This is a genomic window from Streptomyces galbus, from assembly GCF_005280195.1.
Classification (GTDB): Bacteria; Actinomycetota; Actinomycetes; order Streptomycetales; family Streptomycetaceae; genus Streptomyces; species Streptomyces galbus.
On record NZ_SZPR01000011.1, the window covers coordinates 1 to 225922 of the forward strand.

Sequence of the window (225922 nt, forward strand, 5' to 3'; positions counted from 1 at the left end):
TGGCGCCAGGCGCAACCGCTGAACGGCGCCGGCGACGACACAGACAAGATCCACAAGCGCACCGCCGACGGCGCCGCCACCGCCTACACCTACGACACCCGCGGCCGCCTCACCAAGGCCGTGGAGAGCAAGGACGGCTCCACCACGGCCGGTTGGGCGTACTGCTACGACAAGGCACGCAACCGAACGGGGAGCTCCACCGGCACCTCCCTGCCCGCCTGCACCAGCGCCCAGCACACCTACACCTACAACGACGCCGGGGAACTCACCGGCTACGACTCCGCCACGGGCTTCACCTACGACGGCGCGGGCAACGAAACCGCCGCGGCGAGCCCCACCGGCACCCGCACGGCCGAGTCCTGGACGCCGTTCACCCAGCTCGCCGCCTCCACTCAGTCCGGCGCGACCACCAGTCACACCTACGCCGGCGTCGACAACACCCAGCGCCTGACCCGCGACGCGACCACGTTCACCAACGCCGCCGTCGGCCTCACGGGCCAGAGCGCGTCCGGGGCGGCGACCGGTTTCGTCCGCGAACCCTCGGGCACGCTGGTGGCCATGAGGACCGGCGGGAGCAGCCAGTATTACCTGACCGACGCCCAGAACTCCGTCCTCGGCCTGGTCGACACCCCGCTACACGAGCACCTATCTGGACCCGACGGGGCTGTACAAGATGGGCGCCCGCTACTACGACCCGCGCCTCGGCCGCTTCACCCAGCCCGACCCCAGTGGCAAGGAGAACAACGCGTATCTCTACGCCACTGGTGATCCCGTCAACAAAATTGACCCGGCTGGAACACTGAGCTTTGTCGGTGCTCTCGAATTCACTGACAACGTCCTCACCGTGGGTGATGCCATAAAGGCCGGACTCAATGGCGACACGGACGCTTTGTGGTGGCGGTAGGCAGCGCAGCAGCGAGCCTGGCCACAGAAATGGTCTGCCAGTTCGCCCTCGGCTTCTTTGCCGTGCCCACAGCAGGAGCATCAGAAGTCCTGGGCCAGGCGGTCTGCGCAGCGGCCGCCTACGACGTCGGCCAAGCAACCAGCTGACGAACACCATGTGATGCCGGACAATCAGAGGAAAGCAGAATGAGCAGATACGGTAGGACTGCCTACGGTTCCCAGGGCGCCATGCGTAGGAACGCCATCCTGACTTATGTCCTTTCCGCAGTCACGCTGCTCGCGGGAATCATGATGGTCCTGAGTGGCATCACAAAGGGCTGGATCTGCATCGCTCTGGCCGTGATCTGCACCGCCTTTGTGGTGATTGCAACCCGAGTCAGGGCGAGCCGACAGCGGCGTTGATCCTCTTGTCTGATCGACAGTCGTGGGCGGGGAGTCGCTGCGATGGCTCCCCGCCCATGTCTAGGTCGCCGGGCTGCGCCCGGTTCAGCCGGGAGTGTGGTCACCGCCAACCGGGGTAGCAGCATCGATGAATGAAGCCCCGACCGTCGTGAAGAGGTGTGCATTGTCCGCATCTTTGTTGGAAACTGTCGACATCAACGCCCCAGTTTCCATTGCGTGGGCGCTCTGGAGTGACGTAACCAAGTGGCCGGATTTCCTGAGTCACGTTCGCAGTGTGGAGCAAGTGGACGATCGGCGCTTCACCTGGCAACTGAGGCTTATGGGTGCAGACAAGAACTTCGTCGCAGAGCTGACCGAAGTCATACCGGAAGACCGTATCGCATGGCGTACAGTCGACGGAGTGAGCCACGCCGGAGTGGTCACCTTCCACCGCCTGAGTGATATGACGAGTCGAGTCACACTGCAGATCGAGTACGATCCGAAGGGGTTCATCGAGCACCTCGGCGCCCTCACCAACCTCGATTCCGTACTAGCCAATTATGACCTCGGAGAATTCCAGAAGCTGGCCGAAACGACTGCGGCGGCTTGATCATGCAGCCACGGGTGAGGGACATGCGGGTGTAAGGCGTGCCCATCCCACCCGCACTTCGCTTCCCACATCTCTCATTCCAGCCTCGATGCCGCGTAACGGTCCACCGAACGGAGTCGGTGGACCGTTATGCATTCTGCGGCGTAGTCCCGCAGGAGCGGGGCGACGAACGCTGTGCAGCTGACCGGCACCGACGATGACGCCTTGCGAAGCTCAGTGCCTGCTTACCTGCCCCGGCCTCTCAGTCGCCGGCCGCGCTGCTACCGCACCGGGTCAAGCGCTGCTGGTGTCCTCCCACATGAGCCGACCGTGTTCCCGCACCACTTGACGGGGCGGGGTTCCGCTCACGCGGGTGGCCGTGCTGGGTGAGCATCGCGGGCACCCGGTCCAAGGGTCCCGGGCCTGGCTCGAGCGGACCGGAGTTCTTGTAACCGTCGTACTGCGCGAAATCTGTCATCAGAATGTCCCTGCAGGTTGCCATGGCCGGCGGGGGAGGCGCAGCCCTTCGAGGGGGGCGGTGGTTCTCCCGTTCGGAGGACCTGTCCAGAGGGCCCAGTCGAGCACGAAGTCCCTACCGCTGCACGAGCACCTATCTGTACCCGACGGGCAACGCCTACCTGTACGCGGCAGGGGACCCGGTCAACAGCAGTGCCCCACCGGACTGTTCAGCTGGCCCGGTGTCGGTAGTGCTGTCGGAGGCGCGGTAACCGGCCTTGCCGCTGCCGCTGCAATCGAAGCCGCCTGTGCGGGCACGGCGGGCTTCGGCTGCGTCGCGGCAGGAGCCGTGACAGGAGCCCTGTGGGGTGGCGCGGGCGCTGGCCTGGGCGCCGTCATCGCCGGCGGCGACGCCGAAGACGCTGAGAATGCCATCCTTGGATCTGCCAGCGGCGGCCTGATCGGCGGAACCAAGGTCGGGCCCCGCTCCCGGGATCGGACGGTCCGTGAGCGGGGCCCTCGCCGTCGGAGTGCTAAGGCGTCAGGGCCGACTCGTACACCTCTCCCAGGCTGCCGTCCTGGCGGGCCTGTTCCAGGCTCAGGTGGGCCGAACGGCCTCGCAGGGTCAGTGTCATGAGCTGGTTGCCGAACCAGGGGCCGCCCGTCCTGCGCCACGTCACCGGCGGCTGCTCGCAGCGGCCGTGCCGCCTCAGCAGCCGCCCGAACGCCCGGGCCGGCGCGCTCCAGCCGAGGCGGAAGCCCCATCTGATCGACGCCGGGACGGAGTTGTGGACCGGTGAGCAGGTGAGCTGGAGCACCCGGGCGTCCGGCTCCCCGTCCGGCCAGTGCGGCTCGGCCACGTACGCGTGGTGCACGTCCCCGGAGAGCACCAGGATCGTGGCCGGGGCCCCGTCGCCCGTGCCGGTCTCGGCCAGCAGCGCCGCCAGGTCGGCGAAGGACCGCGGGAACGCCGCCCAGTGCTCCAGGTCGGCGCCCCGCCGCAGCCACTCCCCGAACCGCGCCCACCGCCCGTCGCGCCCGCCGCGCTCACCCCGGCTCAGCGCGGCGTCCCACGCCTCGGCGTCGTGCACCAGGTGCGGCAGCAGCCACGGCAGCGAGGTGCCGACCAGCAGGTGGTCGCAGGACTCGCGGTCGGTCAGCGCCTCGTTGCGCAGCCACTCCTCCTCGCCGGGGTCGAGCATCGCGCGCTCGTCCTCCGCCAGCACCCGCGCGGCCCGGCTGTCGACCATGAGCAGCCGCACCCGGCCGAAGTCGCGCCGGTAGCTCCAGCGCACCGACTCCGGCTCGGCGTCGGCGCGTTCGGCGAACTCCCGCAGCAGCTCGGTGGCGTCGTCGGCCGCGCGGACCGCCGCGTAGAGCGGGTCGGTGGCGAGGTCGGCGGGGGAGAGGTTGCCGAGGTGCTGGTGCACCCAGTACGAGGTGAGGCCGCCCAGCAGCCGCTCGCGCCACCAGGGCGTGGCCCGCATGTCGGCGAGCCAGGATGCGGAGGTGTTCCAGTCGTCGATCAGGTCGTGGTCGTCGAAGATCATGCAGCTCGGCACGGTCGACAGCAGCCAGCGCACCTCGGGGTCGAGCCAGGACTCGTAGTAGAGGTGGGTGTACTCCTCGTAGTCGGCGACCTGGCTGCCGGGCGGCTCGCTCAGGTCGCGGCGCGTGGCCAGCCAGCGCCCGGTGTCGTCGGAGGTCTCGTCGGCGTAGACCTGGTCGCCCACCAGGAGCAGTACGTCGGGCCGCTCGCCGTCCGGATCGGCCGCGAGCCGGGTCGCGAGGGCGTCCAGGGCGTCCGGGCCCACCGGGTCCTTCTCGCCGGCCGCCGGGGCGGCCCAGCGGCACGAGCCGAAGGTGACGCGGACCTCGTCGCCCTCGGCCGGGGTGTGGATCACCGAGGGCGGGAACCGCGATTCCGGCTCCGGCCACACGCGCGTGTCGTCGAGGTACACCTCGTACGCCGTGGTGGTGCCGGGGGCCAGGCCGGTCACCTGCACCAGCGCGTAGTGGTGCCCCGACACGTGGAAGGTGCGGGCCGTGCCCACGACGCCGTCCGCGCACCGCACCTCGACCCCGCAGGGACGGCTCGCCTCGACCCACACGGTCGCGCTCGTGCCGTCCACGTACCTCAGCAGGGGACCCAGCTTCAGTTCACCCACACACGCCTCCTCCGTCGCCCCGTACGGTACGCAGCGACGGAGGGCCGCGGCGAGGGACGGGGTCAGCAGTTGTTCAGGTACCCGGTCAGCGCGCTTTTCTCGGCCGAGTCGACGGACAGGCCGTAGTAGTACTTCACCTGCACCCAGGCGCGGACGTAGGTGCAGCGGTAGGAGCTGACCGACGGCATCCAGGTGGCCGGGTCCTGGTCGCCCTTGGCCTGGTTGACGTTGTCGGTGACGGCGATGAGCTGCGGGCGGGTCAGGTCGTTGGCGAAGGACTGGCGCCGGGCGGTGGTCCAGGCGCTCGCGCCGGAGTCCCAGGCCTCGGCGAGCGGGACGAGGTGGTCGATGTCCAGGTCGGAGGCGGCGGTCCAGGTGGCGCCGTCGTACGGGGAGTACCAGCTCCCGCTGGTCGCGGCGCACGAGGAGTCGGTGACGACGTTCGAGCCGTCGCGCTTGAGGACGGTCTCGCGGGTGTTGCAGGTGCCGGAGACGGTGATCCAGTGCGGGAACAGGTCCCGGCTGTAGCCGGTGCGGTCCTCGGCGGCGACGGTGAGGCTCGCCAGGTAGGTGCGGGCGGTGGCGGCGCTGACCGGGGTGGGGAGGGCCGCGGACGCGGTCGGCGGGTCGAACAGCGTCACGGAGGCTATGAGGCCGGTGAACGCCGCGAGTATGCTCAGCCGTCGACGCGCGTAGAGCTTCGGCATGCGAACTCCCTTGGGGTGGTGGGGTGGTGGAGCGCGAGCGGAGGGAATGCTCGTCGTCCTGCGTTGCCGGGGGATGTGTGCTCGGTGAGAAGTTAGTGACGTGTGCATGACACGACAAGGTCGTCGGCGGAACGATCTCGTACACTGGGGGAGCGCAGAAGGGGAGTAGCTCTTCGCCGGACCGTCGACATACTGCTCAGCGAGCCTGAGCCGGCGCCCGGAGGCGGATCCAGCGGATCGGCCAGCGAGACCTTCGGCAAGCAGTGCACGCCCGTGCCGCACGGCACGGGTCAGATGTGTGCTGCCGTGCCGAGGTGTCCGTTCGTGGAGACTGCAGACTCTCGGTGGGGCGGCACCCGACCGATTGAGGAACCTTGATCAGCCTGACCGTCACGGCGCTCGTCTTCGGCGTCGTCTTCCTCGCCGAACTCCCGGACAAGACCGCCCTCGCCGGCCTCGTCCTCGGCACCCGCTACCGTGCCTCGTACGTCTTCGCCGGGGTCGCCGCCGCGTTCGCCCTGCACGTCGCGCTCGCCGTCGCCGCCGGGAGCGTGCTGACGCTGCTGCCGCAGCAGATCGTGCACGCGCTGACCGGTGTGCTGTTCCTCGGCGGGGCCGCGGTGCTGCTGATGAAGAAGGACGAGGACGACGAGGAGATCCGCAGCCCCGAGAACCAGTCCTTCTGGAAGGTGGCCGGCGCGGGCTTCATGCTCATCCTGGTCGCCGAGTTCGGTGACCTCACCCAGATCATGACGGCCAACCTCGCGGCCCGCTACGACGACCCGCTGTCCGTCGGCCTCGGCGCGGTGCTCGCGCTGTGGGCGGTGGCCGGACTCGGCATCGTCGGCGGGAAGGCGCTGATGAAGCGGGTGCCGCTGAAGCTGATCACGCAGATCGCGGCCGTGCTGATGCTGGCCCTGGGCGTGTGGAGCCTGTGGGAGGCCGTGACCGGCTGAGCCGGACGCGGCTGAACGTCCGGTGAACGGTTCCGCGGCGCGGTGGCGCGGGACGGGGGTTGTTTTGTACCGTGGAGAAACAAAGTGGCTCCCGCCCGTTTTCCCTGACCGGCGGGCGGGGCCGCTCTGTCCCCCGCGGACCGTCCCCGTGGACCGTCCCCACGTCCCCACCAGGAGCTGCCGATGACGGCGACCACCGTGCTCACCGCCCGTGCCCTGCTGCTCGACATGGACGGCACCCTGGTGAACTCCGACGCCGTCGTGGAGCGGGTCTGGCGGCGCTGGGCCGACCACCACGGGCTGGACGGCGACGAGGTGATGAAGGTCGTCCACGGGCGCCAGGGGTACGCCTCGATGGCGGTGCTGCTGCCCGGGCGGCCGATGGAGCGCAACCACGCGGACAACGCCCGGATGCTGGCCGAGGAGACGGCCGACCTGGACGGCGTCGTGCCCGTGCCCGGGGCGGCGGAGTTCCTCGCCGCGCTCGTCCGGCTCGGCGTGCCGCACGCGCTGGTGACGTCGGCGGACGTGCCGTTGTCCACGGCGCGGATGGGCGCGGCGGGCCTCGGCCTGCCCGCGGTGCGGGTCACGGCGGAGTCGGTCGGCGCGAGCAAGCCGGACCCCGAGGGCTTCCTCAAGGGTGCGGCGGAACTCGGCGTGGACCCGGCGGACTGCGTGGTCTTCGAGGACTCGGGTGCCGGCATCGCGGCGGGGCGCGCCGCGGGGATGCGGGTGGTCGGGGTCGGGCCGCGGGCGGCCGTGCACGGGCCGGACGCGGTGGTGCGGGACCTGACGCGGCTACGGGTGGAACCGGCGGCGGACGGGTTCGCGCTGCACATCGGGTGAGCGCTGCACACCCGCTGAGCCTGCACGTCGGGTGAGCGGTGCACACCCGCTGAGCCCACGTCGGCTGAGCGCTGCACGTCGGCTGAGCCTGCACGTCGGGTGAGCGCTGGGCCTCGGCTGGGCGTGCCCGGGGTGGGCGGCCCGGCCGCGGGGGCCGGTGAACCCGCCCCCGCCCTCCGGACCGCCCGCCACCGGCGGCAAGGCACGGCCTAGCAGGTCCCGAGGTCCTCCCAGACGCCCCACTGGCCCGTGGTGCCGGGCTTGTCGCCGGTCACCCACCACTTGGCGCGCCAGGTGTGGCCGCCGTACGTGACGGTGTCACCGCCGTTGTAGACCCGGGCCGGGTCCCAGGCCGCCGCGGTGCAGGTGCTGCCGCCCCCGCCGCCGTTGCCGCCGCCCGTGCCGCCGCCACCGCCCCCGCCGCCCGTGCCGCCGATGTTGACGTCGACGCAGGAGTAGAACGCGTTCGCGGTGTCGGCGATGTTCCAGACGGCGAGCACCTTCTGACGGCCCGTGAAGCTGCCGAAGTTGACCTGCTGGCTGACGTCCGCGGCCGGCTGCTGGTTGCGCCCGTCGAACTCGGCGATCTTCTGGCCGCCGATGAAGTACTGCCAGTTCGCGGTCGAGTGCCGGGCCGTGTTGTGCCAGGTGAACGTCGCCGTCGTGCCGACCGGGGTGACCTTCCAGGGCTTGCTGTCATTGTCCAGCTCGGCGTACTCGGCGTGTCCGCCGCTGCAGCTCTGCAGCCCCTTGGGGCCCTCGACGCTCTGCGGCTCGTACTTGATCTGGCCGCAGTCGACCAGGCCCTGGGCGCACTGCTCCTGCCGGCTCGTGGGCAGGGTCACCCAGCCGTGGGCGACGGCCGAGCTCGCCGGAAGGCTGACGGCGAGCACGGGTGCGGCGAGCGCGCCGATCACGAAAGCCGTTCGCCTTTTCATGTCCATGACATATCTCCCTCGGGATCTGACGCCGACTAGGTCTAGACCATAGCCCGGCCCGTGGCGGCCCGGTCAAGGGTGACTGTGCGGTAATCGGCGCGAGGTGAACGCTCTCCGGACGCGGTCCAGTCGGCCGGTACGTGCCCTGTACAGGGACGGTCTGCCCGGGGACTCCCCGAGGGCCCCCGATTGGTCTAGTCCCTTCTTGGTCCAGACCATTGACCCACCCCGGGGCGGGCGCTATTCCAGTAGGCGGCAAGTCCCCGTCCCAGCACGGGACATCGGCCCTTCCCCACACACACCTGGACTGACATGAGACGAGTGCGTCCCTTCCGCGCGGCCCTCGCCGCAGCCGCCACCGCGGCCGCCGCTGTGGGCCTCGCCCTCACGGGAACCGGCACCGCCCAGGCCGCGACACCCCTGCCGAACCACGTGTTCGCGCCCTACTTCGAGGCGTGGACCGGCGAGAGCCCGGCCGCCCTGGCCGCCCAGTCGGGCGCCAAGCACCTGACCATGGCGTTCCTGCAGACCGCCACCAAGGGCTCCTGCACGCCGTACTGGAACGGCGACACGGGCATGCCGATCGCCGCCTCGACCTTCGGCTCGGACATCAAGACGATCCAGGCGAACGGCGGCGACGTCATCCCCTCGTTCGGGGGGTACACGGCCGACACCACCGGCACCGAGATCGCCGACAGCTGCACCGACGTGCAGCAGATCGCCGCCGCGTACGAGAAGGTCATCACCACCTACGACATCTCGCGGCTCGACATGGACATCGAGGTGGACTCGCTCGACAACACCGCGGCCATCGACCGCCGCAACAAGGCCATCAAGCTGGTCCAGGACTGGGCCGCGGCCAACGGGCGCAAGGTGGAGATCTCCTACACCCTGCCGACCACCACGCACGGGCTCGGGGACACCGGCGAGGCCCTCCTGCGCAACGCCGTCGCCAACGGCACCCGCGTCGACGTCGTGAACCTCATGACGTTCGACTACTACGACAACCAGCCCCACGACATGGCGCAGGACACCCAGACCGCCGCGCAGGGCCTGCACGACCTGCTCGCCCAGCTCTACCCGGGCAAGACGTCGGCCCAGCTCTGGAACATGGTCGGCGTCACCGAGATGCCGGGCGTCGACGACTTCGGCAAGGCGGAGACGTTCACCCTGGCCAACGCCCGGACCGTGTACGACTGGGCCGTCGCCAAGGGCATCAACACCCTGTCCTTCTGGGCGCTCCAGCGGGACAACGGCGGGTGCCCGGGCGGGGCGGCCGCGGACAACTGCTCGGGCATCGCGCAGAACACGTGGGACTTCACGCACGTCTTCGCGCCGTTCACCGGCGGCACCAGCACCCCGTCCAACGACTTCTCGGTGGCGCTCACCCCGGCCTCCGGGACGGTGACCGCCGGCCAGTCCGCCACGGCCACCGTGAAGACGGCCGTCACGGCGGGGAGCGCCCAGAGCGTGAAGCTCAGCGTCAGCGGGGCCCCGGCGGGCGTCACCGCCTCGCTCAGCCCCACGTCGGTCACCGCGGGCGGGACCTCCACGCTCACCCTGGCCACGACCTCGGCGGCGGCCTCCGGCACCTACACGGTCACCGTGACCGGCGCGGGCACCTCCGGCAGCCACTCGGCCACCTACGCCCTGACCGTCACCGGCGGCACCGGCAGCCAGTGCACCGCCGCCCCGTGGGCCAAGGACAAGGTGTACACGGGCGGCCAGCAGGTCTCGTACAAGGGCCACACCTGGAAGGCCAAGTGGTGGACGACGGGCGAGGAGCCCGGCACCACGGGCGAGTGGGGGGTCTGGCAGGACCTCGGCACCTGCTGACCCGTTGAGGTCACCGTGCCGGCCGTGGCCCGTACCGAGGGGGGCCGCGGCCGGCACGGCCCGTGAGACGCCGTCCGTGAGGGTGGTTCAAGCCGCGTCGTCGATCACGCTCGTCAGGAACTGGTCGAAGACGTCACCCTGGTAGAGGATCGCGCTCTGCTCGGCGGGAATCCGGTGCCCGTTCACCTCCGCGGTCGGCGTCCCGGGGCCTTCGTGACCGCCGTAGTGGCCGGCGGCGGCGAACGACGCCTCGGACGCGTCCACGAAGTGCCGGTACTTCATGGTCCTGACGGCCGCGTCGAAGGACGGCGTGCGCAGCCCGTCCACCTCGCTCGCCAGCTCCAGCAGCCGCGCGTCCGTGAACCCGTCCACCTCCTCGGCAGGCTGGTCGAGGTAGAGGACGGTGTGGTACTCGGCGAACTTCCCCGCGTCGAGCGCCGCTCGCAGCGCGTTGACGGCCCTCTTCGACCCGCCTCCCCCCAGCCGGCCGTCCAGGAAGGACGCCAGGGTGTACTCGACCTTCACCTCGTGCGTCAGCACCCGCTTCGCCAGGACCGGGCCGCCGCCGCTGGTCTCGAACTGCCGGCAGTAGGGGCAGCGCGGGTCTTCGAACAGGTGCACGGTCACCCGCGCCCGGGGATCGCCCACCAGGACGGTGACGCCGTCCGGCTCCACCCGCTCGGGCACGTCCGCCGTCCGCGCGTAGGCGGGTTCGTCCCCCGGGTACCCCGCCCCGTCGTCCACCGCTCGGGCCTTGCACCCCGACACCGCCGCCACGAGCCCGACCATCAGCACGGCCGTGACCAGCCGCCCACCCCGGAACCTCACACGCCTCAACCCCCGTACACGTCTGGAAAACGGGAGAGTACGGCATCCAAGAAGCCGACGGCCCCGTGCCCCACCCCAGGGGCGCGGGGAACTGCGCGACCGGCCGCGACGGCGCCGCACCCGCACGACGGCCGAAGCGCCGGCCGGGACGAACGGCGCCTGATCATCGACGGCGCCGCCCCCACCCCCCAGGGGCGCGGGGAACTGCGCGACCGGCCGCGACGGCGCCGCGCGCAAGCCCCCCCGCAGCCACCGGAGGTCACTGCACCTGCGTCTCCGCCTCCAGCCGCGCCCGCGTCGCCGCGCCGTACACCCCCGGCTCGTCCTGCTGGATGCCGCGCCACCACTGGAACGTGCGGACGCCGTTCTCGACCTGTTCGTCGTAGCTGCCGTTGATGTCGCCGCCGTACAGGCCCACCTGCCGCAGCCGGGTCTGGAGTTCCGCCACCTCCGGGCCCTTGTCGCCGCGGCGCAGCGCCGTCGCCCGCCCGTTGTCCTGGCCGGAGGCCGACGGAGTGGGGGCCGTGGCCGTCGCCGTCGGGGACGCCGGTCCGGACGGGGACCCGGACGCCGACGGGGACGCGCTGGACGCCGACGGGCTCGGTGACGCGCTGTCGCTCGCCGACGGTGACGGGGACGCGGAGGCCGAGGGGGAGGAGGAGGCCGTCGCGGTGGCGGACGCCGCCGTCGCCGACGGATCGTCCGACGGGCCGGGGACGGCCGGCCGGACGTCCCGCGGGGCCGCCGTGTCCCGCGTCGGCGTCTCGTAGGAGAACAGCCCGGTCGCGAATCCCGCCGCGGCCGCCACCGCCACCACCGCCCCCGCCGTCACCAGCAGCAGCGTCCGCCGGCGCCGCCCGCGCGGCTCGGGCGCCGGGGCGTCCGCAGGGGCGCTCTCCTCGAACAGCTCCAGATCCCCCGCGTCGGCCCCCGCCGCCCCCACCGGCGCGGGCGGCACCGGCTGCAACGGCATCGTCCGCTCGGCGGCGCCGGCCCCGGGCCCGTCCGGCTCACCCGGTTCGCCCAAACCGTCCGACGCACTCGTCGCACTCGCCGCACTCGTCGCACCCGAAGGACCCGAAGCACCCGGTGCACCCAGTGCACCCAGTTCTACGTAAGGCCGCACCCGCAGCGGGTCGAAGTCCTCGGCCGCCGCCACCTCCGCCGTGCGGGTGTCGCGCACGGCGTCGGAGGTGCGGCGGGCGCAGGCGCAGGACGGCGTGTGGTCGGCCGCGCGCGGCGCACCGCACTGCGGACACGGGTGCCCCAGCGGTCCGTGCGGGCCCTTCGGCTCGTTCACGTGTTCGTCCCTCCCCAGGCGAGCTCCAGAGATTATGCAGATCTTCCCCACGAAACCCCGCCCACGGCCCCCGGAATTCTCACTTCCGGCAGGACTCAACGGGCCATTACGGGACACACCCACCACGATGGAACTGTCACGACGGTCACGACGGTCAGCACGGCCCGGGAGGTCTCGATGGCCTTGGATGCGCACGCCCGCACCGAGGATCCGCGGCGGGAGCAGGTCGCCGGCAACGTCCTCGTCTCGATCGGCGCCCTCCTGCTCGGCATGCTGCTCGCCGCGCTGGACCAGACGATCGTGTCGACCGCGCTGCCCACGATCGTCAGCGACCTCGGCGGCCTGGAGCACCTGTCCTGGGTGGTGACCGCGTACCTGCTGGCCTCGACCGCCGCGACCCCGCTGTGGGGCAAGCTCGGCGACCAGTACGGGCGCAAGAAGCTCTTCCAGGCGGCCATCCTGATCTTCCTCGTGGGGTCCGCGCTGTGCGGGATGGCGCAGGACATGCCGCAGCTCATCGCGTTCCGCGCCGTGCAGGGCCTGGGCGGCGGCGGGCTGATGGTGCTGTCGATGGCGATCGTCGGCGACATCGTGCCGCCCCGCGAACGCGGCCGCTACCAGGGCCTGTTCGGCGCGGTGTTCGGCGCGACCAGTGTCCTCGGCCCGCTGCTCGGCGGACTGTTCACCGAACACCTGAGCTGGCGCTGGGTGTTTTACATCAACCTGCCCGTCGGTGTCGTCGCGCTCGCCGTCATCGCGACCGTGCTGCACATCCCGCGCAAGGGCACCCGGCACGTCATCGACTACCTGGGCACCTTCCTCATCGCCGCCCTCGCCACCTGCCTCGTCCTGGTCGCCTCCCTGGGCGGCACGACCTGGGCGTGGGGCTCGGCGCAGATCGCCGGCCTGATCGCGCTGGCCGTCGTCCTGGCCGTGGCGTTCGTGGCCGTCGAGCGCCGGGCGGCGGAGCCGGTGCTGCCGCTGAAGCTGTTCCGGGTGCGCACCTTCACCCTGTCGGCGGTGATCAGCTTCATCATCGGGTTCGCGATGTTCGGCGCGATGACCTACCTGCCGACGTTCCTCCAGGTCGTGCGGGGCGTCTCGCCGACCATGTCGGGCGTGCACATGCTGCCGATGGTGTTCGGCATGCTGCTGTCCTCCACCGTGTCCGGGCAGATCGTCAGCCGCACCGGCCGCTGGAAGGTGTTCCCGCTGACCGGCACCGCGGTGACCACCGTCGGCCTGCTCCTGCTGCACCAGCTCGACGAGCGCAGCTCCACCGCCGAGATGAGCGCCTGCTTCTTCGTCTTCGGCCTCGGCCTCGGCCTGGTCATGCAGGTCCTGGTGCTCATCGTGCAGAACGCCGTCTCCTACGAGGACCTGGGCGTCGCCACCTCCGGCGCGACCTTCTTCCGCTCCATCGGCGCCTCCTTCGGCGTGGCGATCTTCGGCACGGTCTTCGCGAGCCGCCTCGCCGACAAGCTCACCGACGCGTTCCGGGGCGTGCGGCTGCCCGCCGGGGCCTCCGCCGACGCGCTCCAGGCCGACCCGCGCGGCATCTCCGCCCTGCCGCCGGCGCTGCGCCCGGCCGCGCTGCACGCGTACGCGTCCGCCATCACCGACGTCTTCCTGTACGCGGCACCCGTCGCCGCCCTCGGCTTCCTGCTGGCCTGGTTCCTCAAGGAGGACAAGCTGCGCGGCTCGGTCACCGCGCCCGACGTCACCGAGACGCTGGCCAGCAACCCGGTCCAGCGGTCGTCCTACGACGAGGTGTGCCGCGCCCTGTCCACGCTCGGCACCCGCGAGGGCCGCCGCGAGATCTACCGCACGATCACCGAGCGCGCCGGGTACGACTTCCAGCCCGCCGCGAGCTGGCTGCTGCTGCGGATGAAGAAGTACGGCACGGTCGAGCCGTCCCTGCTCGCCGAGCGCACCCCCGTCCCGCTGCCCGTCGTCCTGGAGGCCGCCCGCCAGGTCGAGGAGCGCCGCCTCGCCGTGCGCGAGGGCATCGGCCTGGTGCTGAGCCCGCAGGGGGCCCTGGTCGCCGAGGACCTGGCCAAGGCGCGCGAGGCGTCCCTGGCCGAACTCCTCGGCGACTGGTGGGGGCCCGACCGCCCCACCGACCTGGTCCGCCTCGTCCAGGAGCTCAACGCCGAGCTGTGCGGCTCCGACCGCGAGCAGCCGCACGCCCCCGGCCGCGCGTCCCGCCTCAGCTGAGCGCCTTGGCGAACCAGTGCTCGGCGTACGGGTCGGCGTTGTGCGGCCCGGTCTCGGTGTAGCCGAGGCGTGCGTACAGCGCCCGCGCCTCGACCAGGTCGCCGCGGGTGTCCAGGACGACCCGGGCGGCGCCCAGCTCCCGCGCCGCCCGCTCGGCCGCGCCCACCAGCAGCGCCGCCCCGCCCGTCCCGCGCGCCCCGGGCAGCACGAACACCCGCGTCAGCTCGGCCGTGGCCGCGTCCAGCAGCCGTACGCCCGCGCTGCCGGCCGGCGTCCCGCCGTACCGTCCGACGAGCAACTGCCCGGTGGGCGGGGCGAGTTCGGCGCCGGTGCGGGCGGCGACCTCGCGCTCCAGCTCGTCGGGGTCGGTGCGGCGCCCCTCGTGCAGGAGGTACCAGCGGTCGCTGACCTCCGTGTAGTAGGCGCGCCACAGGCCGGCGGCGACGGCGGAGTCGTACGGCTCCGGGGCGATCGTCCAGGTCATGCCCGCATTCTCGGCCCCGCCGGCGCACCGGCCGCAAGCGAATAAGGGTCCCGGCGCGCGGTCCGGGGCGGGGTGGGGGACAATGCGCGCTTGTTTGAGGGGTGTGGTGCGGGCAACACGACCGGAAACCGGCCGACAGGGCCGACTCACCGGAAGGCAACCATGTCCACAGGCGTGATCATCGCTTTGATCGTGGTGGCGGTCGTCGTCGCCGCGGTCCTCGTGGCCATGTGGGTCCGCGGCCCGCGTGGCGCACACAGCCTGAAGCAGCGCTTCGGGCCCGAGTACGACCGGGCGGTCGCCCGGCACGGCGGCGACACCAAGGCGGCCGAGCAGGAGCTCACCGCCCTCGTCGAACGCCACGGCAACCTGCAGCGGCGGCCGCTGGAGCCCGCCGAGCGGGAGCGGTACGAGGCCCGCTGGACGGCGGTGCAGGAGCGCTTCGTCGACTCGCCCCGCGAGGCGGTCGTGGAGGCGGACCGGCTGGTCGCCGAGCTGGCCGGTGCCCGCGGCTACCCGGACGGCGCCCAGTACGAGGAGCAGCTCGCCGCGCTGTCCGTGCACCACGCCCACCACGTGAACGGCTACCGGACCGTGCACGGCGTGGCCCACAGCCGTACGGCGGGCACCGCGACCGGTGACGGCAGCGGTCCGGGCACCGAGGACATGCGGACCGCGCTGATCGAGGCGCGCGCCCTGTTCGAGGACCTGCTCGGCTCCGGCCGGGACCGGGCCCCGGCGGTCCGCGACACGTCCCGTGGCACGGACCGTTCCGGCCGACAGCCGTTCGCCGTCCGCCGACACCAGGCCCACTGACCGGGAGGAGTGAGCACGATGACCGACCTGACACCGGGCGGCCCGGACGAGCGCCGCGGGACCGCGGCGGCCGAGGGCACCCAGCAGACCGACGGCGTGACCGAGGCAGAGCGCGTGCGGGAGGCCAAGCGGGCGCACGACGCGTACCAGGACGACCGGGCGGCGGCCGAGGCCGCCCGGCAGGACCCCACGGGCCACGGGGCCTCGGGCTTCGACACCGGCACCGGCACGCTGGACGCCGGCACGGCGCACACCACCGGCGCGGCCGGTGCGACGGCCACGACGGGCACCACCGCCGCCGCCGGTAGAACGAGCACGACCGGTACGACGGGCACCACGGGCACTGCGGGTGCCACCGGCACCACCGGGACCTACGCGACCGTCGTACCCGACACGACGACGGGCACCACCGGCACGACCGGAACCCACGACACCACCGGCACGACCGGCACGTTCGCCAAGCCGGCCACCACCGGCACCAGCACCACCTCGAACGAATCCGTCTCCCCGGCCGCCGAGGCGGCCGGTACCGACGCCCCGTCCCTGCTGCCGCGGGACGCGTCCGACGAGCTCGCCGGGCGGCTGCGGCAGACCGTCGTCGAGTTCGTCGACCGGCCCCAGGAGGCCGTCGAGGAGGCCGACCGGCTGCTGGAGGAGCTGGCGAACCGCTTCACCGAGGCGGTGGCCGAGCGGCGCCGTACGCTGCGCGGTGCGTGGCACACGGACGACACCGGCAAGCGGGGCGCCGGTTCGACCACGGACACCGAGCAACTGCGGCTGGCGTTGCGGGACTACCGCGAGCTGGCGGAGCGGCTGCTACACGTCTGACGGGTCCGGCGACCCCCCGGGAGTGGCGCGGCGCTCGCGCCACTCCCGCACGACCGCCTCCACGTCGTACGGCTTCTTGCCGAGCGGCGGGCCGGGCGGCGGCTTGAACATCATGTCGCGGATCTTGACGTTCACCTCGGTGATGATCCGCCGCACCACCCGCTCCGACGGCGCGGCCCAGGCCGCCTCGAGCGCGTCCTCGGCCTCCTTGCGCAGCGCCAGCGCGGGAGGCAGCACGGACAGCCCCTCACGGGCCATCTTCCGCTTGATCCACCACAGTTCGTCGTACGAGCTCTCCAGCCCCGGCGGCAACGGCTCGCCCGCGCCCGGCAGTCGCTCGAACTCCCCGCGCCGCTGTGCGTCACGGATCTGCTTGTCGACCCAGGACTCGAACGGCACACCCGGTGGCTTTCGCTCGGTCATGCGTCCATTGTGCCGGACGCGGCAGGGCCGGGCGATTTATCATGCGGCGGCTGTAGTTCACGAGGACTCTTCAGAAGGAGCGCACGTGCTCGAACTCACCATGGCGTCCGTCTCGGGGGCGGAAGAGGGCGCCACGGCCGGCATGCTCATGGCCGACGCGCCCAGTGAACCGGGCGCCGTGCTGCGGGTGGGCCGGGACAGGTCCGTGTGCCGCCTGGCCACGCCCGACGACTGGCTGTTCGTGTCCCGGGTGCACCTGGAGTTCCTCTGTGGCCCCGAGGGCACCTGGCAGGTGTCCTGGCTGCGCGGCTCGCAGCCCGACCCGTCCTCCGAGGTGCGGCTGGTGGTGGGGCAGTACGCCCAGACCATCGCCTACGGCGGGACCGTGCCGCTGCCGCGCGGCGGCTCCGGCGAGATCGTCGTCCAGGACCGCACCGGGCCGCGCAGCGTCAACGTCGGCTTCTACCACGAGGGGTAGGGCAGGGGGCCGTCACCCGGAGGTGACGGCCCGACCGGTCAGAAGGTGTACGACGCGCGGGCCGAGCAGCCGAAACTGCTGAACTTCGCGCCGGCCGACCCGGAGAACTTCCGGCTCTTCAGGTCGAAGCTGCCGGTGAGCGGCCCCCAGGAACAGGAGACCGGGACGGCCAGACCCTTGCCCGCGTTGCTGCTGTTCACCTTCACCCCGGCGCTGAAGCTGGGGCTGCCCAAGCCGGTGGAGAGCCCGAGGTGGAAGGTGCCGTCGCTGTTGAAGTTGAAGCTGGCCCCGAGGCAGACGACGTAGCAGCCCTCGAATTGCGGGCTCACGGAGAACAGCCCGCTCGGGTCGATCCGGTTGACCGGGTCGCCCTCGGCGTAGAGGTACGGGTTCTTCTCCTGGCCCGAGGGGTCGGGCTGGGTGAAGCGGGTCAGTTCCGGGTCGTAGTAGCGGCTGCCGAAGTGGTACAGCCCGGTGGGGTCGAGCTGGCCGCCCGCGAAGCGGAACGGCTGCGGCACCGTCTCGGCGGTGCCCGCGCGGGGCAGGCCGGACGGCGTGTACGCGTAGGTGTCGACCTGCTTGCCCGACTCGTCGACCAGGGCGGTGACCGAGCCGAGGGCGTCGGTCAGGTAGTAGTAGCTGGCGCCGCCGGTGGAGACGGAGTTGAGGGTGCCGCCGGGTTCCCGGATGTACTCGCTGTCCTGGCCGGCCGTGGTCTCGCCGGACAGTCCGAGCGGGCCGTTGTGGAAGACGGTGTCGCCCAGGCGGGTGCGCTCGCTGCTGTCGGTGCTGGCGTACTGGGCGGAGTACGACGTGCCGCCGGTGGTGAGGGACTTGAGCTGGCCGTACCCGGTGTACTGCTCGGCGGTGCGGGCGGCCTGCGGGGTCGGGGCGCCGGCGGTCTCGTTGCCCGCCTTGTCGTAGGCCCACCCGGTGGTGACGCCGTTGCGCGCGATCAGCTCGGAGGCGTCGTCGTAGGTGTAGAGGGTGGACGCCGGGCAGCCGGGCGCCTGGCCGCGTGAGGTGAGGTTGCCCGCCGGGTCGAAGCACTGCTGCCAGGAGGTCTCCACGCCCCTGGCGTCGGTCTCCTTGGCCAGCGAGAGCCGGCCGGTCCCGTCGTAGGTGTAGTCGGTGCGTGCCTTGGTCAGGGCGTCGGTGCGGGAGTGGATCCGCGCCCCGTCCACGGTGACGCCGCCGACGGTGTAGCCGTAGCCGTAGGACAGGTGGCTGAGGATGACGCCCGAGGGGGCGACGACCCGGATGTCCTGGGGGCGGCCCGAGGCGTCGAGGGCCTGCTTCTGCGCGGTGCCGCCCGGATAGGTGGTCTTCGTGCGCCGGTCCTCGTTGTCGTACTCGTACGTCGTCGCCTTGCCCTGCGGCCCGGTCAGCCGGGTCAGGCGGTGCGCCGCGTCCCACGCGTAGGTCGTGGTGCCGCCGGGGTCGCGGTAGTGGTCGACGTTGCCGTCGGCGGTGTAGGCGAGCACGGTCTGCGACCCGTCCTGCAGGGTGCGGACGGTCTCCCGGCTGAGGGCGTCGAACTGGTAGCGCTGGGTGCCGGTGGCGTCGGTGCGGGTGACGAGGTTGCCGTCACCGTCGTAGGCGTAGGTGACGTCGGCGGAGCCGGTCGCGGTCACCCCGACGACGCGGTCGCGCCGGTCGTAGGTGTAGACGGTCTTCACCCCGCGGCCGTCGGTCGTGCTCGCCGTGCGGCCGAGGGCGTCGTAGGTGTACGTGGTGCGTCCCAGCGGTGCGGGCGGGGTGACGCTGTCCAGGTTGCCGACGGCGTCGTAGTGGAACTCCGTCTTCTTGCCGTTGGCGTCGGTGGCGGTGCACGTCTGCCCTTGGAAGCCGCCGCACTTGGGGGTCGCCTCGTTGTAGGAGAAGGAGACGGTGCCGCCGCCGGTGCCGCTGGTGGCGACGGACGCGGTGTTGCCCGCCGCGTCGTAGGAGTAGCTGGTCTTCTCGCCGTCGGCGCCCGTGGTGGTGTTCGGGCGTTCGGCGCCGGCGACCGTCTGCCACTTGCCGGAGGCGTTCGCCCCGGTCGGCAGCTTCATCGAGGTGGGGTTGTTGCGGGCGTCCCAGCCGTAGGTGGTCACGTTGCCGCCGGAGCCGCCGCTGCCGGTGCCCATCGCGTCGGTGGCGGTCTGCAGCAGGTGGTTCTGGTACGTCGAGGACCGGGCGTGCCCGAGGGCGTCGGTCACCTTCACCATCTCGCCGTCGGCGTTGTGCTCGTACGTCGACTTGTGCCCGAGGGGGTCGGTCACCGTGGTCGTGCCCTGCTCCCCGGGGGTGGCGGCGCTGTAGGCGTAGGTGAACGTGGGGCCACTGCCGCCCTCGCCGCTCTCGGCGTAGCGGCGCATGGAGGTCACCCGGTCCGCGGCGTCGTAGGTGAACGCGGTCGACCGGCCCTCGGAGCTGGTCACCTTCACCACGCGGCCGTCGGCGTCGTAGCCGAAGGAGGTGGCGTGGCCGGTGCTGTCGGTGGTCCGCACGAGGTTCCCGTGGTCGGCGTCCAGGGTGTAGGCGACCGTGCGGCCGGTGTTGTCCTCGGCGGTCCAGCGGGTGGTGCCGGACCGGGTGAGGTCGATCCAGCGGCCCGAGCGGGTCTCGGTCAGCTTGAAGCCCGCCGAGGCGCCCGACGCGTCGAGGTGCGCGGTGACGGTCAGGACGCCGCCGTTGCGGTCACCGACCTTGGTGAGGCGGCCGTTCGCGTCGTAGGTGTCGGCGGCGCCGGACCCCCGGTCGGTGAGGGTGTAGGTGCCGTCGCCGTTCTTGCGCAGGTCCCTGGAGTAACCGGACGGGGTGGTGAAGGTGCCGTCGGAGGCCCGGGTGAACTCGACGGTGGCGCCGGTCTGGTCGTAGGCGATCACCGAGTTCGCCCCGGAGACGTCCAGGTCGCGTTCCCAGTTGACCCACCAGGGGCGGCTGACCTGGCCCTCCGGCGCGGTGAACGCGTTGTAGGTGCGGGTCAGTTGCAGTTTCTGCCCGACTCCGGCGATGTCGAAGTCGGTGGCGGCGAGCATCAGGTTGCCGGTGGAGTAGTCGATCCGCCCGGTCAGGGCGTCGGTCATGCGGAACCCGAAGATGCTGTGCCAGGGCACGTCGCCCTGGCCGCGCGGCACGAAGGCCGCGGCGGCGGTGGCGGAGCGGGGCGCCGCCGGACGCCGTCCGCCGTGCCGCAGCCGGTCCGACTCGCGCTCGCGCCAGACCTGTTCGGCGGCGGTGGGGGCGGCGGACCGGACGGTGCGGGGCGGCCGGGTCGACCCGGCGCGCACCGGCGGCATCGCGGCGCGCCCGTGGTCCCCCCAGTGCGACCGGTCGCCGGCGGACGGCCCGGCCCCCGGGGCGGCGACGGCCGGGACGGCGGCCGCGCCGAGGGCGACGGCCGTGAGGACGGCGGCCAGGGTGCGGGCGGCGCGCAGCCGTCCGGAGCGTAAGTGTCTTGCGCGGGCACGTGGTGTCGACACCGTTTCCCCCCGTTGGGACGTCGAGGCGGCCACGGCAGCCACCTCAGTCCCCTCAAAGTGACACGCGCCCGACGGGTGACCGCGGCCGTTCCCCCGATCGGAAGATGTATGCAGTCTCGAACAAGCCCGAACGTGACCAGGCACGTTGTCACTGGTTTGGGGCACATTCCGTACCGACGTGCGAAAAGGGGGGATTGGTCCACCCCGCAGGATGACCTGTTCCCGCGCGCGGAACGCGTTCGTCCGACGGGGCGGACCGGTACAAAGGTCAGGAACCGGGCGATGTCCCGATGCCCAGAAACGGAGCCTGCCGTGCCCACACGCCTGTCCCTGGCCCTGTCCCTGCTCGCCGCCACCGCCCTGACGGGGCTGGTCCTCGCGCCCAGCGCGTCCGCCGAGGCCGACCCGCCCGGCTGCCCGAAGGAGTACTTCTGCATCTACGCGGGGGAGGGCCAGACCGGCCAGCTCCTGGTGAAGTCCCAGCACAGTTGGTCCGGCAGCGTCAGCGGCCGGTCCGTGTTCAACAACGGCATCCCGTACCCGAACGCCGACCACATACAGCTCGTCTGGACGTACCGGGGCAGCACCTTCGAGCAGTGCGTGCACTACAACCCCGGCCCCGGCGACTACAAGCTCGACTTCGACGAGGGAGTGACGTTCACCAAGGCGACCTGGCGGGGCGAGTGCTGACCGCGCCGCCCCCCGTACGCCGCCCCTGACCGCGGCCCGGGGCTACGACGGCTGCGCGAGCACGCGGGCCAGGGCGAAGCCGTCGTAGCCCTTGCCGCCCACCGTCTGGATCGCCGTCCCGTCCAGCCTGGGGTGGGAGCCGATGAGTTCGACGGCCGCCCGGGTGCCGCGCACGTCGTCGGCGGTGCTGTCGGCGTCGACGACGCGCCCGCCCCGCACGACGTTGTCCAGGACGATCAGGCTGCCGGCCCGGGTCAGCCTGAGCGCCCACTCGACGTAGTGCGGGTTGTTGCCCTTGTCGGCGTCGATGAAGACCAGGTCGAACGGCGGGGGGTTCTCGTCGGCGAGCCGGGGCAGCGACTCCAGCGCCGGGCCGACCCGCACCTCGACCTGGCCGTCCAGGCCGGCCCGCGCGATGTTGCGCCGGGCGACCTCGGCGTGCCGGGGGCTGTACTCCAGGGAGATCAGCCGGCCCTCGGGCGGCAGGGCACGGGCCAGCCAGATCGTGCTGTAGCCGCCCAGGGTGCCGATCTCCAGCACGGTGCGGGCGCCCTGCACCCGGGCGAGGAGCTGGAGCAGCTTGCCCTGGTTCGCGGTGACGCTGATGGGCGGCAGCCCGGCCGCCTCGCTGTCGCGCAGCGCGGCCGCGGTCACCTCGTCGTCGGGGGAGAGGTGCTCGGTGAAGTAGGCGTCGACGGCATCCCAGACCTGCGACTCGCTCATGCGCTCTGCCCCGTCCTCGCTGTGCGACCACTGACGTCAGAAACTTAGCGGCGCTAACTGTAGCTCCGCCCACCGCCCCGCGGCGGGAAACCGACCCGGCGGGACGGCCGGTCCGCCGGAGCACTATCGTCTTCCGGACAAAAGGAGAGCGGACGTCAGGTGAAACCGGGGTGGCCTGCGTCTCTGTCCGGGGAGGTGCGAGCCTCATAGGGTTTGCACGGCAGACCCCGGCGCACAGGACGCGCGGGGCGAACGGGGCGGGAGGCCGACGCGGCGTGGCGAATGCGGAGCACAGCGGGCGACCGGCGGGCGCCTTCGGGGCGACAGCCGTCGGCGCGACCAGGGCGCGGCTGCACGCGGCCCGCCTCGGACTGTGGGCGGTCGCGGCGGTCCTCGCCGTACGGCAGGTGGCCGTCGTCCTCAGCACCCCGCGCGGCGAGCGCCTGACGGACCTGGAGACCTGGGTCGGCCAGAACGGCGTCCTGCACGTCAAGGGCTCGCTCTACGACTCCACCCGGTTCACCGGCACGCCGTTCGGCGGACTCGTCCTCAAGCCCCTCACCCGGGCCGCCGAGCAGGCCCTCGGCTGGGGCTGGACGTTCGGCTCGCTGCTGCTGGTCGTGGCCCTCGGCCTGGTGGCCGCCCGCGCGCTGCCCGAGCCGGTCACCCGGCGGGCGTCGCTGCTGGCCGCGCCGGTCGCGGTCAGCCTGCTGATGCTGTCGCTGCCGGTGCGCAACGCGCTCTGGCTCGGGCAGACGAGCATCCTGCCGGTGCTGCTGGTGCTGTGCGGCTGCTTCGTGGCCCGGGGCGAGCGCACCAGCGGCGTCCTGATCGGCGTGGCGGCGGCGCTCCAGCCGACGGTCCTGCTGTTCGCGCCGCTGCTGTGGTTCACCGGCCGGCGCCGGGCGGCGCTGTCCACCGGCGCGACCTTCCTGGCCTGCACCCTGCTCGCGTGGGCCGCGATGCCGCACGACTCGTACACCTACTGGGTGCACCACATGGCGGGCACGGGCCTCGGCGGCAAGGCCGACGACCTCGCCAACCAGTCGCTGCACGGCGCCCTGCTCCGCCTCGGCCTGTCCGGGCCGCTGGAGATCGGCCTCTTCCTCGCGCTCGGCGCGGCGGTGGCGGTGCTCGGCGTGCGCCGCGCGGTGCGCTACGCGCGCGACGGGCAGCTCCTGCTCGCGGTCGCGATCACCGGCTGCGCGGCGATCGCCGTGTCCCCGACGACCTGGCAGCACCAGCTCCTGTGGGTGCTGCTCGCAATCGTCGGCCGGGTCGGCCGGCGGGCCTCGGACCGGCTGGTGTGGCCGGTGGCGGTCGTCCTGGTGATGACCCTGCCGGCCCGGATGATGCTGCCGAACATGGCGGCGCTGTACCCGCTGCGGGACAACGTCGTGCTGCTCGCCGCGCTGGCCGCCGCCACGGTGGTGCCGTTCCTGTCGCGCACCTCGCCGTACTTCTACCGCCCGGTCCCCACGGAGTACGCCGAGCAGCCCCCGGCGCGCTGGAGCCGCGTCCCGCTGGTGCCCGTCCTGCGCCGGGTGCTGACCCGCCCCAACCTGCTGCTGGAGCTGCTGCTGATCCGCGTGACGTACGCGGCCTACCAGCAGGTGCGGCTCGCGGCGACCGGCGGCACCAACTCGGGCGGCCGGGCCCGCGCGGAGGCCCACGGGCACCAGGTCCTCGACATCGAACGGTTCCTGCACATCGACGTCGAGCACTGGGCGAACCACGCGGTCGTCAAGGTCGACTGGCTGCGGAACTTCTTCGACTTCTACTACGAGTCGTTCCACTTCGTGGTGCCGCTGTCGGTCCTCGCGCTGCTGTACTGGCGCCGCCCGGTCGACTACCGCTGGGCCCGCTCGGCGCTCGGCTTCGCCACGCTGCTCGCCCTGGTCGGCTTCTGGCTCTACCCGCTGGCCCCGCCGCGCCTGATGCCCGACCTCGGCATCATCGACACGGTCCACGGCGTCCAGGACTTCTCCCAGCCCGACTACGGCACGCTGACCGCCCTCACCAACCAGTACGCCGCGATGCCGTCCCTGCACTTCGGCTGGTCCCTGTGGTGCGGCCTGGTCATCGCGATCGTGGCGCCCAAGTGGTGGATGAAGGCCCTCGGCCTGCTGCACCCGCTGTTCACGGTCTCGGCGATCGTGGCGACCGGCAACCACTGGGTGCTGGACGCGGTGGGCGGCGCGGTCGTGGTCGTGGCGGGCTTCGCCCTCACCTACGCGCTCCAGGGCCCCCGGGGCCGCATGACGAGCACCACGGCGGTACGGCAGGAAGAAGAAGCCGCCCGCCCGCCGGCACCGGAGCGGGAACGCGCCGCCGGGGCGTGAACCCGGTCCGGCACGGGGGGACACTGGGGGCATGGACTACGTCGGACGGGTGCCCGCGCCGCCGCTCGACCGGTTCGTCGACGACGTCTACTGCCTGACCGGCGTGCCGCGGCACCGGCTGATGAACGTCCCGCCGATGCCGTCGGCGCACCTGTTCCTGCACCTGGACGGTCCCGTGCGGCTGTGGGACCCCGACCGGCCGACGGAGCCCGCGGTGTTCGCCGACGGGTGGTTCATGGGGGTGTGGACCAGGCGCTTCCTCTTCGAGTACCCGGCGCGCGTGCGGCTGGTCGGGGTGCACTTCAAGCCCTGGGGGATGGCGCCGTTCGTCGGTCTGCCGGCCACCGACCTGCGCGACCGGTGGGCGCCGGCCGACGCCGTCTGGCAGCGCTCCCTGGACCGGATGCGCGACCGCGCCGGCGAGGCCACGTCGGCCGCCGAGGTCCTGGACGTGCTGGAGGAGGAGCTGACCGCACGCCTCGCCGGGACCCCGGCGCGCGGCCTGGACCTGGTCCGGCACACGGGCCGGCGGCTGGAGGCCGCGCACGGCACGGTCCCGGTCGGCGCGCTCGCCGACGCCGCCGGGGTGAGCGGCAACCACCTGGCGCACCTGTTCAAGGAACACGTCGGGGTCACCCCCAAGCGGATGGCGCGCATCTACCGCTTCGCGCGGCTGATCCTGTCCGTGGACGCCGGGCACCCGGTCGACTGGGCGGACCTGGCGCAGTCCGCGGGCTACTTCGACCACGCCCACTTCAGCCGGGAGTTCAAGGACTTCACCGGTCACACGCCCACCCAGTACCTGGCCCTGTGGCGCCGCTTCCCCGGTGAGCGCGGCGGCCCGCACGACTTCGGGCCGATGCCCGCCGATTGATTTCTTACATGCCCCGGCCCTCCGCGCCGCGCCACGATGGCGGTGAACCCGACGACGACGGACGAGGACGAGGAGGACCCCGTGGGCGTGGTGATCTTGCACAGCGTGGTGTCGGTGGACGGCTTCATCGCCGACGACGAGGGCGACGTCGGGCCCCTGCACGAGTGGTACTTCAGCGGGGACGTCCCGATCCTCCCCGGCCCGGGCGCCGGCGGCGCTGAGGGCGACGAGCCGTTCGACCACTCCGGGAGCGGGGGCGGCATCCGGGTCTCGCGGGCGTCGGCCGACTACGTCCGGTCGACGTGGGAGTCGATCGGCGCGATCGTCATGGGCCGGAACCTGTTCGACCAGGTGAACGGCTGGGAGGGCAAGCCGCCCGCGGGCGAGCACGTGGTCGTGGTGTCCCACCGGCCCAAGCCGGACGGCTGGCACCCCGAGGCGTCCTACCACTTCGTCGACGACGTCACGGCCGCGATCGACACGGCCCGCACGCTCGCCGGGGACGGGACCGTCGCCGTCAACGCCGGCGACGTGGGCGGCCAGATCCTCGCGGCCGGCCTCGTGGACGAGGTGGCCATGGACGTCGTCCCGGTGGTGTTCGGCTCCGGCCGGCGCTACTTCGGCGGCATCGACGGGCAGCACCTGCTGGAGGACCCGCACGTGGTGATCCAGGGCGAGCGGGTCCTGCACCTGCGGTTCAGGGTGCGCCGCTGACCGCCGCCGGCCCGGACGGCCCGGTGCCTCGCGCAGGGGAGGCGGCGGCGTACCGGGCGGCCAGGGCGGCGAACGCCTCGGCGAGTTCCGGGGGGTCGATCACCTCCATGGCCGCTTCGAAGCGGCCGAACGACGCTGCGAGCGCTCCCCACGACCATGAGCCGGCGGTGAGGGTGCACGTGTGGTCGTCGACGGCCTCGGCGGTGCCGTCCCCGACGAACGGGAGGACCTCCCGCACCGGCAGGTGGAGGAGCACCGTTCCCCGGCAGGGCCAGGCGTCGGTGTCCGAGCCCTTGAACCGGGCGGAGACGAACCCGGCGACGTCGCCCCCGGGGACCGGGCGGGGGGTGAACCGGGGGCCGTTGGGGATGCGCGGACGGATGCGTCGCGCACTGAAGAGCCGCCAGTCGTCGCCGTCGAGGTCCCACCCGACGAGGTACCACCTGCCGTACGAGGTGACGAGGTGGTGCGGCTCCACGCGGCGGGCCGGCCCGGCGGGGGCGGCGGCTCCTGCGTCCCGTGGCACGTAGTCGAAGCGGAGGACCTCCCTGTCCCGGATCGCGTCGGCGAGGGTGACCAGCACGTCCGGGGACACGTCCACGGGAACGGTGTCCCCGGCGCGTCCGACGGCCGTGACCTCGAGGGCGTCGAGGCGGTGGCGCAGTCGCGCGGGCACCACCTGGCGGATGGTGGCGAGGGCGCGGACGGCGGCTTCCGCGATGTCGGCGCCGATGGCCGGTGCCGCCCGCAGCGCGAGGGCCACGGCGACGGTCTGGTCGTCGTCGAACAGGAGGGGAGGCAGCTCGCTGCCGGCCTCGAGCCGGTACCCGCCGTCGGGACCCATCGTGGCCCGGATGCGGTACCCCATCTCCCGCAACCGCTCGATGTCCCGGCGCACGGTGCGGTCGCTGACGTCCAGCCGGGAGGCCAGCGCCGATCCCGGCCACTCCTGCCGCATCTGCAACAGCGAGAGCAGGTTCAGCAGCCGGGCGGTCGTCGTCATCTTTTCACGCTAGCCAAGGTCGAGGACAGAAAGTGACCTACACAGGCGGGAGGGTGGAGGCACCGGCCAGCCGGGCCGCCTGCCTCCGAGGAGTGACCATGACCATCCAGACCACCCCGCACCTGAACTTCCGCGGTGACGCCCGCCAGGCGCTGGAGTTCTACCGGTCGGTGTTCGGCGGACACCTCGTGATCAACACCTATGCCGACTTCGGCATGCCCGCCGACGTTCCCGGTGCGGACAAGGTCGTCTTCGGACTCGTCGCCTCGGACGGCGGCTTCCGTGTCATGGGGTACGACATCCCCGGACAGACCGGCGGAGGCATCGCCGGCGGCGGTTCGACCCGCCGCGAGAACAACACCACCCTCACCGACCAGGCGCTGTTCGTGTCGGTCGGGTCGGACAGCCCGGAGGAGCTCCGGGGCCACTGGGAGGCGCTGTCGCCCGGCGCGACCGTGGTCGAGCCGCTGGCCGCCTCGGCGTGGAGCGCGGGCTTCGGGATGCTCACCGACCGCTTCGGCGTCACCTGGAGCTTCAGCGTCACCCCGTGAGACCGGCGGGGCGGGGGTCAGTTCGGGTGGACGCACTCGAACCACACCGTCTTGCCGCCGCCCGGCTCCGGCGCCACCCCCCACTTGTCCACCAGCGCCTCCAGCAGGAGCAGCCCCCGCCCCGACTCCGCCTGCGGGTCCGCGGTCAGGACCACCGGCGGCAGCGGGGGCGCGTCGTCCGTCGCCTCCACGCGCAGCCCCGTCGGCTGCCGCTGTAACAGCACTGTGCAGCGGCGGCCCGGCACGTGGCGGTGCACGTTCGTCACCACCTCCGTCAGCGCCAGCTCGACCGCGTCGGTCAGGTGCGCCAACTCCCATTCCGCCAGCAGGGACCGCGCGATCCTGCGCAGGTGCCGCGGCGAGTGGTCGCCGACCGTCAGGACCAGGCGGTAGTGCGGCAGGCGCGGCGCCGCCGGCGTGGGGGGAATGTATCCGTTCACGGTACGAGAGTGCCCCGGGTTGACTACGCTCGGCCACCACTTGAATACAACGCGTTTCTCCGTGGTCGGAAGGGGCCCCGCGTGACCCACGTCAACGTCCTCGATCCCGGCGCCTCCCCGCTCGACTATTACGGGTTCGAGCTGCGGCGTCTGCGCGAGGCCGCCGGGCTGACGCAACGTCAGCTCGGCGACATCCTCAACTACACCGGGTCGCTGGTCGGCCAGATCGAGACGGCCCGCAAGGTGCCCACCCCGGAATTCAGCGAACGGCTGGACGCGGCGCTGGGGACCGGGGGGTTGTTCTCACGGCTGGTCGACCTGGTGCTGCGCAGCCAACTCCCGGCCTGGTTCCGGCAGACCGCCGAACTGGAGGCGCGAGCCACGGAGATCTGCACCTTCCAGACGCACATGGTGCACGGGCTGCTCCAGACCCGGGCCTACGTGCGCGCCGTGCTCAGCGTTCTCGACCACACCGACCTGGACGACCGCACCGCCGTCCGGCTGGGCCGACAGCGGATCTTCGAGAAGGAGCAACCGCCCGTCTTCTGGACGGTGATCAGTGAGGCCGCCCTCCACCAGGAGATCGGCGGACCGGACGTCATGCGCGGCCAACTCGCCCACCTGTTGGCCTTCCAGCACAACCCGCGCATCAACATCCAGGTGTTGCCGTACGCGGCTGGAGCGCACGCCGGATCACAAGGCTCATTCACCGTCTTCCGGTTCACGAGCGATCCCACCATCGTCTACACCGAGGGATACGGCAGTGGGCACCCGACCGCCAATCCGGACACGGTCGGGGACTGTTCGCTCCGTTACGATCATCTCCGGGCCGCCGCTCTTTCCCTCAAGGGCTCGGCGGAGTTGATCCGGCGTGTGATGGAGGAACGCTATGGAGAGCAACGCGTTGACGACGGTGATCCAGTGGCGTAAGTCCAGCTACAGCGGAGACCAGGGCGGCGAATGCCTCGAGGTCGCCCTCACCCCCAGCCCCGCCATCGCCGTCCGGGACTCCAAGAACCCCGCAGGGCCCGTGCTGTCCTTCCGGCCCGGTGCCTTCCAGGAGTTCGTCGCCTGGAGCGGGGACACGGCCGCCGGCTGAGTCACTCCCTGCCGGACGACGTCAGGGCCAGGACCGCCGTCAAGAGCGCGGCGATCAACAGGGGCACGCCCAGGTCGTGGTGGACCACCAGCCAGGCGCCGATCAGCGCCCCCGCGAACATGGCGACCACGGACGCCGTGCGGCGCGGGGAGCGGTGACCGGAGCCGCACCATCACCAGGGGCAGTCCGCGCGCTTCGGGGTCACGGGAGACGGTGTCGGGGCCGGGGGTGTCAGGGGTGTCGCCGCTCACCCTCCCAGTGGACCACGCGCGGGGGCGGGGAACGCCGAAGGCGGCGACCCCGGGTGGGATCACCGCCGTTCGGCTGTGAGGTGAGGGAGGTGCGGCTCAGTACCAGCCGTTGGCCTGCCAGAAGTTCCAGGCGCCGACGGGGCTGCCGTAGCGGGAGTTCATGTAGTCGAGGCCCCACTTGATCTGGGTGGCGGCGTTGGTCTTCCAGTCGGAGCCGGCGGACGCCATCTTGGAGCCGGGGAGCGCCTGGACGAGGCCGTAGGCGCCGGAGGAGGCGTTGGTGGCGTCGACGTCCCAGCCGCTCTCGTGCTGGACGATGTGCGAGAAGGCGTTGAACTGCGCGGCGTCCGGGATCATCTTGTGCGCGATCGCCTGGGCCTGCGTGGCGGAGGCCACGGAGGTCGTCGCCGCGTGGGCGGGGGCCGCGGTCAGGGCCATGCCGACGGTGGCGGCGGCGACGGCGGCGGTGCCGAGGACCTTCTTGGGGGACGACACGACGCGGCGGATGACGGAGACGGACACGGAGAACCTGTTCTTTCGGGGACGGGGAGGCCGCCGGACCCGCTGCGGGGCCCGTGGCGACGTCGTCCAGAGAAACAGGCCCGAATTGCCCTGGCAAGAACCCCTTGTACTAGTTGTGGCCGCATCCCGGGTCGGCGCGACGCCTGTGAGCTGGATCTCAACGCGCAGGTCAGGGGCCCTTTTGGTGTGCTCATGGCGTCCCATTTGTCCCACTACCGTGCTTAGGGGGTGAGCTGCGTCATGTGGGATGGTTCACCGCTCGACGGGTCGGCGGCGGGTCGTCGACGGCCTCGAACGTGACCGGCGTCTCGAACGCGGCCCGCCGCGTGGCCCGGCGCAGCGCCTTGAGCACCGCCGGGCCGAGGGTGAGCGTCAGGACCACCGTGACGACCGCCCGCCCCAGGTCCCAGCCGAGCGAGGTGGCCACGCAGTAGGCGACGAAGCGGGCCAGGTTCGCGGGCACCGGCGCCTGCGGGTCGAAGGCGATGCCCGAGGCCAGCGCGCCCATGAAGGGCCAGCCGGCCAGGTTCATGATCGTGCCGTAGGCGAAGGCCGCCAGGAAGCCGTACCCGGCCAGCAGCGCCAGCTCGGCCCGGCCGCGCAGCCGGTCCGGGCCCGGCAGCAGGCCCGCGCCCATCGTGAACCAGCCCATCGCCAGCATCTGGAACGGCATCCACGGGCCCACCCCGCCCGTGAGCAGCGCCGACGCGAACATCGTCACCGAGCCCAGCACGAACCCGAAGCCCGGCCCCAGACAGCGGCCGCTCAGCACCATCAGGAAGAACATCGGCTCGATGCCCGCCGTGCCCGCCCCGATCGGCCGCAGCGCCGCGCCCGTCGCCGCCAGCACACCGAGCATGGCCACCGCCTTCGGCCCGAGCCCCGACTCCGAGATCGTCGCCGCGACCACCGCGACCAGCAGCACCAGCAGACCCGCGAACAGCCACGGCGCGTCCTGGGCGTGCGCGGCCACGGCGGAGGCGGGCGGCGCGACGAACGGCCAGCCGAACGCGGCCACCCCGACCCCGCTGACCAGGGCCAGCGCCGCCACGGAGCGCGGCCCGAGACGGACGGCCCGGGTCATCGCAGGGCCTCGCGCACCTGCGCGACGGTCAGCCAGGGCTGCGGCGCCAGTATCTTCGTCACCTGCGGGGCGTACGACGGGGACGACACCACCACCTCCGGCGTCGGGCCGTCCGCGATCACCTCGCCCTCCGCGAGCAGCACCACCCGGTGGGCCAGCTCGGCGGCCAGCTCCACGTCGTGGGTGGCCAGCACGATCGCGTGCCCCGCCGACGCCAGCTCCCGCAGCACGACGACCAGGCGGGCCTTCGCCGCGTAGTCCAGGCCCCGGGTCGGCTCGTCCAGGAGCAGCAGCGGCGGACGCGCGGTCAGCACCACCGCGAGCGCCAGCGTCAGCCGCTGGCCCTCCGACAGGTCGCGCGGGTGGACGTCGTCCGCGATGCCGGGCAGCAACTCGGACACCAGGGCCCGGCAGGTGCCCGGCTCCGCGTCCGCGTCCCGGTCGGCGGCGGCGCACTCGGCGGCCACCGTGTCGGCGTACAGCAGGTCCCGGGGCTCCTGCGGGACCAGGCCGACCCGGCGGACCAGCTCCCGGGGCGCGGTGCGGTGCGGGACCGCCCCGCCGACCCGGACCGTCCCGGCGGACGGCTCGACCAGCCCGACGAGCGTGCCGAGCAGCGTCGACTTCCCGGCGCCGTTGCGTCCCATCAGCGCGACCGTCTCGCCGGGCGCGACGGTGAGGCCGACGCGCCGCAGCGCCTGCACGCGGCCGCGCCGTACGGCGAGCGACCGGACCTCGGCGACGGCGGCGGGGGCGGCGGCCGCCGGGTCGGCCCTGCGGCGGCGCCACCGGTGGACGGCAGGCGGACGCGGCAGCGGGGCCGGCACCTCGGGGGCCTCCCGCCCGGCGGGCGGCGTGCGGTCCCGCAGGCGCTCCCGCAGGGCGCCCGCCCGGCGGCGGGCGTCGCGGACCGTCAGCGGCAGCGGGGACCAGCCGGCCAGCCGGCCCAGGTCGACCACCGGCGGGTACACCGGCGACACGGCCATCAGGTCGGCCGGGTCGCCGAGCACCGGGGCCGCGCCCGGCGCGGGCAGCAGCGCGACCTGGTCGGCGTACTGCAGGACGCGCTCCAGGCGGTGCTCGGCCAGCAGGACGGTGGTGCCGAGGTCGTGGACCAGGCGCAGCAGGACGGCCAGGACCTCCTCGGCGGCGGCCGGGTCCAGGGCGGACGTCGGCTCGTCGAGGACGAGGACCCGCGGGTGCGGGGTGAGCACCGAGCCGATCGCGACGCGCTGCTGCTGCCCGCCGGACAGCGTGGCGATCGGCCGGTCGCGCAGGTCGGCGAGGCCGAGCAGGTCCAGCGTCTCCTCCACCCGGCGCCGCATCACCGCCGGGGCCAGGCCCAGCGACTCCATGCCGTAGGCCAGTTCCTCCTCGACCGTGTCGGTCACGAAGTGCGACAGCGGGTCCTGGCCCACCGTGCCGACCACGTCGGCCAGTTCACGCGGCTTGTGGGTGCGGGTGTCGCGGCCGTCGACCGTGACCCGGCCGCGCAGGGTGCCGCCGGTGAAGTGCGGGACGAGCCCGCTGACCGTGCCGAGCAGGGTGGACTTGCCGGCCCCGGACGGCCCGGCGAGCAGGACGAGTTCGCCCTCGGGGATCGTGAGGTCGACTCCGCGGACGGTGGGATCGGCGGCGCCGTCGTACGTCACCGAGACGTTCTCGAAGCGGATCACGACGGCTGCTCCTTGTGACGTGGGGGCTTCGCGGGGGCCAGGAAGGCCGGCAGGAGGCCCAGCAGGACGGCCGCGGCCGGCCCCAGCGGCAGGACGGGCGCGACCAGCGGGACCACGCCCGGGTGCAGCGCCGCCGGGTCGGAGGCCGCGGCGGCGGTCAGCAGCGCGGCGACGGCCGTGCCCGAGGCGGCGACCAGGCAGGACCGCGCGTTCCAGGTGTCGGGCCGGTAGCGGGTGCGCGGGGACCGGCGGCCGCCCAGCCACAGGCCCGCGAGGGCCGCCGCGACCCCGGCGAGCAGCACCGGCACGCCGTACGTGCCGCCCTCGGCGGTGAGCAGCCCGTACGTCCCCGCGCACACCCCGAGCAGACCGCCGAGGGTGAGCGCGGTCGTCGTACGGCGCAGGGCGGCGGGCAGGTCGGCGGTGCGGCCGTAGCCGCGCGCGTCCATGGCCGCCGCGAGGGCGACCGAGCGCTCCAGCGCGCCCTCCAGCACTGGCAGGCCCACCTGGAGCAGCCCGCGCAGGCCCCGGTCCGGGCGGCCCCGCAGCCGGCGCGCGGCGCGCAGGCGGTGGACGTCGGCGATCAGGTGCGGGGCGAAGGTCAGCGCGACGACCACGGCCACGCCCGTCTCGTACAGGGCGCCGGGGAGGGTCTTCAGCAGGCGGGTGGGGCTCGCGAGGGCGTTCGCGGCACCCACGCAGACGAGCAGCGTGGCGAGCTTCAGACCGTCGTACAGGGCGAAGAGCAGGGCCTCCGCGGTGAGGTCGCCGCCGATGCGGATGCCCTGCGCCCAGCGGGGGAGCGGGACCTCGGGCAGGGTGACCAGGGTGTGCGTGCCGGGGATCGGGGAGCCGAGCGCGACGGCGAACACGAGCCGGACGAGGAGCACGGTGACGGCGAGCTTGACGAACGCGGAGTAGGAGCGGGACCAGGGGGTGTGCGGGCGGGACGCCTGCACCACGTAGGCGGACGTGGCGACGAGGAGGGCGAGCAGGAGCGGGTTGGTGGTGCGGGTGGCCGCGGTCCCGAGGGACAGCGACCACAGCCACCAGGCCGCGGGGTGCACGGGCCGGGCGTCGTGCGAGGTGCGGGGGTGCCGGGCCGGCAGGTGGTCGGACCTGTCGGCGGCTGACGGGTGGTCAGTCATGGCGGTTTCTGCGGGACTGCCACACCGCTGCCGCCGCCAGGGCGGCCACCGCGGCCGCGCCCGCGTACCAGGCCAGCCGGGGCCCGTCGCCCCCGTCGCCCCCGTCGCCCCCGGCGCCCTCGGCGCCCTTGTCGTCCTTCGGGGCCGCCGCAGGTGTCCGCTCGGCGGTGCCGGCGACCTGCTCGCCGCACCCGCGCTTCGGGTAGCCGGCGATCGCGCACAGCAGCGCGTTGGTGTCGTAGCGCAGCGGCTTGGCGACCGCGGCCAGGGCCTCGGCGGTGCTGGCGTCCTCATCGACCCGCGCACAGGCCGTCCGGGCGGCGGGCGGCATCTCGCCCCCCGGGGCGTCGGCGGCGGTGCCGAAGTCGATGACCAGCGCGACGCGCTTGCTGCCCGCCCGGGCCGGCGTCCCGGCGCACACCTCAGCGAAGGAGGCCGTGCCGCGCGGCCGGCTCGCGTCGGCCGAGTCCTGGCTCACCGCGAAGCGGAAGCCCTGCACCGAGCCGTCGGCGGGGCGGGACGTGGCCGGTCCCTGGGTGGCGTAGGCCCAGCCGCCGCCGGTGCGCTCCCAGAACGACCAGTAGCGGTAGCCGGCGGCCCCGGCCGGCGCGGCCGCGAGGGCGCAGAGCAGGGCGGTGAGGACCCCGGTGAGCAGGAGCGTCGTCGCGCGCCGGGTCACGGCTGCTGCCTCCGGCGGGCGCGGGCCAGGAAGAGGGCCGCTGCGACGAGCACCACGAGGACGACCGCGCCGACGGTGACCCACAGAGTGGTGGAGCTGCCGTCGTCGGAGGTGCCGGACGCCTCCGGCTTCCTCGTCGCCGTCTGCTTCGGCGCCGGGCCGGTCGCGTCGAGCAGCCGGACCAGGTCGGTGGAGCCGAAGGCGCGCGGGTCGGTGCCCGTGGCGTGGGCGGCGAGGACGAGCTGGGCGTAGGCCGCGGGTCCGCTCCGCGCGGCCCACTGCGGCGCGTTGGCCTCCAGCCAGCGCAGGGCGGCCGTGGCCTCGTCGGCGTGGCCGGCCGCGGCGAGGGCGACGACCGCGTCGGCGGTGTTGCCGTAGTCGGGCTGGTTCTCCGCGCCGGGGAGGGCGGAGACGAGGTGGTGGTCCTTGGCGAGGGCGGTGGAGAGGTACCGGGCGCCGTTGCGCGCGGCCTGCTCCGGGGTGGCGGGCGCGGCACAGCCGGAGGCGGACGCGGCCGCCTTCGCGGCGGAGGCGTTCAGCGGCTGCCCCAGCGCGCCGAGGACGGCCGCGGCCGTGGCGTCGGCGTTGGCCGTCAGCTCGCCCTGCTTGTCGGGCTGGTAGGCGAAGGCGCCCGCGCCGTCGCCGGTGCAGGGGAGGGCGAACGTCAGCAGGGCGTCGTACGGGGACTTGCCGCCCTTGACGACCCGCTCGGGGCGCTCGCCCGCCGCGACGAGGGCGCCGGTCACGACGGCGGTGGAGTTGGCGTCGCTGGCCCCGCCGGGGTTGTAGCCCCAGCCGCCGTCCGCGTTCTGCACGGACTTCAGCCAGGTGACGGCCTTGCCCGTCTCGGCGGCGTGGCCGCCCAGCGCGGTGAGGGCCTGGACCGCGGCGGCCGTGCTGTTGGTGTCCGCCATCAGCTTGGCGTCGCAGGGCTTCGCGGGATCGGCGCGGAAGGCCGCGAAGGCGCCGTTCGCGCACTGCTGGCCGGTCAGCCAGGCGACCGCCCGGTCGGCCGGGATGACCCCGGCCGTGTCCTGGGCGAGCAGGGCGAGCGACTGGCGCCACACCCCGTCGTACGTCGGGTCGGCCGTGCCGGACAGGCCGTCGGGTATCGCCACCGACGGCGTGGGCGAGGGGGACGCGGCCAGGGCGGGCGCGGCGGCGCCGATCACGGCGGCGGCGGCCAGGGCCGCGGCGCTGCGGCGGACGTTCATGATCGGCGGGTGCCTCTCCCTCGGGGGGCCGGGCAGCACGGGACACCCCGGCGGCTCGGCTCCGTAGACCTCGACGGTGCGTGGCGTGCCCCGGCGGGGCCGACGCGCGTGAGCCGGTCACGTCCCGGACGAGGCAGTCCGGCTCACCGCCCGGCGGACGGCTCACGGTTGCGGGTCAGCGCCGGTTTTGCACCGGCTTCCCCTCGTACGGGTGTGATGACGACCCGGTCACTGTACCGGCCCGTAACCGGGGCGCCGAGAGCGGGCCGCGGGGGACGGGAGCGCCGGTATGTTCTGCGCATGACGACGGAGGGGGAGGCCGGGACGCCGGGACCGCTGCTCGGCTCCGGGCGCACGGCCGACGTGTACGCCCTCGACGACGGCTGGGTGCTGCGCCGGGACCGGCGGGGGTACGGCGACGCGGCGGCCGAGGGCGCGGTGATGGCGCACCTGCGGCGGTACGGCTACCCGGTGCCGGCCGTGCGGCCGTCCGCCTCGCGCACCGACCTGGTGATGGAGCGGCTGGACGGGCCGACCATGCTGCACGCGTGCGCGGCCGGGACCCTGGGCCCCGAGGAGGCCGGGCACACGCTGGCCGGCCTGCTGCGCGCCCTGCACGCCGTACCCGGCCGGGAAGACCCCGGCACCCGCGTCCTCCACCTCGACCTGCACCCCGACAACGTCGTCCTCACCGCCGACGGCCCCCGGGTCATCGACTGGACCAACGCCGAGGAGGGCGACCCGGCCCTGGACTGGTCCACGTCCGCGGTGATCCTCGCCCAGGTCGCCGTCTCGGCCCACCCGCTGGCGGCGCCGGCCCGCCCGATGCTCGACGCGCTCCTGGCCGACCCGTCGCCGCTGACGGAGACGGCCCTGGCGCAGGCACTCCGGCGCAGGGCGGCCGACCCGACGATGAGCGCGGAGGAGGTGGAACTGCTGGGGGCGGCGGAGGAGTTGGTCCTCGGCTACCTGCCGCCGGGCCGGCCGCGCGGCGGCGCCTGACCGCACGGCCTCAGTCGGCCACGAACCACAGGTAGCTGCCGGGAGTGGCCGCGCACGCCCGGAGCAGCGCCGCGAGGTCGTCCAGCGCGTCCCGCCGACGGTCGCTGCCGCACGCCTCCTTCAAGCCCTCGATCTCCCGCAGGGCGGCCTCGGCCTCCTGCTCGTTCATCAGGGTGTCCCGGTACGGATCGAGAGCGGTGAGCCGCCCCCGCACACCGCTCTCGTGCAGCGCGGTGAGCGCCTCGGCCAGCACCTCGCCGTACTCGTAGGACCGCCGCAGCAGGGTCGCGCGGGACCGGCGCCAGTCCTTGCGGACGGGCCGCGCCGAGTGCAGCTCCAGGTCGATGCCCATGCCTCATGATGCACCGCCGGGCCCGGGGTCCGTGTGGTCGATCAGGCGGCAGGCCGTCTCTATGTCGGTGCGGACCTGGGCGATCGAGGCGCGGCCGGAGAGCCAGGTGATGAGCGCCGAGTGCCAGGTGTGCTCGATGACGCGGACCGCGGCGAGCTGGCCGGGGGTCGGGTCGGGGGTGCCCATGGCGTCCAGGATGATCGCCGTGGTCTGCCGGGAGACCTGGTCCACCTCGGGGCTGACGCTGCGGTCCGCGAAGGTCAGGGCGCGCACCATGGCGTCGGCCAGGTGCGGTTCGCGCTGCAGGGCGCGGAAGGCCCGCATCAGGGTCTCGGCGACGCGGGCGGACGCGGTGTCGCCCGCCGGGGGCCTGCGGCGCAGCGTGGCGTGCAGGTGCTCCAACTGGTCCTGCATCGTCGCCACCAGCAGGTGGACCTTGGAGGGGAAGTACCGGTAGAGCGTGCCCAGGGCGACCTGGGAGCACTCCGCCACCTCCCGCATCTGCACGGCGTCGAACCCGCCCCGGCCGGCCAGCCGCGCGCTCGCCTGCAGGATGCGTCGGCGGCGGGCCTCCTGGCGCTCGGTGAGGGCGGAGGAGGCGGGGCGCGCGGCGCCGGGGTCGGCTGTGGTGTCCACGGGCATGGGTCCCGTCCGTGACAGTCGGTGAGGAGGGGCGATCACACAGCATGGCAGGGCCCGCGGCGCTCCGCGGCCGTGGCGTGAATCACCTGATCCACTGCTCACAACGCCCTTACCGGCCGGTAGATTCAGAGCCTCCCGAACGATCAAGTCTGAAACTTGTTCTAGATTAACGTCCCGTCGTAGTCTCGCGGGACAGTGCAGGCAGAAGGGGGCCCAGAGTGACCGCTGAGGCCAGTCGGGCCCGGTCCCGGCGGGACCTTGTCGTGAACGGCGAACTGCCGCTCACCATCGCGCTCCTCACCTACAAAGGGAACCCGTTCTGCGGGGGACAGGGCGTCTACGTACGGCACCTCTCCCGCGAACTGGCCCGCCTCGGCCACCGCGTCGAGGTCATCGGCTCCCAGCCGTACCCGGTCCTGGACGAGGGCTACGAGCACCTGTCCCTGACCGAGCTGCCCAGCCTCGACCTGTACCGCCAGCCGGACCCCTTCCGCACCCCCGGCCGCGGCGAGTACCGCGACTGGATCGACGCGCTGGAAGTCGCCACCATGTGGACCGGCGGCTTCCCCGAGCCGCTCACCTTCTCCCTGCGCGCCCGGCGCCACCTGCGCGCCCGCCGCGGCGAGTTCGACGTCGTGCACGACAACCAGACGCTCGGCTACGGCCTGCTCGGCGACGTCGGCGCCCCGCTCGTCACCACGATCCACCACCCCATCACCGTCGACCGGCAGCTCGAACTGGACGCCGCCGAGGGCTGGAAGCGCCGGTACTCGGTGCGCCGCTGGTACGCCTTCACCCGCATGCAGAAGCGGGTCGCGCGCCGCCTGCCGTCCGTGCTCACCGTCTCCGGGACCTCCCGCCAGGAGATCGTCGACCACCTCGGCGTCCGGCGCGACCGCGTCCACGTCGTCCACATCGGCGCCGACACCGAGCTGTTCTCGCCCGACCCGTCGGTGCCCGTGGTGCCGGGGCGCATCGTGACCACGTCCAGCGCCGACGTGCCGCTCAAGGGCCTGGTGTACCTCGTCGAGGCGCTGGCCAAGGTCCGCACCGAACACCCCGGCGCCCACCTCGTGGTCGTCGGCAAGCGGCCCACCGGGGGCCCGGTCGCGCAGGCCGTCGAGCGCTACGGCGTCGAGGACGCCGTCGAGTTCGTCAAGGGCATCTCGGACGCCGAACTGGTCGACCTGGTCCGCTCGGCCGAGGTCGCCTGCGTGCCCTCGCTCTACGAGGGGTTCTCGCTGCCGGCCGCGGAGGCCATGGCCACCGGGACCCCGCTGGTCGCCACGACCGGCGGCGCGATCCCCGAGGTGGCCGGACCCGACGGGGAGACCTGCCTCGCGGTGCCCCCCGGCGACGCGGGCGCGCTGGCCGCCGGACTGAGCCGGCTGCTCGGCGACCCGGAGCTGCGCCGGCGGCTCGGCGCGGCCGGGCGGGAGCGGGTCCTGAAGCACTTCACCTGGGCCCGCGCGGCCGAGGGCACGGTCGCCCACTACCGCGAGGCGATGGCCGGCCCGTCGCCGGACCCCGCCGCCCGGACCGCCACCGAAGCTGTTGCCGTACCCGATCCCGAAAGCAGGGCCACGTGCTGACCGTCGACTTCTCCCGGTTCCCGCTCGCCCCGGGCGACCGCGTCCTGGACCTCGGCTGCGGTGCCGGCCGGCACGCGTTCGAGTGCTACCGGCGCGGGGCGCGGGTCGTGGCGCTGGACCGCAACGGCGAGGAGATCCGCGAGGTCGCCAAGTGGTTCGCGGCGATGAAGGAGGCCGGCGAGGCACCCGAGGGGGCCACCGCCACCGCCATGGAGGGCGACGCGCTCGCGCTGCCGTTCCCCGACGAGTCGTTCGACGTCGTCATCATCTCCGAGGTGATGGAGCACATCCCCGACGACAAGGGCGTCCTCGCCGAGATGGTCCGGGTGCTCAAGCCCGGCGGCCGCATCGCCGTCACCGTCCCGCGCTACGGCCCCGAGAAGGTCTGCTGGGCGCTGTCCGACGCCTACCACGAGGTCGAGGGCGGCCACATCCGCATCTACCGGGCCGAGGAGCTGCTCGCCAAGATGCGCGGCGCCGGCCTGAGGCCGTACGGCACGCACCACGCCCACGCGCTGCACTCGCCGTACTGGTGGCTGAAGTGCGCGTTCGGCGTCGACAACGACAAGGCGCTGCCGGTGCGCGCGTACCACAAGCTGCTGGTCTGGGACATCATGAAGAAGCCCCTGGCCACCCGGGTCGCCGAGCAGGCCCTCAACCCGCTGATCGGCAAGAGCTTCGTGGCCTACGCGACCAAGCCGCACCTGCCGCGCCTCGACGCGGCGGACGCCGGCGCGACCTCCGAGGCGGCCGCGCGGTGACCACTCCCCGGACGGAACACCTGGTCCTGCCCGGGGTCCTCACCGCGGAGCAGGCCGCCGCGACCGTGCGCGGCATCCTCGCCGTGCAGCGCGAGGACGGCGCGATCCCCTGGTTCCGCGGCCACCACCTCGACCCGTGGGACCACACCGAGGCCGCGATGGCGCTGGACGCGGCGGGCGAACACGCCGCCGCAGAGCGGGCGTACGACTGGCTGGCCCGCCACCAGAACGAGGACGGCTCCTGGTACGCGGCCTACGCGGACGGCGCGCACGACGACGTCACCGACCGCGGCCGGGAGACCAACTTCGTCGCCTACCCGGCGGTCGGCGTGTGGCACCACTACCTGTCCACCGGCGACGACACGTTCCTCGACCGGATGTGGCCGACCGTGTACGCGGCGACCGAGTTCGTGCTGCGGCTCCAGCAGCCGGGCGGGCAGATCGGCTGGCGCCGCGACGACGACGGCACGCCCACCGCGGACGCGCTGCTGACCGGCAGCTCGTCCGTGCACCAGGCCCTGCGGTGCGCGCTCGCCGTCGCCGAGCAGCGCGAGGAGCCCCAACCGGACTGGGAGTTGGCCGCGGGGGCCTTGCGCCACGCGATCCGCAGGCACCCGGAGCGGTTCCTGGACAAGGACCGCTACTCGATGGACTGGTACTACCCGGTCCTCGGCGGCGCGCTGACCGGCGCGGAGGCCAAGTCCCGTGTGGAGGAGGGCTGGGACCGCTTCGTGGTGCCCGGCCTCGGTGTGCGCTGCGTGGTGCCCAACCCGTGGGTGACCGGCGGCGAGTCGGCCGAACTCGCCCTCACCCTGTGGGCGATGGGCGAGTCCGACCGCGCGCTGGAGATCCTCCAGTCGATCCAGCACCTGCGCGACCCGGAGTCGGGCCTGTACTGGACCGGGTACGTCTTCGAGGACGGGGCCGTCTGGCCGCGCGAGCTGACCACCTGGACGGCCGGCTCGCTGCTCCTCGCCGTCGCCGCGCTCGGCGGCCACGAGGCGACCTGCGCGGTGTTCGGCGGGGAGCAGCTCCCGAGGGGCCTGGACCCGGACTGCTGCGGCTGACGGGTCGGCGGCGCCCGACGGGTCAGTGGCGGCTGACGCGGCCGGCGATCGCGTGGCCCACGAACAGGTAGACCACCGCCGCCAGTCCGTAGCCCGCCACCACGCGGGCCCACGCCTCGTCGAAGGTGAACAGGTCGTACGACCAGCCCGCCAGCCAGCGGGCCGCGTCGTGGATGAACTGCACGAAGTCGTTCGCGCGGTTCGCGTCCAGCAGGTACATCAGGATCCACAGCCCGATGATCAGGGCCATGATGTCGGCGACGACCGCGATGACCCTGCCGGCCTGGTTACCGTTGCGGTATCTAGGGGACATGCCCATCGGATTGCCCTCCGGGGGGAGTTGAAACGCGGGCGGCGGGCGGCACCGGCGTCGGCAGCGGCCCCTCGCTCTTCGCCCCGCGTTCGCATGGAGTTCGGCATTCCTGGGGACGACGTTCGAGGGGGTCGCCGATGATCCTGCCCCCCTGAGTGGCAGGAGGGCCGTTGTCCCGCACCGGAACGCCCGCGACCGAGGAACCGAGACTGACCACCCGCAGGGTCAGGCGCCGCCGCACCCCACGGCACGTGGTGCTCGCGGTGCCGGTCGCCCTGGCGGGGCTGATCTCCCTGCTGGTCAGCGGCAACACCCTGCGGCCGTTCGACCGGATCACCACGCTGGAGGCCCGCATGGCCTCCAAGTCGGACTACTTCCGGGACCCCGAGGTGCGGCGGCTGCTGCTCGCCCACGGGCTGCGCGTCGACATCCACCGGCTCGGCTCGCGGGGCATCGCCACCCAGTCCCTCACGGACACGGACGTGGTCTTCCCGTCCGGGCAGCCCGCGGCCAAGCTGATCCTGGACCGGCAGGACCGCTCGGTGCGCTCGGTGCGCCCCTTCGTCACCCCGCTGGTCCTCGGCACCTTCCGCGACTACGCCGAGACCCTGGTCAGGGCCGGGGTCGCCACCCGCCAGCCGGCCCCGGACGGCGCCCCCACGCTCTACTACGACCTGGACATGCCCGCGTTCATGGGCCTGCTCGACGGCACCGACCACGGCCGCGCCACCGCCGACCAGGACCACGACGGCCGCACCGAGGGCGCCGACACCTGGAACGGCATCGGCTACGACACCACCGGCGGGCACAGCAACAGCGGCCGGGTCCTGGTGCGCACCTCCAGCGTCTGCGAGTCCAACGCGGCCGGCACCTACCTGAGCCTGCTCGCCTTCGTCGCCAACGGCAACAGCACCCCCGGCACCCGGGACAGCGGCGACCCGGGGACCGCCCGCGAGGAGGTGCGCGCGCTCGCCGCCCGGATCAGGCCGCTGATCAGCCTCCAGGGCATGTGGGCCGACGACCAGGCCGACAGCTACCTGTCCGACCTCGGCGAGAGCATCGCCCCCCTCTCCCTGCTCTACGAACACCAGTACCTGGCGCACCAGATCGCCTACCAGAAGCAGCACGGCCGGGAGGACACCGCCCGCGTCCTGCTCTACCCGACGCCCTACGCCCTGACCGAGCCGCAGCTCATCTCCCTCACCGACGACGGCGACCGGCTCGTCCGCGTCCTGGAGAAGGACGAGAGACTGCGCGAGCGCGCCATAGAACTCGGCTTCCGCGTCCGCTTCTCCGGCGAGGACGGCACCAGCGCCCGCCTCAACGCCTACCTGCGCGCCCACGCCGTCCAGGTGCCCGTGCCGAACGCCGACCGCACCAAGTCCTACGAACCCGACCTGGACGTCCTGGAACAGCTCATCACCTCCATCGGCACCTGCCCGCCGCCCGACAGGGACGCCCCGTGAGCCGCCCACACCCGGGACATCCGCGCGGCGCGGTGCCGTTCGCCCTGTGCCTGGCGCTCCTCACCGCACTGCTCGCCGCCTGCACGAACGAACCCGACCACGTCACCCTGCGCGTCCTCGCCAGCCCCGAACTCGCCGATGTCGAACCCCTGCTGGGCAAGCTGGAGGAGGACACCGGGGTCGAGCTCGCGATGGAGTACGAGGCGAGCGCCGACCTCGCCGGACGGTACCCGGCCACCGGACGCCCCGCCCCCGACCTGGCCTGGCTCGCCTCCGACCGCTCCTTCCAGCTACGGGTGCAGGACTCCGGCGGCCGGATCACCCGCCCCGAGTCCACCGCCGTCATGCGCTCGCCCGTCGTCGTCGGCCTCACCCCCGCGGCGGCCGACGCCCTGCGGGCCGGGACGCCCGGCGGCCGGATCTCCTGGGCCGACGTCGCCGACGCCGCCGCCGGGGGCCGCCTGCGCTTCGGCATGGCCGACCCGCGGCGCAGCGACACCGGCCGGGCCGCGCTCGTCGGCGTCGCCACGGCCGCCGCCGGCACCGGCGGTGCCCTGCGCGACCAGGACGTCTCCTGCGACCGGCTGCGCGGCTTCCGCTCCGGGCAGAGCCTCACCGCCGACAGCTCCCGCGCCCTGCTGGCCGCGTACACCGCACACCCGGAACGCGCCGACGCGCTGATCGCCCACGAGTCGGAGCTGCTGTCGCTGAACGCCGGGGGCCGGCTGCGCGAGCCGCTGGAGATCGTCCACCCGGACGACGGCATGGTCCTGTCCGACTTCCCGCTGCTGCTGCTCGACCCGCGCGAGCGCGGCCCCTACCGCGAGGTCGTCGACTGGCTGCTGCGCGCCGACGTGCAGCGCGAGCTGATGCGCCGCACCCACCGGCGGCCCGTCGACCCGGACGTCCGGCCGACCGGGCCGCTGGCGGAGCCCGTCGGCAACGCGCTGTCGTTCCCCGACCGGCTGTCCGTCGTGCAGCGCCTCGTGGACGACTACGGCGACCCCGCACACGGCACCGCCGACCAGGTCGTGTTCCTGCTGGACTTCTCGACGTCCATGCGCGGCGGGCGGATCGCCGCGCTGCGGGCCGCGTTCGCCGGGCTCAGCGGCGCCGACCGCACCGCCACCGGCAAATTCGCCCGCTTCTACCGGGGGGAGCGGCTGACCGTCGTACGGTTCGGCGGACGGGTGCTCCAGGAGCGGACCGTGACCGTGCGCGGCGACGCCGACCTGCGCACGCTGGACCGGATCGTCACGGACGGCGGCTTCGACGACGCCACCGCCGTGTGGTCGGCCCTCGACCGCGGCTACGCGATCGCCGCCGGGGCGGTGCGCGCGGCCCCGCGACGGCCCGTCGCGATCGTGCTGATGACCGACGGCGAGAACAACGCGGGCCTCGGTTATGCGGAGTTCCTGCGCCGCCACCGTGCCCTGGGCGCCGCGGCGGCCGCCGTGCCCACCTTCCCCGTCCCCTTCGGAGAGGCCGACCCGAGCGCGCTGGAGCGGGCCGCCCGGGCGACCGGCGGCCGTGTGGTCGACGCGCGCCTCTCCTCCCTCGCCGACGCGTTCAAGGAGATCCGTGGGTGTCATTGACCGGCAGTGGTGGGGCCTGTGGTGGCCGTGGGTGGCCGTCTGGGCGGTGACGGCCTGCGCCCTGGCCGTCCTCGCGCGGTACGCGCTGGCGCGCCTCGGGCCGCGGCGGCGCCGCCGGGGCGGCGGGCGCACCGTGCACGGCATGTGCTTCTTCCTGCACGAGCAGCGGGTGATGGACCTCTACCAGCAGGGCGGGTTCAGCGCGGCCCTGGAGCAGGAGGTCGCCGACCGGATCAACGTCACCAGCGGCCTGAACCTGCTGGCCAGGCTCGGCTTCACCGCCGGGGCCCGCCGGGACGTCACCAAGGAGCGCGTCACCGCCTACATCCGGCAGTCCACCCCGATCACCGTGATCCGGCTGCTGATGGACACCATGCGCAAGGAGGACGTGGTCGTCCACGCCGACCTCACCACCGGCGAGGTGACACCCAACCGGGCGCTCGCCGAACGGCTGCGGGAGGGGCGCGGCGACGGCCGGGTCCCGCTGTCCTCCCTCGGCGTGGTCTCCGCGTTCGTCTCGGTCACCGGCACCTTCACCGCCCGGCGTTCGCAGAGCGGCGACATCGTGCTGCGCGCCCCGTACGGGCCGGGGCGCCAGGACGCCCAGGTGCGGATCACCTGCGAGGCGGCCGGGGTGCGCGAGGGCTTCGCCCACGAGGAGTACTTCACCGGGGAGTTCCAGGCCCGCTGCCTCGGCAAGGTGCAGACGTGGAACGGCGAGAAGGGCGAACTGCGGGTGAACCCGGTCGCCATCTTCCTGTGACCCGGCGCCCGTTCCGGCCGCACACGTCGACGGCCCCCCGCCCGGGAAGGGCGGGGGGGCCGTCGACGAAGACCGGCGGGTGATCAGCCGCGCTGGATGCCCGAGGTGTCCCGCAGGACGCCGCGGCGCCCGTCCTGGGTCTGGGCGACCAGGCCCTGGCCGCCCTGCTCGACCGCCAGGTACCAGGTGCCCGGCGCCAGTTCCGCGATCGGCGTGGGCGAGCCGTCCTCCGCGTACAGCGGACGCGGCACCGGCACGGCGAACCAGAACGGCGAGAAGTCCGCCGCCGGCTGCGGCGCCGGGGCGCCCTGCGGAGCGGCCTGCGGACCGCCGAACGGCTGGCCCTGCTGCGGGGGCTGCGCGCCGTACGGCTGCTGCTGGGCGCCCGGGTAGCCGTAACCACCGGGCAGCTGCGCGCCGTAGGGCTGCGGGGCGGCCGGGCGCGGAGCCGGGACCAGGGCGGCCTGGAGGGCCGGCACGAGCGGCGTCGCGACGGCGCCCGCGGCCAGCACCAGCGCCGCGATCAGGCCGAGGATCAGACCCGCGCCCGTGTCGATGTTCGCGCTGCCGAAGGAGTCGCTGAACGCGCCCAGCGGGTCGACGATCGTCCAGAAGGCCGTCCACAGCGCGAACACGGTGAGCGCGACACCCAGCTGACCGAGGTCCAGACCGAGGACCTTGCGCGGCTGCGGCAGCGCGCGGGCGACGACGATCAGGACCGCGCCGATGATGCCGCCGACGTACATGCTCATCACCAGGCCGAGGTTGTCCCAGGCGTTGGGGACGTCACCGGGGCCGTCGAACGTGTCGAGGAACGACGCGATGAACAGCAACACCGCTGCTCCGATCACCACGCCGTCGCCCCGAGTGAGGGAGCGGATATTCACTTCAGGTCCTTCGTCAGTCGTCTCGTCGTCGGTAGAGGCGTCGCTGTCACCATGTCGCCGTCAGGCCCCGGTGTGAAGCGCGGGGGTGACCCCTCGTACGGACGACACTATCGCCCGCACGATCGACATGTCCGCCGGGATGGACCCGCCGGACCTCACCCGCGCAGGAAACTCACGATTCCCTCAGACATCCCCAGCGCCGCCTTCTGCCGCCACGCACCACTGGTCAGCAGTGCCGCGTCCTTGCTATCGCGCATGTTGCCGCACTCGATGAACACCTTGGGAACCGTTGACAGATTGAGACCGCCGAGATCGGTGCGCGTGACGAGACCGGTGCCACCGCCCAGGTAGTTGGAGCGCGCGCTGCCCGTCACGCGGGCGAAGTCGTCGGCGAGGGCCGTGCCGAGGGCCCTGGAGGGCGCGACGATCGGCCGGGTGTCTGCGCCGCCCGCGTGCACCGCGCCGGGCAGGATCACGTGGAAGCCGCGGTTGCCGGCGGCCGAGCCGTCCGCGTGGATCGACACCACGGCGTCCGCGTGCGCGGCGTTGCCGATCCGGGCGCGCTCGTCGACGCACGGGCCGTACGGCCGGTCGCCGTCCTGGGTCAGCTTCACCGTGGCGCCCTGCGCCTGGAGCAGCGCGCGCAGCCGGTGGGCCACGTCCAGCGTGAACGCGGCCTCCGCGTAACCGGAGTTGGTCGACGTACCCGTGGTGTCGCACTCCTTGCGGTGGGTGCCGATGTCCACGGGGCGGTTGATCTCCGCCGTGTGCCGGACGTTGGCCGGGTTGTGGCCGGGGTCGATGACGACGACCCGGCCCTCGAGGGGGGCGGCCCCCTTGTCGTCGGCGCCCGCGGTGGCGGGGGAGTGCGCGGAGGGCGTGCTCGACACGGGGGCCTTCGCCCGGTCCCCGCCGTCGCCGCCGGAGCCGCCGCCCACCGCCCCGTACGCCAGCCACCCCGCCAGTGCCCCGGGCACCAGCGCGGCCATCGCCACGACGAGGGGACGGCGCAGCACCGAACGGCGCGGCACCCGCGGGGGCTCGAACTCCGGACCTTCGTACGACACGCCAGCCACCCTAACGGCCACGCCCGGGCGGGACCGCCGGACACCGCCCGGACGGCTGACGCGGGCGGGACGGCCGGCCGGTCAGCCCGCCGGGGTCCCGGTGCGTCCGGGGCGCGGCCTGCCCGGCAGCCACACCAGCATCAGGAGGGCGCCCGCCGCCAGCAGCCAGGCTCCCGTGCGGAAGGCGAGGGCGTAGCCCTCCGTGAGGGCCTCGGGGGTGCCGCGGTCGCCCGTACGGGCCGCCGCCAGGGTGGACATGACCGCGAGGCCCAGCGAACCGCCCATCGTCCGCGAGGTGTTGACCAGCCCCGAGACCAGGCCCGCCTCGCCGGGCGCCGCCCCCGAGGTCGCCAGCGAGGCGAGCGGCGTCGCCGACAGGCCCGCGCCCAGCATCATCAGCACCCCGGGCAGCATGATCCCGGTGACGTACGTGCCGTCCGCGCCCATCGTCGACTGCCAGGCGAACCCGCCCGCCGCCACCGCCGTACCGAGCGCGGCCGCGCTGCGCGCTCCCACCGCCCGCATCACGCGCGGCGCCAGCTTGGAGCTCAGCACGATCGCCAGCGAGCTGGGCATCAGCGCCAGGCCCGCCTGGAGCGGGGTGTAGCCGAGCACGTTCTGCGCGTACAGCGTCATGAAGAACCACATGCAGAACATCGCCGAGCCGCACAGGAACATCGCCGCGTTCGCCGAGGACACCGCCCGCAGCCGGAACAGCCCGAGCGGCATCAGCGGCGACGCCGTCCGGGCCTCCACGGCGAGGAAGAGGCCGATCAGCGCCAGGCCGGCGGCCAGCGGCACCAGCGTGGCCGGCGCCGTCCAGCCCCGCGCCTCCGTCTGCGAGATGCCGTACGCCAGCGTCGCCAGGCCCGCCGTCACCAGGACCGCCCCGGGCAGGTCCAGGCGCCGCCCGTCCCCGGCGCGGCTCTCCGGCAGCAGGCGCGCGGCGCCCGCGAGGACCACCGCGCCGACCGGCACGTTGATCAGCAGCACCCAGCGCCACGACAGCGTGTCCACCAGCACCCCGCCGACCAGCCCGCCCGCGGCGCCGCCGCCCGCGCCGACGGCCGTCCAGGTCGCGATGGCCCGCGCCCGGGCGGCGCCCTCGGGGACCGCGGCCGTGACGATCGTCAGCGTCGACGGCGCGAGGACCGCCGCGCCGAGCCCCTGCACGGCCCGCGCGAGCAGGAGCTGCCAGTCCTGCCCGGCCAGCCCGCCGCCGAGGGACGCCAGGGTGAACAGGGCGAGCCCGACGAGGAACATCCGCTTGCGGCCGTAGAGGTCGCCGGCCCGCCCGCCGAGCAGCATGAACCCGGCGAACGCGATGGCGTAGGCGTTGACCACCCACTGCAGCCCGGACGGGCTCAGGCCCAGGTCGGCGCGCATGGAGGGCAGGGCGACGTTCACCACGGACACGTCGAGCACGACCAGGAACTGCCCGGCGCAGGCGAGCGCGACCAGCAGCCAGGCGGGGACCGCGGTGCGGCGGACCGGACGGAGGACTTCGGGGGCTTGGAGCATGAGTGTCATGGTCTCAGCCGCCGGACGGTCCTGACGATCGGGATTTCGACGCAGCCGCGGCTGGTCCGGAGGCCCTACTCCGCTTCGTCAAGAGACGGTCAAGAAATCATTAGTACGCCGAAGCATCGGAATAGTTGCCCGTGCATACGTCGTTCGTCCTGCATGTATCGCCGAACGGATCCGTGATCCGGTCGGCCGCCCCAGACGTACCGAGACTCTCCCGGCCCGGAGGCCCCCACCCATGACGCAGACGACGACCGACCGGCCGACCCGCGCGGCACACGGCGCCGTGGTCCCGGTGCTCGCCTTCGCGGGCATCGTGGTCGCGGTGATGCAGACCCTGCTGGTCCCCGTCATCAAGGACCTGCCGCAGCTCCTGCACAGCGCGCCCAGCGACGCCACCTGGGTCCTGACCTCCACGCTGCTGTCGGGCGCCGTCGCCACGCCGATCATGGGACGCCTCGGCGACCTGTACGGCAAGCGGCGCATGCTCATCGCCAGCCTCGCGGTGATGGTGGCCGGCGCCCTGGTCAGCGCCCTCACCAGCGATCTGCTCACCATGATCGTCGGCCGCACCCTGCAGGGCTTCGCCATGGGCGCCATCCCGCTCGGCATCGGCCTGATGCGCGACATGCTGCCGCGCGAGCGGCTCGGCTCCGCGATGGCCCTGATGAGCTCCTCCATCGGCGTCGGCGGCGGCCTCGCCCTGCCGCTCGCCGCGCTCGTCGCCCAGCACGCCGACTGGCACGCCCTCTTCTACGGCGCCGCCGGACTCGGCGCGGTCGCCATCGCGCTGACCCTGTTCGTCGTCCCCGAGTCCACCACCCGCGCCCCCGGCTCCTTCGACCTGCCGGGCGCGCTCGGCCTGTCCGCCGGACTGGTGCTGTTCCTGCTGCCGATCACCAAGGGCAGCGACTGGGGCTGGACCTCCGCCACCACGCTCGGCCTGTTCGGCGCCGCGGCCCTCGTCCTGCTGCTGTGGGGCGTGATGGAGCTGAAGGTGAAGGCGCCGCTGGTCGACCTGCGCACCACCGCCCGCCCGGCCGTCCTGTTCACCAACCTCGCCTCGATCATGGTCGGCGTCTCCTTCTACGTCGTCTCCCTGGTCCTGCCGCAGCTCCTCCAGCTCCCCGAGGCCACCGGGTACGGCCTCGGGCAGTCGATGGTCGTCGCCGGCCTGCTCGTCGCCCCGCTCGGCCTGACGATGATGCTCACCGCGCCCGTCTACGCCCGCCTGTCGGCCCGCTACGGCCCCAAGGTCACCCTCATCATCGGCCTCATGGTCATCGCCGTCGGCTACGGCGCCGGCCTCGGCCTGATGAGCGCCGCCTGGCAGAGCCTCGTCATCTCCGTCATCCTCGGCGCGGGCATCGGCCTGGCGTACTCCTCGCTGCCCGCCCTGATCGTCGGCGCCGTCCCGGCCTCCGAGACCGGCGCGGCCAACGGCCTCAACACGCTGATGCGGTCCATCGGCACCTCGGTGTCCAGCGCCGTCGTCGGCATGGTGCTCGCCAACACCGCCCACACCGTCGGGGGCGTGGCGATACCGACCATGCACGGCTTCCGGGTGTCCTTCCTCATCGCCACGGCCGCGGTCGCCGTCGGCCTGGTCCTCGCCCTGTTCCTGCCCAAGCCCGACCGGGCGCCGCGGCTGCGGGCGAGCAGCGAGGAGGAGGCGAACCTCGCGAACGCCGCCCGCGCCGCCGAGGCCGAGGAGGCCCTGCGCGGCTTCCGCGGCCGGGTGCTCGCCGCCGACGGCAGCCCCGTCGCCCGCGCCAAGGTCACCCTGATCGACCGGCGGGGCCGCCAGGCCGGCGCGACCCTCTCCGGCGACGACGGCTCGTACGCGCTCGCCGTGCCCGCCGAGGGCGCCTACGTCCTCGCCGCGAAGGCCCTCGGCCACGGACCGCTGGCCTCCTCCGTGACCCACCCCGGGCAGGAGCGCGCGGTCGACCTGGACCTGTCCCTGCCGCTGTCCCGCCCGGGGGAGACGGTCGGCGCGTAACCCAGGCCCCCCTCCCCGCACCCCCGGTCGAGCCCTCGGCCGGGGGTGCGGCAGCATGGGGACGGCCGCGCCGCACGACCGAAAGGCCCCCTCATGACCGCCGCACCCGTGCCCTCCCTCTCCCCCACCCCGGAGGTCCTCACCGCGTTCGAGGCGGCCAAGGGGTTCATGCCCGTGGACGAGGGACTGGCGCTGTACGCGGCCGCCGTGGAGGCGGGCGGGCTCGGGCTGCCGCTCCTGGAGGTGGGCACCTACTGCGGGCGCTCCACGGTGCTGCTCGCCGACGCCGCCCGGCGGACCGGCGTGAGCGCGCTCACCGTCGACCACCACCGCGGCAGCGAGGAGCAGCAGCCCGGCTGGGACTACCACGACCCGGACACCGTCGACCCGGAACTCGGCGTGATGGACACCCTCCCGCTGTTCCGGCGCACCCTGCACCGGGCGGGCCTGGAGGACCACGTGGTGGCCCTGGTCGGCCGCTCCCCGCAGATCGCCGCGCTCTGGAACACCCCCCTCGCCCTGGTCTTCGTCGACGGCGGCCACACCGACGAACACGCCACCGCCGACTACGAGGGCTGGGCCCCGCACGTCACCGAGGGCGGCCTCCTCGTCATCCACGACGTCTTCCCCGACCCGCAGGACGAGTTCACCGGCCAGGCCCCGTACCGCGTCTACCTCCGCGCCCTGGCCTCGGGCGCGTTCACGGAGATCTCGTGCACGGGGTCGCTGCGGGTCCTGCGCCGCACCGGCACGGGCGTGTGACGCGGGCATCCGCAGGACGACGGGGCTCTGAAGGGGGACCGGTGGACCGGCACATGCGGACCGTGGACGACGTACTGCGGCTGCTCGACGGCCTGTTCGCGCCCGCCGCCGACCGCTGGAGCGGCCGGGGCGGCGGCTGGTGGGACGACTTCTACGCCGACCGCTCCCGCCCGGTGCCGTTCTTCGCCGACAAGCCCGACGAGAACCTGGTCTCCGCGCTGGACCGCGGACTGGTCCCCGCCCGCGGCCGCGCCCTCGACCTCGGCTGCGGACCGGGCCGCAACGCCCGGTACCTCGCCTCGCGGGGGTTCGCCGTGGACGCCGTCGACCTCTCCGCCGCAGCGGTGTCCTGGGCCCGGGAACGCGCCGCCGGGACGGGGGCCGACATCCGCTTCCTCTGCGGCGACGCCTTCGCCCCGGAGACCGGACTCGCGGGCCCCTACGACCTGATCTACGACTCCGGCTGCTTCCACCACCTCCCGCCGCACCGCAGGATCAGCTACCTCGCCCTGCTGGAGCGGGCCCTGGCACCCGGCGGCCGCTTCGCCCTCGCCTGCTTCGCCGCCGGGGACGGCGGCACGGGCTCCGAGGCGCCCGACGCCGACTTCTACGGCCGGTCCACGCTGGACGGCGGCCTCGCCTACAGCCCCGAGTCCCTGCGCGCGATCTTCTCCGGCCTCACGGAGGTCGAGCTGCGCCGCATGCGCGAAGAGCCCGAGGACGCACCGGTGTTCGGCAAGGGCTTCCTGTGGACGGCGGTGTTCCGCAGGGAGCGGTGAGCAGGCACCGGCCTCGGCGCCGAGCGGGCGCGGCTCTACAGCCAGCCCTGGTGGCGGGCCTCGCGGAGGGCTTCCATGCGGTTGCGGGTGCCGGTCTTGCCGATCGCCGCGGACAGGTGGTTGCGGACCGTGGACTCCGACAGGTGCAGCCGGGCCGCGACGTCCGCGACCGTCGCCCCGTCCGCGGCCGCCTCCAGCACGTCCCGCTCGCGCGCGGTGAGCGGGTTGGGGCCGGCGCTCAGCGCCGCCGCCGCGAGCGCCGGGTCGACCACCGTCTCCCCGGTCAGCACCCGGCGGATCGCCCCGGCCAGCTCCTCCACCGGGCCGTCCTTCACCAGGAAACCGGCGGCCCCCGCGTCCATGGCCCGCCGCAGGTAGCCGGGCCGGCCGAACGTGGTCAGGATCAACACCCGGCAGTCCGGCGCCTGGTCACGCAGGTCGGCCGCCGCGTCCAGCCCGCTGCGGCCGGGCAGCTCGATGTCCAGCAGCGCGACGTCCGGGCGGTGCACGAGCGCCGCGTCCACGATCGCGTCCCCGGCGCCCACCTGCGCCACCACCTCGATGTCCGGCTCCATCCCCAGCAGCAGGGCCAGCGCCCCGCGCATCATCCCCTGGTCCTCGGCCAGCAGCACCCGGATGGACTTGGCGGGACGGTGGTCCCGGGGCATGTCGGTCACGGGGAGAGCGTAGGCCCGGACGGACCGCCGGGAGCCGCCCCGGCGGGGAGCCCGCCGGAGCCCGTGCGGGGAGGGGTGTCGGAGCCCGTGCGGGACGGGGCGCCGGGGGCCGTGCGGGAGGAGACGTGGGGGAGCGTGCGGGAGGAGGCGTGGCTGGCCGTGCGGGACGGGTCGTCGACGACCGCGCCCGGTCCGTCCGCCGGGAGTTCGGCCGCCACCGTGAACCCGCCGTGCGCGCCCGGCCCCGCCGTCAGGGAACCCCCGGCCGCCGCGAGCCGCTCCCGCAGCCCCGTCAGCCCGGTCCCGCACGGCGCGCCGCCGGCGGCGCGCACCCCGCCGCCCCGGCCGTCGTCCGTCACCGTCAGCCGGACCCGGTCCCCGTCGCCCGCCACCGCGATCTCGCAGCGGCGGGCCCCGCTGTGCCGGACGACGTTGGTGACCGCCTCGCGCACCACCCACCCCAGCAGGGCCGCCGTCTGCGGGGCGAGCGGCGGACCGGACTGCGTGAGCACCGGCTCCACGTCCGCCGCCCGCAGCGCCGAGCGGGCCCGGTCCAGCTCGGCCGGCAGGCTGCCCTCGCGGTAGCCGGTGACCGCCTCGCGGATCTCGGTCAGCGCCTGGCGGCCGACCGCCTCGATGTCGGTGACCTGCGCCAGCGCCGCGTCGAGGTCCGCCGGCGCCAGCCGCCGTGCCGCCTCCGCCTTCACGACCACCACGGACAGCGTGTGGCCCAGCAGGTCGTGCAGGTCACGGGAGAAGCGCAGCCGCTCCTTCTCCACCGCGCGGCGGGCCAGTTCCTCACGGGCGGCGCGCAACTCCCGTACCGCCTGGGACAGGGACAGGATCGCCGCCGTCACCAGCGTCGACAGCAGCGTGCCGTAGGCGACGCTGACCGCGTCCTTCCAGTCCTCCCTGACCACCGCGGCGGCGCCGCCCAGCACGGCCAGCGCGACGCCGGCCCGGCCCAGCCACCGCCCGCGCGCCACGGTGCCGACGGCGAGGCCCAGCAGCGGGAAGAAGTTCAGCCAGTTGCCGCCGTAGCCGAGCGCCAGGCCGCAGGTCACCGCGCCCATCAGCACCAGAGCCGCCCGGGTGGAGGCCGCCCTGCGCGCCCGGGGGTCGAACGCCCGGAACACCACGTAGATGTAGAGCGAGTTGAAGGTCAGCAGCCCCAGGCCCCCGACCCACGGGTTGGGCGTCTCCCCCTGGAAGAGGTTGGAGAAGGACCCCATCCCCATCAGCAGCCACGGCAGCAGGGTGAAACCGGACGGCGCCGGCCCGAGGTCGTCCGGCTCCTCGCCCGCCCGCCGCGCCGCGCGCACCCGCTTCCGGTACCGGGCCCGCTCGCCCCGCCCCTCGTACCAGCACCGCACCCTGCCCGTCACGGACATCCGCCGCCTCCCCCGTCGTACGGTCGCTCCCGACGGTCACGACGCTACGCACCCGGCGCCCCGCCCGGCAGAGGCGTCCGTACGGACCTCGGCAGGACGAATGTCCCGGGTGGCCGCGGCCGGTCCGCCCCCTCTGGCATAGCGTCGGGGAACGTCCCGCGACCGCCAGGAGGCCGGCCCATGCCCATCGACGCCGCCGAGGCACTCGCCGCGGAGCCCCGGACGGAGCGCATCTCCTGGACGCGTCAGGACGTCCTGCTGTACCACCTCGGCATCGGCGCGGGCGTCCCCGCGACCGACCCCGCCGAGCTGCGCTACACCCTGGAGTCCCGGCTGCGCGTCCTGCCCGCCTTCGCCACCGTCGCGGGCGGCGGGAAGCCCGCGGTGACCGCCGCCCTGTCCCGGCCCGGCGTCGACGTCGACCTCGCGCGCGTCCTGCACGGCGGCCAGACCCTCACCCTGCACCGCCCCCTCCCGGCCGAGGGCACCGCCACCGTCACCGGCCGCATCGTCGCCGTGTACGACAAGGGCACCGCGGCCGTCCTCGTCATGCGCACCGACGCCGCCGACGCGGAGGGACCCCTGTGGACCGGCGACGCCCACGTGTTCGTCCGCGGCGAGGGCGGCTGGGGCGGCGAGCGCGGGCCGTCCACCCGGCCGGAGCCGCCCGCCGGGGAGCCCGACCTGGTCGTCGAACGGCACCTGCGGGAGGACCAGGCACTGCTCTACCGCCTGTCCGGCGACCTCAACCCTCTGCACGCCGACCCGGAGTTCGCCCGGCGCGCCGGGTTCGCCCGGCCCGTCCTGCACGGCCTGTGCACCTACGGCGTCACCCTCAAGGCCGTCGTCGACACCCTGCTCGGCGGGGACGTGCGCCGGGTGCGGTCGTACGACACGCGGTTCGCCGGAGTCGTGTACCCGGGGGAGACCCTGCGCATCCGGATGTGGCGGCGGGACACCGGCGGCGTCCGGGTGGCGGTGACCGCCGCGGACCGCGACGACGCGGCGGTCCTGGACGGCGGGGTCGTCGAGGGCTGACGCGCCGGAGGGGGTGACCGTCGGCCGACGGTCACCCCCTCCCTCTCACCTGCGGGTCAGACAGCGGCCTCGGCCCTCTGCTGGACCGCCTGGGCCTGCTGGCTCTGCTGGCTCTGCTGGCCCTGCTGGGCCGGCTTGCGGTGCCGGCCGCGCGGCGCCGTGTCGCCGTCGTGGCTGGACACCGGACCCCGGTGCCTGCCGTGCCCCGTGACCTCCTGGGCCCCGGCGGACAGCGCCTGCGTGGTGCTTGCGTCGCTCATCGGATGAGTTCACCCCGTCAACATGATCTTCTTTACAGCCGGGCGAGTGTATCCGGCCGACCACGGGCCGGATCCAGGCGGCCACGCCGACCGGGACTAGTTCGTTACAAGCCGTGCCAGGGGCGCCTGTTGGAGGGGGACCGGGCGGGGCGCGGACGGCTCGGCGGGGGTGCCGGACGCCGCCCGGGTGCGGTGGGCGGACCCGCTGTCGGGTGACCCGGGGGAGGCGGGCCCCGGGCCGGACCCCGCGCCCGGCCCCGGCTCCGGCCCTCGCTCCGGCGCGGGCACGCGCGCGACACCGCACGGCGCGGGCCCTTGCTCGGGTGCGGGCACGCGCGCGACACCGCACGGCGCGGCCGGGGTGGCGTACGGCAGGCGCAGCTCGCCGTCCGCCGTCAACAGCCCCGAGCCGGTCAGCCAGCCCTCCGGCGCCGTGCACTGCCGCAGCCGCCGGTCCGCCGGGCGCCACGTCCCGACCCAGGTGCCGAGCGGGCCGTCGACGCGCAGCGCCACCGCGCAGCTCTCCGGCAGCAGCACCTGGCCCGGCTGGACGGCGAACGGGGTGAGCGTGCAGCCCGGCAGCCGCAGCGACTCGGGGAAGCGGACCGGCAGCGTGCTCCCGAGGACCCCCCAGCCGAGGCGCGGCTCGCCCGGCGAGGGCGCGTCCGAGCCGATCAGGAGCAGGCCGCTGTAGGGGTCGGCGAGCAGCAGCCGGTCGTCGCTGCCGTCGGCGATCTGCAGCAGCGGAGAGACCTCGCCGCCGCGCCCCAGGTCCACCACGACCGCCTTGGTCCGGCCGCCGGTCTCCCGGTCCAGGGCCAGCATCCGCCCCGCCCGGTCCAGCCAGACCCCGCCGGAGCAGCGGCCGGGAACCTCCGCGACGCGCTCCGGCCCGGACGCGCCGCCCGCCACCCGCCACAGCGCGGAGGAGCGCCGGCCGACGAGGAGGGCGTACGCGCGCGTGCCGCACGGGGCCGGGGGCAGCAGCCGCAGCTCGGCGTCGCCGCCCGCGTCGGCCCCGGCGCCCGTCCCCGCGGTCCGGTGGTCGATCGCGCCCAGCGGGTGCTCGCCGGTGCCCGGGCCGGTCGGGTACAGCAGGGTGAAGGTGTGCCGCCCGGCCGCCCTGCGGTGGATGAGCACCTGCCCGTCGGCCATCGGCTGCACCTGGGTGCCGGGCTCCTCGGGCTGGTTGCCGGGCAGCGGCACGGCGTACGGCTCGGGGCCGTCCAGCGTCCAGCGCTCCGGGAACCAGCAGTCGCCCCTGAGGGCGAGCCGGGCCGCGTAGGCGCCGTTCGCCGTGATCACCAGGGGCGCGGGGGCCGTACGGTCACCGTCCTCGCCGGTGCCGCGCCCGCCCTCCTCCGGGTCCCGCTCGCCGTCCTCCGCCGTCGGTTCGATCGCACAGGCCGTCATCGTTCGGTCACCTCCGGCGACGAAGCTAGTTTTCGCACGCGCGCCCGTGGGACCGGCGGACGGCCGCTTCGCCCGTACGAGTGGTGCAGAAGCGATTCCGCTGAGGTGAGGGGCATGGGTGTGCTGCCGTGGGCGGGTGGCGCGCGCCGGGCGGCCGCCCCGCCCACGGCCGTGCACCGGCCCAGAACGGGCAGGTAGCCTTGCCCCCGTGCCCCGTCTGTCTGAAGTCATCGCCGCGCTGGAGAACCTGTGGCCCGCCGAGCGGGCCGAGTCCTGGGACGCGGTCGGCACCGTCGTGGGCGATCCCGAGCAGCAGGTCACACGGGTGCTGTTCGCCGTGGACCCCGTCCAGGCGATCGTCGACGAGGCCGTGGAGCTGGGCGCGGACCTCCTGGTCACCCACCACCCGCTCTACCTGCGCGGCACCACGACCGTCGCCGCGTCCACCTTCAAGGGCCGCGTCGTGCACACCCTGATCAAGAACGACATCGCCCTGCACGTCGCCCACACCAACGCCGACACCGCCGACCCGGGAGTCTCCGACGCCCTCGCCGGCGCCCTGGACCTGCGCGTCGTACGGCCCCTCGTGCCCGACCCCACCGACCCCGGCGGCCGGCGCGGCCTCGGCCGCGTCTGCGAGCTCGACCACCCGCTGCCGCTGCGGGAGTTCGCCGCGCGCGCCGCCGAGCGGCTGCCCGCCACCTCGCAGGGCATCCGCGTCTCCGGCGACCCGGACGCCGTCGTGCGCACCGTCGCCGTCAGCGGCGGCTCCGGCGACAGCCTGTTCGAGCAGGTGCGCGCCGCCGGCGTCGACGCCTTCCTCACCGCCGACCTCCGCCACCACCCGGCGTCCGAGGCCGTGCACCACAGCCCCCTCGCGCTGCTCGACGCGGCGCACTGGGCCACCGAGTGGCCCTGGTGCGAGCTGGCCGCAGCCCAGCTCGACGAGATCTCCGACCGGGCGGGCTGGGACCTGCGGGTCCACGTCTCCGCCACGGTCACCGACCCCTGGACCGCCCACGCGGCGTCCAGCCCGACCGCTAGCCCCATGGGAGCCCCCAACTGAACGCCGCGCCCGCCGACCAGATCCGTCTCCTCGACGTCCAGGACCTCGACGTCCGCCTCCAGCAGCTCGCGCACCGTCGGAGGTCCCTGCCCGAGCACGCCGAGATCGAGTCGCTGACCCGGGACCTCACCCAGCTCCGCGACCTGCTCGTGGCCGCGCAGACCGAGGAGAGCGACTGCGCCCGCGAGCAGACCAAGGCCGAGCAGGACGTGGACCAGGTGCGCCAGCGCGCCGTCCGCGACCAGCAGCGCCTGGACTCCGGCGCCGTCACCTCCCCCAAGGACCTGGAGAACCTCCAGCGCGAGATCGTCTCCCTCGCCAAGCGGCAGGGCGACCTCGAGGACGTCGTCCTGGAGGTCATGGAGCGCCGCGAGGCCGCGCAGGAGCGCGTCGCGGAACTGACCGAGCGGGTCGGCTCCGTGCAGGGGCGGATCGACGACGCGACCGCGCGCCGCGACGCCGCGTTCGAGGAGATCGACGGCGAGGTCGCCACGGTGTCCAAGGAGCGCGAGGTCATCGCCGGCTCGGTCCCGGCGGACCTGCTCAAGCTGTACGACAAGCTGCGCGAGCAGCAGGGCGGCGTCGGCGCGGCCAAGCTGTACGCGCGCACCTGCCAGGGCTGCCGGCAGGAGCTGGCCATCACCGAGCTGAACGAGATCCGCTCGGCGGCGCCGGACACGGTCGTGCGGTGCGAGAACTGCCGCCGCATCCTGGTCCGTACGGCCGAGTCCGGCCTCTAGGAGCCCGTGCGGTGAGGGAGTTCATCGTCGAGGCGGACGGCGGGTCGCGGGGCAACCCGGGGCCCGCGGGCTTCGGTTCCGTGGTGATCGACGCGGCGACGGGGGAGACGCTCGTGGAGCGCGCCGAGTACCTCGGCGTCGTGACGAACAACGTCGCCGAGTACCGGGGCCTGCTCGCCGGCCTGCGCGCGGCGCACGAGCTGGACCCGACCGCCACGGTGCACGTCCGGATGGACTCCAAGCTCGTCGTCGAGCAGATGTCGGGCCGCTGGAAGATCAAGCACCCCGACATGAAGCCCCTCGCGGCGGAGGCGGCCCGGGTGTTCCCGCCCGGTCGCGTCACGTACGAGTGGATCCCGCGCGAACGGAACAAGGCGGCGGACCGGTTGGCCAACGAGGCGATGGACGCGGGGGTGTCGGGGGAGACGGGGTATGCGGTGCGGCGGGAGCCGGGCGAAGCGGCTGCTGATCCGGCCGTCGTCAGAGCTTCCGGGGCCGGAGAGGCCCGGGCCGAAGTCACGGACGGAACGGCCGCGGCCGACGTGGAGGCCGCGCGGAGCGTGGCCGCTCCCGCCGCCGGCTGGGGTGCGCCCGACCTCGGGGCTCCGGCCACCTTCGTCCTGCTGCGGCACGGGGAGACGCCGCTGACCCCGCAGAAGCGGTTCTCGGGCAGCGGCGGCACCGACCCCTCCCTCTCCGCCGCAGGCCGCGAACAGGCCGAGCGGGCCGGGGCGGCCCTGGCCCGGCGCGGGACGATCCAGCACATCGTGTCCTCGCCCCTCGCCCGCACCCGCGAGACCGCCGCCATCGTCGCCGCCCGCCTCGGCCTGGACGTCACGGTCGAGGACGGCCTGCGCGAGACCGACTTCGGCGCCTGGGAGGGGCTGACCTTCGCCGAGGTGCGCGAGCGTCACCCCGACGACCTGAACGCCTGGCTCGCCGACACCGGGGCCCGGCCCACCGGCGGGGGCGAGAGCTTCGCCGAGACCGCCGTACGCGTCGCCGCCGTACGCGACAAGCTGACGGCCGCCCACGCCGGGCGCACGGTGCTGCTCGTCACCCACGTCACGCCGATCAAGACGTTCGTGCGGCTCGCCCTCGGCGCCCCGCCCGAGTCCCTGTTCCGCATGGAACTCTCGGCGGCGTCCGTCTCGGCGATCGCGTACTACGCCGACGGCAACGCGAGCGTCCGCCTGCTCAACGACACGTCCCACCTGAGGGCGTGACACCGGGGTCGACGGTGGGGACGGCGCGGGACGTGGCACCGGATGTGACGGAGCCCCCGAGCGCCGCCGCCTCCCGCGCCAGCCGCTCGACCCGCGCCCAGTCCCGCGTCGCCACCGCGTCCCCGGGCACCATCCAACTGCCGCCCACGCAGCCCACGTTGGGCAACGCCAGGTACTCCGGCGCGTTCGCCGGCCCGATCCCCCCGGTCGGGCAGAACCGGACCTGCGGCAACGGGCCGTACAGCGACCGCAGATAGGCCGTACCGCCCGCCGCCTGCGCGGGGAAGAACTTCATCTCCCGCACCCCGCGCTCCAGCAGCGCCACCACCTCCGACGCGGTGGACACCCCGGGCAGGCACGGCAGTCCGGAGGCCCGCATCGCCGACAGCAGAGCGTCCGTCCAGCCGGGGCTCACCAGGAACCGGGCGCCCGCGTCCACGGCGACGTCCACGTGCTCCGGCCCGAGCACCGTCCCGGCGCCCACCACCGCCTGCGGCACGGCCTCGCCGATCGCCCGGACCGCGCCCGGCGCGGCCGCCGTCCGCAACGTCACCTCGATCGCCGGCAACCCCCCGGCCACCAGCGCCCGCGCCAGCGGTACGGCGTCGTCGGCGTCGTCGACCACGACGACGGGCAGCACGGGCGCGAGGTCCAGCACGGACACGGCACCGCCGGACGGCTGGGCAGGGGAGTGCGCCGGGCGGGGGGAGGGCAGGGAGGAGTCGGCCATGGGCTCATCCTGCCCACCGCGTGCACTCTGCGCAAAGCCCATTGCGTATGCTGCAATGAGCGGTGTGGCCCGGCCTGATCGACGAGACACCCCCTAGTGGACCTCGTCCACCAGCACGTCCAGGGACCAGGCCGCGCCCGCCTTGCCGGGCGCCTGCGCCTCCACCACGTACCCGAGGTCCCGCAGCGCCTCGACCAGCTCGGCGGGGTGCGCCGGCGCGGCCCCGGCGGTCAGCAGGCTCCGTACGATCCGCCCCTTGGTCGCCTTGTTGAAGTGGCTGACCACCTTCCGCGTCGGCGCGTGCAGCACCCGCACGGCCGCCGTGCGCGCGGCCACCTCGCCCTTCGGCTTCCACGCGGCGGCGTAGGCCGCCGAGCGCAGGTCCAGCACCAGCCCGTCACCGGCCGCCTCGGGCAGCACGGCCGCCATCGGCGCCCGCCAGTGCGTGCCCAGCGCCCCGAGCCCCGGCAGCCGTACGCCCATCGAGCAGCGGTACGACGGGATGCGGTCCGTCACCCGGACCGCGCCCCACAGCCCCGAGAACACCAGCAGCCAGGACGCGGCCCGGCGCTTTGCGGCGGCGTCCAGCGAGGCGAGGCCGAGGGCGTCGTAGAGCACGCCGGTGTAGATCTGCCCGGCCGGCCGCGCGCCCGCCGTGCGCAGCCCGGCGTTCTTGGCCACCTCGCCGCGCAGCCCCTCGCTGAGCCCCAGCACCTCGCGTGCCTTCTCCTCGTCGGCGGAGCACAGCTCGACCAGCTCCTCCAGCACGGCCAGCCGCGCCCCGGTCAGCCCCGGCAGCGACAGCGACTCCGGCTTCAGCGGGGCGCCACGACCGGAGGCGGCCTTGCCTTCGGAGGGCGGGAGCAGGACGAGCACGGGGGTATCTCCTTGCGTCTGGAGCTTCTGTCGGTGTCCGACGGCCGGGAACATCAGCGTACGGCGTGCCCCGTGCCCGCCCCCGCCCTACGCTCGGCACCATGCCCCGCCGCCCCCTCCGCGTGACCGGCGCCCCCGAGGCGCCCCTCAGGACCGCCCTCGCCGCGCTGCGCGCCAAGCTCTCCGTCCCCGAGGCCTTCCCGCCGGAGGTCCTGGCGGAGGCGGACCGCGCGGCCCGCGCGCCCGCCCTCCGGCACGCCGACGCGACCGGCATCCCCTTCGTCACGGTCGACCCGCCCACGTCCACCGACCTCGACCAGGCCCTGCACCTGTCCCGCCGCGGCACCGGCTACCGCGTCCACTACGCCATCGCCGACGTGGCCGCCTTCGTCGCCCCGGGGTCGGCGCTGGACGCCGAGGCCCACCGCAGGGTCACCACCCTGTACTTCCCCGACGGCAAGGTCCCGCTGCACCCGCCCGTGCTCGGCGAGGGCGCCGCGAGCCTGCTGCCGGACCAGGTCCGCCCGGCCGTGCTGTGGACGCTGGACCTGGACGCGGAGGGCCGCACGGTCGCCGCCGACGTCCGCCGGGCCCTGATCCGCAGCCGGGCCAAGCTGGACTACGAGGGCGTGCAGAAGGCGATCGACACGGGCACGGCCGAGGAGCCGCTGGCGCTGCTGCGCACGATCGGGAGGCTGCGCGAGGACCTCGAGGCGGAACGTGGCGGCATCTCCCTGAACGTCCCCGAACAGGAGATCGTCCCGCACGACCACACCTACGAGCTGACCTACCGCGCCCCGCTCCCCGCCGAGGGCTGGAACGGTCAGCTCTCCCTGCTCACCGGCATGGCCGCCGCCGAGCTGATGCTGGCCCACGGCACGGGCGTCCTGCGCACGCTGCCCACGGCACCCGACGGCGCGGTGTCGCGCCTGCGGCGCGTGGCGCGGGCGCTGGCGATCGACTGGCCGCACCACGTGTCGTACGCGGACCTGATCCGCACCCTGGACCCGGACACCCCGCGCCACGCGGCGTTCCTCCAGGAGTGCACGACCCTGCTGCGCGGCGCCGGCTACACGGTGTTCCGCGACGGCGACCTGCCCGCCCTGACGACCCACGCGGCGGTGGCGGCCCCGTACGCGCACTGCACGGCACCCCTGCGCCGCCTGGCCGACCGCTACACCACGGAACTCTGCCTGGCGGCGACGGCGGCCGAGCCCGCACCGCAGTGGGTCCTGTCGGCCCTGGACCGCCTCCCCCCGGAGATGACGGAGGGCACCCGCAGGTCGAACACGCTGGAACGCGCCTGCCTGGACCTCCTGGAGGCGACGGTCCTGCAGCCGCACGTCGGCGAGACGTTCCCGGCCACGGTGACCGACGTCTCCGACGACCGCCCCACGACGGGCACGGTCCAGCTGGCCGCCCCGGCGGTCATAGGCAGGGTGGACTCCCCGGCCCCGCTTTCCCTGGGCACGTCCTTGACGGTCCGCCTGACGGAGGCGGACCCGACGGGGCCGACGATCCGCTTCGTGCCGGCGTGATTCTTCGCCGCTGACGACGGCGCCGGCGGAACGCCTGTGCCACGATCGAAGGAAAGGTCCTCGATCTCACGGACAGGTGATCAGTCGATGTCCCAGTCTGGCGGGCGACAGAAGGAGGGGCGTGACATGACTGCCGTGGCCCACGAGCCGCTCACGCAGGAAGACGTCCTGCTGGACGGCTTCCTCGCCCTGGAGACCCCGGACGGTTTCCGGGCGGAGCTGATCGAGGGGGAGATCGTAGTGACACCGCCGCCGGACGGGGATCACGAGGACTGCATCGAGGTGATCGTCAGCCAGGTGTACCGACTGTCGCGCACCGACATGCAGTTCTCCGGGAACAAGGGGCTGAAGCTGGCGAGCGGGGGCGGCTGCCCCAAGAACCACGTGATCCCGGACGGCACGTTCGCACCCCGGCACCTGCGGCTCTACCGGGGCGCCGACCCCTGGATGCCCTGTGAGGGCGTCGCGATGGTCCTGGAGGTGACCTCCACCAAGCCGCAGGCCGACCGCGAGGCCAAACGCCGCTGTTACGCCCGCGGCGGCATCCCGCTGTACCTGCTGGTCGACCGAGAGGCGTCCTCGATCACGCTCTTCAGCGACCCGGGGAAGGACGACTACAGGGAACACTGCACCCGCCCGCTGGGCAAACAGCTCTCCCTGCCGCAGCCCTTCGCCTTCGACCTGGACACCTCCGACCTCCTCTGAGGCCGAAGGCGGGTCCGCGGCCCGGTAGCATGGTCGGCACGGCAGACGAGCCGGGCGGACGGCCGCGTGGAGTTCCCGCAAGGGGCTTCCCGAGGAACGTCCGGGCTCCACAGGGCAGGGTGGTGGCTAACGGCCACCCGGGGTGACCCGCGGGACAGTGCCACAGAAAGCAGACCGCCGGGGACCTCGGTCCTCGGTAAGGGTGAAACGGTGGTGTAAGAGACCACCAGTGCCCAGGGTGACCTGGGCAGCTAGGTAAACCCCACCCGGAGCAAGGTCAAGAGGGAGCGCCCCGGCGCTCCTGCGGGGACGTTCGAGGGCTGCCCGCCCGAGTCCCCGGGTAGACCGCACGAGGCCGGCGGCAACGCCGGTCCTAGATGGATGGCCGTCGCCGGCGGGCCCGCGAGGACCCGCCGGAACAGAACCCGGCGTACAGCCCGACTCGTCTGCCTCGCCTTCGTCGGCTCCCGGGCTCCGCGAGGGACGCGTTCCGCCTATTTTCCGGGTGCCGCTCCGCCGAGCGACCGCGCCGCCACCCGCTCCACATGCCCCTCGAACACCGCCCGCGGCTCCGGCGTCAGCGTCCGCAGTGCGACCAGTGCCGAGAGCACCACGTCGCACAACTCCGCCTGTACGTCGTCCCACGTGTGGCTCAGGCCCTTGCGCGGGTTCTGGCCCGTCGCTCCGATCACCGCCTCCGCGACCTCGCCGACCTCCTCCGACAGCTTCAGCATGCGCAGCAGCAGGCCCTCGCGGCCGCCCACCGGCTGGTCCTTCTCCAGCCACGCCCACAGGGCGTCCACGGTCGTCCACAAGTCGGCGGGGGCAGCGGGTAGTTGATCCGTCATGCGGGCAGCCTCCCACGCGCCCGCGCCTCATCCGGCACCCACCCCCTCACTCGCCGAACAGCACCTCCTGCTCCCCCTCCCGCTCCCTCCGCACCCGCCGTCCCCGCAGCCCCACCACCGCCGTCGTCACCGCCGCCGTCACGCCCAGGGCCGCCGGGACCATCCAGCCGCGGTCGGCCACGTGGTGCAGGGCGTGGTCCAAGGAGAGGCGGCCCGGGCCCGTCACCGCGAGGCCCGCCGCCGCCAGGCCCAGGCTCGCCGCGTACTCGTAGCCGCCCTCCTGCGCGAAGAAGCCGTTGGGCAGGTGCACCGCCGCCGCCCCCGCCATCGCCCCGGCCGCCGCCGCGCCCGCCGCCGGGGTCGCCAGGCCGAGCGCCAGCAGCGCGCCGCCGCCCGTCTCCGCCAGACCCGCCGCCGTCGCGCTCGCCCGGCCCGGGCGGTAGCCCACCGACTCCATGAACTGGCCCGTGCCCTCCAGGCCGTGCCCCCCGAACCAGCCGAACAGCTTCTGCGCCCCGTGTGCCACCAGCACCCCGCCCGTGCCCACCCGGAGCAGCAGCAGGCCCAGATCCCGTCGGTCGTACAAGGTCATGGTGACTCCCTCAGCGTGCGCCCGCGTCGGCCCCCGGTCCCTCCACCGTCGCACTCCGGGCATCCCCGCGCCGTGCCCGCACCGCCGTTCGGGTGACGTGCGGTCCTTGCCCTCGTGCGCACTCCGGCCCCTGGCGTCCCGCCCTGGAAAGCGTCAACAGCGCACGTCCGCCGGGCCGTCACGGCGTCATCGACAGTGCCCTCGCCGCAGCCCGCAGCGGGCCCTCGGCCCACGTTGTGGCAGCCGCCCCGTGGCCGGTGCTTCCCCCGCGACGCTCCGCGAGGTCCACCCCCACCCGGCCCGGGGCGGCTGCCTCCCCCCTCGATATGGCATACGGAACCCTGTGGCCTGCGGAACCTTCGTGTCCCAACTGTGAAGGTCCCGTGCAGGAGAGTTGAGCATAAGGCGGTCATCGGCCGCAATGGGCCGGACGGAGAAATTCCACTTGTGCAGGTTGAGGAGTTGACGAACCGTGGGGCGGCGCACGTACGCCGGGTTGTCCCCGCCGCGCCCGTCAACCGCGGCCCACGTACGGCATCGTCGTCGCCAGCACCGTCGCGAACTGCACGTTCGCCTCCAGCGGCAGCTCGGCCATGTGCCGTACGGTGCGCGCCACGTCGGCCACGTCCATCACCGGCTCCGCCGCCACCTCGCCGTTGGCCTGGAGCACACCGGCGCTCATGCGGGCGGTCATGTCGGTGGCCGCGTTGCCGATGTCGATCTGCCCGACCGCGATGCGGTACGGCCGTCCGTCCAGCGAGAGGGACTTGGTCAGGCCGGTCAGCGCGTGCTTGGTCGCCGTGTAGGCCGCCGAGTGGGGGCGCGGGGCGTGCGCGGAGACCGAGCCGTTGTTGATGATCCGCCCGCCCTGCGGCCGTTGCTCCTTCATCTGCCGGTACGCCGCCTGCGCGCACAGGAACGCCCCGTTGAGGTTGGTGTCCACCACGTGCCGCCACGCGTCGTACGCCAGCTCCTCCACCGGCACCCCGCCGGGCCCGAACGTGCCCGCGTTGTTGAACAGCAGGTCCAGCCGCCCCCACCGCTCCCGCACGGCCGCGAACAGCGCGGCCACCTCCTGCGGGCGCGAGACGTCGGTCGGTACGACGAGCCGGTCCGCGTCCGGCACCAGCGCGGCCGTCTCCTCCAGGGGCTCGGCGCGGCGGCCGGCCAGCGCCACCGACCAGCCCGCCCGCAGCAGCTCCGCGGCCACCGCGCGGCCGATGCCCGAACCCGCGCCGGTGACCACCGCGATCGTGCTCTTGTCCTCAGTACCCGTGGCGTCCATGGGGCCGCAGCGTAGGCGAGGTCCGCCATTCGGGACAGATCCGTCCGCCATCCGGGTTGCCGCGGCGGGGACGGCGCGTGTCGTCCCCGGCCGTCGCCGGGGCTCCTCCCTCAACTGTCCGGGGAGGAAAGAATGACAATCGCAGCAATGCCGCCGCGGCGCGAGTCCGCCCGGCACCCGGCCACGTTCCGTGCCGCGGCCCGCCGGATCGGCCGGCGCCGCTTCCTGACCACCGGCGCCGCCGCCATGGCCCTCGCCTTCGCCGTGGACCTGCCCCGCACCGGTGTGGCCGCCGCCGCGGAGATGAACGCGGCGCGCATCGACTCCGACCCCTTCACCCTCGGCGTCGCCTCCGGCGACCCCCAGCCCGGCTCGGTCGTGCTGTGGACCCGGCTCGCCCCGGCGCCGTACCAGCCCGACGGGGGGCTGCCCGCCGAGCGGATCGACGTCGACTGGGAGGTGGCCCGCGACCCGGCGTTCGCCACCGTCGTCAGCCGGGGCACCGCCACCGCGCACCCCGAGTTCCACCACAGCGTGCACGTCGAGGTCGCCGGCCTGGACCCCGACCGCGTGCACTACTACCGCTTCCGCGCCGGCACCTGGCTCAGCGAGACCGGCCGCACCCGCACCGCACCCGAGCAGGGCGCCGTCGTCCCCTCGGTGCGCTTCGCCCTCACCGCCTGCCAGGCGTACCAGGACGGCTACTTCACCGCCTACCGGCACCTCGCCGAGGACGACGTCGCCTTCGTGTTCCACCTCGGCGACTACATCTACGAGTACGCGGTCGACGCCGTCGGCGGCGCCCGCAACTACACCCACCGCACCGTGCCCTCCGTGTACGACCGCGAGGCCGCCTCGCTGGAGGACTACCGGCTGCGCTACGCCCTGTACAAGTCCGACCCCGACCTGCGCGCCGCGCACGCGGCGCACCCCTTCGTCGTGGCCTTCGACGACCACGAGACCGAGAACAACTACGCCGGGTCGATCCCCGAGAACGCCGTGCCGCCGGAGGAGTTCCTGCTGCGCCGCGCCGCCGCCTACCGGGCCTACTGGGAGAACCAGCCGCTGCGCACCGCCCAGCAGTCCGTCGGCCCCGACCTCCAGCTCTACCGCAGGCTGCACTGGGGGCAGCTCGCCCAGTTCGACGTCCTCGACACCCGGCAGTACCGCTCGGACCAGGCGTACGGCGACGTGGCCCACACGCCCGGGCCCGAGTCCACCGACCCGTCCCGCACCATGACCGGCGCCACCCAGGAGCGCTGGCTGCTGGACGGCTGGCGCTCCTCACGCGCCGTGTGGAACGTCGTCCCGCAGCAGGTCACCTTCGCCCAGCGCAAGCTCGACCTGAACCCCGTCGCCAAGGTCTCCATGGACGCCTGGGACGGCTACCCGGCCTCCCGCCGCCGCATCCTCGACGGCGCCAAGGCGGCCGGCCTGCAGAACCTGATGGTGCTCAGCGGCGACGTGCACGTCGGCTACGCCTTCGACCTCAAGGACGACTTCGACGACCCGTCCTCGCGCACCCTCGGCACCGAGATCGTCGCCACCTCGATCACCAGCGGCAAGGACGGCTCCCAGCGGCCGGGGAACTGGAACACCTACATGAGCGCCAACCCGCACCTGAAGTTCTACGACGGCCGCCGCGGCTACGCGACCGTCCAGCTCGGCCTGTCACGGGCCCGCGCCGACTTCAGGACCGTGCCGTACGTGACCCGGCCGGGCGCGGCGATCAGCACGGCCGCGTCGTTCGTCACCGAGGTCGGCCGGCAGGGGCTCACCCCGGCGTGAGGTACGCCGCGCCACCGGGGCCGGCACGCGGTCCGGCACCCGGTCAGGCGTCCGGTGCGCCGTCCCCCGCGGGCGGCCAGCCGTCGCCCCAGTCGGCGTCCCGGGCCGCCTTGTACAGGTCCCCGTGGCGCTTGGTCACCGTCGCCCGCCGCAGCCGCTCCTCGGTCTCGCACAGGTCGAGGAGCACCTGCCCCTTGCGGATCTGCGGCCGCCGGACCACCCGCGCGGGGACCGGCGTGACGGGGAAGCGGGCGGCCGCGACGTAGGCGAACTTCTCGTCCTCGTACGGCAGGGAGCCGCCCTTGACCCGGCGGTGCAGCGAGGACCGGCTGACCCGCGCGGAGAAGTGGCACCAGTCCGTGCCGGGGGCGATGGGGCAGGCCGCGTCGTGCGGGCAGGGCGCGGCGACCCGGAAGCCGGCCGCGAGCAGCCGGTCGCGGGCCTCCAGCACGCGCGCGTAGCCGTCCGGGGTGCCCGGCTCGACGATCACCGCGGCCCCGGCGGCGGAGGCCACGGCGGCCAGCAGCGCGCCGCGGTCGGCGGGGGACAGCTCGTTGAGGACGTAGGAGACGGTCACCAGGTCCGTGGGCGGCAGGGTGAGCGAGGCGCCGATCCGGGCGCGTTCCCAGCGCGCCCTCTCCAGCGCCGGGTTGGCGGCGGCGATCTCCCGGCCCAGCTCCAGCGCCGGCCCGGACCAGTCCAGGACCGTCACCGGGCGGGAGCCGGCCCAGGTCGCGGTCGCCGCCCAGGTGGCGGCGCCGGTCCCGCCGCCGACGTCCAGGTGGCCCGCCGGGACCCAGCCGGGGGCGGCCGCGGCGAGGGCGCCCAGGGCCGTGCGGACCGCCTCGAACGTGGCCGGCATGCGGTACGCGGCGTACGCGGCCACGTCGGCGCGGTCGCGCAGGATGGGGGCGTGGGTCGGGGTGGCCCCTCGGTACGTCGCGATGAGCCGGTCGACCGCCCGCGCCGCCTGGGAGGGCGGGAGCCCGTCGAGCAGGCGGTCGAGCGCGGTACGGAGGTCGTCGTCCGAGGGCAGGTCGTTCACCCGCCGATTCTAGGCGTCGCGCCCGGGTGTCCCGGCCGCGGTCACCTCACCGCCCGGGCGAGGAGCGTGGCCGCCGCCGCCCGCGGGGCGCTGTCGGGGGCGCGGCGGCGCGGGTGGACCGTGGTGGCCAGCAGGACGAGGAAGGTGTCCGTGACCGGGTCCAGCACCAGCGACGTGCCCGTGAACCCCGTGTGGCCCGCCGCGCCCCGGCCCGCCAGCTCGCCCATGAACCACGGCTGGTCCACGGCGAAGCCCAGCCCCGGCGGCGCGAGCAGCAGGTCCACGAAGTCGGGGCCCAGGATGCGCGCGGGACCGTACGCGCCGCCGCACAGCAGCGCCCGGCAGAACACCGCCAGGTCCCGGCCGGTGGAGAACAGCCCCGCGTGCCCGGCGACCCCGCCCACGGCCCAGGCGTTCTCGTCGTGCACGACGCCCCGCAGCATGCCCCGGTCCGCCTTCGCCCACGGCCGCCGCTGGTCCTCGGTGGCGGCGGCGCCGGGGCAGGGGCCGAAACGGGTCGCCGTCATGCCGAGCGGCCGGGTGATCCCGTCGTGGACCAGCACGTCCAGCGGCCGGCCGGTCAGCCGTTCCAGCAGGTGCTGGAGCAGCAGCATGTTCAGGTCCGAGTAGACGGGGACGCCCGGCTCGGACACCGGGGCCTCGGCGCGCAGCAGCGCCAGCCGCCCGGTGTCGTCGGCGCAGTCGTACAGCGGCAGCTCCGGCCGCAGCCCGGAGGTGTGCGTCAGGAGCTGACGGACCGTCAGTCCGTGCTTGGCCGCCGCGGCGAAGTCCGGCAGGTACGCGCCGACGCGCGCGTCGATGCCGAGCGTGCCCCGCTCGATCTGCTGCACCGCCGCCACCGACGTGAACAGCTTGGTCAGCGACGCCAGGTCGAAGGGCGTGTCGACGGTGACCGGGACCCGGTCCCGGGGCGGCAGTTCGACACCGCGGTCCGTCTCCGGGTCGTGGCGCGCGTAGCGCACCGCCCAGCCCGCCGCCTCCTGCACGGCGATCACCGGGCCGCGCCCGGCCACCAGGACGGCGCCCGCCGCCCAGGGGCGTTCGCCCTCCGTGAGGTCGTGCACCATGCGGGCGAGCGGACGCAGGCGTTCCGCGTCGAGGCCGGCCCTCTCCGGGGTGTCGACGCGCAGTCTCGGTGCGCTCAGCTCCCTGCTCCCTCCGCGCCCGTACGGGTGTTCCAGGGACGGCACATTCCCACGAAGCAGGCCACCGCCACCAGTGACGCGGCGAGCTGGACGAGGGCCATCGGCACCGCCGTGTGCTCACCGGCCACCCCGACCAGCGGCGAGGCCACCGCCCCGACCAGGAACGACGCCGTGCCCAGCAGCGCGGACGCGGCCCCCGCGGAGTGCCGGGTGCGCACCAGGGCGAGCGTCTGCGCGTTGGGCAGCGTCAGGCCCATCGCCGACATCAGCACGAACAGCGCCGCCGCCACCGGGGCGAGCCCCACCGCGCCGAACGCCCCGGTCGCCATCAGCAGCAGCGCCGTCGACGCCAGCACCAGCAGCGCCAGGCCGGTGGCCAGCACCCGCTCCAGCGGCACCCGGCCCACCAGGACCTTGCCGTTGAGCTGGCCGGCCGCCACCAACCCCACCGAGTTCAGCCCGAACAGCAGGCTGAACGTCTGCGGCGAGGCACCGTAGATCTCCTGGACCACGAACGGCGAGGCGGAGATGTACGCGAACAGCGCGGCGAAGGCGAAGCCGCCGCTGAGCATGTACCCGGCGAACGGCAGGTCGGCCAGCAGCCCGCGCATCGAGCGCAGCGCCTGCCCGACCCCGCCCGCGTGCCGGCGGGCCGGCTCCAGGGTCTCCGGCAGCCGCGCCCACACCAGCGCGCCCAGCAGCGCCCCGACCACCGTCAGCACGACGAACACGCCCCGCCAGTCCGTCACCCGCAGCACCTGCCCGCCGATCAGCGGCGCCACGACTGGCGCCACCCCGGCGATCAGCATCAGCGTGGAGAAGAAACGGGCCATCGCCACACCGTCGTACACGTCCCGGGCCATGGCCCGCGCGATGACGATGCCGGCCGAGCCCGCCAGGCCCTGCGCCAGCCGCAGCACGACCAGCAGCTCCACGTCGGGGGCCGCCGCGCACAGGGCCGTGGCGACGACGTACACCGCCAGCCCCGCCAGCAGCGGGCGGCGCCGGCCCCACCGGTCGCTCATCGGGCCCACCACGAGCTGTCCCAGCGCCATCCCGGCCAGGCACGCCGTCAGCGTGAGCTGGACCGTCGCGGCCGGCGCGTGCAGGGTGCGGGAGACCTCCGGCAGCGCCGGGAGGTACATGTCCATCGACAGTGCCGGGATCGCGGTCAGCCCGCCCAGCACCAGCGTCACCAGCAGCCCGGTGCCCGGCCCCGGACGCGCGGCCGGGGCGCTCTCCCGCGCCGCGTCCGGTGCGCTCCCGGCGACCGACGGCTCCGGTATCGCCCCGCCCTCGGACATGTGGCCCCTCCCTCTCCGACCCGTGCGGCACCTATGCTCTCAGCTCGTACGGACTGCTGGGACGGTTGCGAGGGCGGGCGGGCATGACGACGGACAGCGTGCGGTGGGGCATCCTGGCGACGGGCGGGATAGCCGCCGCCTTCACGGCGGACCTGATCGACCTGCCGGAGGCCGAGGTGGTGGCGGTCGCCTCGCGCAGCGAGGCCACGGCGCGGGCGTTCGCCGAGCGCTTCGGCATCCCGCGCGCCTACGGCGACTGGGCGTCCCTCGCCAAGGACGCGGACATCGATGTCGTCTACGTCGCCACCCCGCACGTCGCCCACCGGGCCGCCGCCGGGCTGTGCCTGGAGGCCGGGCGCAACGTGCTGTGCGAGAAGCCGTTCACGCTGAACGTCCGCGAGGCCGGGGAACTCGTCGACCTCGCCCGGCGCGAGGGGCGCTTCCTGATGGAGGCGATGTGGATGTACTGCAACCCCCTGGTCCGCCGCCTCAAGCAGCTCGTCGACGACGGTGCGATCGGCGAGGTGCGCACCGTGCAGGCCGACTTCGGCCTGGAGGGCCCCTTCCCGCCCGCGCACCGGCTGCGCGACCCCGCCCAGGGCGGCGGCGCGCTGCTCGACCTCGGCGTGTACCCGGTGTCCTTCGCCCAGCTCCTGCTCGGCGAGCCGGCCGGGATCGCCGCGCAGGCCGTGCTCTCCGACGAGGGCGTCGACCTGCAGACCGGCGCCGTCCTGTCCTGGGACTCCGGTGCGCTCGCCGCGCTGCACTGCTCCATCGACGGCGGTACCGGCACGACCGCGTCGGTCACCGGCACCCGCGGGCGGATCGACCTGCCCGCCGGCTTCTTCCACCCCGAGCGGTTCGTGCTGCACCGCACCGGGCGCGAACCGGAGGAGTTCCTCGCCGACCCGGCCCACGGCCCCCGTACGACGCTGCGCCACGAGGCGCGCGAGGTGATGCGGGCGGTCCGCGCGGGGGAGACCGAATCACCGCTGGTCCCGCTGGACGGCACCCTCGCGGTGATGCGCACCCTGGACACCGTGCGCGAGCGGATCGGGGTGCGCTACCCGGCCGAGGAGGCGTGAGGGAGCGCGCCGGGAGCGCGGTAGCGTCGGATCATGGTCAAGCGTCCCGACTCCCGCCGCCGCAGTGAGAAGTCCCGCCGCGCCATCTACGACGCGGCGCTCTCCCTGGTGGGCGAGGTCGGGTACCCGAGGACGACGGTCGAGGGGATCGCCGCCCGGGCCGGGGTCGGCAAGCAGACCATCTACCGCTGGTGGCCGTCCAAGGCGGACGTGCTGCTGGAGGCGTTCCTGGACCTGGGGGAGCGGGTCGCCGAGGAGGCGGGGCAGCAGCCGTACCGCATCCCCGACACCGGTGACCTCGCCGCCGACCTCAAGGCGGTGCTGCGGGCCACGGTCGACGAACTCCTCGACCCGCGCTTCGAGGCCCCCTCGCGCGCCCTGGCCGCCGAGGGACTGGTGAACGAGCAGCTCGGGCGCGAGTTCGTGGCCAAGCTCCTGGAGCCGCAGCTCCAGCTCTACGCCGAGCGGCTGCGCTCCGCCCAGGAGGCGGGCCAGGTCCGCGCCGACGTCGACCCGCGCATCGCGCTGGAGCTGTTCGTCTCCCCGCTCGCCCAGCGCTGGCTCCAGCACACCGGTGAGATCTCCCACACCTACACCGACACCCTCGTCGACTACGCCCTGCACGGACTCGCCCCCCGCTGACGCGCCCGCCCCCGCCCCCCGTGAGCCGGGCGGAGCATCCGGTGGCCGGTGTGCGCCCCCGCGTGCTCCTCGTCCCACCTGCCCCGATCCGGCCCCCCGGCCCCCCGCAGCGCCGGAAGGTGGGACCATGGGGCATGCTGTCCGCACAACAGCGAGGCGAGGGGACGGATGAGCGCGGAGTTCGGTGGCCGGACCGGCCTGCGGGGCACACTCTCCCGGTGGCTGCGGGGGAACGGCCCGCAGGAGGACGCCGGCGACGGCGGCCGTGAGGCCCTGCTGCTCGCCGCCGCCGGAGCGGGCCTGCCGCTCGCACCCGCCGCCCACCCCGCCGCCGGCTACCGGTGCTCCTGCGACCGCGTGGGCTGTCCCACCCCCGCCCGGCACCCGGTGTCCTTCGCCTGGCAGACGCAGTCCACCACCGACCGCACCCAGGTCGAGCGCTGGGCCCGCCACCAGCCGCAGGCCAACTTCATCACCGCCACCGGCATGACCCACGACGTCCTGGACGTGCCCGTGGAGGCCGGCCGCGAGGCCCTGGAGCGGCTGCTGGACTCCGGTGTGGAGGTCGGCCCGGTCGCCGAGAGCGACGACGGCCGGATGTACTTCTTCACCCTCACCCGCGGCACGCCCGAGGACGAGGACGAGTGGTGGCCCTGCGAGCTGGACTGCCACCCCGAGACCATGGACGAGCACCCCGGCCTGCGCTGGCACTGCCGGGGCTCCTACGTCCTCGTGCCGCCCTCCCGGCTCCCCGGTGACGACGGGCGGTCGGTGCACTGGGTCCGGGGCCCGGAGCACCCCCTGCCCGAGCCGCTGACCCTGCTGGAGTCCCTCACGGACGCCTGCGCCAAGTACGCGGGGCAGGACCAGTCGTCCTCCCCGTGGCCCCTGCGCCACTGAGGTCCCGGGCCCGCCGGGGACGGCCCCGCGTCACTCGCCCTTGGCGGAGGTGAGCCCCTCGACCCGGGCCAGCACCGAGACGCGACCGCCGGTGCCCGCCGGGTCCACGGCCACCTGGTTGGCCACGAACTCCATCGTCAGCGTCTGCTTGATCTCGCCCGTGGTCAGCGCCCGCACGTTCGCGTTCGGCGCCGGCACGCTCGCGCCCTGCGCCGCCGTCTGCTTCACGAAGTGGTGCGAGCTGAAGAACACCAGCGCGCCCCCGTCCGCCGTGCGCAGCGCCACCGGCGCGTAGTCGCCGTCGGTCAGCGGCTCGTCGACGTACTGCGTGGCGAGCCCGGGCCGGCTCGCGTTCTTCTGCCGCTGGGCGCGCAGCGCGCTGGTGTGCGTGCCGTCCGCGAAGGAACTCCCGCCGCTGCGGAGGTAGTCGGCGTAGCCCTTGCTGAGGGTGCCGGGCGCGGCGGCGAGCCCGCTCGCGTCGGCCGGGACCGCCTCGGCCCAGCCGTCCGCGTCCTTCTCGAACTCAGGCAGCGCGCCGGGCGCGACGAGCGTGAGGTACGTGGCCTGCCACCGCTCGGAGACGTCGTGGCGCTGGAACACCATCAGCCAGCGGGCCGAACCGCCCTTGTTGGCCTGCGCGTCGGCGACGAACCAGCGCGGCCAGCCGGCCTTCTTCGGGATCGTGTACCGCACGTCCGACAGCGCCAGCGGGGTGTGCTGCGGATTGCCCCCGGGGTGGTTGACGTGCCCGGCCTTCAGGCGGGCCGCGTCGATCACCTTGAGCGGGCCGGCGGTGTACGCGGCGTCGAGGGACGCGTCGTAGGCGGCGTCGGCCTTGTTGTACGCGGCGGTGAACTCCTCGACCGCGCGGGCCGCTTCGCCGCGCGTGCCGGCCGGGACCACCACGCGCTCCCCGTGGACGACCACGCAGCCGCTCGCGGTCAGCGAGACGGCGGTCAGCGAGGCCGCCAGGAGCGCGCCGCGCTCACGCCTGCTGGGTCCTGGACGGCCGGTCCTCGGGCCGCGCTCCCTGGTCATCCGGTGCGTCATCCGGTGTCTTCACCTTCCCCTTCCCGGAGGCGAACCCTACCGGGGCGAGGAACAGGGCGAGCGTCGGGACCAGGTACAGCAGCCACACCGTGACCTGGAGGACCGTGGGGTCGGCCTGGAAGTTGAACACACCCTTGAGCAGCGTGCCGTACCAGCTGTCCGGCGGGATCGCCCCGGTGATGTCGAAGGCCTGGTCGGTCAGCCCGGGCAGCCAGTCGGCCTCCTGCAGGTCGTGGAAGCCGTAGGCGAGGACGCCCGCCGCGACGACGACCAGCATGCCGCCGGTCCAGGTGAAGAACTTCGCCAGGTTGATGCGCAGCGCGCCGCGGTAGAACAGCCAGCCGAGGAGCACCGCGGTGGCCAGGCCCAGCGCCGCGCCGACCAGCGGGCGGGGGGTGCCGTCGCCGGCCGCGTGCACGGACGTCCAGATGAACAGGGCGGTCTCCAGGCCCTCCCGGCCCACCGCGAGGAACGCGGTCGCCACCAGCGCGCCCGTGCCCAGGGCGAGGGCCGCGTCCAGCTTGCCGTGCAGCTCCGCCTTCAGGTGCCGGGCGGTGCGCCGCATCCAGAACACCATCCACGTCACCAGGCCGACGGAGATGATCGACAGGGAGCCGCCGAGCGCCTCCTGCGCCTCGAACGTCAGCTCCTGGGAGCCGAACTCCAGGGCGCAGCCGAAGCCCAGCGCGATCACCACGGCGGTGCCGACGCCGAGCCAGATCGGCTTCAGGGCGTCCCGGCGTCCGGTCTTGACCAGGTAGGCGATGAGGATGCAGACGACGAGGCTGGCCTCCAGGCCCTCGCGCAGTCCGATCAGGTAGTTGGAGAACACGGGCTAGGCCTCCTTGGCGAACAGCGTGCGGCCCCACCAGTCGTCCTCGTCGCGGACGCCGGGCGGCACGGCGAAGACCGCCGAACCCACGTGCTGGATGTACTCGTTGAGGGCGTCGGTGGCGAGGTTGCGCTGGATGCGCACGAACCCCTCGCGCACGTCGCGCTGGTAGGCGAGGAAGAACAGGCCCGCGTCCAGCCGGCCCAGGCCGTCGGTGCCGTCGGTGAAGGAGTATCCGCGGCGCAGGATCGTCGCGCCGCCGTTGGAGTGGGGGTGCGCGAGCCGCACGTGCGCGTCGGGCTTCATCGCCTTCAGGAACGGCTCGTCGCGCTCCTTGGCCTTGCCGACGGGGGCGCCCTCGCCCTTGTCGCGGCCGAAGACGTCCTCCTGCTCCTGCAGCGAGGTGCGGTCCCAGGTCTCGATGTGCATGCGGATCCGGCGGGCCACCAGGTAGCTGCCGCCGGTCATCCAGCGGGGGCCGTCCTTCTCGCCGACCCACACGAACTTGTCGAGCCGGTCGGTCTCGGTGCCCGCGATGTTGCGGGTGCCGTCCTTGAAGCCCATCAGGTTGCGCGGGGTCTGCGCGCCGGGCGTGGTCGAGGAGGTCTTGCCGAAGCCGAGCTGCGACCAGCGGATGACGACCTTGCCCATGCCGATGCGGGCGAGGTTGCGGATGGCGTGCACGGCCACCTGCGGGTCGTCGGCGCAGGCCTGCACGCACAGGTCGCCGTTGCTGCGGTTCGCGTCGAGGGCGTCGCCGGCGAACTTCGGCAGGTCGATCAGCGCGTCCGGCCGCTGCCCGGCCAGGTCGAACTTGGTGAACAGCGACGGGCCGAAGCCGATCGTCAGCGTCAGCCGGGACGGCTTGAGGCCCAGCGCCTCGCCGGTGTCGTCCGGCGGGGCCTCGGCGAGACCGCCGTACGCGCCCTCGCCGACCGCCTTGCCGGCCGTCATCCGGCGGGCGGCCGCGGTCCAGTCCTTCAGAAGCTGGACGAACGCCGCGCGGTCCCCGGTGGTCACGTCGAACGCCGCGAAGTGCAGCCGGTCCTGCACGGGCGTGGAGATGCCCGCCTGGTGGACGCCGTGGAAGGGCACCGCGCCGCCGGCGTCGGCGCCCGCCGGGTCCACGTCGTTGCCGACGCGGGTCATGGCGACGGCGCCGCCGGCCGCGGCGGCACCGAGCGCGAGCCCCGCGCCGCCCCAGCCGATCAGCGAGCGCCGGGTGGGCGACTTGGCCGTCGAGTCGGTGCTGCGGGCGCTGCCGTTGCTGTCGGTGGTGTCGGTGTCCGTCATGTCAGTCGGGTTCCCCGTTACTTGGCGACGGCAGCGGCGAGCTTGGACAGCGGCTCGGCGAGCGCGTTGACCGCGTCCGAGAGCTGCTTGCGGTCGGCCTCGCCGACCTTGTCGTAGGAGACGAAGTCGTACGACGTCTTGTCCGCGCGGTACTTGTCCAGCAGCGTGTCCAGCGCGGCGAACTGCTGGTCCAGTTCGGTGGCCAGGGCCGCGTCGTTCTTGCGGGCGACCGGCTCGAGCAGGTCGTACGCCTTCTGCGCGCCCTCGACGTTGGCCTTGAAGTCGACCAGGTCGGTGTGCGAGAAGGTCTCCTCCTCACCGGTGACCTTGCCGGTGGCGACCTCGTCCAGCAGCTCCTTGGCGCCGTTGGCCATGGAGGTGGGCGTGATCTCGGCGGTGCCGACCCGCTTCTGCCAGTCCGTCAGGTCGGTGACGAGCTGGTCGGCGAGGACCTTGTCGGCGGCGCTGACGGTGCCGTTCTTCCAGAGCGCCTTCTCCAGCGTGTGCCAGCCGGTCCACTTCTGCCCGGCCTCCAGGTCGGCCTCGCGCAGGTCGACCTTGGGGTCGATGTCGCCGAAGGACTCCGCGACCGGCTCGGTGCGCTCCCAGCCGATGCGCGAGGGCGCGTACGCCTTCTTCGCGGCGGCGACGTCCCCGGCCTTCACGGCCGTCACGAACGCCTGCACCTTCGGCAGCGTCTCGTCGGCCTGCTGCTGCGCGTACTGGCGGTAGGCGGCCACGGCCCGGTCCAGGCGCGGGTCGCGCTGGGCGGTGCTGCCGCCGGTGACCTTGAGGGTCTGGCGGATGCCCTTGCCCTTCATGCCGGGCTTGCAGGCGATCTGGTACTCGCCGGCCTTCACCTCGGCGGTGACCCGCTGCTTGGTGCCCGGGCCGATGTTCTCCCGCTCGGTGACGACGCGGTCGTCGGGGAAGAGGACGTAGACCTCGGTGACCTTGGAGCCCTTGTTCTCGATGGAGAGTTCGACGTGGCCGGCGGAGATCTCCTTGACGGAGGTGTCGCACTTGTCGTCGGTCGCCGTGACGGAGATCACGCGGTCGCCGTCGGCGGCGTCGCTCTTCTCGGTGCAGCCGGTGACGGCGGTCAGGGCCGCCGCCACGGAGACGGCGGTGACGACGGACACTCTGGCGGCTCGCATGCGGGCTCCCGGCCTGGCAGGTTCGGATTGGTGAGGCTCGCCTAAGTTATCTGAGGCTTACCTGTGCCGTACCCCCATGGGCCGTGATTCCTCTCTCATAGACGCTGTAAAGGCACGAGCCGATCACGGCAGGCCAAATCGCACCCCATGCGATGGTCAAGGGAGATTCAAGGAATCTATGGGTGCTTCAATGCGCGGGTGACTGACTACGACGTGCCCGCCTACGACGTGCTCCGCGTCTTCTGCGCGCCGAACGGCGGCTACGGCAACGAACTGGGCGTGGTCCGCGAGGGCTCGGCGCTGCCGGGGCAGGCGGAACGCCAGGCGCTCGCCGGGAAGCTCGGGTTCAGCGAGACGGTGTTCGTGGACGACCCCGAGCGCGGGATCGTCGACATCTACACGCCCACCCTGCGCCTGCCCTTCGCCGGCCACCCCTGCGTCGGCGCGGCCTGGCTGCTCGACGTGCCGGAACTCATCACCCCGGCCGGGGTGGTGGGCGCCCGGCAGGACGGCGAGTTCTGCTGGATCGAGGCGCGCGCCGAATGGGCCCCGCCGCGCACCCTGCGCCGGTACGCCACCGCCGCCGAGGTCGACGACCTCGCCGTCCCGCCGCCCGGCGAGTGGATCTACGCCTGGGCCTGGGAGGACGAGCCGGCGGGCCGGGTCCGGGCCCGCGCGTTCCCCGGCCGCGGCGACGGCATCGAGGAGGACGAGGCCACGGGCGCGGCGGCGCTGCTGCTCACCGACCGGCTGGGCCGCGCCCTGAACATCACCCAGGGCGCCGGATCGCAGATCCTGACGGCCCCCCAGCCGGGCGGCTGGGTGGAGATCGGCGGACGGGTGTACCTGGAGCGCTGAGCGTCGCGCGTTCGGGTGGAACAGCGTGTGGGGGTGGCCGCCGCCGGGGAACCGATGGCCCTGACCAGTCACCCCTCCCGAACAGAGGAGACCCATGCGCATTCGTTCGGCTCTCGCCGCCGTCGTCCTGACCGCCGCCCTGACCGCCGTGAGCGCGGCGACGGCCTCCGCCGCCGACCACGAGCAGCGCGGCGGCTCCGAGGACGGCAGGACCTGCAGCACGTACCTCTACTACATCGACACCGTCACGGCCGACCTCGGCGGTGCCGGCACGAACTGCGGCGACCTCTTCTTCGCCTGAGCCGCACCGGTGCCCCGGACCGCGCCCCGCTGCCGTGGGCGCGGTCCGGGGCACCCGCACGTCGTCACCCCGGCAGGGCGCACTCCTCGCCCAGTTCCCGCAGGACCGCCGTGTTCAGCGCGAACGCCCGCCGGCACTCGGCCACCATCCGCTGCCGCTCGGCCCGTCGGCGCCCACCTCGTCCGGCAGCCGCCGGTAGTCCGCTTGAACGCGGCGCTCAGTGACGCGCGCCAGCCGGGACCCCGCAGTGCGCCAGGTCCCGCTCCAGCGCCGGGAGCCGGAACAGCTCCGGGCGCACGAAGGACCCGGCCACCGGGTCGGACACCAGGCGCCCGGCCGGCGCCTCCAGCGCCTCGTGGACGAACCACAACTGCTCGGTGCAGCGGGCGTACGCGCCCACGTCGAGGCGCCCGCCCAGCAGGTGGGCCAGGAACGCCGAGGCTTCCGCCTCCGCGTGCTGGTGCCGGGTGGCGGTGCGCAGGAGCGCGGCGAGGGAGTCCATCGGGGCGTCCTCCGGTGCGGGCCCGGCGCTACGGCAGCGTCAGGATGTCCGCGCCCGTCTCCGTGACCACCAGGGTGTGCTCGAACTGGGCCGTGCGCCTGCGGTCCTTGGTGACGACCGTCCAGCCGTCGTCCCACATCTCGTACTCGTGGGTGCCGAGCGTCAGCATCGGCTCGATCGTGAACGTCATCCCCGGCTGCATCACCGTCGTCGCGTGCGGGCTGTCGTAGTGCGGGATGATCAGGCCCGAGTGGAACGACGAGTTGATGCCGTGCCCGGTGAAGTCCCGCACCACGCCGTAGCCGAAGCGCTTGGCGTACGACTCGATGACGCGGCCGATGACGTTGATCTGCCGGCCCGGCCGGACCGCCTTGATCGCGCGGTTCAGCGACTCCCGGGTGCGCTCCACGAGCAGCCGTGACTCCTCGTCGACGTCACCGACCAGGTAGGTGGCGTTGTTGTCGCCGTGCACCCCGCCGATGTACGCGGTGACGTCCAGGTTGACGATGTCGCCGTCGCGCAGCACCGTCGAGTCCGGGATGCCGTGGCAGATGACCTCGTTGACGCTGGTGCACAGCGACTTGGGGAAGCCGCGGTAGCCGAGCGTGGACGGGTAGGCGCCGTGGTCGCACAGGTACTCGTGCGCCACCCGGTCCAGTTCGTCGGTGGTGACGCCGGGCGCGATGATCCTCGCGGCCTCGGCCATCGCCCGCGCGGCGATCCGCCCGGCGGTGCGCATCGCCTCCACGATCTCGGGAGTCTGCACCTCAGGGCCCGTGTACGGCGTCGGCGCGGGCTTGCCGACGTACTCGGGGCGGCGGATGTTTCCGGGCACGGTACGGGTGGGGGACAGCTCCCCTGGGACGAGCAGCGACTGGCCAGACATGGAGCGAGTCTAACGAGCGGGCATCGGGGAACATGTCGGAGGCGAGAGGAGCTGGTCATGGCCCTGTTCAAGAAGCGCACGGTCGGCAAGCCGGGCGAGTGGTACTACTGCCTGGAGCACCACAAGGTGGAGGAGGGGCCCGACTGCCCCGCCAAGGACCGCTTCGGTCCGTACACCTCCCGGCAGGAGGCGGAGCACGCGATGCAGACGGCCCGCGAACGCAACCTCGAGTGGGAGAACGACCCGCGCTGGCACGACGCCACCGCGGGCGGCACGAAGGACGACGACTAGGGCGAACCCTGGGCGTCCCCGGCGGCGTGTGCCGCCGGGGCGCGTCCCTCCCGCATGCGGCGGGCGTGCTCGTTGGTGCGCTCGTCGTAGGACATCAGCGCCGGCAGGCACAGCGCGAGCAGGCCCACCGCCCCCGCGCACAGCACCCCGCCCGACCACACGGACGCGCGCACGCCCCACCGCGCGGCGAACGCGCCGCTGCGGACCTGGCCGAGGGTCGGCCCCACCGAGTACGACAGCAGCTCGATGCCGGCCAGCCGCCCGCGCAGCTCGTCCGGGATGGTCTGGTTCCACATGGCGCCCCGGAAGACGCCGCTGACCATGTCGCAGCCGCCGGCGACGGTCAGGCACAGCAGCACCAGCCAGACGTCGTGCACGAGTCCCGCACCGGCGACGGCCAGCCCCCACAGCGCGGCGGACAGCACCACCATCCGGCCGTGCCGGTGGACGCGTGAGACCCAGCCGCTGGTCAGGCTCACCACCAGCGCCCCGGCGGGCACCGCCGCGTACATCAGGCCGAGCGACCACTCGGCGTCCAGCTCGTCCGCCAGGAACGGCAGCACGGCCAGCGGCATGGCCAGGAACATCGCGGCGAGGTCCACGGCGTAGGTGCCGAGCAGCTCCTTGCGGCTCCAGGCGTACCGGGCGCCCTCGGCGATGGCCCGCAGGGAGGGCCTGCCCGCCGCGTGCGAGGCGGGCGAGGGCGCGATGCGCACGACCAGGACCACGGACACCACGAAGGTCAGCAGGTCCGCGCCGTAGGCCCAGCCGAGGCCGGCGTAGGCCACGACGACCCCGGCGACGGCCGGTCCGGCGACCCCGCCGACCGTCCAGCGCAGGGAGTTCAGCGCGGCCGCGGCCGGCAGGTGGTCGTGGGCGACGATCCGCGGCCACAGGGAGTCCAGCGCGGGCCGCTGCACCGAGACCAGCGCGGAGGACAGGGCGGCGACCACGTACAGCGGCCACACGGCGGGCTCCGGCAGCAGCGCGTTGAGCAGCAGCCCGGCCGACAGCAGCCCCTGGCCCGCCTCGGTCCGCACGATCAGCTTGCGCTTGTCCAGCGCGTCGGCGAGGGCACCGCCGTACAGCCCGAACACCAGCAGCGGCACCAGCTCGACGGCGCCGATCGCCCCGACGGCCGCGGCGGACCCGGTCAGCTCCTTGATCTGCACGGGCAGCGCGACGAACGTCAGGAAGCTGCCGAACCCCGACACCAGCCCCGACACCCACAGCCGCCGGAAGTCCCGCGAGGCCCGCCAGGGAGCCAGGTCCGGCAGCACGGACCGCAGGCCCTTTGCAGGGGCGGCAGGGGCGGCGGGGGCGCCGGGCGGCTCGGGAGCGGCGGGGGGCGGGGATACGGGTGCTGCGTCGGTCACGAGATGCCATGGTCCGGCCCGCCGTGACCTCCGGCAAACGTTTTTCCCGGCCGGCGCGCCCGTCGACCCCCTCCAGGCGCGGCCGGTCGTCTCACCAGGGCGAGGGCGGGGGCTCCGTCAGGGACTCCGCCAGGCGGGACAGGGCGTCGCGGAAGCGGCGGCGGCCCCGCGGGCGCGGGACGGCGTTCTCCCCGGCCGCCGCGCTCACCAGGTGCTGCACGGTGTCCAGGTCCAGCTCCGCGCCCTCGGGAACGGGCAGCACCTCGTGGGCCAGCGCGGGCAGCTCCCCGTCCCCGGCCCCGAGCGCCAGCACCGTCACCCCGCCCCGCCGGGCCCCGGCCACCCGCTCGAGCAGCGCCGCGTCCTCCCGCTCCGCCACCACCAGCAGCGTCTCGCCCCGCCGGGCCGCCTCGATCCGCCCCAGGCCGACCGCCAGGTGCGCCGGGTCCGAAGGGCGCGCGTCGTGCCGCACCAGCGTCGGCGCCAGCTCCGGCGTGCCCGACCAGGCCGCCTCGTCCACCAGGTGCGCCGCCAGGTGCCACGGCTCGTACGCGGCCGTCCCCACCAGCAGCAGCCCGCCCCCGTGCGCCACCACCGAGCCGCGCAGCGCCCCGGCGAACCTCCGCGTCGCCCCCAGCCACTCGGTCCCGGCGAGCACTTCGCGCAGCAGCGCGACCCGTACGGCGTCCATGACCCCGCATCCTGGCCCGGCGGCGGGGCCCGCGCGGGGCGTTCGCGGCGGATTCCCCCGACCGGGCGACCAGGACCCGGCCCCACGTACAGTCGGCCCATGACCTCTTCCGACAGTGCACAGGCTGCCCCCCAGAAGGCCCCCGCCAAGGACCCGTGGGACCTGCCCGACGTCTCCGGCCTCGTCGTCGGCGTGCTCGGCGGCACCGGGCCGCAGGGCAAGGGCCTCGCGTACCGCCTCGCCAAGGCCGGCCAGAAGGTGATCATCGGCTCGCGCGCCGCCGACCGCGCGCGGACCGCCGCCGAGGAGCTCGGTCACGGCGTCGAGGGCGCCGACAACGCCGAGTGCGCCCGGCGCAGCGACGTCGTGATCGTCGCCGTGCCGTGGGAGGGCCACGGCGACACCCTCGCGTCCCTGCGCGAGGACCTCGCGGGCAAGCTCGTCGTGGACTGCGTCAACCCGCTCGGCTTCGACAAGAAGGGCGCCTACGCCCTCCGGCCCGAGGAGGGCAGCGCCGCCGAGCAGGCCGCCGCCCTGCTGCCGGACTCCCGCGTCACGGCCGCCTTCCACCACCTGTCCGCGGTGCTGCTGCAGGACCCGTCGATCGAGGAGATCGACACCGACGTGATGGTGCTCGGCGAGGAGCGCGCCGACGTGGAGACCGTGCAGGCGCTGGCCGGGCGCATCCCCGGCATGCGCGGCGTCTTCGCCGGCCGGCTGCGCAACGCCCACCAGGTGGAGTCCCTGGTCGCCAACCTGATCTCCGTCAACCGCCGCTACAAGGCGCACGCCGGGCTGCGCGTCACCGACGTGTGAGCCGTGCGGGGCGATGGGGGACACTGGTCGGCGAAGCAGTGTCCCCCACAAGGAGCCAGCCCCATGCCCCGCCTCGCCCTCTACGCCCTCGTGGTCTGCGTCCTCGCCGTCGCCGCCGCGGTCGTCTCCTTCGTCCAGGGCAACTGGCTGGGCATCGTGTGGGTGCTGCTGGCGGGCCTGTCGTCCAACATGACCTGGTACTACCTCAAGCGCGACAAGGTCAGGAAGTCCGTCGCGGGCTGAGGCGCCGGGCCGGGGGACCGGCCCGGGCCGGCGGTCAGGAGACCGCGGCGCAGAAGTCGCTGGTGCCCTGCCAGAAGCGGTACAGGTCCTCGCCGCAGTACCGCTCGACGTCCCCGACGCCCAGGGCGTCCAGCACCGCGTAGATCGCGTCGAAGAACACGCCGTTGACCGACGGCACCATCAGCAGCGCGAACACGAACAGCAGCCCGAACGGCGCGAACGGCTCCACCTGCCGCCGCACCCCGTACGACAGCCACGGCTCGATCACGCCGTAGCCGTCCAGGCCCGGCACCGGCAGGAAGTTCAGGATCGCGGCCGTCACCTGGAGCAGCGCGAGGAAGGCGAGGGCGAAACGGAAGTCGGCCGGCACCCCGTCCAGCGCGTCCAGCCAGAACGGGGCCGTGCACACCAGCGCGAACACCACGTTCGTCAGGGGGCCGGCCGCCGAGATCAAACTGTGCTTCCAGCGCCCCTGGATCCGCCCGCGCTCGATGAACACCGCGCCGCCGGGCAGGCCGATCCCGCCCATGATCACGAAGATCACCGGCAGCACGATGCTCAGCACCGCGTGCGTGTACTTCAGCGGATTGAGCGTCAGGTAGCCCTTGGCGCCCACGGTGATGTCCCCGCCGTGCAGCGCGGTGCGCGCGTGCGCGTACTCGTGCAGGCACAGCGAGACGATCCAGGCCGCCGTCACGAACAGGAACACGGCGACGCCGGGCTGCGCGGCGAACCCGGTCCAGGTCGCCCAGCCCGTGACGGCGGTGACGGCCGCGATCCCGAGGAAGACGGGACTGATCCGCCGGTCGCTGCGACGGGTGGTGACGGTGGTCATGGAAGCGGGCTCCTGGTGAGACGGGTCCGTACGGGTCTTCGGCCTGCCCGACCGTACCGGGCGCACACGGAAAACGTCTCGCGGTGGGCCGCCGGTTCCCGCAGGGTGATCCACGGCCCGGGCAGCGGCACCCCCCCCCGCTCCCCGTGACCCGTCCCCCTACCACCGCAGAGACCGGAGAGAATGAACCCCGTGCGCTACCGCATCCTCGGCACCGCCCAGGCAACCCGCCCCGACGGCACCCCCGTCGCGGTCGGCGGGACACGGTTGCGTGCCCTGCTGACCGTGCTCGCGCTGCGGGCCGGCCGGGCCGTGCCCGCGGGCCTGCTGGTCGAGGAGGTGTGGGCCGGTGACCCGCCCGCCGACGCCCCGGGCGCCCTCCAGGCGCTGGTCGGCCGGCTGCGCCGGGCCCTCGGTGCCGGGGCGGTCGCCTCCGTCGACGGCGGCTACCGGCTCACCGCCGCCCCCGACGACGTCGACCTGCACCGCTTCGAGCGGCTGACCGCCGACGGCCTGGGCGCCCTGGCCGACGGCGACCCCGCCAAGGCCGCCGCCCTCCTCGACGACGCCCTCGCCCTGTGGCAGGGCCCGGTCCTCGCCGACCTGCCCGACCGCACCGCCGAGGCCGCCCGTCTCGGCGTCCGCCGGCTGGACGTCCTGCGCGCCCGCCACACCGCCGCGCTGGCCCTCGGACAGGCCGAGCAGGCCCTGCCCGAGCTGACCGCGCTGTGCGACGCCCACCCGCTGGACGAGCCCCTGCAGGGCCTGCGCCTGCGCGCCCTGCGCGACGCGGGCCGCACCGCCGAGGCGCTGGCCGCCTACGCGGACGTACGCCGGCTGCTCGCCGACCGCCTGGGCTCGGACCCGGGGCCGGAACTGCGCGCCCTGCACGCCGAGCTGCTCGACCCGCAGGACCGTTCCGCCGCCGCGCCGCCGCCCGGCGGACCGGGGCCCGCCGCACCGCCCGCCTCCGCAGGTCCGCGCGCGGGGTCTTCCCGGCCCGCGGCCCCCCAGGCGCCGGCCGCGCCGTCCGAGGGCGCCGCGCCGGCCCCCGCCGTCGGCAACCTGCGGGCGCGGCTGACCTCGTTCGTCGGCCGGGAGAGCGACATCGACGCCATCCGGGACGACCTCACCGGCGCCCGGCTCGTCACGCTGCTCGGACCCGGCGGGGCGGGCAAGACCCGGCTGTCGCAGGAGGCCGCCGAGCGGGTCAGGGACGCGGCGCCGGACGGGGTCTGGCTGGCCGAACTGGCCCCGGTGGACCTGCCCGAGGCCGTGCCGCAGGCCGTGCTGACCGCCGTGGGTGCCCGCGAGACCGTGCTGTACGGCGCCGGCGCCGAGGAGATGCGGGCCGTCGCCGATCGCCACGACGACCCCCTCGACCGGCTGGTCGAGCACTGCGGCCGGCGCCGGATGCTGATCATCCTCGACAACTGCGAGCACGTCGTCGGGGCCGCCGCCCGGCTCGCCGAGGAACTCCTCGCCCGCTGTCCCCGGTTGACGCTGCTCGCCACCAGCCGCGAACCCCTCGGCGTGCCCGGGGAGGTGCTGCGCCCCGTGGAGCCGCTGCCCGAGCCGGTCGCGCTGCGGCTGCTCGCCGAACGCGGGGCCGCCGCCCGCCCCGGCTTCCGCACCGCCGACGACCCCGAGGCCTGCGCGGAGATCTGCCGGCGCCTCGACGGCCTGCCCCTGGCCATCGAACTGGCCGCCGCCCGGCTGCGGATGATGACGCCCCGCCAGCTCGCCGACCGCCTCGACGACCGCTTCCGCCTGCTCACCTCCGGCAGCCGCACCGTGCTGCCCCGCCAGCAGACCCTGCGCGCGGTCGTCGACTGGTCCTGGGACCTGCTCGACGCGGGCGAGCGCGAGGTGCTGGGCCGGCTGTCGGTCTTCGCGGGCGGCTGCGACCTGGCCGCCGCCGAGGCGGTGTGCGGCCCGCACGCGCTGGAGACACTGGGCTCGCTGGTCGACAAGTCCCTCGTCGTGGCGGGCCCCTCGGCCGACGGCGAGATGCGCTACCGGCTCCTGGAGACCGTCGCCGAGTACGCCGGCGAACGCCTCGACGAGACCGGTGGGCGCGCCGCCGCCGAGCGTGCCCACCTCACGTACTACCGCGAACTCGCCCGCACCACCGAGCCGTTGCTGCGCGGCGCGCAACAGCGCACCGCCATCGCCCGGTTCGAGCTGGAGTACGACAACCTGCGCACCGCGCTGCGCCGCGCCGTCGCCGACCGCGACGAACAGGAGGCGCTGTACCTCACGCTGTCGCTGACCGGGTACTGGGGGATGCGCGACCTGCGCCTGGAGACGCGCATCTGGTGCCGCGAGACGATGGCGCTGGGCCCCGACCCGTTCACCGAGCCGGTCCGCCGGGCCGCCCCGGTGTGGCGCCGGGTCACCGACGACCCGCCCCCGCTGTCCGGCGAGGAGTTGCTGGAGGCGCGGCGCGGTGTCCACCTCGCCCACCTGGCCTGCATGGACACCGAACTGGACGCCTGGCAGAACCCGCGGGCGCAGGCCAAGCTGCGCGCGATCGCCGGCGCCTACGGGCCCGGCCTGCCGCAGACCTGCCGGCTGCCGGGCGCGCTGTGGTTCTACGCGGTGATGCTGACCGGTGACATGGAGCGGCTGCGCGAGCTGATCGACGCCAACGTCCGCACCTGCCGGGAGACTCCCGGCTTCGAGTGGGAGCTGGCCTTCTGCCTGCAGTGGCGGGGCAACATCCTCGCCAACCGCACCGACTGGGCCGGCGACGCCGCCCAGGACGCCGAGGAGGCGCTGGGGATCTTCCGCCGCCTCGGCGACACCTGGGGCACCGCGGAGGCGCTGTCCGTGCGCGCCGAGGCGTACGAGCGCGGCGGCGCCTACCGGGAGGCCGCGGCGGCCTTCGAGGAGGCCAGGGAGCAGGCCGAGGTGCTCGGTGCCCGCGCCCAGGTGGCGGTGCTCTCCGCGCGGCTGGGCAGCGTCCTGCTGGAGGCGGGGGAGGACGAGCGCGGCGAGCGCCTGCTGCGCGAGGTGATCGACCGGGGGGACGGCGCCGCCAACGAGGCGATGCCGGCGGCCCGGCTCTTCCTCGCCGGCCGGCTCGGCGTGACCGGCCGCATCGCCGAGGCCCGCGAACAACTGCGCCTGCTGCGCGAGGAGTTCGCCATCGCCCACTTCGCGGTGTTCGACGCGTTCATCCTGGGGGCGCAGGCGTGGCTGGACGCGCTGGACGGCTGCCACGAGCAGGCCCTGACGACGGTCCGGCGGGCCCTGGAACAGGCCGGCGACCCGCTCGCGCAGGTGATCGCCCCGCACATGCGCTGCGTGTACCTGACCGTCGCGGCCGTCGCCCTGGCCGGCCTGGACGGGGGCGCCCGCGCGCACGACGGCGTCCGGCTGCTCGCCGTCGCGGACGCGCTGCTGCCGTCCGGGCACATCCGCTCCAGCATGGAGCGCGCCAGCCACGAACTGGCCGTGCAGCGGCTGCGGGACGCACTGGGGGAGACGACGTACGCCCGCGCCTACGCCGAGGGCGGCGGCCTCTCCTTCGAGGAGGCCGCCGCCCTGCTGTGACGTCCACGGGCCGGACCCGGGGTCCGTGCACCGGGTCAGTTCTTCGTGCGGAACTTGTGGATGGCCACCGGCGCCATCACCGCGGTGAGCCCCACCGACCAGGCCAGCGTCACCCACAGGTCGTGCGCGACGGGGCCGCCGAGCATCAGGCCGCGCGCGGTGTCGGCGAGCGCGGACAGCGGGTTGTAGTCGGTGAAGTTCTGCAGCCAGCCCGGCATCGAGGCGGTCGGCGCGAAGATCGAGGAGCCGAACTGCAGCGGCATCAGCACCAGGAAGCCCATCGCCTGCACCGACTGGGCGCTCTTCATCACCACGCCCAGGGTGAGGAACACCCACATCAGCGCCGAGCCGAACACCGCGGACAGCCCGATGGACGCGAGCATCCCGGTCCAGTGGGTGATGTCGAAGCCGACCAGCACCGCCACGATCATCAGCACCACGGTGGCGAACAGCATCCGCAGCAGCTCGACGGCGATCTTGGCGACGAGCACCGAGCCGCGTCCGATGGGCAGCGAGCGGAACCGGTCCATGACACCGGAGTTGAAGTCGGTGTTGAAGCCGGTGCCCACGCCCTGGGCCATGTTCATCCCCATCATGGCCATCAGGCCGGGCACCACGTACTGCACGTACTGGTCCTGCCCGCCGCCCATCGACGCCCCGATGGAGCCGCCGAAGACGTACACGAACAGCAGGGTGAAGATCACCGGGAAGAGGATGGCGTCGAACATCGACTCCGGGTCCTGGCGGATCCACAGCAGGTTGCGGCGGATCAGCGCCCCGGTGTGGCGCAGGTGGGCGCGCAGCGGGATGGGGGCGTCCCCGGCGGCCGTGGGGGTCAGGGTGGCGGCGCTCATACGGCGACCTCCTCGCGGTCGTCGGCGGGACGGGCGTCCTGCGGGGCACTGGCGCGGTGGCCGGTGAGGGACAGGAACACCTCGTCGAGGCTGGGCAGTTCGGTGACGACGGAGGACAGCGTGATGCCGCGCGCGGTGACCGCGCCGATGACGGCGGTGAGCTGTTCGTCGCTGAGGACGGGCACGAGCACGGAGCCGCGCTCGGCGTCCACGGTGGTGGTGGCCAGGCCGGTGATGCCGAGCTCGTCGAGCGCGCGGGCCAGCGGCCGCAGGTGCGCGGGGTCGGCGGGCCGCACCCGCAGGGTCCGGCCGCCCACGCGGGCCTTCAGCTCCTCGATCCCGCCGCCCGCGATGACCTTGCCGCGGTCGACGACGGTCAGCTCGGAGGCGAGCTGCTCGGCCTCCTCCATGTACTGGGTGGTCAGCAGCACGGTGACGCCGTCGCCGACCATCGCCTTGACCTCGTCCCACACCTCGTTGCGGGTGCGGGGGTCCAGGCCGGTGGTGGGCTCGTCCAGGTAGAGCACGGCGGGCCGGCCGATCATGGAGGCGGCCAGGTCCAGGCGCCGCCGCATGCCGCCGGAGTACGTCCCGACCGGCCGGCGCGCGGCCTCGGTCAGCGAGAACCGCTCCAGCAGCTCGTCGGCCCGGGCCCGGGTGTCCTTGCGGGACAGGTCGAGCAGCCGGCCGATGAGGTACAGGTTCTCCCAGCCGGACAGCTTCTCGTCGACGGAGGCGTACTGCCCGGTGAGGCCGATGACCCGGCGCAGCTGCCGGGGCTGCCGTACGACGTCGTAGCCGGCGACGGTGGCACGGCCGGCGTCGGGGGCCAGCAGGGTGGACAGGATGCGCACGAGGGTGGTCTTGCCGGCGCCGTTGGGTCCGAGCACGCCCATCACGGTGCCCTCGCGCACGTCCAGGTCGACGCCGTCGAGGGCCTTGGTGTCGCCGTAGTGCTTCACCAGCCCCCGCACGGTCACGGCGCTTCCTGCGCCGGCGGGTTCGTTGTCGATTCGCGTCATGACCGCAACGGTGCCAGCGGCGACCGACATCCCACCGACAGGACGCCGACAGCCGGGCCCGCCCGCCGACAGGACGCCGACAGCCGCCCTCCGCGCTACTCGGCCGGCGCCAGCTCCTCGTGCGGGACGTGGGCCGCCACCAGCCGGCCGCGGCCCGGGGTGCGGCCGCGGTCCACCGCGTAGGCCGCGGCGGCGACGGCCAGGCCGAGGACCGCGAGGGCGGCGCCCGCGACCGCCGGGGACGTCACGCCGAAGCCGGCCGCGAGGGCGAGGCCGCCGATCCAGGCGCCGCCGGCGTTGGCGAGGTTGAAGGCCGCCTGGTTGGCGGAGGAGGCCAGCGAGGGCGCCGCGGACGCCTTCTCCATGACCATGAGCTGCAGCGGCGAGCCGGTGACGAACGCGGCCACGCCCAGCAGCACCACCGCGAGGGCCGCGCTCCAGGGCGCCGACATCAGCAGCGGGAACAGCGCCAGCACCGCCGCCAGGGCCGTGAGGCCGCCGAACAGCGTGCCGCGCAGGGACACGTCCGCGAGCCGCCCGCCGAGCAGGTTGCCGATGGTCGCGCCGACCCCGAACAGCGCCAGCAGCAGCGTCACGCTCCCGTCGGCGTACCCGGCGGCGTCGGTCAGCATCGGCGTGATGTAGCTGTACGCCGAGAACAGCGCGCCGAACCCGGCGACGGTCGTGCCCAGCGCCAGCCACACCGGCAGCGAGCGCAGGGCGGCCAGCTCACCGCGCAGGCCGGTGACCGGGGCGGGCGCGTGGTCGTGGGGGATGAGCGCGGCGAGCGCCGCGATGGCGGCCAGGCCGATCGCGCTCACGCCGAGGAACGTCGCCCGCCAGCCGAGGTGCTGGCCCATGAGCGTGGCCACCGGCACGCCCGCGATGTTGGCGACGGTGAGCCCGAGGAACATCAGCGACACCGACCGCGCCTTGCGCTCCGGCGCGACCATCGTGGTCGCCACGACCGCGCCGACGCCGAAGAAGGCGCCGTGCGGCAGCCCGCTGAGGAAGCGGGCGGCGAGCAGGGAGTCGTAGCCGGGCGCGACGGCGGACAGCGCGTTGCCGGCCACGAACAGGACCATCAGGGAGATCAGCACGGTCCGGCGGGAGGTGCGCGCGGTCAGCGCCGCGAGCAGCGGGGCGCCGACGACGACGCCGAGCGCGTACGCGGAGACCAGGTGCCCGGCGGTGGGCAGGGAGACGTGCAGATCGGCCGCGACGTCGGGCAGCAGGCCCATCATCACGAATTCGGTGGTGCCGATGCCGAAGGCACCCACGGCGAGGGCGAGCAGGGCCAGGGGCATGACGGGGTGGACCTTTCAGGAGAGCGAGCGGACGGCCATCGTATGTTCAATGGCGGAACAAACTCTCCCCGGCCGAGTATTCCGGCTGGTGAAGTCCCGGTTACGCAGCGGCTCTCACGAGCCGGATGTGGTCACCTTCACACGCGCCGCCACCGGCAGGTGGTCGCTTCCCGTGCGCGGCAGCGTCCACGACGCCTCCGGCTCCACCCCGCTCACCATGATCTGGTCGATGCGCGCCATCGGGAACGACGCCGGCCAGCTGAACCCGAACCCGCTGCCGGCCGCGCCCTGCGTCGAACGCATCTGCGAGGTCACCGCGTTGAGGGCGCGGTCGTTCATGGTGCCGTTCAGGTCGCCCAGCAGGATCTTGCGGGGCAGCGCCTCGTCCGCGATCGCCTCGCCCAGCGCGTCCGCGCTCTTGTCGCGCTGCCGGGCCGTGAACCCGGCCTCCATCTTCACGCGCACCGACGGCAGATGGGCCACGAACACCGCCACCGGCCCCTCCGGCGTCGCCACGGTCGCCCGCATCGCGCGCGTCCAGCCGAGCTTGATGTCGACCGCCTTGACGCCGCTGAGCGGGTACTTGCTCCACAGCCCGACCGTGCCGACCACCTGGTGGTGCGGGTACGTCGGGGCGAGCGCCTTCTCGTACGTGGGCACCGCGGACGCCTTCAGCTCCTCCAGGGCCAGCACGTCCGCGCCGGACGCGGCCACGTCCCGCGCGGTGCGGGCGGGGTCGGGGTTGTCGGCGTTGACGTTGTGCGTGGCCACCATCAGCTCGCCGCCGGAGCCGGTCTTGTCGGTCAGCAGTCCGCCGAAGAGGTTCAGCCACACCACCGCGGGCAGCACCACCGCGATCAGCGCGGTGGCCGACCTGCGCACCAGCGCGCCCACCAGCAGCACCGGCACGGCCAGGCCCAGCCAGGGCAGGAACGTCTCGGTGAGGCTGCCGAGGTTGCCGTAGCGGTTCGGGATGCGCGCGTGCGCCACCATGACCAGGGACAGCGCGAGCGCCAGCGCCGTGAGCACCAGGCCGCGCCGCCAGATCCGCCGGTCGCCGCGCCAGCCGTCGAGGAAGCGGCGCACGCGTTGTCCGAGCAGGCGCCGGAGCCGGGTTCCCCGACGCTCGGGACCCGAGCCGCCGTTGTCCGTCTCCGTCAAGTACGCCTGCTGCGCCATACCGTCGCCTCACTGCCTGCCGTGCACACCGTACGTCCCCCCGGGGTACGACCCTAGGGGATGATCGGCTCTGTCCCTGCCGTCCGGGACGGCCGTACGGGCACGAGGACGAACAGGCCGGTGTCAGGGGTTCCGGATGGGGCGGAGGACAAACCGTCTGTGACGGAATCCGCACATTACGGCCGGGGCGCGGGCGAACTGACGGGCCGTAGGCCGTCGAGCACCAGATCGACCACCCGGGCCGCGAGGTCCTCGGAGAGGTCGGCCTCGGGGCGCAGCACCACCCGCATCAGCATGGGACCCACGACGACGTCGTGCAGCAGTTCGAGGTCCAGGTCGGCGCGCAGTTCGCCGTTCTCCTGGCCCCGGCGCAGCACCTCGACGGCCTTCTGGCGGCGGGGCGCGATGACGAGCTTGTCGTAGGCCGCCCAGATCCGGGGGCTGGACTTCATCTGGGCGTGCACGGTGCGCAGCAGGGCGGAGGACTGGTTGGCGACCCCGCGGCGGCGGAACGAGTCGAGCAGCACGACCAGGTCGTCGCGCAGGCACGTGCCGGGCAGCTCGGGCTCCTCGGGCTCGTAGGCCCGCAGGACGTCGACGAACAGCTCCTCCTTGCCGCTCCAGCGCCGGTAGATCGCGGCCTTGCCGACGCCGGCGGTGCGGGCGATGCGCTCGATGGACACCTCGGCGAGCGGGACGCCCTCCTCCAGGAGTCGCATGGTCCCCTCGATGATGGCGCGTTCCACGGCCTCACTGCGGGGACGGCCCCTGGCCCCTGCCGTCACGTTCACTCCCGTCCCTTCCTCGTCGCGCACGCGCGCCCATTGTCACCCGGCGGGCGCGGGCGGCGGCAGGACGGGCCCCCGCCGCCCGCCCCGCCGCCGCACCTGCGCCGTCCTACGACTCGGCCCGCGCCAGCTCCGGCTCCGCGCCCTCCTTCTCGGCCGGGGGCCTGCCCGGCAGGAACGCCGCCACGACCACCGCACCGATCAGCGCCACGCCCGCGCCCCAGAACGCCGTGACGTGCATCGCGTGCAGGAACGCGTCGTTGGCCGGGCCGACCAGCCCCTCGCCCCGGGCACCGAGCTTCGCGGCGACGCCCAGCGTGGCCTCGATGGACTCGCCCGCCGCGTCCCGCGCCCCGGCCGGCAGCAGGCCCAGGTGGCCCTCGATGCCGTTGCGGTAGGACGTCGACAGCACCGAGCCGAGCACGGCGATGCCGAGCGCGCCGCCGACCTGCCGGAAGGTGTTGCTGAGCGCGGAGGCCGAGCCGGCCTTCTCCCGCGGCAGCGCCTGCATGATGACCACGCTGGTCGGCGTCATGATGTGCGCCATCCCGGCGCCCATGAAGAAGAACACGACCTCCAGCCACCAGATCGGCGTGTCCGCGTCCAGCGTGCCGAACAGCGCCAGCGTCGCCGTGATGACCAGCATGCCCGCGGTGGTCGTGGCCCGGTTGCCGAACCGGTCGACCACCAGCCGGGCCCGCGGCGCGAAGATCATCTGCGCGGCGGCCAGCGGCAGCATCAGCAGGCCCGTCTGCAGCGGCGAGTAGCCGCGCACGCTCTGGGTGTAGAACACCGAGAAGAAGGTCACGCCCATCAGGGCGAAGAACACCAGCGCGATGGCGGCGATCGCGGCCGAGAACACCTTGTTCTCGAAGTACGTCACGTCGATGGACGGGTGGTCGCTGCGCTTCTCGAACACCACGAACGCCGCCAGGACCACCAGGCCCCCGCCGATCGTCGACAGCACGACCGGGTCGGTGAAGTCGGCCAGCTCGCCGCCCTTGATGATGCCGTAGACCAGCAGCACCAGGCCGACCACCGAGAGCACCACGCCCACCGGGTCGGTCCGGCCGGGGTTCGGGTCGCGGGAGTCCGGCACCAGCCAGACCATCAGCGCGATCGCGAGCACCACGATCGGCACGTTGATGAGGAAGACCGAGCCCCACCAGAAGTGGTCGAGCAGCACCCCGCCGGTGATCGGCCCGATGGCGATGGCCAGGCCCACCCCGCCCGCCCAGATGCCGATGGCCTTGGGCTGCTCCTCGCGCTCGAAGACGTTCATCAGGACGGCCAGCGTGGCCGGCATGACGAACGCGGCGCCGAGCGCCATCAGCGCCCGGAAGGCGATGAGCTGCGCCGGCGAGCCCGACTCGGCGGCCAGCGCCGACCCGATGCCGAACACCGCGAGACCGCCGAGCAGCACCTTCTTGCGGCCGATCCGGTCACCGAGCAGACCGGCGGAGAACAGCAGGCCCGCGAAGACCAGGGTGTAGGAGTTGATCGCCCATTCGAGCTCGCTCTGCGAGGCGCCGAGGCCCGTGGGGGCCGGAGTCGAGATCGTCTTGATGGCGACGTTGAGGATCGAGTTGTCGAGCACCACGATCAGCAGGCTCAGCATCAGCACGCCGAGGATCGCCCAACGGCGCCGGTGCACGGCCTCCGGGATCCGCTCGGCCGCGGGAGCGGCAGGAGAAGTCATGTGACGAGCCTACTGGAATTCCGATACGGCACCGTCTCGTATCGAAAGGATTTACCCAGCTCTTACCCGCTCGGGTCTTCCCCGAGCTTCTCCGGACCCCCTCTGGCCCCGCGTGGCACGAGGTGCCACCATGGGAGTGGTCCGGGGACGCCGTCAGGGCGCCTCGAGATGACGTTAGGAGCCGTTGCCATGACGCAGCTTTCGGCTGCCCAGAGCACACCCCAGCAGTCCTCCGACGGCAGCAGGGCGCTGTACGGGGGCAAGAGCACGCGACGCATCACCGTCCGCGACATCGGCCTCGCCAAGGAGCGCGGCGAGAAGTGGCCCATGCTCACCGCCTACGACGCGATGACCGCGTCCGTCTTCGACGAGGCCGGCATCCCGGTGATCCTCGTCGGCGACTCGGCGGGCAACTGCCACCTGGGCTACGAGACCACCGTGCCCGTCACCCTCGACCAGATGACCATGCTGGCCGCGGCCGTCGTCCGCGGCACCCGGCGCTCCCTGATCGTCGGCGACCTGCCCTTCGGGTCCTACCAGGAAGGCCCGGTGCAGGCGCTGCGCTCGGCGACCCGGCTGGTCAAGGAGGCCGGGGTGGGCGCCGTGAAGCTGGAGGGCGGCGAGCGCTCGCACGAGCAGATCCGCCTGCTGGTGGAGTCCGGCATCCCGGTCATGGCCCACATCGGCCTGACCCCGCAGTCCGTCCACGCCATGGGCTACCGCGTCCAGGGCCGCGGCGAGGAGGCGGCCCAGCAGCTCCTGCGCGACGCCAAGGCCGTCCAGGACGCCGGCGCCTTCGCGGTCGTCCTCGAACTGGTCCCGGCCGAGCTGGCCGCCGAGGTCACGCGCGTCCTGCACATCCCGACCGTGGGCATCGGCGCCGGCCCCGAGACCGACGCCCAGGTCCTCGTCTGGACCGACATGCTCGGCCTGACCCCGGGCCGGGTGCCGAAGTTCGTCAAGCAGTACGCCGACCTGCGCGAGGTCATGACCGGAGCGGTCCGCGCCTTCGCCGACGACGTGGTCGGCGGCACGTTCCCCCAGGACGAGCACTCCGTCCACTAGCCACCGCGGCACACCGAAACAGCCCGCCGATCTTCCCCCGTCGGCGGGCTGTTTCGTGCACGTGCGAGCGGCGTGCGGCGCACCGGCCTCGGGGGCGCGGGGCTGTGTCGCTCTGCGGCTCCTCCGCGTGGGCGCGACCGGCCCCCACGACGCCGCAGCCGACAGACAGTCCCCGCCCCCCCCACGGCGCTACCTCATCGGCGCCAGGACTCCACGTAACCCTTCGCCGGCGAGCCGACGCCCGTCACGTCGTCGTAGCCCTTCACGGCCGACAGCGAGCTGTCCTTGCCGAGGCTGCGCACCGACGTGGCCAGACCGCCCGTCGCGTCGACGCCGTTGACGAAGTCGACGCGGGCCACGGCGAGACCGGACCCCGTCGGGTTGTCCGTCACATCGTGGTAGACCCGGCTGCCGGCCTTGGCGTAGATCGCCGGGTTGGCGAAGCCGATGGCCTTGCCGCCGCGGGCCTCGGTGGCCAGCGCCTGCACCGCCGCGATCACCGGCGCCGCCAGCGACGTACCGCCGATGCGGTACTCGCTGTACTGCTGCGAGCCGTCGGCGAACGTCTGGGTCTGGCCGACCTTGAAGCCGGTGTTCGGGTCGGCGATCGCCGCGATGTCCGGGACGACGCGGTTGCCCGCGGCGCCGTTGGCCTGGGCCAGCGCGTCCGGGACGACGCCCTTCTGGTAGTACGGCTGCGCGACGGTCTTGCTGGTGCCGCCGCCCGCGCCGGAGGTGAAGGCGCCGGGGAAGCCCGTCCAGCTCTTGCCGTCGGCCGACAGCGAGGCCTTCTCGGTGCCCCAGCCGGTCTCCCACAGGTACGAGTCGTTCTTGCCGACCGCCAGCGAGGTGCCGCCGACCGCCGTCACCCACGCCGAGTTGGCCGGGGTGTCGACCTGCTTGGTCCCGGTGTTGGCGACCTCGTCGCCGTTGTCGCCGGAGGAGAAGTAGAAGCCGATGCCCTCCACCGCGCCGAACTGGAAGACCTGGTCGTAGGCGGCCGCCAGGTCCGGCGTCTGGTTGGCCTCGATGTCGCCCCAGGAGTTGGAGACGAGGTCGGCCAGGTGGTTGTCGACGACCTTGCTGAGCGAGTCGAGCAGGTCGTCGTCGTAGCAGGACGCGGCGCCGACGTAGGTGACGTCCGCGGCCGGCGCGACCGCGTGCACGGCCTCGACGTCGAGGGTCTCCTCGCCGTACCAGCCGGCCGCCCCGCACTCCTCGGTCTTGGTGTAGTTCTTCGGCAGGACCTGGGTGAGCTGGCTGGTCCTCCAGGCCGCGTCACCGTGCTTCTTCGCGTACGTGGCCGCGTCGAAGGCGATGGTCGGGGAGGCGTAGGCGTCCGTGATGGCGACGCGCACCCCCTTGCCGGTGTACGCGCCCGCGCCGTAGGCGGCCCGGAGCTGCTTGCCGGTGTAGCCCTCCACGGCGTACGGGATCTTGTGACCGTAGGCGTCGGGCAGCGTGGTCGCGATGTTCGAGCCGTAGTACGAGGAGAACGGCCCGGAGTTCTTGAACACGGCGTCCGGCGGCGGCAGCTGGTCCTTGCTGCTCGCCTTGTGCGGGGCGTTGTCCAGGCCCGTCACGGTGAGCACGGCCCCGTCCAGGGCGGCCGGCGCCGAGGCGGTCTTCGCCGGGGCGCGGTAGGTGTGGCCGCCCTTGGCGTAGTTGTGGAGCTGGGTGCCGAACGCCTTCTCGGCGGCGGCCACGTCACCGGTGACGGAGACGTAGTGCCGGGTCACGCCGGTGACCTCGAGGCCGGCCGACGACAGCCACTTCTTGACCGCGGCGACCTGGGCCTTCGTCGCGCCGAAGCGGGCCTGCGCCTGCTTCGCGCCGAGGTACCTGCCGTACGCGGCCGAGTGCGGGTCGGAGACGGCGCGGGCGTAGGCGGCCAGGCCGCGGGCATCGCGGCCGGCGAGGTACACCCGGGCCGTGACCCGGGCGCTGTCCGCGGTCGCGCCCTTGTCCGCCTTGGTCGTCGCCCACGCCGGCTTGGTCCCGGCCAGCGTGTCGCGGGCCGGGGTGTCCGCGGCCTGCGCCGCGGGTATGCCGAGCGCGAGCGCACCGGCGAGCATCGGCAGCGTCGCTGCCATGCTCACCCCGGCGCGCAGCGCGGCGCGGTTGGATCTCATGGGACCCCCTGTGTGCGGTTGGGCCGAGTGGATCACTCGGTCCGGCCACTCTCGCGATGAACCGTTCATGCCAGGGGAATGGGCGTCCCAAGAAGAGCCCAAGCGACTACCACCTGTGCGCATTTGTCGGATACGTCCGCGAAGTCGAGGGAAAACCCTACGACTTGACGCGCGAACGGCCCGGGCGGCTCACGGACGCGGCGCCGCGCCCCGCTCCTTCAGCATCCCCGCCATCAGGTCGATCTCCGACTGCTGCGCGTCCACCATGCCCTGCGCGAGCCGCTTCTCCGCCCCCACCGTGCACCGGGCCGCACACCCCTCGGCCATGTGGATGCCGCCCTTGTGATGGGCCGTCATCAACTGGAGGTAGAACACCTCCGCCTGCCGCCCGTTCAGCGTGCCGAGCTTCCTCATCTCGGTGTCGGTCGCCATGCCCGGCATCAGTGCGCCGTCCTCACCGGCCGGCATGCGGCTCATGCCCATCCAGGTCATCGGCGGCTTCGACGACACCTTCGGCAGCCCCCACAGGTCCAGCCAGCCCAGCAGCATGCCGCGCTGGTTGGCCTGCGTCTGCGCGATGTCGTAGGCGAGCCGGCGCACGTCCTCGTCGGTGGTGCGGTCACGCACCACGTACGACATCTCCACGGCCTGCTGGTGGTGCACCGCCATGTCCCGGGCGAACCCGGCGTCCGCCGAGTCGGCCGCCGGCGGCCGTACGCCCGAACCGTCGTCCCCGGCGACGGCGGAGTAGGTGACGGCCCCCGCGGCGACGAGCACCCCCGCCACCGCGACGGCCACGGACGCGTACCTCACTGCGACAGACCGTTCGTGCACGCCGCGCCCGGCTCGGGCGTCTGCGCGCCCTGCACGAACTTCTCGAAGAACGCCCCCACGGCCGGGTCGCCCGCGCTGCTCACCGCGCGCTGGTGGCCCCAGGCGGTCAGCATGATCGGCTCGGCCTGGTCCTCGTCCGGGCTCATCAGCGTGTACGGCGTGCTGCGCACCTTCGCGGCGAGCGCGTCCACGTCCGCCTTCGCCGCCTTGCTCGTGTACGTCACCCACACCGCCCCGTGCTCCAGGGAGTGCACGGCGTTCATGGGGTTGAGGGACTTGGTGTAGACGTCGCCGTTGCAGTTCATCCACACCTGCGCGTGGTCGCCGCCGACCGGGGGCTCCATCGGGTACGACACCTTCCTGGTGACGTGGGTGCGGCCCAGCTTGCCCTGCCACGTGCGGACCCCGTCGGAGCCGGTGACGAAGCGGTCGCCGCCCTTGGCGTCGGCGGACTTCGAGGCGGCCGTGTCCTTGTCGTCGTCGGAGCGCGCCTGCACCACGACGACGGCGCCCACCACGAGCGCGGCCACCGCGACCACGCTGCCCGCGATCACCAGGATGCGGTTGCGCCGCTCCCGCGCCTTCTCCGCGCGGCGCATCTCCTCTATGCGTGCGGTGCGTGCCGCGCTGCTGCTGCTCTTGGCGGAACCCATGGGTGACGTCCTTCGGGGGGCGGGGGGACGGGACGGGTGGGGCCCGCTGATCGTAGGCGACGGACGGCATCCGGCGTAGGGGGCCCGGCACGGACCGGTCGTGCCCGGCGGCCGTGCCGTGCGACGATCCCACCGTCACTCCGCTCCCGACCGGGGTCCGCCCTGACGGATGCCGGTGCGAGCAGGCAAGATGGGCAGCAGGGCGGTACACCCGCCGTACGCGGGGCGTTCACACCGGGTTCGGTCGGCCGATCATGGTGCGCAACGCGCGTGAAATGGTGTTGTGGTGGGATGCTCAGGTGCGCGACCGCCTCCCGTGGCGCGGGAGCCAGGCGGCCTGACCAGCAAGGATGGGGAAGCGGAAGATGGACAAGCAGCAGGAGTTCGTACTCCGGACCTTGGAGGAGCGCGACATCCGGTTCGTACGCCTGTGGTTCACGGACGTGCTGGGCTTCCTCAAGTCCGTCGCCGTGGCCCCGGCCGAGCTGGAGCAGGCCTTCGACGAGGGCATCGGCTTCGACGGCTCCGCCATCGAGGGCTTCGCCCGCGTCTACGAGTCCGACATGATCGCCAAGCCGGACCCGTCCACCTTCCAGATCCTGCCCTGGCGCGCCGAGGCCCCCGGCACGGCCCGGATGTTCTGCGACATCCTGATGCCCGACGGCTCGCCCTCCTTCGCCGACCCGCGCTACGTCCTCAAGCGCGCCCTGGCCCGCGCGAGCGACCTCGGCTTCACCTTCTACACCCACCCCGAGATCGAGTTCTTCCTGCTGAAGGACCGGCCGCTGGACGGCTCCCGGCCGACCCCCGCCGACAATTCCGGCTACTTCGACCACACCCCGCAGAACATCGGCATGGACTTCCGCCGCCAGGCCATCACCATGCTGGAGTCGATGGGCATCTCGGTGGAGTTCTCCCACCACGAGGGCGCCCCCGGCCAGCAGGAGATCGACCTGCGCTACGCCGACGCGCTGTCCACCGCGGACAACGTCATGACGTTCCGCCTGGTGATGAAGCAGGTGGCGCTGGAGCAGGGCGTCCACGCGACCTTCATGCCCAAGCCGTTCTCCGAGCACCCCGGCTCCGGCATGCACACCCACCTGTCCCTCTTCGAGGGCGACCGCAACGCGTTCTACGAGTCCGGCGCCGAGTACCAGCTCTCCAAGGTCGGCCGCTCCTTCATCGCCGGCCTGCTCAAGCACGCGGCGGAGATCTCGGCCGTCACCAACCAGTGGGTCAACTCCTACAAGCGGATCTGGGGCGGCACCGAGCGCACCGCGGGCGCGGGCGGCGAGGCCCCGTCGTACATCTGCTGGGGCCACAACAACCGCAGCGCCCTGGTCCGCGTCCCGATGTACAAGCCCGGCAAGACCGGCTCCGCGCGTGTGGAGGTCCGCTCCCTGGACTCCGGCGCCAACCCCTACCTGGCGTACGCCCTGCTCCTGGCCGCCGGCCTCAAGGGCATCGAGGAGGGCTACGAGCTCCCGCCGGGCGCCGAGGACGACGTCTGGGCCCTCTCCGACGCCGAACGCCGCGCCATGGGCATCGAACCCCTCCCGCAGAACCTCGGCGAGGCCCTCACCCTGATGGAACGCAGCGACCTGGCCGCGGAGACCCTGGGCGAACACGTCTTCGATTTCTTCCTGCGCAACAAGAAGCAGGAGTGGGAGGAGTACCGCTCCGAGGTCACGGCCTTCGAGCTGCGGAAGAGCTTGCCGGTGCTGTAAGAGCAGGTCGGGGGCGGGGAGCCTGCCTTCCCAGTGGATGGGGCTGACGGTCGCAGACCGGCAGCCCCATCGTGCCTCATGGGCTCTGGGCCGTCCCTGGGCCGTCAGACGATCTCACCGCGTCGTAGTTGTAACTTTCACTGCATCGATCAAGGCGGCTCGCTCCGCTCCCCGCGCGCGGCCCGGCCCCCGGCCGGGCCTGCGCTCCTGTCTCCGCCCCGCTCCAGCCCGGCCGGCGCCCATGCCGCGCTCAAAGTATGCAGCCGCCTGATGCCAGAGAAGGGCTACATCGTGGCCGGGGCGGTCGGCTCCGCGGCTTCACGGAGCCACTTCGGCGCGAGCCTCGAAGATCATGGCCCCAACGTCGTGCTTTACCGGGCAGGTCCACAGACTGCCCGACGCGCCGGAAGCTTACGGGGCCATGATCACTCGCGCCCAAGCAGCGCCACTCCAAAGCCGCTCCACCGACCTACGCAGTAGGGTGCGCGCTCTTTGAAGGTCAGTAGACGTAGCAGCACGGCCCAGTCCACGTACGCTTCCATCGCTCCGTCTACGGTGCCCTGATCGGCGCGAGCGAAGCACGCGGAACTCGGTGGTGTCATCGAGGCATGGCGTTGGCCCATGCCTTCTTGTCGCTCACCGCGCAGCCCCCTATGATTGTTTTCCTTTCCGGGATCATTCGAATTTGGGGTGAGAAGATGACTCTGGCGGATCATTCCATACTCACCCTGGCCGATGGACCGGTTGCCGACTCCATGACGTACGAAGAATTCGAGACATCTCTTATTCACGGCATCTTGTTCGATCCGGGATTCTTTCTAATTGACGCCTATTTGTTCGCATCAGATCACCTTCGGAAGCATATATTCGAGTCTGCCGAGGGCAGCATGAGCCTGTTCGAACTGGCCATGAGAGAGGGGGTGATTTCTCTGGTTTCACGTGAGCCCTCATCGGGATTTCCTCAGTTGCTCCACACCTTGCGCGACATGAGAATTCAGAGCCCTTTCACGCATGGTGACCGCATCGCTGACCGGCTTGCCGCTTCGGTTGGCCCGCTCGCACGTCCAATACCGTGGCCGGAAGGGATGGGCCAGAACTACGGATCCTTGCTTCGGCGATGCCTGCGCGGAGACGAACCAACCGGGTTGGCGCCGGGGGCATGGCAGGAAACGGAGGTCCTTCGGCATGAGGGGCTGGACGTGGCCGCGGAGTTGAGTTCACAGCGGCGTGAGGCGCCGGGCGGGATCAGGCGGGGTGAGCTGATCCGAGCAGCGGGAGCGGTGCTCGGGGTCTTTGACCTGAACGAGCGCACTGTGACCAATCGCTTCAAGATCATCGAGCGGTTGTCTGCGACCGGTTATTCGCCGCAGCAGCTGAAATCCGTTGACAGCTTCTTTGACTGGGTAGATCAGTTGCATCACGTCAATTATGCCGAGGGGCTGGGAGCACGGCCAGCGACCATCGGCACGGGAGCCTGGGATCTTCCGTTGATCCAAACGGCACTGCGCGATGAGGCTCAGCAGGAGCCGCCGCCCTCATTGAGTGATAATTTAGACATCGCGGTCAGGGTGCCAAGCGCGAGAATCCTCAGAGGAATGACACCGCGCACCATTATGGAATTGCGAGAATATGGCATTGATTGGCGAAGTTCCGCCATAAGGTTCATCAATGCTCCAAATGCGGCATCACGGCATGGGGCGGAAATCGCTCTTGAACAATTCAGCAGAAAACTGCGGGGCGTCACAGGCCAGGGCCCATTAGCATCGGCCAACTTTAAAGCGTTCGCCCTCAAAGCTGCTCCCGCTCTTCTTGCGACGGTCACCGACCTTGTCGCACCGTCGGTAGGTCCGTATTTGACAACTGTGGCCGGCACCGGCTACATCGCCTACCAGTACGTGACGAAGAACCGAACAGGGAAGGTCCGCATTCAAATCCGTGCGGAGTCAAGTTTCAGCTGAGCGGCGGCATGTGAGTGTAAGAGATCCTAAAGGGCTGACCCGTATAACTAAACTCGTAGTCTTTCATGGTCTGACAAATGACATGGATGTCGGGGTCGGCATAATCTAGGCAGGCTTCGCGGACTCTTTTTGTCTGACTAGCACAATGGGCCGCGAGATCTTTGCTGTCGATGTAGGGACACATGATAATCGTAGGCAGTGGTTCTGTCGGGCTATAGCACTGAAACAAATGACCACTCAGCGTGTACGCCTCAAGGCCGTGATCGCCGCCCTTGTCCGGGACGACAACGAGATCGGTCCCGTGGTGCATCCTGAGCACGCGCGTACTACCTGCACACTTGTCCCGCCTGTCAACCAAATCAGTGGATACGTTGGGTTAGCTGTGGCTCTTCCTAGGTAGCTGCCCACACGGTGTCGGCGGCCGTCGGATGGGCCGTGCGCGGTGAGTGTCTAACTGCGTGACAACGCCGACGAACACCAGCGGACGAGCGCGAACGTCTACGGACCGTCGGCGCAGGTGAGAGGCCCACCGGCCCAAGGCACCACTCCCACCCAAGTTGCTTCGGGACGAAGAGGTCGCTTCGCTAGGCTGCCCCGCATGACCGACGACGCCCCGTCCTGTCCCGAGTGCAGCCAGCTCATGAAGTCCGGTTGCCCTGCCGTCTGTCATGGTCGGATCGTCCTCAATCTGCCTCTTCACTGAGTCGGCAATCTTCAGGAAGGTTCCCCGAGGGTTGGCCTGCTGCGACACTCGCTCTCCCTCTCTGCCGGGCAGTCGACACCACCGGTAAGCCTCCCACGACTGCCGGCCGTCGCGGAGGGGTCGCACATAGCCGTGCGCGCGGACGGTTTCAAGATCAGGACGAGACGCGGACGGCCTCCCCCGTCCTGGCACCCGTCTGCGACTGAGTAGCAGGTCACAGGGGGTGTGATGTGGCGATCTTGTGCGGAAGGCCGGTCTGCCAGTAGTTCTCATCCGAGCCGAGATCCTCCGCGAGGACCTCGGCTCGGTCCAGCAGGTGTGAACCAGAGTCGACGGTCGAGAGCGGCTGGACCCGGACACTGTGTCCGGGCTCTGGGGGGGGTGGGAGATGAGCAGAAGCTCTGCTCAGCGACCTGCCTTAGGTGCATCATCTGGAGCATGACGACGCCCGGGAGCCCTTCGGGACAGCAGACGAACCTTCGAAAGGTTTTCTACCAGTGCCAATTGGGGAAAAGCGACCTCGATAGCCTGTTCGCAACGGCGTGCGAGGGCATAGAACTGCCACAAATTAAGGTCTCGACCACTACAGGGGAGACTCTGTTTTGGAAGCCCACCCTGGAAGAGCTCGTCGAAGCTGTACAGCGTGACGCACCCGAGATTCGCGGGGACTGGGCAAATCTCACACTCCAAGCCGACACCCCCTCTCAGGAAAGAGGGGTGAAGATAAGTATAGACAAGGAGCGGACCGAGGTTAACTTCTCGGGTTCCGACACAACCTGGGCTTTCGGTCAAATAGCTAGGGTTGAGAAGTTTTTGGTTTCGCGAGGGGCGGTATTTAGTTCTCCTAGGTACGAAAACACCATCTCTTTCATCTCTCTCGCATTCTTCATGGGGCTCGGAGCATTCTTCCTGATTCATGGCGTAGATGATGATACAGTTGCGGATTGTGTGAAGCGCGCAAAAAACGCCTCAAGGAATGACGTTTTTTTAATTCCTTCATGGCGGTGACTTTCGCGTTCGGATTACTATTTCCGTTCTTCCAGTTCTTGAGGCGTCGAGTATCCCGAGCGCGATTGAAGGTAGACGTCGACGTGTCTAGGGATTCATGGTGGTCGCGGCTTTCCAGCGCGGGGAACGGATCGCGGCCGTTGTAGTTCCACTGACCGCACTAGGGGCTATTAGTGCCGCAGCCACGGCGGCTCACAACCTGTGGGGAAAGTAGCCGGACGACGATCTGAGCCGCCGGGGGCGTGGGCCGGCCAGGCTTCGTGGCGGCGGATAGCAACCGTAGTTCTCTCGTGCGAAGCCAGCGACACAAGCCGCGTGGCGCTACTAGGCTGCGCACATGATGACGGACATGCCTTACGACGACATGGACGATACTCAGTTCGAGGAGTTTTGCTTTGCCCTCATGGGCGAACTGGGGTTCGTGAACCTGGACTGGCGCAAGGGTACCGGCCTCTCCGCCAGCCCTAGCGACTCAGGCCGTGACATCGTGGCGCAGCTACCCCGCGAGGAATTGGACGGCCGCCACTACCTCGAAACCTGGTTCGTGGATTGCAAGCACTACAAGCGAGGCGTGCCGCCAGATAAAATCACCAGCCTTCTCTCATGGGCAACTGCAGAACGTGCCGATGTCGCTCTGGTGATTGCAAGCAACTACCTCTCAAACCCCTGCAAGGACTTCCTGAAGTCGTACGAGACCAACAACCGTCCACCATTTCGCGTGCGCTATTGGGAGCGCCCCAATTTGGAGCGTCTGCTTGAGGGGCGCGACGAGTTCATCATGCGCCATCTTCGCTCGGAGCGGCGCACTGAAACCGAAATCATTGAGGCGGAGCAGGAGTTCTTCGATCGGGTTTGGTACGGGCGGAAAATGGCCCTAGAAGCAAGGCTCGCCACGGGCGACAAAAGCTTCCCCGAAGATCTCATTGCCAAGATGCGCGATGCTTGCCGGGAGATGGAAGCCAAGTACGGCAAAGAGAACCTCGGTCCTTATACCGACTTCGAGTGGGGAATGGTCAACGGGAAATTGTCGGCGCTCCGTTGGGTGCTCGGTGACGAGTGGGACTTCCTCGACACGTAGAACATCACTAGTAGCGAAATAAATAAACCCATTGTGCCCGTATAGGGCACAGCCGTACACTCCGCTCATGACGACAACCCTGGTAAGGGAGAGGCTGGCCACCCTCTTCCTCGACGCCTGCAAAGCCGCCACAGCGAAGTTGGCAAGCGTTCGCCACTCCCTTACGTTAACCGAGGCCCGTCGGCATCTGGTACGGACGGAAAACTACGGCTGGGAAACCCGGACCCTTAGGTACGCACGCAACGCTATTTCGATCCCTACCAGGAGTACGGCACCATTCCTGAACGATGAAACGCTGCATTGCGTAGATGAATGTGCGACCAGCCTGCTCGCACTCGAAGGTAATACCCTGCTGCTCAACCCGGTATTTCTTCCGCCGGGCGGCTGGCCGTTGACTCACCCAGTTCGTGGAACAGAAGCAGCGGTTCGAGATGAAGAGCCAGTGCGGTGGGTTCGGGAGGTCGTGCTGTTGCCCGCTCTCCTGGCGCACATGCGAGCGCTCCCCAGTCTCGACCAAGCAAAACCACAACATGCACAATGGTTTGCCAACGACGTACTGCGCGTAGCCACCAGCCAGACCGCCTCTTGCCGGACTTCAGTACCCCTTGCAGGCGTAGATATTAAGACGCCGGGCGACACACCCCTTGAGTGGGAGAACTTCACCATTCGCCGCTTGTCAGGAGCTGAGCAGTACGACCATTTCGAAGAAGTGGGTAATGGCTTGCTAGGAGCAACCCTCAATGCGCCGCCGCTGGTTGTCCTGGAGTGCATCGAAGAGTACCCCCGCAACGAGCAAATGCCGCTTACCCTGCCACGTCGAGTCCGCAACATGATGGCCGCACTTCAGTTGTATGGTTTTGATCTCGCTGGACACGTCGCGAAAATTGAAGGAGTGCCGCAGTGGCTCAGCTTCGGGGCAGGGCGACCGCCCCTGGGGCTCCCTGGCATGCCGCCGAGTTGGCGCGTGCTGACTCCGGAGGTCTTCGCAGGAGTTGTCGCTACGGCGGCCCTAATGGAAAAACGGAGTATTGACAAACCGAAGTCCACCCATGACTTGGCGTTGCACCGCTTCTGTTCTGGCGTGGCGCGCACCGACGACACTGACGCCGTACTCGACTTCACCATTGCTCTGGAGTCCTTGCTGCTGCCGCTCCAAGCCAACGCTCGGCATAACGAACTCAGCTATCGCTTCCGTCTCCATGGCGCCTACTACCTCACCGACCAGGCCAGCGAGCGTCAGGACATGAGCGACAGGCTGAACGCGCTATACACCATGCGCAGCCGCCTGGTGCACGGCGGCAAGTACCCCACTGCTGATCAGATCCGTGAGACCCGAAAGTCTGCGCGGGAACTAGCGCAACGGGGCTTGATGCAGGCAGTACACGGCGGCTTCCCGACGGACAAGGACTTCATTCGGATGGTGCTTGGTGCTCCAGAAGAAGGGAGCGAGTAGCGGCCGGCGCTCACACTCTGGGCGCCTCCTACCCGCTCACTCCATGGCAGGCCTCCTTGGTCGCTTGCCTTCCATGCTTCTCCTCACACCGCAGCAGAGCTAGGGCGGTAGCCGGCTCTGGACGAGACGTGGACGAGAAGGCCGCGTTTTGAACGCTGGACGCACATCCCTGCTGGTCGGATGGGGTGCGAGCGCGTGATCTTGAGGGAACTGTAAATCTGCCGCGGGCGATGGGCCGGGGCCGTCTGTGGGCCGTCAAAGAGTGGCCCACGACTGCCGTCAACGACCAACGACAACGCTTTCATCGCAGACCGGCGCTGCGGGAACGTCGATCGGCTGAGGTCGCTCTGAGCCGTCGTCACTTCCTGCGCAACAAGAAGCAGGAGTGGGAGGAGTACCGCTCCGAGGTGACCGCCTTCGAGCTGCGGAAGAGCTTGCCGGTGCTGTAGGGGCAGGTCAGGGCGGGTCGCCGCTGATTCGGTGAGGGGGCCGACGGTCAGGAACCGTCGGCTCTTCCCGCGGCCAGGGTGCGTCTGATGCCGCGTCGTACGAAGGCGCGGGCGCGCAGCGCCCGGCGGATGCGACGGACGCGGCCGAGGGGCCGGGGGCGTCCGTAGCGGCGGTCGTGGATGTCACGTACGACGTCGGCCGGCGCGCCGAGTTCCCGCAGCTCGGTGAGGGCCTCGCCCTTCGTGATCAGCCGACCGTCGCGCAGCGTGACGGTGGCGCGGGCCAGGACGAGGAGCCCCAGGTCCACCCAGACGTCCCGCATCCAGAGCCACGGCTTGCCGGTGGCCGGCAGCCAGAACTCCGCCAGGTCACGCCGGATGAAGTCCTCCACTTGTCCCGGCCGGAGCGGCGGGAGCAGCTCCACCGGCGGCGGACCGTAGAGGGTGAGTCCGCCCTCGAGCAGCTCCCGACGCGTCACCGGGGTCACCGGGCGTTCCAGGATCATGCCGTGGGCCCAGGTGACGTGGTCGGTGCCGGCCTCGGCGAGGTCCGCCCGCACCATGTACGAGCAGTGCAACCCCGCCGCGGCCGGCTCGTCCTCCAGCAGCTTCCGGTGCAGGTGCGCCAGCCGGTCCCGGTCCCCACCGTCCAGGGGGGCCTCGACGACCGCGATCAGGTCGAGGTCGCTGCGACCGGGCCGGAAGTCGCCGAGGGCCAGCGAACCGTGGGCCCACACGGCCACGGTCGGCACCACCTGCCGTACCTCGGCCACGAACCGCTCGAGCACGAGATCCGTTTCGTCTGCCGTCATGGCGGAGATCGTCGCACGCGTCCCTCAGGGGGCGCCCTCAGTGGGGGATCTCGGTCCTCTCCGGGGCCCGGCGCGGACCCGGGGCGTGGGCCGGGTCCGGGCGCAGGCATTCGATCGCGTAGTCGCCCGTGTCCGGGGCGATCGTCACGCCGTGGGTCTCGCTGCCGAAGCCCGGGAAGCGGCGGTCGAAGGACTCCAGGGCCGTGAGGTAGCGCAGCAGGGGGCCGTCGGGGGCGCCCGTGCTCTCGCCGGGCATCAGGACCGGGATGCCGGGCGGGGTGACCGTGACCATCGCGGCCGCCACCCGGTGCGCCGCGTCGGCCACCCGGACCCGTTCGGTGCCGCCGCGCACCAGGCGTTGGTAGCACAGCTGCGGCGGGACCACCGGCTCCGGCAGCCGCTGGAACGCCGCGTCCAGCAGTTCCACCAGGCGGATCTCGCGCAGGTGGCCGTGCATCTGGTGGCAGAGGTCGCGCAGGGTCAGGTCCGCGTAGCGGCGGGGGTGCGCCGCGGACTGCGCCGGCAGGACGCGGGACAGGGGCGCGTCACCGTCGTACAGGGCCTTGAAGTCCATCAGGGCGTCCAGCAGCGTCCCCCACTTGCCCTTGGTGATGCCCATCGAGAACAGCACCAGCGCGGTGTAGCTGTCCGTCTTCTCCACCACGATGTTCCGGGTGGCCAGGTACGCCGTGAGGATCCGCGCCGGGATGCCCGTGTCGCCGGTCTCCCCGGTCGCGGTCATCCCCGGGCAGGTCAGCGTGACCTTGATCGGGTCCAGCATGCAGTGGCCCTCGGCCAGCCCCGGGAAGCCGTGCCAGTCCGCGCCCGGCTCCAGCGTCCAGCACGACGGCTCCGTGCACAGCAGCTCCGCAGGGGCCTCGTCGAACGGCATCCGCTCGCCGCTCGCCGGGTCCGTGACCGTCGGCGGCTGCCACACCCCGAAGAACCACGGCGGCCGGTCCCCGGCGGCCTCGATCCGCCGCCCGATCCGCACCATCTCCTGCCGGAACCGCACCGCCTCGGTCACCGCCTCGTCGAGCAGCCACCGGCCCTGCGGCCCGTCCATCATCGCCGTGGCCACGTCCAGCGAGGCGATCATCGGGTACAGCGGCGACGTGGTGCCGTGCATCATCAGCGCCTCGTTGAACCGGTCGTGCTCCACCGGCGCCCGCGGCGCGGGCCGCACGTGCACCATCGCGCTCTGCGACAGCGCCGCCAGCAGCTTGTGCGTGGACTGGGTCGCGAACACCGTCGGCCGGTCCGGGCCCGGGAAGCTCTCCTCGTCCACCGACATGCCGTACCGGCCCGCGTACAGCGGGTGGAAGCGGGCGTACGCGAACCACGCCTCGTCGAAGTGCAGCCGGGGCGTGCTCGCCGCGAACGCGCGGGCCGTGGCCGCCGCGTCGTAACACAGGCCGTCGTACGTGGAGTTGGTGAACACCGCGTACTGCGGCCGCGGCGACACCGCCCCCTCGGCCAGCGGGTGCGCGGCGATCCGCGCCGCGACCGCGTCCGCCGCGAGTTCCGCCGGGGGCAACGGGCCCGCCAGGCCGTAGCCGTTGCGGGTGGGCACCAGGTACACCGGGCGCGCCCCGGACACCACCAGGCCGTGCAGCACCGACTTGTGGCAGTTGCGGTCCACCAGCGCGATCTCGTCGCGCGTCACGCTGAAGTGGCCCACCAGGCGGTTGCAGGTGGAGTCGCCGTGCAGCACGAAGTACGTGAGGTCGGCGCCGAAGACCCGCGCCGCGTTGCGCTCCGCCTCGCCGATCGGGCCGGTGTGCTCGAACAGCGAGCCCAGTTCCTCCACCGAGATCGACAGGTCGCTGCGCAGCAGCCGTTCGCCGAAGTAGTCGTGGAAGGCGCGCCCCGCGGGCGACTTGAGGAAGGCGACGCCGCCTGAGTGGGCCGGTGTGTGCCAGGAGTACTCGTGCGCGTCGTCGAAGCGGCGCAACGCCCGGAAGAACGGCGGCAGTACGGCCTGCCGGTAGGCCCGGGCCGCCGTCGTGATCCGGCCCGCGATGAACCCGGGGGTGTCCTCCAGCGGCCAGACGTAGCCCACCACCGTCTCCGACACCCACAGCGGCAGGTCCCGTACGCCGTCGTCGGCCATGACCAGGAACACCGGCAGGTCCTGGAAGCGGCGGCCCACCCGGCGCAGTACGGCCGCCCCGCCGGACACCTCCGCACGGTCCCCGTCCCCGTCCCCGTCCCCGGCGTCCGGGCGGTCGCCGCGCCGCCGGTCGTCGGGCAGGTCCCAGGCCACCAGCGCCGCCGCCAGCCCCGCCTCGGTGCGCAGCACCGCCTCGGCGTCGGCGGCCGTCACCGCCCAGCGCACCTCGTACCCCGCCGCCTCGATCTGGCCCCGCACGGCCCGCAGTTGCTCCGCCGCCGCGCCCTCGTCGCGGGGGTGTTCCCGCACCGCGATCAGGACCCTGCTGTCGGTCATGGCGTCCCCTCCCCGGAGGCCGGGTGTCACTCCGGTCCCTGGTGACCGGGTGCCGCGCCGGTCGCTGGTGACCCGGTGCCGCTCCGGCCAGTGTCCGCACCACCCGCCGGCCCGCGGACCGGTCGGCCCGGCAAACCACCCCGAGGAGGGAACGGCGCGCCGCCGGGTTGACCCGCGACGACCCGGCGACCCGAGGACTCACTTCCCCCGGCGCGCCCCGCAGCCCCGCCGCCCTCACTCCCGCCGGGACGCCAGGTCCGCCAGCACCCGGTGCAGCGGCTCGGTCGCCCGGCGCCGGTACTCCTGCACCGACCAGCCGTTGCCGTCCGGGTCCTTGAAGTACATGAACGTGGCGCCGTCGTCCGGGGAGTACCGCACCGGCTCCGACACCTCCAGGCCGCGCCCGGTCAGCTCCGCGCGCGCCGCCTCGATGTCGGCCACGCAGAGCTGCAGGCCCTGGTAGGAGCCGGGCGCCGGGCGCGGGCCGCCCGCCATGTCCCAGATGCTGTCACCGAGCGCGATCGAACAGCCCGAGCCCGGCGGCGTGAGCTGCACGATCCGCAGGCCCGGCGCCACCTCCCGGTCGATGTCCACGTGGAAGCCGACCCGGTCCCGGTAGAAGTCGCGGGCGCGGTCGATGTCGCTCACGGGCAGCGGGATCACTTCGAGCGAGAAGTCCATGGCGGTCCTCCAGGGCGACGTGGGGCCGGCGGGTCGTAGCGTCGGGGCACGACCCCTCCCGACTCACCGAAGCCCAAAAACCCGCCCCGCGCCAGCGCACGGCATGCACGACCCGCGCCGCCGTCCGCCGGTCCCACCCTCAACTCATGCCGCATCGGCCCCCGTCGGGGTACCCGCGCCCCCATGGGTGACATCCTCGTGGGCACGTGTTCCTGGACCGACAAGGCGCTGGTGGCCAGCGGCTGGTACCCGCGCGGCCGGCGCGACGCCGAGGGGCGGCTGCGGCACTACGCCGAGTGGTTCCCCGTGGTCGAGGCGGACTCGCCCTACTACGCGCTGCCCAGCCCGCTCACCACGCGCCGCTGGGCCGAGCGCACCCCCGACGGCTTCCGCTTCGACGTCAAGGCGTTCTCGCTGCTCACCGGCCACCCCACCCGGCCCGCCGCGCTGCCCGCCGACCTGCGGCCCGCCCACGCCCGGGCAGGGGCGCGCGACCCGGGGCTGCTGGACGAGGTCTGGGCCCGGTACGCCGAGGCCGTCGGGCCGCTGCGGGCCTCCGGGCGCCTGGGCACCCTGCTCTTCCAGTACCCGCCGTCCCTGCTCCCCGGCCCCGAGGCCGAACGCTCCCTGCGCGCGGCCCGCGAACGGGCCCGGGACTGGCCCTTCGCCGTCGAGTTCCGCCACCCCTCCTGGTGGGCGGACGGGCGGGCCTCCGCGACGGCCGCCCTCCTCGCCGACCTCGACGCCACCGCCGTGGCCGTCGACACGGCCCAGGGGCTGCCCACCTCCATGCCGGCCGTGACCCCCGTGACGGCGCCGGACCTGGCCGTCGTCCGCTTCCACGGCCGCAGCGAGCACTGGGGGACCGGCAGCAAGGAGGACCGCTTCCGCCACGAGTACACCGAGGACGAGCTGGCCGCCTGGCTGCCCCGCGTCCACGCCCTGGCGTCCCGCGCGCGCGAGACCCACGTCCTGTTCAACAACTGCTGCGCGGACGCGGCCGTCCGCGCGGCCGGCCTCATGCAGCGCCTCCTGGGGCTCCGCCTCCCGCACCCGGCGGACCAGCCCGCCTTGCCCTTCCCCGACCAGCCCGCCTTGCCCTTCCCCGACCAACCCGCCCTGCCCTTCCCCGACCAGCCCACCTTGCCCTTCGCGGACGACCCCGCCCCGGCCGCCCCCCACCGGCCCCGCGCCCCCCGCGACGGAGCGCCCCGCTCCGCGGCCGGTTAGGCTCTGGCCAGAACGACCCACAGCCGAGGGGAGCCCGCAGATGACGGCGCCGGGGCGCAGGAGCAGTACGTTCACACGGCTGCTGCGGCACGGTTTCACCGACCCCTCCGCCGCCGAGCGCCTGCTCGCCGGCGAGGAGCTCACCGCGGTCCGCAGCGACCCGGTGCTGCTGGAGGCCCTGGGCGCCACCGCCGACCCCGACCTGGCCCTGGGCGGCCTCGTCCGGCTGCTGGAGGCCCAGCCCGACCCGGCCGCGCGCCGCGGGCTGCTCGACACCCTGATCGCGGCCAAGCCGCTGCGCGACCGGCTCCTCGGCGTGCTGGGCGCCTCCGCGGCACTCGCCGACCACCTGGCCCGGCACCCGCACGACTGGCAGGCCCTGGTCACCTACGAGCCGCAGGACCTGCACCCGGGCGTCACCGAGTTCGAGCGCGGGCTGGCCGAGGCCGACGACCCGGTGTCGCTGCGGATCGCCTACCGGCGCTGCCTGCTGTCCATCGCGGCACGGGACGTGTGCGGCACCACCGACGTCGCGGAGACCGCCGCCGAGCTCGCCGACCTCGCCACCGCCACGCTGCGCGCCGCCCTCGCCCTGGCCCGGGCCGCCGCCCCCGACGACGCGGCGCTGTGCCGGCTCGCGGTCGTCGCGATGGGCAAGTGCGGCGGCCACGAGCTCAACTACGTCTCCGACGTCGACGTCATCTTCGTCGGCGAGGCCGTCGAGGGCGCCGACGAGGACAAGGCGCTGCGCGCGGCCACCCGGCTCGCCTCGCACCTGATGCGGATCTGCTCCGAGACCACAGTCGAGGGGTCGATCTGGCCGGTCGACGCCAACCTGCGCCCCGAGGGACGCAACGGCCCCCTGGTACGCACCCTCAGCAGCCACGTCGCCTACTACCAGCGCTGGGCCAAGACCTGGGAGTTCCAGGCGCTGCTGAAGGCCCGCCCGGTGGCCGGCGACCCGGAGCTGGGCGAGGCGTACCTGGCGGCGCTGCAGCCGCTGGTGTGGCAGGCGGCCGAGCGGGAGAACTTCGTCGCCGACGTGCAGAAGATGCGCCGCCGGGTGGTGGAGAACATCCCCGTCGCCGAGGTCGACCGCGAGCTGAAGCTCGGCCCCGGCGGACTGCGGGACGTCGAATTCGCCGTGCAGCTCCTGCAGTTGGTGCACGGCCGCACCGACGCCTCGCTGCGCAGCCCGACCACGCTCAAGGCGCTCCAGGCCCTCGCCGCCGGCGGGTACGTGGGCCGGGCGGACGCCGTGCAGCTCGACGAGGCGTACCGCTTCCTGCGCACCATGGAGCACCGCATCCAGCTCTACCGGCTGCGGCGCACCCACCTCGTGCCCGAGGAGGAGGCCGACCAGCGGCGCCTGGGCCGCAGCCTCGGGCTGCGCACGGACCCGGTGTCCGGGCTCAACCGGGAGTGGAAGCGGCACGCCTCCGTCGTACGCCGGCTGCACGAGAAGCTGTTCTACCGGCCGCTGCTCGACGCGGTGGCCCAACTGGCGCCCGGCGAGGCCCGGCTGAGCGCGGAGGCGGCGCGCGAGCGGCTCGTCGCGCTCGGGTACGCCGATCCGGCCTCGGCGCTGCGGCACCTGGAGGCGCTGGCGTCGGGCGTCAGCCGCAAGGCGGCCATCCAGCGCACGCTGCTGCCGGTGCTGCTCGGCTGGTTCGCCGACTCCGCCGACCCGGACGCGGGACTGCTCAACTTCCGCAAGGTGTCCGACGCGTTGGGCAAGACCCCGTGGTACCTGCGGCTGTTGCGGGACGAGGGGGCGGCCGCCGAGAACCTCGCGCGGGTGCTGTCGGCGGGCCGGCTCGCGCCCGACCTGCTGATGCGCGCCCCGGAGGCGGTGGCGCTGCTCGGCGACGGCGACGGGCGCGCGGGCAGCGGCCTCGAACCGCGCGGGCGGGCCCCGCTGGAGCAGGAGATACTGGCGACCGTGCGCCGCGCGGCGGGCGCCGAGCAGGCGGTCACCGCGGTGCGCGGCGTGCGCCGCCGCGAGCTGTTCCGCACGGCGGCGGGCGACATCGTCAGCTCCTACGGCACCGAGACCCAGCCCGCCGTGGCCGACCAGGGCGCCCTGGTGGACCGGGTCGGCGCGGCCGTCTCCGACCTGACCGCGGCCACGCTCGCGGGCACCCTGCGCGCGGTGGTGCGCGAGGGCTGGGGCGAGGACCTGCCGACCCGTTTCGCGATCATCGGCATGGGCCGCTTCGGCGGGCACGAGCTGGGCTACGGCTCCGACGCGGACGTGCTCTTCGTGCACGAGCCGCGGGAGGGCGTCGAAGAGCGGGAGGCGTCCCAGGCCGCGAACCGCGTCGTCGCGGAGATGCGCCGGCTGCTGCAGCTCCCGAGCGCCGACCCGCCGCTGCTCATCGACGCCGACCTGCGGCCCGAGGGCAAGTCCGGGCCGCTGGTGCGCACCCTGAAGTCGTACGCGGCCTACTACCGGCGCTGGTCGCTTGTGTGGGAGGCGCAGGCGCTGCTGCGGGCCGAGCCGGTGGCCGGCGACGAGGAGCTGGGGCGGAGCTTCGTCGAGCTGATCGACCCGCTGCGCTACCCGGCCGACGGCCTCGGCGACGACGCGGTCCGCGAGATCCGGCGCCTGAAGGCCCGCATGGAGTCCGAGCGGATGCCGCGCGGCGCCGACCCGAAGCTGCACACCAAGCTGGGGCCGGGCGGGCTGTCCGACGTGGAGTGGACCGTGCAGCTGCTGCAGATGCGGCACGGGAGCACCCGGCCGGGCCTGCGCACCACCCGCACCCGGGCGGCGCTGGCGGCGGCGCGCGAGGCCGGTCTGATCGACGCGGAGCACGCCGAGATCCTGGACGAGGCGTGGGTGCTGGCGACCCGGGTCCGCAACGCGGTGATGCTGGTCCGGGGCCGGGCGGGCGACACCTTCCCCTCGGAGGCCCGCGAGCTGGCCGCGGTGGGCCGCTACCTGGGCTACGGCCCCGGCCACGTGGGGGAACTGCTGGACGCCTACCGCCGTACGACCCGCCGGGCGCGGACGGTCGTGGACGAGCTGTTCTACGGGGCCTGACCCCCGCGCCGCGCACGCGACGCCCCCGTACCCGACGGCTCGGGGCCGGACGGCTCCGCCCGAGGCGGCACCGCACGGGACGGCACCGTACGGGGCAGTTGCTGGGGCAGGGCGCCGTACCAGAGCGCGGAGACCGCGCAGCCGAAGGCGAGGCAGAGGACGCCGCCCACCGCGTCCAGCCAGAAGTGGTTGGCGGTGGCGACGATGACGACCAGGGTGAGGACCGGGTAGAGCAGGCCGAGCACCCGGGCCCAGGGCACGCGGGCCAGGGCGAAGAGCGTCAGGCCGCACCACAGCGACCAGCCGATGTGCATGGACGGCATCGCGGCGTACTGGTTGGACATGTTCTTCAGGTCGCCGGAGGCCATCGAGCCCCAGGTGCGGTGGGCCAGGACCGTGTCGACGAAGCCGGAGCCGTTCATCAGCCGGGGCGGGGCGAGCGGATACAGGTAGTAACCGACCAGGGCCACGGCCGTGGTGGCGAACAGCACCGTCCGGGCCGCGGCGTACCGGCCCGGGTGACTGCGGTACAGCCACACCAGGACACCCAGCGTCACCACGAAGTGGAGCGTGGCGTAGTAGTAGTTCATGCCCACGATCAGCCAGGTCACGGAGTTCACGGCGTGGTTGACCGACTGCTCGACGGCCAGGCCGAGATGGTGCTCCAGGGCCCAGACCCGGTCGGCGTTGCGCAGCGCCTCGTGCTTCTGCTCGGGCACGGCGTTGCGGATCAGCGAGTACGTCCAGTAACTGACCGCGACCAGCAGGATCTCGAACCACAGCCGCGGCGGGCGCCGCGTGCGCAGCCGGTGCAAGGGCCCGCGTCCTCCCGGGACCGTGACGGGGTGCCGAACGACCTCCTCACGGCCTTCCGGAGACGTCACGGTCGGTTCACCCATGGACACAGAGTCTGCCAGAAAAGCCTTCCGCCCCTGATCATCCCCCGGTGGGGTCCGGCCCGCACGTTCTCCGCCGCGCGGACCGCACGGGCGTCCTCCGAGCGCAGTGCCTCACCCCCGGGTGCTCCGTCCTAGGGACGATGCCGGTCCCCGGGGGCCGAGTCGGTCGAGCCGCGCACCACCAGCTCGGGCATGAACACGAACTCGCTGTGCGGGGCCGGGGTCCCGCCGATCTCCTCCAGCAGGGTGCGCACGGCCGCCTGGCCCATGGCCGGCACCGGCTTGCGGATGGTGGTCAGCGGCGGGTCGGTGAAGGCGATCAGCGGCGAGTCGTCGAAGCCGACGACGGAGACGTCCTGCGGCACCTGAAGGCCCCGCTGCCGGGCGGCCCGGATCGCGCCGAGCGCCATCATGTCGCTCGCGCACACCACGGCCGTGCAGTCCCGGTCGATGAGCGCGCTGGCGGCCGCCTGGCCGCCCTCCAGGGTGTACAGGGAGTGCTGGACCAGTTCCGTCTCGATCGTCTCCGGGGCGAGCCCGAGCTGGTCCTGCACGGTGCGCACGAAGCCCTCGATCTTGCGCTGGACCGGCACGAACCGCTTCGGTCCGAGCGCCAGCCCGATCCGCGTGTGGCCCAGCGACACCAGGTGGGTCACGGCCAGGTTCATCGCGGCCCGGTCGTCGGGGGAGATGAAGGGCGCCTGCACCTTGGGGGAGAAGCCGTCGACGAGCACGAACGGCACGTCCTGGGCGCGGAGCTGCTCGTAGCGCTGCATGTCGGCGGTGGTGTCCGCGTGCAGCCCGGAGACGTAGATGATCCCGGCGACCCCGCGGTCGACCAGCATCTCGGTCAGCTCGTCCTCGGTGGAGCCGCCCGGGGTCTGGGTGGCGAGCACCGGGGTGTAGCCCTGCCGGGTCAGCGCCTGCCCGATCACCTGGGCCAGCGCCGGGAAGATCGGGTTCTCCAGCTCGGGCGTGATGAGCCCGACCAGGCCGGCGCTGCGCTGGCGCAGGCGTACGGGGCGTTCGTAGCCCAGGACGTCGAGCGCGGCGAGCACGGACTGGCGGGTGGTGGCGGCGACGCCCGGTTTCCCGTTGAGGACCCGGCTGACGGTCGCTTCGCTCACCCCCGCCTGCGCAGCGATATCGGCAAGCCGTGTGGTCACGCCACTGGACTGTACCTGTCGTATCTCCCTTTGCACACCAATCGGACGCCGGAGGCGAGCGGTTGAACGCCGCACTGCGGGCTGCTGCGTCATCGAGATCCCTCGTGATTCTGGTCGGCGTCCTGTCCCCTGCAACGTGATGATTCCGGTACCGGAAACGGATGGCAAGAGCTTGCAGAGTCTTGCACAGCGGGGCCGATCCCGCTCAGGGCCCGTAAAACTGCGGTCTCACAACGGTCGACACCCGGTCACGCCGAGGTAACTTCCGCGATCTCTTGCACTTTTTTTCTGCAAGGTCTTTCGGAACGATTGCACGGCTGTTACGTTCCTGGTCGCCCGGCGGCGGCGATGGCGCTTGTCGGCAAGTCGACAGGAACGGCGGACGGGGCCGCTCCTGTAGCTACACGGGCTCACACCCTCAAGGAGAACTCATGCGGCGTGGCATAGCGGCCACCGCGCTGGTGGCGTCCCTCGCCCTCGCGGCGACGGCCTGCGGCGGAGACGACGACGGCGGCAGCGACTCGAGCGGGCCGGTCACCATCACCTGGTGGGACACCTCCAACGCCACGAACGAGGCGCCGACGTACCAGGCCTTGATCAAGCAGTTCGAGGCCGCGAACAAGGACGTCAAGGTCAAGTACGTCAACGTCCAGTTCGACCAGGCGCAGAACAAGTTCGACACGGCCGCAGGCTCCAAGGGCGCCCCGGACGTGCTGCGTTCGGAGGTCGGCTGGACCCCCGCCTTCGCCAAGAAGGGCTACTTCCTGCCGCTGGACGGCACCGAGGCCCTCGCGGACAAGGACAAGTTCAAGTCCAACCTGATCGAGCAGGCCCAGTACGAGGGCAAGACGTACGGCGTGCCGCTCGTCACCGACACCCTGGCGCTGGTCTACAACAAGCAGCTCTTCGCCAAGGCCGGCGTCCAGCCCCCCAAGACCTGGGACGAGCTGAAGACCGCCGCCGCCACGGTCAAGGCCAAGACCGGCGTCGACGGCTACTGGGGCTCCACCCAGGCCTACTACGCCCAGTCCTTCCTCTACGGCGAGGGCACCGACACGGTCGACGCCGGCGCCAAGAAGATCACGGTGAACTCCGCCGCGGCGAAGAAGGCCTACGGCACCTGGCTGAGCCTGTTCTCCGGCAAGGGCCTGCACAAGGCCGACACCACCGCCGACGCCTACGCCCACATCCAGGACGCGTTCGTCAACGGCAAGGTCGCCGCGATCATCCAGGGCCCGTGGGAGATCACCAACTTCTACAAGGGCTCGGCGTTCGCCGACAAGAGCAACCTCGGCATCGCCACCGTCCCGGCCGGCTCGGCCGGCAAGGCCGGTGCCCCGACCGGCGGCCACAACCTCTCGGTCTACGCCGGCTCGGACTCCGCGCACCAGAAGGCGGCCCTGAAGTTCGTGAACTTCATGACCTCCGCGAAGTCCCAGTCGGCCATCGCGCTGAAGAACTCGACGCTGCCCACGCGTGACGACGCCTACACCGACCAGGTCAAGGCCGACCCGGGCATCGCCGGCTACCAGACGGTCCTGTCCGCCGCCCAGCCGCGTCCCGCGCTGCCGGAGTACAGCTCGCTGTGGGGTCCGCTCGACACCGAACTGCCCAAGATCGCGGGTGGCAAGGAGTCCCTGGACAAGGGCCTGAGCAACGCCGAGGTCGCCATCGCCAAGCTGGTGCCCGACTTCAGCAAGTGAGCCCGCACGGCCGCCGGGTCCCGCCCCCCTGACGGGAGGGGCCCGGCGGCCGGCGGCCTGCGCGCCGCACCCCCGGGCGCCGTACCGACCGCACTCCCGGACCTCGCTCCGCAGGACTTCACGAAGGTTGTCGCACCATGACAGTCGCCATCGACCGCGCGACCGGCAAGCGCCGCGGTGACGCGCCGCGGCCCGGCCTGGGCCGGCGCCTGAAGCACAGCTACCAGAAGAACTGGTACGCCTACGCCATGATCGCCCCGGTCGTCGTCGTGCTCGGCGTCCTGGTGATCTACCCCCTGGTGTACGGCCTGTACCTGACCCTCACCGACGCCAACAGCCTCAACACGGCGCGCACCATCGGCGTCAACCACATCGACGCCACCTACAAGTTCATCGGCCTCGACAACTACGCCGACATCCTGTGGGGCCCGACCGCCTACGACCGCTTCTGGTCCCACTTCCTGTGGACCGTCGTGTGGACCGCGCTGTGCGTGGCGCTGCACTACACCATCGGCCTGGGCCTCGCCCTGCTGCTCAACCAGAAACTGCGCGGACGCACCCTCTACCGCCTGCTCCTGATCCTGCCCTGGGCCGTGCCGACCTTCGTCACCGTCTTCGGCTGGCGCTTCATGCTCGCCGACTCCGGCATCATCAACGCCGCCCTGGACACGCTGCACCTGCCCACCCCGCAGTGGCTGGAGGACACCTTCTGGCAGCGGTTCGCCGCGATCATGGTGAACACCTGGTGCGGTGTGCCGTTCATGATGGTCTCGCTGCTCGGCGGCCTGCAGTCCATCGACGGCACGCTCTACGAGGCCGCCGAGATGGACGGCGCGAGCGCCTGGCAGCGCTTCCGCTACGTCACCCTCCCGGGCCTGCGCACGGTCAGCTCCACGGTCGTCCTGCTCGGCATCATCTGGACGTTCAACCAGTTCGCGGTGATCTTCCTGCTGTTCGGCAACACCGCCCCGGACGCGCAGATCCTGGTCACCTGGGCGTACTACCTCGGCTTCGGACAGCAGCCGCGTGACTTCGCCCAGTCGGCCGCGTACGGCATCCTGCTGCTGGCCATCCTGATCGTCTTCACGTCGTTCTACCGTCGCTGGCTGAACCGCAACGAGCAGCAGCTCGCGATCTGAGGCAGGAGTTCCCATGAGCACGACCACCGTCGAGACCTCCGCCGCGGTGACGAAGGACAGCCCCGCCCCGGTCCCCGGGCGGGTGCGGCGGCGCGGCGAGAGCGGCCCGCTGGCCTCCCTCGCCTCGCACGGCATCCTGATCGTCGCGAGCCTCGTCGCCCTCTTCCCGGTCGCCTGGCTGGTGTTCCTGTCCCTCGGACCGGACAAGGACGACTACCTGCACCCCGGGCGCATCTGGTCGAAGATGACGTTCGACAACTACGCGTTCGTCCTGCAGCACACCAACTTCTTCGACTGGCTGACCAGTTCGCTGATCGTGTCGCTGGGCACCACCCTGCTCGGCGTCCTGGTCGCGGCGACCACCGGCTACGCGGTGTCGCGGATGCGCTTCCCGGGCTACCGCAAGTTCATGTGGGTGCTGCTGGTCACCCAGATGTTCCCGGTGGCCGTGCTGATGGTGCCGATGTACCAGATCATGGCCGACCTCCAGCTCATCGACACCTACCTCGGCCTGATCCTCGTCTACTGCTCGACCGCGGTGCCGTACTGCGCGTGGCTGCTCAAGGGCTACTTCGACACCATCCCGTTCGAGATCGACGAGGCCGGCCGGGTGGACGGGCTGAGCCCGTTCGGCACCTTCTTCCGGCTCATCCTGCCGCTCGCCAAGCCGGGCCTGGCGGTCGCCGCCTTCTACAGCTTCATCACCGCGTTCGGCGAGGTGGCCTTCGCGACGACCTTCATGCTGGACGACCAGAAGTACACGCTCGCCGTCGGCCTGCAGAGCTTCGTCAGCGAGCACGACGCCCAGCGCAACCTGATGGCCGCCACCGCGGTGCTCATCGCGATACCCGTGTCCGCGTTCTTCTACCTCGTGCAGAAGAACCTGGTGACCGGACTCACCGCCGGCGGCACCAAGGGCTGAGCGCCCCCGGGCGCGCTCCCAGGGCACCGGACTCCCGTGCCGCACCCGGTCCTGACCCGAGCCACGACGGCCCGGGACCAGGCCCCCGGGTGCCTCGGGGGGGTGGCCGCGGGGTCCATCCGACCCCGCTGACCCCGCGGCCACCTCGTCAACCGTCCGCCGCCGAAGACGACCCATGACCTCCCTTCCCTTACGCATCAAGGACGCCATGAGCCAGCAGCACTCCGCCGCACCGGCCCCGCACACCGCCGTCGCCACCGTCGCCCCGCGCGGCGACTGGTGGCGGGACGCGGTGATCTACCAGGTCTACCCGCGCAGCTTCGCCGACAGCAACGGCGACGGCATGGGCGACCTGGAAGGCGTACGCTCCCGCCTGCCGTACCTGCGCGACCTCGGCGTGGACGCGGTGTGGCTCAGCCCCTTCTACGCCTCCCCGCAGGCCGACGCCGGCTACGACGTGGCCGACTACCGTGCCGTGGACCCGATGTTCGGCAGCCTCCTCGACGCCGACGCCCTGATCCGCGACGCCCACGGGCTGGGCCTGCGGATCATCGTCGACCTGGTCCCCAACCACTCCTCCGACCAGCACGAGTGGTTCAAGCGCGCCGTCGCCGAGGGCCCCGGCTCCCCGCTGCGCGAGCGCTACCACTTCCGCCCCGGCAAGGGCGCGCACGGCGAACTGCCGCCCAACGACTGGGAGTCCATCTTCGGCGGCCCGGCCTGGACCCGGGTGACCGAGCCCGACGGCACCCCCGGCGAGTGGTACCTGCACCTGTTCGCGCCCGAGCAGCCCGACTTCAACTGGGACCACCCGGCGGTCGGCGACGAGTTCCGCTCGATCCTGCGCTTCTGGCTGGACATGGGCGTCGACGGCTTCCGCATCGACGTGGCCCACGGCCTGGTCAAGGCGCCGGGCCTGCCCGACCTGGGCGCCCACGACCAACTCAAGCTGCTGGGCAACGATGTCATGCCGTTCTTCGACCAGGAGGGCGTGCACGAGATCTACCGGCAGTGGCGCACGGTGCTCGACGAGTACGCCGCGAAGGAGGGGCCCGAAGGGCCTTCGTCAGAGGGGCGGTGGTGGGAGACGGGCGGGCGGATCTTCGTGGCCGAGGCGTGGACCCCGACCATCGAGCGCACGGCGCACTACGTCCGCCCGGACGAGCTGCACCAGGCGTTCAACTTCCAGTACCTGTCCACCGCGTGGGACGCGGCCGAGCTGCGCGAGGTCATCGACCGCACGCTGGAGGCGATGCGCCCGGTCGGCGCCCCCGCCACCTGGGTGCTGTCCAACCACGACGTCACCCGGCACGCCACCCGCTTCGCCAACCCGCCGGGCCTGGGCACCCAGATCCGCCTGGCCGGCGACCGCGAGCTCGGTCTGCGCCGGGCCCGGGCGGCGAGCCTGCTGATGCTGGCGCTGCCCGGCTCGGCCTACGTCTACCAGGGCGAGGAGCTGGGCCTGCCGGACGTCGTCGACCTGCCCGACGAGGTGCGCCAGGACCCGGCGTACTTCCGTGGCGCGGGCCAGGACGGCTTCCGCGACGGCTGCCGGGTGCCGATCCCGTGGACCCGCGAGGGCTCCTCGTACGGCTTCGGCAGCGGCGGCAGCTGGCTGCCCCAGCCGGCCGGGTGGGCGGAGCTGAGCGTGGAGGCGCAGACCGGCCGGGCCGGGTCGACGCTGGAGCTGTACCGCGCCGCCCTGCGGGTGCGCCGGGAGCAGCCCGACCTGGGCGCCGGCGACGGTGTGGAGTGGCTGACGGCGCCCGCGGGCGTCCTGGCTTTCCGGCGCGGGGAGTTCGTGTGCGTGGCCAACACCACCGGGGAGGCCGTGACGACGCCCGCCTACGGGCGGCTGCTGCTGGCCAGCGGTGAGGTCGCCGAGACCGGCGGCGAGGCGAAGGTCCCGGCGGACACCACTGTGTGGTGGAGCACCGCCCGGTAATTTCTTGCATCAACTTGCTCCGGCCCGCTGCCCATTTGGGCGGCGGGCCTTTAACATCTGCGTCACTGCAAGGTTTCAGCAAGATTGCAGCAAGAACCTTCAACGGTGAAGGAACCCCACATGGCACGCAGAACGACCCTCCCGGCGGCCCTCCTCCTCGCGGCCGTCGCCATGGTTGGCATGAACCCGACGAGTGCACAGGCCTCCCCACCTGGCACCAAGGACGTCACCGCGGTCCTCTTCGAGTGGAAGTACGACTCGGTCGCCAAGGAGTGCACCGGCACCCTCGGCCCCGCCGGCTACGGCTACGTGCAGGTCTCCCCGCCCGCCGAGCACATACAGGGCTCGCAGTGGTGGACGTCGTACCAGCCGGTCTCCTACAAGATCGCCGGGCGGCTCGGTGACCGGACCGCCTTCCGGAACATGGTCAGCACCTGCCACGCGGCCGGTGTGAAGGTCGTCGTCGACACCGTGATCAACCACATGTCGGCCGGCAGCGGCACCGGCACCGGCGGCTCGTCGTACACGAAGTACACCTACCCCGGCCTGTACTCCTCGCCCGACTTCGACGACTGCACCAGCCAGGTCGGCAACTACGCCGACCGCTGGAACGTCCAGCACTGCGAACTCGTCGGCCTCGCCGACCTCGACACCGGCGAGTCCTACGTCCGCGGCGCGATCGCCGGGTACATGAACGACCTGCTGACCCTCGGCGTGGACGGCTTCCGCATCGACGCCGCCAAGCACATCGACACCGCCGACCTCGCCAACATCAAGTCCCGGCTCACCAACCCGTCGGTGTACTGGAAGCAGGAGGTCATCTACGGCGCCGGAGAGGCCGTCCAGCCCACCGAGTACACCGGCAACGGCGACGTCCAGGAGTTCCGCTACGCCTACGACCTCAAGCGGGTCTTCAACAACGAGAACCTCGCCTACCTCAAGAACTACGGCGAGGGCTGGGGTTACCTGAGCAGCTCCGTGGCGGGCGTCTTCGTCGACAACCACGACACCGAGCGCAACGGCTCCACGCTCAACTACAAGGACGGTGCCACCTACACGATGGCCAACGTCTTCATGCTGGCCTGGCCCTACGGCGCACCCGACATCGACTCCGGCTACGAGTGGTCGGACGCGGACGCCGGACCGCCCAACGGCGGCACGGTCAACGCCTGCTGGCAGGACGGGTGGAAGTGCCAGCACAAGTGGCCGGAGATCATGCGCATGGTCGCCTTCCGCAACGCCACCCGCGGCCAGGCGGTCACCAACTGGTGGGACAACGGCGGCGACGCGATCGCCTTCGGACGCGGCAGCAAGGGCTACGTGGCCATCAACCACGAGTCGGGCAGCCTCAGCCGCACCTACCAGACCTCGCTGCCCGCGGGGACGTACTGCAACGTGCAGAACAACACGACGGTCACCGTGAACTCCTCGGGCCAGTTCACCGCCACCCTGGGCGCCAACACGGCGCTGGCCCTCTACGCGGGCAAGTCGAGCTGCTGAGCCGCCGCGCCCGCTGCCCGGCGCCGCCCGCCGGGTGACCGGACGAACCGCCCGTCCCGCACGGGCGGTTCGTACCGCCCCCAGGACACGGCGGCCGTCGCCCGATGAAAAGTCTTGCTACTGGTTGCATGACTCTTGCTGTAAAGCTTTCAGCGGCGGTACGGTCACGCGGGCGCCCGGCGACGCTGCCGACGAGGATCAGGCAGGACACCGCCGCGGCGCAGGGGTCGGACCCACTTGAGCCGTTTTCGCTAGGAGTTCACGCCTGTGATACCGAGATGGCCGGCGCCCCCGACGCGCCGTACCCCGCGGGCCGGACGGATCGCGGTGCTCACCGCCGCCGCCCTGGCCGCCGCCCTCGTGCAGCCGCTGGCCGCCCACGCCGCCGCACCGCCGGCGCCGCCGTCCGACGCCGCCCTGGCCGCGCAGCCCGCCCGGCACGACGCCACCCGCGAGCAGTTCTACTTCGTCCTGCCGGACCGCTTCGCCGACGGCGACGCGTCCAACAACCGCGGCGGCCTGACCGGCAGCCGCCTGAGCACCGGTTACGACCCCACCGACAAGGGTTTCTACCAGGGCGGTGACCTCAAGGGCCTGACCCGCAAGCTCGACTACATCAAGGGGCTGGGCACCACCGCCCTGTGGATGGCGCCCATCTTCAAGAACCGTCCCGTGCAGGGCACCGGCGCCAACGCCTCGGCCGGCTACCACGGGTACTGGATCACCGACTTCACCCAGGTCGACCCGCACTTCGGCACCAACAAGGACCTGGAGACCCTCATCTCCACGGCCCACGCCAAGGGCATGAAGGTCTACTTCGACGTCATCACCAACCACACCGCGGACGTCGTCGACTACGAGCCGAAGTCCTACGACTACCTCTCCAAGGGCGCCTTCCCGTACCTGACCGAGGACGGCAGGCCCTTCGACGACGCCGACTACGCCGACGGCACGCGCACGTTCCCGGCGGTCGACGCCGGCTCCTTCCCGCGCACCCCGCAGGTCACCAGCCGCAGCAAGGTCCCGGCCTGGCTCAACGACCCGACGATGTACCACAACCGCGGCGACTCCACGTACGCCGGCGAGTCCACCACGTACGGCGACTTCTCCGGGCTCGACGACCTGTGGACCGAGCGTCCCGAGGTCGTCCAGGGCATGGAGAAGATCTACCAGCGCTGGGTGCGGGACTTCGGCGTCGACGGCTTCCGGATCGACACCGTGAAGCACGTGAACATGGAGTTCTGGACGCAGTGGGCCACCGCCCTCGACGCGTACGCCGAGAAGCGCGGCCGCGACGACTTCTTCATGTTCGGTGAGGTCTACTCGGCGGACACCTCCATCACCTCGCCGTACGTCACCCAGGGCCGCCTCGACGCCACCCTCGACTCCCCCTTCCAGGAAGCGGCCCGCCAGTACGCCTCCCAGGGCGGCAGCGCGCGCAAGCTCGCCGCGGTCTTCGGCGACGACTACAAGTACACGACCGACAAGGCCAACGCCTACGAGCAGGTCACCTTCCTCGGCAACCACGACATGGGCCGCATCGGGTACTTCCTGAAGCAGGACAACCCCAAGGCCACGGACGCCGAGATCCTCGCCAAGGACCGCCTCGCCAACGAGCTGATGTTCCTCAGCCGCGGCAACCCGGTCGTCTACTACGGCGATGAGCAGGGCTTCACCGGCGCCGGCGGCGACAAGGACGCCCGCCAGCCGATGTTCGCCTCGAAGACCGCCGACTACCTCGACGACGACGAGATCGGCACCGACCGCAGCCACGCCGACGCCGCGTACGACACCAAGGCCCCGCTGTACCGGCAGATCGCCGAGCTGTCCCGGCTGCGCAAGGCCCACCCGGCCCTCGCGGACGGCGTGCAGACCGAGCGGTACGCGGCCGACGGCGCCGGCGTGTACGCCTTCTCCCGCACCGACGCCCGGACCGGCACCGAGTACGTCGTCGCCGTGAACAACGCCGGCGAGGCCAGGACCGCCACCTTCGCGACCGGCTCCGCCGCGATGCGCTTCGACGGCCTCTACGGCACCCGCGCCCGCGTCACCTCGGACGCCGACCGCAAGATCACCGTGACCGTCCCGGCGGGCTCGGCGATCGTCCTCAAGGCCGCGGGCAGGCCCGCCCGCCCGGCCGTGAAGCCGTCCGTCACCCTGCGGGCCCCGGCCGCCGGCGCCACCGGCACCGTCGAGATCGGCGCGGACGTCGACGGCGGGCAGCTCAACCGCGTCGTGTTCGCCGCCCAGGTCGGCGACGGCGCCTGGAAGGTCCTCGGCTCCGCCGACCACGCCCCGTACAAGGTCACCCAGGTGCTCGGCACCGACGTACCGGCCGGGACCGCGCTGCGCTACAAGGCCGTCGTCGTCGACTCGGCCGGCCGCACCGCGAGCGCCACCGCCGCCTCCACGTCCGGCACCCCGCCCGCCGAGGAGACGCCCACCGCCTCCTCCCGCGACTACGCGGTCGTGCACTACCAGCGGCCCGACGGCGACTACGCCGACTGGGGCCTGTACGCCTGGGGCGACCTCGCCGACGGCGAGGCCACCGACTGGCCGAAGAGCCACCCCTTCGCCGGCCGTGACGCCTACGGCGCCTTCGCCTGGGTCAAGCTCAAGCCGGGCGCCTCGAACGTCGGCTTCCTGGTGATCGACAAGGACGGCACCAAGGACGTCGCCACCGACCGCACCATCGACGTGACCAGGACCGGCGAGGTCTGGATCCAGCAGGGCAAGGCCGACGTCCGCACCGAGCGGCCCGAGTACCCGGCCCAGGACACCGGCAAGGCCGTCCTGCACTACCACCGCGCCGACGGCGACTACGACGGCTGGGGCCTGCACGTCTGGACGGGCGCCGCGAACCCCACCGAGTGGTCGAACCCGCTGCGCCCGGTGAAGACTGACGCCTATGGCGCGGTCTACGAGGTGCCGCTCAGCGCGGGTGCCACCAGTCTCAGCTACATCCTGCACAAGGGCGACCAGAAGGACCTGCCGACGGACCAGTCGCTGGACCTCACGGCCGCCGGCCACGAGGTGTGGCTCGTGAGCGGCCAGGAGGAACACCTCCTCCCGCAGCCCGCGGGCAGCGCGGCCGCGCTCGACCTGACCACCTCCAAGGCGGTCTGGATCGACCGCGACACCCTCGCCTGGAACGGCTCCGAGGCGGCCGCCTCCACCCAGCTCGTGTACTCCCGCGACGGCTCGATCGCGGTCAAGGACGGTGCCCTGACCAGCGACGACGAGCGCTGGCTGCGGCTGACCAGGTCCGCGCTCACCGACGCCCAGAAGGCGAAGTTCCCGCACCTGAAGGGCTACACCGCCTGGACCGTCGACCCCCGCGACCGCGACCGGGTCCGCGAGGCCCTGCGCGGCCAGGTCGTCGCCACCCAGCGCGCCGCCAACGGCGCCGTCCTCACCGCGACCGGCGTCCAGCTCGCGGGCGTCCTCGACGACCTGTACGACGCCACTGCGGCGAAGCTCGGCCCGGTCTTCACCAAGGGCCGGCCCACCCTGTCGGTGTGGGCGCCCACGGCACAGTCGGTGAAGCTGGAGGTGGGCGGCGACACCGTCGCCATGCGGCGCGACGACACCACCGGCGTCTGGTCCGTCACCGGCCCCGCGTCCTGGAAGGGCAAGCAGTACCGGTACGTGGTGAAGGTCTGGGCGCCCAGCGTCCGCAAGGTCGTCACCAACAAGGTCACCGACCCGTACTCCGTCGCGCTGACCGCGAACTCCGAGCGCAGCCTGGTCGTCGACCTCGACGACAAGGCCCTCGCCCCGCACGGCTGGACGAGCTACCCCAAGCCCGCCGCCGTCCCCCTCAGGGACGCCCAGATCCAGGAACTGCACGTCCGTGACTTCTCCGTCGCGGACCGCACCTCCCGGCACCCGGGCACCTACCTCGCCTTCACCGACAAGGACAGCGACGGCTCGAAGCACCTGCGGCAGCTCGCCGCGGCCGGCACGTCCTACGTGCACCTGCTGCCCGTGTTCGACATCGCGACGATCCCCGAGAAGAAGGCCGACCAGGCGAGCCCCGACTGCGACCTGGCCGCCCTGCCGGCCGACTCCGACCAGCAGCAGAAGTGCGTGACGGCCGTCGCCGCGAAGGACGCCTACAACTGGGGCTACGACCCCTACCACTACACGGTCCCCGAGGGCTCCTACGCCGGCGACCCGGACGGCACCGCCCGAACCGTCGAGTTCCGCAAGATGGTCAAGGCGCTCAACGAGGACGGCCTGCGGGTCGTGATGGACGTCGTCTACAACCACACGACGGCCGCCGGCCAGGCCGACACCTCCGTCCTGGACCGGATCGTGCCCGGCTACTACCAGCGCCTCCTCGCCGACGGCTCGGTGGCCAACAGCACCTGCTGCGCCAACACCGCGACCGAGAACGCCATGATGGGCAAGCTGGTCGTCGACTCGATCGTCACCTGGGCCAAGGAGTACAAGGTCGACGGCTTCCGCTTCGACCTCATGGGCCACCACCCCAAGGCCAACATCCTGGCCGTCCGCAAGGCCCTCGACGCGCTGACCGTGAAGAAGGACGGCGTCGACGGCAAGAAGATCATCCTGTACGGCGAGGGCTGGAACTTCGGTGAGGTCGCCGACGACGCCCGCTTCGTCCAAGCCACCCAGAAGAACATGGCCGGCACCGGCATCGCGACCTTCTCCGACCGGGCGCGGGACGCGGTCCGCGGCGGCGGCCCCTTCGACACCGACCCCGGCGTCCAGGGCTTCGCCTCCGGCCTGTACACCGACCCCAACGGCTCCACCGCGAACGGCACCCCGGCCGAGCAGAAGGCCCGCCTGCTGCACTACCAGGACCTGATCAAGGTCGGCCTGTCCGGCAACCTCGCGGCCTACCGCTTCAAGGACACCGACGGCAAGGAGGTCACCGGCGCCCAGGTCGACTACAACGGCGCCCCGGCCGGCTACGCGGCGGCGCCCGGCGACGCCCTCGCCTACGCCGACGCCCACGACAACGAGTCGCTGTTCGACGCGCTGACCTACAAGCTGCCCGCGTCGACCGGCGCCGCCGACCGCGCCCGGATGCAGGTCCTGGCGATGGCCACGGCGACCCTCTCGCAGGGCCCGGCGCTGTCCCAGGCCGGCACGGACCTGCTGCGCTCGAAGTCGCTGGACCGCAACTCCTTCGACAGCGGCGACTGGTTCAACGCCATCCACTGGAACTGCGCCGACGGCAACGGCTTCGGCCGCGGACTGCCGCCGGCGGCCGACAACGAGTCCAAGTGGTCCTACGCCAAGCCGCTGCTCGCCACGGTGAAGGTGGGCTGCCCGCAGATCACCGGGGCGTCGGCCGCCTACCAGGACCTGCTCAAGGTCCGCTCGACGGAGAAGGTGTTCTCCCTCGGCACGGCCGAGGCCGTGCAGGCGAAGCTGTCCTTCCCGCTGTCGGGCGAGGAGGAGACACCGGGCGTGATCACCATGAAGCTGGGCGACCTGGTCGTGGTCTTCAACGCGACGCCCGAGTCCCAGCGGCAGCGGGTGGGCTCGCTCGCCGGCACCGGCTACGCCCTGCACCCCGCGCAGGCGTCGGGCGCGGACCCCGTGGTCAGGACGTCGGCGTACGACAAGTCCACCGGCACCTTCACGGTCCCGTCCCGCACCGTGGCCGTCTTCCGGACGACCGGCTGACCGCGGCTAGGGTGACGCCGTCGCCGTAGAAGCCAGCAGGACAGGAGTGCTCATGCCGCAGATCACCGTCGACTACTCGGACCGGCTCGTGGACGTCTTCGACCGGCCCGGGTTCGCCACGGCGCTGCACGAGGCCACCGTGGAGATCGCGGCGGCCACCCCGCAGGCGTGCAAGACGCGGTTCCGCCGCACCGAGGACGTGACCGTCGGACCCGACACCGGCGGACACGCCCACGTGCACGTCGGCCTCGCCCTGCTGCCGGGGCGCAGCGACGAGACCAAGGCGCGGCTGACCGAGCGGACGCTCGAGCTGCTGCGCGAGCACATCGGGCCGGTCGGGGGCCTCACCCTGCACGCCTCGGCCGAGGTGCGCGAACTCGACGCCTCCTACCGCAAGTCCGAGACCGCCGCCTGAGGGAACCGCCTGAGCGATCAGGCGGCGAGGGAGACGAGCCGGGTGACCAGGTCCGCGAAGGGCCCGTCACCCGGCTCGTCCTTCAGCAGCGGCTTCAGCAGGGCCGCCGTGGGCCCGTCGTGGGCCGCGGCCACCGCGACCAGCGCGGCGAAGTCCTGCACGAGCTGCACCTCCAGCTCCGCGCGCGGCACCCGCCGGCCGTCCAGCCACAGCAGCGCCGTGGACTCCGCGAGCGAGATCCACGAGCGGACCACCAGTTCCAGGCGCGCGGGCGGCTCCTCGATCCGCAGGTGCGAAAGGATCTGGACATACGCGGCCTGCCGCACGGAGTCGATGAGCGCGTTCGCCGTGGACGAGCCGACCGCCGGGCCGCCGCGCATCAGCGCCGAGAAACCGGGTCCGTGGTCGTCGACGAAGTCGAAGTAGCGGCGCATCACGCGCAGCAGCCGTGCCCCCAGCGGACCCTCGTGCGGCTCCCGGAAACGGTCCGCGAGATCCTCCGCCGCACGCTTCAACGCGGCCTCGTACAGGCTGAGTTTGCCGGGGAAGTAGTGGTACACGAGGGGACGGGAGATGCCCGCCGCGGACGCTATCTCGTCGATGGAGACCTCGTCCGGGGAGCGGCGGGCGAACAGTTCGAGGGCGACGCCGATCAACTGCTGCCGCCGCTCCTCCACTGTCAATCTGCGACGAACCCCGGTAGTCATACGAACACCTTACCGATCGGATCCGGCCGCGAACGGCCCGGAGCGACCGGGAGGGTTCACCCGCGTTCACCGCAGCCCGTGGATCGTCCTCCCGTCGGCCAGCCGTCCGGAGAGCTCCGCCCGGCTGCCCTGCGCCGCCCGCAGCGCCAGCAGACTGCCCTCACCGGAGCCGGTCACCCCGCCCGTCGCGCGGATCGACTCGGTGCCCTTCGCGCCGGCCGCCAGGAGGTGCCAGCTCCCGCCCTGTGCCTTCCACAACACCCCGGCCAGCACGTGCGGGTCGCGCGGCCCGCAGGCCGGCACGTCCCCGGCCGTCGCCACCGCCGCCCCGAACAGCCCGCCCGGCGTGCGGAACTGGGCCAGTACCCGGCTGCCGTCCCCGCGCCAGGTGTCCGCCCGGGTGCACACCCAGGTCGCCGTGCCGCTCCCGTCGGGCAGCGGCTGGCGCGCGTACTGCCAGGCGTTCACCGTCCGCACGCCCTGTCCGCGCACCTCGCCCAGCGAGCAGGCGAACGGTGCCCAGGTGCGCAGCCCCAGCGCGCCCGTCGGGTCGTGCTCGGCGGTCGGCCGCCCGGACGTGAGCAGCGCCGGCACCAGCTCGCCGAGGTCGCTCAGCAGGTGCGCGCCGGAGGCGTCGGTCACCTCCAGGACGTTCCACGTCGTGCACGCCCCGCTGCGGGTCGCCGGGCTGGCCAGCGGGGAGGTGATCCCGTCGGTCAGCGTCAGGGCCATCTCCCCGGCGCCCGGCTTGGACAGGTCCCGCTCGGTCGCCTTCGTCACCCACGGCGCGGTCAGGTACCGCACGTTGCCGTCGGACCGGCCCAGCACGACCGCGCTCGCCGCGGCGCCACTCGCGCCGTCGACCCGGGCGAGGTCCAGCGCGGCCCCGACCGTGCCGTCCTTCGGCTCGGCGTAACGGGCGATGCGCAGGCCGTCGTAGAGGATCACCACGCGCGCGCTGTCGACGGCGCCCGCGTACAGCAGTTGCGGCGGTCCGGCCGGGCCGCCGGACGGGGTGCCGGGGGTCGCCGAGACCTGCACCGACTCGCCGGGCCGCGCCCATACCGCGAGCGCGCGCCGCAACAGCTTCTTGTCGGCCGTCAGTTCACCGCGCGCGGGCCACGCCGAGAAGTCGGTGCGCGGGGAGGTGCGCCAGGCGGCGGGGGAGACCCTGACCAGCCGGCCCGGGTCGAGCGCGGCCTCGGCGGCGGGGTTGCGCGCGTACGACGGTGCGGCGGCGCCGTCGGGTCCCCAGCCGTCGCCGGGCAGCGCGAGGAGCGTCCCGCACACGGCGAGCGCGGCGGCCGCGACGAGGGCCGCCCGGGCGTGCTGGCGGCGGCGCATCAGATCGGTGGGCCGCGCCTGCAGCGAGCAGGGGTCGAACTCGGGCGAATCCAGCAGCGCGTAGCGGGCGGGCACCGTGTCCGCCTCGTCCAGCGCCTCGTCCGGGTCCTCGACGCCGCACTCGGTGAGGATCCTGCGCACCTCGCCGTCGGTCATCCGCTCCAGGCCGCGCAGCACGTACGCCGCGCGGGCCGGGCCGGACAGCGCGGACAGCTCCTGGTCCAGGGCGAGTTCCTCGGCGCCACCGGAGCGCGGGAACAGCTTCAGGCCCCGCACCTGCGGCAGCACCGGCGGCAACTGGGCCCGCTTCGGCCAGGCCCGGCGGCGCAGCGGCAGGCCCGCCTCCAGCGCCGTGCGCACCACGCGCTGGCGGACGTAGGCGTACCCCGGGTCGCCGTCCCGGCCCGTGGACTGCGCCGGGATCACCGGGGCCGCCGCGCGGCTGCGGGGCAGGGCGCGCTGGGCGAGGGCGTGCGCGGTCAGGACCCGCCGGCTGCGGCCGAGTCCCGACGGCAGCAGCAGATGGGCGAGCCGGACGAGGCGCGGATAGTGCTCGACGAGGGCGGCCTCGGCCTGCTCGACGTCGACGACCCGGTCCGCGGGGGAGCCGGGGGCGGGGCGCTGGGCGACATCCTGTGACTGCACGTCCGGGAGAACGAGCGACGCCGGGCCCGGTCACCGCCGGACGGACCCATCACCCGTCCGTGTGCCCCGCTCCGGCCGGGGGCTCGTCCACCAGGGCGCGGGCGTAGTGGGCCATCGACCGCTGGTAGCGCGGCAGATGGGCGGCCAGCGCCTCGAGGACCAGGGCCAGGCCCTCGCGGTCGCGGCCCAGGCTCGACAGGCACAGCGCCAGCGTGGCGCGCACGGCGTCGTCCAACTCGTCCGACGGCGCGGTCAGTTCCGGCGTCAGCAGCGCGACGCCCTCCTCGGCCCGGCCGATGTTGCGCAGCGAGCTGGACAACTGGATCTTGGCGCGCCGGCCCTTGTAGCCGCTCGCCTCGGACAGGCCGCGTTCCAGGGCCTGCCGGTACAGCGGGACCGCCCGGTCGGAGTGCCCGGTGGAGTCCCAGGCGCACGCCTGCTCGAACGGCCCGAGGGGGCTGTCCCCGGGCAGCTCGGCGACGAGCCGGTCGATCACGGCCCGGAAGGCCGGGGCGTCCTCCTCGGCGTAGTCGCCGAACGTGTCCCAGGCGGCCGCCACCCGCTTCTCCCAGTCATCGTCCACCGGGGCACCTTCGCACACCCGTGCCGTTCGGCGCCGGTATTTTGAGCGCTCCGGACCCGGGAGCCGTATCGAGGGCGAGGCCCTGAGGGAGGAACAGATGAAGGTGACCCGACCGATGCTCGCGGTGGCCGGCGCCGCCGCGGTGCTGACGCTGGCGGGGTGCGCGTCCGGGACCGAGCAGCGGGCGACGGTGCCCGTGACGGCGACCGGCAGCCTGGAGCACCTCGCCGCCGAGGTGAAGTGCACGCCGAACATCCAGATCGACGCCGACGAGATCCGCCAGGCCGTCTGCAAGGACGCCAAGGGCGCCACGGACGCCAAGGGCGCGGCCGCGGGGAAGTTCATCCTCGCGACGTTCGCCACGGACCGCGGCCAGCGCGAGTGGATCAACGGCGCCAAGGACTACGGCGGTCACTACCTCGTCGGCCGCAAGTGGGTGGCGGTGGGCGAGACCGGCACGGTCACGGCGCTGCGCCGGACCCTGGGCGGGGACATCGAGGAGGGCACCGACCACTCGGCCCACTCCGGTCACTGAGGTCGTGGCAGTCGACGGTCAAGAAGAAGCCGGCGGCGAGATGTTCTCGCCGCCGGCTTCCGGCGCGGGCCTCCCGAGCGGGCCCGCTCAGTGGATCACTGGCACTTCCTGCCGCCGTTGATGCAGTTGACCATCTTGTTCATCAGGTTCGCGGAGAAGAAGTTGATGAAGTCGTTGTGGTCGGTCACCGGCTTGTGCAGCTGCTCGGGGAAGGTGTCCACCGCGTAGGGGTTGACCACCTGGCCGTTCTGCAGCTTGGGCGCCGGGACGTTGTAGACCAGCCGGACCTGGAGCTGCGGGATCGCCTTGAAGCCGTTGGCGCAGGTGCCGTCGGCCTGGACGAACGCCACGTGGGTGCGGTGGTTGGCGCTGTCGATGTTCTGGCCGTCCCAGCAGCTCTGGAAGTTGGTCGTGCGCACCACCTGGCTGCCCTGGGGGCAGATCGGGTACTTGTCGTGGAGCTGGACCTTGTTCTCGAAGCCGGTGCAGCTCCAGTTGACGTTGGCGTTGCCGAGGCCGTTGACGAAGGACTTCGCGTCACCGGTGATGATCCGCAGGGCCTGCGGCATCGCGACGACCTTGCCGCGCTTGTTGCCGACGAACTTGAGCTGGGCCTGGGCCGGCTGGAGGATCTTGCCGACGTTGCCCTCCTTGCCGCCGCCGTCGTTGTTCTGGTCGAAGTCCTTCGACCCGTCCTGGACGCGCAGCACCGGCCAGAAGTACGACGACTTGTCGCCCTGGTTCTGGCAGCTCGTCTCGGCCCCGGCCAGCTCCTGGTCGCTCGCGAAGGCGTCGTTGCTCTGGTTGCCGACGTAGTCGTGCAGGTGGTGGGCGCCGTTGGTGACACCGGGTGCGACGATCACGTTGTCGGTGTTGTGGTTGTTGTTGCCGTTGGTGCCGCACCGGGTGGTGAAGCTGCCCGTGGAGCCCGACCGGCCGTTGGCGCGCAGGCCGTTGGTGCCCACGCCGAGCTGGGCGCTGCCGCCCTGGACCTTGGTGATGTCCACGAAGTCCGACGCCACCGGGCCGTTGCCGCCCTGCCCGCCGTTGCCCTGCTGCTGGCCGCCGTTCTGGCCGCCGTTGTTCTGCTGGCCGCCGTTGTTGTTCTGCTGCCCGCCGTTGCCCTGCTGCTGGCCGCCGGTGTTGTTCTGCTGCTGCCCGCCGTTGTTGTTGCCGCCGGCGTTGGTCTGCGGCTGGGCGGCCTGCGTGGTGCAGGAGGCGAGCTGCTTGAGCGAGTTGTCGAAGGTGCCGCCGACGCGCTGGATGTCGATGCGGATCCGGTCGATCGTCGCGGACCGCTTCTCCTTGAGGGGGCCGACGATCGCGTTCTGCACGAAGTTGGCGTCGTTGGTCTGCGCCTGGCGCGTGGAGGCGAGCCGGTTGTAGGCCTCGGTGATCTGCTTGTCGAGGTTCGCCAGCTCCCTGTCCACGCCGTAGCGCGCCGCCCGCGGCACATTGGTCAGCTTCTGGCCGACGTCCGGGCAGGAGATGGTCGCCACCTGCGCGCCGGCGGCCTTCGTCCGGTTCTGCTGCCACGGGTTGTTCGACTCGTGCGCAGAGGCGTAGAAGTTCGCCCAGATCAGCCCGCCCCCACCGAGCGCTAGGGCCGCCGATGCGGCTATGGCCTTGGTGGCCATCGACGAACGGCGCTTACGTGTGTTGCGTCCCATGGAACTCCTCTGACTTCCTTGCGGGGCAGCATCGAGGCGCCCGACAGGAGTGAAGCGGCGCCCTCCCATACGGACGCCGCCCCAGGTGTGTTCAGCGGTCTCAGGAATTCCTCAGGCATCCACGGACCGAACGCGTCGCAACTGGCCGTTGTCGCACCCTGGTTGCGATGTCACCGGTCCTGGTCGAGGTGGGCGAGCACGGCCAGGACCCGGCGGTTGTCGTCGTCCGACACCTCCAGGCCCAGCTTGGTGAAGATGTTCGCGGTGTGCTTGGCGATCGCCCGCTCCGTCACCACCAGCTTCCCCGCGATCGCCGCGTTGGACCGGCCCTGCGCCATCAGCTCCAGCACCTCACGCTCGCGCGGCGTGAGCCGGTCCAGCGGCCGGTCCGCGCCGCCGCCGCGGGCCAGCAACTGCTGGATCACCTGCGGGTCCATCGCCGTACCGCCCGCCGCGACCCGGCGCACCGCGTCCACGAACTGCTCCGCGTCGAACACCCGGTCCTTCAGCAGGTAGCCCACCCCGCCCCGCCCGTCGGCGAGCAACTCGCGTGCGTAGAGCTGCTCGACGTGCTGGGACAGCACCAGCACCGGCATGCCCGGCCGCTCCCGGCGCGCCCGCAGCGCGCACTGCAGCCCCTCGTCGGTGTGGGTCGGCGGGAGCCGGACGTCGACCACCGCGACGTCCGGCTCCAGTTCCGCGAGGGCCCGCTCCAGCTCCGGCCCGGACTCGACGGCGGCGGCGATCTCGAAGTCGTAGGCCTCCAGCAGCCGCACGAGCCCGTCCCGCAGCAGGAACAGGTCTTCGGCTAGGACAACGCGCACGGAATCTCCAGGGTCACCAGCGTGGGGCCGCCCGCCGGGGAGCTGACGGCCAGGACGCCGTCGAACGTACCAAGCCGGCGCTCCACCCCGGCCAGTCCCGAACCCGCCCCGACCCTCGCCCCGCCCCGCCCGTTGTCGGTCACGGTGGCGCGCAGCATGCCGTCGGCGTGGTGCAGGTCGACCCAGACCCGGTCGGCGCCGGAGTGCTTGACCGCGTTGGTCAGCACCTCGCTGACCGCGAAGTACGCCGCCGACTCCACCGGCGCCTCCGGCCGGCCCGCGAGGTCCACGGACACCTCGGTGGGCACCGGCAGCCGCAGCGCCAACGCCCGTACGGCGTCGCCCAGTCCGCGCTCGGCCAGCACCGGCGGGTGGATGCCCCGCACCAGGTCGCGCAGCTCCGCCAGGGCGTCGGCGGAGGACTGCCGGGCCTGCGCGAGCAGCGCCCTGGCCCGCTCCGGGTCCTTGTCGATGAGCACCTCGACGGTGCCCAGGTCCATGCCCATCGCCACCAGCCGGGCCTGCGCCCCGTCGTGCAGGTCGCGTTCGATGCGGCGCAGTTCGGCGGCCGAGGCGTCCACCGCGTCCCGTCGCGTCTCGGTGAGCACCCGCACCCGCTCGGCCAGTTCCTCCTGGCTCGGGGTGAGCACCGCCCGGGTCAGCCGGAAGTGCGCGGTCAGCAGGCGCGGGCCGTAGCGGTAGCCGAGGAACAGGAACCCGCAGGCCAGCGGGATCGCCCCGAGCGCCGAGAACGGGCCGGACACCGGCAAGAAGGCGTACCAGTACGTGCCGCCCGGCGACTCGGCGTACGCCCGCCACAGGCCGAGCGCGAGCGCGAACCCTTCGACCGCGTAGAAGACCAGCACCCCCGGGAGCAGCGCGGTGAAGAAGCCGGCCGTCATGTCCACCGGCAGCAGCAGCACGTCCCGCCAGGTCTGCCGGTCGCGCAGCAGCGCGAAGGTGCGCGTCCACGGGTTGGCGCCCTCGGGGAGCGGACGGTACGCCGTCTCGATGCGCACCCCGCACCAGTCGGCGGCGAGCCTGCGCCGGGCGTCGGCGAAGGCCCGTACCGCCGCCAGCACCGCCGGAGTGGTGACGAGGCCGACGCCGATCGGGATCAGGGCGATGGACAGCAGGGTCAGGACCAGGCACAGGATGCTCACCGGCAGCATCGCCACGGCCAGCGTCAGTCCCCGGACGGCGGCCAGCACCATGGCCCGGGTGCGCGCCCGGACCTCGTCGCTCCTCGAGTGGGTGTTCATGACGCCAGTCTGCCGACCCGCCGGACGCCGGTCACGGGGCCGAGGTCCCCGGTCAGAGGGTGGTGCCAGGTACACCGCCGGGCCCGTGTCCGGCCGTCGCTAGGGGGTGTCTCGCCGGTCAGGCCGGGCTCGCGGCGTCCGGCACCGCGCCTCGCCGCGTTGTCGTCGGTTGGCGATGCCCCGCATCGCCGCCCTCCTCCGCCTTGCGATGCACGGCACCGGACGCCGCTCCCTGATCCGGCCTGACCGACGAGACACCCCCTAGGACCTCGGCCTCGCGGTCCGGGTCCAGCCCCTTCGCCGTGCGGTCCGGCCGCATCGGTGCCGTGCCGCCGATCTCCCGCAGCCACGCCCAGGTGTCGGCGACGGTCTCCTCGACGGGGCGGCAGCGCAGGCCCGCCGCGAGCGCCCGCGAGACGTCCGCGGCGTGCAGGTGGTCGTGCAGCTCGCTGTCCGGCGGCACCCACACCGGGAGCTGGGTCCACGGCTCGACGCCCGCGTCGAGGACCACCCGCGGGTCGGTCCAGCACAGCTCGGCCGGCCCGCCGGTGACCGCGGCGCACGCCTCGAGGAGGGTGCCCATGGTGGCGTGCCCCGACGGCCCGACCAGCGTGTACGGCCCGCTCAGCTCCCGCTCGGCCGCCGTGAGCGTCCACGCGGCGAGGTCCCGTACGTCGACGTACTGCAGGGGCAGGTCCCGCGGGCCCGGGGCGAGGACGGGACCGCCCCGGGCGATCCTGGTCAGCCACCAGGGCAGCCGGCCGACGTTCTCGTACGGGCCGAGGATCAGCCCGCACCGCACCAGCAGGGACCGGTCCTCGCCGAACTCCTCGACGGCGGCGATCTCGGCGCCCCGCTTGTCGCGCGCGTAGTCGGTGAGGTCCGCGTCCGGGTCGGCGCCCTCCACCAGCGGCGCGTCCTCGGTGTGGCCGGCCGGGGCGGGCCAGGCGTACACCGAGCAGCTCGACACGTACACGTACCGTCCGGCGCGGCCCCGCAGCAGCCGCGCCGACACCCGCACCGCGCGCGGCGCCGCCGACCAGGTGTCGACGACGACGTCCCAGGTGCCGGCCGTCCCGGCGAGGGCGGCGAGCCCGTCGGGCGCGGTGCGGTCGCCCCGCACCAGCCGCACCCCGCGCGGTGGTCGGTGCCGTCCCCGGTTGAGGACGGTCACCTCCCAGCCGCGCCCGAGGGCCGCCTCGACGACGGCCCGCCCCACGAACTCCGTCCCGCCCAGCACCAGAAGTCTCATACCGCCGACTGTGCCCGGTGCGGGCGCGGGACGGAACGGCGCTCTGCCGTCAGCAGACGCTCAGCGCTCGGCCGGCGGCACGTACTTGTAGCCGACCCGGCGCACCGTCTGGATCGACGCGCGGTGCGCGGCACCGAGCTTGCGGCGCAGCCGCGCCACGTGCACGTCGACGGTACGGCCGTCCCCGACGTGCCCGTAGCCCCACACCGTGGTGACGAGCTGGTCACGGGTGTGCACCCGGTGCGGGTGGGCGACGAGGTGGGCCAGCAGCTCGAACTCCAGGTACGTGAGGTCGAGTTCCTGCCCGTCGACCCACGCGGTGCGCTGCACGGGGTCGATCCGCACGAAGGGCTCGGCCTCCGCGTCGGGCTGCGGCGCTTCCGGCGCCCGGGGGGCGTCGGGGACCGCCACCGGCAGGAACGGCGGCTGCTGGTCGGCCGGGACCAGCACCAGGTAGCCGATCATCGGCGGCTGTCCCGGCAGGGCGGGCAGGGTGTGCGGGGGAGCGGGCAGCCAGGTGGCGCCCGGCGGCAGGAAGTCCGCCACGTCCACGACCTCGTCCCGGTCGACGGCACGCAGGCGGTGCCGGGCGGTCGACGGGGCGGAGGGGAGCGTGGCGGCGGAGGACAGGGTACGGGTGGTCGCCATGAGAGGTCAGCTCTTTCGCGCGAGAAGGTCGTCAGGGACGGACGTTCACTGCGCGCGGGCCGAAGGCCGGGCGTACGGCGTGGGAGGCCGTGGGCGGCTTTAGAGGGCCGGCGCGTTCGTCGCGCGGCAACACACCCGGTCGAAGTCGTGGTGCTGACGGGACGGCCAGAAGGGCTCGAGGTCAGGACGACGACCCGTCGCGCTGCACCCCTGGTATCCGGTCATGGCCCCATTGAAGCAGACACCGGTCCCGCAGAGGAGCCTCCTTCCACACCCTGGACGCCTGGCATCGCCATTCGGACAGCGGCGAAGGGCGCCCGTCGCACGGCGGGCGCCCCTTGCACGGGGTGTCTCAGACCTGGCCGGCCTTCTCCAGGGCGGAGCAGCACGTGTCGACGAGCAGGCGGGTCACCACGTACGGGTCGACGTTGGCGTTGGGGCGGCGGTCCTCGATGTAGCCCTTGCCGTCCTTCTCGACCTGCCACGGAATGCGCACCGAGGCGCCGCGGTTCGAGACGCCGTAGGAGTACTGGTCCCACGGGGCCGTCTCGTGCAGGCCGGTCAGACGGTCGTCGATGCCGGCGCCGTAGTTCTTGACGTGGTCGAGCGGCTTGGAGCCCTCGCCCAGCGACTCGCACGCGGTGATGATGGCGGCGTAGCCGTCGGGGCCCTCGCGCATCGCCCTGGTGGAGAAGTTGGTGTGCGCGCCCGCGCCGTTCCAGTCGCCCTTCACCGGCTTCGGGTCGAGCGTCGCGGCGACGCCGAAGTCCTCGGCGGTGCGGTACAGCAGCCAACGGGCCACCCAGAGCTGGTCGGAGACCTCCAGCGGGGCCAGCGGGCCGACCTGGAACTCCCACTGTCCGGGCATCACCTCGGCGTTGATGCCGGAGATGCCCAGGCCCGCCTTCAGGCAGTTGTCCAGGTGCGCCTCGACGACGTCCCGGCCGAAGATCTCGTCGGCGCCCACACCGCAGTAGTAGCCGCCCTGCGGGGCGGGGAAGCCGCCCTTGGGGAAGCCGAGGGGGTGGCCGTCCCGGAAGAACGTGTACTCCTGCTCGATGCCGAAGACCGGCTCCTGCGCGGCGAACTGCTCGGCGACCTCGGTCAGCGCGGCCCGGGTGTTGGTGGGGTGCGGCGTGAGGTCGATGTTCAGGACCTCGCACAGCACCAGGATGTCGTCGCCGCCGCGGATCGGGTCCGGACAGGTGAACACCGGCTTGAGCACACAGTCCGAGGCGTGGCCCTCGGCCTGGTTCGTGGAGGACCCGTCGAAGCCCCAGATCGGCAGCTCGGCACCCTTGGCGTCGTCGGCCAGGATCTTGGTCTTTGAACGCAGCTTGGCCGTCGGCGCGGTGCCGTCGATCCAGATGTACTCAGCCTTGAAGCTCACGGGACACATCCTTCGGGGGTGGGTCCGGGCGCGTCGAACGGTGCCGTGGGACCGCCCGGTGTTGCCCGCGAGCCTGTCAACAGGCGATTTCCCGGCCATTGCCCGAGTGTGAACCCCGCGTTACCGGGGGGTGCCGTGGGGTGCCTCGCGCGGTGAGGGCACCGGCGCTCGTATGCGATGGGGCGGGGGAGCGGTGGATCTGTGGACCGGAGGGACGGGGGAGCGGGGCTCGACCCCGGCGCGCCGCACCTGGGGAGAAGGCGGCGGCCGGGGCGGAGATCCCCGGACCGCCGCCCGAGCGACTTCCTGGGCGTCAGCGGCCGGGCGTCACCCCACCTTCTGGATCAGGGCCCGGCGGATCAGGAACTTGCCGGGCTCACGGACCTGTTCGAAGGCCGCGTTGTTCAGCAGGACGCAGCTCCCGGAGACCGAGGTCACCTCGACCGTGGTGGACTTGTTGTTGTCCAGGTTGGTCACCTTCAGCTTCGTCCCGGCCGGGAACTGGTTGCTGGAGGCCGCCGGGGCACCGGCCTCGCCGGAGAGCGTGACGGTCGAGCCGTTGCAGACCTGCTGACCCGAGGCGGCACCGTTGTTGCCGGCGTTTCCCGCGGCGTTGCCGGCCGGGGCGGTCTGCCCGGGCGGGGTGGTGGCCTGCTGGTTGCCGTTGCCGTTGCCGTTGCCCTTGCCGTTGGCGTTCGCGTTCCCGTTGCCCTGCTGGCCGTTCTGCGCCGCCTGGGAGCCCTGAGCCGACTCCCCCACGACACAGCCCGACGCCTTCTGCTGGACCTTGATCTGCTCGATGACCGCCTGCCGGTTGGCGATCCGGGCCTGCGACTGCGCGTCGGGTGCGGTCCGCTGGCCCTCGATGAACCGCTCGTTGTTGCCGAGGGCCGTGGCCAGCCCCTGGCAGACCGACGACTGGGCGGCCGTCTGCGGGGGCTGGGCGGCGTTGGAGGTGGACGCCATGACGAAGGCGCCGCCTCCCGCCACCGTCGCGGCGCTCACCAGCAGCGCGACCTTCTTCTTCGTGCTGAGAGTTCTCCTGCGCGACATGCGCGCCTCCTGAAGAGGTAGGGGAGCGTACGCCGCTATGTACGAGATACCGAACGCGGTGACTCAGCCGGGAGCGGGAGTCGTCGGAGTGACCTGCGTCACGGCGCCCCGACTACCGGGACAGGGCGTCCCGTACGGCCTCCTCGGTGCGGCCCACCACCGCCGTGCCGTCGTCGGCCGTGATGATCGGGCGCTGGATCAGCTTGGGGTGTTCGGCGAGCGCGGTGATCCAGCGGTCCCGGGCGCCCTCGTCGCGCGGCCAGTCCTTGAGCCCCAGCTCCTTGGCGGCAGGCTCCTGGGTGCGGGTGATGTCCCACGGTTCGAGGCCGAGCCGGCCGAGGACCTCCCGGATCTCGTCCTCGGTCGGGACGTCCTCCAGGTAGCGGCGGACGGTGTAGTCGGCACCCTCCGCGTCGAGCAGGGTGAGCGCGCTGCGGCACTTGGAACAGGCCGGGTTGATCCAGATCTCCATGAGGTTCACCGTAGCGGGCGTGAGGCCTGAATGCGCCTGTGGCCAGGGGCTTTTGTCAGTGGGGGGCGGTAAAATAGAAGCAGTGTTCGAGGATGGACCCGGGGCGTCCGGGTCCGGTCCTGACCGCGACAGGAGGATGCCTGTGCCCGCTGCCGCCATCAAGTCCACGCCGTTGCCGACCCGGTCCACCGCGAAGCGTCCGGTCCTGCTCGACCTGCCCTACGAGCCCGTGGAGAAGCGCCCGCTGCCGCCCGGCCGCCCCCGCGAGTGGTACGTCGGCCACAACCGCCGCCTGAAGGCGATGCGGCTGGCCATCGCCCTGCTCGACTCGGGCGTGTACCTGCCGAACCAGGCGCGCAACGACACGATCCGCACCACCGCCGAGATGATCGGCGTCCACCCGCCGTCCGACACCACGTGCCACATGGTGCGGGCGCTGATGAAGTACAGCCGTTAGACGCTGTCGCTGTGACGGGGCCCGGCGCCGGGGTGGAGCCGGGCCCTGTCCGTGGGCGGCCGCGGGCCGTCGGGGGTCGCTCGCGCCGTTCGCCGCGCCCCTGGGGTGGGTGTGCGCCGGTGTGGAGGTGGTCAGTTCCCTGCGGCCCCGGGGGTGGGCACACGTGCCCGTGCTCGACCGCTCGCCTCACGGCCGACCGCTCAGCTCCTTCTCCAGCGGTGTCCGGAAACGGGGGGTCACCCTCGTGTCGTCCAGCCAGCCCCGCAGGGTCGCCGCGGCCCCCTCCACGGCGGACTCCGCCTCCCGGCCCACCGGCTCCAGCAGGCGCCACACCACCTCCCCGGACGGGCGCTGGGCCCAACTCCCCACCACCCGGCCGTCCCACCACACCGTCGGCCCCACGTTGCCGCTCCGGTCGAACAGCGCGTCCCGCAGCCCGGGCGCCAGGTACCAGTCCCGCTGCTGCCAGCCCATCGCCGTGGGATCGAGCGCGGGCAGCAGCGCCGCCCAGGGCTCCCCGGCCTCCGGCACCGCCTCCTCGTCGTCCTCCGTGACGTACGCAGGACCCTCGTCGACCACGACCTCGCGCGCCCCGATCGCCGCCAGGGCGCGCCGCACCTCCGTCACCCGCCACCCCGTCCACCACTTCAGGTCCGCCTCGGTGGCCGGCCCGCACACCGCGAGCCAGCGCCGCAGCAACTCCGCCTGCGCCACGGACGCGTCCAGCTCCGGGTGCGCGGGCGCGGGCGCCCACCGGAACTGGCTCGACGTCCAGGAACCCAGCGGCCGGCCCCGCACCACCTTGCCCTCGACGCCCAGCACCTTCAGCAGCCGCGTCCCGACGGTGTGCACGCCCTCGTAGCTCTTCCCGGCCGCGTACACGAACTGCTCCCGCAACCGCGGCTCCTCGCGCGCCAGTTCCGCCGCCGTGGCCTGCCCGAGCCGGGCCAGGGCGGCCAGCGCCGACTCCTCGACCTCCTTCAGCCACACCGCGTCCGGCGCCCCGGCCTGCGCCATGCTCTTCAGCAGCATCGCCCGCTCCCGCGCCGCCACCGTGAGCCCCGTCGAGGCGTGCACGACCGCGGTCAGGTCGGTCGGGAAGACGAACACGGTGTGCCGCATGCCGTGCATCCGCACCAGCGACCGGTCCTCGTACAGCGCCCGGTCCGTGCGGGGCACCGTCGACGCCGGGTCGGTCAGCCGTGCCCCGACCGCCAGGTACACCGTCGCCGGATCGCTGCCGTGCAGCGCCACGAGCGAGTCGGCGACGTCCTCCGGGCTCCCGGCCCGCGCCCGCGCCGTGAGCCGGTGCCGCAGGGCGAGCCGGGCCCGCCGCTCCGCCGGGCCCACGTACCGCCGTCCGTCCGCCATGCCGACCTCCCAGGTCTCCCCGTCCGCCACCGCACCGCCGGCCCCCGGTCGCCGGCCCGCCCCTCCATCGTGCCCGCCACCACTGACAACGGCCCGCCACCGCGGTCGAGGTCCGGACCCGGCCGGGAAAAGCAGGTGCACGGTGCGTGACCGCATCCCTACGCTGGAGCCCGCGGGACGGAGGGGACCGTCACCGCCAGTCACCCACCCACACCTACGGAGGCCCGTCATGGGGACCATCGTCCTGACCGGGACCCTCGTCCTGGTCGTCCTGGGATTCGGAAACCAGCTCTACTGGCTCGCCGCGATCGCGGTGCTGTTCCTGTACGTGCGGTACGGGCGCAGTGCGTCGCCCTCCGTGCCGCCCACCGCCGGACCGGCCGGCGGCGCGGCGCCGACGTCGTACAAGGCGTACCGCGAGCGCCGGGACACGCAGGCCAAGTGGGAGCGCCGCTACCGTCGCGAGCGTCCCTTCGAGGCCCGCCGCCAGGCCCGCGAGAAGAGCGGCCAGGGGAAGAACAGCTAGGTCGTGTCCGCAAAGTCCCGTCGTCCGCCCGGAGGGCGGGCCCTGCGGCGTCCGGTGCGTGCTCTCGGCGTGCCGGGCGGACGTCCGCGTACTGGCCGTACTCGGGTGTTCGCCCGGTGCGGCGAGAGTGCGTGCCGGGCGTCGTAGGGCAGGCGGGACTTTGCGGACACGGCCTAGCGCCTCAGAGGCCGGGGGCGCCCCACACGGGGAACCACCGGCCGAGGTCCTGCTCGATCCCGAGGTCGCCGGCGAGCGCTCCCCGCACCTGGAGTTCGAGCGGGTTGTCGCGCCGCTGCCCCGCACCGGGCAGCGGCGCGAACGGGTAGAAGGTGCCCCGCTTGTACAGGTAGACCAGGGCCAGGCGCCGGTCGTCGTCCGGGTCGGCGGCGCGGAACCCCGCGAGCGAGCACAGCAGTTGCGGGCCGAAGCCGTTGACCTCCATGGAACTGTTCACCGCGTGCAGGTCGTTGACCAGCAGGGACAGCTCGTCGGGGGAGCGACGCGAGACCAGCCAGGAGTAGCCGTAGGCGTCCCGGACGAGGTCCACCGGCGGGCCCGTGCGGTCGGTGTCCGCGTCCAGCAGCGCCCGCACCTCGCGGTGGGTCTGCTCGAAGGCGGCGCCCTCCACCGTGGCGAAGCACACCGCGCCCTGCCCGGTCGGTGTGAACCCGGTAGCGGCCTCCAGCGTGACCGCCGCCGACGGCAGCGCGAACAGCCGGTCGAGGTCGGGCGCGACCGGTTTCGTACGGCCGAGCAGGATGTCGAGCAGCCCCATCATCAGTCCCTCGGTCCCTCAGCCCCGGCCGGGCGTCGCGGCCTCGCCCAGTTCGGCGGAGATGCGGGCCAGTTGCTCGACGCGCTGCCGGAGCGTCGGGTGGGTGGAGAAGATCCGCTCGATGCCGGGCTCCCGGCCGGCGGCCGGCGTGAAGTAGAAGGCGTTGAAGGCCTGGGCCGTGCGCAGGTCCCTGGTCGGGATGCGGGCGATGTCGCCGGACACCTTGGTCAGCGCCGACGCTAGCGCGGAGGGCCGGCCCGTGAGCAGCGCCGCCGCCCGGTCGGCGGCCAGCTCCCGGTACCGGGACAGGGCCCTGATCAACAGGAAGCTGAGCGCGTACACGGCGATCGACACGCCCATGATCGCGGCGAGCACGGCGGCGGTGTTCTGGTCCCGGCGCCCGCCGAACAGCCCGGAGTACAGGGCGAACCGCACGATCAGCCCGGCGAGCACGCCGAGGAACGACGCGATGGTGATGACGGCGACGTCCTTGTGCGCCACGTGCGACAGCTCGTGCGCGAGCACGCCCTCCAGCTCCGCGGGCTCCAGCCGCCGCAACAGCCCGGTCGTCACGCACACCACGGCGTTGTCGGGGTTGCGCCCGGTGGCGAAGGCGTTGGGCATCTCCATGGCGGACACCGCGACCACCGGCTTGGGCATGTCGGCCAGGGCGCACAGCCGGTCCACCACGGCGTGCAGCTCGGGGTACTCCGCGCGCTCCACGACCCGCCCGCGCATCGCGAACATCGCGATCCGGTCGGAGAACCAGTACTGGGCGCCGAGCAGACCCGCCGCCACGACCACGACCAGCACCCACGACTTCAGCAGCAGCACGAGCGCGGCCACGAAGGCCACGTACAACAGTCCCAGCAGGAACAGGGTGACCGTCATCCGCACGGTCAGCCGCCGATCACTGCGAAAACGGCTCCGCATCTTCCACCACCCGGCACTCGGGCACTCGTCCCTGCAGCCAGTGTGCCTCCGCCCCTCCCCATGAACCTCTCCCGATCGGGCCTAGGAGCAGCAAAAGGTCCCTGTGCCCGGGAACGCCGCCGGGACCGGGAGGGGGATCGGGCAGAGGAGCAGGGAGGGTCAAGAAAGGGGCGAGGGCGGGGACCGGCGAGCGGGCCCCTCAGCGCGCCGCCTCCCGCGCCGCCCGTGCGCGCACCACCGGGTCGGCGTCCTCCCGCGCGACCCGCAGCGCCCGTGCCCGCGCGCTCCCGCCCCGGCGGAACGACAGCCGCAGCGCACCCACGCGCACGTGCCGGGGCCGCCCGGCGTCGAGCCGTTCGCCCAGCCACTCCTCGGACAGCAGGTGCACCGAGGGCTCCACGGCGAGCGCGGTCTCGCGCACGACAGCGGGCGCAGGGTCGTCGAGCAGCGGGTGCAGCCGTCCTGCGTCGGCGACGTCCAGCAGCCGCAGCCCGGCCACGGCGCGGGCCCGCACGGCGGCCGAGGGGTGCCCGAGCAGCGCCCACAGCGGGCCGGCGTCCGCCCGCTCCCCGCACTCGGCGAGCCCGATCACCGCGCCCGGCGGCAGCAGCGGATCCCCGGCCCGCGCGCACCGCTCCCGGTACCACGCCGGCGGATCGCCCCCGGTCTGCCGTACGACGTACCGTGCGCAGGCCCGGACCAGCGCCGACCGGTCGGCCAGGAACGCCACCGCCCGCTCCGGCTCCCCGGTGCGCCGCAGCGCGGTCACCCCCGCCGACCGGGCCTGCGGCGAGCGGGCGCCGAGCAGCGGACCCACCACCTCCTCGCAGGGCCGGCCCTCGGGAACGGCGGCCAGGGCCGCCTCCGCGCACAGGGACCGGACGACCGTGTCCGCGTCCCGAGCGGCGGTGCGGGCCAGCTCGGCGGGGGAGAGGCGGCCCGTCTCGACCGCCACCCGGTGGGCGTGACGCCGCACGGCCGGATCGGCGTGGGCCGGCAGCGAGGGCGGCCAGGGCCGGGACGGGTCGCGCAGCGCCTCGTCCAGCAGCGCGACACCGAAGTGCCCCCGCTCCCGTCGGCCCACCAGCAGGATCACGGGCGCCAGCCCGACGACGGCCCCGAGGCCGTCCCCGCCGACGGCGTCACCGTGCACGAGCTCCCGCAGCACCTGCCGCGCGGCCTGGCGCACCGGGGCGACCCAGTCGGCGGCGCGCACGACGAGCAACGGCAGCAGGGCGGGGCGGTCGGCCACCCCGCGCACCGCGGCCTCCCGCACCCGCCCGTCGCGATGGCACAGGGCGAGCGCGTACCGCGACGCGTCGAGCCCCGCGGGATCGCCGGGCAGCGGAGCGACGCGCTCCCACTCGGCCCGGCCCGCACCGGCACGCCACCAGGTCGCGCGCCGCACCCCCGCGTCCAGCGCGAGCCACGCCCGGGGGTCGCCCCCGTCCAGGACGCCCTCCACGTCCTCGCCCCGCGCGAGCCGCACCGCGGCGGCCCCTCCCGCACGCGGGTCGTCGTCCACGTGCACGGCTAGTACGGCGCCTGGAACCGCGCGTACCCGAGAACGAGGATCACCGCCACCACGCACCCCAGCACGATCGCCGTCGACGCCCACGACGAGCGTCGGGCCGTCCTCGGCTCCGGGGTGCCGCGGAAGGGCTGGGGCCGGGGCGGGGCGTCCTTCCAGCGGGCGGCCAGCATCCGGGCCCGCGCCGAGGGCTCCTTGTGTTCCGCGGCGTCGGCCCACCGCAGGTCGAACTCCCGCTGGTCGTCCTGTTCGGACATCCCCGTGTCTCCCCCGTCACCTCGTCGAACAGTCGTGCAGGAACGATACGACGGCGCCCCCGCCCTGCGGAACAGGAGCGGGGGCGCCGGACGGCCCGGGGGAGCGGAAACCCGCTCCCCCGGGGTGATGTCACACGTCGAAGTAGAGCTCGAACTCGTGCGGGTGCGGACGCAGCTGCAGCGGGGCGATCTCGTTCGTGCGCTTGAAGTCGATCCACGTCTCGATCAGGTCGGACGTGAACACGTCGCCCTGGAGGAGGAACTCGTGGTCGGCCTCGAGGGCGTCGAGGACGGCGCCGAGGGAGGTCGGGACCTGGGCGACGTTCGCGTGCTCCTCGGGAGCCAGCTCGTACAGGTCCTTGTCGATCGGCTCGGCCGGCTCGATCTTGTTCTTGACGCCGTCCAGGCCCGCGAGCAGCAGCGCCGAGAAGGCCAGGTACGGGTTGCCGGAGGAGTCGGGCGCGCGGAACTCGACGCGCTTGGCCTTCGGGTTGGAGCCCGTGATCGGGATGCGCATCGCGGCGGAGCGGTTGCGCTGCGAGTACACCAGGTTGATCGGCGCCTCGAAGCCCGGCACCAGGCGGTGGTACGAGTTCACCGTCGGGTTGGTGAAGGCGAGCAGCGCCGGGGCGTGCTTGAGGATGCCGCCGATGTAGTAGCGGGCGGTGTCCGACAGGCCCGCGTAGCCGGCCTCGTCGTAGAACAGCGGGTCGCCGTTGCTCCACAGCGACTGGTGCACGTGCATGCCCGAGCCGTTGTCACCGAAGATCGGCTTCGGCATGAAGGTCGCGGTCTTGCCGTTGCGCCACGCCACGTTCTTCACGATGTACTTGAAGAGCTGCAGGTCGTCGGCCGCGGCGAGCAGCGTGTTGAACTTGTAGTTGATCTCCGCCTGGCCGGCGGTGCCCACCTCGTGGTGCTGGCGCTCGACCTTCAGGCCGGACTTCTCCAGCTCCAGGGAGATCTCGGCGCGCAGGTCGGCGAAGTGGTCGACCGGGGCCACCGGGAAGTAGCCGCCCTTGTAGCGCACCTTGTAGCCGCGGTTGTTCTCCACCGCACCGGTGTTCCAGGCGCCCGCCTCGGAGTCGATGTGGTAGAAGGACTCGTTCGCCGAGGTGGCGAAGCGCACGCTGTCGAAGACGTAGAACTCGGCCTCGGGGCCGAAGTACGCGGTGTCGGCGATGCCCGTCGACGCCAGGTACGCCTCGGCCTTCTTCGCCACGTTGCGCGGGTCGCGGGAGTACTGCTCGCCCGTGATCGGGTCGTGGATGAAGAAGTTGATGTTGAGCGTCTTGTCTCGGCGGAACGGGTCGATCCGGGAGGTCGACAGGTCCGCGCGCAGCGCCATGTCGGACTCGTGGATCGCCTGGAAACCACGGATCGACGACCCGTCGAAGGCGAGCTCCTCGTCCGGGTCGAACGCCTCGACGGGCACCGTGAAGTGCTGCATGACGCCCGGCAGGTCGCAGAACCGGACGTCGACGAACTTGACGTCCTCGTCCGCGATGAACTTCTTGGCCTCGTCGGCGTTCTGGAACATCCAGCTCCTCCTACTCCCGACCGCCTGCCGGGGTGGTAGATCGTTCGTGCGGCCAGTGCGGGTGGCACACGCTGTCCTCGACCCTAGGGACGGGTGATTTCTCGTGCGTGACCCATTTGTTTCGCTGAAGTTAACCGGCCTTGTTCGAGCCTAGTACCCGCACACCCCGGGTAGCAGCCGCAGCCCACGGGCGCAGTACCGTGGTCGGGTGGACAACAGGCGAGCAGTGGGATCGTGGCTCTCCGGGCCGCGCGCGGCCATGGAGGACGCCGGTGCCGACTTCGGATACCGGGGACGGCAACTGGGTCTGCCGGAGGAGGGACCGGGCTCGATCGCCCGCCCCGGGCGCCGCCTCGGCGCGCTGGCCGTGGACTGGGCGCTGTGCGTCCTGATCGCATACGGCCTCATCACCGACGGCTACACCCCCGCCACCAGCAACTGGGCGCTGCTCGTCTTCTTCGTGATGAGCGCCCTGACGGTCGGCACGGTGGGCTTCACACCCGGCAAGCGCCTCTTCCGCATCCGGGTCCTGGCCCTGGACACCGGCACGGTCAACCCGCTGCGCGCCCTGCTGCGCACCGTGCTGCTGTGCCTGGCGGTCCCGGCCCTGATCTGGGACCGCGACGGCCGCGGCCTGCACGACCGCCTGGCCCGCACCGTCGAGGTGCGCATCTAGCGTCCGGACCGCAGACAAGACGTACGGCGAGGGGCGCCCGGAGTGATCCGGGCGCCCCTCGCCTCGTACGTGTCGCCGGTGTCAGCGGCCCTTGGGGCCGCCCCGCGGCAGCTTCATGCCCTTGGGCATCGGGCCCTTGGGCAGCGGCATGTTGCTCATCAGGTCGCCGAGCGCCCGCAGCCGGTCGTTGGTCGCGGTGACCTGCGGGCCGGTCAGCACGCGCGGGAACTTCAGCAGGGTGGTGCGCAGCTTCTTCAGCTCGACCTGGCCCTCGCCCGTGCCGACGATCACGTCGTGCACCGGGACGTCCGCGACGATGCGGTTCATCTTCTTCTTCTCGGCGGCCAGCAGGCTCTTCACCCGGTTCGGGTTGCCCTCGGCGACCAGGACGATGCCGGCCTTGCCGACGGCCCGGTGCACCACGTCCTGGCTGCGGTTCATCGCCACCGCGGGGGTGGTGGTCCAGCCCCGGCCGATGTTGTCCAGCACGGCCGCGGCGGCGCCCGGCTGGCCCTCCATCTGCCCGAAGGCCGCCCGCTCGGCCCGGCGCCCGAACACGATCGCCGTCGCGAGGAAGGCGAGCAGGAGGCCCAGGATGCCGAGATAGATGGGGTGACCGATCAGGAAGCCGATCGCGAGGAAGACACCGAAGGTGACGATCCCGACAGCCGCGAGTACAAGACCGATCTTCTTGTCGACCTTGCTGGTCATCTTGTAGGTCAGGGCGATCTGCTTCAGTCGCCCGGGGTTCGCAGCGTCCGCTGCGGTTTCCTTCCTCGCCATGGCACGAAGTCTACGTGGCCCCGGGAGTGCCTTCGACGGCAGTGCCCGGCCGGTGCCCGGCGGGGAGGCGGAACGGCGCCCTCCGTGGTCGGGGGTGCCTCAGGAGGTGAGGGAAGCGGCCTGGTCGAGGACGCGCTGGGCCTCGACGCGGTCCTTGGCGCGGCGGCGGTCCTCCAGCACGGAGGTCCAGGCGTTTCGGCGGGCGGTGCGCTGGCCGCCGCTCATCAGCAGCGACTCGACGGCGCGCAGGGCGTCGGTGAAGGACGGGATGGCGGTGGCGCGAACAGGTGGCGCGGCCTGCATGTGGGGATCCCCCTCGTATGCGGCGTGGGCGGTACGGCCTACGTGGTGTGATGCCAGGGTCACTGACTGGTGTTACCAGGGCGTGACCGACCGGTCAAACGGCGATGAAACCTTGATACGCGTCACGCGACGACGGACGCGGCCCCGGCGTACGCCCTCAGCTGCGAGGACGGCCGAGGCCGCGTCGAATCGGCCGTTACCGGCCAGTAGGTTCTTGTGCGCGAGTTCACACGGACGGCCCCGTGGCCGGCCGGGTGGGGTCGCCCGTGGTCAGACGGCCTGGGCGGCCACGAAGGCGCCGCGCTTCTCGACGGCCATCTGGTACAGCCGGCCCGCGCGGTACGAGGACCGCACCAGCGGCCCGGACATCACACCGGAGAAGCCGATCCGCTCGGCCTCCTCCTTCAGCTCCACGAACTCCTGCGGCTTGACCCAGCGCTCGACCGGGTGGTGGCGCACGGAGGGGCGCAGGTACTGGGTGATGGTGATCAGCTCGCAGCCGGCGTCGTGGAGCTGCTGCAGCGCCTCCACGACCTCCTCGCGGGTCTCGCCCATGCCGAGGATCAGGTTCGACTTGGTGACGAGGCCGAAGTCGCGTGCGGCGGTGATCACCTTCAGGGAGCGCTCGTAGCGGAAGCCGGGGCGGATCCGCTTGAAGATCCGCGGGACCGTCTCGACGTTGTGCGCGAAGACCTCGGGGCGGGCGGAGAAGACCTCTGCGAGCTGCTCGGGGACCGCGTTGAAGTCGGGTGCGAGGAGCTCGACCTTGGTGCGGCCGCCCTCGCGCTGCGCCGTCTGCGCGTGGATCTGGCGGACGGTCTCGGCGTACAGCCAGGCGCCGCCGTCCTCCAGGTCGTCGCGGGCGACGCCGGTGATGGTGGCGTAGTTCAGGTCCATGGTGACCACGGACTCGCCGACGCGGCGCGGCTCGTCGCGGTCGAGCGCCTCGGGCTTGCCGGTGTCGATCTGGCAGAAGTCACAGCGCCGGGTGCACTGGTCGCCGCCGATGAGGAAGGTCGCCTCCCGGTCCTCCCAGCACTCGTAGATGTTGGGGCAGCCGGCTTCCTGGCAGACGGTGTGCAGGCCCTCGCTCTTCACGAGGTTCTGCATCTTCGTGTACTCGGGGCCCATTTTCGCCCGGGTCTTGATCCACTCGGGCTTGCGCTCGATGGGGGTCTGGCTGTTGCGGACCTCCAGGCGCAGCATCTTGCGTCCGTCGGGTGTGACTGCGGACACGTCGGCTCCCTGCTCATCGATGAACGAAGACTTCGATTCTTCGGCGTACACCAGGGTACGCCCGTGCGTTGTGTCCCCCCGGTGGGACCGGCCTCGTCGAACCGGAGGGCGTTAGGCCCGGTCCCGGGCGGGACCTCAGGCCGACGCGCGCTCGACCACCCGGGGCCTGAGCTCCGCGTTCTCCAGCACGTCCCGCAGGTGCCGCTCGGCGACCGGCAGCACCTCGGCGAGGGTGACGTCCCGGCCCAGCTCGTTGGCCAGCGAGGTGACGCCCGCGTCCCGGATGCCGCACGGGATGATGCGGTCGAACCAGGCGTTGTCGGGGTTCACGTTGAGGGCGAAGCCGTGCATGGTCACGCCCTTGGCGACCCGGATGCCGATGGCGGCGATCTTGCGGTCCTCGCGGCGCTGGCCGGCGTTGGAGGGGGCGTACTCCGGGCCGTTCAGCCGAGGGTCGAACTCCTCGTCGTGCAGCCGCGGGTCGAAGTCCAGGGAGAGGCCGCCGAGCGCGGGGCGCTGCTCGACCGGGTCGCCGAGCACCCACACCCCGCTGCGGCCCTCGACCCGGGTGGTCTCCAGGCCGAACTCCGCGCAGACGCGGATCAGCGCCTCCTCCAGGCGCCGCACGTGCGCGACGACGTCCACGGGGCGGGGCAGCTTCTGGATGGGGTAGCCCACGAGCTGGCCCGGGCCGTGCCAGGTGATCTTGCCGCCGCGGTCCACGTCGATGACCGGCGTCCCGTCCAGGGGCCGCTCGCTGTCGGCGGTGCGCCGGCCCGCCGTGTAGACGGGCGGGTGCTCCAGGAGCAGCACGGTGTCCGGGACCTCGTCGGCGAACCGGGCCGCGTGCACCCGGCGCTGCTCGTCCCAGGCCGCCTGGTACTCGACGGCGTCCGCGCCGAACCCCATGCGGACGAACCGCAACTCACTCACGGCAAGCGCCTCCCTCGAAGTCGTCGGCACGCGGCGTCGGTGTGCGCCGGACGCCGTAAGGCATGAAACGCGCCAACGCCACTGTACGACTGCCGGTCGCGCGTCAGCCCTGCGGCCAATCCTCACACGATCGGATGAATGCCCGCCGGATTGTGCGAGCGGCTGCTCACTCTCCGCTACATTCGCGCCGTTCACCAGGCCAAAAAGGGCTGCTCAGAGGCAATCCACGCACTTCGGGTGCGCGGAAGGCAGGAGACCGCACCGCAGATGACGGAACGACCCGCGCAGCGCACCCCCAACCGCCAGCTCGCCGCGCTCATCGCAGAAGCGGGGTTCTCCAACGCGGGTCTGGCCCGGCGCGTCGACCAGCTCGGTCTGGAACACGGCCTGGACCTGAGATACGACAAGACCTCCGTCACCCGCTGGCTGCGCGGGCAGCAGCCGCGCGGCACCACCCCGGCCCTCATCGCCGAGGTCTTCACCCGCCGCCTCGGCCGCCGGCTCACCGCGCAGGACCTCGGCCTGGACGCCTGCGCCCCCGTGTACGCCGGGCTGGAGTTCGCCGGCAGCCCCGAGGAGGCCGTCGACATCGTCAGCGGCCTGTGGCGCAAGGACTCCGGCAGCCACGCCGAGCTGCGCAAGATCGCCTTCACCCCGGCGGGGCTCGTGGTGCCCAGCCGGGACTGGCTGATCGGCAAGCCCGACGAGCGGGTCGCCCGCGGCGAGCAGCCCCCGCGGGTGCCCGCGCAGGGCCGCGCCGTGGTGCCCCGCCAGCGCTCCCAGACCGAACGCGCCCCCGGCCAGCGCGTCACCGGCGGCGACATCGCCGCGCTGCGCTCGGTGGGCGAGCTGTTCCGCAGCCTCGACGACAAGTACGGCGGCGGGCACGCCCGCCAGGCCCTCGTGCGCTACCTGGAGCACGAGTGCGAGCCGATGCTGCGCGGCACCTACGGCGAGCAGACCGGCCGCCGCCTGTTCGCCGCCGCGGCCGACCTGACCCGCCTCGCCGGCTGGACCTCGTACGACATCGCCGCGCACGGGCTCGCCCAGCGCTACTTCGTGCAGGCCCTGCGGCTCTCCCAGGCGGCCGGGGACCGGGCCTACGGCGCGTACGTGCTGATCACCATGAGCCGCCAGGCGGTGTACCTGGGGCACGGCCGGGAGGCGGTGCAGCTCGCGCGCGTGGCGCAGCAGGGCGCCGGCAGCCACGCGCCGCCCACCGTGCAGGCCCTGCTGCACGCCGTCGAGGCGCGCGGGCACGGGGTGCTCGGCGAGGTCCGCGCCTGCACCGCGTCGCTGGTGCGCGCCGAACGCGCCCTGGAGACGGCCAAGCAGGGCGACGAGGTGCCGTACTGGGCGCGCTTCTTCGACGAGGCGCAGCTCGCCGACGAGTGCGGCCACTGCCACCGCGACCTGCAGCAGTACCGCGCGGCCGCGCAGCACGCCGAGCGCGCCCTGCAGCTGCGGCCCGCCGCGCACGCCCGCTCCCGGCTGTTCTGCCGGGTCGTCCTCGCCTGCGCCCGCCTCGGCCTCGGTGAGCTGGACCAGGCCTGCCGGCTCGCCGCCGAGGCGGCCGGGCAGGCGGCCGAGATGAGGTCGGTGCGGGCGGTGGAGTACGTCAGGGACTTCGAACGCCGGCTGGAGCCGTACAAGGACGCGGCCGCCGTGCGCACCTACCGCGACAAGGTCGCCGCGGCCCTCGGCTAGCCGGGGCCGGGCACCTCCGTCAAGCGGCTCTGGCCGTCGTGCGGACCGGGTCCGCGCGGTGCAGGGAACCGGCCGCGCCGAGGTCGGCGAGAATCGCCCGGGCCGCCCGGTGGGCCGAGTGCAGCGCCCCCTGCACGGTGCTGGTGTCCCGGTGGTCGCCGCACACGTAGAGGCCCGCCAGCAGCCGTACCGGGCGCCGCAGGTCGTGCGGGGGACGCATCGCCGGGACGGCCCGCGGGGTGTGGTGCACGGCGAGCGTCTCCCAGCGGGCGGTGGGGACGCCGTACAGCCGGGCCAGGTGGATGCGCACCGCCGTGTCGACGTCGGCCGGGGGCGGCCCGAGCACCGTCGACGACACCAGGGCGCGGCCCGCCGGGGCCCGGCTCGGGTCGACCTCGCTGACCACCGCCGTGTGCGCGACCGGACCGCCCCGGTCGGCGTCCAGGAGCAGCGACCCGCCGGTCGCCGGCGGCTCGTCCGTGGTGTGGTGGACGACGGTCACCGGGTGGAAGTCGGGCACCCGCAGCCCCGGCAGCAGCTCCGCGGCCGTCACCCCGTCGGTGGCGACCAGCACCGCCCGGCAGCGGAACTCCCCGTGCTCGGCGGTGGTCACGGTGTCGGTGGCGACCGAGGTGACCCGCACCCCGGTGTGCACGGTGCCCGGCGGCAGCGACCGCGCGAGCAGCTCGGGCAGCACGTCGGCGCCGCCCTCCGGCACGCACAGCCGCCCCGCCGCGAAGGCCCGCAGCGCGAGGTCCGCGCACCGGCTGGACGTCGACAGCTCCGGGTCGCACAACAGCGCGGCGAGCAGCGGGCGCAGGAAGCCGTCGATCGTGCCGGCGGGCAGCCCGCGGGCCGCGAGGGCCCGGCCGGCCGGCAGCTCCGGTCGGCGCAGCAGCCGTTCCACCGGTGTGGTCGCGAGCCGGGTCAGCGCGCCCGCGAGCCGGGCCTGGTCCACGGCGGTGCCCAGCGGGGCGCCGGGCCGGGCCCTGGGCGCCGACGCGGGTCCGGGCCGGGGGAGTCCCGACGGCCGGGGTGCGCTGGCCAGGGCGCGCACCGCGTGGAGTGCGCCGCGTGCGCCCCCCGCGCCCGGTTGCGCGCCGGCGCGGTGATGGCGCCCGTCGCTGTGCACCAGCACACCGGGGGCGAAGGACCGCAGCGCCAGCGCGGCCAGCGCCGGTGCCAGGGCCAGTTCGGGATACGCCGTGGACAGCAGTTGTCCGATGCGGTCGAGCCGGAACCCGTCGACCTTCTCGGTCGACATGCGGCCGCCCACGCAAGGGGCGGCCTCCAGGACTGCGGTCGTTACACCTGCGCTGATCAGCCGATGGGCGGCGGAGAGTCCGGCGACCCCGGCTCCCACCACGACGACGTCTGCCTGGTACGCGGGCTGAAGCACGTGCCCCTCCTCGAGGTTGCGCGGCCGGTGGGGACGTCATGCCCTCAACAGCCGCCGGGGATACCCGAGTTCGCGTCGAAGGGTAGGGCCGTGGCCGGTCGGGAACAGTCGCGCACGAGCAGAGCACGGTCGCACGACGGTCGCATACGGACAGAGCCGGTCGGCACCGCGGCGGCGGGATCAGGCCAGCGCCGCCCGGATCGCGTCGTCGATCCCCGGGAACGCGAACCTGAACCCCGACTCCAGCAGCCTCCTGGGCACCACCCGCGCGCTGCCCAGCACGTCCCCGGCCATCTCGCCCAGCACCGTCCGCAACACCGGCGCCGGGACCGCGAACACCCTCGGCCGGCCCAGCACCCGCCCCATCGCCTCGGTGATCTCACGGTTCGTCAGCGGCTCGGGCGCGGTCAGGTTGAACGGCCCCGACAGGTCGTCCCGGTCGAGCAGGTGCCGGATCGCGGCCACCTCGTCGTGCAGCGCGATGTACGACCAGTACTGCCGCCCGTCGCCCATCCGCCCCCCGAGCCCGGCCTTGAACAGCGGGAACAGCCGCCCCCAGGCGCCTCCCTGGCGGGCCACGACCAGCCCCGTGCGCGCGAACGCCGTGCGCACCCCCGCCTCCTCGGCGGGCGCCGCCGCGGCCTCCCACTCCACGCACAGCTCCGGCAGGAAGCCCCGCCCCGGCGGCGTGTCCTCGTCGGCGATCCGCTCGCCGGTCTCGCCGTAGATGCCCATCGCGCTGCCGTTCACCAGCACGCGCGGCCGCTCGTCGAGGGCGGCGACGGCCCGGGCCAGCGCCCGCGTGCCCAGCACCCGGCTGTCGTGGATGCGCTTCTTGTACGCCTCGCTCCAGCGCCGGTCGCCGACCCCGGCCCCCGCGAGGTTGACCACCGCGTCGCACCCGGCGAGGCCGGCCGCGTCCACGTACTCCTGCTCGGGGTCCCAGCAGACCTCCTGCGGGCCCCGGGCGGCCCGCCGGACCAGCCGGCGCACCTCGTGCCCGTCGGCCGTCAGGGACCGCACCAGGGCGTTGCCGATGAGGCCGGAAGCGCCGGCCACCGCAATGCGTCGCATGCGTCCCATCCTGCCCCCGGGCCGCACGAAAACCCCTGCCCGACCTCCGGACGCACGTCCTAAGGTGGCCCGCATGCCCGTATCGCACGCCCTCCGCGTCCGCACCGCCGTCCCCGGGGACGACGCGGACCTGGCCGAGCTGGACCGCCGTGTCTGGTCGACGCTGCACGCCGTGACCCCCCAGCCGCAGCCGCCCTACCCGCCCTTCTTCGACGAGCGGCACGCGCCCGGGGACCACCTCGTGGCCGAGCTCGACGGCCGCCTCGTGGGCTACGTCCGCCTCGGCTTCCCCACCCCGCTCGCCGCCAACGCGCACGTGCGCCAGATCCAGGGCCTCGCCGTCGCCGAGGAGGCGCGCGGCCGGGGCGTCGGCCGCGCGCTGATCCGGGCGGCCGTCGACGAGGCCCGCCGGCGCGGCGCCCGCCGCCTCACCCTGCGCGTGCTCGGCCACAACGCCCCCGCCCGCGCGCTGTACGAGGCCGAGGGCTTCGCCGTCGAGGGCGTCCTGCCGGAGGAGTTCCTGCTCGACGGGGCGTACGTCGACGACGTGTGCATGGGGCGGTCCCTCTAGGGGGTGTCTCGCGGACGGGGAGGCCCGGCGGGCCCCGGCGCCTACGAGTCGATCAGGCGGCCGGTGTCCACCGGGGCCGTCGCCGAGGCCGCGCGCCGGGCGTCGCCGGCCACCTCGTCGGCGGTCAGCACGTACCCCGTCTCGGCGTCCGAGGTGGACCGGGCGAACACCACGCCGTAGACCCGGCCGTCGGTGGTCAGCAGCGGGCCGCCGGAGTTGCCGGGGCGCACCAGGGAGCGGATCGAGTAGATCTCACGGGTGACGACCGCGTCGTTGTAGATGTTCCGCCCGGTCGCCCGCACCCGGTTGGCGACCGTCGCCGCCTGCAGGTCGAGGCCGCCGTCCTGCGGGTAGCCCGCCACCACCGCCCGGTCGCCGCGCCCGGCGTCGTCGTCGAAGCCCAGCACGGGCGCCTCCAGACCCGGCACGTACAGCACGGCCACGTCCTTGCGCGGGTCGAACAGCACCACCCGCGCCCCGTACGCCCGGCCGACCCCGCCGACCTGCACCGTCGGCCGGTCGATGCCCGCCACCACGTGGGCGTTGGTCATCACGTGCTCGGGCGCGTACACGAACCCGCTGCCCTCGCGGCCCTGGTCGCCCGAGGAGCCCTCGATCTTCACCGTGCTCAGCCGGGCGGCGTTCGTGGCGCTCGCCGTGACGCTGTCCCCGGTGGGGCGGGCGACCTCGGCCGTCGACTCGTTCTCGAACGGGTTGAACACCTGCGGGAAGCCCGCCTGGGTGAGCGCGGAGGTGGCCCGCGAGAACCACGCCGGAGTGGTGTCCGGCATGGCCTCCTGCACCGCCCCCAGCAGCCGGGAGTCACGGATCGACGACGTCACCACCGGCGAGGAGGACGCGCCCAGCACGCTCGCCGCCACCCACGCCACGATCAGCACCGCCACCGCGTTCGCCGCGGCCCCGCCGACGCCGTCGGCCACCCGCAGCGGCCCGCGGTCCAACTCCCGGCGCAGCCGCAGCGCCAGACGACCCGCCAGCTCGTGCACCAGCACCGCGGGCACCAGCACGGTGAACACCGCGGTCACCGTCGCCGCCGTGCTGCCCGCGGTCACCAGGTCCATCACCCACGGCAGCACCCACACGCCCACCACCGCGCCGCCCACGAAACCGGCGAGCGACACGCACCCGGCCACCAGTCCGCGCCGGTAACCGGACGCGGCGTAGGCGAGGACGACCAGCACCAGCAGGATGTCGAGCAGGTCCACGGAGCCGCCTTTCTCTCGGACCCCTTCATACGCGGGGGACGGGCCCGGTGATCAGCACGCCCGCGTGCCGTCCGGAGCCCGTCACGCGTGTGTGTACCCCAAAAACGCCGCGGACCGGGACGATGGTTCCACCGGGTGGCACAGCACACATCGCGGACGGCGCGGAATCCACCCAGAGTGGGACCATGCGCGCCTTCCGACCGGCCTCCCGCACCGGGCGGGGCCCCCGGGAACGGCGTCCCGCGCGGATACGCCGGGCCGGTCCGCCGGGCCCCCGGACACCGCGCCCGGCGCTCGTCCTGCTGGGCTGCCTGCCCGGACTCGCCGCAGCGCTCGCGCTGCCGCTGTGCGCCGGCGGGATCGACGAGGCCGCCGGCTCCGCGGCCGCCGCCCGCCGCGCCCACCCGGCGGCCGCGAAGGCCGTCCCGCACACCGCGCCGCGCCCCCGCATCCTGCCGCGCAGCGCCTGGCTCGACGCCCGCACCCGCCGCGCCCAGCCGCCCCCGCGCTACGACGACCGGGTCGTCGCCGTGTTCGTCCACCACACCGACACGCCCAACGACTACGACTGCGCCGACACACCCGCCGTCATCCGCACCCTGTACACCGGCCAGACCGGCAGCCGCGACTGGGACGACATCGGCTACCAGTTCCTCGTCGACCGCTGCGGCACCGTCTACGAGGGACGCGCCGGCGGGGTCGACCGGGCCGTCACCGGCGCCCACACGCAGGGCTTCAACCACCGCACCACCGGCATCGCCGCGATCGGCACCTTCACCGCGGGGGTGCCCGTCCCGCGGGCCATGACCGAGGCCATCGCGGCGCTGGCCGCCTGGAAGCTCGGCCCGTCCGGCGCCGACCCGCGCGGCACGGTCCGCCTCACCTCCACCAACAGCCTCAGCCGGTACGCCGCCGGCACCACCGCCACGCTGCACGTCGTGGCCGGCCACCGGGAGGGGTACCGGACCACCTGTCCGGGCGCCGCCCTGTCCGCCCTGCTGCCCGAGATCCGCGAGGAGGCCGCCCGCCTGCAGGGCCGCGCGCCGACGGCCACCCGCTAGGCCGTGTCTTTCGGATCAGCCCGATACGGACCGACGGCGCCTTGACAGTGCCGGTGAGCGGGGCTTGGTGCGTGCAGCTGCAAGGCGGAGGAGGGCGTCGATGCGGAGCATCGACAACCGACGACAACGCAGCAGATGTGCGTGCCAAGCCCCGCGGCCCCGGGGTGATCCGAAAGACACGGCCTAGACCGGGCTACTCGCGGAAGCGGTCCCAGAGCTTCGGGTACCGCTCGGCGAGGACCTGCTCGTCCTCGAAGTCGATCGGGGTGCCCTCCGGTTCGGCGGCCGGGGCGGGCAGGCCGAGGTCGGGCGCCACGGTCCCGGTGAGCTGCTCATAGGCCTCGTCGGCCGCGTACCCCAGCTCCTCGCCGTCGCCGTCGATCTCCTCGTCGAAGTCGTCCAGCAGGTCGGCCAGCGAGTCCGGGTCGTGCAGGGCGCCCTCGAAGACCTCCCGGCCCTGCCCGATCAGCCAGCAGCGGAAGAAGTCGAACGCGTCGTCGCTCGCCCCGTCCAGCAGCACCCAGGCGGCGCCCCACAGGTCCCAGCGGTAGGCACGCTGGTAGCGGGACTCGAAGTGACGGGCGAAGTCCAGCACCGCGTCCGGGTCCAGGTCGAGCAGCCGGGACACGAGCAGGTCGGCCTGCTCCTCGGGATCGCCCTCGGCGGCCTCGCGGGCCGTGTCCACCAGCTCCCAGAACTCCGTCTCGTCCATCACGTGCTCCAGCATCGTGCCTGGGCGGGGCAGACGCACGCGGAGTGCGGGGGATTCGGTGGGCGGAGCGTGAAGACTTTCAGCGGTCGTACAGGCGTGCGAGGCGCTGCGCGTCCTCCCGGAACCGTTCACGCAGCGCCGTCGGCTCCAGCACCTCCGCCTCCGGGCCCAGCGAGGCGAGCTGGGCGTGGGCGACCTCCTCCGACTCCACCGGCAGCGTCAGGGCGGTCCAGCCGTCCGCGTCCGGCGGCCCGGCCCCCTCCAGCACCTCGCGCGCGACGGCCGGGTCGACGGCGTACGGCAGGGCGCGTACGCCCGCCGGGGACAGCCGGACGACCACCTCGGCGCGCAGGATCGAGCGCCCGAACCGCTCGGCCTGCCCCGCCCAGAACGCCGGCAGGTCGAACTCCGGGTCCCGCTCGAACCGCTCCTGCCGGGCGGTCACGGCGACGAACCGGTCCAGGCGGTAGGTGCGGAAGGAACCGGCGCCCGCCACCCGCGCGCACAGGTACCAGACGCCCGCCTTCAGCACCAGACCGTACGGCTCCAGCTCCCGCTCGACCTCGTCGGCGCCCCGCCGGTAGCGGGCGTCCAGGAGCCGGTCGTCCCACACCGCCTGCGCGACGACGGGCAGCGGCGCGGGCGTCTGCGGGTCCCGGAACCAGGCGGGCGCGTCCAGGTGGAACCGCTGCGCCGCGCTGCGCGGCGCGTCCCGCAGGGAGGGCAGCAGGGCCGCGGACACCTTCAGCCGGGCCGCCGACGCCACGTCCTCCAGCCCCATCTCGCGCAGCGCCCCCGGCACCCCGCTCAGGAACAGCGCCTCGGCCTCGCCGCGCGCCAGCCCGGTGAGCCGCGTCCGGTACCCCCCGACCAGCCGGTACCCGCCGGACCGCCCCCGGTCGGCGTAGACGGGCACGCCCGCCTCCGACAGGGCCTGGGCGTCCCGGGTGACGGTCCGCTCCGAGACCTCCAGCTCCCGGGCCAGTTCGGCCGCGGTCATGGAGGGCCGTGACTGCAGGAGCAGCACCATCTTGATCAGCCGGGCAGCGCGCATGGGCCCATGATGCCGAGCCCCACCGACAGCGAAGGAAAGCGAAGGGGTACGGCGGTGACGCCGTACCCCTTCGCCTCTGTCCGGACCCGAGGTCCTACAGGCCGTACTTCTCCCGGGCTTCCTTCACCGCCGCGGCCTTGACCTCGCCGCGGCGCGCGAGCTGCGCCAGGGCCGCCACCACGATGGACTCGGCGTCGACGCCGAAGTGGCGGCGGGCCGCCTCGCGGGTGTCCGAGAGGCCGAAGCCGTCGGCGCCCAGCGAGGACCAGTCCTGGTCCACCCACTGCGCGATCTGGTCCGGGACCTGGCGCATGTAGTCGGACACCGCCAGCACCGGGCCCTCGGCCCCGTGCAGGGCCTGCCGGACGTACGGCACCCGCTCCTCGCCGCGCAGCAGGGCGGCGTCCGCCTCCAGCGCGTCGCGCCGCAGCTCCGTCCAGGAGGTCGCGGACCACACGTCGGCCGCCACGCCCCACTCGTCGGCCAGGAGCTGCTGCGCCTTCAGCGCCCAGTGGATCGCCGTGCCGGAGCCCAGGAGCTGGATGCGCGGGGCGTTGGCCGGGACGGTGACGCCCGCGGACTCCGCCGTGTTGAAGCGGTACAGGCCCTTGACGATGCCCTCGTCGATGCCGGGGACGGCCGGCTTGGCCGGCTGCGGCAGCGGCTCGTTGTAGACCGTCAGGTAGTAGAAGACGTCCTGGTCCTCGCCCGGGGCGGCCTCGCCGTACATCCGGCGCAGACCCTCCTTGACGATGGCCGCGACCTCGTAGGCGAACGCCGGGTCGTAGGTCAGGGCCGCCGGGTTGGTCGCGGCGATCACCGGCGAGTGGCCGTCGGCGTGCTGCAGGCCCTCACCGGTCAGCGTGGTGCGGCCGGCCGTGGCACCGACCAGGAAGCCGCGGCCGAGCTGGTCGCCGAGCTGCCACATCTGGTCGGCCGTGCGCTGCCAGCCGAACATCGAGTAGAAGATGTAGAACGGGATCATCGGCTCGCCGTGCGTCGCGTACGACGTCGACGCGGCGATGAAGTCGGCCATCGAACCGGCCTCGGTGATCCCCTCGTTGAGGATCTGGCCGTTCTTGGCCTCCTTGTAGTACATGAGCTGGTCGCGGTCGACCGGCTCGTACGTCTGGCCCTTGGGCGAGTAGATGCCGAGCGACGGGAACAGCGACTCCATGCCGAAGGTGCGCGCCTCGTCGGGGACGATCGGCACCCAGCGCCTGCCGGTCTCCTTGTTGCGGACCAGGTCCTTCACCAGGCGCACGAACGCCATGGTGGTGGCCACGTTCTGGGAGCCGGAGCCCTTGTCGAAGGAGGCGAACGCCTTCTCCGCGGGGGCGGGCAGCGCCGGGACCGGGTGCACGCGGCGGGCCGGGGCGGGGCCGCCGAGGGCCGCGCGGCGCTCCTGGAGGTAGCGGACCTCGGGGGAGTCGGCGCCGGGGTGGCCGTAGGGGACCACGCCGTCGACGAAGTCGCTGTCCTTGATCGGCAGGTCCAGGCGGTCGCGCATCGCCTTGAACTCCTCCACCGACAGCTTCTTCATCTGGTGGTTGGCGTTCTTCGACGCGAAGCCCTCACCGAGGGTGTGGCCCTTGACCGTCTGGGCTAGGACCACGGTCGGCGCGCCCCGGTGGGCGAGCGCGGCCCGGTAGGCGGCGTAGACCTTGCCGGACTCGTGGCCGCCGCGGGAGAGGTGGAAGCACTCGAGGATCTTGTCGTCGCTCAGCAGCTTCGCCATCTCGGCGAGCGCCGGGTCCTTGCCGAAGAAGTCCTCGCGGATGTAGGCCGCGTCGCGCGTCTGGTACGTCTGCACCTGCGCGTCGGGCACCTCGCGCAGCCGGCGTACCAGGGCGCCGGTGGTGTCCAGGGCGAACAGCTCGTCCCAGGCGGTGCCCCAGAGCGTCTTGACGACGTTCCAGCCGGCGCCGCGGAACTGGGCCTCCAGCTCCTGCACGATCTTGAAGTTGGCGCGGACCGGACCGTCGAGGCGCTGCAGGTTGCAGTTGATGACGAAGGTCAGGTTGTCCAGGCCCTCGCGGGCCGCCAGGGCGAGCGCGGCGGTCGACTCCGGCTCGTCCATCTCGCCGTCCCCGAGGAACGCCCAGACGTGGGACGAGGAGACGTCCTTGATGCCGCGGGCCGTCAGGTACCGGTTGAAGCGGGCCTGGTAGATCGCCGACAGCGGGCCGAGGCCCATCGACACCGTCGGGAACTCCCACAGCCAGGGCAGCCGGCGCGGGTGCGGGTAGGACGGCAGGCCGTTGCCGCCGGACTCCTGGCGGAAGTTGTCCAGGTGCTGCTCGGTGAGGCGGCCGTCGAGGAAGGCGCGGGCGTAGATGCCGGGGGAGGCGTGGCCCTGGATGTAGAGCTGGTCGCCGGAGCCGTCCCCCTCCTTGCCGCGGAAGAAGTGGTTGAAGCCGGTCTCGTACAGCCAGGCCGCCGAGGCGAAGGTGGCGATGTGGCCGCCGACGCCGTGCTTGGCGCCCCGGGTCACCATCGCGGCCGCGTTCCAGCGGTTCCACGCGGTGATGCGGGCCTCCAGGGCCTCGTCACCGGGAACGGCCGGCTCGGCGGCGGTGGGGATGGTGTTGACGTAGTCCGTCTCGAGGAGCTTGGGCAGCGCGACGCCGGTGCCCTCCGCGCGCTCCAGCGTGCGGCGCATCAGGTACGCGGCACGGTGCGGGCCGGCCGCCTTGGCGACCGCGTCCAGCGAGGCCTGCCACTCGGCGGTCTCCTCGGGGTCGCGGTCCGGGAGCTGGTCGAGCTCGCTCGGCTGGATGGCGTTGGGGTCGGTCATGTCGCCGCCTTCCTCAGTCGAAGGGGGTTCCCTCATCGTCAAGGGTTCGGGGGTGCCCTAGGTCTTTGGCAGGACAGGGCTGGAGCTTCGGTGGAAGCCCGTCGCGACTGTAACTCCCTGATCGATGATCGATCAAAGGGGTGAGGGGCAAAACCTCTTGATCACGGGAAAGTCGGCACGGGGTGCCTCCGGCGGTGGCACCGGGTGACTGGGGGAGGTGGGTGTTTGTGCAGGTGAGCGCGGGTGGGCTCGAGTGGTGCGGTGCGGTGGCGGGTGCGGGTTCGGGGTGGCTGGTCGCGCAGTTCCCCGCGCCCCTTCGGCGCGGTTCCCGCGCCTCCCCCGTCAGGGGCGGGGGGCGCAGCCCAGGACGTGGGACTTGACCAGGTCCGCGATGCGGGGGTCGCGGCGCTGGAACGCCTGGACCAGTTCCTCGTGCTCCTCCGCGTACGACTGCTGGACCGTGCCCAGCCAGCGGATCGACAGGGCCGTGAAGACCTCGATGCCGAGGCCCTCCCAGGTGTGCAGCAGCACCGAGTTGTGCGCGGCGCGCACCAGTTCGCGGTGGAAGCCGACCGTGTGCCGGACCTGGGCCGTGCCGTCGGCGTTGCGGTCGGCCTCGTACAGGGCCGACACGTGCGGCTCCAGCGCCGAGCAGTCGGCCGCCAGCCGCTCCGCCGCCAGCTCCGCCGCGATCGCCTCCAGGCCCGCCCGGACCGGGTAGCTCTCCTCCAGGTCGGCCGCGGTGAGGTTGCGGACCCGCACGCCCTTGTTGGGGGCCGACTCGATCAGCCGCAGCGACTCCAGCTCGCGCAGGGCCTCGCGGACCGGGGTCTGGCTGACCTCCAGCTCGGTGGCGATCCGGCGCTCCACGATGCGCTCGCCCGGCTGCCAGCGCCCGCTGACGATCCCCTCCACGATGTGCTCGCGGATCTGCTCGCGCAGCGAGTGGACGACGGGCGCGGTCATGAGGGCTCCTTCGGGAAGGCTGACGTTTAGACAATACGGCCGGTTCGCTCCGCCGGTGGGACGCCTGGGCGTGCTGGGGTGCAGGTGAGACGAGGCTTACACACCGGGTGTGACGGCGGTGTGACGGCGAACGCGAACACCCCGCCCGGAGGAGCTCCGGACGGGGTGCCGTGGGCGTCGGGGGTTACAGACCGAGCTCGACCTCGAACTCGCCCGCCTCCAGGATCGCCTTGACCGCGGTCAGGTAACGGGCCGCGTCGGCGCCGTCCACCAGACGGTGGTCGTAGGACAGCGTCAGGTACGTCATGTCGCGGACGCCGATGACCGTGCCCTCCTCGGTCTCGATGACGGCCGGACGCTTGACCGTGGCACCGATGCCGAGGATCGCGACCTGGCCCGGCGGCACGATGATCGTGTCGAACAGCGCGCCGCGCGAGCCGGTGTTGGAGATGGTGAAGGTCGCGCCGGACAGCTCGTCCGGGGTGATCTTGTTGCCGCGGACCTTGCCCGCCAGCTCCGCCGTGGCCTTGGCGATACCGGCGATGTTCAGGTCGCCGGCGTGCTTGATGACCGGGGTCATCAGGCCCTTCTCGGAGTCCACCGCGATACCGATGTTCTCGGAGTCGAAGTAGGTGATCGTGCCCTCGGCCTCGTTGATCTTGGCGTTGATGACCGGGTGGGCCTTCAGCGCCTGGGCCGCCGCCTTCACGAAGAACGGCATCGGGGAGAGCTTGACGCCCTCGCGCGCGGCGAACGAGTCCTTGGCCAGCGCGCGCAGGCGCATCAGCCGGGTCACGTCGACCTCGACCACCGAGGACAGCTGGGCCTGCTCGTGCAGGGCCTTGACCATGTTGTCGCCGATGACCTTGCGGATGCGGGGCATCTTGACGGTCTGGCCGCGCAGCGGGGAGACCTCGAGCGTCGGGGCCTTCTTCGCGGCGGGGGCGGGCGCGGCGGCCTGGGCCGGGGCGGCGGCGGTGGCCTTCGCGGCCTCGGCGGCGGCGACCACGTCCTGCTTGCGGATCCGGCCGCCGACGCCGGTGCCCTTCACGGAGCCCAGGTCGACGCCGTGCTCGGCGGCGAGCTTGCGCACCAGCGGGGTGACGTAGGCGCCCTCGTCGCTCGCCTGGCCGGCGGGCGCCGCGGGGGCGGCCGGGGCCGGGGTGACCGGGGCGGGCGCGGCCGGCGCGGGAGCCGGGGCCGCGGGCTGCGCCGGAGCCGCCGGCTGGGCCGGGGCCGGAGCGGCGGCGGCCGGAGCGGGCTGCGCCGGAGCCGGAGCCGGAGCCGGGGCGGCGGGCTGGGCCGGGGCCTCGGGGGCGGCGGGCTGCGCCGGCGCCGGGGCAGCGGCGGCGGGCTCCGCGGCCGGGGCGGCCGGGGCGGGGGCGGCGGCCGGGGCGGCACCCGGGGCGCCGATCACGGCCAGCTTGGCACCGACCTCGGCGGTCTCGTCCTCGCCGACCACGATCTCCAGCAGCACACCGGAGGTGGGCGCCGGGATCTCGGTGTCGACCTTGTCGGTGGAGACCTCGAGCAGCGGCTCGTCGGCCTCGACGGAGTCGCCGACCGACTTCAGCCAGCGGGTGACGGTGCCCTCGGTGACGGACTCGCCGAGCGCGGGCAGGACCACGTCCGTGCCCTCGGCGGCACCGCCGCCGGACGCGGCCTCGGCGGTGGGCGCCGGAGCCGGGGCGGACTGCTCGGTGGAGGGCTGCGCGGCCGGGGCCGGCTCGGGGGCCGGCGGGGCGACCTCCTGGGCGGCCGGGGCCTGCTCGGCGGCGGGGGCCGGCTCGGCGGCCGGGGCGCCGGTGCCGTCGTCGATCACGGCCAGCTCGGCGCCGACCTCGACGGTCTCGTCCTCGGCGACCTTGATGGAGGCCAGCACGCCCGCGGCGGGGGAGGGGATCTCGGTGTCGACCTTGTCGGTGGAGACCTCGAGCAGCGGCTCGTCGGCCTCGACGCGCTCACCCTCGGCCTTCAGCCAGCGGGTGACAGTGCCCTCGGTGACGCTCTCGCCGAGCGCCGGAAGGGTTACGGAAACCGCCATGGTTTCGGTTGCTCCTAACGAATTGCGGAAGTCTGTGTCGTCGCTTGTGACGTGGCGCGACCGAGGGTCAGTCGTGCGCGTGGAGCGGCTTGCCGGCCAGGGCCAGGTGGGCCTCGCCGAGCGCCTCGTTCTGCGTCGGGTGGGCGTGGATGAGCTGGGCGACCTCGGCCGGCAGCGCCTCCCAGTTGTAGATCAGCTGGGCCTCGCCGACCTGCTCGCCCATGCGGTCGCCGACCATGTGGACGCCGACCACGGCACCGTCCTTGACCTGGACGAGCTTGATCTCGCCCGCGGTCTTGAGGATCTTGCTCCTGCCGTTGCCCGCCAGGTTGTACTTCAGAGCGACGACCTTGTCCGCGCCGTAGATCTCCTTGGCCTTGGCCTCGGTGATGCCGACGGAGGCGACCTCCGGGTGGCAGTACGTCACCCGCGGGACACCGTCGTAGTCGATCGGGACGGTCTTCAGACCGGCCAGACGCTCCGCCACCAGGATGCCCTCGGCGAAGCCGACGTGCGCGAGCTGGAGCGTGGGGACCAGGTCACCGACGGCGGAGACGGTCGGGACGTTGGTGCGCATGTACTCGTCGACGAGGACGTAGCCGCGGTCCATGGCGACCCCGGCCTCCTCGTAGCCGAGGCCCTGCGAGACCGGGCCGCGGCCGATGGCGACGAGCAGGACCTCGGCCTCGAACTCCTTGCCGTCGGCGAGGGTGACCTTGACGCCGTCCTGCGTGTACTCGGCCTTCTGGAAGAAGGTGCCGAGGTTGAACTTGATGCCGCGCTTGCGGAACGCGCGCTCGAGAAGCTTGGAGGAGTTCTCGTCCTCGACGGGGACGAGGTGCTTCAGGCCCTCGACGATCGTGACGTCGGTGCCGAAGGACTTCCACGCGGAGGCGAACTCGACGCCGATGACACCGCCGCCCAGGATGATCGCGGACTTGGGCACGCGGTCCAGGACGAGGGCGTGGTCGGAGGAGATGATGCGGTTGCCGTCGATCTCCAGGCCGGGCAGCGACTTCGGCACGGAGCCGGTCGCCAGCAGGACGTGGCGGCCCTGGACGCGCTGACCGTTGACGTCGACGGAGGTGGGGGAGGACAGCCGGCCCTCGCCCTCGATGTACGTCACCTTGCGGGAGGCGACCAGACCCTGCAGACCCTTGTAGAGGCCCGAGATCACGTCGTCCTTGTACTTGTGCACACCGGCGATGTCGATGCCCTCGAAGGAGGCCTTGACACCGAACTGCTCGCTCTCGCGGGCCTGGTCGGCGATCTCGCCCGCGTGCAGCAGGGCCTTGGTGGGGATGCAACCCCGGTGCAGGCAGGTGCCGCCGACCTTGTCCTTCTCGATCAGGGCGACGTCCAGGCCCAGCTGCGCCCCGCGCAGGGCCGCGGCGTAACCACCGCTACCACCGCCGAGGATCACTAGGTCGAAAACGGTGCTGGCGTCGTTCGCCACGTCACGTCCTCCATGCATGTGCGCCACGCCGGTCGTCGCTGACCGGTCGGCGGCTGGTGTCCGGCCGCTCTATGTTTCGGCCCTGTGGGTGGGGCCCTGTCCTGCCGAGCCCCATCTTCGCACTTGTCGCACCCCGACGAGACGCGGGGCCGGGGTGTGAGACGCAGCACGTCCACCGGAAATCAAGGACGCCCGGACGGGGGGCACCGGCCGAAAAGGGACGGTGCGCTCCGATCGGACCGAGCAGCGACCGAGCGGCGACCGAGCGGAAAGGGGGCGTCGGGGACTGCGCGAACAGTCCCCGACGCCCCCCACGGTCGCCCCGCCGCCGACCGGGCCGCGCCCTCAGGCGGACGTCAGCCCAGGTCGCCGGCCGCCGTCAGCTCGGCCAGCCGCACCAGCGTGCGCACGGCCGTGCCGGTGCCGCCCTTGGGCGTGTACCCGAAGGGCCCGCCCTCGTTGAACGCCGGCCCCGCGATGTCGAGGTGCGCCCAGGTGATGCCCTCTCCCACGAACTCCCGCAGGAAGAGCCCGGCGACCAGCCCGCCGCCCATGCGCTCACCCATGTTCGCGATGTCGGCGGTCGGCGACTCCATGCCCTTGCGCAGGTGCTCCGGCAGCGGCATCGGCCACGCCGGCTCGCCGACCTCCTCCGCGGCCTCGTGCACGGTGGTGCGGAAGGCGTCGTCGTTGGCCATGATCCCGAAGGTGCGGCTGCCCAGCGCCAGCATCATCGCGCCGGTCAGGGTCGCCACGTCCACGATCGCGTCCGGGGCCTCCTGCGAGGCCGCCCACAGCGCGTCGGCGAGCACCAGCCGCCCCTCGGCGTCGGTGTTCAGCACCTCCACGGTCTTGCCGCTGTACATCCGCAGCACGTCACCCGGACGGACGGCGGTGCCGGACGGCATGTTCTCGGCGAGCGCCAGCCAGCCGGTGACGTTCACCTCCAGGCCGAGCCGCGCGGCGGCGACGACGGCGGCGAACACGGCGGCCGCGCCGCTCATGTCGCACTTCATCGTCTCGTTGTGCCCGGCGGGCTTCAGCGAGATGCCGCCGGAGTCGTAGGTGATGCCCTTGCCGACGAACGCCAGGTGCTTGTCCGCCTTGGAGTGCGTGTACGACAGCTTCACCAGGCGCGGCGTCGCGGCCGAGCCGCCGCCGACGCCCAGGATGCCGCCGTAGCCGCCCTTGACGAGCGCCTTCTCGTCGAGCACCTGCACCTTCAGGCCGTGCTGCTTGCCCGCCGACGAGGCGATCGCGGCGAACGCCTCGGGGGTGAGGTCGTTCGGCGGCATGTTGATCAGGTCGCGGGCGCGGTTGAGCTCCTCGCAGACGGCGACGGCCCGGGCCAGCGCCCCCTTGTGCGCGGCGTCGCGCGTCCTGGTGCCGAGCAGCACGGCGTCGCCGAGCGGCGCCTTGCCGTTCTTGGCCTTGCCGCCGCCGTTGTCCTTGTACGTGTCGAAGGAGTACGCGCCGAGCAGCACGCCCTCCGCGATCGCACCGACGTCACCCGCGTCCGTGACCGGCAGCGCGAAGGCGGCCTTCTTGGCGCCGGTGAGGGCGCGTGCGGCCGCGCCGGCCGCCTTGCGCAGGGCCTCGGGGTCGAAGGAGGCGTCCTCCTCGGGCTCCCCGCCCAGCCCCACCGCCACCACGAGCGGTGCCTTGAAACCGGCCGGGGCGGGCAGCTTCGTCACCTCGCCCTCGGCGCCGGACGCGCCGAGGGTTTCCAGGACGGCGGCGAGCCGGCCGTCGTAGGCCTTGTCCACGGCCTCGGCGCCCGGTGCGACGACCGGGCCCTTCGCGGCCTTGGCGACACCGATCACGATCGCGTCGGCCCGCAGGCCGGGCGCCGCGGCGGTGCTGAGAGTGAGAGCAGTCACGGTGGTGAAATCTCGCTTCCGATGTGAAGTTGCGTGGCCGAAAAGTGTGGGTCGACCGGCCCGGGAGCCGACCCTAGAGCCGGGCCGGGGGTGCGGTCGCGGGCGGGGTGCGTCCCACCGGCGCGGCGAACCGGCGGGAACGAACTCCGCAGGAGGAGCGTACGCGCGCGTGCCCGTGCACTCCTGCCCGGGAGTGTTCACCCGTGTGTGGCACCTTGGCCACCCGGTGATCCTCGCACCGTCCGGCGGGTGACACGCCGTGGGGGAGACGGCCGGTGCACCGGCCGCCCCGGGCGGCGAGGGCGTCAGCCGCCCAGGGTGAGGGCCACCAGGGTCACGGTCGCGGCTGTCTCCGCCACGCCGCCGAAGACGTCCCCGGTCACCCCGCCGAAGCGGCGCACGCAGCGGCGCAGCAGCAGCTCGGCCAGGGCCGCCCCGGCCAGCAGCGCGAGCGGCGTGCGGACGGCGCCGGCGGTGCCGAGCAGGGCGCCCGCGGCGGCCGCCCCGGCCGCGCAGCCCGCGGCCACGGCGAGCGCGCCCGGCACCGGCACCACTCCCGCGACCGCCGCCCCGAGCCCCTCCGGGCGGGCGGCCGGCACCCCGGCGCGCGCGGCGAGCGTGAGCGCCAGCCGGGCGGCGACCGCGCCGACGACGGCCGCGACGGCACCGCGCGCCCACGAGTCGTCGTACAGCCGCGCCAGGGCGGCCACCTGGGCCAGCAGCACCAGGACGAGGGTGAGCACGCCGAACGGCCCGATGTCCGACTGCTTCATGATGCGCAGCGCGTCCTCGGCGGGCCGGCCGCTGCCCAGCCCGTCGGCGGTGTCGGCGAGCCCGTCTAGGTGCAGGCCCCGGGTGAGCGCGGCGGGCACCGCGACCGAGGCGACGGCGGCGAGCAGCGGGCCCGCGCCCAGCAGGAGCAGCAGCAGGCCGAGCCCGGCGGACGCGGCGCCGACGACCAGCCCGGCCACGGGCGCGGCCAGCATGCCCCCGCGGGCCGCCGCACGGTCCCAGCGGTGCACCCGGACGGGCAGCACGGTGAGGGTGCCGAAGGCGAAGCGGAGGCCGTCGAACGACGAGGTCGGCGGGGTCTCGGTCACCGGCGCAGGCTACCGGCCGCTCCGGCGGAGCCCGCCGGGGGTCCGGACTAAAGTGCGCGTATGGGACATTGGTTGCAGCGCAACATCGTCGAGCCGGGCAAGCTCCCCCTGCTCCTCGCCCTCGCCTCCTTCGTCCTGACCTTCCTCATCACCCGCCTGATCACCCGGCTCATCCGGGCCGGCAAGGGCCCGTTCGGCAACGTCCAGGCGGGCGGCGTGCACATCCACCACGTGGTCCCGGGCATCGTGCTCACCGTCATCGGCGGCTTCGCCGCGGTCGCCGGCGGCCGGCACGGCTTCGGCTCGTGCGCCGCCGCGGTCGTCTTCGGCATCGGCGCCGGGCTCGTCCTGGACGAGTTCGCGCTGATCCTCCACCTCGACGACGTCTACTGGAGCGAGGAGGGCCGCAAGAGCGTCGAGGTCGTGGTGGTCACGGCCGCCCTCGGCGGGCTGCTGCTGCTCGGCTTCTCCCCGTTCGGCGTCAACGACATGTCCCCCGGCGAACTCCAGGACCGCGGCTCGGTCGTCGCCAGCGTCGCCGGCAACTTCCTGCTGTCCCTGGTGGCCCTCTTCAAGGGCAAGCTGCGCACCGCCCTGTTCGGCGTGATCGTCCCCCTGGTCGCCCTGGTGGGCGCGGTCCGGCTGGCCCGCCCCGGCTCCTTGTGGGCCCGCCGCTTCTACGGCCGCCGCCCGCGCGCCCGCGCCAAGGCCCAGCTCCGCGCCTACCGTCACGACCGGCGCTGGGCCCGCCCCCGCCGCGCGCTGGAGGACTGGCTGGGCGGCAAACCCGACCCGGCCCCGCTCGACCGGGGCCGCTGACGCGCCCCGCACCGCGCCTGCCGCTGGCGCGTCCCGCACAGCGCGTACAGCACCAGCACCGCCGCGATGGCGGCCAGGTGCTCCTTGCCGGCCAGGTTCTCCTTGACCAGCACCTCCACCACCATCGCGAGGGCCACCGCGCCGGCCGTCACCCGGGCGCCGTAGCGCAGCGCCACGACCACCGCGAGCCCCACCACCGCCGCCGACGGCCCGGTGTCCACCACGCGCGCGTCCGAGGCGGGCAGCCCCAGCGGGTGGCCCGGGCCGAGGGCGATGCCCACGCGCGCGTAGAGGGTCCCGGCGAGCGTGGCGGCGTACGCCACCGCGAGCGTGCGCCACCGGCCCAGGCAGATCTCGGCGATCCCGAACACCAGCAGCACCTGGACCAGCGCCCCCCACACCGGCAGGTCCGGCGCCGGCACGAACAGCGACAGGGGTGTGCGCAGCAGGGCGAGCCACAGCGGGTCCTCCGCCCGCACCGCCCCGAGGTCCCGCACGCCGCGCATCCCCCACGGCCACTGCTGGGCGACGTGCAGCACGCCCGTCAGGCACACCGCGCCGAGCGTCATCGCGACCGCCCCCGCGCGCCGCCCGGCGAGCCCCTCGCGCACGGTGCCGTACAGCGGCCCCCACTCGGCGCGCACCCAGCGGGCGGCCACCGTCATCCGCGCCGCTCCAGGCGGCCCCGCCCCGGCCGCTCCGGCGGGCCGGGCAGCCCCGGCAGCTCCAGGAACCCCTCCGCGCGGGCCGACGCGAGGCCGATCCGGGGCAGGTCCGCGCTCTTCTCGAACAGCAGGAACCGCGGCTCCCAGATGGGCCGGTACTTGGCGTTGGCGCGGTACAGCGACTCGATCTGCCACCAGCGCGAGAAGAAGCTGAGCAGCGACCGCCACAGCCGCAGCACCGGCCCGGCGCCGAGGCGGGCACCGCGCTCGAAGACCGAGCGGAACATCGCGAAGTTGAGCGAGACCTGGGTGACGCCGAACGCCGGGCAGCCGCGCAGCAGTTCGATGACCATGAACTCCATCAGCCCGTTGGCGGGGTGGGCGACGTCCCGGTCACGGCGCATCAGGTCGAGGGACAGGCCCCGCGGTCCCCACGGCACGAACGACAGCAGCGCCTTCGGGCGGCCCTCGGCGTCGGCGCACTCGACCATCACGCACCGCCCGTCCTCCGGGTCGCCGAGCCGGCCGAGCGCCATGCTGAAGCCCCGCTCGGTGGCCCCGTCCCGCCACGCGTCGGCCCGCCGCACCAGGGCCCGCAGTTCGTCGGCGGGGATCTCCTCGTGCCGGCGGATGCGCACGGTGTACCCGGCCCGCCGCACCCGGTTGTACGCCTGCCGCACGGTCCGCATGGCCCGCCCCTCCAGGGTGAACTCGGCGACCTCCACGATCGCCTCGTCCCCGAGCTCCAGGGCGTCGAGCCCGTGCCGGGCGTAGACGGTGCCGGCCTCCTCGCCCGCCCCCATCACGGCCGGGATCCAGCCGTGCGCCCGCGCCTCCTCCAGCCACGGCTCGATCGCCCCCGGCCACGCCTCGGGGTCCCCGAGCGGGTCCCCGGAGGCCAGCGAGACCCCGCCGACGACGCGGTAGGTGACGGCGGCCTTGCCCGTCGGCGACCAGATCACGCTCTTGTCCCGGCGCAGCGCGAAGTATCCGAGGGAGTCGCGCTCCCCGTGCCGCTCCAGCAGCTCCCGCAGCCGCTTCTCGTCCTCGTGGCCGAGCGGGTCCACCGCGCGCCGGGAGCGGAACGCGGCGTACAGGACGGCCAGGACCAGGACGGTGCCGAGCACGTTCACGGTGACGTCGACCCAGGTGGGCGGGGCGATGCCCGGGGTGTGCCGCTCGTCGGAGACGACCGAGACCAGCCGCAGCGTGCCGTACCACCAGCGCCCGGCGAACGTCGAACGCGCCGCGTCCGGCGCCCGGTCGGTGACCGTGACGAGCAGCGCGGCCAGCAGCGAGGCCCCCAGCAGGCCGCACCCGGCGACCAGCGCGGCGAGCCGGGGGTTGGCCCGGTCGCCCTTGGCGTAGAACTCGCCGCGCCCGGCGAGCAGGGTGGCCACGAAGCCGGCCGTGAGCGCCAGCGACACCCAGTTCTGCGGGTACCGGCGGACCTCCGGGAAGGCCATGGCGACCGCGAACAGCACGAGGAACGCCCCGCTGAGCGCGAGGTTCAGGATCCAGGCGGCCCGCTTGCGGCGGCGCATCGTGACGGCGAGGAACGCGGCGAAGACGCCCGAGGCGAAGCCGGCCGTCAGCAGGTACGGCGTGAACAGGTCCTCCTGGTTGTGCCGGCGCACGTCCTGCCCGAGGGAGACCCAGCCCGCGCTCAGGAAGTTGACGAAGGCGACGGCCCGCAGGTACCACACGGCGAGCGCGGCGGACCGCCTCGGGAGGGGACGGCGGTCGGGGCGGGGGGCGTGACGGTCTCCCATGACGGGCGATCATATGGGCCGATTCGGATGATTCAGCTGATTCGCCCGAATCGCGCCTTCGCCGCGCCCCGTCCGAGGCCGTCACCCCGTTTCACCCGTCCGCGTCCCGCGCGACCCGCCCCGCAGCGGACCTCTCCCGCTACTCCGCGGCGTCTTCTGCGTCCTCCGCGGAGCCCTTCGCGAACGCGTCGCCGGGTTCGTCCGTGCGCTCCGGCAGCTCCGCCGCCAGCGCCGCGGCGGCCCGGACCAGCGGGAGCGCCAGCAGGGCGCCCGCGCCCTCGCCCACCTGCACGCCCTGGTCCAGCAGCGGCTCCAGAGCCATCCGGTCCAGCGCCTTGGCCTGCCCCGGCTCGCCGCTGCTGTGGCCGGCCAGCCACCAGTCCGGCGCCCGGAACGCGATCCGCTGCCCCACCAGCGCGCAGGCGGCCGCGACCACGCCGTCCAGGACGACCGGCACCTTGCGCACCGCGCACTGCAGCAGGAAGCCCGTCATGGCCGCGAGGTCCGCCCCGCCCACCGCCGCCAGCAACTGCAGCTGGTCCCCGAGCACCGGCCGCGCCCGCCGCAACGCGTCCCGGATCGCCGCGCACTTGCGCATCCACGCCAGGTCGTCGATCGCGAGCCCGCCCCGCCCGGTCACCACCGAGGCGTCGGTCCCGCACAGCGCGGCCACCAGCACCCCGGCCGCCGTGGTGCCGCCGACGCTCACGTCCCCGAGCACGACGAGGTCCGTCCCGGAGTCGGCCTCCTCGTCCGCCACCGCCACGCCCGCCCGGAAGGCCGCCTCGGCCTCCTCCGGGGTGAGCGCGTCCTCGACGTCGATCCGCCCGCTGCCGCGCCGCACCCGGTGCCGTACGACGTCCGCCGGGAAGGCGTCCGGCGCGCAGTCCAGCGCCATGTCCACCACGCGCACCGGCACGTCGAGCCGCCGCGCCAGCACCGCGACCGGACGGCCGCCCGCCAGGATCTCCCGCACCAGCTCGGCGGCGGAGCCGGCCGGCCGCGCCGAGACGCCGAGCTCGGCGACCCCGTGGTCACCGGCGAACAGCACCACGCGCGGCCGCTCCACCGGCCGTACGGGCACGGAACCCTGCGCCGCCGCCAGCCACTCGCCCAGGTCGTCGAGGCGCCCGAGCGAACCGGGCGGCACGGCCAGCCGCTCCCGGCGCGCCTCCGCGTCGCGGCGGACCCCGCCGTCGGGACGCTCGATCAGATCGGTGAAGTCGTCGAGATTCAGCGAGCTCATTCGCCGAACAGTACCGGCACCGCCCGAACGGCCCCGCGCCACGGGCCCGGCCCGTGGCCGCGACATCTTTGCGCCCGTCAACGGCATCCCATACGTTCCCTTTCGGGGGGATTCGTCCGACCGCCCCGACCGCCCCGACGAGCCCGACCACCCGCCTTCCTCCTGCCGGGAGCCGCCGATGCCCGCACGGCCCATCCACGAGCCCCGCCGCGACGACTGCCCCTGGTGCGGCTCGAAGCGACTGCGCACCCGGCTGCGCACGCCCGACCTGCGGCTCGGCCGGCCGGGCACCTTCACGGTCGACACCTGCGAGGACTGCGCCCACACCTTCCAGAACCCGCGCCTGACCCCGGAGGGCCTCGCCCTGTACGGCGGCACGGCCGCGGAGGAGCCCGCCGACCGCGGGCGCCTGCGGGCGGTGGCGCGGACGATGCTGCGCCACGTCACCGAACCGGAGAGCTGGCTGGACGTCGGCACGGGCGACGGGCACTTCCCCGAGGCGGCGCAACGGGTCTTCCCCTACACGTCGTTCGACGGGCTCGACCTGACGGCGCGGGTGGTGCGGGCGCGGGACGCGGAGCGGGTCGAGGAGGCCCACGTGGGCTCGCTCACCGACCCGCGGGTGCTGGCCGGACTGCGCGGCCGCTACGACGTCGTGAGCATGCTGCACCACCTGGAGCACACCCGCGACCCCCGGCACGAACTGTGGGCGGCACGCACCGCCCTGCGCCCGGGCGGCCTGCTGCTCCTCGAACTCCCCGACCCGGCCAGCGCGTCGGCGGACCTGCTGGGCAAGTGGTGGCCGTCCTACGACCAGCCCCGCCACCTGCACCTGATCCCGCTGCCCAACCTCCGCGCGGAGCTGGTCGCCCAGGGCTGGCGGATCCTCGGGACGGACCGCCGCGCGGCCCACGTCCCGCGCGACCTGACGGCGGCCACGGCGCTCTACCTGACCCGCAAGGGCTTCCTCGCACCGCCCGGGCCGCTGCTGACCCTGGCCAGGGCGGCCGACCACACGCTGTCCCCGGCGGCCCGCCGCACCCGCTTCGCCAACGCCTACCGGGTCATCGCCCGCAAGGAGACGGCCCGCTGACGGCACGGCACCCGGCTGACGGCACGGCACCCCGCTGACGGCAGGCATCCCGCCGACGGCGCGGCAGCCCCTCACCCGGCGGCCGGGGCGGCGGCCCGGTCAGCCCCGCAGCACCAGCGCCTGACCCGCCACCACCAGCACCACCTGCTCGCACTCCGCCGCCACCGCCGCGTTCAGGCGCCCCAGTTCGTCGCGGTAGCGCCGCCCCGACGCCGTCGCCGGCACGATGCCGGAGCCGACCTCGTTGGAGACCAGGACCACCGTCCGCCGGGCCGACCGCACGGCCGCCACCAGCGCGGCCACCCGCTCGCGCAGCTCCCGCTCGCTCCCGTCCGCCCACAGCGCGTCGTCCCACGCCCCGACGGCGTCCATCGCGTCCGTCAGCCACAGCGACAGGCAGTCGACCAGCACCGGCGGCCCGTCCTCGGCGAGCAGCGGCACCAGGTCGCACGTCTCCCGCGTGCGCCACGACCCCGGCCGCCGCTCCCGGTGCGCGGCCACCCGCGCCGTCCACTCGGTGTCCCCGCCGCGCGACCCGCCCGTCGCCACGTAGACCACCCCGGGGAAGGACTCCAGCCGCCGCTCGGCCTCCACCGACTTGCCCGACCGGGCGCCGCCGAGCACGAGCGTGCGGCGCGGCACGTCGGGCACGGAGGTCGCGCTCCCGTACGCGCCGACCGCCAGCGAGGTCCCGTCCGCCACCTCCCGCGCCCCGGCGGCGGCGAGCCGGCGCCGCAGCTCGGCGCCCGGCGGCACGTCGTGGTCCAGGTGGACGGCGACCACGTCGGTGGCGGGGCCCACCGCGCCCACCGCGCGCAGCTTCGCCAGCGCGTCCGGCCGTCCCACCACGTCCAGCAGCACCAGGTCGTACCGCTCGGCCGCGCCCGAGCCCTCCTCCAGACCGGCCGGCGACCCGCCCGGCGGGAGGTACAGCAGCCGCTGCCCGTCCGGCCCCGTCACCGCGTATCCCGTACCGCCCGCGTCCAGCGCCACCGCCCGCACCCGATGCCCCGTCAGCACCGCCAGCTCCCGCCCGTCCGGCACCCGCCCGGGCTGCGGCAGCCCGGCCGGCACCTCCACCGCGGGACCGTCGTGCGGGTGCGACAGCAGCACCTGCCGTACGCCGCCCAGCGAACGCCCGGCCCGCGCGGCCGCGAACGCCGCGCCCGGGGTGAGGTCCAGCAGCAGCACCCCGTCCACGAGCACCGAGGCCGCCGCCCGCGCGCGTTCGCCGGGCGAGGCCGCGCACACCGCGCAGGGACAGTCGGGGCGGGGCAGTCCCGCGGGGGCACCGGTACCGAGCAGAGTCACGTCCACGCCCCGATTTTGGCGTGTCGCCGCAGGTCTTGCGCATCCGGCTAGGCTGCCAGCAGGAGCCGGACCAAGATCCGGCTCCTGCTCTGCACGTGTTCACACCAGGGAGGCGTACATGGCGGCATGGACGTGGCGGTTCGAGAAGACCGACGGGACGGAGGTCCAGCCCGCGGTGGAGCCGGAGGAGTTCACCACGCAGGGGGACGCCGAGTCCTGGATCGGCGAGCACTGGAAGGACCTGCTGGCGGGCGGTGCCGACCAGGTGCGGCTGTTCGAGGACGCCACGGAGATCTACGGCCCGATGAGCCTGCACGCCGACGGGTCCTGAGCCCTCGTCGGACAGCGGCGGGGACGGCCGCGGCCACCCGGGCCGACCGGGAAGGCAACCGTCCCCGCCGCGCTCCTGCGCTCCTGCGCTATTGCGCGCCCAGCGTGACGTCGACGGTCCGCTCGGCGCCGCCGCGGACGAACGTCACCTTCGTCCGCTGCCCCGGCCGGTCCGCCGCCAGCGCCTCCGACAGGGAGGTGATGTCGGTGATCCCGGTGTCGCCCAGCCGGGTGATGACGTCGCCGGGACGGATGCCGGCCTCGTCGGCCGCGCCGCCGCCCTTCACGTCGACCACCGCCACCCCGGCGGCCCGGAACGAGCCGTCCACGAACGTGCGGCCGGTGATGCCGAGCGCGGCCCGGCCCGAGTCGGTGACCTTCCCGTCCTCGACGATCTGGTCGGCCACCCGCTTCACCATCGACGCGGGGATCGCGAACCCGATGCCCGGCGCCGCGGCGTTGCCCAGGCCGGGATCGGTCGCGGCGAGCGTCGGGATGCCGATCACCTGCCCGTCCAGGTCGACCAGCGCGCCCCCGCTGTTGCCGGGGTTGATGGCCGCGGACGTCTGCACCATGTTCGGGATGGTGGCCCCCGTGCCGCCGTCCGAGCCGCCCTCGCTGACGGTCCGGCCGGTCGCCGACACGATGCCCTGCGTCACGCTCGACGCGAGCCCCAGCGGCGAGCCCATGGCCAGCACGATCTGCCCCACGGCGACCTTCGCGGAGTCCCCGAGGCGCGCGGCCCGCAGCCCGTGCGGCACCTTGTCCAGCTTGACGACGGCGAGGTCCTGGGCGGGGTAGGAGTAGACCAGCGTCGCGCTCAGCGGGTCCTTGCTGTTGGCGGTGGTCACCGTGAAGGTCTTCGCGTCGCCGACCACGTGGGCGTTGGTGACGATGTGCCCCGCGGTGTCGTACACGACCCCGGAGCCCAGGTCGGAGGCCGCCTGGATCTGCACCACCGACGGCAGCACGTCCTTGATCACGCGCTGGTAGTCGCCCTGGAGGTCGTCACCGGACCGGGCGACGGGAGCGGCCGCCTGGCGCGTGGTGTCCTGCTCGGCCCCCGAGGACGGCCCGGATGCCGAACACGCCGACAGCGGGACCAGCGAGCAGACCAGCGCGACGACGGCGGCGACCGGCCGCGCACCACGCGGTGCACGCGCACTGCGCAGCCCACGCGGTCCACGCGGACCAAGCGGTCCACGCGGACAGGCGGGGCGGGAGCGGGAGACGTCCATGTCCCGAGTCTGCTGGCGGACGCCCGCCCCGGCCCCCGGGACTCACCCGGACGAGGGGCCAGGCCCGAGCCCCGTGAACCCGGGCCGGCTGGGTCCTAGCCCCGCACCCCGCACAGGTGCAGCAGCGCCGCCACCCCGCGGTAGGGGTCCGTCTTGCCGGCCCGTTCCTCCGCCGCCAGCAGCGTCTCCAGACCGTCCGGCGGCTCGGCGCCGTCCGGCGTGGTGTCGGTGAACACCCGCACCCCGTACCAGGCGTGCAGCGGCGCGCCGATCCCGGCGAGCGTGTCGGTCAGCGCGGCCCGCCGGTCGGCCCGGGCGTCCACGCCCAGCCGGGCGGGCATACCCCCGGGCGAGTCCGTCCGAGCACGGGGGAGGTAGGAGACGCTGTCGAAGGCGGCCAGGGCGCCCGCCCAGTCGCCGGACAGCCCCGGGCGCATCGCCAGCGCGTCGCCGTTGCGCACCAGCAGCGACAGCAGGCCGCCGGGCGCGAGCACCCGGGCCAGCCCCGCCAGCAGGGCGTCGGGGTCCTGGAGGTACATCAGCACGCCGTGGCAGAGCACCACGTCGAAGCTGCCCGGCAGGAAGTGCGCGCCCGTCTCGCGGCCGTCGCCCTCGATGATCCGCATCCGCTCCCGGATACCCTCCGGCTCCCCGGACAGCGCCTCACGGGCCGCCGCGATCATCGCCGTGTCCTGCTCCAGCCCGGTCACCTGGTGCCCCAGCCGGGCCAGCCGCAGCGCCTGCGTGCCCCGGCCCATGCCCACGTCCAGCACCCGCAGCCGCTGCCCGACGGGGAACCGTCCGGCTATCTGCTCGTCGAGCTGCCGGGCCACCAGCTCCTGCCGTACGACATCCCGCAGCCCGCCCGGACCGTTGAGCCAGGCGTCGGCCGCACCCCCGGTGAACGACGTCGTGCTCAGGGCCGCTCTCCGCGCTTGACCTGCGGCTTGGGCAGCCGGAGCCGGCGCATCTGCAGCGAGCGCATGAGCGCGTAGGCGATGACGCCCTTGCGGTTGTCCGCCGGGAAGCGCTCCGTGAGCGCCTTGCGCAGCCGGAAACCGCTCAGGATCGAGTCCAGCACGATGAGGACGATCACCACGAGCCACAGCAGCAGCGCGATGTTCTGCAGCGAGCCCACCGGGACGATGCTGAGGACCAGGATGACCACGGCCATCGGCAGGAAGAACTCGGCCATGTTGAACCGCGAGTCGATCCAGTCGCGGGCGAACTTGCGGACCGGGCCCTTGTCGCGGACCGGCAGGTACCGCTCGTCGCCGCCCGCCAGCGCCTGACGCTGCCGCTCCAACTGGGCGCGGCGCTCCTCGCGCTGACGCTTGGCGGCGTCCTTGCGCGTCAGCGACGTGTTGGCGACGCTGCGGCGCTGGGACTGGGCCTCGTTGCGCTTGGGTGTGGGCCGGCCCTTGGGGGCCTGCGGGTCTCGGGGCTGCTTGGAGACGGTCACCGTCGCCTTGTCGGCGAGCGGGGCCTTCTCTTCCTTGGCACGGCTACGGAACACAAAACCCAAGGGTAAGCGCTCCCCGGGCATGGACCCCAGCCCCGCGGGGAACGATCCGGCAACGCCGGTCGTCGTAAGGGGACAGAGCGGATATCGCGGAGGGAGGGGGCCCGCCCCTCGGGGCCACTCGGGGATCACCTACTCCTCACGCCGGAGCAGGTACCCACCGCAGTCGTCCTCGGGGATGAGCGCATCGGTCCCCGAACAGTGCGTCAATGGAAGCAGGGCCCGTACTGTGGGTTCTGTCGCAGAGCTGGAGCTGGAGTCCGTCAGAAGGGGGCGCGCGAAGCCCATGAGCGGTGTCATGAAGCGTATGGGGATGATCTTCCGCGCGAAGGCGAACAAGGCCCTTGACCGGGCCGAGGACCCGCGCGAAACCCTCGATTACTCGTACCAGAAGCAGCTGGAGCTGCTCCAGAAGGTCCGCCGCGGCGTGGCCGACGTGGCCACCAGCCGCAAGCGCCTGGAACTCCAGCTCAACCAGCTCCAGCAGCAGTCGTCGAAGCTGGAGGACCAGGGCCGCAAGGCGCTGGCGCTGGGCCGCGAGGACCTGGCCCGGGAGGCGCTGTCCCGCAAGGCGGCCCTCCAGCAGCAGGTCACCGACCTCGAGACGCAGCACGCCACGCTCCAGGGCGAGGAGGAGAAGCTCACCCTCGCGGCCCAGCGGCTGCAGGCCAAGGTCGACGCCTTCCGCACCAAGAAGGAGACGATCAAGGCCACCTACACCGCGGCCCAGGCGCAGACCCGCATCGGCGAGGCGTTCTCCGGCATCTCCGAGGAGATGGGCGACGTGGGGCTGGCGATCCAGCGGGCCGAGGACAAGACGGCCCAGCTCCAGGCCCGCGCCGGCGCGATCGACGAACTGCTCGCCTCGGGCGCCCTCGACGACCCGTCGGGCATGCACAAGGACGACATCCAGGCCGAGCTGGACCGCCTCTCCGGCGGTACGGACGTGGAGCTGGAGCTGCAGCGCATGAAGGCCGAGCTGGCCGGGGGCGGCTCCGCCGACCGCCAGGCCATCGAGGGCGGCCAGGGCCAGCAGCCGCAGCAGCAGACCCAGGACACCCCGCGCTTCGACAAGCAGTAGCAGCCACGCAGCAGCCGACCGCAGGCCGAGCAGCAGGCCCACGCCGAGGAGGGCGACATGATCGTACGGATCATGGGGGAGGGGCAGGTGGAGCTGGACGACTCCCGCCTCACCGAGCTGAACGAGCTGGACGACGAGCTCCTGGCCGAGCTGGAGCGCGGTGACGAGGCCGGCTTCCGCCGCACCTTCACCGCGCTCCTCGACGCCGTCCGCCGGCTCGGCACACCCCTGCCGGACGACTCCCTGGAACCCTCCGGGCTGATCCTCCCGTCCCCGGACGCCAGCCTGGAGGAGGTCCGGGAGATGCTCAGCGATGACGGGCTGATCCCCGGCTGACGGCGCTCTTCGAGGAGCGGACGCCGGGACGTACTGTTCCTCCGTGAGCACTCTGGACCGCGCCCGGTGCACCGTCAGGGCACACCCCCTCGCCCTGGACGCGTCCGTCGCGGCGGGCGTCCTGGTGTGCATGGTGGCCGGCTCCTTCGTCGACCCGCGCGGCGACAATGGCGTCGTGTGGGGCGTGCGCACCCCCGCCCCGCTCAGCCTGCTGCTGATCACCGTCGGCGCGGTGGCCCTCGTCTTCCGCCGCAGCGCCCCCCTGACGGTGCTCGCCGTCACCGGCACCGTCTCCGTCGTCGAGTGCGTCACCGGCGACCCGCGCGCCCCGGTCGCGATGTCCGCCGTCGTCGCCCTCTACACCGTCGCCTCCACCACCGACCGCGCCACCACCTGGCGGGCCGGCCTGCTCACCATGACCGTGCTGACCGGCGCCGCGATGCTCTCCGGGCCCCTGCCCTGGTACGCGCAGGAGAACATCGCGATCCTCGCCTGGACCGGGATCGGCGCGACCGCCGGGGACGCGGTCCGCAGCCGCCGGGCCGTCGTGCAGGCCATGCGGGAGCGCGCCGAGCGCGCGGAACGCACCCGCGAGGAGGAGGCCCGCCGCCGGGTCGCCGAGGAGCGGCTGCGCATCGCCCGCGACCTGCACGACGTCGTCGCCCACCACATCGCCCTGGTCAACGTGCAGGCGGGCGTGGCCGCGCACGTCATGGACAAGCGCCCGGACCAGGCCAAGGAGGCCCTCGCGCACGTCCGCGAGGCCAGCCGCTCCGCGCTGAACGAACTGCGCGCCACCGTCGGCCTGCTCCGCCAGTCCGGCGACCCCGAGGCGCCCACCGAGCCCGCCCCCGGTCTCGACCGCCTCGACGAGCTGGCCGGCACCTTCCGCAACGCGGGCCTGCGCGTGGAGGTGGCCCGCGCCGACCAGGGCACGACGCTGCCCGCGGCCGTCGGCCTCGCGGCGTACCGGATCATCCAGGAGGCCCTCACCAACGTGCAGAAGCACGCCGGACCGGAGGCCAGGGCCGAGGTCAGCGTGGTCCGGGTGGGCCCCAACGTGGAGATCACGGTCCTCGACGACGGCTGCGCCGACGACCCGCCGGACCCGGTCTCGGGCGGCGGCCACGGCCTGCTCGGCATGCGGGAGCGCGTCACCGCCCTGCGCGGCACCCTCACCACCGGTCCTCGGTACGGCGGCGGCTTCCGCGTCCATGCGATCCTGCCGGTCAAGACCCGCAGCGCCGCCACGGGACAACCGGGGGAGACCGTATGACCATCCGCGTCCTGCTGGCCGACGACCAGGCCCTGCTGCGCAGCGCCTTCCGGGTCCTCGTCGACTCCGAGCCGGACATGAAGGTCGTCGGCGAGGCGTCGGACGGCGCCGAGGCGGTCCGGCTGGCCAAGCAGGAGCAGGCGGACGTGGTGCTGATGGACATCCGCATGCCCGGCACGGACGGTCTGGCCGCGACCCGGCTGATCAGCGCCGACCCGTCCCTGGCCCGGGTCCGGGTGGTCATCCTGACCACGTTCGAGGTCGACGACTACGTGGTGCAGTCGCTGCGCGCCGGCGCCTCCGGCTTCCTCGGCAAGGGCAGCGAACCGGAGGAGCTGCTGACCGCGATCCGGGTCGCCGCGGGCGGCGAGGCGCTGCTCTCCCCGGCCGCCACCAAGGGCCTGATCGCCCGCTTCCTCGCCCAGGGCGACGGCGCCGACGACCACGACCCGCTGCGCTCGGCCCGCCTGGGGGCGCTGACCGTGCGCGAGCGCGAGGTCCTGGTCCAGGTCGCCGGCGGCCACTCCAACGACGAGATCGCCGAACGGCTGGAGGTCAGCCCGCTGACCGTCAAGACCCACGTCAACCGCGCCATGGCCAAGCTCGGCGCCCGTGACCGGGCCCAACTGGTGGTCATCGCCTACGAGTCGGGACTGGTCCGCCCCCGCACGGACTGAGCCCGCCCACGGCGCGGACGGACGCCACGGCGCACCTGCGCCCGGCCCGCCGCGCCACCTGCCCGCTTCCCCGTCCGGCGGCTGTCCCTATCCTGTGGACTCGAACTGCTCTGCGGACAAGGGGGAACGGAGCGGTGCCAGCACACAGGGACGACCCGAAGTCGGTCGGCGGCTACCGGATCGTCGGCCGGCTGGGCTCCGGCGGCATGGGGGTCGTCTACCGCGGCCGGGCCCGCTCGGGCCGCGAGGTCGCCGTCAAGGTGGTGCACTCCCAGTACGCCGAGGACGGGGTGTTCCGCATCCGGTTCCGGCAGGAGATCGAGGCCGTCCGCAAGGTCAGCGGCGCCTTCACCGCCCCCGTCGTGGACGCCGACCCGGAGGCCGCCCGGCCCTGGATGGCCACCCAGTACGTGCCCGGCCCCTCGCTCGCCGACCACATCCGCGCCCACGGCCCGCTGCGCGGCACCGCGCTGCGCCGGCTCGCGCTGGGACTGCTGGAGGCCCTGCGCGACATCCACCGCGCCGGGGTCGTCCACCGCGACCTCAAGCCCGCCAACGTGCTGATCGCCGACGACGGCCCCCGGGTCATCGACTTCGGCATCTCCCGGGCCGCCGGCAACCAGACCCTCACCGAGACGGGCCACATGATCGGCACCCCGCCCTTCATGTCGCCGGAGCAGCTCACCGACGCCCGCTCGGCGGGTCCGGCCTCGGACGTGTTCTCCCTCGGCTCGCTGCTGGTGTACGCCGCCACCGGCCGGGGCCCGTTCGACGCCGACAGCCCGTACCTGACGGCGTACCAGGTGCTCACGGCGGAGCCCGACCTGACCGGGCTGCCCGAGCCGCTGCGCGCCGTCCTGGCGGGCTGTCTGGCCAAGGAGGCGGACGACCGGCCCGCCCTGGACGACCTCGCGGGGCGGCTGGCCGAGGCCCTGCCGACGTCCGCGCCCGACGACGACCCCACGGTCGCGCTGCGCCGCCCGGACCCCGAGCCCACCGCGCCGGACCCGGCCGGCTCCCGGGCCGGCGGCCCCGTGGCGGCGGACGCGCAGGCCGAGTCGCCGGCGCCGGACGCGCACGCCGAACCACAAGCGCCCGTGCCGGCGCCGCCCCGCCGCCCCCGCCGTCGCGCCCGGCTGCTGGCGCTGTCCGCCGGAGCCGCCGTCCTGGCCACCGCCCTGACGGCGTACCTGCTGTCCCGCCCGGACGGCGGGACGGCCGGGCCGGACGCCGGCCGGAGCCCGTCGGCGGGCGCCCGCTGGGAGCCCCCGCCGACGGGCTGGCGACCGTGGCGGACCACGGTGTTCGCCGAGGCCGCGAGCGGCGTGCGGACGGCCACCCGGGGGAGCACCGGCGGGCTCTCCTGCGCGACGGCCGGCGGGGCGCTGTACTGCGCGGGCGACGGCGTGCTGCCGGTCCGGTTCGACACCCTGACCGGCAAGGTGCTCTGGCGGTCCGCCGCCGGGGTGTCCGGCGCGGCGGGGGCGCGGTACGAGCACCAGGTCCTCGGTGTGGCCGGCCCGGTGCTGCTGGTCCGGCAGAGCGTGCTGGCGGAGTTCGAGAGCGGGCGCACGGCGTCCGTGGTGGCCCTCGACACGCGCACCGGCGCGCGGGTGTGGTCCAGGGCCCTCGTCAGGGGCTCGGAGGCGGCCCCGGCCCTCGCGGCGGGGCTGGCGCTGGTGCCGGACGTCGGCGGCCGCACGGTCACCGCGCGCTCCCCGCGGGACGGCGCCCGGCTGTGGTCGGCGACCCTGCCCGCCGGGCACTCCTGCGCGTTCCCGGCCTCCGCCGGGGGCCTGTACGCCGTGTGCTCCTCCTACGCCGGCGCCGGCGCGGACACCCGGCTGCTCCGCGTCGACCCGGCCGACGGCGCGGTCCGCGCGCTGGCCACCCTGGAACCCCGCAGCACCTACCTGGGCGTCGTGGACGGCCGGCACGTCTTCGCCGAGGAGAGCGGGTCGGGGGAGTCCGACCTGGACGAGACGGCGTACGGGCGCGTCGTCCTGGTCGACGGCACCACCGGCGAGCGCCGGACGGTCCCGCTCGCCGGCACCCCGCGGGGCCTGGTGACCCTGGCCGGGGGCCTGCTGTGCTTCACCCGCTCCAACGGCCTGGTCACCGCGCACGCGCCGGCGACCGGCGCGCGGCTGTGGCAGAGCCGGACCACGCTGGAACAAGGGGGCGTGACGGTGGCCGACGGCAAGGGGCGGACCCTCTTCGTGGCCAGCGTCAGCGGCCGGGTGGCCGCCCTGGACAGCCGCGAGGGCACGGTGCTGTGGGAGTCGTACCCGCGCGCCGGGGGCACCGACAACGGCTTCGGGTCCCAGATCCACCGTGAGGGCGGAGCCCTCACGGTGACCACCGCGGACGGCACGGTCTTCGCGCTCGACCCGGCCCACCCGGACCGCACACCGAGCTGACCCCGGCCGGGCACGCGACGGCCCGCCCGGGCACCAGGTGCCCGGACGGGCCGTACGGGTGGGTCAGGTCCCGCGGCGGCGCACCGCGGGGGCCCGGCTACGGCAGGGCCAGCATCCGCTCCAGGGCCAGCTTGGCGAACGCCTCCGTCTCCCGGTCGACCTGGATGCGGTTGACCAGCTTGCCGTCGGCCAGGGACTCCAGGGCCCAGACCAGGTGGGGCAGGTCGATGCGGTTCATGGTCGAGCAGAAGCACACCGTGCGGTCGAGGAAGACGATCTCCTTGCCCTCCGGAGCGAAACGGTTCGCCAGGCGGCGGACCAGGTTCAGCTCCGTGCCGATGGCCCACTTGGAGCCGGCCGGGGCGGCCTCCAGGGCCTTGATGATGTACTCCGTGGAGCCGACGTAGTCCGCGGCGGCGACGACCTCGTGCCGGCACTCGGGGTGCACCAGGACGTTGACGCCCGGGATGCGCTCGCGCACGTCGTTCACCGAGTCGAGCGAGAAGCGGCCGTGCACCGAGCAGTGGCCGCGCCACAGGATCATCTTCGCCGCGCGCAGCTCGTCCGCGCTCAGGCCGCCGTTGGGCTTGTGCGGGTTGTAGACCACGCAGTCGTCCAGGGACATCCCCATGTCCCGGACGGCGGTGTTGCGGCCGAGGTGCTGGTCCGGCAGGAACAGCACCTTCTCGCCCTGCTGGAACGCCCACTCCAGCGCCCGCTGCGCGTTGGAGGAGGTGCAGATCGTCCCGCCGTGCTTGCCGGTGAACGCCTTGATGTCCGCGGAGGAGTTCATGTACGACACCGGGACGACCTGCCCGGCGACGCCCGCCTCGGTCAGCACGTCCCAGCACTCCGCGACCTGCTCGGCCGTCGCCATGTCGGCCATGGAGCAGCCGGCGGCGAGGTCCGGCAGCACGACCTTCTGGTCGTCGCCGGTCAGGATGTCCGCGGACTCGGCCATGAAGTGCACACCGCAGAAGACGATGTACTCGGCCTCCGGGCGCGCGGCCGCGTCCCGGGCCAGCTTGAAGGAGTCGCCCGTGACGTCGGCGAACTGGATGACCTCGTCGCGCTGGTAGTGGTGGCCGAGCACGAAGACCTTGTCGCCGAGCCTGGCCTTGGCGGCGCGGGCCCGCTCCACCAGGTCGGGGTCGGACGGCGAGGGCAGGTCACCGGGACACTCGACGCCGCGCTCGCTCTTCGGGTCGGCCTCGCGGCCGAGGAGCAGCAGGGCGAGCGGAGTCGGCTGTACGTCGAGCTCCGGGGTCTGGGCGGTGGTCACGACACGCACCCTTTCTACTTTTCGTCGATCTGACGCTATCTATCATAACCCGCTTCACGTCACTTTGACGATGGTCATAGCGTCGGTGTGACGTGAATCCCGATGAGGCGTTCTCCGCCCGCTGCGCCGTGTGCGAGCATGAAGGAGGAGCCGGAAGTCCCGGCGCCCGGCCCGGAATGAATCCGCGGCCTTGCCGGTTGAACCCGTCGGCAAGCAGTCTCCGTACAACCCGGGAGAGATGTAGATGTCCGTATCGGACGAGACCACCACCGTCACCGACGGCATCATCCTGACCGACGCCGCCGCGGCCAAGGTCAAGGCCCTGCTCGACCAGGAAGGCCGCGACGACCTCGCGCTGCGCGTCGCCGTCCAGCCCGGCGGCTGCTCCGGCCTGCGCTACCAGCTCTTCTTCGACGAGCGCTCGCTCGACGGCGACGTGGAGAAGGACTTCGGCGGGGTGAAGGTCGTCACCGACCGCATGAGCGCTCCCTACCTGGGCGGCGCCACGATCGACTTCGTGGACACGATCGAGAAGCAGGGCTTCACGATCGACAACCCGAACGCGACCGGCTCCTGCGCCTGCGGCGACTCGTTCAGCTAGGCGGAACGCCGTGCGACGAGCACGGCACCCGCACGCACCACGAAGGCGGCGGCCCCTTCCCGGGCCGCCGCCTTCGTGTGTCCGTGTGTCCCGCCGCCGCTCAGCGGGGCAGCCGCGCGCCGGTCTTCTCCAGCGGCACCGCCCGGCCGTCCGCGCCGACGACTGCCCGCGCGCCCAGCGGCTCCTCCAGCCGCACCGTCCGGTGGTACAGCTCGGCGAGCAGGATGCAGACCTTCTCCGGATGCGGGTGCTCGGTCACGGTCACCGTCACCTTCCCGGCGCTCTCGGCCGCCGACACCGAGTAGTCCGAGCACACCCCGCCGGTGAACGCCACCGTCAGCTCCGTGCCCTCCGCGGTGTAGCCGTCCACGTGCACCTCGTGCGGGGCCCGCGTGGGACTCGCGGCGGCGCCGGGCGCGGACGGCCGCGGGCTCGGCGGCGCGGTCGGCTCACCGGGCGGCGGCGTGACCGACACCGACGGGGACGGCGCGGTGAGGTAGTCCGGGTCGACGGCCGGATGCGTCACCGTGTACGGCTCCCCGGCCCCCTTCGCCCGCACCTCGAACAGCCACGACGGCACCAGCACCTGCCGCCCGCCGGAACTCTGCGGGGCCAGGCCGAACACCGCCTCCTCGACGGTCAGGGTCTGCTTCTGCGGGGCCGCCGTCGACGCCCCGCACGGGCTCTCCAGCCGGTCCTTCAGCGGCACCGGGCTCGCACAGCCCCCGATGCCCATCCGGTGGTGCCCCGTCGCCCCCGGTGCCGGGTTTGCCCCCGGCGGCGTGTTCATCAGCTCCAGCGTGTCCTCGGCGCCCAGCACCGGGTACGTCGCGCCCTTCACCGGCGCCGACACCTGCCCGTTGCCCTGCACGACCTCGCCCCGCGCGCCGACGACCAGGCCGGTCGCCCAGCCGTGGGTCGGCAGGCCGCCCACCACCGGATCGGCGTTCACCACCCGCTGCGCGCCCAGGACCTGCCCGGCGTCCACCTTGGCGGTGTCCTGGCCGACGGCCTTGAGCACCGGCGCGGCAGCCTTCCTCGCCTCGGCCTCGCTCACGGGGGTCCCGGACGGGGCGATCGGGGCCTTGCCGCAGACCGCCTGGGCCCGCGTGCAGTCGTCGGTGCCCGGCGCGTACCGGGTGAACGTCCACAGGCCCGGCGCCTGCCGGTTCACGCGCAGCACCGGCCCCGAGCCGTCCCGGGCGTTACCGACCCGCCAGACGTCGCCGTCCGCCACGGGCGTGCCGTCCACCCCGAGGGCCTTCGCGAGCCGGGCCGCCTCGTCCTGGCCGACCGCGCCCTCGGGCCAGTACACGGCCGCGGAGGAGGGGCCGTCGGGCAGCGGGCCGGCGGCGCGGTAGACCACGCCGTACGGGTTCGGCTCACCGGGCGCGATGCCGTTGCCCGCGGAGGAGCCGTCGGAACCGGACGGCGCGGCCGGGCCGGCGACGTAGCCGTCGAGTGCCAGGGGAGGGGGCGTGCCCCCGCCGGACGGCGACCCGGCCCCGCCGCCGTCCCCCTTGCTCGTGTCGGCCACCAGGTAGGCGCCGCCCCCGCCGGCCAGCAGCACGGCGGCGGCGACGGAGGCGACGACCACCGGGGTGCGGCGGAGGAAGGGACGGGTCCCACGGGTCCCGGGGCCGCTTTCGGCGGTCCCCTCGGTCTCCGGGGTCCCGGCGGTCCCGGTGGGCTCGGCGTCGTCGTGGTCGGGTCGCTCGGTGTTCACGCCATCGCTCCTTCGGCTGCGCTGCAGTCCCTGCCGTCTCCCGTCACCGGGGACAGCGATGGGACGCAGCGGGGGAGCGCGCGGTTCCCCGCCGAGCGCCCTGCCCTCAGTCGCCGTAGTCGGACATGCCCTCCAGCAGGCGGGCCGAGGTCGCCGGGACGGTCACCCCGTGGATGTGCGACGGCGGCACGGGCCGGGACGCGAGCCGGTCCGGCACCGCCCAGTGCGGGGCCATCCGGGCGCAGTCCCCCCGCAGCGACGCGAGGTCGCCGTCGAGGTCGGCCGGAGCGGGCGCGGAAACCTTGAGGTTCGTCATGACGGCACCGTAGGCACGTCGAAGCCGGTGAAGAAAGATCTACTATCGGGTAGTTTCGTGTGCTTCTACGACCCCCGCCGACCGGGTAGCGTGAACTGTCATTCCACCTCCCCCCAGGAGAGTCCACGCCGTGCGCATCGCAGTCACCGGCTCCATCGCCACCGACCACCTCATGACGTTCCCCGGCCGCTTCGCCGACCAGCTCGTCGCGGACCAGCTGCACACGGTCTCGCTCTCCTTCCTGGTCGACAACCTGGACGTACGGCGCGGCGGCGTCGGCGCGAACATCGCGTTCGGCATGGGACAGCTCGGCACCGGCCCGGTCCTGGTCGGCGCGGCCGGCTTCGACTTCGACGACTACCGCGCCTGGCTGGACCGGCACGGCGTGGACACCGAGTCGGTGCGCATCTCCGACACGCTGCACACGGCCCGCTTCGTGTGCACGACCGACGCCGACCACAACCAGATCGGCTCCTTCTACACGGGCGCGATGAGCGAGGCCCGCCTGATCGAGCTGAAGACGGTCGCCGACCGCGTGGGCGGGCTCGACCTGGTGCTGATCGGCGCCGACGACCCCGAGGCGATGCTGCGCCACACGGAGGAGTGCCGCTCGCGGGGCATCCCCTTCGCCGCCGACTTCTCCCAGCAGATCGCCCGGATGGAGGGCGAGGAGATCCGGATACTGCTGGACGGCGCGACGTACCTGTTCTCCAACGAGTACGAGAAGGGCCTCATCGAGTCCAAGACCGGCTGGAGCGACGCCGAGATCCTCTCCCGCGTCGGCCACCGGGTCACCACGCTCGGCTCGCGCGGCGTGCGCATCGAGCGCACCGGCGAGGACCCGATCGAGGTCGGCTGCCCCGAGGAGGAGCGCAAGGCCGACCCCACGGGCGTGGGCGACGCGTTCCGCGCGGGCTTCCTGTCCGGGCTGGCCTGGGGCGTCTCCCACGAGCGCGCGGCCCAGGTGGGCTGCATGCTGGCCACCCTGGTCATCGAGACCGTGGGCACCCAGGAGTACCGGCTGCTGCGCGGCCACTTCATGCAGCGCTTCACCAAGGCCTACGGCGACGAGGCGGCCGCCGAGGTCGAGACCCACCTCCGCTAGCCACCGCCGCCCGGTCAGCTCACCCGGCGCACCACGTACGCCGCGCCCCGCTCGGCGGGCTCCTCTCCGACGTACTCCTGGCCCCGCATGGCGCACCAGGCCGGGATGTCCAGCCGGGCCGCCTCGTCGTCGGAAAGGACCCGGACCGTGCCGCCCACCGGCACGTCGCCGAACACCTTGGCCAGCTCGATGACCGGGACCGGGCACCGCTTGCCGAGCGCGTCGACGACCAACGCGTCCCGCGTCAGGACGGCCGCCGGCTCCGACGCCGGTGCGCCCAGCGTCTCCCGCACGCCGGCCACCAGGCCCGGCAGGACGTCCAGGAAGCGCTCCACGTCCTCCTCGGCCGTCCCCGGCGGCAGGGACACCCGCACGTTGCCCTCGCTCAGCACCCCCATGGCCCGCAGCACATGGCTGGGCGTCAGCGTGCTGCTGGTGCAGGAGGAGCCCGACGACACGGAGAAGCCCTCCCGGTCCAGCGCGTGCAGCAACGCCTCGCCGTCGACGTAGAGGCAGGAGAAGGTGACGATCCCGGGCAGCCGCCGCTCGGGGTCGCCGACCACCTCGACGTCCGGCACGGTCCGCGCCACCCGCGCCCGGATCCGCTCCGTCAGCTCCCGCAGCCGTACCGCCTCGGCCGCCGCCTCCTCGCGCACGGCGCGCAGGGACGCCACGGCCGCCACGATCGCCGGCAGGTTCCCGAAGCCGGGCGCCCGGCCCGACTCGCGCTCGTCCGCGGGCCCTTGCGGCGCGAACCGCACGCCCTTGCGCACCACGAGCAGCCCGACCCCGGGCGGGCCGCCCCACTTGTGCGCGCTGGCCGCCAGCAGCGACCAGTCGCCCTCCACCGGTCCCCAGCCCAGCGACTGCGCCGCGTCCACCAGCAACGGCACCCCGGCCGCCCGGCAGGCCTCGGCCACGGCCGCCACGGGCTGTTCGGTGCCCACCTCGTGGTTGGCCGACTGCAGGCACGCCAGCGCGGTGTCCGGCCGCAGGGCCCCCGCGTACTCCGAAGGGACCACGGCCCCGGCCCGGTTCACCGGCACCCGGGTCACCGTCCCGCCGTCCGCCTCGAACGCCTCCGCCGAATGGAGGACGCAGGAGTGTTCGACGGACGACACGATCAGGTGGCGTCCGGTGCGCCGCCGCCCGGCCGCCGCGCCCGCGATCCCGCTGTGCACGGCGTGGGTTCCGGACGGGGTGAACACCACCTCGTCGGCCCGGCAGCCGACGGCCTCGGCGGCCGCCTCCCGCGCGGCGTCGAGCAGCATCCGGGCCCTGCGCCCCTCCCGGTACAGCCGCACGGGATCGGCCCACCCCTCGTCCAAGGAGGCCAACAGCGCCTGACGGGCGACGGGGTGGAGGGGAGCGGCCGAAGCGGCGTCGAAGTAGGCCATGCGGCCACGCTAGACGGACGGCCCGGAACCCGGCCTTCCGGGGCTCGGGGAACCGCGCCACGGGCCACGACGGGAACCGCGCCCGCCAATCCAGCTAACCCACGGAGCGACTAGGCACCCCTCCCCGCGAACCCCCGGAGGGCGTCGGCTAGGGTTTGGTCCGCATAAACATCCAAACCCCTGCCCGACGCAGGGCGGCGACCGACCAGCGAGAAGGCCGCAGCCGTGACGCGCGGGCGAGACTCTCGGGAAGGCGCTACGTGAGTCCCAACGGCTCCGACCGCTCGCCGCGGCGCCCGATGCGGCGGAAGCTGCTGCAGGCACTGACCGCGGGCCTGGTCCTGGCGACCGCGACCGGTTGCACATACAAGGACTTCCCCCGCCTTGGTATGCCCACCCCGACCACGGAAGAGGCTCCGCGGATCCTCTCCCTGTGGCAGGGCTCCTGGGCTGCCGCGCTCGCCGTCGGCGTGCTGGTGTGGGGCTTGATCATCTGGAGTGCGATCTTCCACCGGCGCAGCCGGACCAAGGTCGAGGTCCCTCCGCAGACCCGGTACAACATGCCCATCGAGGCCCTGTACACCGTGGTCCCGATCATCATCGTCTCGGTGCTGTTCTACTTCACGGCCCGTGACGAGTCGAAGCTCCTCAGCCTCGACAAGAAGCCGGACGTCACGGTCAACGTGGTCGGCTTCCAGTGGAGCTGGTGCTTCAACTACATCGAGAACGTCGACGGTTCGACCGGTGACGCGAAGACCGACGACAACCTGTCCGCCATCCCGGACCGGTACACGAAGGACTTCCCGGACAACGCGGGCGGCGTCTACACCTGCGGCACCCCCGGTGAGCGGAACCCGCAGACGAACAACCCCGGTCCGACCCTCTGGCTCCCCGAGGGCAAGACGGTCCGCTTCGTCCTCACCTCGCGTGACGTCATCCACTCCTTCTGGGTCGTGCCGTTCCTGATGAAGCAGGACGTCATCCCCGGCCACACCAACGCCTTCCAGGTGACCCCGAACAAGCAGGGCACCTTCAAGGGCAAGTGCGCCGAGCTGTGCGGTGTCGACCACTCGCGGATGCTGTTCAACGTGAAGGTCGTCTCCCCGGAGCGCTACGAGCAGCACCTCAAGGACCTCGCCAAGAAGGGCCAGACCGGATACGTTCCCGCGGGCATCGAGCAGACGAGCCACGAGAAGGAACGGGAGTCGAACATCCTGTGAGCATCCTCAACGAACCCCAGGGTGCCGCCGCAGCAGGGTCCCACTACGAGGACGAGCTGCCGGTCAGGCGCCAGCGCCGCGGCGAAGTCGTCGTCAAGTGGCTGACCACGACCGACCACAAGACGATCGGTACGCTGTACCTCGTCACGTCGTTCGCGTTCTTCCTCATCGGTGGCGTGATGGCGCTCTTCATGCGCGCCGAGCTGGCCCGTCCGGGCCTGCAGATCATGTCGAACGAGCAGTTCAACCAGGCGTTCACGATGCACGGCACGATCATGCTGCTGATGTTCGCGACGCCGCTGTTCGCCGGCTTCACCAACTGGATCATGCCGCTGCAGATCGGCGCGCCCGACGTGGCGTTCCCGCGGCTGAACATGTTCGCCTACTGGCTGTACCTGTTCGGCTCGCTGATCGCGGTGGCCGGCTTCCTCACGCCGAACGGCGCGGCCGACTTCGGCTGGTTCGCCTACGCCCCGCTGTCGGACGCGGTCCGCTCGCCGGGCATCGGCGCCGACATGTGGATCATGGGTCTGGCCTTCTCCGGCTTCGGCACGATCCTCGGCTCGGTCAACTTCATCACCACGATCATCTGCATGCGCGCCCCCGGCATGACGATGTTCCGCATGCCGATCTTCACCTGGAACGTCCTGCTGACCGGTGTCCTGGTCCTGCTGGCCTTCCCGGTCCTGGCGGCCGCGCTGTTCGCCCTGGAGGCGGACCGCAAGTTCGGGGCCCACGTCTTCGACGCGGCCAACGGCGGCTCGCTGCTGTGGCAACACCTCTTCTGGTTCTTCGGCCATCCAGAGGTGTACATCATCGCCCTGCCGTTCTTCGGCATCATCTCCGAGGTCATCCCGGTCTTCTCCCGCAAGCCGATGTTCGGCTACATGGGCCTGATCGCCGCGACGATCTCGATCGCCGGCCTGTCCGTGACGGTGTGGGCGCACCACATGTACGTCACCGGCGGTGTGCTGCTGCCGTTCTTCTCCTTCATGACGTTCCTCATCGCGGTCCCGACCGGTGTGAAGTTCTTCAACTGGATCGGCACGATGTGGAAGGGCTCGCTGTCCTTCGAGACGCCGATGCTCTGGGCGACCGGCTTCCTGATCACCTTCACGTTCGGTGGTCTGACCGGTGTCATCCTGGCGTCGCCGCCCATGGACTTCCACGTGTCCGACTCGTACTTCGTGGTGGCCCACTTCCACTACGTCGTCTTCGGCACCGTGGTGTTCGCGATGTTCTCCGGCTTCCACTTCTGGTGGCCGAAGTTCACCGGCAAGATGCTCGACGAGCGCCTCGGCAAGATCACCTTCTGGACGCTGTTCGTCGGCTTCCACGGCACCTTCCTGGTCCAGCACTGGCTGGGCGCCGAGGGCATGCCCCGCCGGTACGCCGACTACCTGGCGGCCGACGGCTTCACCGCCCTGAACACGATCTCGACGATCAGCTCGTTCGTCCTCGGCCTGTCGATGCTCCCCTTCCTCTACAACGTGTGGAAGACGGCCAAGTACGGCAAGCCGGTCGGCGTCGACGACCCGTGGGGCTACGGCCGTTCGCTGGAGTGGGCGACCTCCTGCCCGCCGCCGCGGCACAACTTCCTCACCCTGCCGCGCATCCGCAGTGAATCCCCGGCGTTCGACCTGCACCACCCGGAGATCGCCGCGCTGGAGCAGCTGGAGAACGTCGGCCACGGCGCCGAGGCGATCGCGGGCAGCAAGGAGGCCGGCAAGTGAAGATCCAGGGCAAGATGTTCATCTGGCTGAGCGTCTTCATCCTCGTCATGGCGTGCGTCTATGGCGTGTGGTCGAAGGAGCCGGCCGGCACCACCGCCCTCTTCCTGGCCTTCGGCCTGTCCATCATGATCGGCTTCTACCTGGGCTTCACCGCCCGGCGGGTCGACACCGGTGCGCAGGACAACAAGGAGGCCGACGTCGCGGACGACGCCGGCGAGCTGGGCTTCTTCAGCCCGCACAGCTGGCAGCCGCTCGCCCTGGGCTTCGGCGGCGCGCTCGCCTTCGCGGGCGTCGCCATCGGCTGGTGGCTGCTCTACTTCTCCGCCCCGCTGATCGTCATCGGCGTCTGGGGCTGGGTCTTCGAGTACTACCGCGGCGAGAACCGCACCCAGTAGCACGCACCGCACCCGACCGGGCCCGGACACTCCGCACGGAGCGTCCGGGCTCGCTCGTCTGCCGCACCGGGCGTGTCCGTTCGCAGCAATCGGCGTCCCCCGCAGGAGTGACCCGCCGCGCCGCGGTGGACGATCGTTCCTACGTTGGGGCCATGAGCCACTCACCCAGTCCCCGCACCGTCGTCGGCTGCACCCTGCTGGTGATCGCCCTGGGCGCGGGCGCCGGCGCCTGCGGCTCCGACGGCAACCCCCTCGCGTCACGCCCCTACGACGCGACCGACCAGATCTCCTTCAACGGCCCCACGGGCGACGGCAAGAAGGCCGACCCCGACAAGCCCCTGGAGGTCACCGCCGACGACGACGACCGGATCACCGACGTCACGGCCGTCGACGCCACCGGCCGCTACGTGGCCGGCGCGCTCTCCGCCGACGGCAGCCGCTGGCACAGCACCGAGCCGCTGGCCGCCAACGCCCGCTACACGCTGCGGGTCAGCACCGAGGACGAGGACGGCGCACCCGGCCGCCGGGTCCTCACCTTCGACACCGGCAAGCCCACCGCCCAGAAGCGGCTGACGGCCACGTTCGGCCCCAAGTCCGGCACCTACGGCGTCGGGCAGCCCGTCACGGCCGAGCTCAGCCAGCCGGTCAGGGACCCCGCCCAGCGGGCCGTCGTCGAGCGGGCCCTGAAGGTCGACTCCACGCCGTACGCCGCCGGCGCCTGGCACTGGGTCGACGACAAGGAGCTCCACTTCCGGCCCAAGGACTACTGGCCCGCCCACGCCACCGTGCGCGTGCACAGCAACCTCGACGGCATCAAGGTCGGCGACCGGCTGTGGGGCGGGGCGTCCAAGGAGCTGAAGCTGACCATCGGGGACCGCGTGATCGCCCTCACGGACGCCGCCGCCCACACGATGAAGGTCTACAAGAACGACGAGGAGATCAACCAGATCCCCGTCACCACCGGCAAGCCCGGCTTCGACACCCGCAACGGCGTCAAGGTGGTGCTCGGCAAGGAGTACTTCGTACGCATGCGCGGCACCAGCATCGGCATCGCCGAGGGCTCCTCCGACTCGTACGACCTGCCGGTCTACTACGCCACCCGGGTGACCTGGAGCGGCGAGTACGTGCACGCCGCCCCCTGGTCCGTGGGCTCCCAGGGCTCCGCCAACGTCAGCCACGGCTGCACCGGCATGAGCACGGCCAACGCCGAGTGGTTCTTCGACCACGTCCGCGAGGGCGACGTCGTGCAGGTCGTCAACTCCGAGGGCAAGACGATGGAGCCGTTCGGCAACGGCTTCGGCGACTGGAACCTCACCTGGGAGAAGTGGCGCGAGGGCAGCGCGTTGACGAAGAAGGGCACCAAGGCCGCCCCGGACGAGGAGGCCCGTCTGCGGCCGCAGAGCGTGTGAGGAGGTTCCCGGGCGCCGGCGGGCCGCCCCGGGGCGCCCGGGCCGCAGGACGCCCCGGGAGCGCCTCCACGGGGCCCGCAGCCGCCCTGGCGGCGCCCCGGGCGGGCCGGCCCGGAGGCCGTACCGGACCCTCAGGCGCTCTGCAGGTTCTTCCGGCGCAGCAGGGAGGCCAGGGCCGAGGCGAACTCCACCGGGTCCACGGGGTGCGTCACCGCCGCGTCCGCCCGGCTCCAGGTCGCCAGCCAGGCGTCCTGCGGCCGCCCGATGAGCAGCAGCACCGGCGGGCAGTCGAAGATCTCGTCCTTGATCTGGCGGCACACGCCCATGCCGCCCATCGGCACGGCCTCGCCGTCCAGCACGCACACGTCGATCCCGCCCCGGTCCAGCTCCTTGATGACCGCTGCCGGGGTCGCGCACTCCAGGATCTCGACGACGGGCACGTCCGGTGCCGGCCGCCGTCCCGTGGCCAGCCGTACCTGTTCGCGGGTGGTGGAGTCGTCGCTGTAGACCAGCACCGTGGCGGTCGGCTGCATGCTTCCTCCGTGACGTCGGCGTCCTTGGGGCGAGCTCGTTGCCGCGGATGCTACTCCCTTGAACACCACGTCAACACCGGTCCTGCGGGCGAAGACACTCCGAACGGCACCCCCCGGAGTGAGGGCGGGATAAGCGACCGACATAATGTCGGTCGTGGCGACAGCAACGACAGTAGATACCGGGCACGCGCACCCGTCGGTCAACCGGCCGAACCTCACCAGCGTCGGAACCATCATCTGGCTGAGTTCCGAGCTGATGTTCTTCGCGGCCCTCTTCGCGATGTACTTCACCCTGCGATCGGTGACGGGGCCGGAGCACTGGAAGGAAATGGCCTCGAGCCTGAACTTCCCGTTCTCGGCGACGAACACCACGGTCCTGGTGCTCTCCTCACTGACCTGCCAGCTCGGCGTGTTCGCGGCCGAGCGGGGCGACGTGAAGAAGCTCCGGGGCTGGTTCATCCTCACCTTCATCATGGGTGCGATCTTCATCGGCGGTCAGATCTTCGAGTACACGGAGCTGGTGAAGAAGGACGGGCTCTCGCTCTCCTCCGACCCGTACGGCTCGGTGTTCTACCTGACCACCGGCTTCCACGGCCTGCACGTGACGGGCGGTCTGATCGCCTTCCTGCTGGTCCTGGGCCGCACCTACGCGGCCAGGAGGTTCACCCACGAACAGGCGACCGCCGCGATCGTCGTGTCCTACTACTGGCACTTCGTCGACGTCGTCTGGATCGGCCTCTTCGCCACGATCTACATGATCAAGTAGCCGGGCCCGCACCCGCACCATTCCAGAAGCACCGACGCAGAAGATCCTGACACCGGGGTAATCCGTGAAAAAGCTCTCCGCACGACGACGCCATCCGCTGGCGGCGCTCGTCGTCCTACTCCTCGCGCTGGCATGCACTGGGGGGCTGTACGCCGCGTTCGCGCCCGCTGAGAAGGCGCAGGCCGACGACACCGCCCAGTCCCTCGCCATCGACGAGGGCAAGAAGCTCTACACCGTGGGCTGCGCCAGCTGCCACGGAACCGGCGGTCAGGGCGGCTCCGACGGCCCCAGCCTGGTGGGCGTGGGCGCCGCGGCCGTCGACTTCCAGGTCAGCACGGGCCGCATGCCCGCGGCGACCTCCCAGGGCGCCCAGGTGCCGAAGAAGAAGAACATCTACACGCGCGCGCAGATCGACCAGCTCGCCGCGTACATCGCCTCCCTCGGTGCCGGCCCGGCCGTCCCGACGAAGGAGCAGTACGGCCCGGAGGGAGCCGACATCGCCAAGGGCGGTGAGCTCTTCCGGACCAACTGCGCGCAGTGCCACAACTTCACCGGCAAGGGCGGTGCGCTCACCAAGGGCAAGTTCGCCCCGTCGCTGACGGACGTGGAGCCGAAGCACATCTACGAGGCCATGCAGACGGGCCCGCAGAACATGCCTTCGTTCCCCGACACCACCTTGTCGGAGCAGAACAAGAAGGACATCATCGCTTACCTGAACGCGGTCAACGGCGACGAGACCGAGAACCCGGGCGGTCTGGAGCTGGGCGGCCTCGGGCCGGTCAGCGAGGGTCTGTTCGGCTGGATCTTCGGGCTCGGCACGCTGATCGCGGTCGCCGTCTGGGTCGCCGCTCGGACCGCAAAGGCCAAGAAGTCATGAGTAGCCAAGACATTCCAGAAGAGAACCTGCCCGCACAGCAGGGCCACGCGCACGGCGCGGTGGACGTGGCGGACGAGAAGAACCCGTTCGCCGACCCCGGGCTGCCGCCCCACGAGCACCGGATCCAGGACATCGACGAAGAGGCCGCGAAGCGGTCCGAGCGTACGGTCGCCCTGCTGTTCACGGTGTCGATGCTGGCCACCATCGGCTTCATCGTCTCGTACGTGGCGGTCCCGCACGACCGGTCGATCTACGTCTTCCCGATCGGGCACGTCAGCGCGCTGAACTTCGCGCTCGGCGTCACCCTCGGCCTGGCGCTGTTCTGCATCGGCGCGGGCGCGGTCCACTGGGCCCGCACCCTGATGTCCGACGTGGAGGTCGCCGACGAGCGCCACCCGATCGAGGCGTCCCCGGAGCTGCGTGCGAAGGTCCACGAGGACTTCCGCCAGGGCGCCAAGGAGTCCGCGCTCGGCCGCCGCAAGCTGATCCGCAACACGATGCTGGGCGCGCTGACCCTGGTCCCGCTCTCCGGCGTCATGCTGCTGCGCGACCTCGGCCCGCTGCCCGGCACCTCGCTGCGCCACACCATGTGGTCCAAGGGCAAGCTCCTCGTCAACATGAACACCAACGAGCCGCTGCGTCCCGAGGACGTGGCCGTCGGCTCGCTGACCTTCGCCAAGCCCGAGGGCCTGGAGGAGCACGACGAGGACTTCCAGAAGGAGATCGCCAAGGCGGCCCTGATGATCGTCCGGCTCCAGCCGGAGAACATCAAGGACAAGCGCGAGCTCGAGTGGTCGCACGAGGGCATCGTGGCGTACTCCAAGATCTGCACCCACGTGGGGTGCCCCATCTCGCTCTACGAGCAGCAGACGCACCACGTGCTGTGCCCCTGCCACCAGTCCACCTTCGACCTCTCCGACGGTGCCCGAGTGATCTTCGGACCCGCCGGCCACGCCCTGCCGCAGCTGCGCATCGGCGTGAACGACGAGGGCTACCTCGAGGCGCTCGGCGACTTCGAGGAGCCCGTCGGTCCTGCTTTCTGGGAGCGCGGATGAGTACTACAGCGAGCAACACCTCCCGCTCGCGCGGGAAGGCACCCGGCGGCGAGCGCGTCGCCGACTGGGCGGACGGACGCCTGGGGATCTACACCCTGGCCAAGTCCAACATGCGCAAGATCTTCCCCGACCACTGGTCGTTCATGCTGGGTGAGGTCTGCCTCTACAGCTTCCTCATCATCATCCTGACGGGCGTCTACCTGACGCTGTTCTTCCACCCGTCGATGAACGAGGTGCAGTACCACGGCAGCTACGTCCCGCTCCAGGGGCAGCTGATGTCGGAGGCGTTCAACTCCACGCTGCACATCTCCTTCGACGTCCGCGGCGGTCTGCTCATCCGGCAGATCCACCACTGGGCGGCCGTCGTCTTCATCGCCGGCATGTTCGTGCACATGATGCGCGTGTTCTTCACCGGCGCGTTCCGCAAGCCGCGTGAGGTCAACTGGCTGTTCGGCTTCCTGCTGTTCGTCCTGGGCATGTTCACCGGGTTCACCGGCTACTCGCTCCCGGACGACCTGCTCTCCGGCACCGGTGTCCGCTTCATGGAGGGCGCGATCCTGTCCGTGCCGATCGTCGGCACGTACATCTCGTTCTTCCTCTTCGGCGGCGAGTTCCCGGGCGGCGACTTCGTGGCCCGCTTCTACTCGATCCACATCCTGCTGCTGCCGGGCATCATGCTCGGTCTGGTGGTCGGCCACCTGATCCTGGTCTTCTACCACAAGCACACGCAGTTCGCGGGCCCCGGCAAGACCAACAACAACGTGGTCGGCATGCCGCTGCTGCCGGTGTACATGGCGAAGGCGGGCGGCTTCTTCTTCCTGGTCTTCGGCGTCATCGCGTTCGTCGCGGCGATCGCGCAGATCAACCCGATCTGGGCCATCGGCCCCTACCGTCCGGACCAGGTGTCCACCGGCGCCCAGCCCGACTGGTACATGGGCATGGCCGAGGGCCTGATCCGCGCGATGCCGGGCTGGGAGATCAACCTGTGGGGCCACACGCTCGTGCTGGGCGTGTTCATCCCGCTGGTGCTGTTCGGCGTCATCCTGGTCGCGATCGCCGCCTACCCGTTCATCGAGGCGTGGGTCACCGGCGACAAGCGCGAGCACCACATCCTGGACCGCCCGCGCAACGCCCCGACCCGTACGGCGTTCGGTGTCGCCTGGCTGACCGTGTACTTCGTGATGCTGATCGGTGGCGGCAACGACCTCTTCGCCACGCACTTCCACCTGTCGATCAACGCGGTCACCTGGTTCGTCCGGATCTCGTACTTCGTCGGCCCGGTCATCGCGTTCATCGTCACCAAGCGGATCTGCCTCGGCCTGCAGCGCCGGGACAAGGACAAGGTGCTGCACGGCCGCGAGACCGGCACCATCAAGCGCCTGCCGCACGGTGAGTTCATCGAGGTGCACGAGCCGCTCAGCCAGGAGCAGCTGCACACGCTGACCGCGCACGACCAGTACAAGCCGCTCCAGCTCGGCCCCGCGGTCGACGAGAACGGTGTCGAGCGCAAGGTCAGGGCCACGCAGAAGGTGCGCGCCAAGCTCAGCGAGGCCTACTTCGGCGAGGAGTCGCAGATCGCCAAGCCCTCCGTCGAGGAGTACAAGGAGATCACGAGCGGCCACGGCCACCACTGATCGCTGCGGCGTCGCCACGCCACGGTCGAAGGGCCCCGTCCGGTGTTCGGACGGGGCCCTTCGCGCTGTCCGGGGCTGGATAGGCTGGCACCGCACCCTTTCTCGTCCCACAGACACCCAGGAGCGGCTGATGAGCGCTGTGACCCCCGCTGGAGGCGACACCGCGGCGGGCCGCTCCTGGCCCGCCGTGCTGAACGGCCTGCTGGACGGCCGGGACCTGTCCGCGGACGAGACCGCGTGGGCGATGGACCGGATCATGAGCGGCGAGGCGACCGACGCGCAGATCGCCGGCTTCGCGGTGGCGCTGCGCGCCAAGGGCGAGACGGTCGAGGAGATCTCCGGCTGCGTGCGCGCGCTGTACGAGCACGCCAACGTCATCGAGGTGCCGGGGGCGACCGTCGACATCGTCGGCACCGGCGGCGACGGCGCCAAGACGGTGAACATCTCCACCATGTCCTCGATCGTCGTGGCCGGCACCGGCGCGAAGGTCGTCAAGCACGGCAACCGGGCGGCCTCGTCCGCCTCGGGCGCCTCCGACGTGCTGGAGAAGCTCGGCGTCAACCTGGAGCTCAGCCCCGAGCGGGTGGTGGAGGTCGCCGAGGAGGCCGGGATCACCTTCTGCTTCGCGGTGAAGTTCCACCCCGCGCTGCGCCACGTGGCCGCCGCGCGCGGCCAGCTCGGCGTGCGGACCGTGTTCAACTTCCTCGGCCCGCTGGCCAACCCGGCGAAGGTGCGGGCCCAGGCGATCGGCGTGGCCGACCGGCGGATGGCCCCCATCATGGCGGGCGTCTTCGCCGAGCGCGGCAACTCCTCGCTGGTCTTCCGGGGCGACGACGGCCTCGACGAGCTGACCACCACCGCCACCTCCCGGGTGTGGATCGTGCGCGACGGCAAGGTCACCGAGGAGGCGTTCGACCCGCGGGACGTCGGCCTCGACCTGGTCCCCGTGGAGGCCCTGCGGGGCGCGGACGCGGCCTACAACGCCGGGGTCGCCCGCCGCCTCCTGGACGGCGAGCACGGCCCGGTGCGCGACGCCGTGCTGCTGAACTCGGCGGCCGCGCTGGTCGCCCTGGACCCCACGGACGCCCCGCTGACCGACCAGATCCGCGCCGCGATGGCGAGGGCAGCCGAGTCCGTCGACTCGGGCGCGGCCCGACGCGCGCTGGAGCGCTGGGTGCGGGTCAGCAACGCCTGACGCCCGCCGCTGCGGGCCACGGCCCCTCACGTGCGCGGTCCCGCGATCCGGACAGGAGTTGCGGGACCGCGATCACGTCGCGTACGTTCCTTCCCAGGTCATGAGTGACAGTCATGAGGCCCCGGCCGACTGTCCGGCAACCCTCCGTCCGTGGCGGGGTGCCCCGGGTGAAGACCAGGTCGCAGGCAGCGAGGTCTGCGGCAAGCGCGGACCCCTCGCGATTCCAGGGGTCCTGGTCGTCGAGGAGTCTTCCGTGAGCAAGCGAATGCGCTAGGGCCGCAGAGCCCCGTCTCCGCACGCCTTTCCTGCTGTTCCTTCCCCTCCTCGTCCCGCGCTGGAGCCCCGTTCGCGTACGCGCGTCCCGGCGGCTCGTGCGGTGACGGGTCACGCCTGCCTGTCCGGGAGTACGCCATGTCCGTCACCACCACCGCTGCCGCCGACCGCTCCGTCTGTGCCCCGCTGCCCGTCCTGGGCCGGGACGTCGCCGTCCCGCTCGTCACGGGCGGCGAGGTCACCTACGCCGCCCTCGACTACGCGGCGAGCGCCCCCGCCCTGCAGCGGGTCTGGGACGACGTCGCCGCCTACGCGCCGTACTACGGCAGCGTCCACCGCGGCGCCGGCTACCTCTCGCAGCTCTCCACGGACCTCTTCGAGAACGCCCGCCGCACCGTGGCCGCGTTCCTCGACTGCCGCCCCGAGGACCAGCTCGTCTTCACCCGCTCCACCACCGACTCGCTCAACCTGCTCGCCCGCACCCTGCCCGCCGACTGCCAGGTCTTCGTCTTCGAGACCGAGCACCACGCCTCCCTGCTGCCCTGGCAGGGCCACCGGGTCACCTACCTGGACGCCCCGCGCACCCCCCGGCAGGCCGTGGAGACTCTGGAGCGCGCCCTCGCCGACCGCGACCCCTACGGCCCCGCCCTGGTCTGCGTCACCGGTGCCTCCAACGTCACCGGCGAGCTGTGGCCGGTCCGCGAGCTGGCCGCCGCCGCCCACGCCCACGGCGCCCGGATCGTGCTGGACGCCGCCCAGCTCGTGCCGCACCACCCGGTGAGCGTGCGCGACCTCGACGTCGACTGGGTGGCCTTCTCCGGGCACAAGCTGTACGCCCCGTTCGGCTCCGGGGTGCTGGCCGGCCGCGCCGACTGGCTGCGCGCGGCCGAGCCCTACCTCGCCGGCGGCGGCGCCAGCCGCAAGGTCACCCGGCGTGAGGACGGGGGAGTGGACGTCGAGTGGCACGAGAGCGCGGCCCGGCACGAGGCCGGCTCGCCGAACGTGATCGGCGCCTACGCCATCGCCTCGGCCTGCAAGGCCCTCACCGAGGCCGGCTGGGACACCCTGGTCGCCCGTGAGCAGCACCTGGTCGAGACGGTGCGCGCCGGGCTCGCCGAGGTCCCCGAGGTCCGCGTGCTGTCCCTGTTCGGCGACGACGCGCCCCGGGTGGGGGTGATCTCCTTCGTGGTGGAGGGCTGGAACAGCTCGCACTTCGCCGCCGCCCTGTCCGCCGAGTACGGCATCGGCGTCCGCGACGGCCTGTTCTGCGCCCACCCGCTGGTGCGCACCCTGCTGGGCACCGACCCCCAGACCCAGGGCGAGTGCGGCGCCCCCGAGGCGGCCCCGGGCGAGAAGTCGCTCAACGCGATCCGCGTCAGCTTCGGCGCCGGCACGCCCGACGAGCACGTGGAGCGCTTCGTCGGCGCGGTGCGGGAGCTGGTCAGCGACGGCGCGAAGTGGCGCTACCGGACCGAGGACGGCCGCTGCGTGCCGGCCGTGGGCTGACCGGCGGGCGTCAGGAGTCCAGCCCGATCGCGAAGGCCGCCTCCAGGTCGTGCTGGGAGTAGGTGCGGAACGCCACGTGGGTGTCGGTGCCCTCCACCCCGGGGATCTTGCTGATGCGGCCGGGGATCACCTCGGCCAGGTCCTCGTGGCGCCGCACCCGCACCATGGCGATCAGGTCGTAGGTGCCGGTGACGGAGAAGACCTCGCTCACGCTCTCCAGCGCGGCGATCTGCTCGGCGATCTCCGGGATCCGGTCCACGCTGGTCTTGATCAGAACGATCGCGGTGATCACGGCTGGTTCTCTCCCTCGGGGGCCGGAGGCGGGGCGGCCCTCACTTTAGCCGCAGGGCCGTACCGGGCCCACGCGTAGGCGAAGCCCAGGCCGAAGCCCACCACGTGCGCGAGGTAGGCCACCCCCGGCCCCTCGGGGGAGCGGCTCGCGGCCAGCCACTGCAGCGCCGCCCAGAAGGGCAGGACGACCCAGGCCGGGAACCGCAGGGGCAGGAAGAACAGGAACGGCAGGAGACTGGTCACCCGTGCCCGGGGGAAGAGGAACAGGAAGGCCCCCAGCACCGCCGAGATCGCCCCGGACGCTCCCACGAGCGGCTGTGCGGAGGAGGCGTTGGCGGCCGCGTAGCCCAGCAGCGCGAGGCAGCCGCAGCCCACGTAGAAGAGGGTGAACTGCACCCGGCCCATGCGGTCCTCGGTCAGCGCTCCGAAGACGTAGAGGAAGAGCATGTTGCCCAGCAGGTGCACCCAGCTCCCGTGCACGAACAGCGCCGTGGCGGGGGTCAGGACCGCCCGCGGCGCCCCCGAGAACAGCTCGGCCGGGACCACGCCCCAGCGCAGGAAGTAGGCCCGCTGCGCGGCGAGCAGCTCCCCGCCGGTGCCGTACGCCGGGTTCAGGCCGCCGGCCGGTCCCAGCACGAACAGCACGCAGCACAGCGCGATCAGTCCGTACGTCACCGGCGCCGACGGCCGGAGCACCGCCCGGCCCGCCGCGCCCACCAGGGCTCTGAAGTCGCCGACCATGAACACAGAGCATGACGTAACCGGACCGATCGGGACGGACCGCCTCGCCGCCGTGGACGGACGGGCGGCGAGTACCCGCCAGGCCGTAGGGTTACGAGCCACACGGCCGGGGCGCGCGAGCACCACCCCGGGCGACGCGCCGGAAGAACGCCATGGACCCCGTGGTCAGCACGGACACCATGGCCACCACGAGCACGACACGAGAAGGAAGCGGACGGTCACGATGACGGTTCCCCTGCCGACCACCACGACGCGGTGGCGCTGCACCCTCTGCGGCAACCTCACGCGCTTCGACGTGACCCGTTCGTCGAAGGTCGTGGAGTACGTCCACCTCGACCTGGCCGGCGAGCCCAGCGTCGAGGAGCGCGAGGTGCTCAGTGAGACCATCGAGTCGGTGCGCTGCCGCTGGTGCAACGCCGTGGACCAGGTGGAACTCGTGGACAGGCCGGGCGCCGACTCCTGACCGGGAGCGGCCCCGCACAGGCGATCCCGGCGGCGGGATCCCGAGGACAGGCAGTGGGGTGTGACGGATGGTGGAGACCGCAGGCGGGGGGCCGGGCGACGGCGCCGCTGAGGTGCTCGACCGTCCGCTGCCCGACGGCGTGCGCCGCCGGGTCGTCCAGATCGTCTCGGACGGCTTCGGCGGCCTGACGCTCGGCGAACTGCCCGCGCAGTTGCGCCAGTACGCGCGGTTCGCGCCCAACCGGCGGGCCAAGTTCGCCGGCAACGCGATGGCGGCCGCGCTGGAGACCGACCCGCTGTTCCGGCAGCGGATCGGCGAGAAGCTCAGAGAGGCGCAGCCGGAGCTGTCCGGCGCCCTCGACTCCGGCTCGCCGCCCCCGGCCGCGGACCCGCTCGACGTGGCGGCCGCGGCCTACGTGCTGCGGCCCGCCGGCTGGGTGAAGCTGGTCACCGCGGCCGGCGAGGAGGCGCTGCGCGCCGACGCCGAGCGCGCCGACGAGGAGAGCCGGGCGGAGCTGGAACGGCTGCGCGAGCAACTGGACCGGTCCCGCGAGCAGACCCGCACGGAGACCGAGCGGCTGCGCGCCGAGCTGGAGGCGGCCCGCAAGGAGGCCGAGGCGCTCCAGCGCAAGCTGCGGGCCGCCCTCAGCGACGTCAAGCGGGGCGAGGCCGCGCTGCGCAAGGCGCAGGCCGAGCTGGAGGCGGTGCGCTCCGAGGGGCAGGCGCAGGTGTCCGCCGCCGAGAGCGAGACGCGGCGCCTGAAGGCGCGGCTCGCCGAGACCGAGGCCGCCCTGGAGGCCGGCCGCAAGGCGGCCCGCGAGGGGCGCAGCGTCGAGGACATGCGGGTGCGGCTGCTGCTGGACACCGTGCTGGACGCCGCCCAGGGCCTGCGCCGCGAGCTGGCGCTGCCGCCGGTGTCGGTGCGCCCGGCGGAGACCGTGGACGCGGTCGAGCCGGGCCGGATGAGCCCCAAGGACATCGCCGCGCGGGCGCTGTCCGAGCACGATCCGGCCATCCTCGACCAGCTCCTGGCGCTGCCGCAGGCGCACCTGGTCGTCGACGGCTACAACGTCACCAAGACCGGCTATCCGCAGATGCCGCTGGAGAAGCAGCGGCTGCGCCTGCTCGGACAGCTCTCGCAGCTCGCCGCGCAGACCGGCGCCGAGGTGACGTGCGTCTTCGACGGCGCGGAGCTCGCCGCGCCCGTGCTGCTGGCCCCGCCGCGGGGCGTGCGGGTGCTGTTCTCCAAGCCCGGGGTCACCGCCGACGAGCTGATCCGGCAGCTCGTGCGGGCCGAGCCGCCGGGCCGCCCGGTCATCGTCGCCTCCACCGACCGGGAGGTCGCGGACGGCGTCGCCCGGGTCGGTGCCCGACCGGTCGCTTCTGCGGTACTCCTGAAGCGGTTGTCCTGAAGGGCAAGTTCCGCGTTCAATGCCCGAATTGACAGGGGCGTTGTGCGACGTAGCGTCAACCGACTCTCACTGGTCGTGAGTTGCTCGCAAATATCGTGTTGCGTGAGAGGTTTTTTTCTCTCCAGGATTTGAACTGATCACGATGAGGTCACTAGGGTCTGGGCTCGAACCTCCGAACAGGTGATCCCTCACAGCAAGGAGTTCGCCTCCCGTGGCGTCCCATCGTCGACCCAAGCAGACCAGTCGCGCGCGCGTGACCGTGCTGACCACCGCTGCTGCCGCCGCCGTCGTCCTGAGTTCCCAGGCCGCCAACGCCGCGCCGAGCGAGAAGCCCTCCAAGGACGAGGTCAAGACCAAGGTCGACAAGCTGTACGAGGAGGCCGAGCAGGCCACCGAGAAGTACAACGGCGCCAAGGAGAAGCAGGAGAAGCTCCAGAAGGAGATCTCCACCATCCAGGACAACGTCGCCCGCGGCCAGGAGGAGCTCAACGAGCTGCGCGACTCCATAGGCATGGCGGCGGCCGCCCAGTACCGCACCGGCAGCATCGACTCCTCCCTCCAGCTCTTCCTGTCCTCCGACCCGGACGACTACCTGGACAAGGCGTCCACCGCCGACCAGCTCAGCGCCCAGCAGGTCGAGGCGCTGAAGAAGATCCAGGAGAAGCAGCGCGAGCTCGCGCAGGAGCGCTCCGAGGCGTCCGGCAAGCTCACGGACCTCGCCTCCACCCGCACCGAACTGGGCAAGAAGAAGAAGGAAGTCCAGGCCAAGCTCGCCGAGGCGCAGAAGCTCCTCAACAGCCTGACCGCCGCGGAGAAGGCCGAACTGGCCGCCGCCGACGCCCGCGCCAGCCGCTCCTCCAGCGCGCGCGTCGACCTCAGCGGCGCGACCGCCGGCTCCAGCCGCGCCATGGCCGCCTTCCAGGCCGCCCAGAGCAAGATCGGCTCGCCGTACGTCTACGGCGCCACCGGCCCGTCCTCCTTCGACTGCTCGGGCCTGACCTCCTGGGCCTACGCCCAGGCCGGCGTCGGCATCCCGCGCACCTCGCAGGCCCAGGCCAACGCCGGCACGCGCATCTACAGCCAGAGCGACCTCCAGGTCGGCGACCTGGTCATCTTCTACGGCGACTACCACCACGTCGGCTTCTACGCGGGCAACGGCCAGGTGCTGCACGCCCCGCGCACCGGCACCGTGGTGCGCTACGAGTCCATCAACAACATGCCGTTCCAGTTCGGCGTGCGGATCTGACCCCCGCGCCGGCCAGGGTGCCGGCCGCGTCCAAGATCAGGACACGGCACCGCCCGAACGGGCGAATCGCGTCCGCCCGAAGTGACCCCCCGCCCCGCCACTGACCTGCGTCGGTGGCGGGGCGTCACGTTCTGCGCCCCGCCGGGTCGTTGGTCCACCCCTGGTCGCGGGGCTACTGTCTGCCGCGTTTCCCCGTCCGCCAGTGGAAGGAGCGCGGCTTTCGTGGGGTCCCACCGTCGCCTAGCACCGTCCGGGTTCGACCGCGGAGCCGCGACCGCGCTCTGCGTCATGTCGGCCGCCGCCGCGGCCCTCGGAGCCGTCCCGGCCACGGCCGCGCCGCACGACACCCGAGCCGAGGTCGACCGCCTGTACACGGAGGCCGAGAAGGCCACCGAGGCCTACAACAAGGCCGACGAACGCGCCGGCACCCTGCGCCGGCAGGTGACCGACGCGCAGGACCGCATCGCGCGCCAGCAACTGCGCATCAACACGATGCGCGACCGGCTCGGCTCGCTCGCCGGCGCCCAGTACCGGGCCGGCGGCCTCGACCCGTCCCTCGCCCTGCTGTTCTCCGACGACCCGGACGACTACCTCGACAAGGCGGCCGCCCTGGACCGGATCACCGCCCACCAGGCGGGCGAGCTGAGGGAGCTGCAGGACGCGATGCGCGACCTCGCCCAGGAACGCGCCGAGGCCACGCGCCGGCTCAGCGAGCTGGAGCGCAGCCGCCGGGCGGTCGCCACCCACAAGCAGACCGTGGAGCGCAAGCTTGCCCGGGCCCGCCGGCTCCTGAACAGCCTGCCGCCGGCCGAGCGCGCGGCCTACGGCCGGGCCTCCCGCTCGGGGCGCGACGGCATGGCCTTCCCCGGTGGCGAGGTGCCCGTCTCCGGCCGCGCGGCCGCCGCGGTGGCCGCCGCCCGCTCCGCCCTCGGCCGGCCCTACGTCTGGGGCGCCAACGGCCCCTCCGGCTTCGACTGCTCGGGCCTGATGCAGTGGTCGTACGCGCAGGCCGGTGTCGCCCTGCCGCGGACCTCCCAGGCCCAGGCGCACGCCGGGCGCCGCGTCCCGCTCTCCCAGGCCCGGCCCGGCGACCTCGTCACCTACCGCTCCGACGCCAGCCACGTCGGCATGTACGTCGGCAACGGCCGGGTCATCCACGCCCCCTACCCCGGCGCCCCGGTGCGCTACGACCCGGTCGGCATGATGCCGATCTCGTCGGTGACCCGCCCCTGAGCGCTTCCCCCGCCGTGAGTGGCCGTTGCCGTCCGGGGTCCGCCGCGGGCCCCGCGCCGTACGATCGGGAGGATGGCTGGTCGACGGCGGGTGCGCGGGTCCCTCGTGGTGGCGCTGTGCCTGCTGCTGGTCGCCCTCGCGGGCTGCGGCGGCCGGCCGGCCACCGACACCGCGCGCGCCGACGTGCAGCGGCTGCTGGACCGGCGGGCGGCGGCCCTCCTCGCCCACGACCCGGGCGCCTACGCCGCCACCGGCGCGGCCGACGGCTACGCGCGGGTGCGCGCGGTGCCGCTGGAGGAGTTCTCCTACCGGGTGGGCGCGGTGCACGGCGACGGCGCCGCCCGCACCGCCGACGTCCGGCTGAGCTACCGCGTCCGGGGCTACGACCGGGCGCCCGTCACCGCGGCCCGCACGGTGCGCCTGGCCCGGGACGCCGACGGCGGCTGGGCGGTGACGGCGGAGACGCCCGCGTCCGGGGCGGGCGCCCAGCTCTGGGACCAGGGGACGGTGGACGTCGTGCGCGGGGAGCGCAGCCTGGTGATGGGCGTCGGGCAGCCCGGGGAGCGGCTGCGCACCTTCGCGGACCTGGCCGACCGGGCCGTGCCCGCGGTGTCGGCGGCCTGGGGCACCGGGTGGGCGCTGCACGTGGTGGTGCTGGTGCCGAAGTCCCTGGACGGCATGGCCGCGCTGCTCGGCTCGCCCGCCTCCTCCTACCGGGGCATCGCCGCGGTCACCACCGGCGAGACCGGCGGCCCGCCCCGGGCGCCCGCGGACCGGATCGTGGTCAACCCCGACGCCTACGGGATGCTCGGCGCGGCCGGCCGGCAGGTCGTCCTCACCCACGAGACCACCCATGTCGCGACCCGCGCCCACACCAACGGGGCGACCCCGCTGTGGCTGTCCGAGGGGTACGCGGACTACGTCGGCTACCGCGGCACCGGCCGCACCCCGGGCGAGGTCGCGCCCGAACTCGTGGGCGCCGTGTCCCGCGGCGACGTCCCGGCGGCGCTGCCCGCCGACGCCGACTTCGGCTTCTCGGGGGACGCCGTGCGGCTGGCCGAGGCGTACGAGGGCGGCTGGCTGGCGTGCCGGATGATCGCCGGGCGCTGGGGCGAGGAGCGGCTCGACGCCTTCTACCGGGCCGTCGGGGCGCACGGGAAGCGGGCGGGCGCGGTCGAGGGCGCCCTGCGCGGCGAGCTGGGGACGAGCCTGGCGGACTTCACCGCCGACTGGCGCCAGTACGTGCGCGACCAGCTCGGCGCCCCGGCCGGCTGACCGGGCCCCCGCGGTCGGCCCTCCGGCTCGGCGCTCGCGACGGCCGGGCAGTGCGCGGCGGTGGCCCGGCTGCTGCGGCGCGGGCGGCGTCAGGAGGATGCGGACGTCTCCCTGGTCCGCGCGGCCTGACCGGGCACGGGCGCCGGCGCCCCGTCCGGCACGGTGGAGCGCCACAGCCGTACGGCGGCGACGACCGCGGCCGCCATCAGCAGGCCGTTGCGGAGGAACAGCAGGGCCACGCCGAGCGGATCGCTCGCGACGACGTGCGCGAACCACACCGGGAACTCCAGCACCGTCACCAGCGACGCGGCCGTCACCAGCAGGGCGGCCGGGAGCATCCGGCTCGCCCGGAAGCACAGGCACACCGCCGCGAGCCCGACCAACCACACCAGGTACTGGGGGCTGATCACCCGGCTGGTGACGGTGAACAGCAGCACCGCCGTGAAGGCCGCGTCGGCGGGCGCGGCCGGCCCGAACCGGCGGGCCCGCAGCCGCCACAGCAGCAGCCAGCCGAAGGCCAGCGCCGTCAGCACCTGCGCGGCGATGCTCACCTCGCGCACGTACGGCCCGAGGAACTCCATCGAGCCGTAGTGCAGCAGCACCTGCCCGTCCCAGCCGGTGTGCCGGGCCACGTGCAGGACCAGTCCGCCCAGCGACTCCACCTCGGTGCCCCGGTCGCGCTGGGAGGTCAGGAAGGCGAACGCGCCGGGGGCCGCCAGTGCGCACACCCCGGCGAGGACCGCCGTGCAGGCCGCCGCGGCACCCCACGTCCGCCGGCGCACGGCCCCGGCCAGCAGCAGCGCCGGCCACACCTTCAGCAGCGCCCCGAACCCGATGAGGACGCCGGCCACCCGCGGGTGGCGGGCCCCGGCCACCAGCGCGGCCACCGCCACGGCGGTCACCATCACGTCGTAGCGCGCGTACACGGTCGGGCCGAGCAGCGGCAGGCCCGCCACCCACAGCCGGGCGCCGCGCGGGCCCCGGTCCGCTCCGGTGCCGGCGCGCAGCAGCAGCATCAGCACGACGAGGTCGGCGAGGAACGCCAGCACGAAGAACGCCGACGCGTAGTCCAGGAAGGGCAGCAGGCCGGGGGCGAGGATCGCGAGGGCCGCGCCCGGCGGGTACTGCCAGGTGACGTCGGCCCCGGGGAAGGTCCCGGTGCGCAGGACGTCGAACCAGCCCTGGTAGATCACGGACACGTCGCCGGTGACGTCCGGGCCGGGGAAGGTCCACACCTCGAACACGCACAGCAGCAGGAGCAGCCGGGTCACGCTCCAGACGGCGAGGAGCCCGGCCGGCGCGTGCGGCCCGGCCGGTCCGGCGGGTCGGTGGGCGACCCGCTCTGCGCCTGTGATGTCCACCTGTGCCCCTGTTCGTCCGCTTACGTGTGAGGGCCACATGGTCTCCCGGCGGGCTGTGCGGGAGCCATGAAGCGCGGCCGTGGCGCACCGCGCCGTTCACCGCCGCCCGGGCGTCCGCGGCGGCCGGACGGCGTTGGATACAGTCGGCGGCGATGCACAAGACGCTGATCGTGACCAACGACTTCCCGCCCCGGCCGGGCGGCATCCAGGCCTTCCTGCACAACATGGCGCTGCGGCTGGACCCCGAGCGCCTCGTCGTCTACGCCTCCACCTGGAAGCGCGGCCGGGAGGGCGCCGAGGCGACGGCCGCCTTCGACGCGGAGCAGCCCTTCACCGTCGTACGCGATCGTACGACGATGCTCCTGCCCACGCCCGGCGCGACCAGGACGGCCGTCGGCCTGCTGCGCGAGCACGGCTGCACGTCGGTGTGGTTCGGGGCGGCGGCACCGCTCGGCCTGATGGCCCCGGCCCTGCGCCGGGCGGGCGCCGAGCGGCTGGTGGCCACCACCCACGGCCACGAGGCCGGCTGGGCCCAGTTGCCCGCCGCCCGGCAGCTGCTGCGCCGGATCGGCGAGGGCACGGACACGATCACCTACCTCGGCGAGTACACCCGCTCCCGGATCGCCGCCGCGCTCACGCCCGCGGCGGCCGCGCGGATGGTGCAGCTCCCGCCCGGCGTCGACGAGAAGACCTTCCACCCCGGCTCCGGCGGCGACGAGGTGCGCGCCCGCCTCGGGCTGACCGACCGTCCGGTGGTCGTGTGCGTCTCCCGGCTGGTGCGGCGCAAGGGCCAGGACACCCTGATCCGGGCGATGCCCCGCATCCTGGCCGCCGAGCCGGACGCCGTCCTGCTGATCGTCGGCGGCGGCCCGTACGACAAGGACCTGCGGCGCCTCGCGGCCGACACGGGCGTGGCCGCCTCCGTCCGCTTCACCGGCCCCGTCCCCTGGGCGGAGCTGCCCGCCCACTACGGCGCCGGCGACGTCTTCGCCATGCCCTGCCGCACCCGGCGCGGCGGCCTCGACGTGGAAGGGCTCGGCATCGTCTACCTGGAGGCGTCCGCGACGGGCCTGCCGGTCGTCGCCGGCGACTCGGGCGGCGCCCCGGACGCGGTGCTCGACGGCGAGACGGGCTGGGTGGTGCGGGGCGGCTCGGCCGAGGAGACCGCCGAGCGCGTCGTCACCCTGCTGGGCGACGCGGAGCTGCGCCGCCGGATGGGCGAGCGGGGCCGCCGCTGGGTGGAGGAGAAGTGGCGCTGGGACCTCCTGGCCGAGAGGCTGAGGGAACTCCTCTGAGCCGGCCCGGCCGCCAGGGGGCCCCGCAGCGCCGCTACTTGGCGTAGATCGCCTCGATCTCGTCCGCGTAGTCCTTGGCCACCACGTTCCGCTTGAGCTTCAGGGACGGGGTGAGGTGCCCGGAGTCCTCGGTGAACTGGGCGGACAGGATGCGGAACTTGCGCACCGACTCCGCCTTCGACACCGCCGCGTTGCCGTCGTCGACCGCCGCCTGGACCGCCGCCTGCAGGTCCGGGTCGTCCTTCAGCGACGCCGCGGTGGCACCCGCCGGCTTGCCGTGCTCGGCGGCCCAACGCCCCAGGAACTCCTCGTCGATGGTGACCAGCGCGCCCACGAACGGCCGCCCGTCGCCCACCACCATGCACTCCGCGACCAGCGCGTGCGCGCGGATGCGGTCCTCGATGACGGCCGGGGCGACGTTCTTGCCGCCCGCCGTGACGATGATCTCCTTCTTGCGGCCGGTGATCCGCAGGTACCCGTCCTCGTCGAGGGTGCCGATGTCCCCGGTGTGGAACCAGCCGTCGGCCAGCGCGTCCGCCGTGGCGGCCGGGTTGTTCCAGTACTCCTTGAACAGGTGCTCGCCGTGCAGCAGCACCTCCCCGTCGTCGGCGATGCGCACGACCGAGCCCGGCAGCGGCTGGCCGACCGTGCCGATCTTCTGGCGGTCCCACGGGTTGAACGCGGTGGCCGCGCAGGACTCGGTCAGGCCGTAGCCCTCCAGCACCGTGAAGCCGATGCCGCGGAAGAAGTGGCCGAGGCGCTCGCCCAGCGGGGCGCCGCCCGAGATGGCGTACTCGCCCCGCCCGCCGAGCACCGCGCGCAGCTTGCCGTAGACCAGCTTGTCGAAGACCCGGTGCTTGATCCGCAGGCCCATCGACGGGCCCGACGGGGTGTCCAGCGCCTTGCTGTACGCGATCGCGGTGTCGGCGGCCTTGTCGAAGATCGCGCCCTTGCCGTCGGCCTGCGCCTTGGCGCGCGCCGAGTTGTAGACCTTCTCGAAGACCCGCGGCACGCCCAGGATCAGCGTCGGCCGGAAGGCCGCCAGCTCGTCGGTGAGGTTCTTGATGTCGGGGACGCAGCCCAGCTTGATCGGCGCCATCATCGGCGCGACCTGCACCAGGCGCCCGAAGACGTGCGCGAGCGGCAGGAACAGCAGCACCGAGCACTCGCCGGTGCGGAACAGCGGGCGCAGCCGCTCCACGACGTTGCCGCACTCGGCGAAGAAGGCGCGGTGGGTGAGCACGCAGCCCTTCGGGCGGCCGGTGGTGCCCGAGGTGTAGACGATGGTCGCCGGGTCGTCGGCGCGCGCGACCGAGCCGCGCTCCTCGACCGTGGCGTCGCTGACGTCCTTGCCGGCCCGGCCCAGCTCCTCGATCCCGCCGGCCTCGATCTGCCACACGTGCTTCAGGGTCGGCAGGGTGTCGCGCACCGACTCCACGGCGGCCGCGTGGACGGCGCTCTCCACGACGCACGCGGTGGCGCCCGAGTCGGAGAGGATCCACTGCACCTGCTCGGGGGAGCTGGTCTCGTACACCGGCACGGTGACCGCGCCCGCGCTCCAGATGGTGAAGTCCAGCAGCGTCCACTCGTAACGGGTGCGGGACATCAGGGCCACCCGGTCGCCCGGCTGCACGCCGGAGGCGATGAGGCCCTTGGCGGCGTCCTGCACCTCGGCGAGGAACGCGGAGGCCGTCACGTCCTGCCAGGCACCGCCGACCTTGCGGGCGATCACGGCGACGTCAGGGTGCTGCGCGGCGTTTCTGCGGACGATGTCGGTCAGATTGCCGTCCGCAGGGACCTCGTACAAAGCCGGAAGGCTGAACTCGCGCAAGACTGCTGCTCCTCATAGGGCGCCGGCGCCACGACGTTGTGTGATGCGACGGTGCGGTCCAAGGCTCGGGCGGTGCTCGCGCCTTCAGATGTTGAATGGCTGAGCACGACTGGACTGCCCGGACGTTACCCGCCGGTATGGCTTCTTCGACAGGGGGTCCCGGCGAGATGTTCGCTGCGTCACACGGATGGGGGTTGCTCCGCGTACGGTAGTCCACCCGCCAACTGACTCACCAGTAACCGCAGGTCCGGCCGACTCTGTTCACCCGCGCCGCACACCGCCTACGCTTGATCGCCATGGCATCCACACCGGCCCGCACCCGCACGACGCGGGTGCACGTGGTCAGCGACGTGCACGGCAACGCCAGGGACCTCGCCCGCGCGGGTGACGGCGCGGACGCACTCGTCTGCCTCGGGGACCTCGTCCTCTTCCTCGACTACGCCGACCACTCCCGCGGCATCTTCCCCGACCTCTTCGGCGTGGAGAACGCCGACCGGATCGTCGAACTGCGCACCGCCCGCCGCTTCGAGGAGGCCCGCGCCTTCGGGGCCCGGCTCTGGGCGGGCGTCGGCGACGACCGCGCCGCCGTCATCGAGCAGGCGGTGCGCAAGCAGTACGCCGAACTGTTCGCGGCCTTCCCCACCCCGACGTACGCGACCTACGGCAACGTCGACATGCCACCGCTGTGGCCGGAGTACGCCGGAGAGGGCACCACCGTGCTGGACGGCGAGCGGGTCGAGATCGGCGGCCGCGTCTTCGGCTTCGTCGGCGGCGGCCTGCGCACCCCGATGCGCACCCCCTACGAGATCAGCGACGAGGAGTACGCCGCGAAGATCGAGGCGGTCGGCGAGGTGGACGTGCTGTGCACCCACATTCCGCCGGAGGTGCCCGAACTGGTCTACGACACCGTCGCGCGCCGCTTCGAACGGGGCAGCCGCGCCCTGCTGGAGGCGATCCGGCGCACCCGCCCGCGCTACGCCCTGTTCGGCCACGTCCACCAGCCGCTGGCCCGGCGCATGCGGATCGGGGCGACCGAGTGCGTGAACGTCGGCCACTTCGCCGGGACCGGCCGGCCGTGGGTGCTGGAGTGGTGACCGGCCACCGCGCACGCGGTGAAGGCGGCAGGTCAAACGCGCGGTAGCCTTCACGCTGCACACGCGTGCGCACGCTGGGCGCACGGGACACTCTTCAGCGGTTTTCAGCGGCCCGCATCCGGAGGAGCCACGGCGATGGCGGAACACACCAGCTCGAGCATCACGATCGAGGCGGCACCGGCCGACGTGATGGCGGTCATCTCCGACTTCGCGCGCTACCCCGACTGGACCGGCGAGGTGAAGGAGGCGGAGGTCCTCGCGACCGACGCCTCCGGCCGCGCCGAGCAGGTGCGGCTCGTCATGGACGCCGGCGCCATCAAGGACGACCAGACCCTCGCCTACACCTGGACCGGACAGGACGCGGTCTCCTGGACGCTGGTGAAGTCGCAGATGCTGCGCTCCCTGGACGGCTCCTACGTGCTGCGGCTGGCCGGCGCCGGGGCGACCGAGGTCACCTACTCCCTGACCGTCGACGTCAAGATCCCCATGCTCGGCATGATCAAGCGCAAGGCCGAGAAGGTCATCATCGACCGCGCCCTCGCCGGCCTGAAGAAGCGGGTCGAGTCGGGCGAGTAGCGGCTCCCCGGGGCGGCCGCGCCCGTCCACTACCGTTCACCCCTATGCGCACCCTCTTGATCACCGGCCCCGGCGGCAGCGGCCGTACGACGCTCGCCGCCGCCACCGCGCGCGCCGCCGCCCGGGAGGGGCTGCGCACCCTCGTGCTCGGCGCCGACCGCGGCGACACCCTCGGCGCCGCGCTCGGCGTGCCGACCGGACCCGTACCCGTCGGAGCCGGACCGGGGATCACCGCCTGGCGGCCCGACCCGGCCGCCGCGTTCCGCGCCGACCTCACCGCGTTCCAGGAGCGGGCCACCACCGTCCTCGACCTGCTCGGCGCCCAGCGGCTCGACCCCGAGGAGGTCACCCCGCTGCCCGGCGCCGAGGAGCTGTCGCTGCTGCGCGCCCTGCGCGACGCCGCCCTCGCCGACCGCCACGACCTGCTCGTCGTCGACCTGCCCCCCACCCACCAGGCCCTCGCCCTGCTCGCCCTGCCCGAGGAACTGCGCCGCTACCTGCGCCGTCTGCTGCCCCCCGAACGGCAGGCCGCCCGCGCCCTGCGCCCGGTCCTCGGCCGCCTGGCCGGCGTGCCCATGCCCGCCGAGTGGCTCTACGACACCGCCGCCCGCTGGGACCTGGAACTCGCCGCCGTCGAGGCCGTCGTGAACGACCCCGGCACCGTCGTCCGGCTCGTCGCCGAACCCGGGCCCGCCGGCGCCGACGCCGTCCGCGAGGCCGGCCTCGGCCTCGCCCTGCGCGGCCTGCGCACCGAGTCGCTGGTCGCCAACCGCGTCCTGCCCGAGGACGGGGCGTCCGGCCCGCTCGCCGGCCTCGTCGCCCAGCAGCACAAGACCCTCGCCGAGTGGCAGGCGGCCGGCACCGCCGTGCACACCGTCGCCCACCTCGGCCGCGACCCGCGCGGCGCCGACGACCTCGCCGCCCTGGCCGCCCCGGCCGTCAACGCCGGCCGTCACCCGGTCGAGTGGCCCGTGCACGACCGGCTCGCCGACGACGGCGTCCTCGTCTGGGAGATCCCCCTGCCCGGCGCCCTACGCGACGCCCTCGACCTGGTCCGCCGCGGCGACGAACTCCTCGTGACGGCCGGGCCCTTCCGCCGGATCGTCCCGCTGCCCTCGGCGCTGCGCCGCTGCACCGTCGCCGGCGCCGCCCTGCGCGACGGCGCGCTGCGCATCCGGTTCGCCCCCGACCCCGCGCTGTGGCCGCGGACCCCGTGAAGGCGCTACCGCCGTTCGGGTAACGTCGGAGAGACGAGCCGTAGTCAGGAGTCCGTCATGAGCAGCGAAGACCGACCCGCCCCCGACGGCGCCGCGGACGAGCCCGTCGAGCGGACCGAGCAGGCCGAGCGGACCGAGCAGGCCGAGCGGACCGGGCACGCCACCGACGCCGACGCCTGGGCCACCGCCTGCGCCGAGGACCTGGCCGCCGAGCAGGCCCGCCGCCGCGCACAGCACGGCCCGCCGCCCGGCTCCGCCGCCGAGGAACTGCGCAGGCTGGTCGACACCGTCGCCGACAAGCTCGCGGGTCTGCAGTCCCCGCTGCTCGGTGCGGTAGCCGGGCCGGCCGCCCAGCAGGTGGTGCGCCAGGTCGTCCAGCAGGCCAAGTCCGCCGTCGAACCGGTCATCGAACGCAACCCGGACGTCTTCGACCACCTCGCGGCCGCGGGCGGCGAACTCCTCGCCGCGTACCGCTCCGCCGTGCAGGCCCAGGAGAAGCGCTGGACCGCGGGCGGTCCGGGCCCCGGTGACCGTGAAGACCTCGACGACCTGCGCGGCCCCGGCGACGACGGCCCCTCGGGCACCGGCCCCGGCCAGCGCATCGACTTGGACTGAGCCCCCTCGGGTACGGTTGGCCGTAGCGGGGCTCGACCGGAACTGAGGGATTCATGGGACTCACCATCGGCGTCGACATCGGCGGCACGAAGATCGCGGCCGGCGTGGTCGACGAGGAAGGCAACATCCTCTCGACCTTCAAGGTGCCGACCCCCACCACGCCCGAGGCCATCGTGGACGCCATCGCCTCGGCGGTGGAGGGCGCACGCGCGGGGCACGAGATCGTCGGCGTGGGCATCGGGGCCGCCGGATACGTCAACCGGCAGCGCTCCACCGTGTACTTCGCCCCGAACATCGACTGGCGCAACGAGCCGCTGAAGGACGAGGTCCAGGAGCGCACCGGCCTGCCGGTCGTCGTGGAGAACGACGCCAACGCGGCCGCCTGGGGCGAGTACCGGTTCGGTGCGGGCAAGGGCCACCGCAACGTCATCTGCATCACCCTCGGCACGGGCCTCGGCGGCGGCATCATCATCGGCAACAAGCTGCGCCGCGGCCACTTCGGCGTCGCCGCCGAGTTCGGCCACATCCGCATGGTGCCCGACGGCCTGCTGTGCGGCTGCGGCTCGCAGGGCTGCTGGGAGCAGTACGCCTCCGGCCGCGCCCTGGTCCGCTACGCCAAGCAGCGCGCCAACGCCACCCCCGAGCGCGCCGAGATCCTGCTGCGCCTGGGCGACGGCACGCCCGCGGGCATCGAGGGCAAGCACATCTCCGTGGCCGCCCGCCAGGGCTGCCCGGTCGCCGTCGACTCCTACCGCGAGCTGGCCCGTTGGGTCGGCGCGGGCCTCGCCGACCTCGCCTCGCTGTTCGACCCGTCCGCGTTCATCGTCGGCGGCGGCCTCTCGGACGAGGGCGAGCTGGTCCTCGACCCGATCCGCAAGTCGTACAAGCGCTGGCTGGTCGGCGGCAACTGGCGGCCGGTCGCGGACGTCCTCGCCGCCCGGCTCGGCAACGACGCCGGTCTGGTCGGCGCGGCCGACCTGGCCCGGGAGCCCGACCCGATCATGTGACGGCCCCTCGGGGCGCGG

Annotated in this window: 200 protein-coding genes, 1 other RNA gene, 3 pseudogenes and 1 riboswitch; of the genes and pseudogenes, 98 read left to right on the forward strand and 106 right to left on the reverse strand. The window is 73.1% G+C overall.

Annotation, left to right across the window (positions count from 1 at the left end; all coding sequences use genetic code 11):
• The 3 genes and pseudogenes from E4U92_RS11025 to E4U92_RS11030 form a co-directional block, all read left to right on the forward strand.
• Positions 1-768 (forward strand): annotated as a pseudogene (locus E4U92_RS11025) (RHS repeat-associated core domain-containing protein); the annotation flags it as partial.
• A complete protein-coding gene (locus E4U92_RS36580) occupies positions 674-904 on the forward strand; it encodes an RHS repeat-associated core domain-containing protein (RefSeq protein WP_229862238.1) in 231 nt (76 codons plus the stop codon). The pseudogene E4U92_RS11025 and the gene E4U92_RS36580, both read left to right, overlap by 95 nt.
• A 564-nt stretch (positions 905-1468) precedes the next feature.
• Positions 1469-1894: an SRPBCC family protein gene (locus E4U92_RS11030; RefSeq protein WP_137300494.1), complete on the forward strand. Its 426-nt coding sequence runs from the start codon at positions 1469-1471 to the stop codon at positions 1892-1894.
• 968 nt (positions 1895-2862) lie between these two features.
• Here the strand turns inward: E4U92_RS11030 and E4U92_RS11035 are convergent.
• Positions 2863-4497, reverse strand: a complete 1635-nt coding sequence (locus E4U92_RS11035) for an alkaline phosphatase D family protein (RefSeq protein ID WP_137300162.1) — start codon at positions 4495-4497, stop codon at positions 2863-2865.
• A gap of 62 nt (positions 4498-4559) precedes the next feature.
• A complete protein-coding gene (locus tag E4U92_RS11040; RefSeq protein ID WP_137300163.1) occupies positions 4560-5204 on the reverse strand; it encodes an HNH endonuclease family protein in 645 nt (214 codons plus the stop codon).
• A gap of 374 nt (positions 5205-5578) precedes the next feature.
• Between E4U92_RS11040 and E4U92_RS11045 the strand changes: the two genes are divergently transcribed.
• The gene (locus tag E4U92_RS11045; RefSeq protein ID WP_137300164.1) at positions 5579-6160 is read left to right on the forward strand and encodes a TMEM165/GDT1 family protein; all 582 of its coding nucleotides are present in this window, start codon (positions 5579-5581) and stop codon (positions 6158-6160) included.
• A 183-nt stretch (positions 6161-6343) separates the two neighbouring features.
• Positions 6344-7006 (forward strand): HAD-IA family hydrolase, encoded by a 663-nt coding sequence (locus E4U92_RS11050; protein WP_174863800.1) that lies wholly within the window; start codon positions 6344-6346, stop codon positions 7004-7006.
• A gap of 209 nt (positions 7007-7215) precedes the next feature.
• Here E4U92_RS11050 and E4U92_RS11055 read toward each other — a convergent pair whose 3' ends face one another.
• Positions 7216-7950: a lytic polysaccharide monooxygenase gene (locus E4U92_RS11055; protein WP_137300166.1), complete on the reverse strand. Its 735-nt coding sequence runs from the start codon at positions 7948-7950 to the stop codon at positions 7216-7218.
• Positions 7951-8256: 306 nt separating this feature from the next.
• Here E4U92_RS11055 and E4U92_RS11060 point away from each other — a divergent pair, with 306 nt between their 5' ends.
• On the forward strand, positions 8257-9780 hold the full coding sequence (locus tag E4U92_RS11060; protein ID WP_137300167.1) for a chitinase: 1524 nt from the start codon (positions 8257-8259) through the stop codon (positions 9778-9780).
• 87 nt (positions 9781-9867) lie between these two features.
• Here the strand turns inward: E4U92_RS11060 and E4U92_RS11065 are convergent, their stop codons facing one another.
• Entirely contained in the window at positions 9868-10608 is a 741-nt protein-coding gene (locus E4U92_RS11065; protein ID WP_229862234.1) for a DsbA family protein, read from the reverse strand.
• A gap of 259 nt (positions 10609-10867) precedes the next feature.
• Positions 10868-11908, reverse strand: a complete 1041-nt coding sequence (locus tag E4U92_RS11075; RefSeq protein WP_229862231.1) for a peptidoglycan-binding domain-containing protein — start codon at positions 11906-11908, stop codon at positions 10868-10870.
• A 177-nt stretch (positions 11909-12085) separates the two neighbouring features.
• Here E4U92_RS11075 and E4U92_RS11080 point away from each other — a divergent pair, with 177 nt between their 5' ends.
• Positions 12086-14125: an MFS transporter gene (locus E4U92_RS11080; protein WP_137300171.1), complete on the forward strand. Its 2040-nt coding sequence runs from the start codon at positions 12086-12088 to the stop codon at positions 14123-14125.
• On the opposite strand, the gene E4U92_RS11085 is transcribed toward E4U92_RS11080, so the two are convergent.
• Positions 14118-14609: a GNAT family N-acetyltransferase gene (locus E4U92_RS11085; protein ID WP_137300172.1), complete on the reverse strand. Its 492-nt coding sequence runs from the start codon at positions 14607-14609 to the stop codon at positions 14118-14120. The two genes, E4U92_RS11080 and E4U92_RS11085, sit on opposite strands and share 8 nt — an antisense overlap.
• A gap of 162 nt (positions 14610-14771) precedes the next feature.
• On the opposite strand from E4U92_RS11085, the gene E4U92_RS11090 reads away from it, so the two are divergent.
• Positions 14772-15425 (forward strand): hypothetical protein, encoded by a 654-nt coding sequence (locus tag E4U92_RS11090; RefSeq protein ID WP_137300173.1) that lies wholly within the window; start codon positions 14772-14774, stop codon positions 15423-15425.
• Positions 15426-15443: 18 nt separating this feature from the next.
• Positions 15444-16253 (forward strand): hypothetical protein, encoded by an 810-nt coding sequence (locus E4U92_RS11095; RefSeq protein ID WP_137300174.1) that lies wholly within the window; start codon positions 15444-15446, stop codon positions 16251-16253.
• On the opposite strand, the gene E4U92_RS11100 is transcribed toward E4U92_RS11095, so the two are convergent.
• Positions 16242-16676 carry a DnaJ family domain-containing protein gene (locus E4U92_RS11100; RefSeq protein ID WP_067231321.1) on the reverse strand — a complete coding sequence of 145 codons (435 nt, stop codon included), beginning with the start codon at positions 16674-16676 and terminating at the stop codon, positions 16242-16244. The two genes, E4U92_RS11095 and E4U92_RS11100, sit on opposite strands and share 12 nt — an antisense overlap.
• 85 nt (positions 16677-16761) lie before the next feature.
• Here E4U92_RS11100 and E4U92_RS11105 point away from each other — a divergent pair, with 85 nt between their 5' ends.
• On the forward strand, positions 16762-17154 hold the full coding sequence (locus tag E4U92_RS11105; RefSeq protein WP_067231323.1) for a hypothetical protein: 393 nt from the start codon (positions 16762-16764) through the stop codon (positions 17152-17154).
• A gap of 38 nt (positions 17155-17192) precedes the next feature.
• On the opposite strand, the gene E4U92_RS11110 is transcribed toward E4U92_RS11105, so the two are convergent.
• The gene (locus E4U92_RS11110; RefSeq protein WP_137300495.1) at positions 17193-20438 is read right to left on the reverse strand and encodes an RHS repeat-associated core domain-containing protein; all 3246 of its coding nucleotides are present in this window, start codon (positions 20436-20438) and stop codon (positions 17193-17195) included.
• Between the two features lie 495 nt (positions 20439-20933).
• Here E4U92_RS11110 and E4U92_RS11115 point away from each other — a divergent pair, with 495 nt between their 5' ends.
• On the forward strand, positions 20934-21311 hold the full coding sequence (locus tag E4U92_RS11115) for a peptidase inhibitor family I36 protein (RefSeq protein ID WP_229862229.1): 378 nt from the start codon (positions 20934-20936) through the stop codon (positions 21309-21311).
• Between the two features lie 42 nt (positions 21312-21353).
• On the opposite strand, the gene E4U92_RS11120 is transcribed toward E4U92_RS11115, so the two are convergent.
• Positions 21354-22034 (reverse strand): O-methyltransferase, encoded by a 681-nt coding sequence (locus E4U92_RS11120; RefSeq protein WP_137300176.1) that lies wholly within the window; start codon positions 22032-22034, stop codon positions 21354-21356.
• 275 nt (positions 22035-22309) lie between these two features.
• Here E4U92_RS11120 and E4U92_RS11125 point away from each other — a divergent pair, with 275 nt between their 5' ends.
• From E4U92_RS11125 to E4U92_RS11135, 3 genes are all read left to right on the forward strand, one after another.
• On the forward strand, positions 22310-24376 hold the full coding sequence (locus tag E4U92_RS11125) for a bifunctional glycosyltransferase 87/phosphatase PAP2 family protein (protein WP_168725092.1): 2067 nt from the start codon (positions 22310-22312) through the stop codon (positions 24374-24376).
• A gap of 31 nt (positions 24377-24407) precedes the next feature.
• Positions 24408-25250 (forward strand): AraC family transcriptional regulator, encoded by an 843-nt coding sequence (locus E4U92_RS11130; RefSeq protein ID WP_137300178.1) that lies wholly within the window; start codon positions 24408-24410, stop codon positions 25248-25250.
• 81 nt (positions 25251-25331) lie between these two features.
• Entirely contained in the window at positions 25332-25964 is a 633-nt protein-coding gene (locus E4U92_RS11135; protein ID WP_137300496.1) for a dihydrofolate reductase family protein, read from the forward strand.
• Here E4U92_RS11135 and E4U92_RS11140 read toward each other — a convergent pair.
• Positions 25948-26967 carry a helix-turn-helix transcriptional regulator gene (locus tag E4U92_RS11140; protein WP_137300179.1) on the reverse strand — a complete coding sequence of 340 codons (1020 nt, stop codon included), beginning with the start codon at positions 26965-26967 and terminating at the stop codon, positions 25948-25950. The genes E4U92_RS11135 and E4U92_RS11140 overlap by 17 nt on opposite strands.
• Before the next feature lie 98 nt (positions 26968-27065).
• Here E4U92_RS11140 and E4U92_RS11145 point away from each other — a divergent pair, with 98 nt between their 5' ends.
• Positions 27066-27518, forward strand: a complete 453-nt coding sequence (locus E4U92_RS11145) for a VOC family protein (RefSeq protein ID WP_137300180.1) — start codon at positions 27066-27068, stop codon at positions 27516-27518.
• Positions 27519-27535: 17 nt separating this feature from the next.
• On the opposite strand, the gene E4U92_RS11150 is transcribed toward E4U92_RS11145, so the two are convergent.
• Positions 27536-27958: an ATP-binding protein gene (locus E4U92_RS11150; RefSeq protein ID WP_137300181.1), complete on the reverse strand. Its 423-nt coding sequence runs from the start codon at positions 27956-27958 to the stop codon at positions 27536-27538.
• An 81-nt stretch (positions 27959-28039) separates the two neighbouring features.
• Here E4U92_RS11150 and E4U92_RS11155 point away from each other — a divergent pair, with 81 nt between their 5' ends.
• Positions 28040-28888 (forward strand): helix-turn-helix domain-containing protein, encoded by an 849-nt coding sequence (locus E4U92_RS11155; RefSeq protein ID WP_137300182.1) that lies wholly within the window; start codon positions 28040-28042, stop codon positions 28886-28888.
• Positions 28848-29057, forward strand: a complete 210-nt coding sequence (locus E4U92_RS11160) for a DUF397 domain-containing protein (RefSeq protein ID WP_137300183.1) — start codon at positions 28848-28850, stop codon at positions 29055-29057. Before E4U92_RS11155 ends, E4U92_RS11160 begins: the two co-directional genes overlap by 41 nt.
• Before the next feature lie 347 nt (positions 29058-29404).
• Here the strand turns inward: E4U92_RS11160 and E4U92_RS11170 are convergent, their stop codons facing one another.
• The 6 genes from E4U92_RS11170 to E4U92_RS11195 all read right to left on the reverse strand — a co-directional run bounded on the left by E4U92_RS11170 (position 29405) and on the right by E4U92_RS11195 (position 35631).
• Positions 29405-29830: an aggregation-promoting factor C-terminal-like domain-containing protein gene (locus tag E4U92_RS11170; RefSeq protein ID WP_067231352.1), complete on the reverse strand. Its 426-nt coding sequence runs from the start codon at positions 29828-29830 to the stop codon at positions 29405-29407.
• A 238-nt stretch (positions 29831-30068) separates the two neighbouring features.
• Positions 30069-30914, reverse strand: coding sequence for an ECF transporter S component (locus E4U92_RS11175; protein WP_137300184.1), 846 nt, complete (start codon positions 30912-30914; stop codon positions 30069-30071).
• Entirely contained in the window at positions 30911-32590 is a 1680-nt protein-coding gene (locus tag E4U92_RS11180; protein WP_137300185.1) for an ABC transporter ATP-binding protein, read from the reverse strand. Before E4U92_RS11180 ends, E4U92_RS11175 begins: the two co-directional genes overlap by 4 nt.
• Positions 32587-33738, reverse strand: a complete 1152-nt coding sequence (locus E4U92_RS11185) for an energy-coupling factor transporter transmembrane component T (protein ID WP_137300186.1) — start codon at positions 33736-33738, stop codon at positions 32587-32589. Before E4U92_RS11185 ends, E4U92_RS11180 begins: the two co-directional genes overlap by 4 nt.
• Entirely contained in the window at positions 33731-34417 is a 687-nt protein-coding gene (locus tag E4U92_RS11190; protein WP_168725093.1) for an SCO2322 family protein, read from the reverse strand. The genes E4U92_RS11185 and E4U92_RS11190 overlap by 8 nt, the downstream gene beginning before the upstream one ends.
• Entirely contained in the window at positions 34414-35631 is a 1218-nt protein-coding gene (locus tag E4U92_RS11195; RefSeq protein ID WP_137300187.1) for a prenyltransferase/squalene oxidase repeat-containing protein, read from the reverse strand. Before E4U92_RS11195 ends, E4U92_RS11190 begins: the two co-directional genes overlap by 4 nt.
• A gap of 300 nt (positions 35632-35931) precedes the next feature.
• Here E4U92_RS11195 and E4U92_RS11200 point away from each other — a divergent pair, with 300 nt between their 5' ends.
• Positions 35932-36633: a phosphotransferase gene (locus E4U92_RS11200; protein WP_137300188.1), complete on the forward strand. Its 702-nt coding sequence runs from the start codon at positions 35932-35934 to the stop codon at positions 36631-36633.
• A 10-nt stretch (positions 36634-36643) separates the two neighbouring features.
• Here E4U92_RS11200 and E4U92_RS11205 read toward each other — a convergent pair whose 3' ends face one another.
• Positions 36644-36985: a hypothetical protein gene (locus E4U92_RS11205; protein WP_137300189.1), complete on the reverse strand. Its 342-nt coding sequence runs from the start codon at positions 36983-36985 to the stop codon at positions 36644-36646.
• A gap of 3 nt (positions 36986-36988) precedes the next feature.
• Positions 36989-37621: a TetR family transcriptional regulator gene (locus E4U92_RS11210; RefSeq protein WP_229862227.1), complete on the reverse strand. Its 633-nt coding sequence runs from the start codon at positions 37619-37621 to the stop codon at positions 36989-36991.
• 224 nt (positions 37622-37845) lie between these two features.
• On the opposite strand from E4U92_RS11210, the gene E4U92_RS11215 reads away from it, so the two are divergent.
• From E4U92_RS11215 to E4U92_RS11225, 3 genes are read left to right on the forward strand one after another with little or no spacing between them, the layout of a single operon-like run.
• Positions 37846-39219: a glycosyltransferase family 4 protein gene (locus E4U92_RS11215; protein WP_137300191.1), complete on the forward strand. Its 1374-nt coding sequence runs from the start codon at positions 37846-37848 to the stop codon at positions 39217-39219.
• The gene (locus tag E4U92_RS11220) at positions 39213-39980 is read left to right on the forward strand and encodes a class I SAM-dependent methyltransferase (RefSeq protein WP_137300192.1); all 768 of its coding nucleotides are present in this window, start codon (positions 39213-39215) and stop codon (positions 39978-39980) included. Before E4U92_RS11215 ends, E4U92_RS11220 begins: the two co-directional genes overlap by 7 nt.
• Positions 39977-41047, forward strand: a complete 1071-nt coding sequence (locus E4U92_RS11225) for a prenyltransferase/squalene oxidase repeat-containing protein (RefSeq protein WP_137300193.1) — start codon at positions 39977-39979, stop codon at positions 41045-41047. Before E4U92_RS11220 ends, E4U92_RS11225 begins: the two co-directional genes overlap by 4 nt.
• A gap of 22 nt (positions 41048-41069) precedes the next feature.
• Here E4U92_RS11225 and E4U92_RS11230 read toward each other — a convergent pair whose 3' ends face one another.
• A complete protein-coding gene (locus tag E4U92_RS11230; protein WP_067232602.1) occupies positions 41070-41360 on the reverse strand; it encodes a hypothetical protein in 291 nt (96 codons plus the stop codon).
• 170 nt (positions 41361-41530) lie between these two features.
• Between E4U92_RS11230 and E4U92_RS11235 the strand changes: the two genes are divergently transcribed.
• Genes E4U92_RS11235 through E4U92_RS11245 form a run of 3 tightly spaced genes read left to right on the forward strand, consistent with a single transcriptional unit; the run spans position 41531 to position 45184 of the window.
• Entirely contained in the window at positions 41531-42826 is a 1296-nt protein-coding gene (locus E4U92_RS11235) for a hypothetical protein (protein WP_137300194.1), read from the forward strand.
• The gene (locus E4U92_RS11240) at positions 42823-44421 is read left to right on the forward strand and encodes a vWA domain-containing protein (protein WP_229862216.1); all 1599 of its coding nucleotides are present in this window, start codon (positions 42823-42825) and stop codon (positions 44419-44421) included. Before E4U92_RS11235 ends, E4U92_RS11240 begins: the two co-directional genes overlap by 4 nt.
• Positions 44408-45184 (forward strand): hypothetical protein, encoded by a 777-nt coding sequence (locus tag E4U92_RS11245; RefSeq protein WP_137300195.1) that lies wholly within the window; start codon positions 44408-44410, stop codon positions 45182-45184. Before E4U92_RS11240 ends, E4U92_RS11245 begins: the two co-directional genes overlap by 14 nt.
• Positions 45185-45267: 83 nt before the next feature.
• Here E4U92_RS11245 and E4U92_RS11250 read toward each other — a convergent pair whose 3' ends face one another.
• From E4U92_RS11250 to E4U92_RS11260, 3 genes are all read right to left on the reverse strand, one after another.
• Positions 45268-46071 (reverse strand): single stranded DNA-binding domain-containing protein, encoded by an 804-nt coding sequence (locus E4U92_RS11250; protein ID WP_137300196.1) that lies wholly within the window; start codon positions 46069-46071, stop codon positions 45268-45270.
• 155 nt (positions 46072-46226) lie between these two features.
• A complete protein-coding gene (locus E4U92_RS11255; protein ID WP_137300197.1) occupies positions 46227-47138 on the reverse strand; it encodes an N-acetylmuramoyl-L-alanine amidase in 912 nt (303 codons plus the stop codon).
• 81 nt (positions 47139-47219) lie between these two features.
• Positions 47220-48668, reverse strand: coding sequence for a DHA2 family efflux MFS transporter permease subunit (locus tag E4U92_RS11260; protein ID WP_137300198.1), 1449 nt, complete (start codon positions 48666-48668; stop codon positions 47220-47222).
• A 232-nt stretch (positions 48669-48900) separates the two neighbouring features.
• Between E4U92_RS11260 and E4U92_RS11265 the strand changes: the two genes are divergently transcribed.
• The 3 genes from E4U92_RS11265 to E4U92_RS11275 all read left to right on the forward strand — a co-directional run bounded on the left by E4U92_RS11265 (position 48901) and on the right by E4U92_RS11275 (position 52205).
• Positions 48901-50664, forward strand: a complete 1764-nt coding sequence (locus tag E4U92_RS11265) for an MFS transporter (protein WP_137300199.1) — start codon at positions 48901-48903, stop codon at positions 50662-50664.
• A 93-nt stretch (positions 50665-50757) separates the two neighbouring features.
• Positions 50758-51426, forward strand: a complete 669-nt coding sequence (locus E4U92_RS11270) for a class I SAM-dependent methyltransferase (RefSeq protein WP_137300200.1) — start codon at positions 50758-50760, stop codon at positions 51424-51426.
• 41 nt (positions 51427-51467) lie between these two features.
• A complete protein-coding gene (locus E4U92_RS11275) occupies positions 51468-52205 on the forward strand; it encodes a class I SAM-dependent methyltransferase (protein WP_137300201.1) in 738 nt (245 codons plus the stop codon).
• A gap of 35 nt (positions 52206-52240) precedes the next feature.
• Here E4U92_RS11275 and E4U92_RS11280 read toward each other — a convergent pair whose 3' ends face one another.
• Positions 52241-52873 carry a response regulator transcription factor gene (locus E4U92_RS11280; protein WP_137300499.1) on the reverse strand — a complete coding sequence of 211 codons (633 nt, stop codon included), beginning with the start codon at positions 52871-52873 and terminating at the stop codon, positions 52241-52243.
• Between the two features lie 5 nt (positions 52874-52878).
• Positions 52879-54273, reverse strand: a complete 1395-nt coding sequence (locus E4U92_RS11285) for a sensor histidine kinase (RefSeq protein WP_137300202.1) — start codon at positions 54271-54273, stop codon at positions 52879-52881.
• 180 nt (positions 54274-54453) lie between these two features.
• Between E4U92_RS11285 and E4U92_RS11290 the strand changes: the two genes are divergently transcribed.
• A complete protein-coding gene (locus tag E4U92_RS11290; RefSeq protein ID WP_137300203.1) occupies positions 54454-55311 on the forward strand; it encodes a MaoC/PaaZ C-terminal domain-containing protein in 858 nt (285 codons plus the stop codon).
• 56 nt (positions 55312-55367) lie between these two features.
• Here the strand turns inward: E4U92_RS11290 and E4U92_RS11295 are convergent, their stop codons facing one another.
• Both E4U92_RS11295 and E4U92_RS11300 read right to left on the reverse strand, forming a co-directional pair.
• Positions 55368-55571, reverse strand: a complete 204-nt coding sequence (locus tag E4U92_RS11295) for a hypothetical protein (RefSeq protein WP_137300204.1) — start codon at positions 55569-55571, stop codon at positions 55368-55370.
• A gap of 96 nt (positions 55572-55667) precedes the next feature.
• The gene (locus E4U92_RS11300) at positions 55668-56984 is read right to left on the reverse strand and encodes a hypothetical protein (RefSeq protein ID WP_137300205.1); all 1317 of its coding nucleotides are present in this window, start codon (positions 56982-56984) and stop codon (positions 55668-55670) included.
• A 208-nt stretch (positions 56985-57192) separates the two neighbouring features.
• Between E4U92_RS11300 and E4U92_RS11305 the strand changes: the two genes are divergently transcribed.
• The 3 genes from E4U92_RS11305 to E4U92_RS11315 are packed head-to-tail and all read left to right on the forward strand — an operon-like array spanning position 57193 to position 60016.
• On the forward strand, positions 57193-58050 hold the full coding sequence (locus E4U92_RS11305; RefSeq protein WP_137300206.1) for a Nif3-like dinuclear metal center hexameric protein: 858 nt from the start codon (positions 57193-57195) through the stop codon (positions 58048-58050).
• The gene (locus E4U92_RS11310) at positions 58047-58790 is read left to right on the forward strand and encodes a zinc ribbon domain-containing protein (protein ID WP_137300207.1); all 744 of its coding nucleotides are present in this window, start codon (positions 58047-58049) and stop codon (positions 58788-58790) included. Before E4U92_RS11305 ends, E4U92_RS11310 begins: the two co-directional genes overlap by 4 nt.
• Before the next feature lie 11 nt (positions 58791-58801).
• A complete protein-coding gene (locus E4U92_RS11315) occupies positions 58802-60016 on the forward strand; it encodes a bifunctional RNase H/acid phosphatase (protein ID WP_137300208.1) in 1215 nt (404 codons plus the stop codon).
• Here E4U92_RS11315 and eda read toward each other — a convergent pair.
• Together eda and yaaA are read right to left on the reverse strand one after the other, a co-directional pair.
• Entirely contained in the window at positions 59988-60746 is a 759-nt protein-coding gene (eda, locus tag E4U92_RS11320; protein ID WP_137300209.1) for a bifunctional 4-hydroxy-2-oxoglutarate aldolase/2-dehydro-3-deoxy-phosphogluconate aldolase, read from the reverse strand. The genes E4U92_RS11315 and eda overlap by 29 nt on opposite strands.
• A 93-nt stretch (positions 60747-60839) precedes the next feature.
• A complete protein-coding gene (yaaA, locus tag E4U92_RS11325) occupies positions 60840-61622 on the reverse strand; it encodes a peroxide stress protein YaaA (protein ID WP_137300210.1) in 783 nt (260 codons plus the stop codon).
• Positions 61623-61723: 101 nt separating this feature from the next.
• Between yaaA and E4U92_RS11330 the strand changes: the two genes are divergently transcribed.
• The 3 genes from E4U92_RS11330 to rnpB all read left to right on the forward strand — a co-directional run bounded on the left by E4U92_RS11330 (position 61724) and on the right by rnpB (position 64314).
• Entirely contained in the window at positions 61724-63160 is a 1437-nt protein-coding gene (locus E4U92_RS11330; protein ID WP_137300211.1) for an RNB domain-containing ribonuclease, read from the forward strand.
• Positions 63161-63286: 126 nt separating this feature from the next.
• Entirely contained in the window at positions 63287-63865 is a 579-nt protein-coding gene (locus tag E4U92_RS11335; RefSeq protein ID WP_137300212.1) for a Uma2 family endonuclease, read from the forward strand.
• A 46-nt stretch (positions 63866-63911) separates the two neighbouring features.
• An RNA gene (gene rnpB, locus E4U92_RS11340) (RNase P RNA component class A) lies at positions 63912-64314 on the forward strand.
• Positions 64315-64359: 45 nt separating this feature from the next.
• Here rnpB and E4U92_RS11345 read toward each other — a convergent pair.
• From E4U92_RS11345 to E4U92_RS11355, 3 genes are all read right to left on the reverse strand, one after another.
• On the reverse strand, positions 64360-64713 hold the full coding sequence (locus tag E4U92_RS11345; protein WP_137300213.1) for a MazG-like family protein: 354 nt from the start codon (positions 64711-64713) through the stop codon (positions 64360-64362).
• 46 nt (positions 64714-64759) lie between these two features.
• On the reverse strand, positions 64760-65305 hold the full coding sequence (locus tag E4U92_RS11350; protein ID WP_137300214.1) for a DoxX family protein: 546 nt from the start codon (positions 65303-65305) through the stop codon (positions 64760-64762).
• Positions 65306-65819: 514 nt separating this feature from the next.
• Positions 65820-66590, reverse strand: coding sequence for an SDR family oxidoreductase (locus E4U92_RS11355; RefSeq protein WP_137300215.1), 771 nt, complete (start codon positions 66588-66590; stop codon positions 65820-65822).
• A 132-nt stretch (positions 66591-66722) separates the two neighbouring features.
• On the opposite strand from E4U92_RS11355, the gene E4U92_RS11360 reads away from it, so the two are divergent.
• The gene (locus tag E4U92_RS11360) at positions 66723-68378 is read left to right on the forward strand and encodes an alkaline phosphatase D family protein (protein WP_241681776.1); all 1656 of its coding nucleotides are present in this window, start codon (positions 66723-66725) and stop codon (positions 68376-68378) included.
• Positions 68379-68421: 43 nt separating this feature from the next.
• Here the strand turns inward: E4U92_RS11360 and E4U92_RS11365 are convergent, their stop codons facing one another.
• The 3 genes from E4U92_RS11365 to E4U92_RS11375 are packed head-to-tail and all read right to left on the reverse strand — an operon-like array spanning position 68422 to position 71893.
• Positions 68422-69423 carry a small ribosomal subunit Rsm22 family protein gene (locus tag E4U92_RS11365; RefSeq protein ID WP_137300216.1) on the reverse strand — a complete coding sequence of 334 codons (1002 nt, stop codon included), beginning with the start codon at positions 69421-69423 and terminating at the stop codon, positions 68422-68424.
• Between the two features lie 41 nt (positions 69424-69464).
• On the reverse strand, positions 69465-70634 hold the full coding sequence (locus E4U92_RS11370; protein WP_137300217.1) for a serine hydrolase domain-containing protein: 1170 nt from the start codon (positions 70632-70634) through the stop codon (positions 69465-69467).
• Positions 70586-71893 (reverse strand): multidrug effflux MFS transporter, encoded by a 1308-nt coding sequence (locus tag E4U92_RS11375; protein WP_137300218.1) that lies wholly within the window; start codon positions 71891-71893, stop codon positions 70586-70588. The genes E4U92_RS11370 and E4U92_RS11375 overlap by 49 nt, the downstream gene beginning before the upstream one ends.
• Before the next feature lie 83 nt (positions 71894-71976).
• On the opposite strand from E4U92_RS11375, the gene E4U92_RS11380 reads away from it, so the two are divergent.
• The 3 genes from E4U92_RS11380 to E4U92_RS11390 all read left to right on the forward strand — a co-directional run bounded on the left by E4U92_RS11380 (position 71977) and on the right by E4U92_RS11390 (position 74520).
• Positions 71977-72978 carry a Gfo/Idh/MocA family protein gene (locus E4U92_RS11380; RefSeq protein ID WP_137300219.1) on the forward strand — a complete coding sequence of 334 codons (1002 nt, stop codon included), beginning with the start codon at positions 71977-71979 and terminating at the stop codon, positions 72976-72978.
• Between the two features lie 33 nt (positions 72979-73011).
• Positions 73012-73620: a TetR/AcrR family transcriptional regulator gene (locus E4U92_RS11385; protein ID WP_137300220.1), complete on the forward strand. Its 609-nt coding sequence runs from the start codon at positions 73012-73014 to the stop codon at positions 73618-73620.
• A gap of 168 nt (positions 73621-73788) precedes the next feature.
• Entirely contained in the window at positions 73789-74520 is a 732-nt protein-coding gene (locus E4U92_RS11390; RefSeq protein WP_137300221.1) for a bifunctional DNA primase/polymerase, read from the forward strand.
• Between the two features lie 30 nt (positions 74521-74550).
• Here E4U92_RS11390 and E4U92_RS11395 read toward each other — a convergent pair whose 3' ends face one another.
• Genes E4U92_RS11395 through efeO form a run of 4 tightly spaced genes read right to left on the reverse strand, consistent with a single transcriptional unit; the run spans position 74551 to position 78852 of the window.
• On the reverse strand, positions 74551-75558 hold the full coding sequence (locus E4U92_RS11395) for an SCO2278 family lipoprotein (protein ID WP_137300222.1): 1008 nt from the start codon (positions 75556-75558) through the stop codon (positions 74551-74553).
• Positions 75506-76402: an iron uptake transporter permease EfeU gene (gene efeU / locus E4U92_RS11400; protein ID WP_137300223.1), complete on the reverse strand. Its 897-nt coding sequence runs from the start codon at positions 76400-76402 to the stop codon at positions 75506-75508. Before efeU ends, E4U92_RS11395 begins: the two co-directional genes overlap by 53 nt.
• Positions 76403-76405: 3 nt before the next feature.
• Positions 76406-77695 carry an iron uptake transporter deferrochelatase/peroxidase subunit gene (gene efeB, locus E4U92_RS11405; RefSeq protein ID WP_137300224.1) on the reverse strand — a complete coding sequence of 430 codons (1290 nt, stop codon included), beginning with the start codon at positions 77693-77695 and terminating at the stop codon, positions 76406-76408.
• 17 nt (positions 77696-77712) lie between these two features.
• Entirely contained in the window at positions 77713-78852 is a 1140-nt protein-coding gene (gene efeO / locus E4U92_RS11410; RefSeq protein WP_137300225.1) for an iron uptake system protein EfeO, read from the reverse strand.
• 213 nt (positions 78853-79065) lie between these two features.
• On the opposite strand from efeO, the gene E4U92_RS11415 reads away from it, so the two are divergent.
• On the forward strand, positions 79066-79710 hold the full coding sequence (locus tag E4U92_RS11415; RefSeq protein ID WP_137300501.1) for a PhzF family phenazine biosynthesis protein: 645 nt from the start codon (positions 79066-79068) through the stop codon (positions 79708-79710).
• 94 nt (positions 79711-79804) lie between these two features.
• The gene (locus tag E4U92_RS11420; RefSeq protein ID WP_137300226.1) at positions 79805-80011 is read left to right on the forward strand and encodes a hypothetical protein; all 207 of its coding nucleotides are present in this window, start codon (positions 79805-79807) and stop codon (positions 80009-80011) included.
• Between the two features lie 64 nt (positions 80012-80075).
• On the opposite strand, the pseudogene E4U92_RS11425 reads toward E4U92_RS11420, so the two are convergent.
• A pseudogene (locus tag E4U92_RS11425) lies at positions 80076-80513 on the reverse strand (biliverdin-producing heme oxygenase).
• A 28-nt stretch (positions 80514-80541) separates the two neighbouring features.
• Positions 80542-81399, reverse strand: a complete 858-nt coding sequence (map, locus tag E4U92_RS11430) for a type I methionyl aminopeptidase (RefSeq protein ID WP_137300227.1) — start codon at positions 81397-81399, stop codon at positions 80542-80544.
• Between the two features lie 57 nt (positions 81400-81456).
• Between map and E4U92_RS11435 the strand changes: the two genes are divergently transcribed.
• Complete coding sequence (locus E4U92_RS11435; protein ID WP_137300228.1) at positions 81457-81690, forward strand: hypothetical protein; 234 nt, start codon at positions 81457-81459, stop codon at positions 81688-81690.
• Here E4U92_RS11435 and E4U92_RS11440 read toward each other — a convergent pair.
• On the reverse strand, positions 81687-82979 hold the full coding sequence (locus E4U92_RS11440) for an MFS transporter (RefSeq protein WP_229862317.1): 1293 nt from the start codon (positions 82977-82979) through the stop codon (positions 81687-81689). The two genes, E4U92_RS11435 and E4U92_RS11440, sit on opposite strands and share 4 nt — an antisense overlap.
• Positions 82980-83157: 178 nt before the next feature.
• On the reverse strand, positions 83158-83757 hold the full coding sequence (locus E4U92_RS11445; RefSeq protein WP_137300230.1) for a hypothetical protein: 600 nt from the start codon (positions 83755-83757) through the stop codon (positions 83158-83160).
• Positions 83758-83856: 99 nt separating this feature from the next.
• On the opposite strand from E4U92_RS11445, the gene npdG reads away from it, so the two are divergent.
• Both npdG and E4U92_RS11455 read left to right on the forward strand, forming a co-directional pair.
• A complete protein-coding gene (npdG, locus tag E4U92_RS11450; protein WP_137300231.1) occupies positions 83857-84573 on the forward strand; it encodes an NADPH-dependent F420 reductase in 717 nt (238 codons plus the stop codon).
• 63 nt (positions 84574-84636) lie between these two features.
• Entirely contained in the window at positions 84637-84816 is a 180-nt protein-coding gene (locus E4U92_RS11455; protein WP_137300232.1) for a hypothetical protein, read from the forward strand.
• Positions 84817-84850: 34 nt separating this feature from the next.
• On the opposite strand, the gene E4U92_RS11460 is transcribed toward E4U92_RS11455, so the two are convergent.
• The gene (locus tag E4U92_RS11460; RefSeq protein WP_137300233.1) at positions 84851-85651 is read right to left on the reverse strand and encodes a site-2 protease family protein; all 801 of its coding nucleotides are present in this window, start codon (positions 85649-85651) and stop codon (positions 84851-84853) included.
• A gap of 183 nt (positions 85652-85834) precedes the next feature.
• Here E4U92_RS11460 and E4U92_RS11465 point away from each other — a divergent pair, with 183 nt between their 5' ends.
• Positions 85835-89209 carry an AfsR/SARP family transcriptional regulator gene (locus E4U92_RS11465; protein WP_137300234.1) on the forward strand — a complete coding sequence of 1125 codons (3375 nt, stop codon included), beginning with the start codon at positions 85835-85837 and terminating at the stop codon, positions 89207-89209.
• Between the two features lie 35 nt (positions 89210-89244).
• Here the strand turns inward: E4U92_RS11465 and E4U92_RS11470 are convergent, their stop codons facing one another.
• The 6 genes from E4U92_RS11470 to E4U92_RS11495 form a co-directional block, all read right to left on the reverse strand.
• Positions 89245-90063: an ABC transporter permease gene (locus tag E4U92_RS11470; protein ID WP_137300235.1), complete on the reverse strand. Its 819-nt coding sequence runs from the start codon at positions 90061-90063 to the stop codon at positions 89245-89247.
• A complete protein-coding gene (locus E4U92_RS11475; RefSeq protein WP_168218095.1) occupies positions 90060-91085 on the reverse strand; it encodes an ATP-binding cassette domain-containing protein in 1026 nt (341 codons plus the stop codon). Before E4U92_RS11475 ends, E4U92_RS11470 begins: the two co-directional genes overlap by 4 nt.
• Before the next feature lie 95 nt (positions 91086-91180).
• On the reverse strand, positions 91181-92392 hold the full coding sequence (locus E4U92_RS11480; RefSeq protein ID WP_137300237.1) for an MFS transporter: 1212 nt from the start codon (positions 92390-92392) through the stop codon (positions 91181-91183).
• Positions 92393-92506: 114 nt separating this feature from the next.
• The gene (locus E4U92_RS11485) at positions 92507-93571 is read right to left on the reverse strand and encodes an endonuclease/exonuclease/phosphatase family protein (protein ID WP_137300238.1); all 1065 of its coding nucleotides are present in this window, start codon (positions 93569-93571) and stop codon (positions 92507-92509) included.
• A gap of 176 nt (positions 93572-93747) precedes the next feature.
• Entirely contained in the window at positions 93748-94317 is a 570-nt protein-coding gene (locus tag E4U92_RS11490; RefSeq protein ID WP_268253520.1) for a TetR/AcrR family transcriptional regulator, read from the reverse strand.
• Between the two features lie 151 nt (positions 94318-94468).
• A complete protein-coding gene (locus E4U92_RS11495) occupies positions 94469-96058 on the reverse strand; it encodes an MFS transporter (RefSeq protein ID WP_137300239.1) in 1590 nt (529 codons plus the stop codon).
• A gap of 189 nt (positions 96059-96247) precedes the next feature.
• Between E4U92_RS11495 and panB the strand changes: the two genes are divergently transcribed.
• Positions 96248-97123: a 3-methyl-2-oxobutanoate hydroxymethyltransferase gene (panB, locus tag E4U92_RS11500; protein WP_137300240.1), complete on the forward strand. Its 876-nt coding sequence runs from the start codon at positions 96248-96250 to the stop codon at positions 97121-97123.
• Between the two features lie 194 nt (positions 97124-97317).
• Here panB and E4U92_RS11505 read toward each other — a convergent pair whose 3' ends face one another.
• From E4U92_RS11505 to E4U92_RS11515, 3 genes are all read right to left on the reverse strand, one after another.
• Positions 97318-99255, reverse strand: a complete 1938-nt coding sequence (locus E4U92_RS11505) for a S53 family peptidase (protein ID WP_137300241.1) — start codon at positions 99253-99255, stop codon at positions 97318-97320.
• A 189-nt stretch (positions 99256-99444) separates the two neighbouring features.
• A complete protein-coding gene (locus E4U92_RS11510) occupies positions 99445-100068 on the reverse strand; it encodes a DUF305 domain-containing protein (RefSeq protein WP_168725094.1) in 624 nt (207 codons plus the stop codon).
• Positions 100065-100742, reverse strand: a complete 678-nt coding sequence (locus E4U92_RS11515; RefSeq protein WP_137300242.1) for a DUF3105 domain-containing protein — start codon at positions 100740-100742, stop codon at positions 100065-100067. Before E4U92_RS11515 ends, E4U92_RS11510 begins: the two co-directional genes overlap by 4 nt.
• Positions 100743-101107: 365 nt before the next feature.
• Here E4U92_RS11515 and glnA (E4U92_RS11525) point away from each other — a divergent pair, with 365 nt between their 5' ends.
• The 6 genes and pseudogenes from glnA (E4U92_RS11525) to E4U92_RS37225 all read left to right on the forward strand — a co-directional run.
• Positions 101108-102469, forward strand: coding sequence for a type I glutamate--ammonia ligase (gene glnA / locus E4U92_RS11525; protein ID WP_137300244.1), 1362 nt, complete (start codon positions 101108-101110; stop codon positions 102467-102469).
• Positions 102470-103077: 608 nt separating this feature from the next.
• Complete coding sequence (locus E4U92_RS11530; protein WP_137300245.1) at positions 103078-104427, forward strand: hypothetical protein; 1350 nt, start codon at positions 103078-103080, stop codon at positions 104425-104427.
• Positions 104428-105568: 1141 nt separating this feature from the next.
• On the forward strand, positions 105569-106138 hold the full coding sequence (locus E4U92_RS11540; protein WP_137300246.1) for a hypothetical protein: 570 nt from the start codon (positions 105569-105571) through the stop codon (positions 106136-106138).
• A gap of 337 nt (positions 106139-106475) precedes the next feature.
• A complete protein-coding gene (locus E4U92_RS11545; RefSeq protein ID WP_241681777.1) occupies positions 106476-107216 on the forward strand; it encodes a restriction endonuclease in 741 nt (246 codons plus the stop codon).
• Positions 107217-107283: 67 nt separating this feature from the next.
• Positions 107284-108669, forward strand: a complete 1386-nt coding sequence (locus E4U92_RS11550) for a HEPN domain-containing protein (protein ID WP_137300247.1) — start codon at positions 107284-107286, stop codon at positions 108667-108669.
• Positions 108670-109031: 362 nt separating this feature from the next.
• Positions 109032-109118 (forward strand): annotated as a pseudogene (locus E4U92_RS37225) (glutamine synthetase); the annotation flags it as partial.
• 47 nt (positions 109119-109165) lie between these two features.
• Here E4U92_RS37225 and E4U92_RS11560 read toward each other — a convergent pair.
• From E4U92_RS11560 to E4U92_RS11570, 3 genes are all read right to left on the reverse strand, one after another.
• The gene (locus tag E4U92_RS11560; RefSeq protein ID WP_137300248.1) at positions 109166-109930 is read right to left on the reverse strand and encodes a nucleotidyltransferase domain-containing protein; all 765 of its coding nucleotides are present in this window, start codon (positions 109928-109930) and stop codon (positions 109166-109168) included.
• Positions 109931-109967: 37 nt separating this feature from the next.
• Positions 109968-112379: an Orn/Lys/Arg family decarboxylase gene (locus E4U92_RS11565; protein WP_137300249.1), complete on the reverse strand. Its 2412-nt coding sequence runs from the start codon at positions 112377-112379 to the stop codon at positions 109968-109970.
• A 234-nt stretch (positions 112380-112613) separates the two neighbouring features.
• On the reverse strand, positions 112614-113060 hold the full coding sequence (locus E4U92_RS11570; protein ID WP_137300250.1) for a VOC family protein: 447 nt from the start codon (positions 113058-113060) through the stop codon (positions 112614-112616).
• Between the two features lie 183 nt (positions 113061-113243).
• Between E4U92_RS11570 and E4U92_RS11575 the strand changes: the two genes are divergently transcribed.
• Together E4U92_RS11575 and E4U92_RS11580 are read left to right on the forward strand one after the other, a co-directional pair.
• Positions 113244-114290 carry a DUF72 domain-containing protein gene (locus E4U92_RS11575; protein WP_174863802.1) on the forward strand — a complete coding sequence of 349 codons (1047 nt, stop codon included), beginning with the start codon at positions 113244-113246 and terminating at the stop codon, positions 114288-114290.
• 40 nt (positions 114291-114330) lie between these two features.
• Positions 114331-117336 carry a bifunctional [glutamine synthetase] adenylyltransferase/[glutamine synthetase]-adenylyl-L-tyrosine phosphorylase gene (locus E4U92_RS11580; RefSeq protein ID WP_137300505.1) on the forward strand — a complete coding sequence of 1002 codons (3006 nt, stop codon included), beginning with the start codon at positions 114331-114333 and terminating at the stop codon, positions 117334-117336.
• Here the strand turns inward: E4U92_RS11580 and E4U92_RS11585 are convergent.
• Both E4U92_RS11585 and E4U92_RS11590 read right to left on the reverse strand, forming a co-directional pair.
• Positions 117324-118235, reverse strand: a complete 912-nt coding sequence (locus tag E4U92_RS11585; protein ID WP_137300251.1) for a phosphatase PAP2 family protein — start codon at positions 118233-118235, stop codon at positions 117324-117326. The genes E4U92_RS11580 and E4U92_RS11585 overlap by 13 nt on opposite strands.
• Before the next feature lie 131 nt (positions 118236-118366).
• Positions 118367-119401 (reverse strand): LacI family DNA-binding transcriptional regulator, encoded by a 1035-nt coding sequence (locus tag E4U92_RS11590; RefSeq protein WP_268253519.1) that lies wholly within the window; start codon positions 119399-119401, stop codon positions 118367-118369.
• A 431-nt stretch (positions 119402-119832) separates the two neighbouring features.
• Here E4U92_RS11590 and E4U92_RS11595 point away from each other — a divergent pair, with 431 nt between their 5' ends.
• The 7 genes from E4U92_RS11595 (at position 119833) to E4U92_RS11625 (ending at position 132686) form a co-directional block, all read left to right on the forward strand.
• Positions 119833-121104 (forward strand): extracellular solute-binding protein, encoded by a 1272-nt coding sequence (locus E4U92_RS11595; RefSeq protein ID WP_137300253.1) that lies wholly within the window; start codon positions 119833-119835, stop codon positions 121102-121104.
• A gap of 137 nt (positions 121105-121241) precedes the next feature.
• Positions 121242-122243, forward strand: coding sequence for a carbohydrate ABC transporter permease (locus tag E4U92_RS11600; RefSeq protein ID WP_137300254.1), 1002 nt, complete (start codon positions 121242-121244; stop codon positions 122241-122243).
• 13 nt (positions 122244-122256) lie between these two features.
• Complete coding sequence (locus tag E4U92_RS11605; RefSeq protein ID WP_137300255.1) at positions 122257-123165, forward strand: sugar ABC transporter permease; 909 nt, start codon at positions 122257-122259, stop codon at positions 123163-123165.
• A gap of 208 nt (positions 123166-123373) precedes the next feature.
• The gene (locus E4U92_RS11610; RefSeq protein ID WP_137300506.1) at positions 123374-125110 is read left to right on the forward strand and encodes a glycoside hydrolase family 13 protein; all 1737 of its coding nucleotides are present in this window, start codon (positions 123374-123376) and stop codon (positions 125108-125110) included.
• A 120-nt stretch (positions 125111-125230) separates the two neighbouring features.
• Positions 125231-126610, forward strand: a complete 1380-nt coding sequence (locus tag E4U92_RS11615; RefSeq protein ID WP_174863804.1) for an alpha-amylase — start codon at positions 125231-125233, stop codon at positions 126608-126610.
• Positions 126611-126877: 267 nt separating this feature from the next.
• A complete protein-coding gene (pulA, locus tag E4U92_RS11620) occupies positions 126878-132271 on the forward strand; it encodes a pullulanase-type alpha-1,6-glucosidase (protein WP_137300256.1) in 5394 nt (1797 codons plus the stop codon).
• Positions 132272-132323: 52 nt separating this feature from the next.
• Positions 132324-132686 carry a 5-carboxymethyl-2-hydroxymuconate Delta-isomerase gene (locus E4U92_RS11625; RefSeq protein ID WP_137300257.1) on the forward strand — a complete coding sequence of 121 codons (363 nt, stop codon included), beginning with the start codon at positions 132324-132326 and terminating at the stop codon, positions 132684-132686.
• 17 nt (positions 132687-132703) lie between these two features.
• Here the strand turns inward: E4U92_RS11625 and E4U92_RS11630 are convergent, their stop codons facing one another.
• From E4U92_RS11630 to E4U92_RS11640, 3 genes are all read right to left on the reverse strand, one after another.
• Complete coding sequence (locus E4U92_RS11630) at positions 132704-133393, reverse strand: TetR/AcrR family transcriptional regulator (protein WP_137300258.1); 690 nt, start codon at positions 133391-133393, stop codon at positions 132704-132706.
• 66 nt (positions 133394-133459) lie between these two features.
• The gene (locus tag E4U92_RS11635; RefSeq protein WP_137300259.1) at positions 133460-135382 is read right to left on the reverse strand and encodes a hypothetical protein; all 1923 of its coding nucleotides are present in this window, start codon (positions 135380-135382) and stop codon (positions 133460-133462) included.
• Between the two features lie 49 nt (positions 135383-135431).
• Positions 135432-135965, reverse strand: coding sequence for a tetratricopeptide repeat protein (locus E4U92_RS11640; protein ID WP_373311465.1), 534 nt, complete (start codon positions 135963-135965; stop codon positions 135432-135434).
• Between the two features lie 97 nt (positions 135966-136062).
• On the opposite strand from E4U92_RS11640, the gene E4U92_RS11645 reads away from it, so the two are divergent.
• On the forward strand, positions 136063-136500 hold the full coding sequence (locus tag E4U92_RS11645) for a hypothetical protein (protein WP_174863806.1): 438 nt from the start codon (positions 136063-136065) through the stop codon (positions 136498-136500).
• 95 nt (positions 136501-136595) lie between these two features.
• Here the strand turns inward: E4U92_RS11645 and E4U92_RS11650 are convergent, their stop codons facing one another.
• The 8 genes from E4U92_RS11650 to E4U92_RS11685 form a co-directional block, all read right to left on the reverse strand.
• Positions 136596-138170 carry a DUF1996 domain-containing protein gene (locus E4U92_RS11650; RefSeq protein ID WP_137300261.1) on the reverse strand — a complete coding sequence of 525 codons (1575 nt, stop codon included), beginning with the start codon at positions 138168-138170 and terminating at the stop codon, positions 136596-136598.
• 170 nt (positions 138171-138340) lie between these two features.
• Positions 138341-138994, reverse strand: coding sequence for a LuxR C-terminal-related transcriptional regulator (locus E4U92_RS11655; RefSeq protein WP_137300262.1), 654 nt, complete (start codon positions 138992-138994; stop codon positions 138341-138343).
• Positions 138979-140256 (reverse strand): sensor histidine kinase, encoded by a 1278-nt coding sequence (locus E4U92_RS11660; RefSeq protein ID WP_137300263.1) that lies wholly within the window; start codon positions 140254-140256, stop codon positions 138979-138981. The genes E4U92_RS11655 and E4U92_RS11660 overlap by 16 nt, the downstream gene beginning before the upstream one ends.
• A 118-nt stretch (positions 140257-140374) precedes the next feature.
• The gene (locus tag E4U92_RS11665; protein ID WP_137300264.1) at positions 140375-141508 is read right to left on the reverse strand and encodes an SDR family oxidoreductase; all 1134 of its coding nucleotides are present in this window, start codon (positions 141506-141508) and stop codon (positions 140375-140377) included.
• A gap of 60 nt (positions 141509-141568) precedes the next feature.
• Entirely contained in the window at positions 141569-142156 is a 588-nt protein-coding gene (locus tag E4U92_RS11670) for a winged helix-turn-helix domain-containing protein (RefSeq protein WP_137300265.1), read from the reverse strand.
• A 352-nt stretch (positions 142157-142508) separates the two neighbouring features.
• Positions 142509-143546, reverse strand: coding sequence for a glutamine synthetase (gene glnII / locus E4U92_RS11675; RefSeq protein ID WP_137300266.1), 1038 nt, complete (start codon positions 143544-143546; stop codon positions 142509-142511).
• A gap of 327 nt (positions 143547-143873) precedes the next feature.
• Positions 143874-144599, reverse strand: coding sequence for an RlpA-like double-psi beta-barrel domain-containing protein (locus tag E4U92_RS11680; protein WP_137300267.1), 726 nt, complete (start codon positions 144597-144599; stop codon positions 143874-143876).
• Between the two features lie 112 nt (positions 144600-144711).
• Positions 144712-145071 (reverse strand): arsenate reductase family protein, encoded by a 360-nt coding sequence (locus tag E4U92_RS11685; RefSeq protein ID WP_137300268.1) that lies wholly within the window; start codon positions 145069-145071, stop codon positions 144712-144714.
• A gap of 142 nt (positions 145072-145213) precedes the next feature.
• Here E4U92_RS11685 and E4U92_RS11690 point away from each other — a divergent pair, with 142 nt between their 5' ends.
• Positions 145214-145528 (forward strand): hypothetical protein, encoded by a 315-nt coding sequence (locus E4U92_RS11690; protein ID WP_137300269.1) that lies wholly within the window; start codon positions 145214-145216, stop codon positions 145526-145528.
• Positions 145529-145714: 186 nt separating this feature from the next.
• Here the strand turns inward: E4U92_RS11690 and E4U92_RS11695 are convergent, their stop codons facing one another.
• Entirely contained in the window at positions 145715-146899 is a 1185-nt protein-coding gene (locus E4U92_RS11695) for a winged helix DNA-binding domain-containing protein (protein WP_137300270.1), read from the reverse strand.
• A gap of 229 nt (positions 146900-147128) precedes the next feature.
• Here E4U92_RS11695 and E4U92_RS11700 point away from each other — a divergent pair, with 229 nt between their 5' ends.
• The gene (locus E4U92_RS11700) at positions 147129-147425 is read left to right on the forward strand and encodes a hypothetical protein (RefSeq protein WP_137300271.1); all 297 of its coding nucleotides are present in this window, start codon (positions 147129-147131) and stop codon (positions 147423-147425) included.
• 181 nt (positions 147426-147606) lie between these two features.
• Here E4U92_RS11700 and pspAB read toward each other — a convergent pair whose 3' ends face one another.
• The 5 genes from pspAB to glnA (E4U92_RS11730) form a co-directional block, all read right to left on the reverse strand.
• On the reverse strand, positions 147607-148200 hold the full coding sequence (gene pspAB / locus E4U92_RS11710) for a PspA-associated protein PspAB (protein ID WP_137300509.1): 594 nt from the start codon (positions 148198-148200) through the stop codon (positions 147607-147609).
• An 18-nt stretch (positions 148201-148218) separates the two neighbouring features.
• Complete coding sequence (htpX, locus tag E4U92_RS11715; protein ID WP_137300272.1) at positions 148219-149133, reverse strand: zinc metalloprotease HtpX; 915 nt, start codon at positions 149131-149133, stop codon at positions 148219-148221.
• 199 nt (positions 149134-149332) lie between these two features.
• On the reverse strand, positions 149333-150658 hold the full coding sequence (locus E4U92_RS35865; RefSeq protein WP_168725095.1) for a hypothetical protein: 1326 nt from the start codon (positions 150656-150658) through the stop codon (positions 149333-149335).
• A gap of 8 nt (positions 150659-150666) precedes the next feature.
• Entirely contained in the window at positions 150667-150921 is a 255-nt protein-coding gene (locus E4U92_RS11725; RefSeq protein ID WP_137300273.1) for an SCO2583/SCO2584 N-terminal domain-containing protein, read from the reverse strand.
• A gap of 130 nt (positions 150922-151051) precedes the next feature.
• Positions 151052-152461 (reverse strand): type I glutamate--ammonia ligase, encoded by a 1410-nt coding sequence (glnA, locus tag E4U92_RS11730; RefSeq protein WP_137300274.1) that lies wholly within the window; start codon positions 152459-152461, stop codon positions 151052-151054.
• Between the two features lie 208 nt (positions 152462-152669).
• Here glnA (E4U92_RS11730) and E4U92_RS11735 point away from each other — a divergent pair, with 208 nt between their 5' ends.
• Entirely contained in the window at positions 152670-153137 is a 468-nt protein-coding gene (locus E4U92_RS11735; RefSeq protein ID WP_137300275.1) for an RDD family protein, read from the forward strand.
• Positions 153138-153218: 81 nt separating this feature from the next.
• Here the strand turns inward: E4U92_RS11735 and E4U92_RS11740 are convergent, their stop codons facing one another.
• The 4 genes from E4U92_RS11740 to lipB all read right to left on the reverse strand — a co-directional run bounded on the left by E4U92_RS11740 (position 153219) and on the right by lipB (position 156392).
• Positions 153219-153920 (reverse strand): DUF4191 domain-containing protein, encoded by a 702-nt coding sequence (locus E4U92_RS11740; RefSeq protein ID WP_137300276.1) that lies wholly within the window; start codon positions 153918-153920, stop codon positions 153219-153221.
• Between the two features lie 99 nt (positions 153921-154019).
• Positions 154020-154223 carry an SCO2195 family GlnR-regulated protein gene (locus E4U92_RS11745; RefSeq protein WP_067231594.1) on the reverse strand — a complete coding sequence of 68 codons (204 nt, stop codon included), beginning with the start codon at positions 154221-154223 and terminating at the stop codon, positions 154020-154022.
• 270 nt (positions 154224-154493) lie between these two features.
• Positions 154494-155459 carry a lipoyl synthase gene (gene lipA, locus E4U92_RS11750; protein WP_137300277.1) on the reverse strand — a complete coding sequence of 322 codons (966 nt, stop codon included), beginning with the start codon at positions 155457-155459 and terminating at the stop codon, positions 154494-154496.
• A gap of 135 nt (positions 155460-155594) precedes the next feature.
• Complete coding sequence (gene lipB, locus E4U92_RS11755; RefSeq protein ID WP_137300278.1) at positions 155595-156392, reverse strand: lipoyl(octanoyl) transferase LipB; 798 nt, start codon at positions 156390-156392, stop codon at positions 155595-155597.
• 267 nt (positions 156393-156659) lie between these two features.
• Here lipB and E4U92_RS11760 point away from each other — a divergent pair, with 267 nt between their 5' ends.
• Entirely contained in the window at positions 156660-158099 is a 1440-nt protein-coding gene (locus E4U92_RS11760; protein WP_137300279.1) for an NsdA family TPR-like regulatory protein, read from the forward strand.
• Between the two features lie 19 nt (positions 158100-158118).
• Here the strand turns inward: E4U92_RS11760 and E4U92_RS11765 are convergent, their stop codons facing one another.
• Together E4U92_RS11765 and E4U92_RS11770 are read right to left on the reverse strand one after the other, a co-directional pair.
• Entirely contained in the window at positions 158119-159498 is a 1380-nt protein-coding gene (locus E4U92_RS11765; RefSeq protein ID WP_137300280.1) for an NAD(P)/FAD-dependent oxidoreductase, read from the reverse strand.
• A gap of 180 nt (positions 159499-159678) precedes the next feature.
• Positions 159679-160572 carry a TIGR01777 family oxidoreductase gene (locus tag E4U92_RS11770; protein WP_137300281.1) on the reverse strand — a complete coding sequence of 298 codons (894 nt, stop codon included), beginning with the start codon at positions 160570-160572 and terminating at the stop codon, positions 159679-159681.
• Between the two features lie 73 nt (positions 160573-160645).
• Here E4U92_RS11770 and E4U92_RS11775 point away from each other — a divergent pair, with 73 nt between their 5' ends.
• A complete protein-coding gene (locus E4U92_RS11775) occupies positions 160646-161143 on the forward strand; it encodes a GNAT family N-acetyltransferase (protein WP_137300282.1) in 498 nt (165 codons plus the stop codon).
• Between the two features lie 41 nt (positions 161144-161184).
• Here E4U92_RS11775 and E4U92_RS11780 read toward each other — a convergent pair whose 3' ends face one another.
• Complete coding sequence (locus E4U92_RS11780; protein WP_137300283.1) at positions 161185-162369, reverse strand: MarP family serine protease; 1185 nt, start codon at positions 162367-162369, stop codon at positions 161185-161187.
• A gap of 185 nt (positions 162370-162554) precedes the next feature.
• Here E4U92_RS11780 and E4U92_RS11785 point away from each other — a divergent pair, with 185 nt between their 5' ends.
• On the forward strand, positions 162555-163430 hold the full coding sequence (locus E4U92_RS11785; protein ID WP_137300284.1) for a peptidoglycan recognition protein family protein: 876 nt from the start codon (positions 162555-162557) through the stop codon (positions 163428-163430).
• 193 nt (positions 163431-163623) lie between these two features.
• Here E4U92_RS11785 and E4U92_RS11795 read toward each other — a convergent pair whose 3' ends face one another.
• The 8 genes from E4U92_RS11795 to E4U92_RS11830 form a co-directional block, all read right to left on the reverse strand.
• Positions 163624-164142: a DUF4240 domain-containing protein gene (locus E4U92_RS11795; RefSeq protein WP_137300285.1), complete on the reverse strand. Its 519-nt coding sequence runs from the start codon at positions 164140-164142 to the stop codon at positions 163624-163626.
• 79 nt (positions 164143-164221) lie between these two features.
• Positions 164222-165196 carry a helix-turn-helix transcriptional regulator gene (locus tag E4U92_RS11800; RefSeq protein ID WP_137300286.1) on the reverse strand — a complete coding sequence of 325 codons (975 nt, stop codon included), beginning with the start codon at positions 165194-165196 and terminating at the stop codon, positions 164222-164224.
• 94 nt (positions 165197-165290) lie between these two features.
• Positions 165291-167993, reverse strand: coding sequence for a pyruvate dehydrogenase (acetyl-transferring), homodimeric type (gene aceE, locus E4U92_RS11805; protein ID WP_137300287.1), 2703 nt, complete (start codon positions 167991-167993; stop codon positions 165291-165293).
• 342 nt (positions 167994-168335) lie between these two features.
• Complete coding sequence (locus E4U92_RS11810; protein WP_067231619.1) at positions 168336-168959, reverse strand: GntR family transcriptional regulator; 624 nt, start codon at positions 168957-168959, stop codon at positions 168336-168338.
• 184 nt (positions 168960-169143) lie between these two features.
• Positions 169144-171003 carry a 2-oxoglutarate dehydrogenase, E2 component, dihydrolipoamide succinyltransferase gene (gene sucB, locus E4U92_RS11815; protein ID WP_137300288.1) on the reverse strand — a complete coding sequence of 620 codons (1860 nt, stop codon included), beginning with the start codon at positions 171001-171003 and terminating at the stop codon, positions 169144-169146.
• A gap of 67 nt (positions 171004-171070) precedes the next feature.
• The gene (gene lpdA / locus E4U92_RS11820) at positions 171071-172459 is read right to left on the reverse strand and encodes a dihydrolipoyl dehydrogenase (RefSeq protein WP_168374648.1); all 1389 of its coding nucleotides are present in this window, start codon (positions 172457-172459) and stop codon (positions 171071-171073) included.
• Positions 172460-172815: 356 nt separating this feature from the next.
• Positions 172816-174339 carry a leucyl aminopeptidase gene (locus E4U92_RS11825; RefSeq protein WP_137300290.1) on the reverse strand — a complete coding sequence of 508 codons (1524 nt, stop codon included), beginning with the start codon at positions 174337-174339 and terminating at the stop codon, positions 172816-172818.
• Between the two features lie 305 nt (positions 174340-174644).
• Positions 174645-175439, reverse strand: a complete 795-nt coding sequence (locus tag E4U92_RS11830) for an adenosylcobinamide-GDP ribazoletransferase (RefSeq protein ID WP_137300291.1) — start codon at positions 175437-175439, stop codon at positions 174645-174647.
• Between the two features lie 60 nt (positions 175440-175499).
• On the opposite strand from E4U92_RS11830, the gene E4U92_RS11835 reads away from it, so the two are divergent.
• Positions 175500-176258 (forward strand): hypothetical protein, encoded by a 759-nt coding sequence (locus E4U92_RS11835; RefSeq protein ID WP_137300292.1) that lies wholly within the window; start codon positions 175500-175502, stop codon positions 176256-176258.
• Here the strand turns inward: E4U92_RS11835 and E4U92_RS36250 are convergent.
• The 3 genes from E4U92_RS36250 to cobT all read right to left on the reverse strand — a co-directional run bounded on the left by E4U92_RS36250 (position 176168) and on the right by cobT (position 179941).
• A complete protein-coding gene (locus tag E4U92_RS36250) occupies positions 176168-176923 on the reverse strand; it encodes a hypothetical protein (RefSeq protein ID WP_174863808.1) in 756 nt (251 codons plus the stop codon). The two genes, E4U92_RS11835 and E4U92_RS36250, sit on opposite strands and share 91 nt — an antisense overlap.
• A complete protein-coding gene (locus tag E4U92_RS11845) occupies positions 176920-178695 on the reverse strand; it encodes a phosphatidylglycerol lysyltransferase domain-containing protein (protein WP_137300293.1) in 1776 nt (591 codons plus the stop codon). Before E4U92_RS11845 ends, E4U92_RS36250 begins: the two co-directional genes overlap by 4 nt.
• 139 nt (positions 178696-178834) lie before the next feature.
• Entirely contained in the window at positions 178835-179941 is a 1107-nt protein-coding gene (gene cobT, locus E4U92_RS11850; RefSeq protein WP_137300294.1) for a nicotinate-nucleotide--dimethylbenzimidazole phosphoribosyltransferase, read from the reverse strand.
• Positions 179942-180119: 178 nt separating this feature from the next.
• On the opposite strand from cobT, the gene E4U92_RS11855 reads away from it, so the two are divergent.
• Positions 180120-181034: a class I SAM-dependent methyltransferase gene (locus tag E4U92_RS11855; RefSeq protein ID WP_137300295.1), complete on the forward strand. Its 915-nt coding sequence runs from the start codon at positions 180120-180122 to the stop codon at positions 181032-181034.
• 99 nt (positions 181035-181133) lie between these two features.
• On the opposite strand, the gene E4U92_RS11860 is transcribed toward E4U92_RS11855, so the two are convergent.
• Positions 181134-182351 carry a bifunctional adenosylcobinamide kinase/adenosylcobinamide-phosphate guanylyltransferase gene (locus tag E4U92_RS11860; RefSeq protein WP_137300296.1) on the reverse strand — a complete coding sequence of 406 codons (1218 nt, stop codon included), beginning with the start codon at positions 182349-182351 and terminating at the stop codon, positions 181134-181136.
• A gap of 112 nt (positions 182352-182463) precedes the next feature.
• On the opposite strand from E4U92_RS11860, the gene E4U92_RS11865 reads away from it, so the two are divergent.
• On the forward strand, positions 182464-182676 hold the full coding sequence (locus E4U92_RS11865) for a hypothetical protein (protein WP_137300297.1): 213 nt from the start codon (positions 182464-182466) through the stop codon (positions 182674-182676).
• Between the two features lie 88 nt (positions 182677-182764).
• Here E4U92_RS11865 and E4U92_RS11870 read toward each other — a convergent pair whose 3' ends face one another.
• From E4U92_RS11870 to E4U92_RS11880, 3 genes are all read right to left on the reverse strand, one after another.
• The gene (locus E4U92_RS11870; protein ID WP_137300298.1) at positions 182765-183913 is read right to left on the reverse strand and encodes a S1C family serine protease; all 1149 of its coding nucleotides are present in this window, start codon (positions 183911-183913) and stop codon (positions 182765-182767) included.
• Between the two features lie 95 nt (positions 183914-184008).
• On the reverse strand, positions 184009-184746 hold the full coding sequence (locus E4U92_RS11875; protein WP_137300299.1) for a class I SAM-dependent methyltransferase: 738 nt from the start codon (positions 184744-184746) through the stop codon (positions 184009-184011).
• Between the two features lie 83 nt (positions 184747-184829).
• A complete protein-coding gene (locus E4U92_RS11880) occupies positions 184830-185429 on the reverse strand; it encodes a DUF3043 domain-containing protein (RefSeq protein ID WP_168725097.1) in 600 nt (199 codons plus the stop codon).
• Positions 185430-185742: 313 nt separating this feature from the next.
• On the opposite strand from E4U92_RS11880, the gene E4U92_RS11885 reads away from it, so the two are divergent.
• The 5 genes from E4U92_RS11885 (at position 185743) to E4U92_RS11905 (ending at position 191225) form a co-directional block, all read left to right on the forward strand.
• Complete coding sequence (locus E4U92_RS11885) at positions 185743-186516, forward strand: PspA/IM30 family protein (protein WP_137300510.1); 774 nt, start codon at positions 185743-185745, stop codon at positions 186514-186516.
• Between the two features lie 57 nt (positions 186517-186573).
• Complete coding sequence (gene pspAA / locus E4U92_RS11890) at positions 186574-186852, forward strand: PspA-associated protein PspAA (RefSeq protein ID WP_137300301.1); 279 nt, start codon at positions 186574-186576, stop codon at positions 186850-186852.
• Positions 186853-186895: 43 nt separating this feature from the next.
• Positions 186896-188128, forward strand: a complete 1233-nt coding sequence (locus E4U92_RS11895; protein WP_137300302.1) for a sensor histidine kinase — start codon at positions 186896-186898, stop codon at positions 188126-188128.
• Positions 188125-188805: a response regulator gene (locus E4U92_RS11900; RefSeq protein ID WP_137300303.1), complete on the forward strand. Its 681-nt coding sequence runs from the start codon at positions 188125-188127 to the stop codon at positions 188803-188805. Before E4U92_RS11895 ends, E4U92_RS11900 begins: the two co-directional genes overlap by 4 nt.
• 134 nt (positions 188806-188939) lie before the next feature.
• Positions 188940-191225 (forward strand): protein kinase domain-containing protein, encoded by a 2286-nt coding sequence (locus E4U92_RS11905; RefSeq protein ID WP_137300304.1) that lies wholly within the window; start codon positions 188940-188942, stop codon positions 191223-191225.
• A gap of 97 nt (positions 191226-191322) precedes the next feature.
• Here the strand turns inward: E4U92_RS11905 and nadA are convergent, their stop codons facing one another.
• A complete protein-coding gene (nadA, locus tag E4U92_RS11910) occupies positions 191323-192507 on the reverse strand; it encodes a quinolinate synthase NadA (RefSeq protein WP_137300305.1) in 1185 nt (394 codons plus the stop codon).
• 244 nt (positions 192508-192751) lie between these two features.
• On the opposite strand from nadA, the gene E4U92_RS11920 reads away from it, so the two are divergent.
• Complete coding sequence (locus E4U92_RS11920) at positions 192752-193108, forward strand: iron-sulfur cluster assembly accessory protein (RefSeq protein WP_028422454.1); 357 nt, start codon at positions 192752-192754, stop codon at positions 193106-193108.
• A gap of 100 nt (positions 193109-193208) precedes the next feature.
• On the opposite strand, the gene E4U92_RS11925 is transcribed toward E4U92_RS11920, so the two are convergent.
• Together E4U92_RS11925 and E4U92_RS11930 are read right to left on the reverse strand one after the other, a co-directional pair.
• Positions 193209-194834: a hypothetical protein gene (locus tag E4U92_RS11925; RefSeq protein WP_137300307.1), complete on the reverse strand. Its 1626-nt coding sequence runs from the start codon at positions 194832-194834 to the stop codon at positions 193209-193211.
• A gap of 106 nt (positions 194835-194940) precedes the next feature.
• Complete coding sequence (locus E4U92_RS11930) at positions 194941-195150, reverse strand: hypothetical protein (RefSeq protein ID WP_137300308.1); 210 nt, start codon at positions 195148-195150, stop codon at positions 194941-194943.
• 130 nt (positions 195151-195280) lie between these two features.
• Between E4U92_RS11930 and E4U92_RS11935 the strand changes: the two genes are divergently transcribed.
• Positions 195281-196255, forward strand: coding sequence for a carbohydrate kinase family protein (locus E4U92_RS11935; protein ID WP_137300309.1), 975 nt, complete (start codon positions 195281-195283; stop codon positions 196253-196255).
• Positions 196256-196269: 14 nt separating this feature from the next.
• Here E4U92_RS11935 and E4U92_RS11940 read toward each other — a convergent pair whose 3' ends face one another.
• Positions 196270-197652, reverse strand: coding sequence for a cysteine desulfurase/sulfurtransferase TusA family protein (locus E4U92_RS11940; RefSeq protein ID WP_137300310.1), 1383 nt, complete (start codon positions 197650-197652; stop codon positions 196270-196272).
• Positions 197653-197912: 260 nt separating this feature from the next.
• On the opposite strand from E4U92_RS11940, the gene ctaC reads away from it, so the two are divergent.
• The 4 genes from ctaC to E4U92_RS11960 all read left to right on the forward strand — a co-directional run bounded on the left by ctaC (position 197913) and on the right by E4U92_RS11960 (position 202409).
• On the forward strand, positions 197913-198872 hold the full coding sequence (gene ctaC / locus E4U92_RS11945) for an aa3-type cytochrome oxidase subunit II (RefSeq protein WP_137300311.1): 960 nt from the start codon (positions 197913-197915) through the stop codon (positions 198870-198872).
• Positions 198869-200605: an aa3-type cytochrome oxidase subunit I gene (ctaD, locus tag E4U92_RS11950; protein ID WP_137300312.1), complete on the forward strand. Its 1737-nt coding sequence runs from the start codon at positions 198869-198871 to the stop codon at positions 200603-200605. Before ctaC ends, ctaD begins: the two co-directional genes overlap by 4 nt.
• Entirely contained in the window at positions 200602-201000 is a 399-nt protein-coding gene (locus tag E4U92_RS11955; RefSeq protein ID WP_137300313.1) for a cytochrome c oxidase subunit 4, read from the forward strand. The genes ctaD and E4U92_RS11955 overlap by 4 nt, the downstream gene beginning before the upstream one ends.
• Before the next feature lie 152 nt (positions 201001-201152).
• Positions 201153-202409, forward strand: a complete 1257-nt coding sequence (locus tag E4U92_RS11960) for a L,D-transpeptidase (protein WP_137300314.1) — start codon at positions 201153-201155, stop codon at positions 202407-202409.
• A 131-nt stretch (positions 202410-202540) separates the two neighbouring features.
• Here E4U92_RS11960 and E4U92_RS11965 read toward each other — a convergent pair whose 3' ends face one another.
• Positions 202541-202942, reverse strand: coding sequence for a response regulator (locus E4U92_RS11965; protein WP_137300315.1), 402 nt, complete (start codon positions 202940-202942; stop codon positions 202541-202543).
• A 145-nt stretch (positions 202943-203087) separates the two neighbouring features.
• Between E4U92_RS11965 and ctaE the strand changes: the two genes are divergently transcribed.
• The 6 genes from ctaE (at position 203088) to E4U92_RS11995 (ending at position 210248) form a co-directional block, all read left to right on the forward strand.
• Positions 203088-203708 carry an aa3-type cytochrome oxidase subunit III gene (ctaE, locus tag E4U92_RS11970; protein WP_067231682.1) on the forward strand — a complete coding sequence of 207 codons (621 nt, stop codon included), beginning with the start codon at positions 203088-203090 and terminating at the stop codon, positions 203706-203708.
• Between the two features lie 64 nt (positions 203709-203772).
• Positions 203773-204585, forward strand: a complete 813-nt coding sequence (gene qcrC, locus E4U92_RS11975; RefSeq protein ID WP_137300316.1) for a cytochrome bc1 complex diheme cytochrome c subunit — start codon at positions 203773-203775, stop codon at positions 204583-204585.
• On the forward strand, positions 204582-205640 hold the full coding sequence (qcrA, locus tag E4U92_RS11980) for a cytochrome bc1 complex Rieske iron-sulfur subunit (protein WP_137300317.1): 1059 nt from the start codon (positions 204582-204584) through the stop codon (positions 205638-205640). Before qcrC ends, qcrA begins: the two co-directional genes overlap by 4 nt.
• Positions 205637-207274, forward strand: a complete 1638-nt coding sequence (gene qcrB, locus E4U92_RS11985) for a cytochrome bc1 complex cytochrome b subunit (protein ID WP_137300318.1) — start codon at positions 205637-205639, stop codon at positions 207272-207274. Before qcrA ends, qcrB begins: the two co-directional genes overlap by 4 nt.
• Positions 207275-207404: 130 nt before the next feature.
• Entirely contained in the window at positions 207405-208469 is a 1065-nt protein-coding gene (gene trpD, locus E4U92_RS11990; protein ID WP_137300319.1) for an anthranilate phosphoribosyltransferase, read from the forward strand.
• A 96-nt stretch (positions 208470-208565) separates the two neighbouring features.
• Positions 208566-208682, forward strand: a riboswitch (SAM riboswitch).
• 198 nt (positions 208683-208880) lie between these two features.
• Positions 208881-210248 carry an aminotransferase class V-fold PLP-dependent enzyme gene (locus E4U92_RS11995; RefSeq protein WP_137300320.1) on the forward strand — a complete coding sequence of 456 codons (1368 nt, stop codon included), beginning with the start codon at positions 208881-208883 and terminating at the stop codon, positions 210246-210248.
• A gap of 10 nt (positions 210249-210258) precedes the next feature.
• Here E4U92_RS11995 and E4U92_RS12000 read toward each other — a convergent pair whose 3' ends face one another.
• Together E4U92_RS12000 and E4U92_RS12005 are read right to left on the reverse strand one after the other, a co-directional pair.
• The gene (locus tag E4U92_RS12000; RefSeq protein WP_067231697.1) at positions 210259-210540 is read right to left on the reverse strand and encodes an Lrp/AsnC family transcriptional regulator; all 282 of its coding nucleotides are present in this window, start codon (positions 210538-210540) and stop codon (positions 210259-210261) included.
• Positions 210537-211280 (reverse strand): rhomboid family intramembrane serine protease, encoded by a 744-nt coding sequence (locus E4U92_RS12005; protein WP_137300321.1) that lies wholly within the window; start codon positions 211278-211280, stop codon positions 210537-210539. Before E4U92_RS12005 ends, E4U92_RS12000 begins: the two co-directional genes overlap by 4 nt.
• 223 nt (positions 211281-211503) lie before the next feature.
• Between E4U92_RS12005 and E4U92_RS12010 the strand changes: the two genes are divergently transcribed.
• The 5 genes from E4U92_RS12010 (at position 211504) to E4U92_RS12030 (ending at position 216908) form a co-directional block, all read left to right on the forward strand.
• Complete coding sequence (locus tag E4U92_RS12010) at positions 211504-211743, forward strand: hypothetical protein (protein ID WP_067231702.1); 240 nt, start codon at positions 211504-211506, stop codon at positions 211741-211743.
• 67 nt (positions 211744-211810) lie between these two features.
• Positions 211811-213154: an NYN domain-containing protein gene (locus E4U92_RS12015; protein ID WP_137300322.1), complete on the forward strand. Its 1344-nt coding sequence runs from the start codon at positions 211811-211813 to the stop codon at positions 213152-213154.
• 211 nt (positions 213155-213365) lie between these two features.
• Positions 213366-214400, forward strand: coding sequence for a C40 family peptidase (locus tag E4U92_RS12020; RefSeq protein ID WP_137300323.1), 1035 nt, complete (start codon positions 213366-213368; stop codon positions 214398-214400).
• Between the two features lie 222 nt (positions 214401-214622).
• Positions 214623-215633 (forward strand): C40 family peptidase, encoded by a 1011-nt coding sequence (locus E4U92_RS12025; protein ID WP_137300324.1) that lies wholly within the window; start codon positions 214623-214625, stop codon positions 215631-215633.
• 72 nt (positions 215634-215705) lie between these two features.
• On the forward strand, positions 215706-216908 hold the full coding sequence (locus E4U92_RS12030) for a hypothetical protein (protein WP_137300325.1): 1203 nt from the start codon (positions 215706-215708) through the stop codon (positions 216906-216908).
• 89 nt (positions 216909-216997) lie between these two features.
• Here the strand turns inward: E4U92_RS12030 and E4U92_RS12035 are convergent, their stop codons facing one another.
• Positions 216998-218308 (reverse strand): glycosyltransferase family 87 protein, encoded by a 1311-nt coding sequence (locus E4U92_RS12035; protein WP_137300326.1) that lies wholly within the window; start codon positions 218306-218308, stop codon positions 216998-217000.
• Between the two features lie 113 nt (positions 218309-218421).
• On the opposite strand from E4U92_RS12035, the gene E4U92_RS12040 reads away from it, so the two are divergent.
• Positions 218422-219564, forward strand: a complete 1143-nt coding sequence (locus E4U92_RS12040; protein WP_137300327.1) for a glycosyltransferase family 4 protein — start codon at positions 218422-218424, stop codon at positions 219562-219564.
• Positions 219565-219598: 34 nt separating this feature from the next.
• Here the strand turns inward: E4U92_RS12040 and E4U92_RS12045 are convergent, their stop codons facing one another.
• Positions 219599-221395 (reverse strand): AMP-dependent synthetase/ligase, encoded by a 1797-nt coding sequence (locus E4U92_RS12045; RefSeq protein ID WP_137300328.1) that lies wholly within the window; start codon positions 221393-221395, stop codon positions 219599-219601.
• Between the two features lie 338 nt (positions 221396-221733).
• Between E4U92_RS12045 and E4U92_RS12050 the strand changes: the two genes are divergently transcribed.
• The 5 genes from E4U92_RS12050 to E4U92_RS12070 all read left to right on the forward strand — a co-directional run bounded on the left by E4U92_RS12050 (position 221734) and on the right by E4U92_RS12070 (position 225904).
• Positions 221734-222489 carry a metallophosphoesterase family protein gene (locus tag E4U92_RS12050; RefSeq protein WP_168372207.1) on the forward strand — a complete coding sequence of 252 codons (756 nt, stop codon included), beginning with the start codon at positions 221734-221736 and terminating at the stop codon, positions 222487-222489.
• 135 nt (positions 222490-222624) lie between these two features.
• Entirely contained in the window at positions 222625-223065 is a 441-nt protein-coding gene (locus E4U92_RS12055; protein ID WP_137300330.1) for an SRPBCC family protein, read from the forward strand.
• A gap of 44 nt (positions 223066-223109) precedes the next feature.
• The gene (locus tag E4U92_RS12060; RefSeq protein ID WP_137300331.1) at positions 223110-224282 is read left to right on the forward strand and encodes an ArsA family ATPase; all 1173 of its coding nucleotides are present in this window, start codon (positions 223110-223112) and stop codon (positions 224280-224282) included.
• A 57-nt stretch (positions 224283-224339) separates the two neighbouring features.
• Positions 224340-224897: a DUF5304 domain-containing protein gene (locus E4U92_RS12065; protein ID WP_137300332.1), complete on the forward strand. Its 558-nt coding sequence runs from the start codon at positions 224340-224342 to the stop codon at positions 224895-224897.
• Positions 224898-224950: 53 nt separating this feature from the next.
• Positions 224951-225904: an ROK family glucokinase gene (locus E4U92_RS12070; protein WP_137300333.1), complete on the forward strand. Its 954-nt coding sequence runs from the start codon at positions 224951-224953 to the stop codon at positions 225902-225904.
• The last annotated feature ends 18 nt before the right edge of the window (positions 225905-225922 follow it).

What these genes read in the sequence shown, in the direction of transcription:
- E4U92_RS11550 (WP_137300247.1), top strand. Translation starts at nt 107,284, where the DNA reads ATGACGACAACCCTGGTAAGGGAGAGGCTGGCCACCCTCTTCCTCGAC.
- E4U92_RS11585 (WP_137300251.1), bottom strand. Translation starts at nt 118,235, where the DNA reads ATGGGTGAACCGACCGTGACGTCTCCGGAAGGCCGTGAGGAGGTCGTT.
- E4U92_RS12055 (WP_137300330.1), top strand. Translation starts at nt 222,625, where the DNA reads ATGGCGGAACACACCAGCTCGAGCATCACGATCGAGGCGGCACCGGCC.
- E4U92_RS11565 (WP_137300249.1), bottom strand. Translation starts at nt 112,379, where the DNA reads ATGACCGACAGCAGGGTCCTGATCGCGGTGCGGGAACACCCCCGCGAC.
- E4U92_RS11280 (WP_137300499.1), bottom strand. Translation starts at nt 52,873, where the DNA reads ATGCCCCGGGACCACCGTCCCGCCAAGTCCATCCGGGTGCTGCTGGCC.
- E4U92_RS11530 (WP_137300245.1), top strand. Translation starts at nt 103,078, where the DNA reads ATGGCGTTGGCCCATGCCTTCTTGTCGCTCACCGCGCAGCCCCCTATG.
- E4U92_RS11505 (WP_137300241.1), bottom strand. Translation starts at nt 99,255, where the DNA reads ATGAGATCCAACCGCGCCGCGCTGCGCGCCGGGGTGAGCATGGCAGCG.
- E4U92_RS11455 (WP_137300232.1), top strand. Translation starts at nt 84,637, where the DNA reads ATGCCCCGCCTCGCCCTCTACGCCCTCGTGGTCTGCGTCCTCGCCGTC.
- aceE (WP_137300287.1), bottom strand. Translation starts at nt 167,993, where the DNA reads ATGACCGACCCCAACGCCATCCAGCCGAGCGAGCTCGACCAGCTCCCG.
- E4U92_RS11920 (WP_028422454.1), top strand. Translation starts at nt 192,752, where the DNA reads ATGTCCGTATCGGACGAGACCACCACCGTCACCGACGGCATCATCCTG.
- E4U92_RS11645 (WP_174863806.1), top strand. Translation starts at nt 136,063, where the DNA reads ATGAAGGTGACCCGACCGATGCTCGCGGTGGCCGGCGCCGCCGCGGTG.
- E4U92_RS11740 (WP_137300276.1), bottom strand. Translation starts at nt 153,920, where the DNA reads ATGGCGAGGAAGGAAACCGCAGCGGACGCTGCGAACCCCGGGCGACTG.
- E4U92_RS11390 (WP_137300221.1), top strand. Translation starts at nt 73,789, where the DNA reads ATGAGCGCGGAGTTCGGTGGCCGGACCGGCCTGCGGGGCACACTCTCC.
- E4U92_RS11680 (WP_137300267.1), bottom strand. Translation starts at nt 144,599, where the DNA reads ATGTCGCGCAGGAGAACTCTCAGCACGAAGAAGAAGGTCGCGCTGCTG.
- qcrA (WP_137300317.1), top strand. Translation starts at nt 204,582, where the DNA reads ATGAGTAGCCAAGACATTCCAGAAGAGAACCTGCCCGCACAGCAGGGC.
- E4U92_RS11285 (WP_137300202.1), bottom strand. Translation starts at nt 54,273, where the DNA reads ATGTCCGTGACGGGCAGGGTGCGGTGCTGGTACGAGGGGCGGGGCGAG.
- npdG (WP_137300231.1), top strand. Translation starts at nt 83,857, where the DNA reads ATGACCTCTTCCGACAGTGCACAGGCTGCCCCCCAGAAGGCCCCCGCC.
- E4U92_RS11335 (WP_137300212.1), top strand. Translation starts at nt 63,287, where the DNA reads ATGACTGCCGTGGCCCACGAGCCGCTCACGCAGGAAGACGTCCTGCTG.
- E4U92_RS11835 (WP_137300292.1), top strand. Translation starts at nt 175,500, where the DNA reads ATGGGACATTGGTTGCAGCGCAACATCGTCGAGCCGGGCAAGCTCCCC.
- E4U92_RS11900 (WP_137300303.1), top strand. Translation starts at nt 188,125, where the DNA reads ATGACCATCCGCGTCCTGCTGGCCGACGACCAGGCCCTGCTGCGCAGC.
- panB (WP_137300240.1), top strand. Translation starts at nt 96,248, where the DNA reads ATGACGCAGCTTTCGGCTGCCCAGAGCACACCCCAGCAGTCCTCCGAC.
- E4U92_RS11605 (WP_137300255.1), top strand. Translation starts at nt 122,257, where the DNA reads ATGAGCACGACCACCGTCGAGACCTCCGCCGCGGTGACGAAGGACAGC.
- E4U92_RS12010 (WP_067231702.1), top strand. Translation starts at nt 211,504, where the DNA reads ATGACGGTTCCCCTGCCGACCACCACGACGCGGTGGCGCTGCACCCTC.
- E4U92_RS12070 (WP_137300333.1), top strand. Translation starts at nt 224,951, where the DNA reads ATGGGACTCACCATCGGCGTCGACATCGGCGGCACGAAGATCGCGGCC.
- E4U92_RS11930 (WP_137300308.1), bottom strand. Translation starts at nt 195,150, where the DNA reads ATGACGAACCTCAAGGTTTCCGCGCCCGCTCCGGCCGACCTCGACGGC.
- E4U92_RS11290 (WP_137300203.1), top strand. Translation starts at nt 54,454, where the DNA reads ATGCCCATCGACGCCGCCGAGGCACTCGCCGCGGAGCCCCGGACGGAG.
- E4U92_RS11175 (WP_137300184.1), bottom strand. Translation starts at nt 30,914, where the DNA reads ATGACCCGGGCCGTCCGTCTCGGGCCGCGCTCCGTGGCGGCGCTGGCC.
- E4U92_RS11800 (WP_137300286.1), bottom strand. Translation starts at nt 165,196, where the DNA reads ATGCGCGCTGCCCGGCTGATCAAGATGGTGCTGCTCCTGCAGTCACGG.
- E4U92_RS11110 (WP_137300495.1), bottom strand. Translation starts at nt 20,438, where the DNA reads ATGCCGCCGGTGCGCGCCGGGTCGACCCGGCCGCCCCGCACCGTCCGG.
- E4U92_RS11300 (WP_137300205.1), bottom strand. Translation starts at nt 56,984, where the DNA reads ATGACGGCCTGTGCGATCGAACCGACGGCGGAGGACGGCGAGCGGGAC.
- cobT (WP_137300294.1), bottom strand. Translation starts at nt 179,941, where the DNA reads ATGAGCTCGCTGAATCTCGACGACTTCACCGATCTGATCGAGCGTCCC.
- map (WP_137300227.1), bottom strand. Translation starts at nt 81,399, where the DNA reads ATGTCTGGCCAGTCGCTGCTCGTCCCAGGGGAGCTGTCCCCCACCCGT.
- E4U92_RS11040 (WP_137300163.1), bottom strand. Translation starts at nt 5,204, where the DNA reads ATGCCGAAGCTCTACGCGCGTCGACGGCTGAGCATACTCGCGGCGTTC.
- E4U92_RS11375 (WP_137300218.1), bottom strand. Translation starts at nt 71,893, where the DNA reads ATGTCCGAGGGCGGGGCGATACCGGAGCCGTCGGTCGCCGGGAGCGCA.
- E4U92_RS11595 (WP_137300253.1), top strand. Translation starts at nt 119,833, where the DNA reads ATGCGGCGTGGCATAGCGGCCACCGCGCTGGTGGCGTCCCTCGCCCTC.
- E4U92_RS11060 (WP_137300167.1), top strand. Translation starts at nt 8,257, where the DNA reads ATGAGACGAGTGCGTCCCTTCCGCGCGGCCCTCGCCGCAGCCGCCACC.
- E4U92_RS11545 (WP_241681777.1), top strand. Translation starts at nt 106,476, where the DNA reads ATGATGACGGACATGCCTTACGACGACATGGACGATACTCAGTTCGAG.
- E4U92_RS11610 (WP_137300506.1), top strand. Translation starts at nt 123,374, where the DNA reads ATGAGCCAGCAGCACTCCGCCGCACCGGCCCCGCACACCGCCGTCGCC.
- glnA (WP_137300244.1), top strand. Translation starts at nt 101,108, where the DNA reads ATGGACAAGCAGCAGGAGTTCGTACTCCGGACCTTGGAGGAGCGCGAC.
- E4U92_RS11260 (WP_137300198.1), bottom strand. Translation starts at nt 48,668, where the DNA reads ATGACACTCATGCTCCAAGCCCCCGAAGTCCTCCGTCCGGTCCGCCGC.
- E4U92_RS11355 (WP_137300215.1), bottom strand. Translation starts at nt 66,590, where the DNA reads ATGGACGCCACGGGTACTGAGGACAAGAGCACGATCGCGGTGGTCACC.
- E4U92_RS11055 (WP_137300166.1), bottom strand. Translation starts at nt 7,950, where the DNA reads ATGGACATGAAAAGGCGAACGGCTTTCGTGATCGGCGCGCTCGCCGCA.
- E4U92_RS11460 (WP_137300233.1), bottom strand. Translation starts at nt 85,651, where the DNA reads ATGACCACCGTCACCACCCGTCGCAGCGACCGGCGGATCAGTCCCGTC.
- E4U92_RS11495 (WP_137300239.1), bottom strand. Translation starts at nt 96,058, where the DNA reads ATGACTTCTCCTGCCGCTCCCGCGGCCGAGCGGATCCCGGAGGCCGTG.
- E4U92_RS11120 (WP_137300176.1), bottom strand. Translation starts at nt 22,034, where the DNA reads ATGAGCGAGTCGCAGGTCTGGGATGCCGTCGACGCCTACTTCACCGAG.
- E4U92_RS11965 (WP_137300315.1), bottom strand. Translation starts at nt 202,942, where the DNA reads ATGCAGCCGACCGCCACGGTGCTGGTCTACAGCGACGACTCCACCACC.
- E4U92_RS11265 (WP_137300199.1), top strand. Translation starts at nt 48,901, where the DNA reads ATGACGCAGACGACGACCGACCGGCCGACCCGCGCGGCACACGGCGCC.
- E4U92_RS11630 (WP_137300258.1), bottom strand. Translation starts at nt 133,393, where the DNA reads ATGACTACCGGGGTTCGTCGCAGATTGACAGTGGAGGAGCGGCGGCAG.
- E4U92_RS11770 (WP_137300281.1), bottom strand. Translation starts at nt 160,572, where the DNA reads ATGCGACGCATTGCGGTGGCCGGCGCTTCCGGCCTCATCGGCAACGCC.
- E4U92_RS11775 (WP_137300282.1), top strand. Translation starts at nt 160,646, where the DNA reads ATGCCCGTATCGCACGCCCTCCGCGTCCGCACCGCCGTCCCCGGGGAC.
- E4U92_RS11445 (WP_137300230.1), bottom strand. Translation starts at nt 83,757, where the DNA reads ATGGACGCCGTACGGGTCGCGCTGCTGCGCGAAGTGCTCGCCGGGACC.
- E4U92_RS11195 (WP_137300187.1), bottom strand. Translation starts at nt 35,631, where the DNA reads ATGAACGTCCGCCGCAGCGCCGCGGCCCTGGCCGCCGCCGCCGTGATC.
- E4U92_RS11865 (WP_137300297.1), top strand. Translation starts at nt 182,464, where the DNA reads ATGGCGGCATGGACGTGGCGGTTCGAGAAGACCGACGGGACGGAGGTC.
- E4U92_RS11350 (WP_137300214.1), bottom strand. Translation starts at nt 65,305, where the DNA reads ATGACCTTGTACGACCGACGGGATCTGGGCCTGCTGCTGCTCCGGGTG.
- E4U92_RS11095 (WP_137300174.1), top strand. Translation starts at nt 15,444, where the DNA reads ATGACCGACCTGACACCGGGCGGCCCGGACGAGCGCCGCGGGACCGCG.
- E4U92_RS11670 (WP_137300265.1), bottom strand. Translation starts at nt 142,156, where the DNA reads ATGGCGACCACCCGTACCCTGTCCTCCGCCGCCACGCTCCCCTCCGCC.
- E4U92_RS11685 (WP_137300268.1), bottom strand. Translation starts at nt 145,071, where the DNA reads ATGGAGATCTGGATCAACCCGGCCTGTTCCAAGTGCCGCAGCGCGCTC.
- E4U92_RS11360 (WP_241681776.1), top strand. Translation starts at nt 66,723, where the DNA reads ATGACAATCGCAGCAATGCCGCCGCGGCGCGAGTCCGCCCGGCACCCG.
- E4U92_RS36580 (WP_229862238.1), top strand. Translation starts at nt 674, where the DNA reads ATGGGCGCCCGCTACTACGACCCGCGCCTCGGCCGCTTCACCCAGCCC.
- E4U92_RS11100 (WP_067231321.1), bottom strand. Translation starts at nt 16,676, where the DNA reads ATGACCGAGCGAAAGCCACCGGGTGTGCCGTTCGAGTCCTGGGTCGAC.
- E4U92_RS11995 (WP_137300320.1), top strand. Translation starts at nt 208,881, where the DNA reads ATGTCCGTCACCACCACCGCTGCCGCCGACCGCTCCGTCTGTGCCCCG.
- E4U92_RS11940 (WP_137300310.1), bottom strand. Translation starts at nt 197,652, where the DNA reads ATGGCCTACTTCGACGCCGCTTCGGCCGCTCCCCTCCACCCCGTCGCC.
- E4U92_RS11540 (WP_137300246.1), top strand. Translation starts at nt 105,569, where the DNA reads ATGACGACGCCCGGGAGCCCTTCGGGACAGCAGACGAACCTTCGAAAG.
- E4U92_RS11080 (WP_137300171.1), top strand. Translation starts at nt 12,086, where the DNA reads ATGGCCTTGGATGCGCACGCCCGCACCGAGGATCCGCGGCGGGAGCAG.
- E4U92_RS11050 (WP_174863800.1), top strand. Translation starts at nt 6,344, where the DNA reads ATGACGGCGACCACCGTGCTCACCGCCCGTGCCCTGCTGCTCGACATG.
- E4U92_RS11575 (WP_174863802.1), top strand. Translation starts at nt 113,244, where the DNA reads ATGGGTGACATCCTCGTGGGCACGTGTTCCTGGACCGACAAGGCGCTG.
- E4U92_RS11395 (WP_137300222.1), bottom strand. Translation starts at nt 75,558, where the DNA reads ATGACCAGGGAGCGCGGCCCGAGGACCGGCCGTCCAGGACCCAGCAGG.
- E4U92_RS11560 (WP_137300248.1), bottom strand. Translation starts at nt 109,930, where the DNA reads ATGACGGCAGACGAAACGGATCTCGTGCTCGAGCGGTTCGTGGCCGAG.
- E4U92_RS11870 (WP_137300298.1), bottom strand. Translation starts at nt 183,913, where the DNA reads ATGGACGTCTCCCGCTCCCGCCCCGCCTGTCCGCGTGGACCGCTTGGT.
- E4U92_RS11855 (WP_137300295.1), top strand. Translation starts at nt 180,120, where the DNA reads ATGCCCGCACGGCCCATCCACGAGCCCCGCCGCGACGACTGCCCCTGG.
- efeB (WP_137300224.1), bottom strand. Translation starts at nt 77,695, where the DNA reads ATGACGGACACCGACACCACCGACAGCAACGGCAGCGCCCGCAGCACC.
- glnA (WP_137300274.1), bottom strand. Translation starts at nt 152,461, where the DNA reads ATGTTCCAGAACGCCGACGAGGCCAAGAAGTTCATCGCGGACGAGGAC.
- E4U92_RS11270 (WP_137300200.1), top strand. Translation starts at nt 50,758, where the DNA reads ATGACCGCCGCACCCGTGCCCTCCCTCTCCCCCACCCCGGAGGTCCTC.
- E4U92_RS11185 (WP_137300186.1), bottom strand. Translation starts at nt 33,738, where the DNA reads ATGACTGACCACCCGTCAGCCGCCGACAGGTCCGACCACCTGCCGGCC.
- E4U92_RS11960 (WP_137300314.1), top strand. Translation starts at nt 201,153, where the DNA reads ATGAGCCACTCACCCAGTCCCCGCACCGTCGTCGGCTGCACCCTGCTG.
- E4U92_RS11090 (WP_137300173.1), top strand. Translation starts at nt 14,772, where the DNA reads ATGTCCACAGGCGTGATCATCGCTTTGATCGTGGTGGCGGTCGTCGTC.
- E4U92_RS11130 (WP_137300178.1), top strand. Translation starts at nt 24,408, where the DNA reads ATGGACTACGTCGGACGGGTGCCCGCGCCGCCGCTCGACCGGTTCGTC.
- pspAB (WP_137300509.1), bottom strand. Translation starts at nt 148,200, where the DNA reads ATGGGGCTGCTCGACATCCTGCTCGGCCGTACGAAACCGGTCGCGCCC.
- E4U92_RS11145 (WP_137300180.1), top strand. Translation starts at nt 27,066, where the DNA reads ATGACCATCCAGACCACCCCGCACCTGAACTTCCGCGGTGACGCCCGC.
- E4U92_RS11745 (WP_067231594.1), bottom strand. Translation starts at nt 154,223, where the DNA reads ATGCAGGCCGCGCCACCTGTTCGCGCCACCGCCATCCCGTCCTTCACC.
- E4U92_RS11475 (WP_168218095.1), bottom strand. Translation starts at nt 91,085, where the DNA reads ATGACGCGAATCGACAACGAACCCGCCGGCGCAGGAAGCGCCGTGACC.
- E4U92_RS11205 (WP_137300189.1), bottom strand. Translation starts at nt 36,985, where the DNA reads ATGGGCATCGACCTGGAGCTGCACTCGGCGCGGCCCGTCCGCAAGGAC.
- qcrB (WP_137300318.1), top strand. Translation starts at nt 205,637, where the DNA reads ATGAGTACTACAGCGAGCAACACCTCCCGCTCGCGCGGGAAGGCACCC.
- E4U92_RS11625 (WP_137300257.1), top strand. Translation starts at nt 132,324, where the DNA reads ATGCCGCAGATCACCGTCGACTACTCGGACCGGCTCGTGGACGTCTTC.
- E4U92_RS12040 (WP_137300327.1), top strand. Translation starts at nt 218,422, where the DNA reads ATGCACAAGACGCTGATCGTGACCAACGACTTCCCGCCCCGGCCGGGC.
- E4U92_RS11515 (WP_137300242.1), bottom strand. Translation starts at nt 100,742, where the DNA reads ATGGGTTCCGCCAAGAGCAGCAGCAGCGCGGCACGCACCGCACGCATA.
- E4U92_RS11845 (WP_137300293.1), bottom strand. Translation starts at nt 178,695, where the DNA reads ATGGGAGACCGTCACGCCCCCCGCCCCGACCGCCGTCCCCTCCCGAGG.
- E4U92_RS11795 (WP_137300285.1), bottom strand. Translation starts at nt 164,142, where the DNA reads ATGGACGAGACGGAGTTCTGGGAGCTGGTGGACACGGCCCGCGAGGCC.
- E4U92_RS11725 (WP_137300273.1), bottom strand. Translation starts at nt 150,921, where the DNA reads ATGTCCGAACAGGACGACCAGCGGGAGTTCGACCTGCGGTGGGCCGAC.
- E4U92_RS11295 (WP_137300204.1), bottom strand. Translation starts at nt 55,571, where the DNA reads ATGAGCGACGCAAGCACCACGCAGGCGCTGTCCGCCGGGGCCCAGGAG.
- E4U92_RS11810 (WP_067231619.1), bottom strand. Translation starts at nt 168,959, where the DNA reads ATGACCGCGCCCGTCGTCCACTCGCTGCGCGAGCAGATCCGCGAGCAC.
- E4U92_RS12005 (WP_137300321.1), bottom strand. Translation starts at nt 211,280, where the DNA reads ATGGTCGGCGACTTCAGAGCCCTGGTGGGCGCGGCGGGCCGGGCGGTG.
- E4U92_RS11420 (WP_137300226.1), top strand. Translation starts at nt 79,805, where the DNA reads ATGCGCATTCGTTCGGCTCTCGCCGCCGTCGTCCTGACCGCCGCCCTG.
- trpD (WP_137300319.1), top strand. Translation starts at nt 207,405, where the DNA reads ATGAGCGCTGTGACCCCCGCTGGAGGCGACACCGCGGCGGGCCGCTCC.
- E4U92_RS12015 (WP_137300322.1), top strand. Translation starts at nt 211,811, where the DNA reads ATGGTGGAGACCGCAGGCGGGGGGCCGGGCGACGGCGCCGCTGAGGTG.
- E4U92_RS11160 (WP_137300183.1), top strand. Translation starts at nt 28,848, where the DNA reads ATGGAGAGCAACGCGTTGACGACGGTGATCCAGTGGCGTAAGTCCAGC.
- E4U92_RS11085 (WP_137300172.1), bottom strand. Translation starts at nt 14,609, where the DNA reads ATGACCTGGACGATCGCCCCGGAGCCGTACGACTCCGCCGTCGCCGCC.
- E4U92_RS11885 (WP_137300510.1), top strand. Translation starts at nt 185,743, where the DNA reads ATGGGGATGATCTTCCGCGCGAAGGCGAACAAGGCCCTTGACCGGGCC.
- E4U92_RS11485 (WP_137300238.1), bottom strand. Translation starts at nt 93,571, where the DNA reads ATGGCGCAGCAGGCGTACTTGACGGAGACGGACAACGGCGGCTCGGGT.
- E4U92_RS11230 (WP_067232602.1), bottom strand. Translation starts at nt 41,360, where the DNA reads ATGTCCCCTAGATACCGCAACGGTAACCAGGCCGGCAGGGTCATCGCG.
- E4U92_RS11570 (WP_137300250.1), bottom strand. Translation starts at nt 113,060, where the DNA reads ATGGACTTCTCGCTCGAAGTGATCCCGCTGCCCGTGAGCGACATCGAC.
- E4U92_RS11600 (WP_137300254.1), top strand. Translation starts at nt 121,242, where the DNA reads ATGACAGTCGCCATCGACCGCGCGACCGGCAAGCGCCGCGGTGACGCG.
- E4U92_RS11480 (WP_137300237.1), bottom strand. Translation starts at nt 92,392, where the DNA reads ATGCCCCTGGCCCTGCTCGCCCTCGCCGTGGGTGCCTTCGGCATCGGC.
- E4U92_RS12060 (WP_137300331.1), top strand. Translation starts at nt 223,110, where the DNA reads ATGCGCACCCTCTTGATCACCGGCCCCGGCGGCAGCGGCCGTACGACG.
- E4U92_RS11785 (WP_137300284.1), top strand. Translation starts at nt 162,555, where the DNA reads ATGCGCGCCTTCCGACCGGCCTCCCGCACCGGGCGGGGCCCCCGGGAA.
- E4U92_RS12035 (WP_137300326.1), bottom strand. Translation starts at nt 218,308, where the DNA reads ATGTGGCCCTCACACGTAAGCGGACGAACAGGGGCACAGGTGGACATC.
- E4U92_RS36250 (WP_174863808.1), bottom strand. Translation starts at nt 176,923, where the DNA reads ATGACGGTGGCCGCCCGCTGGGTGCGCGCCGAGTGGGGGCCGCTGTAC.
- E4U92_RS11700 (WP_137300271.1), top strand. Translation starts at nt 147,129, where the DNA reads ATGGGGACCATCGTCCTGACCGGGACCCTCGTCCTGGTCGTCCTGGGA.
- E4U92_RS11465 (WP_137300234.1), top strand. Translation starts at nt 85,835, where the DNA reads ATGAACCCCGTGCGCTACCGCATCCTCGGCACCGCCCAGGCAACCCGC.
- E4U92_RS11380 (WP_137300219.1), top strand. Translation starts at nt 71,977, where the DNA reads ATGACGACGGACAGCGTGCGGTGGGGCATCCTGGCGACGGGCGGGATA.
- E4U92_RS12030 (WP_137300325.1), top strand. Translation starts at nt 215,706, where the DNA reads ATGGCTGGTCGACGGCGGGTGCGCGGGTCCCTCGTGGTGGCGCTGTGC.
- pspAA (WP_137300301.1), top strand. Translation starts at nt 186,574, where the DNA reads ATGATCGTACGGATCATGGGGGAGGGGCAGGTGGAGCTGGACGACTCC.
- E4U92_RS11695 (WP_137300270.1), bottom strand. Translation starts at nt 146,899, where the DNA reads ATGGCGGACGGACGGCGGTACGTGGGCCCGGCGGAGCGGCGGGCCCGG.
- E4U92_RS12065 (WP_137300332.1), top strand. Translation starts at nt 224,340, where the DNA reads ATGAGCAGCGAAGACCGACCCGCCCCCGACGGCGCCGCGGACGAGCCC.
- E4U92_RS11760 (WP_137300279.1), top strand. Translation starts at nt 156,660, where the DNA reads ATGACGGAACGACCCGCGCAGCGCACCCCCAACCGCCAGCTCGCCGCG.
- E4U92_RS11615 (WP_174863804.1), top strand. Translation starts at nt 125,231, where the DNA reads ATGGCACGCAGAACGACCCTCCCGGCGGCCCTCCTCCTCGCGGCCGTC.
- E4U92_RS11470 (WP_137300235.1), bottom strand. Translation starts at nt 90,063, where the DNA reads ATGAGCGCCGCCACCCTGACCCCCACGGCCGCCGGGGACGCCCCCATC.
- eda (WP_137300209.1), bottom strand. Translation starts at nt 60,746, where the DNA reads ATGGCCGACTCCTCCCTGCCCTCCCCCCGCCCGGCGCACTCCCCTGCC.
- E4U92_RS11200 (WP_137300188.1), top strand. Translation starts at nt 35,932, where the DNA reads ATGACGACGGAGGGGGAGGCCGGGACGCCGGGACCGCTGCTCGGCTCC.
- E4U92_RS11660 (WP_137300263.1), bottom strand. Translation starts at nt 140,256, where the DNA reads ATGAACACCCACTCGAGGAGCGACGAGGTCCGGGCGCGCACCCGGGCC.
- E4U92_RS11345 (WP_137300213.1), bottom strand. Translation starts at nt 64,713, where the DNA reads ATGACGGATCAACTACCCGCTGCCCCCGCCGACTTGTGGACGACCGTG.
- E4U92_RS11140 (WP_137300179.1), bottom strand. Translation starts at nt 26,967, where the DNA reads ATGACGACGACCGCCCGGCTGCTGAACCTGCTCTCGCTGTTGCAGATG.
- ctaE (WP_067231682.1), top strand. Translation starts at nt 203,088, where the DNA reads ATGTCGGTCGTGGCGACAGCAACGACAGTAGATACCGGGCACGCGCAC.
- E4U92_RS11330 (WP_137300211.1), top strand. Translation starts at nt 61,724, where the DNA reads ATGCCCCGCCGCCCCCTCCGCGTGACCGGCGCCCCCGAGGCGCCCCTC.
- E4U92_RS11650 (WP_137300261.1), bottom strand. Translation starts at nt 138,170, where the DNA reads ATGGGACGCAACACACGTAAGCGCCGTTCGTCGATGGCCACCAAGGCC.
- E4U92_RS11435 (WP_137300228.1), top strand. Translation starts at nt 81,457, where the DNA reads ATGGCCCTGTTCAAGAAGCGCACGGTCGGCAAGCCGGGCGAGTGGTAC.
- E4U92_RS11665 (WP_137300264.1), bottom strand. Translation starts at nt 141,508, where the DNA reads ATGAGACTTCTGGTGCTGGGCGGGACGGAGTTCGTGGGGCGGGCCGTC.
- htpX (WP_137300272.1), bottom strand. Translation starts at nt 149,133, where the DNA reads ATGCGGAGCCGTTTTCGCAGTGATCGGCGGCTGACCGTGCGGATGACG.
- E4U92_RS11385 (WP_137300220.1), top strand. Translation starts at nt 73,012, where the DNA reads ATGGTCAAGCGTCCCGACTCCCGCCGCCGCAGTGAGAAGTCCCGCCGC.
- E4U92_RS11580 (WP_137300505.1), top strand. Translation starts at nt 114,331, where the DNA reads ATGACGGCGCCGGGGCGCAGGAGCAGTACGTTCACACGGCTGCTGCGG.
- sucB (WP_137300288.1), bottom strand. Translation starts at nt 171,003, where the DNA reads ATGGCGGTTTCCGTAACCCTTCCGGCGCTCGGCGAGAGCGTCACCGAG.
- efeO (WP_137300225.1), bottom strand. Translation starts at nt 78,852, where the DNA reads ATGCGAGCCGCCAGAGTGTCCGTCGTCACCGCCGTCTCCGTGGCGGCG.